The sequence below is a fragment of the Nocardioides maradonensis genome (assembly GCF_054777115.1).
On record NZ_BAAHAZ010000007.1, the window covers coordinates 1 to 230686 of the forward strand.

Here is a 230686-nt window from a genome sequence, read left to right on the forward strand (position 1 = left end):
CGACCCCGTGGATACTGGTGAGCACGCCGCCATCGAGAGCGGCGAGTAGGGCACCGAGGATCACCTCAAAGCCCACCACCCCACGGGGCTCTGTCGGTACGAACGTCTTGCCGCCAAGCGAACGCAACCCCCTGCGCAACTCGACCGCGCAGGGCCGAAGGGCCGGCAGCGTGGCGCCGCTGCGACCGAGGCCGGGCTTGCGGGACGAGGCGCCGGAGGGAGCGAGGAACGAGCGACCGGAGAAGCCGAGGGCTGCAAGCCCAGCGAGGGAGCAGAAGCGGCGACACGCTCGGCCCGAAGGCCCCAAAAAAGATACGTCGGGCCGCGACCTCTGGGGGGGTCGGTCGCGGCCCGACGCATCAACTATGTCACACCAGCCCCACGGTGCAAACACCCATCACAGATCAGTCCCAAAAAACTCTGTCGACCACGAGACGGGCCCGTCGGGTGGCGCGGAGGTAGTCATTGACGACCTCGTCGGTGTGGTCGAGCGGGTAGCCCAGGATGAGCGCGACGGCACGCCGCTCGAGCGGCGCGCGGGGGAACTGGTCCCCCGGCTTTCCCCGGGCCAGGACGAGCGCGTTGCGGACCCGGCTGGCCATCCGCCAGGCGTTGCCGAGGACCTCGGCGTCGTCGGCGTCGAGCAGGCCCGTGCCGGCCGCGGCGGCCAGGGCGGCGAGCGTCTGGGTGGTGCGCAGGCCGGGGACCTGGGCGCCGTGGCGCAGCTGCAGCAGCTGGACGGTCCACTCGATGTCGGCCAGTGCCCCGCGGCCGAGCTTGAGGTGCAGCGCGGGGTCGGCGCCCCGGGGCAGCCGCTCCTCGTCGACGCGCGCCTTGATCCGCCGGATCTCGCGGATGTCGGCGTCGGTCAACCCGGACGCCGGGTAGCGCAGCGGGTCGATGAGGGCGGTGAACCGGGCCCGCAGGTCCTCGTCGCCGACGATCGCGTCGGCCCGCAGCAGCGCCTGCGCCTCCCACACGGCCGACCACTTGGCGTAGTAGGCGCCGTAGGAGTCGAGGGTGCGCACCAGGGCGCCCTGCCGGCCCTCGGGCCGGAGGTCGGCATCGACCACGAGGGCGGGGTCGGGACCGGCGACGCCCAGGGTCCGGCGTACCTCCTCGGCGACCGCCTTGGCGAACCCGGCGGCGACGTGCGCGTCGGCGCCCTCGACCGGGTCGTGCACGAACATCACGTCGGCGTCGGAGCCGTAGGAGAGCTCGAAGCCGCCGTACCGGCCCATGGCGACGATCGCCATCGCGGTCGGCGGGGCGTCGAGCTTGCGGGCGCGGGTGACGGCGGCGATGGCGACGTCGAGCGTCGCGGCCAGGGTGGCGTCGGTGAGCCGGGTGAGCCCGTAGCCCACGTCGGTGACGTCGATCAGGCCGAGCACGTCGCCGGCGGCGATCCGCAGCAGCTCACGGCGTCGTACGGCGCGGATCGCGCGGCTGGACTTGTCCAGGTCCTCCTGCCGCCCGGCGGTCGCGAGCATCTCCTCGCGCACCTGGGCAGCCGCGAGCGGCCGCAGGTCCCCGGCGAGCAGGCGTACGCCGGCGGGTTCCCGCTCGAGCAGGTCGGTGCAGTAGCGGGAGGTCGAGAGCACGTGCGCCAGCCGCTCCGCGACCTCGCCCTCGTCGCGCAGCGTCGCGAGGAACCACGGCGTCCGGCCGAGCGCCTCGCTGAGCCGGCGGAAGCCGAACAGCCCGCCGTCGGGGTCCGCGCCGTCGGCGAACCACTGCAGCATGGCGGGCAGGAGGGCCCGCTGGATCTGGGCGGTCCGGGTGACGCCGAGGGTGAGGAACTCCAGGTGGCGCAGGGCGGCCTGCGGGTCGGCGTACCCGAGGGCGGCGAGGCGCTCGACGGCCGCCTCCGGCGAGAGCCGTGCCTCGTCGGTAGCGATCCGGGCGACGGCGCTGAGCAGCGGCCGGTAGAAGAGCTTCTGGTGCAGCCGGGTCACCTCGCGGCGCTGGTCGAGCCACTCGCGCTCGAGCCGCTCGGCGGAGTCGCGGAAGAAGCGGAGGCTGCGTCCGAGCCGGCGCAGCGACTCCTCGCCGGAGGGCAGCAGGTGGGTGCGCTGGAGGCGGTGCAGCTGGATGCGGTGCTCGAGCTGGCGCAGGAACGCGTAGGCGCGGTGCAGCGCATCGCCGTCCTCGCGGCCGACGTACCCCCTGCTCGTGAGCGCGGCCAGGGCCGACAGCGTCGTCCCCGAACGGATCTGGTCGTCGGTGCGGCCGTGGACGAGCTGGAGGAGCTGGACCGCGAACTCCACGTCGCGCAGACCGCCGACCCCCAGCTTGAGCTCGCGGTCGGCGTCCTTGGCGGGGATGTGGTCGACGACCCGGCGCCGCATCGCGCGGGCGGCGTCCACGAAGCCGTCCCGGTCGGCGGCGGCCCACACCATCGGCTGGGTCATCGCGACGAACTCCCGACCCAGCTCGAGGTCGCCGGCCACCGGCCGCGCCTTCAGCAGCGCCTGGAACTCCCAGGTCTCGGCCCACCGCTCGTAGTAGCCGCGGTGGCTGGCGATCGTGCGGCTGAGCGGCCCGGCCTTGCCCTCGGGACGCAGGTTGGCGTCGACCGGCCAGATCGTGCCCTCGGCGGTGTGGTCGGAGCAGACCCGCATCATCTGGGACGCGAGCCGGGTGGCGACCTGGGCGTCACCCTCGTGCGCGAAGATCACGTCGACGTCGGAGACGTAGTTAAGCTCGTGGCCACCGCACTTGCCCATCGCGACGACGGCCAGCCGGACGTCGTCGGCCGTGGGCCCCACCCGTCGACGGGCGATCACGAGCGCCGCCTCGAGCGTGCCGGCGGCGAGGTCGGCGAGCTCCGCGGCGGCGTCGTCGACCCGCAGCTCGTGGGTGAGGTCGCGCGCCGCGATCCGCAGCAGCTGCCGGCGGTACTCCACCCGCAGCGCATCGCACGCCTCGGCGTCGGAGCGCCCCTCGACGGCGGCCAGCAGCACCGCGCGGAGGTGGTACGCCGCCGGCCGGGTCGAGCCCAGGGTCGGGTCGGCGAGCTCGAGCCAGTGACCCGGGTGGGAGACGAGGTGGTCGGCCAGCGCGCTGCTCGCGCCCAGCACGCTGAGCAGCCGCATCGCCGTACCCTCGTCGGCCGCGACGGCCGACACCATGGCCGGTCCGTCGTCGCCCAGCGCCACGGCCAGCCGACCCAGACCGATCAGGGCAGCGTCGGGATCGGCCGTGCGGCCCAGGCAGCTCAGCAGCGCATCGCCGTCCGAACCGAACGCGTCGAGCTCGGCGCGGGCGCGGTCGATGTCGGCGAACCCGGCCCGGATGAGGGCGAGCCGGTGCGCGGAGCGAGGCATGTCGCTACAGGACCGGCAGCATCCGGTCCCGCTCGAAGGCCGACACCTGGCCGCGGTACTCGTCCCACTCGGCGCGCTTGTTGCGCAGGAAGAAGTCGAAGACCTGCTCCCCCAGCGTCTCGGCGAGCAGCTCGGAGCTCTCCGCGATGTGGATCGCGTCGTTGAGGTTCTTGGGCAGCGGCTCGATGCCGAGCGCGCGCCGCTCGCGGTCGCTCAGCGCCCACACGTTGTCCTCGGCCTCCGGCGGCAGCGCGTAGCCCTGCTCGATGCCCTTGAGGCCGGCGGCGAGGATCGCCGCGTAGGCCAGGTAGGGGTTGCAGGCGCTGTCGATCGTGCGCAGCTCGATCCGCGCCGACTGGCCCTTGTTCGGCTTGTACATGGGCACGCGCACCATGGCCGAACGGTTGTTGTGCCCCCAGCAGACGTACGACGGGGCCTCGCCGCCGGTCATCATCCGCTTGTAGGAGTTGACCCACTGGTTGGTGACGACGCTGATCTCGCCGGCGTGGTGCAGGATCCCCGCGATGAACATGCGCGCGGTCTTGGACAGCTGGTACTCCGCGCCCGCCTCGTAGAAGGCGTTCTGGTCGCCCTCGAACAGGCTGACGTGGGTGTGCATGCCGGAGCCCGGGTGCTCGGTGAACGGCTTGGGCATGAAGGTCGCCCACACGCCCTGGCTCATGGCGACCTCACGGATGACGGTCCGGAAGGTCATGATGTTGTCGGCGGTGGTCAGCGCGTCGGCGTACCGCAGGTCGATCTCCTGCTGCCCGGGGCCGCCCTCGTGGTGGCTGAACTCCACCGAGATGCCCATCGCCTCGAGCATCGTGATCGCCTCGCGGCGGAAGTCGGAGCCGTGCGAGTGCACGGTGTGGTCGAAGTAGCCGCTGCGGTCCAGCGGGACCGGCTTCTTGCCCTTCTGCGGCTCGTCCTTGAACAGGTAGAACTCGACCTCGGGGTGGGTGTAGAAGGTGAAGCCCTGCTCGGCCGCCTTCGACAGGGTGCGCTTGAGGACGTTGCGCGGATCGGCGTACGACGTGGAGCCGTCGGGCATCACGATGTCGCAGAACATGCGGGCCGTCGCCGGGCCCTCCATGCTGCGCCACGGCAGGATCTGGAAGGTGCTCGGGTCGGGCAGCGCGAGCATGTCGGCCTCGTAGACCCGGGCGAAGCCCTCGATCGCCGATCCGTCGAAGCCGATGCCCTCGCTGAAGGCGCCCTCGAGCTCCGCCGGCGCCACCGCCACGGACTTCAGGGACCCCAGCACGTCGGTGAACCACAACCGGACGAACCGGACGTCACGCTCTTCGAGTGCACGGAGTACGAAGTCCTCTTGCTTGCCCATGACGCGCAGCCTAGTGGGGACGTGTTACCTCTTGTTGCCGCGTCATGACGGATCTACCTTCGAGGTAGACGCCCCCTACTGGAGAGGACACCGAGTCGAGGAGGCCACCATGGCCACCACCCACCCGTGGGACCACATGGTCCACGACATGCGCGAGGAGATGCACGACCTCGCGAACCTGCCTGACATGACCGCCGACCGCCAGGCGTTCCTGGCGATGTGGGCGACCTTCGTGGCTCTGCCGCTGGTCTTCGGCATCGACAAGCTGAGCCACATCATGACGAACACCTGGGACGGGTACGTCGCCGTGTGGGCCAACAACTTCCTGCCCGGCACCGCGCACCAGGCCGTGGTCGTCGTCGGCATCATCGAGATCGTGCTGGCCGTCGTGGTGCTCGTCGCCCCGCACGCAGGCGGTGACCTCCTGGGTCTCCTGTACGTGCTGCTCGCGATCGACCTGTTCGGCGTGAGCAACATGCACCACCTCGCGATCGGCATGCTGGCCCTGGCCTTCTGCTCGTTCGCGATGGCGCGGATGGCGCGCGGAGACCACCGACGGGAGGCGTAGAACCACATCGCACCTGACCTACGCGTTGGGTTTCGGGCGAAATTCCAACCGGTAGGTCAGGTGCGATGGATCCTCAGATGGGTTCTCAGAAGGTGTGGTCCGGGCTGGGGAACTCGCCGGTGGCGACCTCGGCCGCGTAGTCCTGAGCGCCCTTGAGCAGGGCGGCGCGGACGTCGGCGTACTTCTTGACGAAGCTGGGGACGCGGCCGCCGTTGAGGCCGAAGGCGTCCTGCCAGACCAGCACCTGGCCGTCGGTCTGGTTGCCGGCGCCGATCCCGATGGTGGGGATGGTGAGTTCCTTGGTCACCAGCGCGGCGACGTCACCCGGGACCATCTCCAGCACGACCGCGAACGCACCGGCGGCCTCGACCGCGCGCGCGTCGTCCAGGACCTTCTCGGCGCCGGCGCCGCGGCCCTGCACCCGGTAGCCACCGAGGGTGTTCTCGGACTGCGGGGTGAAGCCGATGTGCGCGCACACCGGGATGCCGCCGCGGACCAGCTTCTCGATGGTCTCCGCCATCTCGACGCCGCCCTCGAGCTTGACGGCCGCGACCTCGGACTCCTTCATCAGCCGCACCGCGCTGGCGTAGGCCTGCTCGGGCGAGCCCTGGTAGCTGCCGAACGGCAGGTCGCCGACGACCAGCGCGCGGTGCGCGCCGCGGACGACCGCGCGGGCGAGCGGGATCAGCTCGTCCAGGGTCACCGGGACGGTCGAGCCGTAGCCGTAGACGGTGTTGGCCGCGGAGTCGCCGACGAGCAGGGTGTCGATGCCCGCCTCGTCGAAGATCTGCGCGGTGAAGACGTCGTACGACGTCAACATGGTGAACTTCTCGCCCCGTTCCTTCATCTCCCGGAGGTGATGGGTGCGGATGCGCTTGATGCTCGCGCCCGGCCTGGCCGGTGCACTGCCGTACGGCGCCTGTTCCTCGGTCATGAGGCCATTGTGCTCCGTGGGATCAGGCCAGCGGCTCGATTGTGACGGCCGTCCCATAGGCGCAGACCTCGACGCCCCACTGGGCGTACTCGGTGGTCTCGAAGCGGAAGGCCACGACGGCGTTGGCACCGCGGGCCTCGGCCTCGTATGCGAGCCGCGAGAGCGCCTCCTGGCGGCAGTCGTGCAGCAGGGTGGTGATGCCCTTGAGCTCACCACCGGCCAGCGCCTTGAAGCTCGCACCGATGTTGGAGCCGACGTTGCGGGACCGGACGGTGAGGCCGAAGGTCTCGCCGAAGGTGTGGACGATGCGGGCGCCGGGGACGTCGTTGGTCGACACGATGATCATGAGCGTGAGGCTAGCCCTCACTAGGCTGGGTGCGTGGACTTCTACTCGGCCTACGCCCAGGGCTTCGCCAGGGTCGCCGCAGTGACGCTGCCCGTCGTCGTGGCGGACCCCGCGACGAACGCCGCGCGCACCCTCGAGCAGGCGCGCCTGCTGCACGACGAGGGCGTGGCGGTGGCGGTGTTCCCGGAGCTGGGGCTGACGGGGTACGCCGTCGACGACCTCTTCCTCCAGGACACCCTGCTGGAGGGCGTCGAGGAGGCCATCGTCGAGCTGACCGTGGCCTCGGCCGAGCTGCGGCCGGTGCTGGTGGTGGGGGCTCCGCTGCGCAAGGGCAACCGGATCTTCAATTGTGCCGTCGTGATCCACCGCGGACGGATCCTGGGGGTGCCGTCGAAGTGGTACCTGCCGAACTACCGCGAGTTCTACGAGCACAGGTGGTTCGCTTCCGCCGAGGATCAGCACGAGGAGGAGATCACGGTCGGCGGTCAGACCGTGCCCTTCGGCAAGCACCTCCTGTTCGAGGCGAGTGATGTGTCCGGCCTGTGCCTCGGCGTCGAGATCTGTGAGGACATGTGGGTCCCGATCCCACCCAGCTCGTCACTGGCACTTCAAGGCGCGACCGTTCTGGCGAACCTGTCGGGAAGCCCGATCACCATCGCCCGCGCAGCCGATCGGCACCTCCTCGCCAAGAGTGCGAGCATGCGCTGCAACGCGGCGTACGTCTACGCGGCCGCAGGCCAGGGCGAGTCGACGACCGACCTCTCGTGGGACGGCCAGACGATGATCTACGAGATGGGCGACCTGCTCGCCGAGGGTGACCGGTTCCCGGATGAGGCGCGGTACACGATCGCCGACATCGACCTCGACCGCCTTCGTCAGGAGCGGATGCGGCAAGGCACCTTCGACGACAACCGGCACGCGTACCGGCTGCACGACAGCGAGCGCACGACCATCGAGTTCGACCTCGAGCCCCCGACCGGCGACATCGGCCTGCGCCGCAAGGTGGCTCCGTTCCCCTTCGTCCCCGACGACCCGGCCCGCCTCGCCCAGGACTGCTACGAGGCCTACAACATCCAGGTGTCCGGCCTGGAGCAGCGGCTCGCCGCGATCGGTCAGCCGAAGGTCGTCATCGGGGTCAGCGGTGGCCTCGACTCCACCCACGCCCTCATCGTCGCGGCCAAGGCGATGGACCGGCTCGGCCGGCCGCGCAGCGACATCCACGCCTTCACCATGCCCGGCTTCGCGACCGGCGAGACGACCAAGTCGTACGCCACGACGCTCGCCACCGCGCTGGGCTGCACGTTCGCCGAGCTCGACATCCGCCCGGCCGCCGAGCAGATGCTCAAGGACCTCGGCCACGCCTACCCCGGTGCCGAGGCCGAGGTCGACCCGTCGGTCTACGACATCACCTTCGAGAACGTCCAGGCGGGTCTGCGCACCGACTACCTGTTCCGGCTCGCCAACCACCGCGGCGGCATCGTGCTCGGCACCGGCGACCTGTCCGAGCTCGCGCTCGGGTGGTGCACGTACGGCGTCGGCGACCAGATGTCGCACTACAACGTCAACGCCGGCGTGCCGAAGACGCTGATCCAGCACCTCATCCGCTGGGTGATCAGCACCAACCAGCTCGACGACGTCGACGAGGTCCTGCAGGCGATCCTGGAGCAGGAGATCACCCCCGAGCTGATCCCCGGCGGCGAGCAGAAGACCGAGGACAGCGTCGGCCCGTACGCGCTGCAGGACTTCAACCTCTACTACACGCTGCGCCGCGGCTACCGCCCGAGCAAGATCGCGTTCCTGCAGCACCACGCCTGGGGCGAGACCTACGACCTCGCGACCACCCGGAAGTGGCTCGAGGTGTTCGTACGCCGGTTCTTCAGCAGCCAGTTCAAGCGCTCTGCGCTCCCGAACGGGCCGAAGGTCAGCCCCGGCGGCACCATGTCGCCGCGCGGCGACTGGCGGATGCCGTCGGACGCCTCCCCTGCCGCCTGGTTGGCGGAGCTGGAGAACATCCCCGCCGACTGATCGGGCTAGAGCAACCCGCGCCGCTCGAGCAGCGGCTCGAGGGGCGCGGGCCGCCCGCGCCACTGCTGGTACGACGCGAGCGGGTCGCGAGTGCCCCCGATGCCGATGACCGAGCGGCGGAAGGCGTCGCCGTTGGCGCGCGTCGGGCCACCGTTCGCCTCGAACCACGCGGCGGTGTCGGCGTCGAGCACCTCGCTCCAGATGTAGCCGTAGTAGGCGGCGTCGTAGGAGAACTGGAAGGCGTGCGCGAAGTACGCCGTGGAGTAGCGCGGCGGCACCGCCGGATCGTCCAGGCCGACCGCGGCCAGCGCCGCCGCCTCGAACGTCGCCACCTCCTCGACCGAGGTCGGCACTTCCTCGGGCGCCAGCGAGTGCCAGGCGAGGTCCAGCAGCGCCGCCGCGAGGTACTCCCCCGTCGCGTAGCCCTGGTTGAACGTCTCGGCCGCGCGGATCCGGTCGACCACGCCCTCGGGCAGCGGCTCGCCGGTGGCGTGGTGCACGGCGTACTCCTGGAGGAGGGCGGGCCACAGCATCCACATCTCGTTGACCTGTGAGGGGAACTCCACGAAGTCGCGGAACACCGCGGTGCCCGCCAGCTTGGGGTACGTCGCCTCCGCGAGCAGCCCGTGCAGCGCGTGGCCGAACTCGTGGAAGAGCGTGCTGGTCTCGTCGAAGGTGAGCAGCGTCGGCTCCCCCGCCGCCGGCTTCGGCACGTTGAGGTTGTTGAAGACGACCGCCGTCGGCGCACCGGCCAGCGTCGAGCGGCGTACGAAGCTGCTCATCCAGGCACCACCGCGCTTGGAGTCGCGGGTGTAGAGGTCCAGCAGGTACAGGCCGACCGGGGTGCCGTCCTCCTCGAACACCTCGAAGACCCGCACGTCCGGGTGGTAGCCCGGCAGGTCGGGACGCTCGGTGAAGGTGATGCCGAACAGCTCGGTGGCCGCGCGGAAGACACCGTCGACGAGGACCCGCTCGGCCTCGAACCACGGCCGCAGCGCGACCAGGTCGACGTCGTGCTCCTCGGCTCGGACCCGCTCGGCGTGGAAGGGCCAGTCCCAGGGCTCGATCGGCGCCCCCGCGGACGCGGCGAGCGCCTCCTTCTCGGTGGCGATGTTGCGGGCTACCGCGGGGGCGAGGCGGTCGAGCATGGCGCGTACGGCGGCAGGGGTACGGGCCGTGTTGTCGGCCGTGACCGCCGACGCGTGGTCGGCGAACCCGAGCAGGCGGGCCCGCTCCGCGCGCAGCCGTACGACGTCCAGCACGATCTGCCGGGTGTCGTGCTCGCCCCCGCGGCTGCCCCGGGCCCGCTGGGCCCCGAGCAGCCGGCGACGTACGTCCCGATCGGTGAGCGAGGCCAGGTGCGGGTGCGCGGTCGGCAGGACCAGGGTGATCAGGTAGCCGTCGAGCCCGCGGGCAACGGCGGCCTCGCGGGCCGCGGAGACCTCGCCGGGCGACAGGCCGTCCAGCTCCGCCTCGGTCTCGACGTGCACCGCGAGGTCGTTGGCCTCGGCCTGCAGGGCGATGCCGAAGCGGGTGGACAGGGCGGAGAGCTGCTCGTTGATCTCCTTGAGCCGGGCCTTGTCGGCCTCCCCCAGGCCGGCACCGGCGAGCGTCATCTCGGTGACGTAGCGCTGCACCAGGTAGGCCTGCTCGTCGGTGAGCCCGTGCTCGTCCGCGACCGCGGCGATGCGCGCGAAGAGCGCCGAGTCGAGCGTGATCGCGTCGGAATGAGCGGCGAGCTGCGGCGAGAGCTCGGCCTGCAGCGCGTCGATCGCGTCGTTGGTGTCGGCGCTGGTCCTGTTGAAGAAGACCGACAGCACCCGCTCCAGCGGGAGCCCGCTGAGCTCGAGCGGCTCGAGGGTGTTGGCGAAGGTCGGGTCCGCCGGGTCGGCCACGATCGCCGCCACGGCAGCACGCTGCCCTGCCATCGCCTCGGCGATGGCAGGGCCGAACGCGTCGTCGGTGAACTCCTCGAACCGGGGCAGCTGGTAGGGCAGGTCGCTGGGCTCGAGAAGCGCGTTCACCCTGGCGATGCTACGGCTGCGTCGTCGGGTTCAGGTCCGACGACTCGGTGATCGACTGGCCGTTCTGCGACATCAGCCCGGTCATGCTGGTCACCGCACCGGCGACCGACGTCAGGTCGCCGAGGTTGCCGCTGGTGACGATCGACTTGAGGTTCGAGACCTTGTCGGAGAGCTCGGCCATCGGCTTGCCGAAGACCTTGCACATGGTCGGGTCCGCCTTGACGTTGTCGGCGGCGTTGCCGATGTAGTGCGTGACCACCGCGGCGGCCACGGCTGCCTTGCCGAGCTTCCAGAGCCGGTGGTCGGCGCCCTTCTTGAAGCTGCCGGCCTGGTACGGGTTCCAGATCCAGTGGTGGAACACGCCGAACGCGATGCCGAGGTCCGCGGCGAGACGGACCTTCGGGAAGGCCTTGGTGTTGTCGGTGGGGCAGGAGAAGGACTGGGCCGTGTTGGTCGGCGCCGCCTCCTTGCCGCACGAGGAGACGGTGAAGGCCAGCATGAGTGCGGCCAGGACGAGTGCGATGCGACGCATGGTTCCCCCTTGGAGTGTCGCCAGCCCCGAGTCGGGCGTGCTGGGGGGACGCTATCGGCTTGTCTCGATACGCGCATCACACCCTCGCAAGCTCGGGCGTGGCGCTACTCGACCTCCCGTCCTGGTCCGCGGGTTCGCCGGCTCACCCGCGGGGACGTGATCAGGCCGCCGGATCCGTCGCTGCGGGCTGGGTGACCGGCAGCGTGTCCGAGGACGTCGCGCACGACGGGTCGGGCTGGGCGCCGGCGTCCGTGGCGCACTGGCCGCTGGACGCCGGGGTCGGGTCAGGGGTCGGCGTCGGGTCGGGCGTGGGGGCCGGGTCGGGGGTCGGCGTCGGGTCCGGGGTCGGCGTCGGGTCGGGCGTCGGCGTCGGGTCGGGCGTGGGCGTCGGGTCCGGCGTGGGCGTCGGGTCCGGCGTGGGCGTCGGGTCCGGGGTCGGCGTGGGATCCGGCGTGGGCGTCGGGTCGGGCGTGACCGCACCCCCCGTACCGCCGGAGGAGGGGGCGACCCCGGCCGCCGTCCCGTGCACGGGCGCGGCTCCCGAGGCGACCGTCTCGTGGGTGTGCTGCTTCACCGGGGTGACGTGCGGGCGCACGGTCGTGCCGGCGTGCTGGTCGCAGCCGCACAGCACGGGCATCGGCGGGATCACCACACCGCCCAGCGGCAGCGCCGACGGCATGGTCGCGGCCTGGTGGGCGTAGCGCAGGGCCAGGATCCGCACGGTGTGGACGAACCCGCGGGCGTCCTCGTACCTCCTCAGCTCGGTCCGCAGCACGGCCGGCTTGCGCAGGTCGTGCCCGTCCGCGCAGAGCACGATCGCGGTGCCGAGGGCGGCGTCGTCGAGGTCCTGCGGGTTGCGCCGGCCGTCGGCGTCGGCGTCGACCGCGACCTGCGACCAGGTCTGCGGCAGCAGCGCCATCGGGCCGACGGGAGCGTCGTACCGCGTGTTGTGGTCGAGACGGCCGGCGTCAGTGTCGTCGACCGTGCCGCGGCCGTGCCTGCCGTTCTGGGGCGTGCCGACGATGCCCGGCCGCACGATGCCCTTCGCGGTGACGTGGTGCGCGTGCCCGGCAGGATCGACCGTGCCGTGGTCGGACTCGACCCGGCCGATGGCGGCGAGGACGGTCCAGTCCAGGTGGCAGCTCGCGGCGGCGTCGATGATCGTCGCGGCACGCTGGTACGCCGCCAGCGCCGGCTCCGCCACCGTGGTCACCGACCCCGGGAAGTCGGCCGGCCGGCCGACCGGGTCACGACGGGCGCTCGGCCGGGTCCGCTGGTGGACGCGGACGGCGGCTCGGCGTACCGCCACGACCGGAACGCTGAGCTGGGGCGCGGCGGGTTGGTCCACGGGAGCGTGGGTCGACGAGGCGAGCGGCGTGATCGAGGACGGGCCGTAGGCACCGGTGAGGACGACGGCGCCGGTGACACCGAGGACGCTCAAGCGCTGCACCCATCGGTGCTTCGACTGTTCGGTCCGGTTCATCCCCGCATCCCCCTGGTCGTGATCCCGAGACCGTCGGTGACCAGTGAACGCCCGCCCGCGCCGGTTCCGCAGGAGAACGCCGAATAAAGCGCGGATCCTCAGGTGGGCGCCCGCATTCTTTACCTTGCGGGCCTCTGAGAGGATGCCGCGGTGGCGGAGTTGAGGTTCTTCACGGGCTCGATGGATTCGGGGAAGTCGACGCTGGCGCTGCAGACCAACCACAACCACGCGGCGCGGGGTCGCAGCGGCCGGATCTTCACCGCCCACGACCGCGCCGGCGAGGCGCGGGTGTCCTCGCGGCTGGGCCTGACGCACAGCGCCATCGAGGTCGGCACCGACTTCGACTTCTGGAGGTACGTCGTCGACGCGCTCACCGGCGGCGCACGGATCGACTACCTGATCTGCGACGAGGCGCAGTTCTACACCACGGCCCAGATCGACGCGCTGGCCAAGATCGTCGACGAGCTGCAGATCGACGTGTTCTGCTTCGGCATCCTCACCGACTTCCGGACCCGGCTCTTCGAGGGATCGGCGCGGCTGGTCGAGCTCGCCGACTCCACGCAGGTGCTCCAGGTCGAGGCGCTGTGCTGGTGCGGGAAGCGCGCCACGCACCAGGCGCGGATCGAGGACGGCGTGATGATCACCGAGGGCGAGGTGATCGTGGTCGGCGACACCGACGACGAGCAGCAGCCGGGCACGGTGACCTACGAGGTCCTGTGCCGGCAGCACCACCGCCGCCAGATGACGGCGGCCCGGGCGCGGGCGGTGTCCCTGACCCCGGACCCGCTGCCGTTCGGCTGAGCCCTCCTCAGTCGACCAGGATCGGGATGAGCATCTCGGCCCGCGTGAGCGAGCCGTGCATCCCGATCAGCCGCCGCTCGTAGGGGAACGCGTCGGTCGCCATCACCGCGAAGTCGCCGCGGCACGCGACGACGACGTCCCCGATCCGGGGCAGCACGCTGGGGTCGACCGGGCCGAACCACCCGCGGCCGATCGCGTCGGCGCGGCTGAGCACGGTCGCCCGGTCCCCGAGCACCTCGGTCCAGGTGGAGATGACGTCGGGGACCGCGCCACCGGTGCAGTAGAGGTGGCGGAACCGCGCCTCTCCCCCGACCAGCGCGATGCCTGCCCGCAGGTCGTCGTCGTGGGCGACGTCCACCCGCGCCTCGGTCGGTACGTCGACCATCCCGTGGTCGGCGATGACGACCAGCCGGCGGTCGGCCGGGAGCGCCTCGCGCAGCTGCTCGGCCTCGTGGTCGATCATCGCGAGCTGCTGCAGCCACTGCTGCGAGGCGACCCCCCAGCGATGCCCGGTCCAGTCCAGGTCGGAGTCGTAGACGTAGGTGACCGACGGCCGGTGCGCGGACGCCGCGAGGACGGCAGCGATCCGCTCGCCGACCTTGTCGACGCCGACGTACGTCGCACCCCGCTGGGCCGCGACGGTGAGCCCCGACCCCTCGAACTCCCGCTTGTTGACCACGCTCGCCCGCACCCCGGCGCCCTGCAGCGCGCCGAACGCGGTCTGGTGCGGCTGCCACTCGGTCGGGTCGAGGTCGGGAACGTCCCAGTGCAGCGCGTTGAGCAGCGCGTCGGTGCCCGGGACACGGGTCGTGAACCCGACCAGGCCGTGCGCGCCCGGCACCAGTCCGGTGCTGAACGAGGTCAGCGAGGTGGTCGTCGTCGAGGGCACCCCCGCCGTCGCGGCGGGTGCGTCGTCGACGAGGGAGGCGAGGTAGGGAGCGGCGTACTCGTAGCGACGGAGGAGCTCTGCCCCCAGCCCGTCGATCAGGAAGACGACGTACGCCGGTGCCTCGGGCAGCTCGAGGTTCGTCGGCACGTGGGCCAGCGGGTTGCCGAGGGCGCGCGCCACCGCCGGCAGGACGTCGCTCAGCGACCGGGCCCCGTAGGTGGGCTCGCAGAAGTCCTCGGCCACTAGGGCATGCCTCCCCAGGCGACGCCGTCGCGAGCGCCGTTCCGTGCGTGCGATGGCAAGGCGGAGGAGGGAGCCGGGACGGAGTCCCGGCGACTGACGACAACGCAGCCAGCGTGCGTGCGGAACGGCGCGCAGCAGGCGCTCGGCTGGGGAGACATGCCCTTATCGCCCTCGCGTCCGGGCGGAGAGGTGGGCCGCGAAGGTGAGCAGCCCGCCGACCGCGTCGCGGCCGTCGGCCGCGGCGGAGACCCGCAGCGAGAAGTCGTCGGACGCCAGGACGCCGGTGTAGCCGTGATCGGCGTCGCAGCTCGGGTCGTTGCACGCGGCGGGCTCGAGGTCGAGCCGGCTCACCCCGCCCCAGCCGATCGTCATGACCGCCTCGGCGGCCGCGGACGGCCCCTCGGTCGGGTTGGTGACCATCCGGGTCACGACCACGGAGGCGACCGACGCGAGCGCGATGGCCTCGGTGGACGTCGAGGTGTAGGGCTCGGGCAGCAGGTCGTCGCCGGCGTGCTCGTCGGTGTGGCAGATGATCAGCCGCGACGGGGTGAGGACGATGACCGACTGGTGCCGGCGTACCTCGTCACGCTCGAAGGTCGGCTCGTGGTGCACGTAGTACGACACGACCTGCTCGCCGCCGACCGCGTCCTCGACGGCATCCGCCACCACCTCGGGGTAGTAGCCGGTCCGGTCGATCGCGGCGCGCAGCTCGGGCGCGTGGTCGCGGTCTTCGGTCAACGGGTCGACGGACTTGCGCATGCCTGAATCCTCGCACGACGAGTCTTGCCGCCATGCCAGGGTCGTTACGCCGGAGCCAACCGCGAGCGCGGCAGCGCGGCGCCGCAGCGACCGAGGCTGGGCGCGCGGCGCGAGGCGACGGAGGGAGCTTGCGACCGGAGGAGCCGAGAGTCGCAAGGTCGGCGAGGGAGCGGCCGCGGCGACGCGCTCGCGCAGACAACTACCCGGGGATCGTGGCGATCAGGTCGGGCATCCGGCGGACGGTGGAGTCCGGTCGGGGGTCGGTGACCCGCGCGATCCGCGCCCGGGCGGTCAGGACCGCCGCCGACTCGGTGCCGGCGAGCACCAGCGACAGCTCGAGCGAGGACACCTCGGGCAGGTCGTTCTGCAGCTCCGCGACCTTGGCGATGAGGTCCTCGACGGCGTCGATGTCGACGGGCTCGGCACCGCGGTAGCCGAACAGCAGCGGCGCGGTCTTCACCTCGCGGACCATCGCGGCGACCGCGCGCTCGTCCAGCGGCGGGATCCGGTACGACCAGTCGCCGAGCAGCTCGATGACGGGCCCCGCCACCCCGAAGGACACCACCGGCCCGAAGAGCGGGTCCTCGAAGCTCCGGATCGCCAGCGGTACGCCGGACGCGGCCGTCCTCTGCACCACGAAGCCGGCCGAGACGGGGTCGGTGACGATCCGCTCGAGGGCCGCCCAGGCCTCGCCGAGCTCGTGCGGGTTGGTGATGCCCCGGAAGATGTGGCGCTGGTCGGGGCGCTCGCGCAGCGACTCCTCGGTCGCCTTGAGCACGACGTCCCAGCCGAGCTCGGCCGCGGCGGCCTCGGCCTCCGCCAGCGTCTGGACCCGGATGACCGGCCACAGGTCGATGTCGTACGCCGCCAGCAGCTCGGTCAGCTGCTCCGGGGTCAGGTCGAGCCCCTCCGTGGCCTTCTCCGTGCCGGCCTCCAGCAGGATCCGGCGCAGCTGGTTGCGGGCACCCCGCGCGTCGGCATCGGCCGGCACCAGCGGCTCCCCGTCCGGCGTACGGAGCCAGACGGCGTACTCGACGACGCGGGCGAGGGCACGGACCGCCGCCTCGACCGCGGGGTACGACGGCACCGAGCCGCGGCCCGCGGACGAGCCGGCCACGTCGGGGACGCGCAGCAGCTCTGGGATGCCCTCGGCGCCGAGGAAGGTCGAGACCAGCGGCTTGTCGGACTGCTCCCCCACCGCCGCGAGCACGTTCGCGACCTCCTCGCCGGAGATGTCGAGCGGCGGGATGTAGACCGCGACGACGGAGTCGACGTCGGGGTCGTCGATGGCGGCGTCGAGGGCGTCCTCGAAGTCCTCGGCGGTCGCGTCGGCGCCGAGCGCGACGGACCGGTTGACGACGAGCCCGACCGAGGCGGCGGCGTCGGCGGCGAGCAGTCCGAGCGCGTCGGAGTTGCCGACGATCGCGACCCGGCGGCCGCGCGGCAGCGGCTGGTGGGCGAGCAGCTGGGCCACGTCGAACATGTCGTCGAGGGTGTCGACCTGGATCACGCCGGCCTGGCGGAACATGGCGTCGACGGCGGCCTGGGGCGCGCCGATCCTGCGCACGGCGTGGCCCATCGGCACACCCTGGGTGGTGCGGCCAGAACGGACCGCGACGATCGGCTTGCGCTTGGAGACGCGGCGGGCGATCCGGGAGAACTTGCGCGGGTTACCGATCGACTCGAGGTACATCATCACGACCTCGGTCGACTCGTCCTCCTCCCAGTACTGCAGGAGGTCGTTGCCCGACACGTCGGCGCGGTTTCCGGCGGACACGAAGGTCGAGATGCCGAGGCCACGGCCACGGACCTTCTCCAGGATCGCGGACCCGAGCGCCCCGGACTGGCAGAAGAAGCCCGCGCGACCGCGCGCCGGCATGACCGAGGACAGCGACGCGTTGACCTGCACCCGCGGGTCGGTGTTGATGATGCCGAGGCAGTTCGGCCCGATCAGGCGCAGGCCGTAGGACCGCGACAGACCGACCATGTGCCGCTGCCGGCGGCGGCCGTCCTCGCCGGCCTCGGCGAAGCCGGAGGAGATGACGATCAGCCCGTGCACGCCCTTGGCCGCGCAGTCGAGCACGACGTCGGTCACGGCGTCCGCCGGCACGGCGACGATCGCGACGTCCACCTCGTCGGGGATGTCCTGCACGCTCTTGTACGCCGGCATGCCCGAGACCGCCCGCGCGCTCGGGTTGACCACGTAGACCCGGCCGGTGAAGTCGGCGGTCACGAGGTTGCGGACCAGGACCTGGCCGATCGTGTCCTGGCGCCGGGAGGCACCGATGATGGCGACCGAGCGCGGGTGGAAGAAGCGGTGGATCGACGCGGCCTCGGCGGTGTGCTCGCGGGCGCGCATCAGCCCCACCGCGGTGTCGGTGGAGTCGATGGGGAACTCCAGGGTGATCACGCCGTCGGCGTACCCGCTGGCCACGCGGTAGCCGGCGTCGCGGAAGGTCTGGATCATCCGGGTGTTGTCGGGCAGCACCTCGGCGACGAACCGCTCGACCCCGCGCTCCCGCCCCGCCTGGGCGAGGTGCTCGAGCAGCAGCTGGGCGATGCCGCGACCCTGGTGCCGGTCCTCGACGAGGAACGCGACCTCGGCCTCGGTGCCGCCCGCCCCGGCGTGCTCGCCGTTGAGCACGTCGTAGCGGCCGACCGCGATCATCCGGCCCTGGAGGATCATCACGAGCGCGACCCGCAGCTCGTGGTCGACATGCGTGAACCGGCGTACGTCACGCTCGGATAGGACCGGCATCGGCGAGAAGAACCGGTAGTACTTCGACTCGTCGGAGACCCGTGCGTAGAACTCGACGAGCAGCTGCTCGTCGTCGGCCCGCATCGGCCGGATGTGCGCCGTCCGCCCGTCGCGCAGCAGGACGTCGGCCTCCCAGTGCTCCGGCGGGGCGGCGATCTCCTCGGTCGGGGTCGAATCGCCGTCGGTCACAGGAGAAATCTATCGACCGCCCACCCGATAGCGAAGGTGGAGCACCCGGTCGCCCTGGATCACGACGTGCGGGTCCTCCAGGAGCACCTGCCCGTCGATCGATCCGAAGTACCGCTTTCCGCTGCCGAACACCACCGGGACGACGTCCATGGCACCTCGTCGACGAGTCCCGCCGCCAGCGCCGAGGCGCCCATGTCACCCGCGGTCAGCGCCACGACCCGATCCCCGGCGCGCCGACGCGCCTCCTCGATCGCCGGTACCACGTCGTCGAAGAACGGGACGTCGGCCTCGGGGTGCCAGCCCTCCGGCTTCGGCCGGTGGGAGACCACCAGCAGGTGGTCGCCGGCCGGCGGCTTGGCCTCCCAGCCGTTGGTGAGGTCGAACAGGTGCCGCCCCATGACCGTCGCGCCGATGCTCGCCCAGAACGGAGCGACGTACGCCGCGGAGGTGGTGGACACCCGGAACGGGTCCTCGGGGGCATCGGTCAGCGGCCGGTCGCCGTTGAAGTACCAGTCGAAGAGCGGACCGACGTCGTCGTTGTCATCCGCGATGAAGCCGTCCACGGACACCACTGCGTGCATGATCACCGAGCCCATGCGGCCATCATGACCGGTTCCGCCGACGGTGGCGGCGTGCCGCGTGCCCGAGCGTCGGTACCGCCGGGAAGAATGACCCCTCGTGGCACGACGTACGACGAAGCAGGAACCCGACGACTTCGAGGAGCACATCCTCGACATCAACGTCAGCGACGAGATGCGCTCGTCGTTCCTGGAGTACGCCTACTCCGTCATCTACTCCCGCGCCCTGCCCGACGCCCGCGACGGCCTGAAGCCCGTGCAGCGCCGCATCCTCTACACGATGAACGACATGAACCTGCGGCCCGACCGCGGTCACGTCAAGAGCGCCCGTGTCGTCGGTGAGGTCATGGGTCGGCTGCATCCGCACGGCGACAGCGCCATCTACGACGCGCTGGTCCGCACCGCCCAGCCGTGGAGCCTGCGGCTGCCGTTCATCGACGGCCACGGCAACTTCGGATCTCCTGACGATTCTCCGGCGGCCATGCGCTACACCGAGTGCCGGATGGCGCCGCCCGCGATGGCGATGACGGAGTCGATCGACGAGGACACCGTCGACTTCAAGCCGAACTACGACAGCCGCGAGTTCGAGCCGACCGTGCTGCCGTCGGCGATCCCGAACCTGGTCGTCAACGGCACCACCGGCATCGCGGTCGGCATGGCGACCAACATGGCGCCGCACAACCTGGTCGAGGTCGTGCAGGCGCTGCGCCACCTGATCCAGCACCCGAACACCTCGACCGAGGGCCTGATGCGGTTCATCCCGGGCCCCGACCTGCCGACCGGCGGCAAGATCGTCGGCCTGGACGGAATCCGCGACGCCTACGAGACCGGCCGCGGCGTGTTCAAGATGCGCGCGACCGCTCGCGTCGAGTCCTTCGGTCGGCGCAAGGGCATCGTGGTCACCGAGCTCCCGTACGGCGTCGGCACCGAGAAGGTCGTCGAGCGGATCAAGATCCTGGTCCAGGGCAAGAAGATCCAGGGCATCGCCGACATCAAGGACCTCACCGACGCCGACCACGGCCTGCGGTTGGTGATCGAGGTCAAGAACGGCTTCATCCCCGAGGCCCTCCTCGAGCAGCTCTACAAGCTGACGCCGATGGAGGACAGCTTCGGCATCAACAACGTCGCGCTCGTCGACGGCCAGCCGCGCACGCTGGGCCTGCGCGAGCTGCTGACGGTCTTCCTGGAGCACCGCTACGAGGTCGTACGTCGCCGCAGCCAGTTCCGCCGCAACAAGAAGGCCGACCGGCTGCACCTCGTCGACGGCCTGCTCGTCGCGCTGCTCGACATCGACGAGGTCATCCAGGTCATCCGCACCAGCGACGACTCGGCGGCCGCCAAGGACCGCCTGATGAGCGTCTTCGACCTCAGCCAGGTCCAGGCCGAGTACATCCTCGAGATGCAGCTGCGCCGGCTCACGAGGTTCTCCCGGATCGAGCTGGAGAAGGAGCAGGAGACGCTGCGCCGCGAGATCGAGGAGCTCGACGCGATCCTCGCGGACGAGGAGCTGCTGAAGAAGGTCGTGTCCGGCGAGCTGGCCGAGGTCGCGAAGACCTACGGCACGCCCCGGCGTACCGTCCTGCTGGAGTCGGCCGGCACCGCCGCGGTGGCGGCCGCGACCACACCGCTCGAGGTCGCCGACGACCCCTGCTTCGCGTTGCTGTCGTCGACCGGCCTGCTCGCCCGGACCATGAACGCCGACGAGGTCGGCACCGGTGGGCCGCGCGCCAACCACGACGTGGTCGTGTCCGCGGTGCGCACCAGCGTCCGCTCCGAGATCGGCGTCATCACCTCCGCGGGACGTCTGGTGAAGCTGGGCGTGATCGACCTCCCGGCGATCCCGGCCTCGGCGAACGAGCCGAACCTGCAGGGCGGCCTGCCGCTCAGCGAGGTGCTGGCACTGGCCGCCGGGGAGCGGGCGCTCGCCCTGTGCGACCTGACCGGCGAGGGGCCGGGCCTCGCGCTCGGCACCCGGCAGGGCGTCGTCAAGCGGGTCAACCCCGAGGTCCTCGGCCGCGACGAGTGGGAGGTGATCGGGCTCAAGGACGGCGATGAGGTCGTCGGCGCCGTGCAGCTGCGCAGCGGTGAGGAGGAGCTGTGCTTCGTCACCTCCGACGCCCAGCTGCTGCACTTCGGCGCGGCCGGCGTCCGGCCGCAGGGCCGGGCGGGCGGCGGCATGGCCGGCGTCCGGGTGGCCGACGGCGAGCGGGTCGTGTGGTTCGGTGCGCTGGACCTGCAGGCGGCCGGCGGTGTCGTCCTGGTGACCGCGTCCGGCTCCTCGACCGCGCTGCCCGGCACGGAGCCGGGGGCGGTCAAGGTGACCGACTTCTGGGAGTACCCCGCGAAGGGGCGCGCCACGGGCGGCGTACGGTGCCACCGGTTCCTGAAGGGCGAGGACGCCCTGGTGTTCGCGTGGGCCGGACCGGCTCCGGCGCGGGCGTCGGCCGCGAGCGGGGCACCGATCGACCTGCCCGAGGCCACCGGCAAGCGCGACGGGTCCGGCGTGCCGGGCAGCCAGGCGATCGCGGCGTGCGCAGGTCCTCTCGTCGTCGGCCTCGGTGTGGAAGGGTGACGCCATGAAGCGCGCACTCGTGCCCCTGGCCGCGTCTGCCCTGCTGCTCGCGGGCTGCGGCTCGTCCGGCGGTACGTCGGTGGCGCCGGACCAGGCGATGGCGACCGCGAAGCAGAAGCTGGACGCGACCAGCGGGGTCGAGGTGTCGCTCAAGGCGTCTGCCGATCCCGGCGTCGACTACCTGCAGGCCGCCGACGGCACGATCGTGGCGAAGCCGCCGGCCTTCCAGGGCACCGTGGCCGGCCGGGTGAGCGGGCTGAGCGACAGCGGCGTCGACGTCATCTCGGTCGACGGCAAGCTGTGGATCAACGTCCCGATCCTCGGGTGGACCGACCAGTACTCCGCCAAGTCGCTCTGCGCACCCGACCCGGCGACCCTGCTCGACCCCGACTCCGGCGTCTCCGACCTGCTCACCTCGGCGACCGGCCTCACCGCCGGGAAGTCCGAGCGCGACACCACGGACGCCTCGATCGTGATCACGCCGTACTCCGGTAAGGAGACCGCCGACGCGATCAAGACGGTGCTGCCCTGCGCCAACGGTGACTCCTTCGACGTCACCTTCGACATCGCGGACGACGGGTCGCTGCGCAGCGCCCAGCTCACCGGCTCGTTCTTCCCCGGCGCCTCCCCGATCACCTACACGATCGACATCACGAAGTACGACGTCACCAAGGACATCAAGGCTCCGCAGTGACCGGTGCGGTGAGGTCGCGCCTGCTGCTGACCCTGGCGGCGGTCGCGGTCGCCTTCGCGGCCATCGACACCTACGTCGTGGTGCTCGCGCTGCCCGACATGATGCACGCCGTCGGCATCCCGCTCGAGGAGCTGCAGCGCGCCGCCCCGATCGTCTCCGGCTTCCTGCTCGGGTACGTCGCCATGCTGCCCCTCATCGGCCGCATCGCCGACCTGCGCGGTCCGGTGCCGGTGCTCGTCTCGTCGCTGGTCGTCTTCTCGTTCGGGTCGTTGCTCACCGCGGTGTCGGTGGACCTGCCCTCGATGGTGACCGGCCGCTTCCTCCAGGGCGTCGGCGGCGGCGGGCTGGTGCCGGCCACCATGGCGATCGTCGGCCTGCTCTACCCGGCAGACCGGCGCGGGATGCCGCTCGGCGTCGTCTCGGCGGTCCAGGAGCTCGGCAGCGTCCTCGGACCGCTCTACGGCGCCGTCATCCTGGCCGTCAGCGACTGGCGCCTCATCTTCGTCCTCAACCTCCTCGTCGGCCTCGTCCTCGCCCTGGTCGTCGGTCGAGTAGCCGAGCGAGGAACGAGCGAGGCGTATCGAGACCACCGGAGACGCCCGGACCCCCTCGGTCTTCTCCTCCTCGCGGTCGTCGTGGTGGCGGGCTCGGTGACCCTCCTCCAGCCCGACCCCATCAAGCGCGACCTGACCTGGGGACAGATCTTCATCCCGTACGTCGTCGACGGCCCGCGCTGGGTCACCCCGGTCGGCCTCGTCACGATCGCCGCCGCGGTGCTGCTGGTGCTGCGCTGCGTCCTCGCCAAGCGCCCGCTGGTCGACGTGCGCGGGTGGGCGCGCTCGCTCGTCGAGGCGGACCTCCGTGGCGCGACGCTCCTCGGCCTCGCGCTCGCGGGGATCGTGCTGGCCTTCGCCACCGCGGACCCCAAGGTGGCGGTGTTCGCCCCGCAGGGCTGGTGGTACCTCCTCGGCACGGTCGTGGCCGTCGTACTCCTCACGCTGCACCTGCGGACCGCCACCGCCCCGATCGTGCCGCGCGGGATCCTCCGGCCCACGCCCGCCTGGGGCGCGATCCTGGTCAGCTTCCTGGTCGGGTTCTCCCTGATCGCGGCGTTGGTCGACATCCCCCTCTTCGCCCGTACGACGGTCTACCCCGACTCGCAGCTGGACGCCGCCCTCGTGCTGGTGCGCTTCCTGGTCGCGCTGCCGATCGGGGCCGTGGCGGGCGGCTGGCTGCTGCGCAGGCTCCCTGCCGGGCAGGTCGCCGCCGTCGGCATGCTCTGCGCCGCCGCGTCCTTCGGCGTGATGTCGCAGTGGGGCATGGACGCCCTGGACTCCTGGCTCCCCACCCTGCCGCTGCTCCTCGGCGGCCTCGGCTTCGGCCTCGCGCTCGCGCCGGTCAACGCGGCCATGCTCGCCACCGCTCCCCCGGACAGCCACGGCCTCGCCTCGGCGCTCGTCGTGGTGGCGCGGATGGTCGGCATGCTCGTCGGCATCTCGGCCCTGACCACCATCGGCCTGCGCCGCCTGTACGCCGCCAGCGCCGCCCACCCCGACTGGGACCTGGACCGTCTCGGCGTCCTCCAGGAGCACGCCGTCTTCGCCGGCGCCGCCGTCGTGGCACTGCTGGCCGCGGTGCTGTCGCTGGTCGTGCTCCGCGGAGCGGCCACACGTGGCGTGGATCTCGCCGAGACGCTCCGCTCGGTCGGGTGAGCGGACGCTAACCTCGGAGCCATGGCTGACTTCGACGACCTCCTCGCCGCCAACCGGGCCTACGCCGAGACCTTCGACTTCGGTGGCTTCGACGGCATCGCCAAGGCCGGTGTGGCCCTGGTGACCTGCATGGACTCCCGCATCGACCCGCTCGGCATGCTCGGCCTCCAGCCGGGCGACGCCAAGATCATCCGCAATCCCGGCGGCCGCGTCGACGACCTGACGCTGGACGCCCTGGTGATCTCGGTGCACATGCTGAACGTCAACCGGATCGTGATCGCGCCGCACACCCGCTGCGCCGTCGCCAGCAACCCCGAGCCGGTCCTGCGCGAGAAGCTGAACGCCTCCACCGGCCAGGACACCTCCTGGCTGACCCTCCCGGTCACCGACGGCCAGGAGGCGGCCCTCGCCGCCGACGTCCAGCGCGTCAAGGCGCACCCGCTGATCCCCGACACCGTCAAGGTCGGCGGCTTCATCTACGACGTCGACAGCGGTCTGCTCGAGCAGAAGTTCTGATCGCCCTCAGCGGTACGGGTCCGTCAACAGCGGCCTCGCGGTGACCACCTCGAGCCGCTGCGCCGGACCGGCCACGGTGACGGTGCCGCGCACCAGCTGCCACCGCCCGCCGTCGACCTGGTAGTCGGCGCTCCAGGTGGTGGTCAGTCCCGGGTGGACCACGCCCTTGCGCAGGTACTGGTGCGTGTTGACCAGCTCCGGGTACGCCGCCCCCGGCGATGCGCTGCGCAGCTGCTCCCCGTCGCCGAACCGGTACACGTAGTGGTCGACGTGGATCCGCAGCGTCACGCGGTGCCCCACCAGCCTCACCGTGCGCGTGAACGGCCCGCCACCCGTCGCGTAGTAGTTGGTGTTGAAGTTGACCAGCGTCCGCCCCTTCACCGGCTGGATGTGCAGCGCCGGGGTCGGGACGGGGATCCGCCGGAACGCCCGCTCCACCGCCGCGGCCAACGACACGGCGACAACACCGAGACACATCATTCCTGGCTGTCCGACATCCACGTTCTGGGCGTTGAGAACCTCGTGCCACACCGGCGTCTGTCTTGGACCGCAACTGATCCTCGTGCAGGCACCGTCCCCGACGCACGACGTGTTCCTGATGTGAAGCTCGGTGCTCGAACCTGAGCTCGAGGATGTTGATTGCGCGTCCTGGTTGGCCGTGTGGCCCGCCACGTTGAACCCGTTCTTGCCGCCGCTCACCCCTTGCCCGCCTCCGGCCCACGCCGATGAACCGGAGGCGATGATCACCAGGACGAGCAGGGCAATCGTCAGTCGGCGGTATCCCATGACGCCACCTGCCAGCCGGTACCCCACGACAGGTTCATGACGAGATGCTGCCGTCCACCGGAATAGCGCTTGTTGAGGTCACCCGCGCCGCTGACCCGTTGCGGCGAGGTCGACTGACGGAGAAACACGACGATCCCGGCCCGAGCGCTGCCGTGGGCTTCGATTGCCGTGATCCGATGCTGCCCGCCGCTGATCGTTCCGTGCCGACGAACGATCCGGTCGATCCACTCGCGCCCGGCATCGCACGCAACGCAAGTTAACGTCTGAAGAGGAGAAAGCGCGGCGGTGTCGCCGGACCTCTGCGCATAGTCGACGACCTGCCAGTAGTACTTCGCGAACGCGATCGCACCGGCCTTGGTCTGCCGGGTCGCAGCATCGGGCATGACCGGCGGCGTGGGCGCGACCTTCGTCGGCGAGACCGACGGGGTGGGGTCGGCCTGGGCCGGCGGGTCAGCCTCCTGGCCGCACCCCGCGAGGGACAGCAGCGCACCGGCCGACAGCAGGGCGAGCAGGCGTTTCATCTGACCTCCCGAGATTTGAGGTACTCGGAACCTACGCCGACGCCGAGCCGCCCGCCACCGTCGGTCAGGTTGCTGTGGACAGCAGCTCCCGCAACGCCCGGTCCACCAGCACCCCCGGAAGGTCCCCCAGCGAGTCCCGCAGGACAGCGAGTGAGTCGATCCCCAGCAGTCGATCCACGAGGGCGTCCGCCTCCGCCACGTCGGGGAGGGGGACGTCGACCAGGAGCGGGCAGTCCACGGCTCCCCCGTCCGGCTCGGGCGGCAGCAGCGGGGTCCAGCAGCCGACCTCCGCCACCAGCGACGCGGACGGGCCGACCCCGTCGAGCCGGAGGTCGACGTACCAGAACAGCTCCCCCACGGCGAGCCGCAGGTGTCCGCGCCGTGCCTTGAACCCGCGCGCCTTGAGCAGCTTCGCGACGGCCGCGCGGTCCGCGCTCATTACGCGTCGAGCGCTTCCATGTCGATGTCGTAGGCGCCCTGGACCAGGAACTCCTTGCGCGGGGCGACGTCGGACCCCATCAGCAGCTCGAACACCTCGGCCGCCTCGGCGGCGTCGTCGACGGTGAGGCGCCGCAGGGTCCGCTGCCGAGGGTCCATGGTGGTCTCCCGGAGCTGGGCGGCGTCCATCTCACCGAGACCCTTGTACCGCTGCACGGGGTCCTTCCAGCGCACGTTCTTCTTGCGCAGCTCCGCGAGCTTCCGCTGCAGCTCGTCGTCGGAGTAGGTGTAGATGTACTTCTCCTGGCCCTTCTTCGGGTTGGAGACCTCGATCCGGTGCAGGGGCGGTACGGCGGAGAACACCCGCCCCTGCGCGATGAGCTCCGGCATGTACTTGAAGAACAGCGTCGCGAGCAGGCAGCGGATGTGGGCGCCGTCGGAGTCGGCGTCGGCCATGAAGATGATCCGGCCGTAGCGGGCGGCGTCGATGTCGAAGGTCCGCCCCGAGCCGGCGCCGACGACCTGGATGATGGAGGCGCACTCGGCGTTCTTGAGCATGTCGCCGACCGAGGCCTTCTGCACGTTCAGGATCTTGCCGCGGATCGGCAGCAACGCCTGGAACTCCGAGTTCCGTGCGAACTTGGCCGTGCCGAGGGCCGAGTCACCCTCGACGATGAACAGCTCGGTGCGCTCGTTGTCGTTGGCGCGGCAGTCGTTGAGCTTGGCCGGCAGCGAGGACGACTCGAGCGCGTTCTTCCGGCGCTGGGTCTCCTTGTGCTGACGCGCCGCGATCCGGGTCTTGGCCGCGCCCGCGACCTTCTCCATCAGCAGCTTGGCCTGAGCCTTCTCGGTGCGCTTCGTGGAGGTCAGGAACTCCTTGAGCTGCGCGGCGACGACCTTGCGCACGACGGTCCGTGCGGCCGGCGTACCGAGGATCTCCTTGGTCTGGCCCTCGAACTGCGGCTCGGCCAGGCGCACGGTCACGACGGCCGTCATGCCCTCGAGGATGTCGTCCTTGACCACGTCGTCGTCATTGACCTTGAGCGCCTTCGACGCCCGCATCGCCTCGTTGAACGTCTTGGTCAGGGCGGCCTCGTAGCCCGCCACGTGGGTGCCGCCCTTCGGCGTCGCGATCACGTTGACGAAGGAGCGCACGGTCGTGTCGTAGCCGGTGCCCCAGCGCACCGCCACGTCGACCGTCAGCTCGCGCTCGACGTCCTGCGGGGTCATGTGGCCCTGGTCGTCGAGCATCGGGACGGTCTCGGTGAAGGTGTCCTTGCCCTGCAGCCGGAGCACCTCCGTGACGGCCTCGTCCTCGGCGAGGAACTCGCAGAACTCCGCGATGCCGCCGTCGTGGTGGAAGCGCTCCTCGGTCCACTCCGCCTTGTCCGCGGCCCGCTGGTCGCGGATGACCAGGGCGAGGCCCGGCACGATGAAGGAGGTCTGCCGGGCACGCCCGACCAGCCCGTCGAGGACGTAGCCGGCGTCCTTGGTGAAGATCTGCCGGTCCGGCCAGAACCGGATCCGGGTGCCCGACTTGGTCTTGGCGACCCGCCCGCCCTTGCGCGACAGGCCCGAGACCGGGGTGAAGGGCGCCGACGGACCGTCGCCGTCGAACACGCCGGGGACGCCCCGCTGGAAGCTCATGCCCTGGGTGGCGGGCGAGCGGTCGACGTCGATGTCCATCCGGCTCGACAGCGCGTTCACCACCGACAGGCCGACGCCGTGCAGACCACCGGTGGCGTTGTACGACCCCCCGCCGAACTTGCCGCCCGCGTGCAGCTTGGTCGCCACGAGCTCGACACCGGACAGGCCGCTCTTGGGCTCCTTGTCGGTCGGGATGCCGCGGCCGTCGTCGTACACCTCGACCGAGCCGTCCGCGTGCAGCGTCACCTCGACGGTCTGTGCGTGGCCGCCGAGGGCCTCGTCGACGCCGTTGTCGATGATCTCCCAGACGCAGTGCATGAGCCCGCGGGTGTCGGTCGAGCCGATGTACATGCCGGGCCGCTTGCGGACCGCCTCGAGGCCCTCCAGGACCAGCAGGTGGGCGGCGTTGTACGCCTGCGTACCGGTGGCAGTGCTCTCGGCGATGATCGGCTCCTAGCAGGGGTCGTGCGGTTCGGATCCTGAATCTACCGGCGACACGCCGGGCGGCGTGACAGGCACACGGGTCACGTCGTTGTCACGATGTGGCGCAACGGCAACGTCGCCGCAGATCGCGTGATTGGATGCACATTCGACCGGGAATCTTTGCCCCAGTGGCTACGTTGTTCCCGGTACCTGGCCGATACGGCAGGTACGAACGAAGAAAGAGAGGCCGACGTGACAACTGCAGTTGCCCCCGCCCCCCTGACCGCCGAGGACCGTTGCGACAGGTGCGGAGCCCAGGCCTACCTTCGTGTTGAGCTCGTGTCGGGTGGTGAGCTGCTCTTCTGCGGTCACCACGCCCGCGAGCACGGTGACAAGCTCAAGACGATCGCCGCCTCCGTCCAGGACGAGACCCACAAGCTGAGCGACAAGCCGGCGCCGGTGGCGGACTGATCCGGATCTGACCTCCGAAGCCCCGGGCCGTTGCGGCCCGGGGCTTCGCACTTCCCATGGGCATCCTCCTCGCGCTGGCCGCTGCCGCGGCGTACGGGCTCTCCGACTTCGTCGGAGGGCTCGCTTCACGTCGTACGTCGGCGTGGCCGGTCGCCTTCGTGGCCAGCCTGACCGCGCTGCTCGGCGCCATCGCGCTCGCGGCGGTCGAGGGCATCGGCCCGTCCGGCCACACCCTGCTCTGGGGTGTGCTCGCCGGCGTCGGCACCGGCTTCGGCACGACGATGCTCTACCGTGGCCTGGCCGCCGGGCGGATGGCCGTGGTCGGTCCGGTCTCCGCCGTGGCGGCCGCCGTGCTGCCCGTCGCGGTCGGCGTGACGACCGGTGAGCGGCCCTCGGCCCTGGTGTGGCTCGGCATCCTGCTCGCCCTGCCCGGCATCGCCCTGGCCGCCTCGGCCGAGGAGGGCGAGCACCCCCACGACCACTCCCACGACGTCGGCGCGGTCCGTGACGGACTGCTCGCGGGCGCCGGCTTCGGGCTGAGCTTCGTCGGCCTCGGCCACGTGCCGTCCACGGCCGGCCTGTGGCCCTTCGCGCTGTCGCAGGGCGTGTCCGTGCTGGTCATCGCCGGTCTGGCGACCCTGCTCCGCGAGCACTGGCGTCCCACCCGGACCGCCGACGCATGGGGCATCGCGGCCGGTGTCCTGTCGTGCTGCGCCCAGCTCGGGTTCCTGCTCGCCGCGCGCTCGACACTGCTGTCGGTGAGCTCGGTGCTGACGTCGCTGTACCCGGCCGTGACCGTGCTGCTGGCGGTCGCCGTCCTGCGCGAGCACATCTCGCCGCGCCAGGCGATCGGCCTCGCGCTCTGCGCCGGGACGGTCGCTCTCGTCGCCGCTGGCTGACGCAGCGCATCCCGGCAAGCCGGTTGCGTAATTTAACCGTCGCGTGGGTCAAATCTTGGTGGATAACAAGCACGGGCTTGGTGTGACCTGCTGCACTTGGCGCAGCCCCGCATCTCGACGGCTCGGTCCCCCGAAGGTGCCCGGCCGACCTGCGTCAGCCTCGGCTGAGCCCCACCGCAGGCCCGAACAAGAACGCCCTCCCGCGTCAGCGGGAGGGCGTTCCTCGTGGTTCGGACGACGCTCAGTCGAGGTAGTCGCGGAGGACCTGCGAGCGCGACGGGTGCCGCAGCTTGCTCATCGTCTTCGACTCGATCTGGCGGATGCGCTCGCGCGTGACGCCGTAGACCTTCCCGATCTCGTCTAAAGTCTTCGGCTGTCCGTCGGTGAGGCCGAACCGCATGCTCACCACGCCGGCCTCACGCTCGGAGAGCGTGTCGAGGACCGCGTGCAGCTGCTCCTGCAGGAGCGTGAAGGAGACGGCGTCGGCGGGGACGATCGCCTCGGAGTCCTCGATCAGGTCGCCGAACTCGGAGTCGCCGTCCTCACCCAGGGGGGTGTGCAGCGAGATCGGCTCGCGACCGTACTTCTGGACCTCGACGACCTTCTCCGGGGTCATGTCGAGCTCCTTGGCGAGCTCCTCGGGGGTGGGCTCGCGGCCGAGGTCCTGCAGCATCTGCCGCTGGACCCGGGCGAGCTTGTTGATGACCTCGACCATGTGCACCGGGATGCGGATGGTGCGGGCCTGGTCGGCCATAGCGCGGGTGATCGCCTGACGGATCCACCAGGTGGCGTACGTCGAGAACTTGTAGCCCTTGGTGTAGTCGAACTTCTCCACGGCGCGGATCAGACCGAGGTTGCCCTCCTGGATCAGGTCCAGGAACAGCATGCCGCGGCCGGTGTAGCGCTTCGCGAGAGACACGACGAGACGCAGGTTGGCCTCGAGCAGGTGGTTCTTGGCGCGGCGGCCGTCCTCGGCGATCCACTCCAGCTCCTCCTGGAGCTTGGGCGTGATCTTGGTGCCCTTGGCGAGCTTCTCCTCGGCGAACAGGCCCGCCTCGATGCGCGTGGCCAGCTCGACCTCGAGCTCGGCGTTGAGCAGCGGGACCTTGCCGATCTGCTTCAGGTAGTCCTTGACAGGGTCCGCGGTCGCGCCGGCGACCATGACCTGCTGGGCCGGCTCGTCGGTCTCGTCAGCGGCCGACACCACGAAGGTGGAGGTGGCGGTGGCCTCCTCCTCGTCCTGCTTGATGGTCGGGTCTGCCTTGACGTCTTCCTCGAACTGGTCGTCGGAGATGTCGGGCAGGACCTTCTTGCCGTCGGGGCCGACCGCGGGAGCGGGGACCTCGACGTCACCGATCTCGACCGCGGCCTTGGTGGCCGGAGCGGCCTTCTTCGCGGGAGCGGCGGCTGCCTTCTTCGCGGCGGGGGCCGCGGCCTTCTTGGCCGCCGGGGCCTTCTTCGCCGTGGACCGGCTCGTCGCGGCGACGGCGCGGTGGTCGACCGGCATGTCGACCGAGATGCCGGCGGCCGCGAGGAGCGACATCAGGGGCTTGAGCTGGGCCGGGGCGACGTCCGCCTCGGTGAACGCCTGCCGCAGCTGCTCGGGCGTCACGGAGCCCGTTGGCTTCGCCTGCTCGATGAGAGCCTGGATCGCGGGATGTTCCATCACGGCGGCGATGAGAAGCTTTGAGGACACGTACACCTCTCCGGTGGGTCTTGCTCAGGTACTGCGCGTTGGGCTGAGGGCGCGCACCGTCCCGCAGGCGTCAAGAGTGCGCGGACACAGTCTGCCACGCCCCCGGTGAAGCCCCGAACCTCAGGGTCCTGTCAGGCTTGAGCGGCCGCCTTGGCACTGGCCTTCATCATCTTCTTGTGGTCGCGGACCTTCTGCAGGCTGGCCGTGTCGACGACGTCGGCGACCGACCGGAAGCCATCGAGGGCGTAGTCCCCCGCGACCTTCTCCCACCCGTCGGGACGTACGCCGAGCTGCTTGGCCAGCAGCGCGACGAAGATCTTGGCCTTCTGCGCGCCGAAGCCCGGCAGCGCCTGGATCCGCTTGCCGAGGTCCTTGCCGTCCTGGGCGTCGGTCCAGATGCGGGAGGTGTCGCCGTCGTACTCCTCCACGACGATGCGGGCGATCTCCTGCAGCCGCGCCGCCATCGAGCCGGGGAAGCGGTGGATCGCCGGGGTCGTCGCGCAGAGCGCCGCGAACTCCTCGGGGTCGGCGGCGGCGATCGCGGCCGGGTCGAAGCTGCCGAAGCGGCTGAGCACCTTCTGCGGGCCGAGGAATGCGTGCTCCATCGGGTACTGCTGGTCGAGCATCATGCCGATCAGCAGCGCGAAGGGGTTGTCGGTCAGCAGCTCGTCCGCGGCAGCGTCGTCGGTGATGTGGATCGCCATGCGCCCACTCTATTGATCCCTACCGACTCCACAGACCGTGCCAGTGGAACGCGATGCCGCCGCCGATCATCAGCGCGGCCCACAGCACGACCGCGGTCACCCCGAGCCACGGCAGACGACCCGGCCGGGGCTCCCACCAGCGGATGCTGGTGACGACGAGGGCACCCCACAGGGCGAGGCCGATGAGCACGACCCACCACGGGGCGAGGACCACCGAGGCGGCGTACAGGAAGAAGGCGGCGGCGAGCAGGCACAGGCCGACGAACGGAGCGGGCGAGATCGTGGGCCCGCCGGCCGCGACCGGCCGGACCTTGCGACGACGGGCCAACGTCAGTCGTTCCAGTTGGGGTCGTTGTCCCAGGCCTCGTTGCGCTCCTCGGCCTTGTCGAGGGCACGGGAGGCCTCGGCCTCGGTGTCGTAGGGCCCGAGCCGGTCGATCGGCGGGCACATGTCGGGGCCGCTCTCGACGGCGTGGTGCTTCACGCAGAACCAGTACGACATGACATCAACCTAGCGTCGCGACCGTGGCCTGCCCACCGTCCCAGGCAGCATCCAGGCGGGCGACGGCGGCAGGCAGCGGCTCGTCGAGGTCGGTGGCGATCGTCAGCGGCTGGCCGGTCGCGGCACCGGTGGTGATGAGCGTCAGCCGGACGGTGGGCTCGCGCACGCCGACGAGCTCCCCGTCGGCGTACGCCTCGAGGACGGACTGGGCCTGCTCCCCCAGCAGCGCCCGGCGGAAGCAGCCGAGCGCGACGGGGTCGCCGAGGCCGTCGTACACCCAGCGGGCGCCGAGCTCGGTGTGCTGCATGGTCGCGACGAGGAAGTCGTCGGCGCCGGGCAGCAGCGCGCCGCGGTAGGTCAGCACGACGTGGCGGGTCGCGCCGTTGCGACGTACGACGAAGGCCTCGACGCCGACCTCACCGTCGGGGTCGTCGAACCGGTAGGTGCCGAGGATCTCCACCGGGCCGCCGAGGTGGGCCTCGAGGACCTCCGGCTTGGTCGGGCTGATGTCCGCCGTCATGTGCAGCTTCGCCATGGCGCCGAGCCTACGGGTGGATCAGCGCACCTCGTCGGCAAGACGCTCGACGCGCAGCACGTCGTAGTCGTGCTCGGGGTCGCCGCTCATGGCGGCGGCGAGGCGCAGGTGGCCGAGGGCCTCGGCGTACCGGCTCTGCCGCTCGAGCGCGCGACCCAGCGCGTGCCGCGCCCAGGTGTCGGACGGGTCGGACTCCACCAGGTCGCGCAGCTCCTCCTCAGCCCTCTGCAGCTGGGCGCGCATCAGATACGCCCACGCGCGCAGCGACCGGAGACCGTGGTTGTCGGGCTCCTTCTCCAGCGCTGGGGCGAGGATCTCGAGGGCCTCGCGCGGGGCGCGGCGGGCCAGCATGTCCCAGGCGATGCCGTACGCCGACGAACGCGGCACGTCCGGGAAGACGATGACGGGGGCCTGGATCTCGCTCATGCGTTCTTCAACTGTCCGGCCGGGTGGGTTGTTCCCTAGGCTGTACGGCGGACGGGCTGACCGGGCGACCGCGTGACCACCGCCGCGAGGCGAGGGTCCCGAGGAAAGTCCGGACTCCGCAGGGCAGGGTGGTCGGCAACACCGACCCGAGGTGACTCGCGGGACAGTGCCACAGAGAACAGACCGCCCGCCGTCCCCGGACGGCAGGCAAGGGTGAAACGGTGAGGTAAGAGCTCACCAGGTGCCTGGGTGACTAGGCACGCTAGGTAAACCCCACCCGGAGCAAGACCGAACAGCGTGCGTTCGAGGGCGGCCCGCCCGAGCACGCGGGTAGGTCGCTGGAGGCCGTCGGCAACGGCGGTCCTAGATGGATGGTCGCCCCTCTCACGAGGACAGAATCCGGCTTACAGGTCAGCCCGTCCGCTACAAGCCGCCGGCCGCAACACGGCGAGCGGATCCTCAATTCGGGCGATGGAACCGGAGGGACCGCCGTCTACGTTCGAGGTCTTCGTACGGATCCGCACGGCACGCCGGCACCAGAGAGGTGAGCACTGTGACGTCACCCCGATGTGTACTGCTCGCGGCCCTCGCCCTCGCCCTGATCACCTCCGGTTGCGGTGCACGCACGACTGTCGACGCCCACAGTCACGCGGTCACCCTCCATGATGCCGCAGCGTCCCCCGACCCGAACGCGGCAGCACCGCACCGGAGGGTCCATCACCGCACTGGCGCGGCGCCGGGGGGACCCGGCGCCGCCGGAATGTCGGTGAGCGGCCAGGTCGCGCCACCGGGCTCCTACGACGACACGAGCGGCACCAGGGTCCGGCGACCTCGCACCCAGGCGATCGTGCTGACACATCTGCCCGGACCGGCGACACCGCGGTGCGTGAGCGTGGGCGATCGCCACGACGTGCGCTCGGGGGCACTCGCCATGGGGGACTTCGCGGTGGCGCGCGCGACCTATGCGGCGACCAAGGGCGCATACGACGCCGCGCCGACCCACCTCTACGTCATCCCGCGTTCTCGCGCGACGCACGGCGTCGTCCTCAGGCTGACCCGGGTCGGAGGTGGCGCTCCTCCGATCCGGGTCGGATCGCGGGACGCGGCCGATGCCGCACAGTGGCGCTTCTTCCCCATCAGCGTGGCCATCACGCGTCCAGGGACCTGGCGGGTCGACGCACGGGCCGGCGCAACGCACGGCTGCTTCCTGGTCACGTTCCGGTCATGAGCGCTCCGCGAGGCCGCTGATGTGCGGTATCGGAGGCATCTGGCACTTCGATGGCGCGGCTCCGGACGAGGGCGCCTTGCGCCGGATGCTCGTCGCCCTCGGGCACCGCGGGCCGGACGGCGACGGCGTCTGGCGCGACGGTCCGCGCGCCCTGGTCCACACCCGGCTGTCGATCATCGACCCCGCTGGCTCCGCGCAGCCGATGCAGGACGGTCGCGCGGCCCTGGTCTTCAACGGCGAGATCCTCAACTACCGCGAGCTACGACACGAGCTCCACTATCCCTTCCGCACGGCGGGCGACACCGAGACCGTGCTGGCGGCACACGGCCGGCACGGAGCCGCCGCGCCGACCTACCTGCACGGCCAGTTCGCCTACGCGCTCTACGAGCGTGACCAGGGTCGGCTGACGCTGGTCCGCGATCGGCTGGGCATCCTCCCGCTCTACTGGTGGCGCGACGGGCGTCGACTGGTCTTCGGCTCCGAGCTGAACGTCGTGCTGGCGGCGCTGGATGGCGTCCCGGAGCTGGACCCCGACGGTCTCGCGCATTACCTCGCCCGCCGCGCGACACCGGCACCCACGACCCTCCTGCGCGGCATCAGGAAGCTCCGCCCGGGCCACCGGCTCGAGGTCGAGGCCGACGGCACCTACCGCGAGATCTCCTACTGGACGCCCGACGCGATGCCCATCGCCTCCACGAGCCCCGCCGAGGCCGTCGACGAGCTCGACCGCCTCATCGACGCCGCCGTACGGCGCGCGCTGATCGCCGACGTACCCGTCGGCGCCTACCTGTCGGGTGGTGTCGACTCGAGCCTGATCGTCAGCCGCGCCAGCGCGCTGGCAGCGGGTCCGTTGCACACCTACTGCGCAAGGTTCTCCGATCCGCGCGTCGACGAGTCATCCGCTGCACGCGCCGTCGCGGCGCGACTGGGAACGACGCACCACGAGGTCGATGTGGATGCCGCCGACTTCGCTCGGCTGTGGGAGCCGCTGTCGCGCCACCGGGGTGCACCGTTGTCCGAGCCGGCCGACATCGCCGTGCACCTGCTCGCGGTCGCAGCGCGGGAGGACGTCAAGGTGGTGCTGTCCGGCGAAGGCAGCGATGAGCTCTTCGCCGGCTATCCCAAGCACCGGTTCGCGTCAGTCTCGGCGTACGCCGGCCTGGTTCCGCCGCAGGTGCGCACCCCCCTCGCCGCCCGGCTCGAAGCGTGTCTTCCCGAGCAGCGCCGGCGTGCACGCATCGCGCTGCGGGCGCTCGGCGAACCGGGACCCGACGAGCGGCGCCTGGGCTGGTTCGGCCCCTTCACGGCGGCGGAGCGCGCCGAGCTGCTGGGCCGCGCTGGATCCGTCGCGACCAACCAGCAGCGACCCGGCGGGCCCCTGCGCGCCATGCTCCTCGATGATCTCCACGGGTGGCTGCCCGACAACCTCCTGGAGCGCGGTGACCGGATGACGATGGCCGCGTCGGTGGAGCTGCGACCGCCGTACCTCGACGACGAGGTGGTCGACTTCGCGCTGCGCCTGCCGCCCCGTCTCCTCCTCCGCGGCGGTACGACGAAGTGGCTGGTCAAGCAGGTGGCGCGGCGCTACCTGCCGGATGCGGTCGTCAACCGCCCCAAGGCCGGGTTCCGGGTGCCGCTCGATGCGTGGTTCCGCGATGGCCTGCACGACCTGGCGCGTGATCTCGTGGATGCTTCCGGATCAGTGACCCGCACGCACCTGGACCGAGCTGCCGTGGATCGCCTCTTCGCAGCCCACCGTTCCGGGCGGAGGGACGAGTCGATCCGGATCTGGACGCTGGCCTCCCTCGAGGTCTGGCACCGCAGCCTGGGGCGAGCGACGTCGCTGCCCGGGCCTACGGCACGCGTTGGGTGAAGAACCTGCTCTGGGCGAGGTTCGCCACGACCTGCGACGCCGTGCTGCCTGGCGCAAGGGAACAGTCGCCCCGCTGCGCGTCGCGGGAGTTCCAGTACACGATCGCCTTCAGCCTCGGGAAGTTCCCGAGCAGCTGTCGCACCGTCCTGAGGTAGCTCACCCGTGCGGCGTCGGAGACGTTGGTGTAGGCGGCCCATTCCGACAGCATCAGGGGCTTGCTCGGATGTGTTCGGGTCGCCCACCGGTAGAAGCCGAGCCACGGTGCGGTCGTGGAGAACCGCTGGTTGAGGGTGCTGTGGTCGAAGTCGACGCACACCTTCGCGTTGTAGCAGCCGTACGGATCGCCGGCGATCCAGTCGACGTACCCGTCGCCCGGGTACAACGCGCTGAACCATGGCGCGTCGTCCGGCTGCTGGGACCCCATCACGTTGTAGACCCAGACCACGTTCGAGACACCTTGCTCGCGGAAGATCCTGTGGACGTGGCGGAACATGGCGGCGAAGTCCTCGGCGCGATACCCCGACCCGGGTGTCTCGACGACCTCGTCCTCGGGCTCGTGGTGGATGCTGATGAACAGCTTCCTCTTGAAGGTGCGCTTGAGGTACCGCGCCTCACGGATCAGGCGACCGTCGTCGGCGCCGGCCGCGACCTGGGCCCAGCTGTACGGACCGTCCGGGACGTAGTCGATGTCGAGGATCCGGTGATGGCCCGACTGGTTGGCCAGGGCTCGCTCCGTCGTGTTCGGGAACAGCTCATCGGAGAAGTGGTACGCCTTGTACACATCGACGCGCGCGCCGAGCTGTCGCTCGAACGCGAGAGTGCCGGCGCGACGGTCGTGGTACGTACCGGGCGAGACGCCCCACCACAGCCCGCACGAGGGCACCAGCTTGGCCGACACGGTGCAGCGCGTCGTGGTGGTCGACGCCGCAGCGGGCGCCCCGGGACTCATGGATCCCTGGACCGTCAGCGGCGCCAGGACCGCAATCGCTGCGATGACGGCCGCGCATGCGAGCCGCGTGAGGCGGCGGGCCCGGGGCTCGCCCGACGGGCGGCTTCGATCGCCCGGTCGTACCGGAATGTGTGGATCCACGTCGCTCGATCCCTCCCTGAGTCGGCGCGCAGACCATACGCGCGCGCTCAGAGGAGATCGAAAGCCCGCTACACCATCTGAGAACTTCGGAGGGGCACTGAGGCAGGGAAACAGGCTCGAGCGTGACGAACATCACTGACCAGGACCCAGTGCGATCGTCCACATGATCGCCTTGTCGCTGGCGGCGTCGGTCGTGGCCGTCAGTCCGCCGTAGGTCCCGGCCGCCGCCGGTCCACCCGAATCCGTCAGCAAGGAGCTGAAGCGGCCCGAAGAGCCCGTGTCGAAGGAACTGTCACGGAAGGTCGCACCCGAGGGTGCCGTCCATGCCGTGACCGCGGACGACTTGTCGGTCCACGACGACACCACCCAGTCCCCGGCCGTCGCAGCGACCACCGGGGTGGTGTGCACGGTGCCGCCGGCGTCACCTGCTCCGGCGCTCACGTCAACGGGCTGAGTCGTCGAGACCCCGTCGTACACGCCCATGCTGACCACGGCCTTGGCGTTGCTGGGCGAGGTGAACGTGACGGTCGAACCCGGATCACCCGCGGCGAGCAGCTTCGTCCACACCGTCGATCGGATCGACACGTTGGTGACCGTCGACACCTGGCTCCAGCCGGTGCCGGGGCCGGTCCAGGTGTTGGCCGTCGACGAGGTCAGGACGAGCACCGCGGTGTCCCCCGGTACGGCGGCGGCCGGGATCGTCACGGACTTCGACGCGGTCGCACCTGGGCCGGAGTGCGACGCGCCGACGAAGGTGATCTGCTTGTTGAGCGATGCGATGGAGACCTGATGCGAGACCGAGCTCGTCCTCCCACCGTTGTCGGTGACGGTCAGCGTGACGGTGTAGGTACCCGTCTGGGTGTACGAGTGCGAGGTCGTCGCACCGGTGCCGGCCGGGGAGCCGTCGCCGAAATCCCACGAGTAGCCGACGACCGACCCGTCCGGATCGCTGGATCCGGAGCCGTCGAACGCGCAGCCACCGGCCGCGCACGTCGACCCGAACGCCGCCGTCGGAGCCTGGTTCGCCGGGGGCGAGGGGACGAAGAACAGCGACTTGTTCGTCCAGTCGATCCCGCCGGTCCCGGGCCCGTTGACCAGCTGCGGTGTGCCGGACACGGATCCACCGGCGAACGAGACGGAGTACAGGCTGCGGTCGGACTTCGAGACGAAGTACAGCGTCGTACCGGACAGGAACATCCCGTCGGCGTTGCTGAAGCTCACGCTCGAGGGCGCGCTGACCTCGGTGTTGTCCACGATCCCGCTGTCCGGGGAGAACCACGCCGAGTGGAGAGCGGGATCACCGGCGATGGTGAAGTACAGGCGCCCCGCGCTGTAGAACATCCCCGTCACGCCCGCGAGCTGACCGTAGAGCTGCGGGGAGGCCCCGTCGAAGGTGGTGCCGTCGTGGGTGTCCACGCCGTCCCACACGGGATCGTGGTACGGGTCGACCTTGGTGGGCGACCCGAACGAGCTTCCGGTCATCGTCGTGCGGTACAGGTAGCCGTCGCCCGAGCCGTAGAAGAGCTGGCCGCCGACCGTGAACCCGCCGCGGGTCTGTCCCCACGGGATGCCGGTGCCCAGCACGGGCTGGGGAGCCGTGGCCGTCGTACCGTCGAACCCGACGGCATTCAGCGTGTCCGTGGGCGGGGGCGGCGGGGGCACGTCGTTGTTGATGATCTCGATCCCGTTGATCAGCGGGTTCTCGACCTGGTGGGTCCAGGTGATGACGATCTGCCCGTTGTTCGGCGCCGTGACGTTGAAGCTCTTCATGGTCCCGGTCTGGTCGCCGACGTCGGCCACGATGTCGTAGTGCGACAGGACGGCGGTGCCGTCGATCGCCACGTTGAACACTCGTTGGCCGACCTGGCTCGTGCCCGTGTAGCGGTTGGCGAAGTACAGCCTGACCTGGGTGTGGGTGCCGGCGGCGACCGGGAACGTCCAGGTCATCGGGGGCAAGTCGGTCGGGCTCCACCGCTCGGTGTTGAAGATGGCCGAGGGTGTCGACGCCGGGACACTCGCGCTCACGTTGGAGATCGGCCCCCAGGCGGCGGCATTGCTCTGGTGGTTGTCGTAGGGGCTCTGCTGGGCGTTGTCGTCCTCGGCCCAGTCGGGCCCACCGTCGAGAGCGGCGAGAGCCGGTCCCCCGGTGTCGACCCGGTACAGCACGTTCGTCTGCCCGTTGGAGCCGCGGTTGCCGAGGTAGACGGTTCCGGGGAGTGTCCCGGTCTTCGTCGAGGCCAGCGAGTACCCGCCGCTGTAGGGGAAGAACGCGATCTTCTGCCGCTTGTACGCGAAGTTGCCGACCCAGTCCTGGTCCCAGGCCATCCAGACGCCGGTCGGGGTCGCCAGCAGCGCGTAGACAGCCGCGCCAAGCGGGTTGTGTCCGGGGTTCCACGCATAGGGACGACCGGTGGCAGGGTCGAGCGCGGCGAGCCCCGGGCGGGGCACGGCTCCGGGCTGGGCGTGGTCGATCCCGAGCGGGTTGTTGTTCCACCGGTTGTGTCCGCCGATGTAGACCGCGTCGTCGGTGACGGTCGTCCCCCACACCGTGTCACCTCCGGTCTGGTCGACCCAGGTCGGATGGATGCTGGTCCCGGTCGCGTAGGTCTCGAAACGTGAGGTCGCATCACACAGGGTTCCGGGATTGCCACCACCGGTCGCGTTGACCACGAAGTAGGAGCTGTCCGGGGAGAAGCTCACGCCTCGCACGTAGCCGTCGAAGGCCCAGCTGTAGCACAACGGCGAGTAGTCGCTCGTCGCCCAATTCGGGTCGACGACCGCTGAGCCGGCCTGGAGGTCGATCATCACCAGCTGATCGCGCACCATCGCGTCAGCGGTCTTGAAGTTGCCGATCACCACCAACCGCGCGCCGTCGGGCGAGGCGTCCAGGCCCCAGGCACCGACGTACCCCTGGGCTCCGCTGCCGGAGTCGTTGTGGTGCCCGGCCAGCTGGACGTTGAGGTACGGATCGACGGCACCGGTGGTGGCATTCAGGGCGGCGACACCGGAATGTGCCTTGCCCCCGACATGACCGAAGAACCCGCCGATGTAGAGCCGTCCCCCCGACACGACCATGTCGCGCACGATGCCGTAGTCGAAGGTGGGCGTGTGGAACGTGGACACGACCTGTCCGGTGTTGGTGTCGAGCATCGCAAGGTTCGTGACCGCCTGCCCGTCGACCTGGGTGAACGATCCCCCGACGTAGACGGTGTGGTCGTTGGGGCCGGGGAGCACCGAGTAGACCTGACCGTTGGTCGAGGCTACGAACGTGGAGCTCAACGCGCCTGTGGATGCATTGAACGCGGCGATGTACGGGTGGGAAGTGCCGCCGACGCTGGTGAAGGTTCCGCCCATCACCATCGTGCTGCCGACCTGCGCGACGGTCCACACGGCGCCGTTGTCGACCTGCGGTGTCGCGGCCGACGGCACTGCGCTGGGCATGCCGCTCGTGGTCGGGGCGGGGCTCGATGCCTGGTGCGCCTGCACCGGTGCAACGGTCATGAGGCCGAGAAGGGGCAGCGCGATGGCAACCAGCGCAGCAGTCCAACGTCGAGCGTGCATCTGTACTCCCTGTTCGTGGGATCCGACGAACACCCGGGATGACAACCCACCCCGGGCAACCGGTCCGACGCTAGAACCGACCGAAGACGCTCCGCGCCACCTATATCGGCGATATTCGGGGGCCAACTGACGCGCAGGTCTCCGTCGACGCACGGCGTCCGCTCTCCCCATTACTGGGGTACTCAGCCGCAGTTCCCGGTGCTTGCATCGAGGGATGACGAGGAGCACGATCCTGCCGCCCGTCCGTCGACTGCGACGGCTGGTCCCGCGGCCTCTCCAGCCCGCTGCACGCGAGCTCTACCTGCGCGTAGGGCCGGCGACGTCACGGTTCCGGATGGCTCCGTCGTTCCTCGTGATCGGAGGGCAGCGCTGCGGCACCACCACGATCTTCAAGTCGCTCTCGGAGCACCCGCAGGTCATGCGACCACCGGTGGAGAAGGGAACCGACTACTACACGCTCAACCACCAGCGCGGATCCGAGTGGTACCGCGGGCACTTCCCGGTCGCACGGGTCGCCGAGCTGATCGCACCCAGGGGCGCGCGGCCGGTGGCCTTCGAGGCGTGCACGTACTACCTGTTCCATCCGCTCGCCATCGAGCGGATCGCCGCCGACTTTCCCGACATGCGCCTGGTGGCGATGCTGCGCGACCCGGTGGAGCGGGCGTGGTCGGCGTACAAGCACGAGCGCGCCCGCGGCTTCGAGACCGAGACGGACTTCGTCCGGGCACTCGACCTGGAGGAGGAGCGGTTGGACGGCGAGGTCGAACGCATGCTGGCTGATCCCGGTTACGCCAGCTTCGCCCACCGCCACCACGCCTACCTGAGCCGCGGGCAGTACGCCGACCAGCTCGAACGCGTCTTCGCCCACTTCCCACGCGAGCAGGTCCACGTCATCGACAGCGAGGCGTTCTTCCACGACTCCGCGCGCGAGTTCGGCACGATGCTCGACTTCCTGGGCCTGCTTCCGTGGCAGCCGGAGCGCTTCGACCAGCACAACGCCCGTCCCAGCGCGCCGATGCCGGAGTCAGCGCGCCTCCGGCTCGAACGGCACTACGCGCCGTACGACGAACGGCTGAGCTCGCTCCTGGGACGGACGCCGACGTGGCGCCGGGCCGACGACGCGGCACGCCGCTCCGACTGAGGCAGGTCCAGGATCCGCAGGCACGAGCTCATCACGACCAACAGCACGGTGCCGAACAGGATGCCACCGAGCACATCGGTCAGCCAGTGCTCGAGGTTGTAGATGCGCGCGTAGGCCTGGATCGAGACCAGGCACGCCACCAGGCTCCACCCGGCGACCCACATCCGGCGGCTGTGCGGCCACAGCCACGAGACGGTCAGGAACACCACCATCCCGTAGATGACCAGCACGCGGCCACAGCCGCCCGAGGGGAAGGTGCCGAGCGTCGTCGGCGGGTGCCCGCGGTGCACGACGGTCTGCAGCAGGATCTGGGTGTACTTCTCGAGGCAGTACCCGAGCGGCAGGGCGAGCAAGGGGAACCACCATGAACGGCGCTGCACCGCCCAGACGACCGCGAAGCCCACGGCGGCGACCGCGGTGACCTCCTGGGTGATCGTCGGGCTGCCGATCTGAGTGAGCCTGAGCCAGATGTGGGACCACCAGCCCAACCGGCGCTCGTCGAACCAACGGAACGCCGGCTCGTCGACGGCGCCCTGTACTGCGTGCGCCAACAACCCCGCCGGCCAGCCGACGAGCATGACCGCGGCTGCACCGAGCAGGTAGACGAGAACGGCTGTCGGTCCTCGCCCGAGGTTGCGCACCGACGCGTCGAGCACCGGCGCGACGCGCTCCTGGACCGTCCTCCACCGTCGGGGGACGCGCCATCGCGGGCACAGCACCACCGCCGCCGTCGCGGCTCCGAGGACCACAAGGATCCACACCAGCCAGACAACCACTACTGCGTTCATCTTCGCCGTCCCATCACCGACGCCTGCGGCGTGCGGTCGTTCCACTCGATCCGATCCAGTTCCGTCTGACGCGACTGGGCACGCCTGGCCCATGCTGCTCCGCGCGCCGGCCCCCGGAATCCCTCAAGATGGGGAGATAGCAGGCGTGGAGCCCCAGCGACCTGCGCCCCAGCCACACCGCGGCGCACCACACGACGGCCCCGACCAGCACGGCCGCAGCGAGCGGGCGAAGGCCGTCGCCTCCCACAGCGCGAAGCGCCCACGGCAGCGCCCCGAAGCTGCCCACGGCGATCGCCGCTGCCACGGCTGTGGCAGGGGCGAACGGATGCACCCGGAGAGCGACCGCCACTTGAACGAGCGCCGCGAGGTTGCGCAGGGTGATGGCGACCGCCCACCCGATCGCAGCGCCCAGGATCCCGTGCCGCGGCACCAGCCACAGGTCCAACCCGAGGTTGCTTCCCAACGCCAGGACCGCATTGGCCAGGTTCCAGCCCGTGTGTCCCGCCATGGAGAGCACCACGTCCGCGAGACCGCAGCCGACGGCGAACAGCATCGACACCGCAAGCCAGGCGAGCACCTGCGAGCCGCTGCCGTAACCATGCCCGAAGATGTCGACCAGCCGGCCGCGGAAGATCAGCAGCAGCAGGTACACCGGCCAGGTGAGCACGATGAGCCATGCCGTGGAGAGCTGGTAGAGCTCGGCCGCGGCACGACGATCCTCACGGACCAATGCCGCGCCCAGCATCGGCTGGAGCGCCTGCGTGAACGCTGTCGTGACGCTCTGCCCCACGACCACGAACCGGGTCGCCGCGGCGTAGACGGCCGCCGCGCCGGCGCCGGCGAGCGCGCCGACCAGAACGATGTCGAAGCGCTGCATCAGCATCTGCACCACGCCGGTCGCCGCACGCGGCCCGGTGAATCGCCAGAACGAGGACGGACTCGGCCCGGGAACCGGGGCGGGGAGTGTCGCGCGCCGACGGGTCCAAGCCCGCGAGGCCAGCGCCGCGGCCACGACGTACGGCGCCGCCCAGGCCAGCACCATGAGGTCCACCCGCCCCGCGGGCAGGACGAGAGCGACGAGGACCACCTGCGCCAATGGACGCCCCACCAACTCCACCGCGGCGTTCGTCCGCATCGAACCGAAGCCCCGGCTGGCGGCGAGCCACACGGTCTCCAGCCCGACCACCGGCACGAACAGGGCGAGCACCCGCAGGCATGTGGTCGCGGACGGCGCGTGCTCCCCCAGCGTGATCCTGGCCGTCCAGGGCGCCGCCGCCACCATCGTCGTCGCGGCCACCAGGCCGATCGCCAGCACCGGCCGACGCGCCACACGCACGATGCCCGGGATGCTGCCGGGCATCGCGAGCTCACGAGCGCGCGCGATGAAGTAGACGACCCCGGTGGCCGTGCCGAGCTGGCCGAGAGTGGTGACGAGCAGGAAGAGCGAGGTCGTCGAGAAGAAGACTCCGGCCTCGGGCCGGGGCAGCGTCCGGGCCACGACGACCGCGACCGCGAAGGCGACCACCCCGGTGACCACGGAGCCGACGAGGTTGGCCACCCCGCCACGCGCCGCACGTGCCAGGGGGAGGTTCGATCCGGACGCGGCGGTGTCGACGGATCGAACCGACTCCGCGCTCACGCCGACGCGCCCTTGAGCACGTCGTCGAGGAGCGGGACCAACGTCGGCACGAGCCAGGTGTCCAGCCTGCTCAGTGGCGTGGCACCGAGCAGGTCCTCACCTTCCTGGACGTACCGCGTGGCCAGGTCGAGCACGTACCACAACGCCGTCACCTGCGCCCGCCTGCGACCCCCCGCAGAGTCGCTCAGCGCACCGATGGCACCACGGATCTGCTCGGGCACGGCCAGTTGTGGCGCCTGGCCCTTGATGGCCACCGCGCTGTTGACGCGCCAGTGGAGCTCGTCGAAGCCGACGGGCACGTCGGTCACCAAGCCCTCCCAGTCCCACACCGCGAGCCGTCCTCCGTCCGCCACCATGTTCCAGGGCACCCAGTCGCCATGGGCGGCTCCGAAGGTCAGGTCCAGCTCGCCGGTCCGGTCGAAGGCCGTCTCCACCGCCTCACGCAACCGCTGCTCCCAGGGCGAACGGGGCACCGGGCCCACCCGCTCCAGGAGGCGGCCCGCGAAGGCACTGTCGGCGATCGGGCGCAGGAACGTGCCCCAGGCCGCTGCCAGGCCCGATGCCGCCGCCGCCCTCAGGTCGGCCGTGACCGGGAGGCGAGCATCGCCGCGGAGCGCCTCCTGGACCGTCAGCCGGCACCCGCGCCAGTCGCCCTCGTGCAGCAAGGCTGGCGTCCGCAGCCCAGCGGGTGCCCTTCGTCCGAACGCGCGTAGAGCGCGTGCTTCATGGTCGACCAGTCGGTCGGTGTGCTCGTTGGTGCTCACCTTCGCGAAGGCGATGGTGGCGCCACGCCTGTCGAGGACCTGCAGCACCGGCTTCTGCACTGCGCGAGGCGGTCCGAGGTAGAGCGCGACGTACACCTCCCGTCCGAGTACCTGGCACAGCTCGGCCCCGATCCCCGGGATGAGCTCGCGCAGCCCACCGGGTACGAGTGCCCCGACACCGCAGCGCAGTGCGAGCGCGCTCGCGGCAAGCTTTCCCCGGCGGACGCCGGCGCCAGCTGTGTTGTAGTTCCTGAGTGCCGCCGCGGCGACCCGGCCTGGGCTTCGGGGAAGGATGAGTCGCGGACGCCCGGGAGGAATCAAGACCACACCCTCACGGCTGGGGCGCCACGTGGGCTGGTGCCCAGGCCACAGGAGATCGAGGACCTCGATGATGTAGCCCTGGTCCGCCGAGCGGGCCTTCACCGCCGGCCCTCGCTCCGAGCCTTCGCCGTCGCATGCCCTGTCTCGCGGTTCTCGAACCGCAGCGCTCGGCGCGAGCGCCTGGTCGCGCGAAAAGTGGACAGCATCCGTCGGAACCGAGCAGTGCGTGGGGTGCGAGCAAGCAGGATGGCTCCGGCGAGTCGGGACCCGTACTCACCATGGAGCACCGCGATCTCGCGCACGTTGCGGTGGGTGCTCACGCCGTCGGCCACGACGAGAACCGTGGCATCGGCCAGGGCACCCAACCTCACGGCTTCCGTGCTCGCTGCCACCGGACCGACGAGGAGCACGTAGTCGGCGCTCGCCCGGAGTCGCTGCACCAGGTCGGCCATCCGCGCGTGGGCCAGCAGGTCGGGCGCCGCTGCGAGGTCCTCGCCCGCGCTCAGCACTCGGATGCCTCGCCACGATTGCAGGCGAAGCTGCTGGCCACGCCCACCCACGAGATGTTCGCTCAGCCCGATCGCATCCGGCGGCACGATCCCCGTCAGTCCGTCGGCCTCGAGGCTCGCGTCGACCAGCACCACGCTGAGGCCGGCGTCGGACAGCGACAGACCGAGGTCGAGAGCCGTCCCGATCACGGAAGGAACCGCTGCATCCCTGGTGACCGCCAGGACGCCGGGACTGGGCGCCACCTGCAGAAGGCCGGCTCGAGCTCGACGGAAGGCCGCACGCGCGGTGTCGTCGGCATCGAGCTCGTCGAGAAAGGCGTCGCCCCGACGCGGGATCGGCGTCCGCGACCACATCCGCAGGCCCCCAACCGTCGCATCTCGGCTCGTCCGCACACGGGCATCGAGCCGCTCACGTCCGAACGCGACCAGCAGCCCGAGCAGGATGCCGGTCACGGTGGCGCCGGCCCCGATGACCCAACGATTGCTCTTGAGGGTCATCTGCGGGGCCGAGGCCGGCATGACCACGGACCCAGGGTTGACGTCCACGGACTCGATCTGCCCGATGCTGTCGCTGATCGCCGCCAGCCGGCTCGTGTAGAGCTGCACCCGCGTCGTCGCGCCCGGTGCCGGGTGTGCCGAGTTCGACTCGCGAATGGCCAGCTGCAGCTGCTGCTGCGCGCTGGTGCTCTGCGCACGCAGGCTGCTCAGCTGCCGCTGCTCAGCGTCCCGCGCCTGCGCGGCGCGGTACTCCAGGAACGCCGTGGCGAAGGCCCGAACACCCAGCTGCGCCTCGTCGGCGGAGCGGGCTGCGAGCTCGATCCGCACGATCTGGGTGTTCGCCGGCACCGTTGCACCCAGCGTTGGCCCCAGGGATGCCACGTTCGCACCGCCGATCCTGGCGGCGAGGGCAGCCACCGCGGGCGACTGCACGAGCCGGGCCTCGGTCTCCATCGCGACGATGAGCTGCTGGCTGCTGGTCGCCGAGCTCGGGGACAGCGCGTTCCCGGAGACCGGCATCAGGAAGACCGTGGTCGCCGAGGTGTACATCGGCGGGTGAACAGAGAGGAAGGCGCCCGCGAGCAGCCACGCACCCACCAGGACGGTCACGATCGTCGGCCAGCGCCGCAGCGGTCTGAACCGCCGCTGGCGCGGCGTCCCTGGGTCGATCGCGCTCCACGTGACCACGGGGCCGTCATCCGCGGCCGGGACCTCCCTGCCACCCGGCAGGCCCACCGGCCTCGCCCGATCGACCCAGCGGCTGTCATCGCCCTCGTCCAGCAGCACGTTCGATGTCATGAGAGAGGCTCCGTTCTCCTGAGGACCGACACCCGACCCCCGCGGCGTCCGACAATCAGCGGGGCGACGAGGAAGGCGAGGGCCACGCCCTCGGCGACGGCTCGAGCCCACGGCGTCGGCGGGTGGTCCACCTGGGGTGGCCCGATCAGCCGACCCGGCTCGACATCTGTGGAGCGTGACGTACGCAGCTCGTCGTCAGCGGCCGACCACTCGAGCAGAAGGCCGTTGCCGAGCGCTGCCAGCTGTCGGGTCGCACTACGACCCACCGGTCCCCAGGTCCGCCCCCGCAGGGCGCGACGGCCCGTGCTGACGACCGCGATCGCGTCGCCGATCCCACCGAGCCGGGTGGTGAGACCGTGCTGCTCCCACCGCTGACCCGCGCGGAGCCACTGCCCCCATACCGAGAGGAGGGCACGCGCGCAGGCGAGAGAGCCTGCAGTCGCCGTCTTCGGGTCGTCGGCGGCGTACGTCAGGAAAAGCACCCGCGTGTTCGGGTCCGCGGTGACGTCGATGTGCTGCGACACGGTGCGCGGCGCGGCATGGACCGCACGGGCGACCGCACCGACGACGGACCGGTGGTGGACCAGTTGGGCCACGGTGTCGAGCGTTGCGGGGGACCCCACGCTCTCCGCGGCAGCGGGCGCGACCTGCACCGGGGTGGTGACGCTCACCGGCCGCGGAAACATCTCGAACGCCACGAGTCCGAGAACGCCTCCGCACGCGGTGAGGGCGGCGACCATGCATGGTCGTCGCCCGACCACCTGCACCATCAGCGGTACGCCCTGCCACCTCTCGTCGGCGGCCCGCCAGAGGACTCCCGCGGCAGCGAAGATGGCGAGGACGGCCAGGTTGTCAGCGCTGTAGACCGACAGGGTGGCGGCGTGCATGCCGAGCACGCACAGAGCCATCGTGACCATGCCACCCCGGCGGCGTGCAGCCCGCACCGCGAGCAGCAAGAGGAACACGAGATAGAACGCCGCGCCCCCATAGCCCTGCGCGAAGGTCGTCAGGAAGATCTGCCCCTGGGTGCCGAAGGAGGGCGCGCCGCAGCGCGGGCATTCCGGTGTGGACCCGCCGGCGATCGAGGTCAGGCTGCCCTGGACGTCCCGCGTCGTGCCGAAGCCCACGAGCGGTGACGAGAGCGTGCTGGCGAACTCACGTGAGGCCAGCTCGCTGCGACTGTCGTTGCTGTTGGGCGAGCTGAACCGATCGGCGATGGTCGTCCGCAACGGGCTGAGCAGCACGACGACGACCACCAGTCCCAGCCCGAGCGCCAGCCCGAGAACGACTCGTGTGTTCCCGACCGACAGAGCACGGGCAGCCAACACGACCACCGCGACTCCGAGGGCGAGCCACAGCCCGCGATTCAGCGACTCGACGACCGGAACAACGGCGATGGCGAGGACGACCGGGACCGCGCGCCTCTTCCAGCGCTCGGCGGCCTGTCCCCAGCCCACGACGAAGAACGGCAGGAAGCACGCGAAGTTCAGGCCCCAGACGTTCGCGAACGGGAACGGTGCGCTGGGACGCGTGACACCTGCGAATTCCATCGATTCCGCAAGGTTCGGATGCACCAACGACATGACGAAGGCGTTGCTCGACAAGCTCGAGGGGAGGACGAGCTGGAGGGCCGAGGGGAACTGCGCGTGAGGCAGCGACCAGCCGAGCAGACCACCCGCCACGATCCAGACGAACATCCATCCGAAGGCACCGAACAGCCGGACACGGGCGGTCCGGTCGGCCACGTTGCCGAGGTAGAGCAGGAGGATCGTCGCAGCGACGTACCAGAAGAGCCGTAGCGCCCAGGTGATGTACCGGTTGGTGTTCCAGCCTCCGACCGCCAGGGGAGCGTCCACCTGCACCACGAGCACACCGACGAGGACCCAGACGAGGAACAGAATCCACAGGCCACCGAAGCGTGGAAACCGCAGGCGAGGCAGCCGCATCAGCTCGGCGGCCAGCAGGGCGACCGCCAGCACCGTCATCGGCAGGGTCACGCCGAGCAGCCACCAGAGCGGGTACCCCAAGAAGAGCAGCCACAGACCCTGTCCCGGGCGGCATCGATCGGCGAGCAGCCGTGGAGGCGTCATGGTCGCCCCCAGCCGGATCGCGTGGTTGGATGACGATCGTCATGCCGCACGCGGCGGTTCCGCGCGAGCACACGGGAGACCTCATGGCCGAGCCGATCACCCAGGTCGCCAGCCAGCGTCTGGTGTTCGTCGGCGGCCTTCACCGCAGCGGGACCACTCCCCTGGCCCGAGCGCTCGCCGAGCACCCCAGCATCGGCGGGCTTCAGGGGACGGGAGTCGCCGAGGACGAGGGTCAGCACCTGCAGGACGTCTATCCGCGCATCCGGGCGTACGGCGGGATGGGGCGGTTCGCCCGCGCGGCGGGCGCGCACCTGACGGAGCGCTCGACCCTGGTGAGCCCGGGCAACGCGCAACGGCTGATCGACTCCTGGACGCCGTACTGGGACCTCGACCGCCCGCTGCTGCTCGAGAAGTCGCCCGCCAACATGATCATGGGCCGCTTCCTGCAGGCCCTGTTCCCCGGCTCCGCTCTCGTGGTGGTGCTGCGTCACCCGGTCGTCACCGCGCTCGCCCTGCAGAAGTGGAACCCCGTGGTCGTGGCCCGCAACGGCCGCAGACGTACGACGCTGCTGGGCCGGGTGGAGCACTGGGTGCGCGCCCACGACCTCCTGCGCGAGGACCTTCCCCACCTGTCGCGGATCGAGGTCGTCCGCTACGAGGACCTCGTTGCCCGTCCGGTCGACGAGCTCGCGCGTCTGCAGCGGCTGCTGCGCCTCGACGACCCGATCCCGCACAGCTCGCTGCGGAGCGACCGCAGCGACGGCTACGTCGATCAGTGGCAGCGCATGGCCACGGCAGGTCCGCTCCAGCGCCAGATCCGCCGCAGCATCATCGACCGGTTCGCGGACGACATGCTGCGTTGGGGGTACGACGCCGAGACCCTCGCCGTTCTCCCCCGCTCCGAGGGCTGACCGACTCATCGGAAGGTGCCGGTCACGACGGCGGGATTTCCGGTGACGATCACGCCGGCAGGTACCGCTCCCCGGACGACCGCGCCGGCACCCACGAGGCTGTCGTCCCCGATCTGGGTGCCTTTCAGTACCAGCGCATGCGCCCCGACCCACACGTTGCGGCCCACCCGGACCGGGCGACGGCTCGCGGGCAGCGCGGGAGCGTGCCGAAGCTGCGGCGCCGCGTTGTGGAAATCGCTGTCCGTGATGCCGCAGTCGGAGACGAGGCACATCGCGCCGAGCTCGACCAGCTCACCCGCGACGATCCAGCAGCCGTTGAGGAGCGAGTCCGGCCCGACCTCGACCCGCCCTCCGCCGTTGACGATCACCCTTCCGCGGATCCGAGTCCGATCGCCGAGCACGAGCTCGGTGCCCTGTCGCAGCCGCAGGCGCCCCACGAAGCGCACGTCTCGCCCGATCCGGAGCCGCCGGTAGCGCAGCCGGTACCAGCGGCGCCGTACCGCGAACACGACTTCGGTACTGATCCGGGCGACGCCCGTGAGCTCTCGCATCGACCTAGACCCCGTGCCCGCGGCGCTTCAGGGCATGGACCACTTGACGCCAGGACACCACTCCCGAGGCGACGGCGAGCGCCAGGTAGGCGCGCGGCTCGACGGGGCGACACCTCACCGCCCGAGCTGCCCATCGCAGTGCCTCCGCGCGGCGGCCGAGCGCGGCGCACCCGAAGGCCAGCTTGCCGTACGACAGCGCGGCCGCGCGCCTATCGCGCCCCATCTCCGGATGGTGCTGCAGCAGCCACAGCTGGGCGTCGTTGCGCACCTGCCACTGCTCGACGAAGTACGACGAGCTGCTCCAGCTCACCTCGACGAGTGGTCGGTCGACGTGGACGATGTCGCGTCCGCGCGACGCCCGCAGCAGCAGGTCCCAATCCTCGGCCATGCTGTGCGGCAACCGCTCGTCCACCAGTCCGATCCGGCCGAGCAGCGCCGCGCGGTCGACCAGGAAGGACGACGAGTGCAACATCGCCATGCGCGAACGCAGGAGCATGGTGTGGTTGACGGCAGACAGGCCGGCCAGACGGATGCTCCGGCGGCCCTGATAGGTGACGGTCATCGCCGTCGTGGCGAAATCTCCACCGGCCCGGGTCAGGGCCTCGACCTGTGCGGACAGCTTCTCCGGGCGCCAGGAGTCGTCGTCGTCGCAGAACGCCACCAGGTCGCCGCGGGCGGCGAGGATGCCGGTGTTGCGGCTACCAGCCAAGCCGGGACGGCGTTGGTTGGTCAGCGTGCGCACCGTGCGCTGGGGCCGCCCCGCAGGGAGGGCGAAGCGCGGGAGGCCGCCGTCGAAGACGACGATGACCTCCAGGTCCTCGGCGAAGTCCTGGGCGAGAACCGAGTCGACCGCGCGAAGCAGCAGCGCGGGCCTGTCCTTCGTCGGGATGACGACCGAGACTCGAGGGGGCGCGTCTCGCTCCACCCCGAAGCTCGTCGCGGCTGGGAAGGGTGCTGTCCGGACAGGCATCGGCCCTACCCCGCCGCGACCGAGAGGGCGCCGACTCCCAGCTGTCCCCTGCCCACCGCGTCGTAGCGGAAGCCGTGCCGGAGCACGTCCTCCGGGTCGAGGATGTTGCGCAGGTCGACGATATTCGGCTCGGCCATCACCTGGGCGACTGCTGCCAGGTCCACCTCGGCGAACTCCGGCCACTCCGTCGCGATCACGAGCACTCGCGCGCCGCGGCACGCGTCCAGGCAGGACTCGGTGATGCCGATGCCACGCACGGGCCGCTGGACCGTCGGGTCGTAGGCACGCACGAGCAGGCCCATCGACGCGAGTCGCTCCGCGATCACCATCGCCGGGGAGTCGCGCAGGTCGTCGGTCCCGGCCTTGAACGTCAGGCCCCAGATCGCCACACTCGTGCGGGGCTCGCGGGGCCCGAGCATTCCGAGCACCTTCGCCACCATCCACTCCCGGTGCGCCACGTTGTAGTTCATCGCCGCACGCAGCAAGGTGAAGTCGAAGCCGCACGACAATGACGTGCGCATCAGGGCGGAGGTGTCCTTGGGGAAGCACGAGCCACCCCAACCCGGCCCGGGCCGCAGGAAATGTCGACCGATGCGGTGGTCGGTGCCGACGCCCTCCATCACGGCGTCGATGTCGGCACCCACCACCTCACAGACCTCCGCCATCGAATTGACGAAGCTGAGCCGGACGGCGAGGTAGGCGTTGGCGGCGTATTTGATCGTCTCCGCGCTCGCGGTGTCAGTGACGACGACCTCGGTGTCGATGCCGTCGTACAGCCCCATCACTCGCCGAGCCGCGACGATGTCGTCGCTGCCGATGACGATGCGATCCGGGTGCAGGAAGTCACGCACGGCGCTGCCCTCGGCGAGGAACTCGGGGTTGGCGACGACCGCGATATCCTCACGACCGAGCAGGCGGCGCACGCGTCGCGCCGTGCCGACCGGAACGGTGGACTTCTCCACGAGCACCGCACCCGGTCGGAGGTGAGGGGCGATCTCGCTGACAGCGTCCATCAGGGCAGCGAGATCGGCACTGCCGTCGTTTCCCTGTGGCGTGGGCAGGCACAGCACCACGACGTCGGCGTCGCTGACCGCATCCGTGTTGCTGGTGCCGAAACGCAGGCGACCGGCCGCCGTCATCGACCCGACGATCTCGGCCAGACCCGGTTCCACGATCGCCGCGGTCCCGTCGCGGAGCTGCTCGACCCGCGACGCGTCACAGTCGGTGCACACGACCTGATGCCCCAGGACGGCGAAGCATGCGCCCGCCGTCAGGCCCACGTAGCCGGTGCCGATGACACACACCCGCATGATCGGGCCGGCGACCCTCGGCTCCACGTGATCCATGAGCGCTCCGCCTTCCACGACTGTTCCACCGGGGACCGACCCGGCTGTCGGCCCCGCTCGCGCCCAGCCCCGGATGCCCCGACGCCCGTCAGCCGGCGTTCGAATGTAGGCAGCACGCTGAGCGGAGCGACTCGCCAATATTGAGGAACCGTCTGCGTCCGAACGGCCACGTCGCTCTCTCTTCACCAATATCAGCGAGGTAGCGGTCCCCGGACCCGACCTAGGGTCGTCGCAGCAGACGGCGGCGAAGGAGGAATCGCCATGCAGAGAGCTGCTCCGGTCACGAGCGCGAGACGGGCAGAAGAGCCGTGGATCCGTCCAGGAACCACGCTGCTCGTCGCATCGACGGGCGGCCACCTCGACCAGCTGCACCGGCTCCGACAACGGTTCCAGCCGGTCCTCGAACGCGTCGAGTGGGTCACCTTCGACACTCCTCAAGCCCGCCACCTGCTGGCGGAGGAGGTCGTGCACTACGTGCCGTTCATCCGTCCGAAGGACGTCACCGGAACGCTGCGCAGCGGACGTGCCGCAGCACAGCTGTTGGGTCAGCACCGGTACAGCCGGGTCATCTCGACAGGCGCCGCCGTCGCGGTGCCGTTCCTGGGCGAGGCGCGCGCGCTCGGTATGGCCGCGCACTACATCGAGAGTGCCGCACGCAGCGAGGGGAGCAGCATGTCGGGTGCCATGGTCTCCCACATCCCCGGCGTGCGGCTCTACGGTCAGTACCCTGCGTGGACCAGTGGCCGTTGGCAGTTCCGCGGGTCGGTCTTCGACGGCTATGCGCACGGACCCGACCGGCGCAGCCCCTCCATCGACAAGGTCGTCGTGACGGTCGGCACCCAGCGCGACTTCGGCTTCCGCCGAGCGCTGGAGCGGCTCGTGCGGCTGCTTCCCCAGGTGTGCACGACGTCCGCGACCGTGCTGTGGCAGACGGGGTCGACCGACATCACCGGTCTCGGCGTTCAGGGAGTGGAGAGCGTTCCCACCCGGGACCTGGCGCAGGCCGTGGCGGAGGCAGACCTGGTCGTGAGCCACTCCGGGGTCGGTACGGCGCTGGTCGCGCTCGACCACGGCAAGTGCCCGACCCTGCTCCCACGACGACGTGACCGACACGAGCACACCGATGACCACCAGTGCCTCATCGCCGAGGAGCTGCTGCGGCGCGGACTTGCTGTCCGGGCCGACCCCGACGACCTGACCGCCGAGCACCTCGTCAGCGCCGCACGGATGACCGCGGTCCACGCCGCGGATCCTCCTCGCTTCCTCCTCCAGCCTGATTGACCCGCCGGTCACCGTCGACGAGGAAGTGGAGTGAGCGATGACCCATGACATCGATGTCCTGGACGAGGTCCTCGATGACGATCGGCCGGCCCGTCGGCGCAGGCTGCAGTGGCGGACCGTGCTGGGGTGCCTGGGCGCCGTCGCGCTTCTCGGATTCGGTCTCCTGCTCGCCGGGACCTCGTACGTCGAGCACCACCTGGCGAGCCGGATCGGAACCATCCCGGATGCGTTCGCCGGCCTGGACCACCGTCCCGTGAAACCCGGTGTCGCGGCCGGGGCCACGAACATCCTGCTCGTGGGCAGCGATCGGCGATCCACCGTGCCGACGACCGGGCGTCGGGCGGCCGCTCCCGAGTGGCTGCCCGGAGCGCAGCGCAGCGACACGCTCATGCTCGTGCACGTCGCCCAGGACCGACGGAACGTCACCGTTGTCTCGATCCCACGAGATTCCTGGGTCCAGATTCCCGGCCATGGCGCGGCGAAGGTCAATGCGGCTTTCTCGCTAGGAGGGCCCTCGCTCCTCGTGTCCACGGTCGAGCGGCTGACCGGCGTGCGCATCGACCACCTGGCAGTCGTGGACTGGGACGGCTTCCAGCGCCTGACCGACGTCCTCGGTGGGGTCGACGTCGTGGTCCCGCGGACCGTCTACGACCCGGCCCGCCAGTACACGTGGACTGCGGGCGCACATCACCTCGACGGTGCGCAGGCCTTGCTCTACGTCCGTCAGCGCGAAGGCCTTCCCGGCGGGGACCTGAACCGCGTGCAGCGGCAGCAGAACCTGCTGCGCATCCTGCTCGGCAAGGCCTTCACCACCAGTCCGTGGACCGACCCGATCCAGCACTACCGCATGCTCGCCGCCGTCACGGCCAACCTGAGCACCGACGCGGGGTGGACCACCCACGAGATCGAACACCTCGCTCGACAGCTCAGCAACGTGCCGACGGACTCCTTCTACTTCACCACTGCGCCCGTGTCGGGCACGGGGCGTGTGGGCGCCCAGGACGTGGTCTTCCTCGACCGGGTCGCGGGGCGCTCCCTCTGGGACGCGCTCAACCAGGACCGCGCGCCGAGCTGGTTCGCGCGGCACCCGGACCGCCAGCTCCCCGCGACGGTCGACTGAGCCGCACGCTCGGGCCGAGCGATATCAGTACGCCCCGCCGTGCGCAAGCACCGCGTGCACCGTGCGAAAGACGATCGCAACGTCGAGGCCCAACGACCAGTTGTCGACGTAGTACAGGTCCAGCTGCATCGCCCTGGTCCACGAGAGGTCTGAACGGCCCGAGACCTGCCAGAGACCGGTCAGTCCTGGCTTGACCACCATGCGCCGGCGCATGTCGAAGCTGTAGCGCGCCACCTCGTCCGGCAGAGCGGGGCGCGGACCGACGAGCGCCATGTCGCCGCGGACCACGTTCCACAGCTGCGGAAGCTCGTCGAGCGAGTAGCGGCGCAGCACCCGTCCGACGCGGGTCACTCGCGGATCAGCACGCAGCTTGAACAGGACACCGTCGGCGTCGTTGGAGGCCGACAGCTCGACGACACGACGGTCCGCGTCCACGACCATGGTGCGCAGCTTGAGCATGGTGAAAGGACGCCCGCCGCGACCGATCCGGCGCTGACAGTAGAGCGCCGGTCCTGGTGAGTCGCCCCGGATGATGACGAGCAGGAGGAGCAGGAGGGGAGCCAGGACGAGCAGGGCCACCGCGGCAACGGAGCGTTCGACGACGTTCTTGACGGTGCGACGCATGCCCCGCAGCTCGGCGCGGCGTACGTGCAGGACCGAGACCGAGCCGGTGACGCCCAAGAGGGCACGCTGGGGCACCAGCTCGGGCAGTCCCGGCGCGACGAGCATCTCGGTGTTGCTGCTCTCGAGACTCCAGGCGATGCGGCGGATCTCCGCGGGCGACACCTGGGAACAGGGCACCACGAGCACCGCGTCCGCGGCGTACGCCGCAACCGTCCGCGTCACCGCAACATGGCCCACCTCGAACACCGTGGGTACGTCGCGGTCGACCGGGCGCCGCCCGACGACGCACGCCGCGACCACGACGAACTCCGGGTTGGCATCACCGGCCAGCTCGTCCATCCACCGTTCGATCGCGGGTCGTGCGCCTACCGCGACGACCCTGCGCACCGCATGTGCTCCCGTGGCGACACGTCCGGATCCCCACGCCGCGGCGCGGCACGCCACCAGCCAGGCGAGGGTCAGTCCGACCGTCGTGACCATGCGGCCGCGATGTCCGGGCCACAGCGCGGCACCGACGATCTCGCTGACCACGACCATGCCGAGAGCGACCTGGCAGACGACGCCCAGCTCGACGGTGCCGCGGGCGAACAGCTTCCTGACCTGGCTCCCGGTGAGCGCCAGGAGGAACCACCAGGCCGCGGCCATGACCGCAGCGGCCACGGGAGGAAGCAGGCAGCCGGCGATGACCAACACGCCTGCGGTGTCGGCCACGGGGAGCAGGCGGACCGAGAGACGACGTGGAACCGCGGACGAGCGTACGCCGGGCAGGCGGCGGTGCGCGATCGCCGCAGGCCCCTTCCTCGGCTCCACATGGGCAGACGTCGACATACAGCTGTCCCCTCGGTCGTCGCGCGGTAGTGCTGGCGCGGGCACCGGGTGCGCAGTGGTGAGCCCCACCACCTTCGGCGAGGTGAGCTGCAGTCACATCCTCAACGTTGATGATTAGTCACGAACGCGTCGTCGAACGCCGTCGCGGCAGGGGCGGCCTGCTCGGCGACCGGAGGCTTCCACCGGGCCTGGTGGGCCATCCCGACCGCCGTGAGCTGGGACCCCACCTGCAGCTTGGCCAGCACCGCCTTGACCTGCGTGCGCACCGTGGACTCCGAGACGAACCGCTGGCGAGCGATCTCCCCGACCTGCATCCCGCTCATGAGCATGCCAAGGACCTCCGCCTCGCGGTGGGTGAGCAGGTCGAGACGCGCCCGCATGTCCTTCTCAGCAGCCATCTGGTCGTGCCAGTGCGCCAGCAGGTCGATGCGCTCCCCGGGCGCCATGGTCGGGAGTCCGTTGTCGATACGACTGACCGTCGCGACGATGTCGCTGACAGGAGCACACTTCGAGATCACCTTGCGCGCGCCGTGCTCCAAGCACTCACCCCAGCGCGCCCGCTCGACCGCGCTGGTCACGACCACGACAGTGACGCCCCGCGCGGCCAGCGGCCGGATGAGGTCCAGGCCGCTGCAGAACGGGGTCAGGTCGAGGTCCACCATGACCACCGTCGGGCGAAGCCGCATGACCTCCGTCATGAGCTGCGCCATCGAGTGGTGGCAACGCTCGACAGGAACTCTGTGCGCGGTGTACCCCTCGAGGCGCAACACCGCTGCTAACGATTCGGCGAACAGCACGTGATCGTCGACGAGCGCGATCCTGGTTCTCTCGGCAACAGACTTCATCTGTGATCCCCCTGGTTTGTTGCTGGCAAAGTCAGTTCGAACGTCGTGTTCCCCGGGTGTCCTGCGGCGAGCTCCAACGAGCCACCCTGGGCCTTCGCGAGCCGGCGTGCGAAGTGCAGGCCGATGCCGTGGCCGGGTGATGCGTGGTCGCGTACGCCCCGGCGGAACAGGTGCCGATGGACCGAGGTCGGCACCCCCGGCCCGTCGTCGGTCACGCTCATGCGCACCACGGACCCCTCCTGTGCTGCGCGGAGATGCACGCTGCTCCCGGGCGCGTGCACCGACGCGTTGACGAGCAACGTGTTCACGGCGGTGCCGATCAGGTCAGGACTACCTTCGACTCGACAACCCGACGGCTCCCAGTCGACCTGCTGGCCCGCGAGACGGCGCGCCATCACGATCGAGCGGAGCACGGCGTCCAGGTCGACGTCCGGCACCGAAGCGACCGGCTTGCCGTTGAGAAGCCGCTCGATCCGGTCGAGCTCGCCGGCCAACATCCAGCTGACGTCGTCACGACGCGCACGGGGCAGGTCCTCCTTGTGCTGGGTGAGGAGCCGCACCGCGGAAGCGATGCCGGCGAAGCTCGCTCTCACCTCGTGGATCTGCTCGGAGGCAGTCGCGCCTCCCAACGTGACGCCGGCCAGCTCCCGTACCGCTTCGACCCGAACCCGGTCCTGGAAGAACAACGAGAGCGCGATCCGTAGGAGCACCGACGCGGCCGCTACACCGGCAACCAGACTCACCACACCCCAGGTCGACGCCTGACTCGGGTCGGCCGGCGCCGCGATCCGGCTGGTCGCACCGAAGACACAGATCGCCAACAGCTGGACGCGCATGGGCCTGCTGAGACCTCGGACACGGGTCACCGCGATGACGGCGAGAAGACCCCACACACTCAGGACGATCCGCGCCAGCGCGTCAGCCATCCACCCAGAACCGTCGAATCCGAGTGCGGCCAGTGTGGTTTGGACGCACGCGCCGATGGTGCCCACCACGATCCCGAGCCAGATCGGACCGCTCTGGGGAAGGCTGTCGGGCCGGACGATCGCGCGGCGGGCCAGGAACAGCCACAGCGCGACCATCACCACGTCGAACTCCTCGAAAGCTGACATCGGCGAGCCAGCTCGATGCCCGGCGTAGAGGCGCAGCGTGCAGCTGGTCACGTAGATCGCCCCGCACATCGACCCAGCCGCGAACCAACCCCCAGCATTCGTGTGGGCGAGCCGCCAGCGCCACGCGAGAGCGATGGTCGAGCACCAGATCAGCCCAAGGTAGGCCGACCACCCCACGACCAACGCCAAGGACAACCGATGGGTCGAGAAACGAGCACCTGCGGTCGCCACGACCAGGCACAGCAGGCTCACGCCAGCGACGCCGACGAGCATCCAGGCCAGAGCGCGCCCCAGCGAAGCAGGCAACGCCCGCTTTCCCTCACGCCCCAGCTCAGCAGGTCCGGAACCACGCGAACCCCCCGGCCGCGCCCCAGCCGCCCGGCTCATCCACGAAAGATACGTCGCGAAGGGCCACTCCGTGGCAGATCACAGGACCAATACCCCAAATGGGGTAGAAGCTTGGAAAAAAGTACGCCTCGGCGTGTCTGGTCAACGAAAGATCTGTCTAGTCCGCACGCCCTCGCTGTGGTGGCCCGGACGGGCGTCCGACGCACCACGCTCACCGCTCGACAGCGGCCCGCCGTGGGTCGCGCAGTCACCGTTTTGGGCGATGCCGCACAGGAGGAGCCCGATGAGACTGAGCCCAGGGCAGGAGGTGGGGTGAGGATGTGGGAGCGGGTCGGAACATGCTGTTCTCGATCGATGATTCCGGGGCAGGAGTTGGCCGACGCGTGCTGGTCGCCTCCAGCCAGCGGCTTGTCCGCGACACCCTGAGTGCGGCTCTTCGCAGCGCAGGGTTCATCACCACGACCACTGCAGTACCCACCGGCACGGCCCAGGTTCACGCTACCCGCCGGCGGATCGCCCAGATCGCCCCGGAGGTCGGCCTGCTGGCCGCGGACGTGTACAGCGCCGCCGACCTGCGTGAGGCCGCAGCGGTCGTCACCCTGCTCGAGCTCGATTGGCTCCTCCTGACGTCCACCCGGCGCAGCGCGGCCTGGGGCGCCCTGATCGAGGCGGGCGTCCACGACGTCCTGGGTGCCGCGACCGACCTCGAAGGGCTCAGCCGTGCGCTGCGCCAGCTCGCCTCCGGTCGACCACCCGTCCCCGCCCACGACCACGAGGAGGCGCTGCGCCCGTGGCAGGACGGGCCCGAGGACCGGCGGATGCTGGCTCGGCGGATCGAAGGACTCTCCCCGCGCGAGATGGAGATCCTCGTCGACCTCCATCGCGGGGACTCTCCCAAGACCATCGCCACCCGAGCGGGCGTCTCGGAGGGCACGGTACGCACACAGGTCAGGTCGTTGATGCACAAGCTAGCGGTGAGGTCCCAGATCCAAGCCGTCGCCTCCTACCGCGACCTCAACCAGTGGATCGCGGGCTGAGCCCTACGATCCCGCGTGGCACCTGCCCTCGCCGCCGTAGGGTGGCCGCCATGACGCCCACGCCCACGCCGGCCCCGTCGATGAGCGTCGACGCCTCCTACCGGCTGTTCTCGAACAACACCCTGGTCCGCAGCCACCGCGACGGTGTACCTCCCTACGCGCTGCGGCGCCGGATGCAGTCGATCTTCCTGCGCATGTGCGCCGAGCTCGAGCCCACCGTCGCGTTCGAGGCCGGCGCCCACGAGGGCACCTTCAGCCGCACGATCAAGGAGCAGACCCCGGGTGCGCGCGTCGTCGCCTTCGAGGCGAACCCCCACGTGCACGCCAAGTACGCCGACGAGCTCGCCGCCGCCGGCGTCGACTACGTGCACACCGCCGTCGCCGACAGCGCCGGCCCGATCGACTTGACCATCCCGCTGCGCGTCCAGGACCAGGACCGCCCGCTCGACGGCACCAGCGCCAGCCTCGGCACGCACCGCACCCTGGAGCGCTCCGAGCACGTCACCGTCCCCGCTGCCCGGCTCGACGACCTCGTGCAGGTCGGGCCGGACGACCGGGTGGTCGCGTGGATCGACGTCGAGGGCGCCAACGGCCCGGTCCTCGAGTCCGGCCGCGACGTCCTCGCCCGCACCTCGCTGGTCTACATCGAGGTCGAGAGCGAAGTTGTGTGGGACGGCCAGTGGATCGACGTCGACGTCGCGCGCTTCTTCGCCGAGATCGGCCTGGTCCCGGTCCTGCGCGACATCCAGTCACCGGACCGGGCGTTCCAGCACAACGTCGTGTACGCCGCCCCCGAGATCGCCTCCGACCGGGCGACGGCCCGCAAGGTGCACCAGCTGTTCCGCCCCGCCGACGGCTGACGGGTCATCCTGGTGAGAGTGCCCGACGACCGAGCCCGGGCATCGGAAGGGTTGCTCACGGATCAGCCGGTCCCGACCGGTCGAACGCGTGATGCATAGCCCGATCGGGCCACCGCACCGAGCCGCTCAGTCACTCTTCTGGGGCATTGACGAACCGGGCTGGCGGCGTCGTCCGATTTCGGCACACTAGGGACATGGCCCCACGCAAGCCTCGGCCCCTGCGTAGTGGCCCGCGCCCGCGCTCGGCATGGTCCGAGCTGCGGTCGGCCCGCCCGGCCGCCGCTCGCCAGCTGCGGGTCATCTTCGTCATCTCCGGGCTGCTGGCACTGGCCGGGGCGGCAGCGCCCGATGCCAGGTCCAAGCCGGTCTTCGTCGGCATCGGGGTGTGCGACCTGCTGATCGCCGCTCTGGCAGGGGTGACCCTGCGGACCCGCGGAGCGGGACTCTGGGTCCTCCTGCTGGGGGCGGGCAGCGGTCTGCCCATCATCGCCGTCGCCGGCCGGTACGGCGCCCTGCCCTCCAGCGCCGTCTTCGTGGTGCTGCTGTTCGTCTGGATCGGCGCCAACTTCCCGCCCGGCACGTCCTGGTGGCTCCTGCCCGCGGCAGCCGCCGCGTACCTGTACGCCGTCGGCCCCGAGCACCTGGGGCTGCAGGACCTGCTTCCGCCGCTGCTGGTCATGCTCGCGGGCTGCGTGGTCGTCGCCGAGACGATCGCGCGCGCCATGGCACGGCTGCGCATCGCGGAAGCACAGACGCGGGCGCGGGCCACCGAGCTGCAGACCCTGGTCGAGGCTGCCGTCGCGTTGAACAGCCTCGACGTCGACGTCGTCCTGCAGACCGCGGTCACCACCCTGATCCGCCTCGGTCACGACGCGGCCGCGATCGCCCTCATCGACAGCACGACGGGCGCCCTGCGCCTCACCCACACCGACGGCCTGATCCCCCGCGGCGCCGCCGCTGCTGTCGCCTCGGGCGATCGAGGCGTCACGGGTCGAGCGCTGCGCGAGGACGCGACCGTGGTCGAGACCGACTACACGACGGCGCCGGACGCGATCCCGGCCGTGGCGGACGCGGGATTCCGGACCATGATCGCCACGCCGGTCCATGCCGACGATGCCACGCTGGGTGTCCTCCTCTGCGCGTCGACGGGCACCGGCTCGGCCACCGACGATCCCGAGGTGGTCGAGCTCCTCGCCGCCCACGTCGGACGAGCCCTCACCAACGCCAGCGACTACGCCCGCCAGGAGATCGACGCCGCCTACCACGCGACCCAGGCCAGCGTGGACCCGCTGACCGGCGTCGGCAACCGGCGCCAGGCACACGCGCTGCTCGCCGGCCTCCAGCCGGGCGATGCGGTCCTGCTGTTCGACCTCGACGACTTCAAGTCCGTCAACGACACCCTCGGGCACGCCGTCGGCGATCACGTCCTCCAGGACTTCGCCCGGTTCCTCCGCAGCCATACCCGCCCCGCCGACGGCGTCGTCCGGATGGGCGGGGAGGAGTTCATGGTGATCTGGCGTGCGACGGACTCCGACGTCCACGCCCCGGAGCCTCACTTCGTCGACGCGTGGCGAGCGACCGAGCCTCTCGCCACGGTGTCCGCCGGCCTCTGCGTCCACCGCGAGGGGCGGAGCCCGGAGCAGACCCTCGCCGCGGCCGACACCGCTCTTTACGCCGCGAAGCGGGACGGCAGGGACCGCATCGTCACGTACGCCGCGTAGCGAGCACGCCTCCGCACGTGCCCCGTCCGCCACCCGGCCGCTGACCCCAGCGACCAGGTGGCGGGCGTGCCTCAGACCGTGTTGAAGAAGGTCCTCAGCGGTCGGACGCGGCGCACGAGGACCTGGTCGACGAGCAGCACCGCGACCAGCGAGACGCCGAACACGGGGAGCCCGATGGCCAGCAGGGCCAGGCCGACGACGGCGACGGGGCCGGTCCGGACGTCGATCCGCCCGCGGGGTGCGGCCATGGTCCGGTCGCCCTTCGGGCGCCGGCGCCACCACATGACCGGACCGGCGATGCACATGAAGATGACCGCCAGGCAGAACAGCGCGGAGACCACGAGGTTGGCCGAGCCGAACCGGCGGCCCTCGTGCAGCGCGATGCCCTGGTCGACGACCTTGGCCAGCGCCGGGTAGTCGCCGTAGCCGTACTGCGCGACCGGCTCGCCCGTGAACTGGTCGACGTGCACCGTGCCCTCGGCCGACGGGTCGTGGAAGGCATAGCCCATGACCGAGTAGACCCCGGTCTTGTCGGCCGGTACGACGACGGTCATCGGGTGCGCCAGGCCGCGCAGGCTCGCTGCCTTGATGGCCGCATCGACACCGACCGGCCGGGCTCCGGCGGCCGTGGCCCTCGAGCTCGGGACGGGGCTCTTGCCCTCGCCCCACGGCACGTTGTGGCTGTGCGGGACCGACGCGTCGAGCGTGGGTGCCGACGACTGGGCGCCGGGGTCGGCCGACCACATCGAGGTGCCGTGGCCGGCGGCGTACTCCTGGACCTTGGTGCCCCACCAGATCGTCCAGGGCAGGCCCGAGACGACCAGCGCCAGGAGCCCGGCCCCGACGAAGACCCCGACGGTTGCGTGCTTGTGGCGCAGCGCGGCCCCTGTGGCCTTGGACAGCCTGCGCTTGATCCGGGCGCCGCGACCCTTCGCGTACAGGTAGTAGCCGGTGAGGGCCATGACGATCGCCCAGCAGGCGCCGAGCTCCATCAGGTACTGGCCCTGGGTGCCGAGCATCATGTCCTTGTGGGTGTTCTTCGCCCAGCCCGACAACGTGTCGTTCGGGTCCAGCTCGCCCAGGACCTTGCCGGTGTAGGGGTTCACGTAGACCTCGCGGAGGGTGTCGTCCTCCCCCGACGGCGTGCCGGTCGCGGCGGTCGACAGGGTGATGTCGGTGGAGAGGTCGGCGGCCGAGGGCTCGAGCACCGCGGCGACCCTGCCGTTCGGATAGGCCTTCAGCACGGCGGCGACCTGAGCGTCGTACGACAGGCGTGAGGTGTTCGCCGGCACGTCGACCTTCATCAGGTCGGCGTGCAGCACGGGCTCGATGTGGAAGCGGAGCAGGTAGATCAGACCGGTGCTCGCGAGCACCAGCAGGACGGGGATGACGAGGAAGCTGGCATAGAAGTGCCAGCGCCAGAAGGCGCGGAACATGGTTCTCCTTCAGAGCATGTGGGAGTGCGCGCGGACCGACGTCGGGTCCGCGCGTGCTGCTGGGGTGTCTGCGTGCGCCGGTCAGACGGCGCCGGACATCACCGGAGGACCGCGCCGGACGTGGGTGGCAGCGAGCAGGAGGTGCTGGAGCGGGGCCGTGACGACGAGGGGCTCCGTGGCGGGGCGGGGCTCGGCGAACGGAACCACGGGCGCTGCCGGCAGCCCCAGTGAGAAGACCGCGCGGCCGGTCGCCTGGGCGACGAGGCGGATCAGGTTCCAGAGGGCTCGCTCACCGCGGGCCAGCCAGAGGCCGGTGAGGACCGCCGCGGCCAGGTGCGCGAGCGCCATCGGCGCGTGGGCGGGCGTGAGCTCCTCGAGCAGGTGCTCGGCGGCGTGCGCCACCGCCCCGCCGGGCGTCGCGGGCGGCGGCTCGACGTCGCCGCGGTGCCCGGCCACGGCCGTCATCACGCCGTGCATGAGCGTCTGGCCGCCCACCACGAGCGCGACGATCTCGGTCCGAGAGGCCTCACGTCCGAACCACGGGCTGCAGCCAAGCGCGCAGGCTACGACCATGATCGCGAACGTCCACGGCCCCGGGAGCAGGCCGCCGGCCGACACGTGCGCGACGACCGCCAGGGCGAGGGCGACGCCCGCGAGGACCAGCGCGCGCAGACCGCGCAACACCCCGCCGGCACCCGAGTCCACGGCACGATCCTCCCCCATGCGCATGACGCCGACGTGAACGTCACCGCACGGGGTTCATCGCACGGGCAGGTCCGTGGTCGCGACGTACTGGTCGATCGCGGTCGTGCGGACGGTGACGGAGAGCGTCCAGGTGCCCTTGACCGGTACGGCGATCGTGCCGGCGTAGTGACCGGGGTCGGTGACGGTGAGGGCGATCGGCAGTGGGCCGAGGTCCTGGTCGACGAGGGCGACCGATGCCGTCACCTCCGCGGGCGTGGTCGGCTGCCGATCCGGGCCGGACAGGTAGAGGTGCAGGTCCAGGGTGCGGTCACCGGCAGGTACGGCGGACACCTGGACGCGATCGGGTCCGGCCGTGAGGCTGGCCGCGACGGTCGGGTGGTACGCCGCCACCGCCGGCTCCGTCGCGGCCAGCGACGCCGTCAGGGAGAAGACGCACGCCGCGAGCGCGAGCTCGATGACCACCGATCGCCGGATCACCTCGGCATCCGGCTTCGGGGCACCGCTGCGGCGGTGGACCCACCGCCGCGACAGGAACGCGGCTCCGAGCGCGCAGGCCACCAGGCCCAGCTTGAAGAGGAGCTCCTTGCCGTAGGTCGTCGCGGTCAGGGCCGCCCACTCCCCGACCTGGCGCCACGCCTGGAAGGTCCCCGTCAGGACGAGGGCACCGACGCACCCCATCGCCGTCCAGGAGAAGCGACGCAACGTCTCCGCGTGCCCGAACGGGTCGCGGACCACCCACGTCACCAGACCGACGAGCCCGCCGATCCACAGCGAGGACACCACGACGTGGACCGTCGTCGAGACGAAGGTGAGCCCGGTGCTCACGCCGTGGCCGGTCATGGCGAAGGACGCGGCGAGGACCAGCCCGGCGAGGACGAGCAGCACTGTCCTCACCCGCCCGCGCGCCGCGACCAGGACCGCGACGAAGGCCGCCGTCGCCGCGACCCGGAGGAGGAGTCCGTGCCCGAAGGTGGTGGCGAGGACGTCGCCGACCAGCGAGGGCCGTGCGATCGCGGACCCGCCGAGGCCGGCGTCGTACGGGCCCTGGACGAGGAGCGCGACGACCGACGAGACGAGCAGCGCCAGGGCACCGAGACCGATCATGCGGCGGCGTGAGGGCGCGGACCCGAGGACGCCGTCGGCGAGACCGAGCAGCAGGGTGGCGCCGAGCAGGACCGCGGATCCGGCGTACCCGACGAGCCGGGTGTACCAGAGCAGGAGCGACAAGCCTTGGTTCGTGCCGATGGCCGCGGCGGTGGGAGCGGTCGTGGTGCGGCCCACCGAGAACGTGAAGGCGCCCGACACCGGGTGGGAGTCGGCGGAGATGACCCGCCAGGACACCAGGTAGGTCCCCTTCGCCTGGGCGTCGACGGCGATGCCGAGCCTGTTGCCGTCGCCGTCGGGTCGCAGGACCGCCCCGGTGTCGACGCGGGAGCCGTCAGGACCGAAGACCCGCATCGCCTGCGGGACGGCGGTGACGGCCTCGTCGAAGGTGATGGTGACCGAGGTCGGGGCCGTCTGGAGCACGCTCCCAGGAGCCGGGTCGCTCGACTGCACCGTCGCGTGCGCGAAGGACGGGGCCGCGACGAGGACCAGCAGCGCGGCCACAGCGACGACGATCGCTGCAGCGAGGGAACGCTTCACGCAGCAACAGGTCGCCCTCCGCGGCGTTCGAGTTCCCGAGCGCCTGCTGCGGCCTAGACCACCTCGTCCGCCGGGAACCGATCGGGCCCGCGACGCGACTGCTGGGGTGTGACCTCACTGCCGGAAGGACGACCGATGTCCCGCTCCCTGATCCGTGGCCTGGTCGGCGTGGCGGCCGTCGGCCTCGCAGCCCTCGGCGGACCGGCCCTGGCGCACGTCACCGTCGACCCCGACACCGCCCCGGCCGGCGGCGACGCCACGCTGTCCTTCCGCGTGCCGACCGAGAGCGACTCCGCCTCGACCACGAAGGTGCAGGTGTTCTTCCCTGCCGACCACCCGTTCGGCTCGGTCGGCGTCATGCCGATGGCCGGGTGGACCTACCGGGTGGTCGAGAAGAAGCTGACGACCCCGATCACGACCGACGACGGCCAGGTCTCCCAGGCGGTCTCGCAGATCACCTGGACCGCCACGTCACGTGCGTCGGCGATCCAGCCCGGCCAGTTCGAGGAGTTCAACGTCGCGGTCGGGCCGCTGCCGGACTCCGGGACCGTCGAGCTCAAGGTGCTGCAGACGTACAGCAACGGCGACGTCGTCCGGTGGATCGACCCGGTCGTCGAGGGCCGACCCGAGCCGGAGCACCCCGCTCCCGTGGTGACGATCGTGCCGGCGGGCTCTCCGTCCGCGCCGGCTCCCGTCGCGAGCGGCGGAACCGACGGCAACGCCCGCTCGGACTGGGCGCTCGGCCTGTCCGGGCTCGCCGTCGTCCTCGCTGCCGGCGGCGTGGCGCTCGGCCTTCGCCGCAGGCGGTCCTGAGCCACTGCACCCGGCTCAGCCGGCGTTCTCGACACCGTCCGTCGCGAGGTGACCGACGAGCTCGGCACGCGCCCGGGCGACCCGGGAGCGCACGGTGCCGACCGGGCAGCCGCAGAGGGCCGCCACCTCGGCGTACGAGAAGTCGAGGAGCTGGGTGAGGACGAAGGCCTCGCGCCGGTCGGGATCCAGCCGAGCGACCAGCTCGTGGGTCAGCGCGCCGTCGCCCAGGTCGGCGTACGCCGCGAGCCCCGGTCGGAGCATGCGGTGCCGCTGTCTGCAGGCGATGTCATCGGCGACCACCCGGCGGGCGATGGTCGCGAGCCACGAACGGACCGGCGCCTCACCGCGGAAGGACGCCAACCCGGCGAAGGCGCGGAGGTAGGTCTCCTGGGCGAGGTCGTCGGCGTGGTCCCGGTCGCCGAGGCGCGCACAGAGCCGCCACACGTGCACCTGCGTGCACCGGACGAGCTCCGCGGCCGCACGCTCGTCGCCGTCGCGGGCGGCGAGAGCGAAACCGGTCCACTCGTCCACGGGGAAATCGTACGGATCAGCGCTGATCCGCGTCTCGACTCCGGCGAAATACGACGACGGGCTGCCGCAGGGCCTCCGACCCCGCGACAGCCCGCCCGTCAGGTCACTGCAGCGCGGCGATGACGGCCTTGCTGAGTGCGGGTCCGAAGACCGCGTCGATCTGGGCGACCTGCAGCGCACCCTGGTCCACGACGGGAGCCGGGTTGATCCGCGCACCGCCCTGCATCGGGACGGTGAACCGCTGCGTGACCGGCCGGCCGCCGAGGACGGTGTCGACGGTGACCGCCAGGTCGACCTGGGTCGTGCCGCCGGCGACGATCTCCAGACCGCCCAGGCCGGGCTTCGGGTTGACCACGACGCTCGCGTCGGGCGCGATCGGGATGCCACTCACGGTGATGCCGAGGTGGTCGGGACCGACGCCCAGCTTGTGGTGCACCCGCAGGTCGATCGTCTTGGCGACCGGCGAGGTCACCTCGACGACTGACTTCGACGTCGCCAGGCCGGAGACCCGGACCGACATCTGCTCGGCCGCGGTGATCGCGGAACCGACGTGGATCTCGGTGAGGCCCTGCTTGATGGTGTAGTCGAAGCGACCGTTGTCGGCGCCGCGCACGGTGTGGGTGAACTCGTCGCTGAGCAGAGCGGCGATGGTGCCGTTGATCGCGACCTGCGCGGCCTCGCTCAGCGAGCCCATCAGCTCCTTGTTCGCCGCCACCTGGTGCACGGTCATCGGTGCGATCTGGTTGCCCAGCTCCACGTCCGCCACCATGTCCGCCGCGACGGGCGCCAGCCCCCGCTGCAGGTTGACGAGCGACCCGACCGGCGTGTGCACGCTGACCGGGAACGTCGGCCGCCGCTGCAGCACCACGTCCTGGATCGAGCGCCCGCGCCGCATCAGCACCTCCCCGACCATCGGGCTGTCCGGCTTGGCGGGGATGTCGATGATGCGTCCGACGTTGCCGAGGACGGCCGGGTCGATCTTGGCGATGTCGCCGACGGGGCGCTCGAGCACCCCGTTGACCGCCGGCCCCAGCCCCATCGGCGACGCCACGCCCTGGAGGCTGAAGAAGCAGTCGTCGATGCTCCGCTTCCCGGCCGCGATCTGCCGCGCGCGGTCGCCGAAGGCGTCGAGGTCGGCTCCCCCGCTGTTGGTGATCGACTCGGTCCGGGAGTCCGAGCCGAGGATGATCACCGTGCCGGCCAGGATCAGCGCGATCGCGTCCCAGATCGGGGTGTTCGGCGGGGAGCACAGCAGCCGGTAGGGCATGTAGTGCAGGCGGCCACCGCTGGTGGAGCTCCCGTCGTACACGTTGCCACCGTCGTAGTGGAAGGTGTTGGCCGTCGGGTTGACCGTCAGCGTGCGCGTGGTGGCCGGGAAGTTCGGGTCGCAGATGGTCATCGTCCACTCCGGTCCGGACCGGTCCCAGCCGATCGGCATCACGCAGTGCGGGGCACCGCTGAAGTCGGCGTGCTGCGACAGGCAGAGCACGGGGTTGTCCCCGCGGGCGAAGCAGTCCTCGGTGGCGTTGAAGACGTCGACCGGGTCGTGGGTGCGACCGCTGAGGAACTCGCCCACGAACCACCACACCGGCCCGGAGCCCACCTGGTAGAGGTGCTTGATGTTGAACTCGGTGCGGACCTGCTCCCAGCTGGTGAAGCGGCTGAGCGGCAGCGAGTAGAGGCTCACGCCCTTGCGGGCGTTGATGCCCTCCAGGCTCATGCCGAAACAGTTGCCGTTCGCGGCCAGACCCTTGACGACGAGCTCGTAGAACGCCTCCTCGAGCCAGTCGGTCGGGTCGAAGGTCTCCGGCTGGTCGTCGACGTCGGCGAAGGCGTCGCCGTACTCCTGGTAGGTGACGACCTGCGTGCCGCGGTTCTGCACGCCCCACCACTTGTCGCCGTCGGTGAGGGTGGCGGGGTCCACGACCGGCTTCACCGACGCGCTGATGTCGTTGATGTTGGAGAACCCGCCGGAGTGCAGGATGCCGCCGTTCTCGAGCAGGCCCCACCCGTTGGCCATGGTGAGCGACCTCGTCCAGCAGCCCAGGTGGTCGTCACCGCCGCCGAACGGCGCCCCGTCGTCGCTGTCCCAGACGTCGACCACGAGGACGATCTCCATGTCGGCACGGTTGGGCGTCACCGTCACCGGGATGGTGATGTCGGCGTCGCGCGAGTTGTTGTTGCCGTAGTCGCCGCTGGACGGGAAGCGCTGGTCGAACAGCGTCGATCCGCCGTCCTTGAGCGTGAGCCGGAAGTACAGGTCGTTCTGACCCATGAGGAAGCCCTCGCTCTCGACGGTGTCGATGCGACCCAGGTAGACCTGGAAGGGCAGTGCGGTGACCATCCCGGAGTAGCTGCCGAACCACAGCAGGCTGCCGTTCTGGAAGGTGTTGTAGCGCGCAGGTGCCGCCGCGCCGGGGATGTCGCCCTCGTCGGACGTCGGGAAACCCAGCTCTCCGATCGGCCCACGCAGGTTGCGGTACTTCTCCCGGATGTCGCCGTGGACCTCGTGGGCGCCGGTGCCGGGCGACCAGTAGATCGTGCACGCCTCGAACTCGTTGAAGCGCCCGACCGAGGTGCTGGAGTCCAGCACATCGCTCTCGTTCGTGAGCGGGAAGCCCCACGTGCCCGGACCTCCGGTCGCGAGGTAGTGCCCGAGGATGTCCCCGTGCACCTCGTGGGCGACGGAGGCACCGTCTTTGAGGTACATCCGTCCGCCCTCGAAGACCTGCTCGAGACCGCCCGGCACGTGGTCGGCGATGGCGGTCGGCAGGCCGAGGACCGAGGACGACTCCCCCATGCCCTCGTAGTCGAGGTAGAGGTGGCCCTCCACCGGCACCGACCCGGTCGCCGGCGACCAGTAGATGCCGCCCTCGCTGAACAGGCTCTTGCGCCCGCCCGGCCGCCGGGTGTCCATCTCGTCGCTGACCAGGTAGCCGAGCGGGGAGGCGTCGACGAGCGAGGAGTACGTCGCGTAGATGTCGCCGTGCATCTCGAAGGCGACACCCGCCCCGTCGGCGTACATGAGCAGGCCGTTCTGGAAGTGCTGGACGTAGGCACCGACCCCGGCGACGTACGCGAGAGCCGAGCGGGGGTCGCCCATCGCGAGGCCGGCCGGGAGCGTCTCGTACTTGTGGCTCACGAACCACTCGGCGCCGCTGCGGGCGGCGTCCAGGGCGGCCTCGAGCGCGGCCGGGATGTCGTCCTGCCAGCGCACCGAGGCGAGCCTGCCGACGTACGACGTCCCGCCGGTCGCGTCGTGGCCGAGGTGCAGCTGCTTCGTGGCTCCGGCGGCCAGGGGGCCCGTCGGGAGCGCGTGCACGGAGGCGAGTGCGTCGTCGATGAACACCGCCACCGTGTCGGTGTCGTAGACCAGGGTCGCGGTGTACCAGGTGCCCGGCTGCAGGCTGACGGCGTACGCCGTGCTGGCGCCCGCCCGAGCACCCGCGGTCGGCGTCGCGCGGGCCACCACGCTGGCGTCGGCGACGCCGCTGCCGCGCTCGACGGTGAGGCTGAACGGCACGGCGGTGCAGGCGAGCAGCGTCTGCGGCGTGGTCGGGACCGCGTCGAGGGCGAACACCACCTGCGCGGTGAAACGGGTCAGGTCGGGCGACAACGTCGAGACGTCGACGGTCGCGCCACCACCGGCGGTGAGCGCGAGCGCCGAGTCGAAGTGACCCGCCGTCGTGTCGCCCGGTCCTGCCACGACGGTCGCGCCGCCGACCGTGGTCGCGAACGACCCGTCGGGGTTGGCGACGGCCGTCGAGGCACATGTGTAGTCGATCAAGCTGGACATCGAGATTCCTCCTCAGCCGCCCGGAGCGGCATCCATGGACTCCGCGGCAGGGGTGCCGCGGCAGAAGGAGGAGGTGGCGTGGGTCACGCCTGATACATCTGTTTCTTGGTCTTTTATGGTGGCGCCATGAGCGATGCGAACGAGCCGGTCCCCTTCGAGGTGTACGCCGAGGGCGTCTTCCTGCACGGCACGAAGGCCGATCTCGCGGTCGGTGACCTGCTCGTCCCGGGCCGGGAGTCGAACTTCGAGGAGGGCCGGACGATGAACCACATCTACTTCACCGCCACCCTCGACGCCGCGACCTGGGGTGCGGAGATGGCGACCGGCGAGGGCCGGGGCCGGATCTACCTGGTCGAGCCGACCGGCGACTACGAGGACGACCCGAACGTCACCGACAAGAAGTTCCCCGGCAACCCCACCCGCTCCTACCGCAGCCGCCTCCCGCTGCGGGTGGTGGGCGAGGTCGCCGACTGGATCGGCCACCCTCCCGAGCGGCTCCAGGCGATGCGGGACGGGCTGGCCGCGATGCAGGAGGCGGGCACGGCGGAGATCCTGGACTGAGGTGGGCATGGCCTGCACGGTCGCGGGTACCGCCCCGGCATGAGGAGCATCATCGGAGCCGTCGTGGTCGTGTGGCTGCTGATCGGTGTGCTCGCGGCCCTGCAGCGGGGGTACCTGACCGGCAAGGCCGACGTGAGCTGCCACGGGTTCAGCGACACTGCCCTCACCATCGTGGCCGGGCCGCTGAACTACGTCGGGGTCAACCCGAAGGTCAACTGCGCCCAGATCAAGGCGCCGCAGCCGTCCAAGTGACACCGTCGCCGACCTGACACCGCGCGGCGCGGCAGACTGGGCCTGTGCCCGAGGGAGACACGGTCCACCGCGCGGCCCGGCGGCTCCACGCGGCGCTGGCGGGCAGGGAGCTGACGACCTGCGACATCCGGGTGCCGGCGTACGCGACGGTCGACCTGACCGGTCGCGAGGTCGACGAGGTGGTGAGCCGGGGCAAGCACCTGCTCGCCCGGGTGGGCGACGCGACGATCCACACCCACCTGAAGATGGAGGGGCGCTGGGACCTCTACGCGCCCGGCGAGCGGTGGCGGGCGCCGGGCTGGCAGGCGCGGATCGTCCTCGGCAACCGCGAGCGGGTGGCGGTCGGGTTCCAGCTCGGTCTGGTCGAGGTCGTACGACGCCGCGACGAGGACCGCGCCGTCGGGCACCTGGGCCCGGACCTGCTGGGCCCCGACTGGGATGCGGAGCGAGCCGTCGCCCACCTGGCCCGCGACCCCGACCGGCCGATCGGGCTCGCGCTGCTCGACCAGCGCAACCTCGCGGGGATCGGCAACGTGTACCGCAGCGAGATCTGCTTCCTGCGCGGGATCCTGCCGGAGCGACGGGTCGGCGACGTACCGGACCTGCCCGGGGTGGTCGACCTGGCGCAACGGCTGCTGGAGGCGAACAAGGACCGCGCACGTCGTACGACGACGGGGCCGAGCACCCGCGAGGACCTGTGGGTCTACGGGCGCCGCGGGCCGTGCCTGCGCTGCGGTACGCCGGTCCGCCGGGCGCAGACCGGCGACGCCGGCCAGGAGCGCGTGACCTACTGGTGCCCGCGCTGCCAGACCTGACGCGGCTTGTCCGAGATCACAGCCCGCCCGTTATGCGGCGCGTCACAACCCCGGTTCCACCGGGCGTTTCTCCGGCATGGTTGAGAAATGCACAAAGTTGTGGCCGCTCTCCTCCTGACCCTCGCGGGCATCGTCATGATGCCCTCCTCCCCCGCCGACGCGGCCACGACGTCCTCGGCCCACGCGACCCTCACCACCCGCGGCGCGTACGTCGCCCCGCGCTCCTGCGGCCGCTCCCACGCCGGCTTCCGGCTCACCGTCGACGAGGCCTCCATCAAGGACTTCCGCGGCTGGTCGGCCGACGTCGTCATCACCGGCCCCGGCCACTACCGCGACACCGCCACGCTCGACTGGTTCGCCAACAACGGCACCTGGCAGCCCGCGTTCTTCTGCGGCTCGCCGAACCGCGCGGGCACCTACACGGTCCGGACGCGCCTCGACGTCACCCACGACACCAGCTATGTCGGCTCCCACACCTACGAGACGCTGACCACCACGTTCCACATCGGGACCCGCCGCTGACCTGAACCGACCCCACGCGGGTGCCGGCAGGCCTACCCTGGCGAGTCATGGAAGCCGACGCCCAGGTCGCCGCCGTCGCGGCGCTGTTCGACACGGTCGCAGCCGATTACGACAACAACGGCGTGGCCTACTTCGGCCCCATCGCCGACCAGCTGATCGAGGCGGCTGCACCGACCGCGGGTGAGCGTGCGGTCGACCTCGGCTGCGGCAGCGGCGTGGTCACCAGCAGGCTCGCCGACGCCGTCGGTACGACGGGCTCGGTGCTCGCCGTCGACAACAGCCCGGCCATGGTCGCACGGACCGCAGCCCTGCTGGCGGATCGCCCGCAGGTGCAGGTGATCCGCGGCGACGCCGGCGCGCCCGACGTACCGGAGGGGAGCGTCGACCTCGTCACCGCCTCGCTCGTCATCTTCTTCCTGCCCGACCCGTGGGCCGCGATCTCGCGGTGGATGGGCCTCGTGCGACCTGGCGGCAGGGTCGCCCTGACCACGTTCGGCACGACGGCACCGGACTGGGCCAAGGCCGAGGCGCTGCTGCGACCCTTCATGCCGGCGTTCGACCCGCGCGTCGTCGGCCCGGACGGCCCGTTCGCGTCCGACGCGAACATGGAGCGCTTCCTGCTCGACGCGGGTGCCGACCGCGTCGTCACCACGCCGTTCCGGGTGCCGGCGGTCTTCGATGACCTCGACCACTGGGTGCGCTGGTCGCGTTCGGTCGGCCAGCGCGCCGCCTGGGACCGGATGTCTCCCGACCAGGTGGAGGCGACGATCGCGGCCGCAGCCGACGCCCTCGAGCCGACGCGCGGCGAGGACGGCCGCCTCCACGTCTGGCAGGACGTGCGCTGCACTGTCGGGTGGCGGCCGGAGGACTGAGCCCCCCGCCGCACGATCAGCGGCAGCGGGCGATGATGGAGCACGTGGACTGCAGGGGCGCCTTCGTGAGGCGGTGGCGTCCGTCCATCCCCATGCTCGTCACGCTGGGGGTCCTCGTCGCCGTACTCGTGACGTGCAGCGTCACGGTCGTCGTCACGCCCGGACCATGGGCCGTTCGTCTGGTCGTCGCCACCTCCTCCCTCGCCCTCGCCGCGTGGGCGGCGCTCGCGAGCGCCTCCCGGATCGACCTGTACGGCGAGCGGGTCGTCGTCAGCCGGATCGGCCGCCGCTCGCGGACCATCCCCATCGAGACAGTTCATGTCGTCACTCCCGGCTACTCCGGGCTCACGATCCGCACTGGTCGGTACACCGGGATTACCGGACCTGCGGTGATCGGCAGCAAGGCACGCGGGGCACGGCTCCTCAGGATCACGGCCCGGGGCGACCGGATCGCCACCGCGATCGTCGCACAGGCCGAGGCGTACCGCTCGCGCCACCCCGACACCCGGCCCGAGGTGGAGCGAGTCGTGGAGGACCTGGTCGCGACCTTGCGCTGGGCCGGGCATCCCGACCGGGCGGCATGGCTGGAGCAGAGGGTGGACGCCCTCCTCCGCGCGCCTCACGACGCGGCTCGGGTCGCCGCTCGCACGGAGCTGCACGACGCGGCCACCGGCACGACCGGCGAGCTCCGGACGATCTACCTCGGCACGAACGGCCCGTTCTTCACCGACCGCCTCGACCGCTTGGCGATCCTCACGGCCCGTTGACCACGGAGGTACTCGGCCCCGCTCTCACCCGACCAGCTCGAAGTCGGCGAAGTCGAAGCCGGGCGACACCAGGCAGCTCACCAGCGCGTCCGCGGCGCCGGGCACCGTGCGCTGCCAGACGTCGGCGGGCACCAGCACCTGCGCGCTGTCGGGCCGTACGACGGCTTCGACAACCTCGCCGGGCTCGGGCCCGCTCCCACCCAGCTCGAGCCGCACCTCGCCCTGGTGCGCCAGCCAGATCTCGTCGGAGCGGACCCGGTGCCAGGCGGACGCCTCGCCTGCGGGCAGCAGGAAGTAGATGAGCGTCGCGGTCGGGCGCACCCGGCCGTCCTCGAGCGTGACGCTCACCGGCGACACCCACGTCTGGCGGTACCAACCGCCTTCGGGGTGCGGCTGCAGGTCGAGCTCCTCGGCGAGCCTCGGTCGGTCCATCCGGGCACGGTACCGGGTGACACGATGGCCACATGGCCGTCCTGATCACCGCCCGTGAGCTCGCGGAAGCACTCGAGTCCCCCACCCCACCGGTCGTGCTGGACGTGCGGTGGCAGCTGACGGTCGCCGGAGGGGCGGCGTACGACGGACACGCGGACTACCGCGCGGGACACCTCCCCGGCGCCGTGTTCGTCGATCTCGACACCGAGCTCGCCGCGCCCGCCGAGCCGACGGAGGGGCGGCACCCGCTGCCGTCGATCGAGAGCCTGCAGGCGAGCGCGCGGCGGTGGGGCATCGACGACGGCGACACCGTGGTCGTCTACGACGCCACCGGCAACACCGCGGCCGCGCGGGCGTGGTGGCTGCTGCGATGGGCGGGCGTGGCCGACGTACGGCTCCTCGACGGCGGGCTGGGCGCGTGGACCGGCCCGCTCGCGACCGTCGAGGAGAGGCCCGAGGCGGGCGACGTCACCCTGAGCCCCGGGCACCTGCCGACGATCGGGCTCGCCGACATCCCGGCGTACGACGGACAGCTGGTCGACGCCCGCGCCCCGGAGCGCTTCCGCGGGGACACCGAGCCGATCGACCCGAAGGCCGGTCACATCCCCGGAGCCCTCAACGCGCCCACCAGCGAGAACCTCGCGCCGGACGGCACCTTCCTGCCGGCCGACGAGCTGCGCCTGCTCTTCGAGAAGGCCGGCATCGATCCCGACCGGCCGGTGGCGGCGTACTGCGGCTCGGGCGTCACGGCCGCCCACGAGGTCGCGGCGCTGGCCATCGCCGGCATCGACGCGGCGCTCTACCCGGGCTCGTGGTCGCAGTGGAGCAACCACGACCTACCGGTCGAGACGGCGTAGCGTCGAGGCATGCACGCGCCGCGCGCCCTGGCGAGGTTCAACCGCCACGTGACCAACCCGATCCAGCGCCGCTGGGCGGGGACGATCCCGTACTACGGGATCATCGAGCACACCGGCCGGAAGTCGGGTCGCGCGTACCGGACCCCGGTCCTGACCTTCCGCCAGGGCGACCGGGTGGCGTTCATCGTCGGCTACGGACTGGAGTCCGACTGGATGCGCAACCTGCAGGCAGCCGGCGGGGGCGGGCTGGAGCACCGGCGCCACCACTACCGGCTCTCCGACCTCGAGCTGGTGCGCGGCCCGGAAGGCCTCAGCCACCTGCCGCTCCCCCTCCGCGTGCTGGGCCGGGTCGTCGGCATCGAGGCGGTCCTGACCGCCACCATCACCCCTGGGTAGGCTGCGAGTGCTCGCGGTGCAGGAACCCGGTGCGAGTCCGGGGCGGTTCCGCCACTGTGTTCCACTCTTCCGGGAGCGGACAGCCAGACACTGACCCGGGCGAATCCGACCGCTAGACGGGGCGAGAACCCCGGAGGAGGACCGCGCTCGTGCGCCTGGCTCTGCTGTCCACGTCCGACACCGACCTGCTGTCCGCGCGCGCGTCCGGCGCCGACTGGGTGTGGGGCAACCCCGCCCGCCTCGACGGTACGGCGCTCGACGCGCTGGTCGCCGACGCCGACCTCGTCGTCATGCGACTGCTCGGCTCCCCCGACGACCTGTGGCCCGGACTCGCCTCCGTGGGCGTGCCGGTCGTGGTGCTCGGCGGCGAGCAGACACCCAGCGCGGAGCTGATGGAGCGCTCCACGGTGCCGATGGGCGTCGCGGCCGAGGCGCACCGCTACCTCGCCGAGGGCGGGCCGGCCAACCTCGGCCAGCTGCACGCCTTCCTCTCCGACACGGTGCTGCTCACCGGCGAGGGGTTCGCGGAGCCGGCGGCGATCCCTGCGTGGGGCTTCGCGGCTCGCCGTGGTTTCGATACGCCGCTCGCTGGCGCTCGCGGCTACTCAACCAACGACAAGGCACGCGCGTCGCTCGCTGGCGCTCGCGACGGCGCAGCGCTGCCGCGCGTCGGCGTGCTCTACTACCGGGCCCACGAGGCCAGCGGGAACACGGACTTCGCCCACGCCCTCGCGGATGCGATCGACGCGACCGGTGAGGCCGTCGGCGTACCGATCTTCGCGGGGTCGCTCCGCGCCGCTCCCGACGACCTCTACGAGGCGCTCGGCACCCTCGACGCCCTCGTCGTGACGGTGCTCGCCGCGGGCGGCTCGACGCCGGCCACGGCGAGCGCGGGCGGCGACGACGAGGCCTGGGACGTCGAGCGGATGGCCGCGCTGGACATCCCGGTCCTTCAGGGCCTGTGCCTCACCTCGAGCCGCGCGGAGTGGGAGGAGTCCGACGACGGTGTCAGCCCGCTGGACTACGCCACCCAGATCGCGATCCCGGAGTTCGACGGGCGGATCAGCGCCGCGCCGTTCTCGTTCAAGGAGCTCGACGACCAGGGCCTCCCGCGCTACGTCGCCGACCCCGAGCGCTGCGCGAGGGTGGCCGGCATCGCGGTCAACCACGCCCGGCTGCGGCGGATCCCGAACGCCGAGAAGCGGGTCGCGCTGGTCCTCTCGGCGTACCCCACCAAGCACGCGCGGATCGGCAACGCCGTCGGCCTGGACACTCCCGTCTCAGCGATCCGGCTGCTGCGCCGGATGCGGGACGCGGGGTACGACGTCGGGGTCTCGACCCCTTCGACAGGCTCAGGGACCGGCAGGACCGTCGGCGAGATCCTCGACATGGCCGACGACACCGAGGCCGGCGACGCCCTCATCCACGCGCTGATCGCGGCCGGCGGCCAAGACGAGGAGTGGCTGACCAGCGGTCAATTGACGGACGCGCACGTCCGCATCGCGAAGGCGGAGTACGACGCCTGGACCGCCGACCTGCCCGCCGACCTGCGCGACGCGATGGTCGAGAAGTGGGGCGCATCCCCCGGCAGCCTGTTCGTCAACGACGCGGGCGAGCTCGTGATCGCGACGCTGCGGGCCGGCAACGTGGTCATCATGATCCAGCCGCCGCGCGGCTTCGGCGAGAACCCGGTCGCGATCTACCACGACCCGGACCTGCCGCCCTCGCACCACTACCTGGGCGCCTACCGTTGGCTGGAGAACGGTTTCGGCGCGCACGCCGTCATCCACCTCGGCAAGCACGGCTCGATGGAGTGGCTGCCGGGCAAGAACGCCGCCATGTCGGCGTCCTGCGGCACCGACGCCGCGATCGGGAGCATGCCGCTGATCTACCCGTTCCTCGTCAACGACCCGGGCGAGGGCGCGCAGGCCAAGCGCCGCGCCCACGCCACCATCGTCGACCACCTGGTGCCGCCGATGGCGCGGGCCGAGTCCTACGGCGACATCGCGCGGCTCGAGGCGCTGCTCGAGGAGTACGACAAGATCTCGGCGATGGACCCGGCGAAGCTGCCGGCGATCCGCGGCGAGATCTGGCAGCTGATGCGGGCGGCCGAGCTGCACCGCGACCTCGGCCTCGAGGAGCGGCCCGACGACGAGGAGTTCGACGACTTCCTGCTGCACGTCGACGGCTGGCTCTGCGAGATCAAGGACGCCCAGATCCGCGACGGGCTGCACGTGCTCGGTGCCGCGCCGGAGGCCGAGGCACGGGTCAACCTCGTCCTCTCCATCCTGCGCGCCGGCCAGGTCTGGGGCGGCGTCGGGAACGCGGTGCCGGGGCTGCGTGCCGCGCTGGGCATGAGCGGTGGTTTCGATACGCCGCTCGCTGGCGCTCGCGGCTACTCAACCAACGACACAGATGCCTTCGAGGCCGAGGCACGCGCCCTCGTCGAGGCGATGGAGAAGGCGGACTGGGACCCGGCCGTGGTGCCGACCCTGCACGACTCCCCCGAGGTGCGGAAGGTGCTGACCTTCGCGGCCACCCAGGTCGTGCCGCGGCTCTCCCGCACCACCGACGAGCTCGACGCGGTGCTGCATGCGCTGTCCGGCGGCTTCGTGCCGGCCGGGCCGTCGGGCTCGCCGCTGCGCGGGCTGGTCAACGTGCTGCCGACCGGCCGCAACTTCTACACCGTCGACCCGCGGGCCGTGCCGTCGCGGCTCGCCTGGCAGACCGGCCAGGCGATGGCCGACTCGCTGCTCGAGCGCTACCTCGCCGAGACCGGTGAGTACCCCGCCTCCGTCGGCCTGTCGGTCTGGGGCACGAGCGCGATGCGCACGAGCGGCGACGACATCGCGGAGGCGCTGGCCCTGCTCGGCGTCCGCCCCGAGTGGGACGCCGAGTCCCGCCGGGTGAACCGCCTGGTCGTCGTACCCCTGGAGGAGCTGGGGCGGCCGCGCATCGACGTCACGGTGCGCATCTCCGGCTTCTTCCGCGACGCGTTCCCGCACGTGGTGGCGATGCTCGACGACGCCGTGCGGATGGTCGCCGAGCTCGACGAGCCGGCCGACTGCAACTTCGTCCGCGCCCACGCTCAGGCCGACCTGGAGACGCACGGTGACCTACGCCGCGCCACCACCCGGATCTTCGGCTCCAAGCCCGGCTCGTACGGCGCAGGCATCCTCCAGGTCGTCGAGTCCGGCAGCTGGCGCAGCGACGACGACCTCGCCGAGGTCTACACGGCGTGGGGCGGCTTCGCCTACGGCCGCGACCTCGACGGCGCCCCGGCGGCCGACGACATGCGCGCCAGCTACCGCCGGATCCAGGTCGCGGCGAAGAACGTCGACTCGCTCGAGCACGACATCGCTGACAGCGACGACTACTTCCAGTACCACGGCGGCATGGTCGCGACGATCCGCGCGCTGACGGGCTCGGACCCCAAGGCGTACGTCGGCGACTCGACCTCCCCCGACGCGATCCGCACCCGCACGCTCGCCGAGGAGACCGCCCGGGTCTTCCGGGCGCGGGTGGTCAACCCGCGCTGGATCGGTGCGATGCAGCGGCACGGCTACAAGGGCGCCTTCGAGCTCGCGGCGACCGTCGACTACCTCTTCGGCTTCGACGCGACCGCGGGCGTCGTGCACGACTGGATGTACGAGTCGCTGGCCCAGAGCTACGTGCTCGACGAGACCAACCAGGCGTTCCTGCGGACGTCGAACCCCTGGGCGCTGCGCGGCATCGTCGAGCGGCTGCACGAGGCGGCCGAGCGCGGCTTGTGGGCCGAGCCCGATCCGGAGACGATCGAGGCGATGAACGCCGTCTACCTGGAGGTCGAGGGCGACCTCGAAGACCAGCAATGATCAGGGTCCTCGGCATCGGGATGGGTCCGCAGCACGTCACTCCCGAGGTCGGCGACGCGCTGCGCGGCTGCGACTACGTCCTCGCCGCTTCGAAGCGCGAGGAGGACGAGCTGCTGGCCGTGCGCCGCGCGATCTGCGAGGAGCACGGGGTCGAGCTGGTCGCCGTGCGGGACCCGGAGCGCGACCGCGAGCCGGTCGGCGACGGGGGCTACGTCACGGCCGTCGCGGACTGGCACCGGGCGCGGGTGGCGGCGTACCGCGCGGTGCTCGACGAGCGCCCCGGCACCGTCGGCTTCCTGGTCTGGGGTGATCCCGCCCTCTACGACTCGACGATCCGGATCGTCGAGTCGCTCGGCGAGGAGTACGACGTCCTGCCCGGCATCTCCGCGCCCCAGGCGCTGGCCGCGCGGCACCGGATCGTGCTGCACGCCGTCGGAGCACCGGTGCACGTCACGACCGCGCGCCGGCTGCGCGCCGACATCGCAGGCGGGCAGACGAACCTGGTGGTCATGCTGGGGCGGTCGCTCGAGCTCGACGGCCTGGAGGACTGGTCGATCTGGTGGGGCGCGAACCTCGGCACGCCGTCGGAGCGCCTCGTGTCTGGGCGCGTGGGCGACGTGCTCGCTGCGCTCGCCGTCGCACGCGCCGAGGCGCGTGACTCAGCCGGGTTCGTCATGGACGTCTACCTGCTGAGGGCGCCGTGAGCGGGCTGCTGGTCGCCGGCACCACCTCGGACGCCGGCAAGAGCGTGGTCACGACGGGCCTGTGCCGGGCGTTCGCGCGGCGCGGGGTGAAGGTGGCGCCGTACAAGGCGCAGAACATGTCGAACAACTCGATGGTGGTTTCGACAGGCTCAACCACCGGGGGACGCCCGACGTACGGCGAGATCGGTCGGGCGCAGTGGGTGCAGGCCGTCGCGGCCGGCGTCACGCCCGAGCCTGCGATGAACCCGGTGCTGCTCAAGCCCGGCAGCGACCGCCGCTCGCACGTGGTGCTGATGGGCCAGCCGGCGGGCGAGGTCTCGTCGAGCGACTGGGAGGACGGGCGGCGGCACCTCGCCGAGTCGGCACACGCGGCGTACGACGACCTCGTCTCGCGCTTCGACGTCGTCGTCGCCGAGGGCGCCGGCAGCCCGACCGAGATCAACCTGCGGGCCGGGGACTACGTCAACATGGGCCTCGCGCGGCACGCGTCGGTGCCGACCGTGGTGGTCGGGGACATCGACCGGGGCGGGCTGTTCGCCGCTCTCTACGGCACGGTCGCGCTGCTGGAGCCCGCCGACCAGGCGCTGATCGCGGGCTTCGTGGTCAACAAGTTCCGTGGCGACCTGGGGCTGCTGCGGCCGGGGATCGACCGGATCACGGAGGTGACCGGGCGGCCGACCTACGGCGTCCTGCCGTGGTCGCCGGACCTCTGGCTCGACTCCGAGGACGCGCTCGACCTCGAGGGCCGGCGGGCCGCCGCCGGCGCGAAGAAGGTCGCTGTCGTGCGACTCCCCCGGATCAGCAACTTCACCGACCTGGACGCGCTGGGCTTGGAGCCCGACCTCGACGTGACCTTCGTGTCGGACCCGCGCGACCTCGGCGACGCGGACCTGGTGGTGCTGCCCGGGACCCGCGCCACGATCAGCGACCTGGCGTGGCTGCGGTCGCGCGGCCTGGACGTCGCGGTCATCGAGCATGCGCGACGCGGACGACCGGTGCTGGGGATCTGCGGCGGCTGCCAGATGCTGGGCCGCACGATCTCCGACATCGACGGGATCGAGGGGTCCTCCGGAGCCGTGGTGGAGGGGCTCGGCCTGCTCGACCACACCACCACGTTCGTGGCGGAGAAGACGCTGCGGCTGCACACGCCGGCCGGCTACGAGATCCACCACGGCCGGGTCACCGGTCCGACCGCGCGGGGCAACATCATCGGGACGATGGTGCACGGGTCGCTCGAGGACGACGCGACCCGCGCTGAGTTCCTGCAGCGGCATCTCGGCATCGCTTCACGCGCCTCGTTCCCGGCCGCCCGGGCGCGGCGGATCGACCTGATCGCTGACCTCGTCGAGGAGCACCTCGACGTGGACGCGCTGCTGTCGCTGGCGCGCGACGGTGCGCCTCACGGACTGAGGATCCTGCCGTGAGGGTGCTGCTGCTGGGTGGCACCGGCGAGGCGCGCGAGCTGGCGGCGCTGCTCGTCGACGTCGGCGTCGACGTGATGTCGTCACTGGCCGGGCGCGTGGCCGAGCCCCGGCTGCCGGTCGGCCCGGTACGGATCGGCGGGTTCGGCGGGGTGGCCGGACTGCGGGCTGCACTGGCCGACTTCGACGTGGTCGTCGACGCGACTCACCCGTTCGCGCGGGGCATGTCGGCCAACGCCGTCGAGGCCTGCGCGGCCGAGGACGTGCCGCTGGTCCGGCTGGAGCGCGCGGGCTGGCCGCCCGACCCCACCTGGAGGTACGTCGACACCCACGACGAGGCCGCCGAGTGCGCCGCGCTGCTGGGCTACCGGCCGTTCCTGACCGTCGGGCGCCAGGAGCTGGCCCGCTTCGTGCCGGCGCTGGGCTCGTCGGCCGCACTGGCACGGGTGGTGGACCGACCGTCGATCGACCTGCCCGAGACCTGGACCCTCGTGAACAGCCGCGGCCCCTACACGCTCGCGGGCGAGCTCGCCCTGATGCGCTCGCACCGGGTCGACGTCCTCGTCACCAAGGACTCCGGCGGGTCGCACACCTGGCCCAAGATGCAGGCCGCCGGGGAGCTGGAGATCCCGGTCGTCGTGGTACGACGCCCACCACCGCCGTCGGGGGTCCAGGTCGTGGCGACCGCAGCGGAGGCCCTTGCCGCGCTCACCTGTGGATAGCCGTTCGCGATCACCGCGGCTGTGGTCGACCCTGGGGCGATGTACGACGCGGTCTACCACCCCTTCCGGTCCCCCAGCTCCTCCGACAACGCGGACATCGCGACCGACGCGGTGCTGTTGTCGCTGGAGGCCGGCGGGGTGGAGCAGATCTCCCTGAGCACGGTCGCCCGCAGCGAGGGCCGAACCGCGTCGGCCCTCCACCACCGGCACGGCAGCCGCGCGCAGTTCCTGGAGGTGGTCGTCGGACGGTTCTGCCGACGCTGGATCCAGTGGGTGCACGGCGCCGGCTTCGCGGGCAGCCTCCCCATCCGACTGCCGGAGGGAGACGACGAGCTGCTCGGCATGCGGGCGTGGCCGATGATCTGCGCGGTCGCCGAGGGCGAGCGTCGCGCCGGGCGGCCGGCGTGCGCCGAGCTCGTCGCGGACGTGCGCCGGGACGAACGTCTGCACGTGCGCGACTGCCTCCGCGCGCGCAGAGCCGACCGGCTCCCGCCGAGCGACCACCACCTCGAGGTCGTGATGTCGCTGGCCGAGGGCATCCGCGCCAGCATCGCCGACCCGGACCGAGGCGTCACGCTGACGGAGGGGCGGGCGATCCTGACCGAGACGATCCAGCAGCTGCTCGGGGTCGCGCTCGAGCCCCACGTCTCCTGGCCCGAGCCGTGAAACGACGCCGAGGGCGCCGGCTGAGGGGCGCACCCCCGCGACCTCACTCACGTGTGAGTGAATTCGATTCACTCACACGTGAGTGAGGTTGCGCAGGTATCCCTCTCAGCGGCGGCGGCCCTCAGACCAGAGCGGCTGCCCGCTCCTCGACCGCGGCCGGACGCAGGACCCGGTCCGCAAGGGGTGCGAAGACCAGCGCGATCGTGCCGAAGAGCAGCACCTGGCTGAGGATCGCGTCGACCCGGAACTTCGCGAGGACGTCGGCCGGGAAGCCGTCGGGGGTCTCGTGGAAGCCCGGCAGCGCCCAGAAGAGCAGGCCCATCACGACCGCGTAGCCGAGGCCCGTGACGAGCACCGTGCGGTAGAGGCTGAGGCGGCGGCGCAGCTGCTGGCCGACGTACACAGCCAGGAAGAGCGCGAGGCACGAGACCGCGACGGTGATGAGGAACGCGGCGCCGCGGTCACGGATCGTGTCGGGGTCGCCGATGGCTGGTGGGTTGGCGGGGTACTTCAGGAACGGCACCGCGAAGACGCCGACGAAGTAGAACGCCGGCACCAGCAGGGCGAGCGGGAACGGCCGGACCTGACCGGTGCGACCGATCGCGATGACGTATCCGACGGCGACGAGCGCACCCATCGCGACGCCGAACAGGATCATCCCGGCTCCCAACCCGACCAGCGACTGGATGGACCGGCTGACCAGCTCCTCCCCGTGCTCGTGGGAGTGGGCATCCTCGAAGTCGATGGACTGTTGGATGAGGGGCTCCGCGAAGAGGCGCGCGAAGACGAAGGCGACGACGCCCGCGACGGCTCCGGACAGCGCGCCGCGGACCAGCAGCTGTTTCACCATGTTCTGTTGTTCTCCTGCCGGCTGGGGATCAGTGGCAGGGGAAGCCCATGAGGTGACGGCCGTCGTGGAAGAACTCGTGCAGCAGCATGCTCTTGCCCGACAGCGACATGGCGCCCTCGTCGATGCCGATGAAGTAGTAGGCCATCAGCGCGAGGAACGCGACGCCGACCAGCAGCGCGACGGTCTTGACGTTGACGGAGACCAGCGGGGTGCTGATCGGGCCGGCGGACGGGGTGATAGCAGACGTGTTGCTCACGTGATGCTCCTTCAGGAATACAACGTTCCCTTGTTGGGCGGTCAACACGGCGGCGGAAGATCTGACTTCGGAGCCTCGGCGGTTCCTCACAGTGGCGTGACCGTGCCAGATTCTCACTGGCTTCCTCACGTCCGTCGTGCGTTGCGACCCTATCGGTTCAGCCGGTGGCTGGCGAGAGGCTGTCCGCCGACGAGATGCTCTGTGACGATCGTCGCGGCGGCGGCGGGGTCGAGGCCGCCGTACCAGACGTCATCGGGCTGCACGCTGACCACGGGAGCCTGGTTGCACGGGAACTGACAGCCGGTGTGGACGAGCAGGACGTCGTCGTCGCCCAGCTCGTGCTCCATCATGGCCAGGATCATCGAGCGCAGGTTCTCGACCGCCCCCTTGGCGGTGCAGCGGGGGCCACGGCAGATGTTGACCTGGTGCCGGTGGCCGCTGACCTGCTCCCAGGCGTCGGAGGTCAGGCCGGGTTCGTACGACGTGATCGGGCGGGTCTCCATCGGCAGGTCGGTCAGGTCGTCGGCGAGCCGCTTCGCGACCCGCAGGTCGGGCTTGTGCCCGGCCCGCTCGCGCCACCAGTGGGCGGCGATGCGGGAGAGCCACGACTGGCCGGGACCGAGCGGGCCGAGGCTCACCCCGACCAGGGTGATCGTCTCGTGGCCCTCGTCGGCCAGTCGGGTGAGCTCGGCGGACAGGCTGGGGTCGGCCATCTGCAGGAACGCCACTGTCGCGCCGAGCTCGCGGGCGGTCGCCAGGAGGTCGTCACGGCGGTCGACGTCGGCCACGGACATGCCGACCAGGACGGTGGCGCTCACCTCGCCCTCCCGACGGCGGCAACGGCTGCGGCGACCAGCGCGGCGCCGAGGCCGACGCGGGAGGCGAGACGGGTGGCGCGCGGGATGTCCTGCGGGCCGGGCGGGCGGCCGGCGCCCATGTGGGCGCGGTGCTCGACCCGGTCCCCGTCGTAGGTGTTCGTGCCGCCGAGCCGGATGCCGAGCGAGCCGGCGAAGGTGGACTCGACGACGCCGGCGTTCGGGCTGGGGTGCGCGGACGCGTCGCGGCGCCAGGCTCGGAGCGCGGCGGCCGGGCGTCCGCCGCCGGCGGTGGCGAGCACGCCCGCGAGGCGCGAGCCGGGGAGGTTGACGACGTCGTCGAAGCGCGCGCTCGCCCAGCCGAAGTGCTCGTAGCGGGTGTTGTGGTGGCCGACCATGGCGTCGAGGGTGTTGGCCGCGCGGTAGCCGAGCAGGCCGGGGGCTCCGGCGACCGCGCCCCAGAACAGCGGGGCCACGACGGCGTCGGAGGTGTTCTCGGCGACCGACTCGATGACCGCGCGGGCGACCTCGTCCTCGGTGAGGGCCGAGGTGTCGCGGCCGACCAGGTGGGTCAGGCGCTGCCGGGCGGCCGCGAGGTCACCTGCGGCGAGGTGCGCGTGCACGGCGGTCGCCTCGCGCTCCAGGCTGCGTCCGCCGAGGACTGCCCAGGTGGCGATCGCCGTGGTGGTCGTGGTGCGGGGCAGGGCCGCGCCGAGGGCGACCGCTCCCCCGACCAGGATCGTGGTGTGCACGATGCCCGCGCGGCGTGCGTCGGCATAGGTGCGCCGCTCCACGACACCTGCCAGGTTGCCGAAGCCGGCGACAGGGTGGAACCGGCGCGGGTCGCCGAGAGCGCGGTCGGCGGCGTACCCCAGCAGCAGGCCGAGCGCCCTACTCATCGAGGGCCACCAGCAGCTTGTCGGCGAGGTCGGGGGGCCTCACCGCGATCCGCACCCAGGACGCGTCCAGGCCCGGGAACGTGTCGGCTCGGCGTACGGCGATGCCACGCTCGCGCAGCTGCTCGCGGACCTCTGCGCCGACCTGCGCGAGCACGAAGGACGCCTCGGACGGGACGCGTCGGATGCCGCGGGCGTCCAGGCCCGCCTCGAGGTGCGCGCGCCAGCCCGCGATCGTCGTCGCGCGGTCGTGCGCCTCGGCGCGGGCGGTGTCGCTCAGGCACGCGACCGTCGCGGCGAGCGCCGGCGCGGCGACCGACCACGGCGGCTGGTGTCGCTCGAGCTCGGCGACCAGGGCGGCGTCGCCGATGACGTACCCCGCCCGGATGCCGGGGATCGACCAGTGCTTGGTGAGGCTGCGGATGACGAGCAGGCCGGTCTCGCGGAGGCCGGTGAGCGTCTCGGGCTCGCCGGGCACCGCGTCGAGGAACGCCTCGTCCACGACGACCACGCGGCCGGGGCGGAGGAGCGCCCGGAGGTGGTCGGCCGGGTGGAGGACCCCGGTCGGGTTGGTCGGGTTGCCGACGACGACCAGGTCGGCGTCGTCGGGGATGGCTGCCGAGCTCAGCGCGAAGGCGGGGGCGGCGCAGAGCGCCTCGGTGACCTCGTGACCGGCGGCGACGAGCGCGGCGTGCGGCTCGGTGAACTGCGGGTGCACCACGACCGGGCGCCGCCACGGGCGCATCCGCGCGACCAGGGTGAAGGCCTCGGCGGCGCCGGAGGTCGGGAGCACCTCGGTGACGTCGCGTCGATGGGCGGTGGCGATGGCCTGACGGGCTTCGACGTTGCTGGGGTAGGTCCCGCTCGCGTCGACGGCGTCGTGGAGGGCGCGGTCGAGCCAGGCGGGCCGCGGGCCGGAGAAGACGTTGACGGCGAAGTCGAGCAGACCCGCACCGGTCTCGACGTCACCGTGGTGGAGGAGCGGATCATCCACGGGCACGGACCGCCTCGACGAACCGCACGGCGAGCTCGGGGTGACCGGCCCAGTGCGTGTGGAGGTACGACGCGTGCAGGGTCGGCGATGCCCATCCGGTGGGCGCGCCGTCGACGACCCACGCCGGGGCGGGGCCGGCCGCGGGGACGGTCGCCGTCCGGTGGAACTCGTGGCCGGCGACCCGCTCCCCGACGCGGGTCAGGAGGGAGTCCGTCGTGGCCTCGGCCACCGGGTAGCGCAGGGTGAGGCGCTCGGCCATCGCGGCGTCGGTCTTGACCGCACCCGCCATGGGGACGCCGTCCAGCGACTGCGCCAGCAGCAGCAGCCCCGCGCACTCGGCGACCGTCGGCACCCCGTCGGCCACGGCGGCGCGGATCTCGTCGAGCAGCGGTCGGTTGGCGGCCAGCTGCTCGGCGTACACCTCGGGGAAGCCGCCGCCGAGGTAGAGGCCCGCAGTTGCTTGCCCGCGAGCAACCGGTTGCCTGCCCGCAAGCAGCCGGCGGTTGGTGAGGGGGTCGAACGAGACCACCTCGCAGCCCGCGGCCCGGAGCAGCTCCTCGGTCTCGGCGTAGCGGAAGGTGAAGGCCCGGCCGCCGGCCATGGCCACCACGGGGCGGTCCGACGAGTCCGAGGAGGCACCGAGGCCGGCAGCAGCGAGCTCGGCGGCGGGGTCCCAGGCGACACCCTCCAGCGGCGGGGCGGACCGCGCGACGGCGAGGAGGGCGGCGAGGTCGACGTGGCGGCCGACGTACTCCCCCAGCGCGGCGATCGTCGCCTCCGACTCGCCGCGCTCGGCGGCGGGGACGAGGCCGAGGTGCCGCGACGGCTTCGCGAAGGAGGCGTCGCGCGGCACCGCACCCAGCACCGGCAGTCCCACGCCCTCGAGCGCCGCAGTGATCTCAGCGGTGTTGCGCGCCGAGCCGACCTGGTTGAGCACGACCCCCGCGATCCGCACCGAGGGGTCGAACGCGGCCATGCCTGCGGCGATCGCCGCGACCGTCCGCGACTGGCGGGCGACGTCGAGCACCAGCACGACGGGCGCGGACAGCAGGCCCGCCACGTGCGCGGTCGAGGCGAAGCCGGAGGTGCCGAGGCGGCCGTCGTACAGGCCCATCACGCCTTCGAGCACGGCGACGTCCGCACCACGCGCGCCGTGCAGGAACAGGGGCACGATCCGCGACTCCCCCACCAGGTGCGGGTCGAGGTTGCGGCCGGGCCGGCCGGTCGCGAGGGCGTGGTAGCCGGGGTCGATGTAGTCGGGTCCGACCTTGTGCCCGCTCACGACGGACCCTGCGGCACGCAGTGCCGCCATCAGCCCAGTGGCGATCGTGGTCTTGCCCTGGCCGGTCGACGGTGCGGCGATGACCAACCGCGCTACCACTCGATGCCCCTCTGGCCCTTCTGCCCGGCGTCCATGGGGTGCTTGATCTTGGTCATCTCGGTGACGAGGTCGGCCACCTCGATGATCTCGGGCGCCACGTCGCGCCCGGTGATGACGACGTGCTGGTGGCCCGGCCGGCCGCGCAGGAACTCCGCCACCTCGGCCGCGGGGATCCAACCCCACTTCACCGGGTAGGCGAACTCGTCGAGGATGTAGAGGTCGTGCTCCTCGGCCAGGATCCGGCGCTTGATCTCGGCCCAGCCGTCCCGCGCCACCTGGGCGTGGTCCTCGTCGTCGCCCTTCTTGCGCGACCACGACCAGCCGTCGCCCATCTTGTTCCACTGCACCGGGCCGCCGACCCCGGTCTCCTCGTGCAGCCTGCCCAGCGCCAGGTACGCCGTCTCCTCCCCGACCTTCCACTTCGCCGACTTCACGAACTGGAAGACCGCGACGTTCCAGCCCTGGTTCCAGCCGCGCAGCCCGAGCCCGAAGGCGGCCGTCGACTTCCCCTTGTTCTCGCCGGTGTGGACGATCGTCAGCGGCCGGTTTCGGCGCTGGCGCGTGGTCAGGCCGTCGTCAGGGACGTTGGTCGGCACTCCCTGCGGCATCTCAGGCCACCTTCCGGGTCACGGTGGACGCGAGCGTCTCGGCGCTCACCTCGGCCACGGGCAGGTGCTCGGCGCCCAGCGTCTCCGCCAGCCGTGCCGCCAGCCCCAACCGCAGCGGTCCGGTCTCGCTGTCCACCACGACGGTCGCGACACCGAGCCCGGCGACGTACGCCGCCGCCTGCTGGCTCCGCGCCACCGCGTCCGCGCCGCCGGTCGCCCGGCCGTCGGTGACGACCACGAGCAGCGGGCGCAGCCGTGGGTCGCGCAGCCGCTCGCGCTGCAGCACCTTCGCCGCCTCCAGCAGTCCTTCGGCGAGGGGCGTGCGGCCGCCGGCCGGCAGCTCCTCGAGCCGCGCCGCCGCCACGTCGACCGAGTGCGTCGGCGGCAGCGCCACGTCCGTCGTCATGCCGCGGAAGGTCACCAGCCCGACCTTGTCGCGCCGGCGGTAGGCGTCGAGCAACAGCGACAGGATCGCGGTCTTCACCTGGGTCATCCGCTTGCGCGCGGCCATCGAGCCGGACGCGTCGACGCAGAAGAGCACCAGGTTCGCCTCGCGGCCCTCCCGTACGGCGACGCGCAGGTCGCGCGGCTCCAGGACGCGCGTGCCGCGGGCCGCCGCGGCCTTCAGGGTCTCGACCAGGTGCAGCGAGCCGTCGCCGCCGGGTCGTGCCCCGACCCGGCGTCCGCTGGTCGCGATCGCGCGGCTGCGCCGGCCCGCCTGGCCGGCGCCGAGACCGGCCACCTTGAGCAGCTTCGGTCGGTACGGCGTGCCGGTGGCGGCGGTGGTCTCCTGGCTCGCTGCACTCCCCGTGGCCGGCGCCTCGGGGGCCTCGCCCTGGCTCGCTTCGCTCGGCTCGCGCTCGGACTGCTCGCTCGCTTCGCTCGCATTGCCCTCCGACTCGCCCTCGCTCGCTTCGCTCGCGTCGGGCTCGTCGGTTGGCTCCGGCGGCAGCTCCTCGTCGCCGAGCAGCTGGTCGAGCAGGTCCTCGTCCAGCCCCGGAGCGTCGAACGGGTTGCGTCGACGCCGGTGCGGGAGGGCCAGCAGCGCGGCCCGCCGGATGTCCGCGCGCGTCACCTCGTCGCGGCCGGCCCACGCCGCGTGGGCGACGGCGGTGCGGGCGGTGACGATGTCGGCACGCAGCCCGTCGACCTCGAACGCCGCGCAGATCTCGGCGATCTTGAGCAGCGCCGCATCGCCGAGCAGCACCTTCGCCACCCGCTCGCGCGCGTGCTCGACCCGCTCGGTGAAGGCGGCCTCGGCGGCGGCGTACCCGGCGGCGAACACCTCGGGGTCGGCGTCGTACGCCATCCGGCGGCGGACCACGTCGACGCGCAGCCCGGGGTCACGCGGCGCGGCCACCTCGACCGTGAGGCCGAACCGGTCGAGCAGCTGCGGGCGCAGCTCGCCCTCCTCGGGGTTCATGGTGCCGATCAGCACGAACCGCGCGTCGTGCTCGACCGAGATGCCGTCGCGCTCGACCGTCACCCGACCCATCGCGGCGGCGTCGAGCAGCAGGTCGACCAGGTGGTCGTGCAGCAGGTTGACCTCGTCGACGTACAGCAGGCCCCCGTGGGCGCGGGCCAGGAGCCCCTGCTCGACCTGGATCCGTCCCTCGGTCAGGGCGGACTCCAGCTGGATCGAGCCGATCACCCGGTCCTCGGTCGCGCCGATGGGCAGCTCGACGAGCGGGGGGAACAGCGCGCCGAGCGCCCGCACGCTCGTCGACTTCGCCGTCCCCTTCTCGCCGCGGACCAGGACGCCGCCGATCTCCGGGCTGATCGTCGTCAGCACCAGCGCGAGGCCCATGTCGTCGAGGTCGTCGGCCGCGCAGCCGACGATGGCCGAAAAGGGGTAGTGCAGTGGCATGTGAGGCTCCCGCTCGCTTCGCCATCGTTGACATGGTCGGGCGCGAGGCCGGTCTTCGGACTGTCACCGCAGCGGGCCTGTGCCGGAGTTCCACCGGCTTCCCAGATTCTCCCGTCAGGTCGAAACCCTCGGGGCACCTCGTGCCGCGGCCACGATAGCGTCACTGCCCATGTCCGCCGCCACGCCCTCCCTCCACGTGATCGGGATCGGCGCCGACGGCTGGGACGGGCTGAGCCCGGCGACCCGCGCCCGGGTCCGCGCCGCAGCGGTCGTCCTGGGCGGTCCGCGCCACCTGAACCTGCTGCCCGCCGAGGTCATCGGACGCCGCGTTCCGTGGCCGTCGCCGCTGCGGGACGGGCTCCCCGCGCTGCTCGCCTCGCTCGACGACGGACCGGTGGTCGCCCTCGCCTCGGGCGATCCCCTCGTCTCCGGCATCGGTACGACGCTGCTCGGCCTGCTCCCGCCCGGCAGCGTGACCATCGAGCCGGCGATCTCCTCGGTCGCCCTCGCCCGGGCCGCGATGGGCTGGCCCGCGGAGTCCTGCGCGGTGGTCAGCGTCGTCGGCCGGGACGTGGCCCTCGTGGCCCGCGAGCTCGCCCCCGGCCGCCGGATCCTGGTGCTCTCCTCCGACGAGAACACGCCGGCGGAGATCGCCGAGCTCCTCGTCGAGGCCAGGTTCGGCGCCTCCAGCGTCACCGTCCTCGGTGACCTCGGCTCGGACGCGGAGACCACCACGAGCGCGACCGCCGCCACCCTCGCCGGCCCCTTCCCCCGCCTCAACGTCGTGGCGGTCGCGTGCGCGGGACCGCGCGCCCACGGCTGGACCGCAGGTCTTCCGGACGACGCCTTCGAGCACGACGGCCAGCTGACCAAGCGCGACCTCCGTGCCTCCGCGCTCTCCCGCCTCGCCCCCACGCCCGGCGAGCACCTGTGGGACGTCGGCGCGGGCGCCGGCTCGATCGGGATCGAGTGGATGCGTGCCCACCCCACCTGCACCGCGACGGCGGTCGAGGCCGACCCCGAGCGGGCGGCGCGGATCGTGCGCAACGCCCGCGCCCTCGGCGTACCGGACCTGGAGGTGGTCGTCGGGCGAGCGCCTGAGGCCCTCGAGGACCTGGCCCGGCCGGACGCGGTCTTCATCGGTGGCGGTGCCACCCGGCCGGGAGTCGTCGACACCTGCCTCGCGGCACTCCGACCGGGCGGGCGCCTCGTCGCGCACGGGGTGACGCTCGAGACCGAGCACCTGCTCGCGACGCTGCACCGCCAGCACGGCGGCGAGCTCACCCGGATCGCCGTCGAGACGACGGCACCCGTCGGCACGTTCACCGGCTGGACGCCGGCACGCACCGTCACGCAGTGGATCTGCGCGCACTGACCGCCCCCCAGGAACGGTCAGGCGCTCAGACCTCCTGCTGCGTGGTAGTACTCCTCGTGCAGGACCGAGGACAGCGGCGAACGGTGTCGCCATCCCGAGGCCGGTGCATCCGCCGCATCCCCGTCGACGGCGCCCAGGCAGAGCCAGGCGACCGGTCGCACGTGGTCGGGCATCGCGACGAGCGATCGCAGGAACTCCTCGCGCCACGAGCTCACCCACCGGACCCCGAGGTCCTCGGCGGCGGCCGCGAGCGACAGGTTCTGGATCGCGCACAGCACGGCGGACAGCCCGCCGCGCGCCGGATCGTGACCGACGACGACCCCCACGCCGCACGCCGTCACGGCCGCGACCTCCCCCACGTCGACGGCGTCGAGGCGTTCCTGCTCGAGTTCGACGTGCTCGGCGAACACCCGCAGCGCCAGGGGTGATCGGACGAGGACGAAGCTTCCGCAGTGGACGGCCGACAGCACACGGTCGAGTACCCGCGGTGGGAGGGGCGTTCCGGTGGCCATACGACCACGCTAGGTCGGCGTCCTTGTACGAAGGTTGGACGACGAGGCGCCGCCGCTCAGGCCCGGTAGGTCTCCTCGTGCAGCACCGACGCGATCGGCGAACGGTGTCGCCAGCCGTACCGCTCCAGGTCCGGTACGTCGGGCAGCCCCTCGACCGCGCCCACGCACAGCCAGGCCACCGGTCGCACGTGGTCGGGCATGCCGACCAGGTCGCGCAGGAACTCCTCGCGGTAGAAGCTGACCCAGCCCACGCCGAGGCCCTCGGCGGTGGCGGCGAGCCAGAGGTTCTGGATGGCGCAGACCACCGAGTAGAGACCGGCGTCGGCGATCGCGTGCCGGCCGAGCACGTTCGGGCCGCCGCGGGTGGGGTCGTAGCCGACGACGATGCCGAGGCCGGACTCGCGGATGCCCTCGACCTTGATCCGGTTGAACGTCTCCAGCCGCTCCCCCTCCAGCGTCGCGGCGTAGGTGTCGCGCTCGGTGGCGACGTGCTCGGCGAACGCGTCGAGCGTGCCGGCGGAGCGCACCAGCACGAAGTCCCACGGCTGGCTCATCCCGACACTCGGGGCGCAGTGGGCCGCGGACAGGACGCGGTCCAGAACCTCCGGCGCGACTGGGGCTCCGGTGAACTCGCGCCGGGTGTCGCGGCGGCGGTTGATGACGTCGTACAGGCCTTCGTCGGGGACGGTCACGGTCAACGCTGGACGCTCCTGTCGCGGGCGCAGTCGTAGAGGTGGGACTCGCCGCCGGGCCGCGGGTCCAGGGCCCGACCCACCAGGATCACGGCGGCCTGGCGCAGTCCGGCGGCCTCCACGTCGTCGGCGATGGTGCCGACGGTGCCGCGCAGCACGAGCTCGTCCGGCTGGCTGGCCCGGAACACCACGACGACCGGGCAGTCGGCACCGTGCGTGGGCACGAGCTCGGCCATCAGCTCACGGGTCCGGGTGATCGCCAGGTGCAGCACCAGCGTCGCCCCGGTCGCGGCGAAGGCCGCCAGCGACTCCGTCGACGGCATCGCGGTCGAGCGCTGCTGGGTGCGGGTCAGCACCACGGACTGGGAGATCAGCGGCACGGTCAGCTCCCGGCCGACGGCGGCCGCCGCGGCGGCGTACGCCGGCACGCCGGGCGTCACGTCCCACGGCACCCCGGCCGCGTCCAGCCGCCGGGTCTGCTCGGCCAGGGCGGAGTAGACCGACAGGTCACCGGAGGCGAGGCGCACGACCCCCTGGCCGGCGGCGTGGGCCTCGACCAGCACGGTGGTGATGGCGTCGAGGTCGAGGTCCTGGGTGTCGACCAGCCGCGCCGTGGGACTGACGAGGGTGAGCACCTCGGGGTCCAGGTAGGTGCCGGGGAAGAGCACCACGTCGGCGTCAGCGAGCAGGCGCGTGGCGCGCACGGTCAGCAGGTCAGCCGCGCCGGGACCGGCCCCCACGAAGTGGATCGTCACCGCACGTACCTCGGGGTCCACACGCCCGCGGGGCTGACCCGAGTGCCCTCGGCCCCCACGATCAGCAGGCACTTCATGTCGATCGTCGTCGGGTCGAGCTCGGCCAGCGTGGTGACCTCGAGCGACTCCTCGGACCGCCCCACATCACGGCCCACCACGACGACGGTGTCGGGCTTGCGGTGCTCGAGCAGCACGTCGCGCGCGGTCGCGATCTGCTCGGTCCGGCTGCGCGAGGCGGGGTTGTAGATTGCGAGCACCAGGTCGGCCTCGGCGATGGCACGCAGCCTGCGCTCGACGACCTCCCACGGCTTGAGCCGGTCGGAGAGGGACACCACGGCGAAGTCGGCGCCGATCGGAGCGCCCGCGCGGGCGGCGACGGCCTGGACGGCGCTCACGCCCGGGAGCACCCGGATCGGCACGTCGGCGTACGCCGGGTCCTCGGCGGCCTCGAACACGGCGGCGGCCATGCCGAACACGCCCGCATCGCCACCGGAGACGACCGCGACCCGCTCGCCGGCCTTCGCCAGCTCGAGCGCGTCCCGCGCCCGGTCCACCTCGACGGTGTTGCCGGAGGCGTGCCGGGTGAGGCCCGCGCGCTGCGGCACCCGGGCGACGTACGGCGCGTAGCCGACCACGTGGTCGACCTCGGCGAGGGCGGCACTCACCTCCGGGGTGATCCAGTGGTCCGGGCCGGGGCCGAGGCCGACGACGAGCAGCTCGCGCGCAGGGTCGTTGGTCGAGTAGCCGCGAGCGCCAGCGAGCGGCGTATCGAGACCAACACGGAGTCGCTCCGGAGATCGATCACCTGCCGTGTCCCCCGGCACCACGACCAAGGAGAAGTAGGGCACGGTGTCGGCGTCGACCTCGGCCACCGGCAGCCGCCGCTCGTCGGCCTGGGACGCGCGCTCGACGTACCAGGCACCCTCGAGCCGACCGGCCACCGCCAGCGCGCGCCGCACGGCCGGGAAGGTCCGGCCGAGCTTCATGATGATCGCGCCGTCGGTGTCGGCGAGGCGCCGGGCGAGCTCGGGCTCGGGCAGCGTCCCGGGCAGCACCGTGAGCACGTCGGTCTGGCGCACCAGCGGCGTCGAGACCGCCGCGGTCGCCGCGGAGAAGGCCGGGACGCCCGGCACCACCGCGGTCTCGTAGACCCCGGAGAACCGGTCGTGCAGGTACATCGAGGAGCCGTAGAACAGCGGGTCGCCCTCGGCCAGCAGCACCACCGAGCGACCGGCGTCCAGGTGCGCACCGAGCCGGACGGCGCAGGCCTCGTAGAAGTCCGCCAGCGCGCCGACGTACCCACCCGGGTGGTCGGTCGAGCCGGTCGTGACCGGGTAGCGCAGCTCCTCCTCGATCGCTCCCTCCGGGATGAACGAGGCCGCGATCCGCCGTGCGTGGGACTGCTTCGAGACACCCGCGTGGTAGGCGACCACCTCCGCCGACCCGATCAGCCGGGCCGCCTTGAGCGTCATCAGCTCCGGGTCGCCGGGGCCGATCCCGACGACGGTGAAGGTGCCGTTCACTCCGCCTCCTGGGCGATCGCGTTGAGGGCGGACGAGGTCATCGCCGAGCCGCCCCGGCGCCCCCGCACCGTGACGTAGGGGAGGTCGATACCGTGCTCGTCCGCGAAGCCGATGAGCGCCTCCTTGGACTCGGCCGCACCGATGAAGCCGACCGGGCACCCGACGATGGCGGCCGGCCGCGGGCCGCCGTCGAGGATCATCTCGAGCAGGTGGAACAGCGCGGTCGGCGCGTTGCCGATGGCCACGACCGCGCCCTCGAGTCGGGGCTCCCACAGCGAGACCGCGGCGGCGGTGCGGGTCGTCGCCCACTCCTTCGCCAGCCCGGGCACCGCGGGGTCGTTGAGCAGGCAGAGCACGTCGTTGTCCCGGGGCAGCCGCGCCCGCGTCACGCCGGTCGCGACCATCGTCGCGTCGCACAGGATCGGCGCGCCCGCCTCGAGCGCCCCGCGCGCGGCCGCCATCAGGCCCGGGTGGACGACGAGGTCCTGGGCCAGGTCGACCTGCCCGCTGCCGTGGATCATCCGCACGGCCAGCTTCTCGGCGTCGGCCGGCACCGCGGACAGGTCGGCCTCGCGGCGGATCGTCGCGAAGGAGTCGACGTAGATCGCGGGGCCCGCGTCGACGTACGGGTAGCGACGGGTGGGCCGGTTCATCGGATCTCCTCGGTCAGGGCGGGAAGCAGCAGGCCACGCCACGGCGTGACGACGAGTGGTCCGTCGGGCAGCGCCTCGACGGCGGCGCGGTCCAGGCCCTCGTCCGGTACGGCGAGGTGCCGCTCGTCGTACGGGAGCGGCCCGGAGGGCGCGGGCACCCGGGGGTCCGGCTCGACGGGTGCGGTCAGCGGCTCGGCGAGCTCGCGGACGTGCCACGGCGCGGTCGGACCGCTCCCCCGGGCCCGCACGAAGTCGACCGCGAGGCCGGCCAGCCGGGCCGCCGCCTCCTCCAGCCTTACGACGTCCCCCCACCCGTCACCGACGCGCAGCTGCGCCTCGGTGTCGGACAGCACCACCAGACCCAGGTCGCACGACCGCTCCACCAGGTCGCCGCTGCCGTCGTCGAGCACGAACAGGAAGCGCGCGGACAGCCCGGCCAGCACGGGATCCGCGCACAGCCGCCGGTCGAGCTCGTCGAGCAGGGCTCCCCACCGGTGGTCGAGCCTGTCGAGACCGGGCGAGGCCAGCACGTTGCGCACGAGCTCGTGGCTGCGGGTCGGCAGCAGCCCGGTGTCCTGCAGCGCCCGCAGCGCGGCCGGGGTGAGTGCGCGGTCGAGGCCGGAGAAGCCGCGCACCTGCAGGTTGGCCCGGCCGGTGACGTGGATCCGTCCGTCGGCGTACTCCTCCGCCACCGCGACCAACGACCGCAGCGTCGCCGCGGACACCCGCCCGCCGATCAGCCGCAGCCGCACCAGCAGCCCGTCGGACGCCGGCCACGGGCGCAGCGCACCGGGGCACAGATCGGCTCGGGTCCGACTCACTGGAGACCTTTTCTGGCCAGGGCCCGTTCGCGGGGCTCACGTCGACCACGCGGCGGTCGCCGCGAGGTGCCAGCAGGTGTTCGGACTCGGGAAGACTCCCTCACCGTTGCGCGTCAGTCCCGGACTTCCACCGGGTTCCCCAACTAGCCGTCACAGGGTAACGCCGCGCGCGCCTCAGCCTGACATCGGTCTTGCCGCCAGACCGAGGCGGGACCTACGGAAGGCAACGGCGAGCGCGGCAGCGCGGCGCCGCCGGCGCTGAGCCGGGGTTCCGCCACAACCGAGCGGAGCGAGGGCGTGGGTGAACCCCGGGATGCGCCGATCAGCGGCGACGCGCTCGCGCCCAACTAGTTCACCTGCCTGTCGCGGCCGTCCCAATACGGCGCCCGCAGCTTGAACTTCTGCAGCTTGCCGGTCGCCGTGCGGGCCAGCTCCTCGCGGAACTCCACCGTGGTGGGGGCCTTGTAGCGGGCCAGCCGCTCCTTGCAGTACTCGATGACGTCGGCCTCGGTCAGCGTCGACCCCGGCGCCACGACGACGAGCGCCTTGATGGTCTCGCCCCACTTGTCGTCGGGGACGCCGATGACGGCGACCTCGTTGACCTCGGGGTGGCTGAAGATGACGTCCTCGACCTCGATCGAGGAGACGTTCTCGCCGCCGGTGATGATGACGTCCTTCTTGCGGTCGGCGATGGTCAGGTAGCCGTCGTCGCCGATCGTGCCGCCGTCACCGGTGTGGAACCAGCCGTCGCCGAGCGCCTTGTCGGTCTCGTCGGGCCGCTCCCAGTAGCCGTCGAGCACGACGTTGGAGCGGGCAAGGACCTCGCCCTCGGCGTCGACCTGCAGCGTCACCCCGAGCGCGGGCGCACCGGCGCGGACCAGCTTCGCGGCGCGCTCCTCGTCGGACAGGTCGTCCCACTCGGCCCGACCGCGGTTGATGGTCAGCAGCGGCGAGGTCTCGGTGAGGCCGTAGATCTGGATGAACTCCCAGCCCAGCTCGCGCTGGATGCGCAGGATCGTCTTGGTGGGCGGCGGCGCGCCGGCACAGATGATCCGCACCGTGTCCCGGCCCGGGATCTCGCCCTCCCAGGTCTGCGCGGCGTCGAGGATCGAGGCCACGACGGCCGGAGCGGCGCACATGAAGGTGACGCCGTGCCTCTCGATGCGGCGCAGGATCTCGGCGCCGTCGACCTTGCGCAGCACCACCTGGGGTACGCCGAGGCCGGTGGTCGTGAACGGCATGCCCCAGCCGTTCGCGTGGAACATCGGCAGCGTGTGCAGGTAGACGTCGCGGTCCGAGACACCGGCGTGCAGGCCGAAGGTGAGCGCGTTGACCCAGATGTTGCGGTGCGTCAGCTGCACGCCCTTGGGCCGGGCGGTCGTACCGGAGGTGTAGTTGATGGTGGCGGTGGCGTTCTCGTCGGCCTCCCACGGCCGCGGCGCGACGCCCTCGAGGTAGAGGTCCTCGTCGTTGCCGAGCACGAAGGTGTGCTCGCACTTCACGCCGGACAGGGAGTCCGCGACCTCCGGGTCGAGGTACAGCACCTGCGCGCCGGACTGCTCGACGATGTAGCTGACCTCGTCCGGCGAGAGCCGGAAGTTGATCGGCACGAGCACCCGGCCGTAGCCGGTGACGCCGAAGAAGGCGGTCATCAGCCGGGCGCTGTTGTGGGTCACCATCGCGACCCGGTCGCCCACCCCGATGCCGAGCGAGTCGAGCTTCGCGGCGAGCGCGGCGGCCCGCTCCGCCAGCTGCGCGTAGGTCAGGTCTCCCAGGCTCGGAGCCGGCTGGTCCGGCTCGTCGATGACACCGACCCGCTCGCCGTACACGGTGACGGCGCGGGCCAGGAAGTCGCTGGTGCTGAACGGGACGAACATGGGTGTGTGGCCTCCCTCACATCAAGATGGCACCAACCTAGTCCGCAGCACGACGGCCCCACACCCCCCGAAGGGGATGCGGGGCCGTCGTACCGGAACGCTCAGCCGGACAGGCTCACTGGATGCCCAGCTGCTGGTCGGCGACCTTCGCGAACTCGTCGGTGTAGGTCTTGCTCGGGTCCACGCTCGACACGTCGGTGCCGATCGTCTTCTCGGTGTCGGCGATGACCGCCGGACCGGTCGGCGGCATGATGCCGTCGGCGGTGTACTGACCGAAGTCCTGGGTCAGCGCCTTGATGTAGTCGGCCTTGGTGGTCAGGTCGTTCTGCACGTAGTCGGCCGGCATCTTGTCGGCGATCTGGGCGGGCGTGTGCGTGTGCATCCAGTGCAGGGTCGCCACGAGCGCGCTGACCACGGCCTGCGCCTCGGTCTTGTGCGAGTTCACCCAGTCGGTCCGGGTGAGCGCCGTGGCCGCGGGCCAGGCGCCGCCGAGGGCCTTCGTCGCGCCCGCGGTGGTGGCGAGGTCGACGGCCGAGTAGGCCAGACCCTTCTTCTCCAGACCGGTGACGGTCGGCTGGGTGGTCATCAGGCAGTCGATCGACCCCTGCTGCAGCTGGGCGATGGCCGGGCCGCCCGACCCGACGCCCTGGGTGTGGTAGTCGGCGTGCGAGACGCCGGCCTTCGCGGCGATGAGCTGGGTGAGCTCGTCGGTGCCCGACCCGATGTCGGTGACGCCCATCGTCTTGCCCTTGTAGTCGGCACCCGAGTGCACCCCGCTGTCGGTCGCGCACATCTCGCGCTCACCGGGGGCTCCGCCGAGCTGCACGATGCCCTCGACGTCCTTGCCCTGGGCCTGGAAGTCGAACGCGTGGATGTACCAGGCACCGGCGATGTCGACCTGGCCGGAGGCCATCGCGTCCTCGGCCCCCACACCGCCGTCGACCTCATCGGAGAGCTGCACGTCGACGCCGTACTTCTTGTAGTAGCCGAGCCGGTCGGCCAGCGTGAACGGCAGGTAGATCTGCTTGTCCAGACCACCGACCATGATCTTCACGATCGGCTCGCCGTTGGCGTTGGTGTGGCTGCCGCTGCCGCAGGCGGACAGGCCGCCGGCCAGCGACGCGGTGATCGCGACGGCGATCAGGGACTTCCTCAACATGATGGTTCCTTTCGAGCGTGAGGCTGTGTCGAGCTTGGGGAGGAAAATCAGAGACCGGCCGACTCGGTGCGGCTCGGCGGGCGCCAGGAGAGAAGGCGCTTCTCGACCATGCCGATCAACAGCTCAGCGCCGAGGACGCAGACCATGATCACGAGCATGCAGGCCCAGACGCCGCCCGGGTCGAATCGGTTCTGGGAGGTCTTGATGATCAGGCCGAGACCGCGCTGGGCGCCCAGCACCTCGCCGACGATGGCTCCGACGATGGCGAAGCCGAACGCGCTGTGCAGGCTCGCCGCGATCCAGGTGAAGGCCGACGGGAGCGTGACGTGCCGGACGATCTGCATCCGCGAGGCCCCGAGGACCTTGGCGTTGGCGAGGATGTTGCCGTCGACCTCGCGCACGCCCTGGAAGGCGTTGAAGAAGACGATGAAGAACACCAGCACCGCGGCCAGCGCGATCTTCGGAGCCGACCCGACCCCCATCGCGACGACGAAGATCGAGCCGAGGACGATGCGCGGGATCGCGTTGATCATCTTGATGTACGGGCCCAGGACGTTGGCCAGGTAGGCGCTCTGGCCCAAGAGCACGCCGACCACGACGCCGAGCACGGTGCCGATGCCGAAGCCGTAGACGGCCTCCTTCATCGTGGTCAGGATGTCGAACCAGAAGGACCCGTACGACGTGCCGTCGCGGAACAGCTCGATGAGCCGCTGGACGATGTCGGTCGGCCGCGAGTAGAAGAACGGGTCGATCAGCGGGTGGTCCCAGCCGTTGGGAGTGATGCTCGACAGCCACTCCCAGCCGCCGAGGAAGATCACGGCGAAGGCGGCTCTGCCGAACCACACCAGTGAACGGCGCCGCAGGCGGAGCCGGCGGGCCTTCGCGGACGCCTCGCGGTCAGCTGCCGCGAAGCGGTCGTCGGCGGTCTCTTCCACGGTCTTCTCCTTGTTCTCCGCGCGATTGAGGGTCGTGATGCTCATGACGCCACCGCCGCGGACCGTGCGTAGGCGCGCTCGACCTCGTCCTTGAGCGACTGCCAGATGTGGTGCTGGATCTCCAGGAAGTCCTGGTCGTAGCGCAGCTCCTGGACCGCGCCGCGCGGGCGCGGCAGGTCGACGTCGTACGACGCCTTGACCGACCCGGGGCCCGCGGTCATCACGATGACCTTGTCCGCGAGGGCGACGGCCTCGTCGAGGTCGTGGGTGATGAACAGGACGGAGGGCCGCAGCTCCTCCCACAGGCCGATCAGCTCGGTCTGCATGATCGCCTTGGTCTGCACGTCGAGCGCGCCGAAGGGCTCGTCCATCAGCAGGATGTCGGGCTCGTTGATGAGCGCCGCCGCCATGGCCACGCGCTTGCGCATGCCGCCGGAGAGCTGGTGGGTGTAGTGGTCCTCGAAGCCGGCCAGGCCGACCCGACGCAGCCAGTCACGGGCCTTGGTGGCCGCGTCCTTCTTGTTCATGCCGCCGAGGATCGGGCCGAGCATGACGTTCTGGAGCACCGTCTTCCAGGGCAGCAGGGCGTCGCCCTGGAACATGAAGCTCACGCCCGGCGTCACGCCGTCGACCTCGACGCCGCCCACCTTGACCGAGCCGAGGCTCGGCTTGTCCAGGCCGGCGACCATGCCGAGGGTGGTGGACTTGCCGCAGCCGGTCGGCCCCACGATCGCGCAGAACTGGCCGGGCTCGACGGTGAACGTCGCGTCCTTGAGGGCGGTGAACGCGGTGCCGGACGGGGTCAGGAACCGCTTGGTGAGCCCGGCGACCTCGATCCGGGCGTTCTCCCGGTCGGTCCGGGGGGAGGGGGACGACATCGGGTCTCCTCGCGTCGGTGGATGTGAACAGCGAGGACGCTAGGTATGACGGCCGTCACACCGGAACCTTCTGCGCACAAGGTCCGGTTCTTCCGATTTGCGGGGGTTTTGCGCGTTCTTCTCACGGCCGTCGGCTGGCCGCCCGGAGTGACGGCCTTCACAATGAGCACGTGCCCGTCTTCGCACGCCGGCTCTCGACGCAGATCTTCGCCGCGCAGCTCGTCATCCTGGTCGCCACCGTGGCGATCGGGTTCGTGCTGTTCGCGCGTCAGGCGCGGATCGGGCTCGACCACCAGTACGAGCAGCGCTCGGTGGCGATCGCGGCCACCGTCGCGGGCACGCCCGACGTGGGGGCCTGCCTGGCCGGCCGGTCGGGGTGCACCGAGCCGCTGGAGCGCCTGGCGCAGCGCGTCGAGCGGGAGTCCGGGGCGACGTACGTCGTCATCGTGGACATGCACGGCATCCGGCACTCCCACCCGAACCCGGCCCTGATCGGCCAGCCGATCGAGGAGCCGATCGTCACGATCGACGGCCGCACGCACGTCGGCACCGACCACGGTTCGCTGGGCGACTCGGCCAACGGCAAGGCACCCGTCTACGACGCCGCCGGCGCCATGGTCGGCGAGGTCTCGGTGGGCATCAAGGAGACGACGGTGGGCGCCGCGCTGCGGCACCAGCTGCCGGCGTACCTGCTCTGGACGGGGTTGGCGCTGGCCGGCGGCGCCGTCGCGTCGTGGCTGCTCGCACGGCGCCTGAAGCGCACCACCTTCGGCCTGGAGCCCGAGGAGATCGCGCTGCTGCTGCGCGAGCGCGAGGCGACGCTGCACGGCATCCGGGAGGGTGTCATCGCGCTCGATCCCGACGGCCGGATCTCGATGGTCAACGACGAGGCGCGGCGACTGCTCCGGCTGGGCATGACACCGACCGGCGGCCGGCTGAGCGACCTGCTGCCGGACGGCCGGCTGCTCGAGGTGCTGACCGGCAGCGACACCGCCAACGACGAGGTGGTGCTGACCGACGACTTCGCGCTGCTGGTCAACAAGATGCCGGTGTTCCTGGCCGGGCGGCCGCACGGCACGGTCGTCACCCTGCGCGACCGCACCGAGATCGCCGGGCTGATCCGCGAGCTGGACGGCGTACGTCGCCTCACCGACACGCTCCGCGCCCAGCACCACGAGTTCACCAACCACCTGCACACCGTCGCCGGGCTGATCGAGCTCGGTGAGCACGAGGACGCCCTCGCCTTCCTCACCGACGTGCAGACCAGCCAGGCGGGGTTCGCCGACGCCGTCCGCGAGCGGGTCGCCGCGACCGCGCTGGTCGGGCTGCTGCTCGGCAAGGCCGCGGCGGCGAACGAGCGCGGGGTGGAGCTGCGGCTCACCGAGGACAGCTGGCTGGCCGACTACCCCGACAAGGTCAACGCCTTCACCACGATCCTCGGCAACCTGATCGACAACGCGCTCGACGCCGTGACGGCCGGACCGACGACGGGACCGGGCCTGATCGAGGTCACGCTGCGCGACGACGCGGACGAGATCCTCATCGAGGTCGGCGACAACGGGCCCGGAGTGCCCGAGGGGCTGCGGGAGAAGGTGTTCCTGGACGGCTTCACCACTAAGGCCACCACCGACGGCGTACGCCGGGGCATCGGGCTGGCCCTGGTCCACCGGCTCGTGCAGCGGCTGCACGGGTCGATCACGCTCAGCGACGGACCGGGCGCGCGGTTCGTCGTCCGGCTGCCGATGGCCGCCGCCTCGGACAGCGACACCGGCCGGGAGGTCCAGCACGCATGACCCCGCAGATCCGCACCCTCGTCGTCGACGACGACTTCCGCGTGGCGGCGATCCACACCGCGTTCGTCGAGCGCAGCGACGGCTTCGCCGTGGTCGGCCGCGCGCACACCGCGGCGGAGGCGATCGCGATGGTCGAGGAGCACCGGCCGGACCTCGTGCTGATGGACGTGTTCCTGCCCGACGGCGACGGCCTGGACGTCGTACGCCGCCTCCTCGAGCGCCCCGACCCGCCCGACGTCATCGTGATCACCGCGGCCCGCGAGGTCGCCACGGTCCGCACGGCCATGCAGCTCGGAGCCGTGCACTACCTGATGAAGCCCTTCGGGTTCGCCGCGCTGGACAAGCGGCTGCAGTCCTACCGGCAGCTGCGCCACCGGCTCTCGCACCTCGACCAGGCAGACCAGAGCGAGGTCGACGAGCTCTTCGGCATGCTCCGCCCACCCGATGCCGGCCTGGACCGGCCCGCCAAGGGCCACTCGGCCCCCACCCTGGAGCTCGTGCGCCGCGCCGTCGCCGACGGCGGCAACATGTCGGCCTCCGAGGTGGCCGCCGAGGTCGGCATCAGCCGCAGCACGGCAGCGCGCTACCTGACCTACCTGCTCGAGCACGGCATCGTCCGGCTCGAGCCCCGCTACGGCAGCACGGGCCGCCCCGAGAACGGCTACACGTTGGCGGGGCGGAGCCCGCTGTCCCGCTGAGTCGTCACCACTGCTGCGTGGTGTAGCTCCCTCCGGTGACCGCCTCACCCTCGAGCTCGTTCTCGAACACCGAGTGCACGGCGACGCGGCCGGGCCCGACCAGACGCAGGAACATGGTGCGGACCTGGAACCGGCGCCACGTCGACCAGCCGCGCATCGACGGCGCCTCGAGGTGCAGGCCCATCTGCACCGACAGGTCCTTGTAGAGCAGGGACCGCGGCTGGACCAGGATGTGCTCGCCCGGGGCCAGGTCGCGGATGAAGGTGTTGCCCGGTGCGTGCAGGAGCAGCAGGCCGGGCTCGTTGCGGGCGACGAACACGTCGTCGTACATGCCGAGCGGGTAGTGGGTCTCGCGGTCGTCGCCGTACCCGGTCTGGAACCACATCCCGGTCCGGACGAAGGTGTAGTCGATGCCGCCGGTGGCGGCGAGGAAGCGGTGCTCACGCACCCACATCGCGCCTCCGGCGGGGAGGGGTACGGCGATGACCTCGCCGGCGTGGTTGTCGGAGATGCCGATCCGGCCCGGGCCCGTCGCGTCGAGCATGTACGACGGCATGCCGGCCAGCAGCCGCTTCCACCCACCCGCGTTGGGGTGGTTGGTGATCCGCACGCCCGGCTCGGCCCAGAGCAGGTTGTGGTGCGAGAAGTAGACCGAGTCGCCGGCGTCCAGCGCGAAGTCCGCGACGGGCACCAGGTCGCCCTCGACCTGCACCCGGCTGCGACCGAACTGGATCCGGGTCATGTCCGCGATCGGCGGCTGCTCGACCCAGCCGGAGTCCGAGACCGCGTCGCGCAGGTCGACCGGCGCGCCGCAGCAGGGGCAGGAGCGCTGCGTCTCGGCCAGCTGCGAGCGGAGCCGGCAGTACTTGCAGGTGTAGTCGGCGCCGGCCACGCCCGGAGAGGTCGCGGTCATCAGTCGCTCCCGTGGTGGTGGTACATCGACTGGATGCCCAGGCGACCGGGGCCGACGAACTCCGCGACGTACAGGCCCTTGCTGAACATGCCCGTCTTGACGTCGAGCTGCACGGTGTTCATCTGCACCGAGGCGTCCTTGTAGAGGAAGCCGCCGGGCTCGACCTGGATCCGCTCGCCGGGCGCGAGCCGGCGCTCGAAGACGTTGCCGTTGCCGTGCAGCATCACCACACCGGGGGCGCCTCCGGTGACGAAGCGGTCCATGAACATGCCGTTGCCGCCGTGCAGCAGGTTCGTGAGGCCCTTGATCCGCACGTAGGAGTACGCCGTGGTGTGGCTGGCCACCAGGAACGCGTGCTCGCGCACGTCGAGCTCCGCGCCCGGCGGCAGCGGGATGACCATCAGCTCGCCCGGGGCGTCACGCGAGAACGCGATCCGCCCGGGCCCGTACGCCGCCGTGACGATGTGCGGCATCCCGGCCAGGCTGCGCTTCACCCCGCCCTGCACGTTGTACGCCGCCAGCGGGGTGTGCGCGTCCTTCCAGAGCATCACGTGGTGCTCGAAGTAGACCGAGTCACCCTGCGCCAGGTTGACCTCGGCGACCGGCACCATCGTCCCCTCGACCTGCACGGTCGAGGCGGAGAACCGGAAGTGCTCCATGTCCCGCATCCGCGGAGCCTCCCGCCAGCCGGAGTCGCTGACCAGGTCGGCCGCGTCCAGCGGCGCCCCGCACTGCGGGCAGGTGGTCGTTCCCGGATCGGACTGCGCCTGGCACCACTGACACTCGACGAGCTCCATGCGGGCACGCTATCCGGCCAGCGGCCAGCTCGCGAGGACCTTGCAGTCGCCCTCGGCGTACCGGTGCAGCTCGAGGCGGTCGGCGCGGCAGCACGCCGGCAGCGTGCCGGCCAGGGCCTGTGCCACGGTCGTCGGGGAGATCTCGGCGGTCAGGTGGTCCAAGGTCAGGTGCGGGACCGGGTCGAACTCGCCGGCGTACGGGAGCAGGTCGGGGTACGCCGTCCGCACGGCGTCGGTGAGGCGCGTGAACGGGTCGCCGGGCACGGGCGGCGCGTGGATGATGCCGTTCGGGAAGGCGACGACGTCGTGGAGCGCGAAGTCGAAGGCGGGCGTCCGGGCCGCCAGTGCGCCGAGGACCGCCAGGTCGCGCTCGCCCGGGGCCTCGAGGAACGGCGCGAGGACGGTGATGTGCGCATGGGTGAAGGACGGATCGGCCGACACCCAGCTCGGGTCGTAGTGCTCCCAGCGGGCCCGGACGAAGCCCTCCAGGGCCGGCACCGGGACGGCAAGCACGGAGTGACCCACGGGTGAACTTCTACCGCCAACCGTGATCTTCGGTCGACTTCGTCGTTGCAGGTGTGTCATAACTCGGACGTGACCACGGGGGAATCTCGGCCATGACCACCCACCACACCCACCTCGGCACCGACCTCGACGAGTCGGTCCGCGACCCGGAGCTGTCCGGGATGCTGCTGCTCATCGGCCTCGTCGCGCTGTTCCTGGTGCTGGTGATCCTGGCCACCTGACCGGCATCCGTGCGCCCTGCGCCACCAGGCCGTGCGGTCGCTATCTTGCAGGCATGACCGACTCGATCGCGCCGCCGAACCCCGCCGTCCACGCCGCCGCCGCCGAGCGGCTGGCCGGGTTGGCGACACCGGCCGGGGCGCTGGGCCGGCTCGGCGAGCTCGGCGTCTGGCTGGCCGCCGCCCAGGGCGAGTGCCCGCCGGTGCCGCTGACGAACGTGCGCCTCGTGATCTTCGCCGGCGACCACGGCGTCGCCCAGCACGGCGTCTCGGCCTATCCCCCGGAGATCACCGGGGCGATGGTGCGCACGTTCGTCGCCGGCCTGGCCGGCGTCTCGGCGCTCGCGGCCGCGCACGACGTGCAGGTGCGGGTCCTCGACATCGGTGTCGACGACGACCTCGAGGGCGTGCCGGACGAGGTCCGCGCGCACAAGGTACGTCGCTCCTCCGGCGCCATCCACCTCGAGGACGCCCTCACCGCCGAGGAGACCCGGCAGGCCCTCGCGGCGGGTCGCGCGATCGCCGACGAGGAGATCGCGGCCGGCGCGCAGCTGCTGCTCAGCGGCGACATGGGCATCGGCAACACGACCCCTGCCTCGGCGATGATCGCCGCCGCGCTCGGGCTGCCGGCGGGCGAGGTCACCGGCCGGGGCACCGGCGTCGACGACGCCGCGCTCGCGCACAAGACCGAGGTCGTGCAGGCCGCCCTCGACCGGGCCGGCAGCAGGCTCGAGGACCCGATCGAGACGCTGCAGGCGGTGTCGAGCGCGGACCTCGCGGCGACGGTCGGGTACCTGCTGCGTGCGGCCGAGCGCGGCGTACCGGTGCTGCTGGACGGGCTCATGTCCGTCGCGTGCGCGCTCACGGCCGACCGGATCGCGCCGGGTGCCGCCGCCTGGTTCGCCGCCGGGCACCGCTCCACCGAGCCGGCCCAGTCGCTCGCGCTGGAGAAGCTCGGCATCGAGCCGGTCCTGGACCTGGGCCTGCGGCTCGGCGAGGGATCGGGCGCGGTCGCCGCCGTGCCCGTCGTACGCTCCGCCGGCGCGCTGCTGCGCGACGTCGCCCTCCTCGCCGACCTCATGCCGTGATCCGCAGCCTCCGCCTCTCGGTGGGGATGCTCACGGTCCTCCAGGTCGGGGTGGTGCTCGAGCCGTCGCGCCGGACCGCCCGGGGCGCACTGCTCATGGCACCGCTCGCCGTGGCGCCGCTCGGCATCGCCGTCGGCCTGGTGCTGTGGGCCGGCCGGGTGGTCGGGCTGCCGTCGTTCAGCGCGGCCTTCCTGGCGCTCGGGGCGCTCGCCCTCGGCACCCGGGCGCTGCACCTGGACGGGCTCTCGGACGTGGCCGACGGGCTGACCGCGCCGTACGGGCCGGAGCGGTCGCTGGCCATCATGAAGACCGGCGCCTCCGGACCCGCCGGTACGGCGGGGCTGTTCTTCGTCCTGGCGATCCAGGCGTCGGCGCTCAACCACCTCGTCGCCCGGGACCACGCCGACTGGCAGCACCCGCTCATCGCCTGCGGCTGCGTGATGGCGGCCCGGATGGCGCTGTGGATCACCGCCGCGGCGTGGGTGCCCCCGGCCCGACCGGACGGCCTGGGCCTCACCTTCACCCGGACCATCCCGGTCGCCGTGACCGTGCTGGGTTGGGCGGCGCTGGCGGTCGCGTCGGTGGTCGTCGACCCGGTCCGTGGCCCGGTCACGGTCGCCCTCGCGGGGATCGCCGTGACGGTCCTGACCTGGCGCTGCATCCATCGGTTCGGCGGCGTGACCGGCGACGTGTTCGGGGCTGCCATCGAGCTGGCCTTCGCCGTCCTCGTGCTGGGCGCGGCGACGGTCTGAGGGCCGCCGGGACGCGTCGTACCTGACCAACGCGTTGTGTTGTCGGCGGAAATCCAACGCGTTGGTCAGGTACGACGAAGGCCTCAGAGCTCGAGCACGCGGCCGGCCACCACCAGGTGGACCCGGTCGCAGGCCGCGCCGACCCGTTGGTTGACCGTGCCGAGGAGATCGCGGAACAGCCGGCCGGAGCGGTGGTCGGGTACGACGCCGAGGCCGACCTCATTCGTCACCAGGACGATGTCGGCCCTCTCCCCCGCAGCGGCCAGGGCGTCGACCAGCGCGGCAGCGCGCTCACCGACGACCCGCGCCGCGTCCTCGACCGGCGCGTCCCAGAGCTCGGCGTCGTCGAGGATGCCCTGCAGCCAGGTGCCGAGGCAGTCGACGATGACGGGCCCAGTCGCGGAGGCGATCGCTCCCGCGACGTCGCCGGTCTCGAGTGTTGTCCAGTGGTCGGGCCGGGCCGCGCGGTGCTTGGCGATGCGCGCGGCCCAGTCGGCGTCGTCGTACGCCGGACCCGCGGCGACGTACGTGACCTGTCCCGTGCAGGCGCCGATCAGCGCCTCCGCGTGGGCCGACTTGCCGGACCTCACCCCGCCCGTGACGAGGACCCTCGTCACGGGGCCGTCAGCCTGAACTCGACCTTGCGCTGCGCCACGTCGGCGACCGCCAGGGTGGCCCGGACGTCCTGACCGACCGGGAGCGGAGCGTCCGCCGTGACCGGCGCCTCCACCCCGACGGCAGCGGCCATCAGCACGCCGTGGGTCGGGTCCTTCTCGTCCGCGCTGGTGACCGTGCCGTTGAAGGTCTGTCCTACCCGGTCGGCGAGGATGCCCGCCTCGACGAGGTCGGCGACGGCCCGCTCGTAGGTGTGGGCGCGACGTCCCGAGTCCTCGAGCAGCTTCGGCAGGTCGGGCAGCGCGCTGCGCGCCCAGTCGGGCACCGGCCGACCCGCGCTCAGGGCGAGGCACACCTCGCCGACGTACCGGTCCCCGAGGCGGCGCAGGGGGGCCGTGACGTGGGCGTACTCCGCCGCCACCGCGCTCTGCACGCGCTGCTCGGGCAGCTCGCCGTCGAAGGAGGTGTAGCCGCTGCCGCGTAGCAGCCGCGTGCACGCCACCGTCATCGCCTGGTCGGCCGGGCGCTTCGGGTCCAGCCCGCGGATGAACGCCGGGTAGTCCTCGTCGGCCGGCCAGTCGACCTGCAAGGCCTGCGCCACGCGACGCAGCCGCTCGACGTCGCGCGGGTCCGGCGGCGGCAGCGTGCGCAGCATGCCGATCTTGCCCTCGACCATGAGTCCCGCCGCGGCCATCCCGGTGAGCAACGAGATCTGGGCGTTCCACAGCTCGATGGGGAGCTGCTCGCGGAACGACAGCGAGAAGGACCCGTCCTGGGCTGTGATCTCCTGCTCGGGAAGCGGAAGCGAGACTCCCCCGCGCTCCACCTCCTGCGTCTCCCGCAGCTTCCCGATCTCGGCGAGCAGGGCGATCACCTCGGGCGCGGTGCCGCCGTCGAGGGCGGCCTGCGCATCGACGTACGACCACCGCGCGGTGGAGCGGACTCTCGCCCGCTCGACCTCGACCGAACGCTGGGCTCCGTTCTCGTCCAGCCCGATCGTCCACAGCAGCGCCGGACGGACCTGGTCGGGCAGCAGCGACGCGGCGTTCTCCGAGAGCGTCGGCGGGTGCAGCGGGATCCGGGTATCGGCGCCGTACAGGGTCTCGCCGCGGCGGCGGGCCTCCTCGTCGATCGAGTCACCGGCGGTCACGAAGGCGGCGACGTCGGCGATCGCGTAGTGCACCACGTAGCCCTGGCCGTCGCGCTCCAGGTGCATCGCCTGGTCCAGGTCCATCGAGCCCGCCGGGTCGATGGTGAGGAACGGGAGGTCGGTGCGGTCCAGGTCCGGCAGCACGACCGCGGCCGCGGCCTTCTCGGCGGCGGCCAGCACCTCGGGCGGGAACTCCCCCGGCAGGTGCTGCTCCTCGGCGATCCGCTGCAGACCCTGCTGCAGCTGGGGCGAGCTTGCCCTGACCCGGAACACGACGTCTCGCGGCATGGCCTCGACCCTATCCCCGGGCCCGCATGCGCCACTCCTATCCTGGCGGCCGTGCTGATCCTGCTGCCGCCCAGCGAGGGCAAGACCTCCCCGCGCCGGGGAGCCGCGCTCGACCTGGACGGTCTCGCGCTCCCGGACCTGACGCCTGCGCGGGAGAAGGTGCTCGAGGCGCTGGTGGCCCTGTGCCGCGACGACGCCGGCCGCGCCTCCGAGGTGCTCGGGCTCTCCGCGGGCCAGGCCGACCTGGTCGAGCGCAACGCCGCTCTCCCGTCGGCGCCGACCGCGCGTGCGGACCGGATCTACACCGGGGTCCTGTACGACGCCCTCGACGTGGCCTCGCTCTCCGCGGCGGCGAAGCGGCGGGCCGGCTCCCGGCTGGCCGTCACCTCCTCGCTGTTCGGGCTGGTGCGCCTGGGCGACCGGATCCCGGCGTACCGCCTCTCCGGTGACGCCTCCCTCCCCGGCCTCGGTCCCGTGGCCGGCGTGTGGCGCGACGCGCTCGGGCCGGCCGTGACCGACGCCCTGGGCAAGGGTCTCCTCGTCGACCTGCGCTCGAGCACGTACGCCGCCTTCTGGCGCCCACCCGCCGAGCTGGCCGGCCGCGTCGCGACCGTCCGGGTGCTGCACGAGTCGGGCGGACAGCGCAAGGTGGTCAGCCACTTCAACAAGGCCACCAAGGGCCGCATCGTGCGCGCCCTGCTCGAGGACGGCGCCGACCCACGCACCCCGGCAGCGCTCGCCGCCGCGCTGGAGCGACTGGGCTGGACGGTCGAGCTCGGCACCCCGGGCGCGAAGGGGACCCAGCTCGACGTCGTCGTGCCCGAGCTCTGAGCGGCTCACCGCGCGGTGAAATTGTCGACAGATCGTCAACCGGTGGGCGTGCCGCACGTCGCGGCGCCCCGGGCGGCGTAGGCTCGCCCCACCGTGGACGACGAGCGCAACCCTGACCAGGCCCCCGAGGAGACCGGGGATCCCCTGGCTGCGCCGGAACCGCCCTCCCCGACCCGGCTCACGCTGGTGCGGGTGACCGATTCCGGCCGTGCCCTGCTCCTGCGCAACGAGGACGGTGGCGAGTTCCACCTGGAGATCACGCCGCTCCTCCGCACGTCGGTCCACGGTGGCACGCCCCGCCGAACGGAGACCAAGATGACCAGCAGCCTGCGCCCCCGTGACATCCAGAACCGGATCCGGTCCGGCGAGTCACCGGAATCGGTGGCCGAGGCGGCCGGGACCACGGTCGAGGCGATCATGCCGTACGTCGCTCCCGTCGTCGCCGAGCGCGAGCACGTCGCCTCCACCGCGCAGCGGGCGTCCCTGCGCCGCGGGCCGGGTGAGCCCAGCACGCCTCCGATCAACCGGGTGCTCGGCGACGCCGTCGCCACCCACCTCGACTCCGTGGGCGGCAAGGCGGAGGACGTCGCCTGGGACGCCTACCGTCGCGAGACCGGTCGGTGGGTGCTCACGGCGACCTACGCCGTCGCAGGTCGCAGCGGTACCGCCCGGTTCACCTACGACGCCCCCGGCAACTACGCCCTCACCGATGACGACGACGCGCGGTGGCTGATCGGGGACCTGGTCGAGGCCACCCCGGTCGCCGAGCCGGTCGACGACCTGCAGCAGTTCCGCGCGCGCCGGATGGCCTCGACCAACGCCGCCGACCTCCCGCTGGGCGGGTCGCTCGGCGACGACGCCCTCGATCTCGTCGACTCCCCCACGCCCGTGGCCGAGCCGCCCGCCGGCCAGGGCCACCTGCCCTTCGACGAGCCGCTGCGCTCGACCGTCCCCGAGCCGGCGCCGGCCGAGGCACAGACCGCGGCGGCGTCCTCCGAGGACACCCCCTCCGAGGACGCCGGGGACGCCGCACGTCACCGCCGCCAGGCCCAGAAGAAGCGCGGCCGCGCATCCGTCCCGAGCTGGGACGAGATCATGTTCGGACCTACGGGAGAATGAGGCCCGATCCGGCGTAGGGTCCGGGTCATGGCTTACTTCGTTACCGGTGCCACCGGCTTCATCGGTCGTTACCTCGTCGACGAGCTCGTCGACCACCGCGATGGCGAGATCTACGTCCTGTGCCGGGCCTCCTCCGTGCACCGGCTCGAGCCGCTGATCCGGCGGTGGGGCCCGTCCCGGGTGACCCCGGTGATCGGCGACCTGTCCGCGCCCGCTCTCGGCGTGGACCAGGCCTGGATCGACGAGCACGCCGGCAAGGTGGAGCACTTCTTCCACCTGGCCGCCATCTACGACATCACCGCCGACGACGCGACGAACGACGCGATGAACATCGACGGCACCCGCAACGCCCTGGAGCTGGCCGACGCGCTCGGCGTCACCACCTTCCACCAGGTGTCCTCGGTGGCCGCGGCCGGCGACTACCACGGCCGCTTCACCGAGGACATGTTCGAGGAGGGGCAGCCGCTGCCCTCGCCGTACCACCGCACGAAGTACGAGTCGGAGAAGATCGTCCGCGACGAGGCCACGATGGGCTGGCGCATCTACCGGCCGGCGATCGTCCTGGGGCACTCCCAGACCGGCGCCATGGACAAGATCGACGGGCCGTACTACTTCTTCCCGCTCCTCAAGCGGATGCGCGACAGCCTGCCCGGCTGGCTCCCCCTGGTCGGGGTCGACCTCGGTGACACGAACATGGTGCCGGTGGACTACGTCGCCAAGGCGATGGACCACATCGCCCACCTCCCGGGCCACGACGGCGAGGCGTTCCACCTGGTGAACCCCGAGCCGCAGCCGGTGGTGGAGTCGATGAACGCATTCGCCGCCGCCGCGGGCGCCCCGCGGTTCGCGACCCCTCTCGACGCGACCTCGGCCGCCACGAGCCTGCTCCCCCGCGCCTTGCGTCCGCTGAACATCTTCAACTCCGTGGTGCGCACGGCCCCCGCCCAGGCCCTCCTCGACCAGACGCTGGGCCGCCTCGGCGTCCCGGCCGAGGCCCTCGCGCACACGTCGTTCCACTCCGTGTTCGATGACTCCAGGGCCCAGCGGGCGCTCGCCGGGTCGGGCATCTCGGTGCCGCCCTTGGAGACCTACGCCCGCACGCTGTGGTCGTACTGGGAGGAGAACCTGGACGACTCGACTGCGCGCAGCGCCCGCAACCGGGCCGCCCTCAAGGGCAAGTACGTCGTCATCACCGGCGCGTCCTCGGGCATCGGCAAGGTCACCGCGCTCAAGGTCGCGCAGGCCGGCGGCATCCCGGTGCTGGTCGCGCGCGGCAAGGACAAGCTCGAGGAGACGAAGGCGACGATCGAGCAGCGGGGCGGCGAGGCACGGGTGTTCCCGTGCGACCTCTCCGACCTGAGCGCGATCGACGACCTGTGCCAGCGGCTGATCACCGAGCTGCCGAGCGTCGACTTCGTGGTCAACAACGCGGGCCGCTCGATCCGCCGCTCGCTGAAGCTGTCGCACGACCGCTTCCACGACTTCGAGCGCACGATGCAGCTGAACTACTTCGGCGCCATCCGGCTGATCATCGGCCTGATGCCGCAGCTGACCGCCCAGCACTCGGGCCACATCGTCAACATCTCCTCGATCGGCGTGCAGACGAACCCGCCGCGGTTCTCGGCCTACGTCGCGTCGAAGGCCGCCCTCGACGCGTGGAGCAACGTCGTCTCCTCCGAGGTCGTCGGCAACGGCATCACCTTCACGAACGTGCACATGCCGCTGGTGCGGACGCCGATGATCGCCCCGACCAAGATCTACGACAAGTTCCCCACCATCTCGCCGGCACAGGCCGCCGACGTGGTGATCAAGGCGCTCGTCGAGAAGCCCCACGAGATCAACACCGCCCTCGGCACCGCCGGGGAGCTCGCCCATACGGTGGCCCCGCGGGCGGCGTTCCGGGTGCTCAACCTTGCCTACCAGGTCTTCCCGGACTCGGCGGCGGCCAAGGGCCAGAAGCCCGCGTCCGAGGCGGCCGCGGACGCGGCCGAGGCCCCGACGCCGGGTCGGCGGGAGACCGAGCAGATGCTGCTCGCCCAGGTCTTCCGCGGCGTGCACTGGTAAGCGGGCCGGTAGGCCGTCTGCCTGTGGAGGACGCCTGCACGATCCACGGAGGTCGTGCAGGCTGCTGCGGGTGAGCATCGAGGAGCCCCTCACGCCGGCGCTGCGCCGGGTCCTGCGGCGCGCCGTCGTCGACCACGCCGCCTCGATGAGCGGCCGGACGTGCCCGAGCGTGCTCCACGTCGGCATCCCCGGTGGCACCCAGCGCACCCTCGAACTCGACCCCTCCTGGGAGCTCGACGCCACGCTGCGGGTGGACATGATCGAGGCGATCACACGGCGGCCCCTCGCCGAGGGACGGGTGCCGCTCGTGTGGCTCACCCGAGCGGGGCCGGGCCGCCCGACGAGCGACGACCAGCTCTGGGCGGCAGCGGTGCGTGCGGCCGGCGCGGAGCTGAAGGTCGCGCTGGACCTCGTGGTCGTCACCCGGCACTCCTGGTGCGACCCGCGGACCGGGACGGGCCGGACGTGGCAGCGACACCGCAACCTGCCCGGCCACGCCCCGGGCTGACCTCCCTCACGCCGACCACGCGTCGGGCGGGACCGCACCCTCGAGCAGGCCCGCCAGGAGCCCGGCCATCGAGTCCTCCGGCCGAGCCCGCTGGGCCCGGTCGACCGCCGCCCAGGCCTGCGCGCCGTCGCCGGCCTGCCAGGCCGCGAACCCGAGCAGGTCGGCGACGGGCGGCACCAGCCGCTCCGGGGTCCGGGGCAGCACGCGTGCCCAGAACGCACGGTGCTCCACCGCGGTCCCGCGATCGATCAGGCCCCAGGCGGCGTCCCGGGCGGGGACCGCCTGGATCGTCCAGACCAGGCGCGCCAGCTGCTCGGCGTCCAGCGGCTCGTCGTCGGCGACGTAGGAGCGGACGGCGCGCTCGGTCCACCGCGCCGCGCGGCGGACCTCCACCTCGCCGGGGGGCCCGCCGGCGCCCGCCAACCCCAGGCGCTGCAGAGCCGCCGCCACCTCCGCGCACGCCACCGGATCGGGCTCGAGCGCGGCGACCATCTCCGCGCGGCTGCCGTACGCGAGCCGGCCCTCCACCATGGCCTCGACGACGAACGGGTGGTTGCTGATGTCGTAGGCGACGGGCTCGTCGTCGACCGACGGAGCGCCGAGCATCCGGTAGTGCACACCGTCGGCCCAGATGCAGGCGACCACGTCGATGCCGCTGCCCAGGGCGCCGCGACGCAGGGTGCGCAGCACGGCGCGGGCGACCTGCTCGTCGGAGCCGAACACCAGGAAGACCGCGGCGCCGACGCCGAGGCGGCGGGCGGGGCCGAGGATCTTCTCCTCGAGGTCGCGCAGCGCAGCAGGCGAGGCACGGTCGGGGAGGCTCAGCCGGGCGTGGAACGGCCGTGCGGTGGCGAAGGTCAGCATCACGGCGTCCTCGGCCGGCCAGAAGCCGAGCAGCACCGGCGCGAGCGCGAGCAGGTCCTCGGGGCTCCGGGCGGTCATGTGGCGGACGGGGTCGGGAGTCGGGCGATTCGTCATGCGCCCCAACCTCACGACGGGGGCCGACAACGGGCGGCTGCGCGGGGAGCGCCTGTGGACGGTGCCGCGCCGCCCGGTGGCTGTGGACGTCCAGGTGGCACAGGATGGGACGGAAGTGGCCAGTGGGACGTCGGCGCCGGAGCTGTCCGCGCGCACCGTTAGGTTGAGCCGGTGCGAGGGCGAGGTGACGCGGCATGAGGACGACCGCATCGATCCTGCACCTCGACCTGGACGCGTTCTTCGCCGCGGTCGAGCAGCGCGACAAGCCCTCCCTGCGCGGCAAGCCGGTGGTCGTCGGCGGGACGGGCGGGCGCGGCGTGGTGTCGACGGCGTCGTACGAGGCACGCGTGTACGGCGTCCGCTCCGCCATGTCGACCCGGGAGGCGCGCGCCCTCTGCCCGCACGCCGCCTACCTCACCGGCCGCTTCCACGCCTACCGCGCCGCGAGCCAGGTGGTGATGGGCATCCTGCGCTCGTACTCCCCGCTCGTCGAACCGCTGTCGCTCGACGAGGCCTTCGTCGACCTCGCCGCCGCGGACCTGCCCGACCTCGAGACCCCCACCGTGACCGCCTTCGCGCAGCGCCTCCGCGCCGAGGTGCACGACGCCACGGGCGGCCTCACCGCGTCCGTCGGCCTGGCGAGCTCGAAGTTCCTGGCCAAGATCGCGAGCGACCTCGACAAGCCGGATGGGCTGCGGGTCATCCCGCCCGGCACCGAGCAGGAGACCCTGCGCCCGATGCAGGTCTCGGTCATCCCCGGCGTCGGCCCGGCGACGGTGGAGCGCCTCAAGCGGATCGGCGTCAGGACCGTCGCCGACCTGGAGCGGCTCAGCGAGGACGAGCTGGTCCGTGTCCTCGGCCAGGCGCACGGCCGCGGCCTGTACCTCCTCGCGCGCGCCCGTGACGACCGCCGCGTCGAGCCCGAGCGCGAGACCAAGTCGGTGAGCGTCGAGGGCACCTACGAGACCGACGTGACCGACCGCGCCGTCATGGCGGCGATCGTCACCCGCCAGGCCGGCCAGGTCGCCGACCGCCTGGACCGCAACGGGCTGTCCGGCCGCACCATCACCCTCAAGGTGAGGCTCTACGACTTCACCACGCTGACGCGCTCCAGCACCCTGGACGGCCCCACCGACGACCCCGGCGTGATCACCCGTGTCGCCAAGCGGCTCCTCACCGAGCTCGACCCGGTCGGCGGCGTACGCCTGCTCGGGGTGGGTGTCTCGGGGCTCGCCGACTGGGTGCAGGACGAGCTGTTCGACGACGCCGCGGACACCGGCACCAGCACCGAGCAGCCCGAGGAGGTCGTCCTCCCTGACGAACGCGCCGCCGACTACCGGCCCGGCATGGACGTCGAGCACGACGAGAGGGGCCGCGGCTGGGTGTGGGGTGCCGGCAGGGGCGTCGTGACCGTCCGGTTCGAGACCGCCGAGACCGGCCCCGGCCCGGTGCGCTCGTACGCCGCCGACGACCCGGCGCTGCACCGCTGGCATCCCCCGCAGGACGAGCCACCGGAGACCGACTAGCGTCGGAGCATGTCCGACGCACAACCGCCGACCGCTCCGCCGGTCGCTCCTCCGATCGCCGAGCGCCGCCCCGTCACCACGGTCCACCACGGCCGCGAGCGCACCGACGAGTACGACTGGCTGCGGGACAAGGACGACCCGGCGGTGCTGGCCTACCTGGAGGCCGAGAACGCCTACACGAAGGCGCGCACCGACCACCTCGCCGACCTGCGCGCGACGATCTTCGAGGAGATCAAGGGCCGCACCCTCGAGACCGACCTCAGCCTCCCCAGCCGGGTGCGTGGCTACTGGTACTACGGCCGGTCCTTCGAGGGCCGCCAGTACGGCGCGACGTACCGCGTCCCGGTCACCGACCTGAGCGACTGGACGCCCCCGCAGCCCGCCGAGGCCGCGAAGCCCGACGAGCCCGCGCTCCCCGGCGAGGAACTGCTGCTCGACCTCGACGCCCTCGCCGAGGGGCACGAGTTCTTCTCCCTGGGCGGCTCGGCGGTCAGCCCCGACGACAAGCTCCTGGCCTACGCCACCGACGTCGTCGGCGACGAGCGCTACACGGTGCGCATCCTCGACCTCACCTCGCGCGAGCTGCTCGACGACGAGCTCACCGACGTGCTCGGCGGCGTCACGTGGGGCGCGACCGCGAGCCACTTCTACTACACGACCGTCGACGAGACGTGGCGCCCGGACAAGGTGTGGCGGCACCGCCTCGGCACCGCGCAGGCCGACGACGAGCTCGTCTTCCACGAGCCGGACGGCCGGTTCTACGTCGGTGTGGGTCGCACTCGCAGCCAGCGCTACGTCGTGATCGCGGCCGGCTCGAAGACGACGAGCGAGTACCACCTGCTCGACGCCGCCGACCCCGACGCGCACCCGCAGTGCTTCGCCGAGCGCACCGAGGGCGTCGAGTACTCCCTGGACCACGCGGTCATCGGCGGGCAGGACCGCTTCCTGGTGCTGCACAACGCCGCAGGTCCGGAGTTCGAGCTCGGCATCGCGCCCGGCGTACCCACGCCGCGGGATGGGTGGGTCCCCCTGCTCCCGCACGACGACGCGGTCCGGCTCGAGGACGTCGACGCCTTCGCCGGTCACCTCGTGGTCTCCCAGCGCAGCGAGGGACGGACCCGGATCCGGGTGCTGACCCTGTCCGACGACCCGAACGACCCCGTCGCCAAGGACGAGCTGCTCGAGTTCGGCAGCGAGCTCGCCACCGTCGGGCTCGGCGGCAACCCGAGCTTCGACGCCCCGACGATCCGGGTCGGGATGACCAGCCTCAGCCACCCGTCCTCGGTCTACGACCACGAGCTGGCCACCGGCGAGCAGTTCCTGCGCAAGCAGATGCCCGTGCTCGGCGGCTACGACCCCGACGACTACGAGGAGCACCGGCTCTGGGCGCCGAGCACCGGCGGGGTCGAGGTGCCGATCTCCCTCATCGTCCGCAAGGACGTGCGCGCGGCCGGCGAGCCGGTGCCGCTGCTGCTCTACGGCTACGGCTCCTACGAGGCCTCGATGGACCCCTGGTTCTCGGTCGGCCGGCTCTCGTTGCTCGACCGCGGCGCGGCCTTCGCGGTCGCCCACGTCCGAGGTGGAGGCGAGATGGGCCGGCACTGGTACGACGACGGCAAGCTCGAGCACAAGCAGCACACCTTCGACGACTTCATCGCGTCCGCCCGCCACCTCGCGAGCACCGGCTGGACCACCCCGCAGCAGATCGTGGCGCAGGGCGGCAGCGCGGGCGGCCTGCTGATGGGCGCGGTCGCGAACCAGGCGCCCGACGCCTTCGGTGCGATCGTGGCGGAGGTGCCGTTCGTCGATGCACTGACCTCGATGCTCGACTCGACGCTCCCCCTCACGATCGGCGAGTACGACGAGTGGGGCAACCCCGAGGACGACCCGGTCGCCTACGAGCGGATCGCCGGGTACGCGCCGTACGACAACGTCGCGGACCTCCCCTATCCGCCGATCCTGGCCGAGACCAGCCTCAATGACACCCGCGTCCTCTACGTCGAGCCGGCGAAGTGGGTGGCGCGGCTGCGCGCGACCGCACCGCGCGCCGACGTGCTGCTCCGGACCGAGATGGCCGCGGGCCACGGCGGCGTCTCCGGCCGCTACCGGGCCTGGGAGGACCTGGCCTTCACCCTCGCCTGGGTGCTCGACCGCATGGGCCTCGCGGGCGCGGGTACCTCCTCGGCTGTCGACGGTTCTTAAGAAGACCCTGAGAGTACTGACCGTCGGCAACTTTTGACGGGCGGCTGCACGTCAATACCGGTGTAGGCCGGCGCCGGGGCGGGAATCCGTCCCCCGGTTCCGGTGTTGGACCAGGTAGCACCCGGCGATCCCGGGTCGGCGAAGGAGGGCGTGATGACCGCAATCAGGACTCGCGAGATCGAAGGACGGGACAGCGTCGGGTTGTACCTCGACGAGATCGCCCGTACGCCGCTGCTGGACGCCGCACGCGAGGTGGAGCTGGCCAAGACCATCGAGGCCGGGCTGTACGCCGAGGACCTGCTCGCCCAGGGCCACTACGGTCGCCGCAAGGGCGCGCCGAAGTCGGCGCCCACCAAGGAGGAGCTGGAGTGGCTGGCCGAGGAGGGCCAGCGTGCGGTGACCGAGTTCATCAACGCGAACCTGCGGCTGGTCGTCTCGATCGCGCGCAAGTACGGCCGCGCACAGATGCCGATGCTCGACCTCATCCAGGAGGGCAACACCGGCCTGATCCGCGCCGTGGAGAAGTTCGACTACGCGAAGGGCTACAAGTTCTCGACGTACGCGACCTGGTGGGTGCGGCAGGCGATCACCCGCGGCATCGCACAGCAGGCCCGTGTCGTGCGGCTGCCCGTGCACGTGGTCGAGGAGCTCAACCAGGTCGGCTCGGCCCGCCGGACGCTCGAGCGCCAGCTCGGTCGCTCCCCGGAGCCGGAGGAGATCGCCACCGAGCTCGGCATGGACCTCGAGCGGGTGCTGGACCTGATGACCTGGGGTCGGGAGCACGTCAGCCTCGACTCCCCGCTCGACGAGGACGGCGACACCTCGCTCGGCGACCTGCTCGCCCAGGAGACCTCGCCGGGTCCGGACCTGACCGTGATCGACGCCGACGCGCGCGACCGGCTCAACCTGCTCGTCGACCAGCTCGACCCGCGGGCCGCCGACATCATCCGGGCCCGCTACGGCCTCACCGACGGGCGCCAGCACAAGCTCGCCGACATCGGCCGCAAGCACGGCATCTCCGCCGAGCGCGTCCGGCAGCTGGAGCGCGAGGCGCTGCAGAAGCTGCGTCGCCTCGGCGACCCCGACCTGGCGGCCTGAGCAACCGCCACCGGCTCAGGCGTCAGTCCCCCCGCCGACGAGCCGCTCGAAGACCTCCGTCACACGCTGACGGAGGTCTTCGCGCGTCCCGGGCTGGGGGGGGCTGCAACACGTGGTGACGCGAGCTCCACTCCCGTTTCGGTCGCTTGTCGCCCGTCCGACAGAGCAACCAGCAGCCAAACCTGGACGCCAGTCCGCGCAACTACGTGTTACATCGCCATGAGTAGGGCACCCGGCATCCGGCCCGACGAAGACGCTCAGGCAGCGCGGATTCCGGGCGCCGACGGGCGGCGCCGGACTGTTCGCGGGCGGAACTCGGCGAGATCGGACCGGTCCGTCCCGAATCGGGCGCAGGTGTCGAGGTACTCCCTCCTGAGCCGCTCGCGCGCGAGCGCCCGACCAGGACCGAACACGTCGGACCAGACCAGACGCGAGACGCCGAGCTTGAACCAGCAGATGAAGTCCTGCCGCTTCTTCTCGAACCAGACCACCTCGTCCGGATCCGACGAGGCGAACCCACCTTCGTCGGCACGGCGGTACTTCAGCTCACCGTCGAACTCGAAGACATGCCGGCCCAGGCACAGGTCGCACCACACGGTTCTCCCGTTCGCGCTCAACCCGAACTGGACGGTCGGCACCCCGAAGCCGAGCGAGCCGATCAGGTCGCGGGCGAGCGTCTCGCCCACGCTGTCGCTCTCGGTGGACGCCGAAACGATCACGTCCCGGACCGTTCGAGCCCCGGGCCACGACGACATCCGCGCGAGTACGCGGTCGAACTCGAGAGGCGTCGCCCCGATCCGGTACGCCGAGTCAGCCGCGACCAGCCCTTGAATGAACCCATGCTGGCGGGCGATATCTGCAGCGGTCCGCGCGGCGCCGAGGCAGGCGATCCCCTGCACGTCGACGACCTGGTACTCGTCGTACGGCGCCAGGTGGGTCTGGATGCCGGCGCGGTGGTGCGTCCCAACCAGGCCTGGGCGAGTCAGGTGGGTGGTCGGAGCCGGCTCGCGGAGGACGTCCATCCCGAGCCGATAGGCAGCGGAGTGATGGCTCATCACGTGCGGCTCCTTCATCCGCAGGCTTGCGGCCCGGTCGATAAGCATCCGCTGTGCCCGATGGCTCCTCGCCGACGCGGCGAGCTCGGCGTCCGCATAGACCCCGACACGGATACCGACCCAACTGCCGGAGCGTCGCAGCCGTGCAATGTGCTCCGAGGACATCCCCGCTGCCAACGCCTGCGGGCGCGTGATGAGTCCGCCCTGGGCAGCCATGATCGCTCTGATGTGACTGTTCATGGCTCCACGCTCCGACGAGGTGCCGACATCGGAGGGCCGGAGCGCAAGCCGGCTGTGGATATCCGCCACTGGCCCGGCGGATGTGGATGCAGCTTGGTCTGCGCTGTGACGCATGAGGTTGGCGACCGCGGCGATCCGGAGTGCTGCAACACGCCGTTGCGCGAGCCACGCGCCGGTTGTAGCGGCCGGCAGCCTGTCCGGACGGGTGCGTAGCGGCCCGGCCCGGTGTCCAGGTCACGTAACTACGTGTTACCCGGACGGAGTCCAGGCGGAACCAGAACCACCCAGAGCGATCAGCCGGTGAGCGCCGCGAACACCTCGGCCACCTGCCGGCGCAGGTCCTCGACCGAGCCCGTGTTCTCGATGAGGTACGTCGCCGCCGCCCGCCGCTGCTCCCGCGTCGCCTGCGCGGCGATCCGGGCCCGGACGTCGGCCTCGACCATCCCGCGCGCGACCGCCCGCTCGACCTGCAGCTCGACGGGCACGTCGACGACGATCACCTCGTCGAACAGGTCGGCGTACCCCACCTCGACGAGGAGCGGGATGTCGTTCACGACGAGCCGTCCGGACGCCCGCGCGGCGTCCTCGAGCTCGGCCGTCCGGGCGCCGACCAGCGGGTGGGTGATGGCGTTGAGCCGCTCGCGAGCGGCGTCGTCGGCGAAGACGATGGAGCCGAGCCTGGGGCGGTCCAGAGCGCCGTCCGGGGTGAGCACGTCCGGACCGAACGCCTCGACGACCGCAGCCAGGCCAGGGGTCCCCGGCGCGACCACCTCACGGGCGATCAGGTCGGCGTCGATCACGACCGCACCCAGCTCGACGAGCATCCCGGCCACCGTGCTCTTGCCCGACGCGATGCCGCCGGTGAGTCCCACCCGTTCCGTCACGGCCGCGATAATACGGACACCATGACTCCCCTCCATCCCGGCGACCGCGTGGCGCTGCTGGTGCCCGGCTCCCTCGCCTACCTGGACGCGGTCCACCGGATGCTGACCGCCGGCATCGTCCCTATCCCGCTCGACCCGCGGCTGACGCCGTACGAGCGGGAGCGCATCCTCCGAGGGCTCTCGCCCGCGCTGATCGTCGAGGGGGATCGCGAGCTCGCTGCGCTCGCCTCGACCCTTCCCCCTCCCGGCCTCCCCCTGGCCCGCCCGATGCACTGCACGTCGGGCACCACCGGCACGCCCAAGGGCGTGTGGTCCGGACTGCTCTCGCCCGAGGACGCCAAAGCGCTGGTCGCCGAGGAACGCGACCTGTGGGGGTTCGACGGCGACGACGTCAACCTGGTCCTCAGCCCGCTCTACCACTCCGCGCCCCTCCGCTTCGCCCTCGGTACGACGCTCGCCGGCGGCCGGGTCGTCATCCCCGGCCCCTTCGACCCGGCCCTCGTCACGACCGCCATCGAGGAGCACCGGCCGACCACGATGTTCTGCGTCCCCACGCACCTGCAGCGCCTCTTCGCGCACTGGGACGAGCACGGATGGCCCGACCTCACCTCCTACCGGCTCGTCGCCCACGCGGGCGCGCCCTGCCCCACCGACGTCAAGCGTCGGCTGATCGAGGCCTTCCCGCCCGGCTCGACCTGGGAGTTCTACGGATCGACCGAGGGCCAGTTCACCGCGTGCCGCAGCGAGGAGTGGTTGGAGCGGCCCGGGACGGTCGGCCGCGCCCGGCCGGGGCGGTCGCTGGCGATCGACGACGACGGCCGGATCTGGTGCACGGTTCCGTCGTACGCACGCTTCACCTACTTCGACGAGCCGGAGAAGACCGCCGCAGCCTGGCGGGGAGACGCCTTCACCGTCGGCGACGTGGGCCGCCTCGACGCGGACGGCTACCTCTACCTCGACGGCCGGCGTGAGGACCTCATCATCAGCGGCGGCGTGAACGTCTACCCGACCGAGGTGGAGCAGGTGCTCGGCGAGTGCCCCGGCGTCAGCGACATCGCCGTCTACGCCCAGGACGATCCCCAGTGGGGCCAGCGGGTGTGCGCGGCGGTCGTGGGCACGGTCGCCGAGGCCGACCTGGCGGCGTACGCGCGCGAGCACCTCGCCCCTCCGAAGCGCCCCAAGACCTACACCTTCCGCGCGGAGCTCCCCCGGACGCTGACCGGCAAGGTACGCCGCCAGGAGCTGTGAACCACTAACCTCCCGCCATGACCCGTTCGTGGACCGCCGCGCAGCTCACCGACCAGTCCGGGAAGGTCGCGGTCGTGACCGGTGGCAACTCCGGCATCGGCTTCCACGCCGCCCGCGAGCTGGCCGCCCACGGTGCGCGGGTCGTCATCGCGTGCCGCAACGTCGACGCGGGTCGCGAGGCGGCCGCAAGGATGACCGGCGACGTGCGCGTCGAGCAGCTCGACCTCGCCGCGCAGGCCTCCGTCGCCGACTTCGCCGAGCGCTGGGACGGGCCGCTGGACCTGCTGGTCAACAACGCGGGCGTGATGAACCCGCCGGCGTACCGCACCACGGCCGACGGCCACGAGCTGATGTTCGGCACCAACCACCTCGGCCACTTCGCCCTGACCGGGCGGCTGCTGCCAGCGCTCCTGCAGAGCCCGGACCCGCGCGTCGTCACGGTCTCCTCGCTCGCCCATTTCGGTGGCACGGACAAGGTGCTCGAGGCCAACCCGGAGCAGGGCTACGTGCCGGAGCCCTACTACGGCAACAGCAAGCTGGCCAACATCCTCTTCGCCCGCGAGCTCCAGCGCCGCGCCACCGAGGCAGGCTCCCCGCTCGTCTCCACGGCGGCCCACCCCGGCATCTCCGCGACCGGCCTGGTCGGTGACCCGAACGGCATGGGCGCCAACCCGTTCGTGCGCGCGGTCGCGCCGTACGTCCTGCCGATCATCTTCCAGTCGGGAGCGAAGGGCGCGAACCCCAGCCTGTACGCCGCCACCGAGGCCGCTCCCGGCTCCTACACCGGGCCGCTGCAGTTCCGGCAGACCCGCGGCCGGATCGGCGAGGCGAGGCTGAGCCGCTACGCGCGCGACGAGGACCTCGGGCGCCGGCTGTGGACGCTCAGCGAGGAGAAGACCGGCGTCTCCTTCCCCTTCTGACCGGCCCTAGCAGGCGAACTGGCGCCGGTAGGCCTGCGGGCTGACCCCGCGCACCCGCGAGAAGTGGTGCCGCAGGGTCGCGGCGTTGCCGAAGCCGACCTCGCTCGCGATCCGGTCCACCGAGGCGTCGCTGCGCTCGAGCAGCTCCTCGGCCGCCGCCACGCGCTGCCGGGTGATCCAGCTGTGCGGCGTCGACCCGGTCTCGTCGCGGAAGCGCCGCGCGAAGGTGCGCGGCGACATCAACGCCCGCTTGGCGAGCGCCTCGACGCTGTGGTCCTCGCGCAGGTTCTCCACGATCCAGGTCAGCAGCGGACCGAGGGTGTCGGCGTCGCAGTCCGGCACGGCCCGCGCGATGTACTGCGCCTGCCCACCGTCCCGGTGCGGAGGTACGACGGCTCGCCGGGCGATCGTGCTCGCCACGGCAGCGCCGTGCTCCTGGCGCCAGATGTGCAGGCAGGCATCCAGGCCAGCGGCGGTGCCGGCGCTGGTGACGACCTGCCCGGCGTCGACGTACAGGACCTCGGGGACGACCCGCGCCAGCGGGAAGCGCCGCTGCAGCTCCTCGGTGTACATCCAGTGCGTCGTGCACTCCAGACCGTCCAGCAGCCCGGCCGCACCGAGCGTGAACGCGCCCGAGCAGACCGACAGCAGCCGCGCGCCGCGCTCGGCGGCCTCCTGCAGCGCGGTGATGACCGGCTCCGGCGGCAGCCCGCCCTTCGGGATCGCCGGGACCGCCACCAGGTCGGCCTCGGCGACCCGGCCCAGGTCCGCGTCCACCTGGATCGAGAAGCCCATCGAGGTCCGCATCGGCTCCTGGGTGTGGGAGCACACGGCGAAGTCGATGGCCGGCACGCCGTCGGCCGTGCGGTCGATGCCGAAGGCCTCGCACAGCACGCCGAGCTCGAACGGGGCGACACCCTCGAAGGCCAGCACGGCCACGTTGGTCAGCATCCCGCCACCCTCGCACGACCATGGCAGGAAATCAACGCAGGCCGCCATTCCTGCCACTCGCGGCAGGATATCGATGAGCGAATGATTACTGCCATGACCACCGTACTCGCCCTCCTCGCCCTGCTGATCGGGCTCGCCCTGACGGTCCTCTGGGCCCGGGCCGACGCCTTCCTCCCCCGCCCGCCCCGCCGCGAGTGGTTCGACTGACCGACACCCGACCGACACCGCCGAAAAGACGAGCAGGCCCGCTCCCCGGAGGGAGCGGGCCTGCTGCGTCTGCTAGCGGTCGATCAGGAGATCAGGCGCCGCCGGTGAGCTTCTCGCGAAGCGCCTGCAGAGCCTCGTCCGAGGCGAGCGAGCCGCCGTCGTTCGTGGACTCGGAGGAGTACGACGAGGCCTCGCCGGCCTCGGCGTCGGCAGCCTTGGCCTCGGCCTGCTGCTTGACGTGCGCCTCCCAGCGGGCGTGCGCCTTGGCGTACTGGTCCTCCCAGGTCGCGCGCTGCTCGTCGTAGCCCTCGAGCCACTCGCCCGTCTCCGGGTCGAAGCCCTCGGGGTAGATGTAGTTGCCCTGCTCGTCGTACGTGGCCGGCATACCGTACAGCGTCGGGTCGAACTCCTCGACGTCCGCCGCGGTCGCGGTCTCGTTGGCCTGCTTGAGCGACAGCGAGATCCGGCGACGCTCGAGGTCGATGTCGATGATCTTGACCATGACGTCGTCGTTGACCTGGACGACCTGCTCCGGGATCTCGACGTGGCGCTCGGCCAGCTCGGAGATGTGGACCAGGCCCTCGATGCCCTCCTCGACGCGGACGAACGCGCCGAACGGGACGAGCTTGGTGACCTTGCCGGGGACGATCTGACCGATCTGGTGGGTCCGCGCGAAGTGCTGCCACGGGTCCTCCTGGGTCGCCTTCAGCGACAGGGAGACGCGCTCGCGGTCCATGTCCACGTCGAGGACCTCGACGGTGACCTCGTCACCGACGGTGACGACCTCGGACGGGTGGTCGATGTGCTTCCAGGACAGCTCGGAGACGTGGACGAGACCGTCGACGCCGCCGAGGTCCACGAACGCACCGAAGTTGACGATCGAGGAGACGACACCCTTGCGGATCTGACCCTTCTGGAGCTGGGTCAGGAAGCCGTGGCGAACCTCGGACTGGGTCTGCTCGAGCCAGGCACGGCGGGACAGGACAACGTTGTTGCGGTTCTTGTCCAGCTCGATGATCTTGGCCTCGAGGGTCTGGCCGACGTACGGCTGCAGGTCGCGGACGCGACGCATCTCGACGAGCGAGGCCGGCAGGAAGCCGCGCAGACCGATGTCCAGGATCAGGCCGCCCTTGACGACCTCGATGACGGTGCCCTCGACGACGCCGTCCGCCTCCTTGACCTCCTCGATCGTGCCCCAGGCGCGCTCGTACTGCGCACGCTTCTTGGACAGGATCAGGCGACCCTCCTTGTCCTCCTTCTGGAGGACCAGGGCCTCGACCTTGTCGCCCACGGAAACGACCTCGGAGGGGTCGACGTCGTGCTTGATGGACAGCTCGCGCGAGGGGATGACGCCCTCGGTCTTGTAGCCGATGTCGAGGAGCACCTCGTCACGGTCCACCTTGACGATGGTGCCGTCGACGATGTCGCCGTCGTTGAAGTACTTGATCGTCGCGTCGATCGCGGCGAGGAAATCAGCCTCGGAGCCGATGTCGTTGACGGCCACCTGGGGCGCGTCGTCGTTGTAGCCGAGGGGAGTCGAGAGGGTGCTCGTCATGAGTAGGAAGAGGTCCTTGGGCGGATAGAAGTAGAAGAACGCGTCTACGGGTGCAGACGCAATTGTCAAGAGTACGCGGGCGCACCCGCGCAGGTCCAACCGGCGACCACTACGCTGAGCGCGTGCAGGAGTGGGCGCATCCGCCGGTGACGGCCCATCGTCGCAGCGCGAACGAGACCGAGTCCAGGCTCGCCAACGGCGCCGACTGGGACCGGTACGCCGACGAGTACCAGGCCACCCACGGGGAGTACCTCGGCGACGTCGGCTTCCTGTGGGGTCCGGAGGGGCTGACCGAGGCGGAGCTGGGCGTGCTCGGGCCGATCGAGGAGCTCGCCGGCAAGCACGTCCTCGAGGTCGGCTCGGGAGCCGGCCAGTGCTCGCGGTGGCTGCGCTCGGTGGGCGCGCATGCCTACGGGCTGGACCTCTCGCACCGCCAGCTGCAGCACTCGCGACGCATCGACGAGTCGACCGGCATCGTCGTACCGAGCGTGCGCGGGACCGCCACCGCGCTCCCCTTCGCCGACGCCTCCTTCGACATCGTCTTCTGCGCGTTCGGGGCGCTGCAGTTCGTGGCCGACATCGACGTGGCCCTCGCCGAGGCGGCCCGGGTCCTGCGGCCGGGCGGGCGGTTCGCGTTCTCGATCACCCACCCGACGCGGTGGATGTTCCCCGACGACCCCACGGCGGAGGGCCTGCTCGCCTCGCAGTCCTACTGGGACCGCACGCCCTACGTCGAGGTCGACGACGAGACCGGCGCGACGTCGTACGTCGAGCACCACCGCACCCTCGGGGACTGGGTGGACCTGCTGGCCGGCAACGGCTTCCGGATCGTCAAGCTCCTCGAGCCGCAGTGGCCCGAGGACAACGACCGGCTCTGGGGCGGGTGGTCGCGAGTGCGTGGCGTGCTGACCCCTGGGACGGCGATCTTCGCGGCGGACTGGTCACCTGTGACCATGCCGTAGTCCGTTCGGGCTACGGCTGAGAGGTCATCCGTCCCGTTCTCGGTCGCTCTCCGCCGAAACCGGGACGCGCGGCCCTACGGTGCTCGCGGAGGGGTCGGCGGTCCGGGCCGTGGAGCACCCGTCCGCGTCCTCATCCCGTTCTCGGCAAGGAGACCCCTGATGGTCAACCGCCCCCGCGTCCGCCCTTCGCGAGCGCGCACCCTCACGCTGACCGGCACCGCCCTGGTGACCGCGGCCGGCCTGACGCTGGCCGCCTCCGGCTCGGCCCACGCGCAGCCGCTGCCGGCGCCGTACGACGCGCTCGCGCACGGCGACCTGGTCAGCCTGAACCTCAACGCCCCGGCGCTCGGCCTCAGCGTGGCCGGTGCTGCGATCGGTCACTCCAAGGCGACCGTCGACTCGACCTTGTCCAGCGGCAACGCGAGGTCCGAGTCCGCGAACCTCGACGCGAACCTGCTCGGCGGCCTGTCGCTGCCGGTCGACACGGTCTCGGCGACCGCTCCCCCGAAGTCCGACCCGGCCGCGCGCACGCTGCTGCCCGTCGACCTCGGCGCGCTGGCGAACGTCGGCGTGATCAGCGGCGACGAGTACGCCGACTACGGCAGCAGCACCACCTGCCCGACGGCGAACGGCACGGGTGACCGCGTCTACTCCGACGCCCTCACGACCCTGGCTGGCGTCACGCTGCTCAGCGTGCCGGTGGCCGGCACCGTCGCCAGCGTCGGCGCGTCCAGCCAGCGCGCGACCACGAAGGTCGACGCGGCGGGCAGCGTCCTCTCGACGCTCACCACCAACGTCGCGCCCATCTCGCTGCTCGGCGGCGCGGTGACGGTGAAGGTGTCCTCCCCCGTCGTCCTCAAGGCCACCTCCGACGGCACCACCGGGACCGCCGGCTTCCAGGACCCGCCGACCGTCACCGTCACGGTGAACGGCAGCGACATCAACGTGCCGCTCAACGGTCAGCCGATGAGCATCAGCCTGCCCGCTGCGCTCGCCGCGGTCGCGGACCTGAAGGTCACCGCCTTCTCCCCCACGAGCCAGAGCTCCGGCGCGCACGGCGAGGCGGACCTGCAGGAGCTGCTGCGCATCCAGCTCAACGTCGCGTCCCTGCTCGGCAGCCCGCTGGTCGCGCTCGACCTCGGCGTCGCGCCGATGCACGTCACCGCGGACGCGCCGACCGGCGGCGTCGAGTGCGTGCCGTCGACCACGAAGGACACCGACGGCGACGGGCTCACCGACGCCCAGGAGGCCCAGCTCGGCACCGACCCGAACAACCCTGACACCGACGGTGACGGGCTGAACGACGGCACCGAGGTCAACACGACCCACACCGACCCGAAGAAGGCCGACACCGACGGTGACGGCATCAACGACGGCGACGAGGTCTCCGGGGCCAAGAACACGACGTACGGCGGCGCGCCGACCGACCCGCTGAAGGCGGACACCGACGGCGACGGCCTCACCGACGGCCAGGAGATCACCACCTACGGCACCAACCCGAACAACGTCGACACCGACGGTGGCGGCGCGCCCGACGGCGCCGAGGTCCTGGTCGACCACACCGACCCGCTCAACCCCGCCGACGACGTGAAGACCGACTCCGACGGCGACGGCCTCACCGACTCCGAGGAGCAGGTGCTCGGCACCGACCCGCTCAAGGCGGACACCGACGGTGACGGGCTGAACGATGGCACCGAGGTCAACACCACCCACACCGACCCGCTCAAGGCGGACACCGACGGTGACGGGCTCAGCGACGGCACCGAGGTCAACACCACCCACACCGACCCGACCAAGGCCGACACCGACGGCGGTGGGGTGGACGACGGCACCGAGGTCGCCGCCGGCACCGACCCGAACAACGCGGCCGACGACGCCACGGTCGACTCCGACGGCGACGGGCTCCCGGACCTCCAGGAGGCCCAGCTCGGCACCGACCCGCACAAGGCGGACACCGACGGCGACGGCCTGTCCGACGGCTACGAGGTGAACACCTCGCACACGGACCCGACGGTGCGTGACACGGACGGCGACGGCCTGTCCGACGGCAAGGAGGTCCACGGCCCGAGCTCGGCGTCCCCCAGCTGCCACAGCAACCCGCTGAAGAAGGACACCGACGGTGACGGGCTCACCGACGGCACCGAGGTCAACGGGATCACCCTGCGACAGAAGGTCTACACCGGACGGAGCGCGTCGACGACGAACCACCGGATCGGCAAGGTGCACACCAACCCGTGCAAGAAGGACACCGACGGTGACGGCCTGAGCGACAGCCGCGAGGTCAAGGGCGTGAAGATCACGACCAAGGTCGTGCGTGCCAAGAAGTACGGCGGGAACTACGTGATCGGCTTCCGGCTCACGGACCCGACGCGCAAGGACACCGACGGCGACGGTCTCACCGACAAGCAGGAGCTCACCGGCAGCGCCAACACCCGGTTCCACTCCCGCGCGTCGGACCCGGACCGGGCCGACACCGACTTCGGTGGCGCCAACGACGGGACGGAGGCCAAGCGTCGGCACACCGACCCGACGGACTTCATGAACGGTCGGGCCTGACCGATCGAGGTCGAACCCGCGGGGCACCGGCGAACGCCGGTGCCCCGCGGGCATTTCTCCCTAGAGTTCGGGTGTGGAGGGAACGCGGCGCTGGGTGGGCGACACCAGCATCGGCTGGCGGATCCTGCTGACCGCCGAGCTGGGGTCGTCCGTCGACCGCGTCGCCCTCGCCGCCCTGCAGCGGCGGCTCACCGAGCCCGACCCGCGCCCGGTGCGGGTCGAGGACGTCGACGGTGCCGTCGTGATCTCGGCACACCACTCCGCGGCCGACGGGCTGGGCCTGCTCGAGCTGCTCGAGCGAGCGGGGCACGGCCCGGCCCGCTCGGCCGCCCGCGGGGTGGGCGCCCAGGAGGGCGGCAGCCTGGGCGCCGGGATCCGGCAGCGGTTGGTCGAGGCGCTGCTGCGGCCGCCCGCCTCCCCCGTGCCGCCGGTCCGCACGCGCTCGGCCGGCGACGTCCTCGTCACGACCGAGGTCGCCGGCCCGGTCACCCCCGCCGCCCTCGTGTACGCCGGTGCGCGGGCCGCGCGGGACTGGCAGGCGGCCCGCGGCGCCCGTGCCGACCACGTCGCCATCGCGGTGGGGGCCAGTCGCGGAGCGCGCCCGCCGGGTGCCGACCCGGCCGACGACAGCGTGCTGCTGCGGCTGCGCGACGTGGAGCTGCTCGACCGCGACGGGGTGGCGGCCGCGCTCCGGGCGGCCGGCCCGGAGGTCAGCCCCGGAGCCGCGGCGACCTCATGGCTGGCCGGCGCCGCCCTCGGCCTGGGCCTGCGGGCGCTGCGATCCCGGCTCGGCTCCACCCTGCTGGTCTCGCACCTCGGCGAGGTGACCGCTCCGGACGTGGAGCGGCTGTCCTTCCACCCGGTCACCGCCGGCGGCTCCGGCCTGTCCCTGGGTGCCGTCGGGCACCGCGGCCGTACCACCCTCACGCTGCGGGCGCGCGCGTCCCGGTGGGACGACGACGGCCTCGAGCACATGCTCGAGGCCGTCGTCCAGCGGCTGTGAGACCGCGCCTGGTCGGGTGGGGGCGGTCGGTTCAGACCCCGACCAGCGGGCGGTCCGTGCCGTGGTCCTGGCCGGCGTCCCGCACCGCCGACGTGGGTCGGGTCAGGACGAGCCCGAGACCGAGGAGCAGCAGGCCCAGCAGGAGGCCGACCAGCGGTATCCAGGTCCGCGCGCCGGCGAGCCACAGGGCCTTGCCCGACAGGGTGTCGACCTCCTTCTGGACCTGGGCGTCGGTGTACTGCACGGTCCCGTCGAAGGCGGGCACCGTGCGTCCGGCGTACTCCAGCTCCTGCGTGCGGACCTCGACCCGCTGCACCGGCGTACCGGTGGCCGGCTCGATGGAGAGCGTGCGCACCATGCCGTAGGTCATCGCGGCGTCCACCGACGGCGCCTTCGATCCGAAGACCGAGCCCGGCACCTGCTCGTGCGCGATCACCCGCGGCGCGATGGTCTGCACGAACGTGTAGACCTTCAGGCCCTTGACCGACGTCTCGCCGGCGTACGTCGCGGTGGTCGCGGCGCGCAGGGTGTCGTCCCAGTTCTGGTAGTCGTGCTTCTGGGTGTCGAACGGGAACTTGTAGGTCTGACCGGTGAACACGACGGTGTCCTCAGGACCCTTCGTCGACTGGATCCACGACCCACAGGTGCCGCACGCGACGCCGGCACCGCTGACCGAGTCGAACGGGACGCGCTCCTGGGACTGCTGGAAGACCGAGCCGTCGGCGCGCCAGACCGTGGTGTTGTTGTTCCAGACCGAGACGCCCTTCGGGAGCTTGACCGTGCCGGTGTCGTCGGCGACCGTGCGGGCCTCGATCCGGAGGTCCGTCGTCTGCGGGGCGAGGACGTCGGGGTCGGTGTTGAACACCTGGGCGCCGTGCGACTCCAGGGACGTCACCTCGTCGTAGTGGGTGGGCACGGTGGCGAGCGTGGGATAGGCGTAGAAGCGGGTCAGGCCCGCCGCCACGACCAGGAACACGCCCAGGCCGACCAGTGCGGTTCCGATGGAGCGACGCATGGTGGTCACCTCTCTGCGGTTGCCGCGCGCGTCGCGCGGGATCGGTGCGAGGCCGCGGGCGCGGCGCTCAGGATCTCGCTGGTCCAGCCGCGGGCGTTCTCCCGCATCTGCGACCAGTCGAACTTCTGCGCCCAGGACTGGCACGCGGCCGTCCGGTGGGCGCGTACGCCGAGCGAGTCGGTGCTGTCGAGCGACTCGGCCAGCTGCTCGGCGAGCCGGCGGCGTACGCCGTCCAGGTCGGTGCCGTCGGGCACGAACCACCCGGTCTCCCCCGGGCGGATCGAGTCGCGCAGGCCGGGCACGTTGCGGGCGATCGTGGGCACGCCCCAACCGGCCGCCTCGATGACCGACTGCCCCCAGCCCTCGGCGTCCGAGGCGCACACGTGCAGGGACGCGCGGGCCAGCAGCTCGCCCTTCACCTCGTCGCTGACGTAGCCGTGGAACGTGACCCGGTCAGCGATGCCGAGCTCGGCCGCCCGCTGCTCCAGACGCTCCTGCTCGGGGCCGCGGCCGATGACGTCGAGGCGCACGTCCCGGCCGGCGAGCTCCGGACGCGCCAGCACGTCGCGCAGCGCCTCGAGCACCAGGTCGACCCGCTTGTGGGTGACCAACCGGCCGAGCACGACGACCCGGTCGGGGTCCTTGCCGGCGGCGTCGACCAGGCCCGCGTCCGGGACGTCCGCACCGTTCTCGAGCAGGCCGATCGGCGTGCGCCAGTCGAGCTGCTCACGCATCTCGACACGCGTCGAGTGCGAGACCGCGACGGTGCGGCGGTTGCGGTAGACCCGGCGCATCACGATCCGCTCCATCCACTGGCCCACGAGGGCCACCGGCGCGGAGAAGTGCGTGGCGAACTGCTGCTGGTGGACGTGGTGCACCACCAGCAGCACCGGGCGGCTGCGCGGCACGAAGAGCGGCGCGTACGCCGGGATGCTTCCGGCCAGGTCGATGACCGCGTCGACCCGCCGGCGGTGCAGCAGCAGCCAGCCGGCGGCGTACAGGAAGAACGTGAGGAGGCCGCCGCCACGGCGTACCTCGATGCCGTCGCGGGTCAGGCTGCGTGCCTGGCCCGGCTCGCGCGCGGTCAGGTAGGTGACCTGGGCGCCGCCGTCGCGCAGGGCCACGGCGTACTGCCAGGCGTAGATCTCGGCTCCGCCGGCGGCGGAGTGGTCGGTGTCGCGCCAGTTGACGACCACGACCCGGCGGCCGGCGAGGTCACTCATGGCGCATCCCCGCCCAGGTGGCGACGAGCAGGGCCGGCAGGGCCACGGAGGAGGGCAGCGGCATCGGGTTCCGCCGCCTCGGGTTCCTCGACGCAGCCCTGCCGGGGCTGGGGGCTTCCTCGACCCCGCGAAGGGGGGTAGCCGCGATCGCACGGGTGCGCCAGGCGATCGCTGCGAGGTCGAGGAAGGATCGGGCGCCGTGCCGGAGCGGCACGAACGTGGAGCCGGGCACGTCGACCCAGCTCACGGGGATCTCGACGATGTGGGCGCCGGTCCGCTGCAGGCGGACGAGGAGCTCGACGTCGAAGGAGAAGCCGTCGGTGACGAGGCGCTCCGCGACGTCGCGGGCGAGGTCGGCGCGCACCACCTTGAAGCCGCACTGGGTGTCGGAGACAGCGGGCAGCAGCCGGCGGGCGATCCGGCGGTAGCAGGCCGCGCCGCGCGACCGGGTGCGGCAGTGCCGGACCTCGGTGTCGCTGCCGGGCAGGCGTCGCGAGCCGATCACGACGTCGGCACCTGTCCGGACGCGGGCGAGCGCACCGGCGAGTGCGTCCAGGTCGGTCGCGCCGTCGGCGTCCATGAAGCAGACCAGGTCGTCGGCGTCGGCGTCGTCCTCGGTGACGGCGAGCAGACCGGTCCGGACGGCCGCGCCCTTGCCGCGGACCGCGCAGGCGACCACGCGGACGGGCAGCGCGGCGCTGTCGAGGGCGCGGGCGACCTCGGCGGTGCGGTCAGCGCTGGCGTTGTCGACCACGGTCACCTCGACCCGGCCGACGTGGCGGCGGTGCGCGACCACGTAGCGGCGCAGCGCACGCAGGGTGCGCGGCAGGCGTAGCTCTTCGTCGTACGCCGGAATGACGATGTGCAGCATCGGACCCTCCCAAGCCGTCTGCTCCGTCCGGCCACCTCTCCCCAGGTGGACCGGACGAGTGGTGCACGGCTCCCGAGCAGCCGCGACCTACGTGATCACTTCTGTGCGTAGGTCCTCAGCTGGTCCGAGGCGACGGGCGTCTGGTGGCCCTGTGCCACGTGGACGCCGCTGACGAGCGCGGCGAAGGCCGCGAGTGCCCCGACGAGCGCAGCGATGAATCGGTTCATAGAGGTCCCCTCCCAAAGACCAGGATCCGGCGCACAGCCTCCCGATTGTGACGCCAGTTACATCCTGTCCCGGAGTATCCATGCCGTGCTGACCAAAAGCAAAAGAAGCACGGAAACGTCGCAGAACAGGACGAAGTCCCGGTGTTTCGCGACCAAAGGCATGGTTGACAGGGCCCTCTCGGAGGGTCCCAGGTCCACCAGGACCAGGCCGTCCGCGTCGTACGCCGTCGTGGCGCCGTGCCGGTGCAGCTGCTCCACCGTCGGGCGGGCGCCCAGGCCGGCCTCGACCAGCACCCACCGCACGTGCAGGCCGCGCAGGGCGGCGACCGGGTCGGCCGCTGACAGGGCCACGCGGATCGCGTCGGACCGGGGGTCCTCGGCGGGCACGACCTGGTCGGTGAGGTAGGTGCGGTCGTCGACGAGCACCTCCCCGGGAAGCGCGCGGGGTGCGGGGTCCAGGACCGCGCGGTCGTGCGCCCAGGGGAAGGCCCGGTAGGAGCCGGTCCAGGGCAGCACGACGGTGGTGCCGGGAACCTCCGCCAGCCGGCGGGCGACCACCTCCCACGCGGGCGGGTACGACGAGCGCTGCAGGTCGCCACCCAGCCCCCAGCCGAGGGTGGGCAGGAGCAGGACGGGCGCCACGACGAGGAGCCCGACGACACCCCGGAGAGCCTCCCGGTTCGGGCGGATCCGGCCGCGGACCTCGGTCACCGCGCCGGCCAGGCCGGCCGCGAGCACGAGCCCGAGCGGCGCCAGGAAGCGGTGCGAGTCGCGCAGCAGCGCGAGGCCGGGCACGGGGGCCGCAAGGTCCTCGAGCAGCCGGTCTCCCCCGGGCAGGTCGGGCAGCAGCGCGACCACGAGGGCGCCCGCGCCGAGGACGCCGAGCCGTCGCGCCTCGCCCGGTTCCTGGCGCGACCACGGCACCAGGCCGAGCAGCGCGACGAGGCTGAGCAGGCACGAGAGCAGCACCACGACGCTGCTCGTGCGCGGCTCGAGCAGGATCGAGGTCTTCCAGATCCCGCCGAGGGACAGCAGGCTCGGCAGCACCCCGGCCGACGACTCCGCGCGCGCCGCGAAGCCGGCGAACACACCGGTCGTCGTGACGTCGGACGTGGTCGCGGTGATCGCCGGTGCCAGCCAGGCGAGGTTCGCGACGAGGGCGATGGCGACGATGCGCCACCAGGTACGACGTCCGCCGGCGAGGACGAGCAGCGTCACGGCGGCCATCACCCCGTTGGACGGGCTGCACGTCGCGGCGAGGACCGAGGTCAGCGCCGCCGGCGCCCAGCGGTTCCGGTCCTCCCGCAGCCGGCGGGCGGCGAGGGCGACCCACGGCAGCAGGAGGTAGCCGAGCAAGATCGCCCACTGCCCGATGCCGAGCCGTTCGGCCACCCACGGGTTCCAGCAGAACAGGGCGATCGCGGCGGCACGCGCGACGCCGCCGTGGCGACCGGCCATGCGTCCGACGCCGATCCCGCCGACCACGAGCCCGCCACTCAGCAGCAGGCGCTGGAGGACCTGGCCGGGCAGCACGTGGCTCGCCACCGAGATGAGCGCATCCATCGGCACCGCCCGTGGGAGCGACCCGTCCAGCCCGAGCCAGGCGTCCTTCCAGGGCTGGTGCGGAACGAACACCATGTCGCCCACCAGCCAGAAGCCGCGACCCAGCCACAACGGGCCGGTGATCGCGAGGGCGAGGGTCAGCGACCACGCGGCGTCCAGGAGCACCGACCGCCTGCTCACGGCGCCCTCCGCACGGCCGCGCCGAGACCGAGGGCGACGGCGGCACCGACCAGCAGGTCGACCCCGTCCGGTGGCAGCCGCGGCCCGTCGGTGAGCAGGACCGCGGTCGCCGTGTACGCCGCCACGAGGGCCGCCGCCACCACGCCCGCGCACGCCCGGGGCCACCTGCCGGCCAGCCACCCGGCGAGGACGGCGACGCCCACCACCGGGCCGGCGAGCACCCAGCCGAACAGCCCGAGCAGCAGCGCCACCCATCGTCGACCCGGCCCTCCCGGACGGTCGAGTCGGCCCTCCGGGACAGTCGAGTCGGCCCTCCCCGGCCGCACCAGCACCCAGCAGGCCGCGAGCAGGACCAGCCCCAGCAGGACCAGGCCGCCGACCAGCCCGGCGACGTACCCGCGCTGCGGGGTGAAGGACAGCGCGACCGGACCGGGGGTCCCGGCCGGGCGCAGCCAGCCCTGGGACCATCCGTCCACCGCGATCGGTGTCAGCCGACGGCCGCCGACGGTGGCGGTCCACCCCGGGTTGATGTTGACGGGCTCCGAGATGACCGTGCCGGCGCCCGCGGCGGGCGCGGGCGCGCGCGTCGGCAGGAGACCCAGCTCGACGGGCTGGAACTGCTCGGTGGACAGCAGCCGCACCCGGTGCACGCCTGCGGCCAGCCGCCAGCGTCGTACGCCGCAGGGGTGCACGGCGAGCTCGCCGTCCCCGACCACGTCGCCGATCGTGCCGCTGACCCGGGTCGCGACCTGCCGGCCGTCCACGACGAGGGTCGGGCCGTAGCCGCAGACCGAGCCGGTGGTCGCCGTCCCGTCGAGGGGTACGCCGACGTGGCCGCCCTGCAGCCGCAGCTCGGCGACCCCCAGCGGGGCGCCGGACCCGGCCGAGGACGAGCGGGGGAAGGTGATCGTGAGGCGGCGGGCCCGCAGCGGCGCGAACGTCGCGATCGGGCCGAGGGCGCCGAACGACACCGACCGCGAGCTGCCGCCGGGCGTGGTGATCCGCGCCCCCGTGGGTGCCACCGCCAGGCCGGAGGGCGCGGTCACCGACAGCCGGCGGATCGTCCGGACCCGGCCGAGGTCGACCTGCAGGCTCGGGGCGGGGTCGCGGGGATCGGCGACCCACTCGGTCGCCGGGTCGGCGTCGTACGCCATCCGGGCGGCGACCGCCGGGTCCGATGCGTACGTCGAGGACGCGGTCATCGTCACGCCGCCGAGCGGCCGGAGCAGCGCCAGGGTCGCGGCGCTGGTGCGGGCCACGACCAGGCCCCGCAGCCGCCAGGACCCGCCGGCGCCCGGGGAGACGGTGAACGTTCGGTCGATCCCGGTCTCCTCCTCGGCCGCGTGTCGGCGGTCCGGGTCGCAGTCGGGGCCGAGCAGCGAGGTCACGCACGCGCGCGTCTCGGGGGTCGCGGTGAAGAGGAAGGACGGGTGGGCGTTCTCGGCGACGGAGGGCACCACGAGCGTGCGCTCGGCATGCACGCCGGCGACATCCACCTCGGCCAGCGCCCCGGCGTCGGCCGACGCGGCGGTGACCCGCACCGAGCCGGCTACCACCCCACCGAGGTCCACGCTCGCGTCGCCGTCGGACCGGACCGTGCGCGCCACGTCCCCTGCCCGGACGGTCCAGGTGCCGGCGCCGGTCAGGGAGACCTGTCGGACCGGCTGCGGCGAGCGCAGGTCCAGCTGCCACCACTGGCCCGCCGGACCGACGTACGCACCGGGCCGCCAGGCGGTCGTCGGGTCGCCGTCGAGCGCCGACCAGGGCCCGTCCTCGGGGTGGGCCGCGCCCACCGTGTCGGCCCATCCGCGCGAGCTCGATGCCGCGAGCCCACGGATCCCGAGGTAGCGCGCCACCACGGGCCGCGCGCGGCCCGGCTCGGGGTAGTCCGGGAGGACGCGGCCGGTGTGGCTGGGCTCATCGGCGGTCATCACGCTGCTCACCGCGTCGTGCACGCGCCCGAAGTCGCGCTCCCGGCGGCGGTAGCCGTCGCCGACCACGTCGACGGGCGCGCTCCAACCGGGCGTCCCGGTCACGACCATCGGCTGGTCGGGGCCGACCAGGCTGTTCCCGACGGCGGTCAGCCCGTCCTCGACCGACGTCACGGTCACCGCAGCGGCGGCGTCGCGGACGTCGTACCCCGGCGAGCCGCGGACCGGGGCGACCCGGAACACCTCGAGCGCCGGCCCGAACGCCAGCTGCCCGAAGGTGCGCACCCGGGTGATGCCCGGCGAGCGCGCCAGGGCGACGGCCACGGTGCTCGCCGAGGGCACCTGCGCGACGTCCTGGTCGAGGTCGTGGCGCAGCAGGACCTGGGTGACGCCGATCCGCGCCAGCATGAACCGGAGGTACGCCGACCCCGTCCCCGTCTCGAGGTAGGACTCCAGCTGCGACAGCAGCCGGATCGTCCCCGCCGGCGTGAGCGGCACCTGGGAGCGGGTCACCCACGCGGACCGCGCGACCGCATCCATGGGCTCCTCCATGGTCCAGCCCCAGGACTGGGTGCCGAAGCCGGAGCCGGGGATGACCCACGTGGTCCCGGGCCGCTTCGCGACGTACGCCGCCGCCTCGGTCCAGTACGACGGGATGCCGGTCCAGCCGGGGATCCGGGTGTCGGCCGCGACGATCGGCGCCGACATCGCCACCAGCCCGCCGACGAGCCCGACGGCGACCCCGGCCGCGACGAACCGACGCGACCGGCGCACCCGTTCGGCCCCCGTCCGCACCACCGCGTCGGCCACCACCCCCACCCCGAGCGCCAGCGGCAGCCGCAGGACCGGGTCGGCCTTCGGGACGTTCCGCAGCGGAGCCAGCGGGCCGTCGAGCAGCCCCTGCAGCCAGCCCGCGAGCGGCCCGTCCAACGGCCCCGTGTGTGCGGCCACCTGGCAGAGCAGACCGAGCGCGACCGCGGCCAGCAACGGCCCGCGCCACCGGCTGCGCCAGCGCAGCAGACCCACGAACCCGAGCGCCGCGACCACCCCCGAGCCGAGCACCAGCCACGGGGAGGACGTCAGCTGCCAGCCGGCCGGCCACCACGGCGTACCTCCGACCTGGAGGTAGTCGATCCAGTTGCTGGTGCCGCGCAGCGACGCGGAGAAGCCGGCGGTGGCCGTGGTGGTCCGCGCGTCCTCGACGTAGTCGAAGAAGGGCGGGCTGACCGCGCCCAGCCGGAGCAGCGACACCACCCACCACGCGTTGGCCGCCGCCATCAGCGCGAGCCACCCCGCGACGAACCTCCACCCGACGACGCGCCGCCACGCCGCCCAGCCGACGACGAGGGCCAGCAGCGCCGCGGGCGCGGCGGTCGCGGTGCCGTTCACCCCTCCCCCGCACGCGAACGCCGCGACCGACAGCAGGGCCCCGTCGCGCGGACGTCGCCGCCCCGCCAGCACCTGCACGAGCGGCAGCAGCGCCCACGGCAGCACGACCGCCGGCAGGACCTCCGCACTGCGCACCCCGACCTCCGCCACCATCCGGGGCGTCAGCGCGTAGGCGAGACCGGCGGCGGCCGCCGCCCACGGTCCGGTGCCCAGCGCGCGGGCCAGTCGGCGTACGCCCTCACAGGCGAGGACGACCAGCAGGAAGGACCACAGCCGCTGGGTCACCCACCCCGGGACGCCGAGCCACTCCACGACGGTGAAGAAGCTGCCCTGCGGGAACAGGTAGCCGTAGGCCTGGTTCTGCAGCTCGCCGAGCGAGGTTCCCGGGTGCCACAGCGAGAAGGTGCCCGACAGGTAGCCCGCGGGACGCTCGGTGAGCTCGAGCCGGGTGTCCTCGGTGGTCCGCCCCCACTGCTCGGTGAGGAGCAGGACGGCCAGGACGGCGTAGACGCAGCAGAGGAGGGCCGTGCACCGGCGGTCGCCGGGGACACCCCGCTCCGGCATCCCGGCCTCCCTCCTGGTCCCGACCGAGTGGCGGTGGTCACTGTATTCCGGCGCCCTCGGATTCCGGAGAACCTGCCACCCAGCATCTAGGCTCTACGCGTGATGAGCGTGGTCGAGGCCCCGGTGGGCTCCAAGATCCTCCGGTTGCTGCGCAGCAGCGCGGGGATCGCGATCGCCATGGCCGTCATGAACATCGGCGCCTACGCGTTCCAGATGGTCTCGGCCCGCCTCCTCGGCCCCGAGCAGTACGGCGGCATCGCCAGCCTGATGGCGCTCCTCATGGTCCTCTCGGTGGTCCAGCTCGGGATCCAGGCGACCGCCGCCCGACGGATCGTGCACGAGCCCGCGGACGTCGCCGCCATCGAGCAGAGCATCCTGGCCACGACCTGGCGCGCCGCCTGGGGCCTGGGGCTCCTCGCGCTGGCCTGCGCGCCGCTGGTGTGGAAGCTCCTGGAGCTCGGGTCGATCTACCCGGCGCTGCTGCTGGCGCTCACCGTCGTACCGACCACGCTGATGGGTGGCCAGGCGGGCGTCCTGCAGGGCGAGCGCCGTTGGCTGCCGCTCTCGCTGATGTACATCGCCGTCGGCGTTCCGCGCGTCGTCCTGGGCGCCGGCTTCCTCGCCGTCCGGCACACCGAGGGCAGCGGCATGCTCGGCGTGCTGGTCGCCTCCTTCATCCCGGTCGGCATCGGCTGGCTCGCGCTGCGCGGCCACCGGCCGCACGCCACGGCCACCGAGCACAACCGGGAGGTTCGTCGCGACGTGCGCCACGAGGCGATCGCGTCGTCGATGGCCCTCCTCGCGTTCACCGCGCTGGCGAACCTCGACGTCATCGTCGCGCGCAACGTCCTCTCCCACCACGACGCCGGTCTGTACGCCGGTGGCCTGATCGTCACCAAGGCCGTGCTGTTCCTGCCGCAGTTCGCGGTGGTGATCCTGTTCCCGTCGATGGCCGACGACTCGCAGAGCCGGCAGGCGATCGTGCGGGGGCTGATCTTCCTCGGCGGGCTCGGGGCGTTCTGCGTGCTGGCCACCTGGGCGCTGCAGAACGTCGCGGTCCAGTTCGTCGGGGGCGAGAAGTACGCCGGGGTCACCGGACGCCTCTGGCTCTTCGCGGTCATCGGCGGCCTGCTGTCCCTGCTGCAGCTGCTCGTCTACAGCGGCCTGGCCCAGCGCGGCCGGAGCACGAAGTACATCGTGGCCGTCAGCGTGGCCGCCCTGATCGGCCTCGGCGGCATGGCGACCGGCCTCACCGGCCTGGCCCTGACGGTGATGGCGATCGACGCCGTCACCGTGGCGGTGCTGCTGGCCCTCCAGCTGCTGCAGCGCCCGGCGACGCTCTCCGAGTAGTCCGCGCCCGCGAAGTAGTCCGCGCCCGCGAAGGCGTGCCGCCACGAATGGGCGGGACCTACCGACGCCGACCGCGAGCGCGGCAGCGCGGCGCCGCCGGTGTCGAGCCGGGGTCCTCACCGGAACGAAGTGACGGCGATGACCCCGGGAGACACCGATCAGCGGCGACGCGCTCGCGCCGAACGAATCAGTGGGCCGCGTCGTGCCAGGACCGCCCGGTCCCGACCGAGACGTCCAGCGGCACGGCCAGGTCGGCGGCGGAGCCCATCTGCTCGCGCACCAGCGCCTCGAGCGTCTCCCGCTCCCCCGACGCCACCTCGAACACGAGCTCGTCGTGCACCTGGAGCAACATCCGTGAGGCCAGCCCGGCCTCGGCCATCGCGGCCCGGGTCTTCAGCATCGCGACCTTGATCAGGTCGGCGGCCGAGCCCTGGATCGGGGCGTTGAGGGCCATCCGCTCGGCCATCTCGCGCCGCTGCCGGTTGTCGGAGGTCAGGTCCGGCAGGTAGCGGCGCCGCCCCATGATCGTCTCGGTGAACCCGGTGCTGCGCGCCTCGTCGACGACGCCGCCCAGGTAGTCGCGGACCCCTCCGAAGGTCTGGAAGTACTCATCCATCAGCCCGCGCGCCTCGCTCGGCTCGATGCCGAGCTGCTGGGACAGGCCGAACGCCGAGAGCCCGTAGGCCAGGCCGTAGTTCATCGCCTTGATCTTCGCGCGCTGCTCGGGCGAGACGTCGACGTCGTCGGGCACGCCGAACACGCGCCGAGCGGTGATCGTGTGGAAGTCCTGGCCCGACCGGAACGCCTCGATGAGCAGGTCGTCCTCGGACAGGTGCGCCATGATCCGCATCTCGATCTGGCTGTAGTCGGCGGTCATCAGCGCCTCGTAGCCGGCTCCGACCACGAAGCTCTCCCGGATCCGGCGGCCCTCCTCGGTGCGGACCGGGATGTTCTGCAGGTTCGGCTCGGTGCTGGAGAGCCGGCCCGTCGCTGCGATCGTCTGGTGGAAGGTCGTGTGGATCCGGCCGTCGGGCTGGACGGTCTTGAGCAGCCCCTCGATGGTCTGCCGCAGCCGGATCACCTCGCGGTGGCGCAGCAGGTGCAGCAGGAACGGGTGCTCGGTCTGCGCGAACAGCCCCTGCAGCGCGTCGGCGTCGGTGGTGTAGCCGGTCTTGGTGCGCTTGGTCTTGGGCATCCCGAGCTCGTCGAAGAGCACCACCTGCAGCTGCTTGGGCGAGCCCAGGTTGATCTCCCGGCCAATGACGGCGTACGCCGCCTCGGCCTCCTCCCGCACCAGCGTCGCGAAGTGGCTCTCCAGCCCTTCGAGGTGCTCGGTGTCGACGGCGATGCCGGTCTGCTCCATCCCGGCCAGGATGCCCACCAGCGGCAGCTCGACGTCGGTGAGCAGCTGCTTGCCGCCGGCCTTGGCGACCTGGTCGGCCAGCTCGGCGGACAGGTCGAGCGTGGCGCGCGCCTGCACCATGGCGTCCGTCGCGACACCGGCCTGGTCGCCGCTGTCGTCGAAGAGCAGCTCGCCCTGGTCGGGGTCCTCGCTCGTGGTGAGCTCGCGGTGCAGGTAGCGCAGGGTCAGGTCGGCGAGGTCGTAGGACCGCTGGTCCGGAGCGACGAGGTACGCCGCCAGCGCGGTGTCCTCGACCACGCCCGCGAGCGTCCAGCCGTGGGCGGCCAGCGCGACGAGCGGACCCTTCGCCGCGTGCAGCACCTTCGGCTGCGCCGGGTCGGCCAGCCAGGTCGCGAGCGCGGCGTCGTCCGCGGGGCTGAGGTGCTCGACGTCGACGTACGCCGCGCGCCCGTCGGCCAGCGCCAGCCCGATGCCCGTCACCCGGCCGGTGCCGCTGCCCCAGCTGCCCTGGACGCTGAGGCCGACCGTCTGGCCGGCCACATCGGCGAGCCAGCCCGCCACCTCGCCCTCGGCGAGGGCCACGCCGTCGAGCTCGACGCCGGCCTCGACCTGCACGTCCTCGGCGGGTGCGACGACGTCCATGATCCGGGTGCGGAGCTCACCGCGGAACTCCAGCTCGTCGAGCAGCTCGAGCGCCGAGGACCGGTCCCACTCGCGCCGGACCAGGTCCTCGACGGTGACACCGAGGTCGAGGTCGCGCACGAGCGCGTTGAGCCGGCGGTTGCGGATCACGTCGCCGAGGTGCTCGCGGAGCGACTCGCCCTTCTTGCCGGTGATCTTGTCGGCGTGGGTGATCACGTTGTCGAGGCCGTCGTAGGTGTTGATCCACTTGGCCGCGAACCCGGCCCCCACCCCCGGGACGCCCGGCAGGTTGTCGGAGGTCTCCCCCACGATCGCCGCGAGCTCGGGGTAGCGGTGCGGCGGGACGCCGTACTTCTCCTCGACCGCCGCCGGGGTCAACCGGGCCAGGTCGGAGACGCCGCGCATGGGGTACAGGACCGTGGAGCGGTCGGTGACGAGCTGGATCGAGTCGCGGTCACCGGTGAGGATCAGGATCTCGAGGTCGTCCACCTCGGCGAGCGACTGGGTGACGAGGGTGGCGATGATGTCGTCGGCCTCGAAACCCTCGGACTTGAGGAACGGGATCGAGAAGCTGGTCAGCATCCTCTCGATCAGCGGCAGCTGGCTGCTGAACTCCCCCGGCGTCTTGTTCCGCTTCGCCTTGTACTCGGAGTACTCCTCGGTGCGGAAGGTCTGCCGCGAGACGTCGAAGGCCACCGCGACGTGCGTCGGCTGCTCGTCGCGCAGCACGTTGACGAGCATCGAGGTGAAGCCGTAGACGGCGTTCGTGTTCTGCCCGGTCGCGGTCGAGAAGTTCTCGACGGGCAGCGCGAAGAACGCACGGTAGGCGAGCGAGTGACCGTCGAGGAGCAGCAGCCTGGGCACCCGGCGACTCTACCGAGCGCCACGGACACTAACGTCGGCCGCATGGCCGAGAACGATGACCTGATCGAGCAGCTCAACCTCACCCGCGGCGCGCTCAACGACAAGCTGGACGTGACCGTCGTGGAGGCCTCGCCCGAACGGGTCGTCGGGACCATGCCGGTCGTCGGCAACACCCAGCCCTACGGCCTGCTGCACGGCGGCGCGTCCGTCGCGCTCGCCGAGACCCTGGGCTCGGTGGGCTCCGCGCTGCACGCCGGCACGATGGGCAAGGTCGCGGTCGGCGTGGACATCAACGCCACCCACCACCGCGCGGCCACGTCCGGCGTCGTGACGGGTACGGCGACCGCCATCCACCTCGGCCGCAGCAGCGCGGCCTTCGAGGTGGTCATCACCAACGAGCAGGGCAAGCGGGTCTGCACGTCGCGGATCACCTGCGCCCTGATCGACGCCCCTCCCGCGGGCTGACCCCGCCGGCCTCAGTCGAAGTCGACGAGCGCGATCCGCTCGACAGCGGCCCGCGCCGCCCGGCGCTGCGAGCGACGCGCCGCGAGGACCTTGTTCAGGCCCCGGTCGGTGGCGGTCGGCGGGGTGATCCGCTGCCGGACCACCGAAGTGGTCGCGAGCCGGATCGTCGCGACCGGGCCGAATCCGAGCCGCGCCATGAACCGGTTCGCCTCGCGCGACGTCGACGGCACGGCGGTCGTGACGTGGAGCAGCCCGTTCTCCTCGGCGTACGTCGTCGCCGCATCCATCAGCGCGCGGCCGACGCCGTGACGGCGCAGGTGCGGCAGCACGCGCGGCTGGACGGACTGGACGCAGGGCTCGAGGTTGATCGGCGAGAGCGTGGTCAGGCGCAGGTACACGGCGCCGGCGAGCTGTCCGTCGTACTCGACGACGACGAGCCTCTGCTCTGGCGACGCGGCCGCCTGCTTGATGACGAGCTCGAGGTCCGCCACCTGGTCGGACGGGTCCGTACGACGCAGCACGTCGCTCCACAGCTCGACCAGTGCCGCCGCGTCCTCACGCCGTGCGATCCGCGTGACGAGGGGGCTGCGACTCATGGGCGAGAGCCTACGCCCGGCCCTGCTCGGCAGTGCAAGGGTTGGTCACGATTGCCGAACATCTCTGTGACGTGGAGCGCCTGGCGGAGGGTCCCGGGTCTAGGGTGTCGCGCATGTCCAAGTCACGCCTCGTCGCCCTGCCTGCCGTGGTCCTCGCCGCCATCTCCCTCGCGGGGTGCGGCTCGAAGGCGGCCACCACCTCGTCCGGCGCCTCGATCATCCAGGCCGGCACGCTCACGGTCTGCTCCGACATCCCCTACGCCCCGTTCGAGGACATCGACAAGTCCTCCCCCTCGGGCTACACCGGCTTCGACATCGACCTGGTCAGCGACATCGCCAAGAAGATGAACCTGTCCCTCACCATCAAGCGCACCCCGTTCGGCCAGCTCAAGAGCGGCGCCGCCCTCAACGCCGGCACCTGCGACCTGGTCGCCTCGGCGATGTCGATCGAGCCCGACCGTGCCAAGGTGCTCGACTTCAGCGAGCCCTACTACGACGCCGAGCAGTCCCTGCTGGTGCCTGTCGGCAGCTCCATCAAGACGATCACCGACCTTGCGGGCAAGAAGCTGGGCGTCCAGAAGGAGACGACCGGCGAGACCTACGCCAACGACAACAAGCAGCCCGGCGAGACGATCATCGGCTACGGCACCGACCCGCAGGAGTACCAGGCGCTGCTGGCCGGTCAGGTCGACGCGCTGCTCCAGGACCTCCCCGTGAACCTGGTCCACACCAAGGACGGCAAGTACACCGTCGTGCAGACCTACAAGACCGGCGAGCAGTACGGCTTCGCCGTCAAGAAGGGCAACGCCCAGCTGCTGAAGGACGTCAACTCGGCGTTGGACGCGCTGAAGAAGGACGGGACCTACCAGAAGACCTGGGACAAGTACTTCAAGGCCAGCTGACGACCTCCGAGGCGATCCTGTGAAGCGCACGACCAAGCGCAGGCTGTCGACGCTTGCCCTGTACGCCGTCTTCGTGGCCGCCCTCGTGGCGCTCGCGCTGGTGGCGAACTGGCAGACGATCAAGTTCAACTTCTGGAACCACGACGGCGTCGCGTTCAACAAGGACAGCAACTGGCCCGACCTGATCACGACGGGCATCGTGAACACGCTGAAGTACACCGCGATCGCCTTCGGGGGCGGCCTGGTGATCGGCGTGGGGATGGCCCTGATGCGCCAGGCACCGGCGGCGCCGTACCGGTGGCTCGCCACGACCTACATCGAGTTCTTCCGAGGCCTCCCGGCGCTGCTCGTCATGGGCTTCTGCTCGACCGGCATCCCGATCGCCTTCGGCTGGCACCCGCCGGGCGGACCGGTCGGGGCCGGCCTGGTCGGCCTGATCCTGGTGGCGAGCGCCTACATGGCCGAGACCATGCGGGCCGGCATCCAGGCGGTGCCTCCCGGGCAGGTCGAGGCGGCGCGCTCGCTGGGCATGAGCTCGGTGAGCACCACGCTGCGGATCGTGCTCCCCCAGGCGTTCCGGATCGTCGTACCGCCGCTGACCAACGAGTTCGTGGCCCTGATCAAGGACACCGCGCTGCTGTCGACCGCGGTCGGCATCGAGCTCAGCCAGCGCGAGCTCACCTCGGTGGCCAACGACTTCGTCAACGGCGGACCCTCGGCCGGCACCTCGACCAGTCTCATCCAGGCGGCGCTGCTGTACCTGGTGATCACTCTCCCACTCACCCAGACAGTGGCCTGGCTGGAGCGCCGACAGCGGAGGGCTGTGCGATGACGATCGACGGCACGACACCGGGCACGGCAGCGATCGCCGTGCGGAACCTGCACAAGTACTACGGCAAGCACGAGGTGCTCAAGGGCATCGACTTCCAGGTCGACCCGGGGCAGGTCGTCTGCGTCATCGGCCCGTCCGGTTCGGGCAAGTCGACGCTGCTGCGGTGCGTCAACCGGCTCGAGGAGCCGACCTCCGGGGAGATCCTGGTCGAGGGCATCGACATCTGCGACCCGGAGACCGACCTCAACCTGGTCCGCTCGCGGATCGGCATGGTGTTCCAGCAGTTCAACCTGTTCTCGCACCTCACCGTGCTGCAGAACCTGACGCTCGCCCAGCGGAGGGTGCGCGGCCGCAAGAAGGCCGAGGCGATCGAGGTCGCGCGCGCGAACCTGGCGAAGGTCGGGCTGGCCGAGAAGGAGAAGTCCTATCCCGGCCAGCTGTCCGGTGGTCAGCAGCAGCGCGTCGCGATCGCACGGGCGCTGTCGATGAACCCGGACATGATGCTGTTCGACGAGCCGACCAGCGCCCTGGACCCGGAGCTCGTCGGCGACGTGCTCGAGGTGATGAAGAGCCTGGCCGCCGAGGGCATGACGATGATGGTCGTGACCCACGAGATGGGCTTCGCCCGCGAGGTGGGCGACCGTCTGGTCTTCATGGACGGCGGTGTGGTCGTCGAGGAGGGCGACCCGCGCGAGGTGCTGGCCAACCCGCAGCACGAGCGGACCCAGGCCTTCTTGTCGAAGGTCCTGTGAGCCCGACGGTCGCACGGCGGTTCACCTGCTCGAAACCGTGTCACGACTCGGTCACGACGCGGCCGTGATCCTTGACACTCCCCCGACGCCCGGCGAGTCTGCCGAGCGATGACAACGCCCGCACAGGTCGGTCGACCCCAGGGCCGGACACACGGAGATCAGATGAGGCAATCGTTCAAGTACGCCGCTGCACTCAGCGCCGTCGCCCTCGCGGCGACCGGTTGCGGCACCAAGTCGACGACGGACACCGGCGGCAACGCCAAGGACCTTCCCGTCCAGACGTCGATCCAGGTGCCGGCCAACGCCGCGAAGCCCGCCGGCGACGGGAAGGCCTCCTGCCCGAGCGGCACCACGCTGGCCTACATCGGCGCCGAGACCGGCCCGAACGCCCAGCTCGGCATCAACATCTACAACGGTGTGCAGCTGGCCATCACCCAGCACAACAAGGCCAACCCGAACTGCCAGGTGCAGTTCAAGAAGTACGACACCGAGGGCGACCCCGACAAGGCGACCGGCCCGGTGACCCAGGCGACCAACGACAAGAACATCATCGGTGTCGTCGGCCTGCCGTTCTCGGGCGAGTCCCAGGCAACCGGCAACATCTTCGAGCAGGCCGGCCTCGTCCATATCACCCCGTCGGCCACCAACCCGCAGCTGACGCAGAACGGCTGGACCACCTTCTACCGCGCGCTCGGCAACGACAACGTCCAGGGCCCGGCGGTCAAGGCGCTCGCCGACAAGCTCGGCGAGAGCAAGGTCTACGTCATCCAGGACGACTCCGACTACGGCATCGGCCTGTCGACCACGGCCCAGAAGGCTCTCGGCAGCATGGTCGTCGGCACCGACAAGGTCACCACCGGCCAGAAGGACTTCTCGGCCGTCGTCTCCAAGGTGATGAACGCCAAGCCGGACGCGGTCTTCTACTCCGGCTACTACGCCGAGGCCGCCCCGCTGGACCAGCAGCTCGTCAACAAGGGTTACACCGGCACCTTCATCGGCCCGGACGGCGTCAAGGACGACCAGTTCATCAAGCTGGCCGGCAGCGCGTCGAGCAACGCCTACTTCACCTGCCCGTGCCTCCCCGGTGAGCTCATCCCCGAGTTCGAGTCGGCGTACAAGTCGGCGTTCAACGCCGAGCCCGGCACCTACTCGGTCGAGGCGTACGACGCCGCGACCGTGCTCCTCACCGGCATCGACAAGGGCAACCTGACCCGCGACAAGCTGAAGAGCTTCGTGAAGTCCTACGACGGCCAGGGCCTGTCCAAGGTCCTCAAGTGGGACAGCACCGGCGAGCTCTCCGAGACGCCGGTCTTCGCCTACTCGGTGAAGAACGGCAAGATCGTCTCCGTCGGCTCGCTCGGCTGACGCCGACCACGGCTCAACAGCACTGACCAGGTGGGGCCGCCCGTACAACGGGCGGCCCCACTGCCGTCAGTGACCAACTGATCGTCACAAGCGAGGATCCGACACGTGATACATCTCCTGATCGACGGCAACCAGTGGATCACCTTCGACTGGGCGTCGCTGAAGCAGAACTTCTGGAGCGTGACCTTCGACGGGCTCACCTTCGGCTCGATCTATGCGCTCGTGGCGCTCGGCTACACGCTGGTCTACGGCGTGCTCAACCTCATCAACTTCGCCCACTCCGAGGTGTTCATCTCGGGTGCCTACGCCTGCGTCTTCACGCTCAGCGCGCTCGGCTTCGGTCCGTCGCCGCTGCAGCTGTCGATCGTGCAGCTCGTCGGCTGCCTGTTGGCGGCCTGCATCGCGGCGATGGCGGCATCGGCCGCCGTGGCCTTCCTGCTCGAACGACTGGCGTACAAGCCGTTGCGCGCCCGCAACGCGTCGCGGCTCTCGTTCCTCATCACCGCGATCGGCGCCTCGTTCGCCATCCAGTACCTGATCTACCTGTGGCGCAGTGCCAACGCCGAGCCCGCGATCACGATGTTCCTCCCGACCCAGCTGTTCACGGTCGCGGGTGCCGCGGTCGACAACCAGCAGGTCACCATCGTGGTCGCCGCGCTGGTGATGATGGTGGCGGTCGACCAGTTCGTCCGCCGTACCCGCCTCGGCCGCGGGATCCGCGCCGTCGCGCAGGACCCCGACACCGCCACGCTGATGGGCGTCGACCGCGAGCGGATCATCGTCACCACCTTCGTCATCGGAGGACTCCTCGCCGGCGCGGCCTCGCTGTTCTACGTGATGAAGGTGCCCTCGGGTGTCATCTACAACGGCGGCTTCATCCTCGGCATCAAGGCCTTCACCGCGGCCGTCCTCGGCGGCATCGGCAACATCCGCGGCGCCCTGGTCGGCGGCCTGCTGCTCGGCCTGATCGGCAACTACGGCCAGATCCTGCTCGGCAACTCGCAGTGGACCGACGTGGTCAGCTTCGTCGTGCTGGTGCTGATCCTGATGGTCAGGCCCACCGGCCTGCTCGGGTCCGACCTCGGCAAGGGGGCACGCGCATGAGCACCGAACCCGTCCTCGGCTCCGGCGGTGAGCAGCAGCACCTCGACGAGGTCGCCGAGCACGCCAACAAGAAGCCCGGTCGCTTCGACGCCCTGAGCAGCTGGTGGGACAGCCGGTCGCGCTTCACCCAGTGGGCGGTGCTGATCCCGATCGTGCTGGTGATCTTCCTGCTGCCGGTCATCAACCCGCCGATCATCACCACCGAGCCGGGCAACGACTGGCCGCTCGCGTGCTTCGACATGGCGCGCTTCGCGCTCGTCGCGCTCGGCCTCAACGTCGTCGTCGGCCAGGCAGGGCTGCTGGACCTGGGGTACGTCGGCTTCTTCGCGGTCGGCTCGTACGTCGCCGCGCTCTGGACCAGCCCCGACTCGCACATGGTCCACATCCCCTACCTGTGGACCCTCCCCCTCGCGATGGTCGTGACGGTGATCTTCGGTGTCGCCCTCGGCATCCCGACCCTGAGGCTGCGCGGTGACTACCTGGCCATCGTGACCCTCGGGTTCGGTGAGATCATCCGCCTGCTGGCCACGCTGATCCCGCCGATGCGCGGGCAGCAGGGCTTCAAGGAGGTCGGCCACCCGCCGGGCCCCACCCACGACAACGTGCCGCTGTTCTCCAACAACCACGGGACGCCCTGGTACATGCTCACCGTGGCCATCATCATCCTGGTGATGATCCTGCTCGGGAACATCGAGCGCAGCCGGGTGGGCCGCGCCTGGATCGCGATCCGCGAGGACGAGGACGCCGCCGAGATCATGGGCGTGCCGACCTTCAAGTTCAAGATCTGGGCCTTCGGCACCGGCGCCGCGATCGGCGGTCTGTCCGGCGCCTTGTTCGCGGGGCAGGTCGGCTTCGTCAACAACCAGAAGTTCGACGTCGTCACCTCGGTGCTCTTCCTGTCCGCGGTGATCCTCGGTGGCTCCGGCAACAAGCTCGGGGTCATCATCGGCGGCGCGCTGGTCTCCTACATCCCGAACCGGTTCACCGCGATCGCCGACTACAAGTACCTCATCTTCGGCGTCGCCCTGGTGCTGTTGATGATCTTCCGCAGCCAGGGGCTGATCGGGGCGAAGTCGCACCTGCTCAGCCACGCCCGCCAGGCACGACGGCGGACGGCCGAGCTGGTCGCCGCCCGACGTACCGCCAGCAAGCCCGAGGAGGCGGCATCGTGACCGAGCAGACCCCCGAGATCCCCGAGGTCATCCCAGACACCGCGGCACCCTCAGCGCCCCCGGCGCTGGACTCCGAGGTCGCCGAGGCCGCCGCGCCGCAGCGTGAGATCGCGGTGGCGGAGGGCGAGAAGCTGCTCGAGATCCGCGACCTGTCGGTGACCTTCGGTGGCCTCAAGGCCCTCGACAGCGTCAGCTTCGACATCAAGCGGGGCGAGATCCTCGGCCTGATCGGCCCGAACGGTGCCGGCAAGACGACCTGCTTCAACGCCATGACGGGCGTCTACCGGCCCTCGGGCGGCGACGTCCTGCTCGAAGGGGTGTCCCTGCGCCGCAAGAAGCAGCACGTCATCACCCGGATGGGCCTGGCGCGCACCTTCCAGAACATCCGGCTGTGGGGCGAGATGACCGCCCTGGAGAACGTCGCGGTCGGGCTCGACACCCGGCACGGCACGAGCCTGTTCGGCGCGATGCTCGGCGCACCCCGGCACCGGCGCGAGGAGAAGGAGACGATCGAGCGCGGCATGGCGCTGCTCGAGTTCGTCGGCATCCCGGAGGCGGCGATGACCAAGGCGAGCGCGCTCCCCTACGGACACCAGCGCCGGCTCGAGATCGCCCGGGCGCTCGCGACCGACCCGAAGATCCTCTGCCTGGACGAGCCGGCCGCCGGCTTCAACCCGGCCGAGAAGGAGAACCTCAGCGAGCTGATCCGCACGATCCGTGCCGACGGCTACACCGTGCTGCTCATCGAGCACGACATGAAGCTCGTCATGGGGGTCACCGACCGGATCGTCGTCCTGGAGTTCGGACGGCTGCTGGCCGAGGGCCTGCCCAAGGAGATCCGCGCCAACCAGGCCGTGATCAACGCCTACCTGGGAGAGGAGATCGACGGTGGCGCTGCTTGAGATCAAGGACATGTCCGTCCACTACGGGCGGATCCAGGCGATCAACGAGATCTCCCTGTCGGTCGACGAGGGCGAGATCGTGACGCTGATCGGCGCGAACGGAGCCGGGAAGACGAGCACGATGCGTGCCGTGGCCGGGCTGCTCACCCTGTCCAACGGTTCGATCACCCTCGACGGCGAGGACATCACCAAGGTGAAGGGCCACAAGCGGGTCCAGCGCGGCATCTCGCTGGCGCCCGAGGGCCGCGGCATCTTCCCGGCCATGACGGTCATGGAGAACCTCGACATGGGCGCCTACGGCCGCAAGGACAAGAAGGAGGTCAAGGAGGACCTCGACCGGGTCTTCGACCTCTTCCCGCGGGTCGCGGAGCGGCGTACCCAGAAGGGCGGCACGATGTCCGGCGGCGAGCAGCAGATGCTCGCCATCGGCCGCGCGCTGATGTCGCGTCCGCGTGTGCTGCTGCTCGACGAGCCCTCGATGGGCCTGGCGCCGCAGTTCATCCGCCAGGTGTTCAGCATCATCAACCAGGTCAACGAGCAGGGCACCACGGTGCTGCTGGTCGAGCAGAACGCGAACCAGGCGCTCTCGATCGCCGACCGTGCCTACGTCCTGGAGACTGGCACGATCACCCACAGCGGCACCGGCAAAGACCTGCTGGCCAACCCGGCCATCAAGGAGGCGTACCTCGGCGTCGCTTGACCTGGCAGGACAGGACAGATCCGCCCAGGGCCGATGCCCTGGGCGGATCTGTTCTCAGCCAGCGTCACCGGCCAGTCGGCGTCAGCGGCGGATCGGGCTCACGCGAAGCAGCGCGCCTTCCGCTGGGCCGCGAGCTCGAACGGCGTCTGCGCCTTCAGCCGGCAGGTCCAGGTGCCACCGGCCGCCTCGGTGACGTAGCTGCTCCAGGTGTGGGTGCGCCAGACGACCGTCCCGCCGAACGACGTCGGCCCGTCCGACTTGCACACCGACTGCTCGTAGGTGCCGTTGACGTAGCGACGCGCCCTGTACCAGATCAGCGTCGTGCCCGCCGGGACATGCATGGTGACCTGCGACGTCACCGTGGTCGTCTCCGTGCTCGTGGTCCGGTACGACGCCGCGAGGTTGAGCTGGGCGTGCAGCTTGACGAAGATCCCCACGACCTTCTTCAGCGTCGCCGAGGCGCCTGTGTCGACAGAGCTCTGCGAGCCGACGCGGGCATAGAGCGTGGTCGTCTTGCTGGTGGTCGTCCGCTGGCCACGCACGATGGTGACGCCCACTCCGAACGACTGAGACTTGAATCGGTAGACCTGGATCGAGGCGGTTCCCTTGACCGCGCGGATCTGAGGCGTGAAGTCCGTCGGACGACATGCGGTCACGGCCGCCGCCGGCGAGGTGAGGCCCGGTGTGACGGCGGCGACGCCGCCGAGCGCCACGCTGAGGATCAGAAGAGCAGTCGCCGCGATGCGACGCTCCGAGAGAAAGCCCATGATTGCTCCTTCGTGCCGCGCCCACCGCGGGCGCCGTGCTCGAGGGCCCTACCCCAGTGCCGCAGGCCACGAAACCCGGTCAGCTGCCGGGGACGCCGTGCGACACGACGCCCTCGGCGACCTGGCGCATCGACATGCGCAGGTCCATGGCGGTCTTCTGGATCCAGCGGAACGCCTCGGGCTCGGTGAGCGAGAGCTGCTCCTGCAGGATGCTCTTGGCGCGGTCGACGGCCTTGCGGGTCTCGAGCCGGTCCTTGAGGTTCTCGACCTCGGCCTCGAGCTGGGTGATCTCGGCGAACCGGCTGACGGCCATCTCGATCGCCGGCACCAGGTCGGACTGGTTGAACGGCTTGACGATGTAGGACATCGCGCCCGCCTCGCGCGCCCGCTCGACCAGGTCGCGCTGGGAGAAGGCGGTCAGCATCACGACGGGCGCGATCCGCTTGCCGGCGATGGCCTCGGCGGCCGCGATCCCGTCCAGGACGGGCATCTTCACGTCCAGGATGACCAGGTCGGGCCGCAGCGACTCGGCCAGCTCGATGGCCTTCTGCCCGTCGCCGGCCTGCCCGACGACGTCGTACCCCTCCTCGACGAGCATCTCGGCGAGGTCCATCCGGATCAGCGTCTCGTCCTCGGCGATGACGACCGTGCGGCGGGCGGGAGTCTCGGTCACGGAGCAAGGTTATCGGGCGACGGCCGAGACAGCGCGCCCGATGCGTACCTTGTCCACGGCGGCCTCTAACATTGCCGCAGAGCCGGGTTGGCGGAACGGGCAGACGCGATGGTCTCAAACACCATTGCCCGAAAGGGCGTGTGGGTTCAAGTCCCACACCCGGCACCGAGAGTTGCGTTGTCGGCGCGGAGGCGCACAGTCGTTGTGTGCCCCACATCCGATCTGCACACATCGTCGAATCTGCTCTTGCCGACTCGGACGCGGGCATGCTCGACCGCGACAACGCCGCGAAGCACGGCGTAGCGGTCAAGACGATCCGACGGTGGCGCCGGCTCTACCAACGACGCGGCCTCCCGCGCGGCCAGGCACACACCTCGGTTCCGTGCCCGCGGTGCGAGGACGGAGTCCTCGATCCGGCGGCGTACAGCGAGCTCCTCGGGTGGTACCTCGGAGACGGTCACATCGACCTCGGACGTCGCGGCGTGTACGCCCTGCACATCTTCAACGACGAGCGGTACACCGAGGACAACCAGCGACTGGCCGATCTGATGAGAGCGGTGAAGCCGGGCGGTCGACCGCACACCCGAATGCACCCCGGCTGCGTGGTGACCACGATGGGCTGGAAGCACTGGCCCTGCCTCTTTCCCCAGCACGGCCCGGGTCGCAAGCACGAGCGGCCGATCGTCCTCGAGGACTGGCAGCGTGCGATCGTCGGGGACCATCCGGCGCCGTTCCTGCGCGGCCTCTTCCACTCCGACGGGTGCCGGGTCATGAACTCCACGACGAAGCTCATCGCGGGTGAGCCGAAGACCTACCGGTATCCGCGCTGGCAGTTCTCGAACGCCTCGGTCGACATCCGCGAGCTGTGCTGCTGGGCGCTCGACCTCGCCGGCGTGGCGTGGCGGCAGTCCAACCCGCGCGTCATCAGCGTGAGTCGACGCGGGGCTGTCGCCCGCCTCGACGACCTGATCGGTCCGAAGACCTGATCAGCTATGGATCCTGAGTGCCGGGAGTGCGTGCATCGCAAGGCGGAGCCGCGAAGGCGGCCTAGGAGCGAAGCGGGCCGTCGAGTGGCGACAACGTAGCGAGGCGCGTGCTCCCGGTGCTCAGGAGCGGCGGTAGGCGGGGGCGACCTCATTGATGGCGTCGCCCATCCGGTGGATGCGCAGGGCGTTGGTCGAGCCGGGGATGCCCGGCGGGCTGCCGGCCACGATGACGACGAGGTCGTCCTCCTTGACCCGGCCGATGCGCAGCAGCTCCTCGTCGACCTGGCGCACCATCTCGTCGGTGTGCTCGACGGGCAGCGTCTTGAAGGACTGCACGCCCCAGGTCAGCGCGAGTTGGGAGCAGGTGCGGTCCTCGGGGGTGAAGGCGAGCACCGGGATCGAGCTGCGCAGCCGCGCGAGGCGCTTGGCGGAGTCACCGGACTGGGTGAACGCCACGATCAGCTTCGCCTCGACCCGCTGCGCGACCTCCTCGGCGGCCTTGGTGATGACGCCGCCGCGGCTGCGGGGCTTCCACTTGATCCGTCCGAACCGGCTGAAGGTGTCGTCGACGAGCGCGTGCTCCTCGGTGGCCTCGATGATCCGGGCCATCGTCTCGACCGTGACGACGGGGTACTCCCCCACGCCGGTCTCGCCGGACAGCATCACCGCGTCGGCTCCGTCGAGCACGGCGTTCGCCACGTCGCTCGCCTCGGCGCGCGTCGGTGCGGGGCTCGCGATCATCGACTCCAGCATCTGGGTGGCGACGATGACCGGCTTGGCGTTCTTGCGGGCCGCCACGATGACCTTCTTCTGCAGGAAGGGCACCTCCTCCAGCGGCATCTCCACGCCGAGGTCGCCGCGCGCGACCATGAAGCCGTCGAACGCCTCGACCACCTCGTCCAGGGCGTCGATCGCCTGTGGCTTCTCGATCTTCGCGATCACGGGCACCTCGATGCCCTCCTCACGCATGATCACCCGCACGTCCTCGGCGTCCTTGGCGTTGCGCACGAAGCTCAGCGCGATGAAGTCGACGCCGAGGCGGAGCGCGAAGCGCAGGTCCTCGGTGTCCTTCTCCGACAGCGCCGGCACGGACACGGCGACGCCGGGCAGGTTGATGCCCTTGTTGTTGCTGACCTTACCGGCGACCTCGACCTCGGTCACCACGTCGGTGTCGGAGACCTCCAGCACACGCAGCCGGACCTTGCCGTCGTCGATCAGCACCGGGTCACCGGGACGTACGTCGCCGGGCAGCCCCTTGTACGTCGTACCGCAGATCTCGCCGTTGCCGTCGACGTCGCGAGTGGTGATCGTCCAGCGCTGGCCGTTCTCGAGGAGGACCGGGCCACCGGAGAACCGCTCGAGGCGGATCTTCGGGCCCTGCAGGTCGGCGAAGATGCCGACCGCCTGGCCCGCGAGCGCCGCGGCTTCCCGCACCCGCTGGTAGACCTCGGCGTGCTGCTCGTGGCTGCCGTGGCTCATGTTGAGCCGGGCGACGTTCATGCCGGCCGCCACGAGCTCGCGGATCTTCTCCTCGGAGCTGGTCGCGGGGCCGATGGTGCACACGATCTTGGCTCGTCTCACGTGTGAAGCCTAGTGGTGCACCGCACCGTCCACGCAGTCGGCCGCGTACTGGCCGGTAGGCATCCGAGGCCCCTTCCGGATGGCTAAAAAGCCGGGACCCGGCCGCTCTCGCGGCCGGGTCCCGGGGTGCTCGTCGTACGGTCAGACCATCAGCGGCCGGGCCGTCGGCGGGATCGGCGCCGGCAGCGTGGTCGAGCCGGTGAGGTACTTGTCCACCGCGGCAGCGGCGGACCGACCCTCGGCGATCGCCCACACGATCAGCGACTGGCCACGGCCGGCGTCACCTGCGACGAAGACGCCGTCGACGGAGGTCGCGTAGCTGTTGTCGCGCTTGACGTTACCGCGCTCGTCGAGCTCGACGCCGAGCTGCTCGACCAGGCCGGGCTGCTCGGGACCGAGGAAGCCCATCGCGAACAGGACCAGGTCGGCCGGGATCTCGCGCTCGGTGCCCTCGATCGCCTTGAAGTCGGGACCGACCTCGGTGACCCGCAGCGCCCGCACGTTGCCGAACTCGTCGCCGAGGAACTCGGCGGTCGAGGTCGCGTAGACGCGCTCGCCACCCTCCTCGTGGGCCGAGGAGACGCGGTAGATCATCGGGTACGTCGGCCACGGCTGGTTCGCCGGTCGGTCGTCGGCCTGCCCGTTGGAGTCGGCCGGTCGCGGCATGATCTCCAGCTGGGTGATCGAGGTGGCGCCCTGGCGGATCGAGGTGCCGAGGCAGTCGGCACCGGTGTCACCGCCACCGATGATCACGACGTGCTTGTCCGTGGCGAGGATCTGGTCCTCGACAGTCTCGCCGCGCGCGACCCGGTTGGCCTGCGGCAGGAACTCCATGGCCTGGTGGATGCCCTTGAGCTCCCGGCCCGGCGCCGGGAGGTCCCGCGCGACGGTCGAGCCGATGGCGAGCACCACGGCGTCGTACCGGTCCCGGAGGCGCTCGGCGGTCAGGTCGCCCTGGCCCACCTCGACGCCGGTGCGGAAGACGGTGCCCTCGTGCTTCATCTGGTCCAGACGGCGGTCGACCTGCGACTTCTCCATCTTGAACTCGGGGATGCCGTAGCGCAGCAGGCCACCGGCCTGGTCGGCGCGCTCGTAGACCGCGACGGTGTGACCCGCGCGGGTCAGCTGCTGCGCGGCGGCGAGACCGGCCGGGCCGGAACCGATGACGGCGACCGTCTTGCCCGACAGCCACTCCGGCGGCTGCGGCTTGACGTTGCCCTGGTCCCAGGCCTTGTCGATGATCGAGACCTCGATGTTCTTGATCGTCACCGGGTCCTGGTTGATGCCGAGCACGCACGCGGTCTCGCAGGGAGCAGGGCAGAGGCGACCCGTGAACTCCGGGAAGTTGTTGGTCGCGTGCAGCCGCTCGATGGCGGCCTCCCAGTCGTTGCGCCAGACCAGGTCGTTCCACTCCGGGATGATGTTGCCCAGCGGGCAGCCCTGGTGGCAGAACGGGATGCCGCAGTCCATGCAGCGCCCGGCCTGGGTGGTGATGATCGGCAGCAGGGTGCGGCCGATGCCACCGTCGGGGTAGACCTCGTTCCAGTCGTTGACCCGCTCCTCGACGGGGCGACGGGTCGCGACCTGGCGGCCGTCCTTGAGGAAGCCCTTCGGGTCAGCCATGAAGCACCTCCATGATCCGGTTCGCGACGGCGGCCTCGTCGAGGCCCTCGGCCTCGGCAGCAGCCTTCGTCTCGAGAACGATGCGGTAGTCGCGCGGCATGACCTCGGTGAAGCGGGCCAGCGCGGCGTCCCAGTTGGCCAGCAGCTCCTCGGCGACCGCGGAACCGGTCTCCTCGAAGTGCCGGGTGACCAGGGACCGGAGCTCCTCGATGTGCTCGGCGGGAACCGCGCGCAGCTCGACGAGCTCCTTGTTGACCCGGCCCTCCTTGAGGTCCAGGACCCAGGCGATGCCGCCGGACATGCCTGCCGCGAAGTTGCGCCCGGTCTTGCCCAGGACGGCCACGCGGCCACCGGTCATGTACTCGCAGCCGTGGTCGCCCACGCCCTCGGTCACGATCGAGGCACCCGAGTTGCGCACGCAGCAGCGCTCGCCGACGCCGCCACGGACGAACATCTCGCCCGAGGTCGCGCCGTACGCGATGGTGTTGCCCGCGATGATGTGCTCGTCGGCCTTGAACGTCGAGGCCCGGTCCGGCCGGATCGCGATCCGTCCGCCGGAGAGGCCCTTGCCGACGTAGTCGTTGGCGTCGCCCTCGATCCGCAGCGTGATGCCGCGGGGCAGGAACGCGCCGAACGAGTTGCCGGCCGACCCGGTGAAGGTGATGTCGATCGTGCCGTCGGGAAGGCCGGCGCCGCCGTACTTCTTGGTGACCTCGTGACCGAGGATCGTGCCGACGGTGCGGTTCACGTTGCGGATCGGGAGCTGCGCGCGCACGGGCTCGCCGTTCTCGATCGCGGCCTTCGCCAGCGGCACCAGCTGGGTGACGTCGAGCGACTTCTCCAGACCGTGGTCCTGTACGCCGGTGTTGCGCACCGCCTGGTCCGGGAAGTGGGTCTCGGCGACCTCGACCTTGTGCAGGATCGGGGACAGGTCGAGGCCCGCGGCCTTCCAGTGGTTGATCGCGTCGAGGGTGTCGAGCGCCTCGACCTGGCCGACGGCCTCCTCGATGGACCGGAAGCCCAGCTCGGCGAGGATCTCGCGCACCTCCTCGGCGATGAACTCGAAGAAGTTGACGACGAACTCCGGCTTGCCGTTGAAGCGCTCGCGCAGGACGGGGTTCTGCGTGGCGACGCCCACCGGGCACGTGTCGAGGTGGCACACGCGCATCAGGATGCAGCCCGACACCACCAGCGGAGCGGTGGCGAAGCCGAACTCCTCGGCACCCAGCAGGGCGGCGATGACGACGTCACGACCGGTCTTGAGCTGGCCGTCGGTCTGCACGACGATGCGGTCGCGCAGGCCGTTGAGCAGCAGCGTCTGCTGGGTCTCGGCGAGGCCGAGCTCCCAGGGACCGCCCGCGTGCTTCAGCGAGGTCAGCGGCGAGGCACCCGTGCCACCGTCGTGCCCGGAGACCAGGACGACGTCCGCGTGCGCCTTGGAGACGCCCGCGGCGACCGTGCCGACGCCGACCTCGGAGACCAGCTTGACGTGGACCCGAGCCGCCGGGTTGGCGTTCTTCAGGTCGTGGATCAGCTGCGCCAGGTCCTCGATCGAGTAGATGTCGTGGTGCGGCGGCGGGGAGATCAGGCCCACGCCGGGCGTGCTGTGCCGGGTCTTGGCCACCCACGGGTAGACCTTGTTGCCGGGCAGCTGGCCACCCTCGCCGGGCTTGGCACCCTGCGCCATCTTGATCTGGATGTCGTCCGCGTTGGTCAGGTACTCCGACGTGACGCCGAAGCGACCCGACGCGACCTGCTTGATCGCCGAGCGGCGCTCCGGGTCGTACAGACGGTCCGGGTCCTCGCCACCCTCACCGGTGTTGGACTTGGCGCCCAGCCGGTTCATGGCGATCGCGAGGTTCTCGTGCGCCTCCTTGGAGATGGAGCCGTAGGACATCGCACCGGTGGAGAAGCGCTTGACGATCGACTCGACCGGCTCGACCTCGCTGATGTCGATCGGGGTCCGGCCGAACGCCGCGGCGTCCTTGAACTTGAACAGGCCGCGCAGCGTCATCAGCCGCTCGGACTGGTCGTCGACGAGCTTCGTGTACTGCTTGAAGATGTCGTAACGACCGGTGCGGGTGGAGTGCTGCAGGCGGAAGACCGTGTCCGGGTTGAACAGGTGCGGCTCGCCCTCACGACGCCACTGGTACTCACCACCGATGACGAGCTCCCGGTGGGCCGGCGCGATGCCGTCCTTCGGGTAGGCCGTCGCGTGCCGGGCCGCGACCTCCTTGGCGATGTCGTCGAGGTCGATGCCACCGAGCTTGGAGGTCGTGCCGGTGAAGTACTTGTCGACGACCTGCTGGGACAGGCCCAGCGCCTCGAAGATCTGCGCGCCCGTGTACGACGCCACGGTGCTCACGCCGATCTTGGACATCACCTTCACGACGCCCTTGCCGAGCGCCTTGATCAGGTTCTTGACGGCGACCTCGGGGTCGGTCTTGACGAAGTAGCCCTCGCGAGCGAGGTCCTCGACGGTCTCCATGGCGAGGTACGGGTTGACCGCGGCCGCGCCGTACCCGATGAGCAGGGCGACGTGGTGGACCTCGCGGACGTCGCCGGCCTCGACCAGCAGGCCGACCTGGGTGCGGGTCTTCTCACGGACCAGGTGGTGGTGCACCGCACCGGTGAGCAGCAGCGACGGGATCGGCGCGAGCTCGGCGGTGGAGTGCCGGTCGGACAGCACGATGATGCGGGCGCCCTCGGCGATCGCGGCGCTGACCTCGGCGCAGATCTCGTCGATCCGGGCCGCCATCGCGGCGCCACCACCCTCGACGTCGTACAGGCCGCGGGCCACGTGGGTCACGAAGCCGGGCATGTCGCCGTCACGGTTGATGTGGCGGATCTTGGTGAGGTCGTCGTTCGAGATGACCGGGAACGGCACCACGATCTGGCGACAGGAGGCCGGGGTCGGCTCGAGCAGGTTCGACTCCGGGCCGATGGTGCCGTTGAGCGAGGTGACGAGCTCCTCGCGGATGGCGTCCAGCGGCGGGTTGGTGACCTGTGCGAACAGCTGCGCGAAGTAGTCGAACAGCAGCCGCGGCTTGTCGCTCAGCGCCGCGATGGGCGAGTCGGTGCCCATCGAGCCGAGGGCCTCGCCACCCGTGTTCGCCATCGGCGACAGGATGATGCGCAGCTCCTCCTCGGTGTAGCCGAAGATCTGCTGGCGGCGCGTGACCGAGGCGTGGGTGTGCACGATGTGCTCACGCTCGGGGATGTCGTCGAGGTGGACGATGCCGGCGTGCAGCCACTCCCCGTAGGGGTGCTCGGCCGCGAGCGCGGACTTGATCTCGTCGTCCTCGACGATGCGGTGCTCCTCGGTGTCGACCAGGAACATCCGGCCCGGCTGCAGCCGGCCCTTGCGGACCACCTTCGCCGGGTCGATGTCGTCGAGCACGCCGGCCTCGGAGGCCATCACGACCAGGCCGTCGTCGGTCACCCAGAAGCGCGACGGCCGCAGGCCGTTGCGGTCCAGGACCGCGCCGATCTGGGTGCCGTCGGTGAACACGACCGAGGCGGGGCCGTCCCACGGCTCCATCATGGCGGCGTGGAAGCGGTAGAAGTCCCGCTTCAGCTCGTCCATCTCGGTGTGGTTCTCCCACGCCTCGGGGATCATCATCAGCACCGAGTGCGGCAGCGAGCGGCCGCTGAGGTGCAGCAGCTCGAGGACCTCGTCGAAGGACGCCGAGTCGCTCGCACCCGGGGTGCAGATCGGGAAGAGCCGCTCCAGGTCGCCCGGGATCACGTCGGAGGCCAGGAGCGCCTCGCGGGCGCGCATCCAGTTGCGGTTGCCCATGACGGTGTTGATCTCGCCGTTGTGCGCGATGAACCGGAAGGGGTGCGCCAGCGGCCAGCTCGGGAAGGTGTTGGTCGAGAACCGCGAGTGCACGACACCGATGGCCGAGGCCATCCGCTCGTCGCGCAGGTCGGGGAAGAACTCGTCGAGCTGCTCGGTGGTGAGCATGCCCTTGTAGCCGAGGGTCCGCGAGGACAGCGACGGGAAGTACACGTCGGTCTCGCGCTCGGCGCGCTTGCGCAGGCAGAAGGCGAGCCGCTCCAGGGCCATGCCGGTGATGCGCTGGCCGGCGCCCTGCACGAAGAGCTGGGCGAACGTCGGCATGACGTCGCGCGCCATGACGCCGAGGATGTCGGGGTTGACCGGCACGTCGCGCCAGCCGATGACCGCGAGGCCCTCCTCGACGGCGATCTCCTCGATGCGCTGCCGGGTCTTGGCGACCTGCTCCTCGTCACCCGGGAGGAAGGCCGTGCCGACGGCGTAGCTGCCGGGCGCCGGGAGCTCGAAGCCGGCGACCGCGCGGAGGAACGCGTCCGGCACCTGGATCAGGATGCCCGCGCCGTCGCCCGAGTTGGGCTCGGCACCCGCGGCACCGCGGTGGTCCAGGTTGCGCAGGGCGGTCAATGCCTTGGCCACGATGTCGTGGCTGGCCTCTCCGGTGAGGGTCGCGACGAAAGCGACGCCGCAGGCGTCCTTCTCGTGGCGCGGGTCGTAAAGACCCTCCGGCGGTGGGAACGCGTGCTGGTAGGGCACCAGAGTTCTCCCGTCGACTCGTCTCCTGCCTGGTTCCGGCGTCATTGCACGTCCGGGACAGAAGAAGGTGGGGCGCAGGGGACAGCATTGGCCCACGCGGCGGAAAGGTCAGGTTACCACCGCGAAACGTGACGGCGCTCGCCGCTATTCGCCGGTGGACTCCTCGGCGACCGCGGCCGGAGCAGCGCCGTCGGGCGTCGCGGCAGGCTCCCTGCCCTCGACGTACGGAGCCGGTCCGGTCCCGGGGTGCCGCTTCCGGGAGACCCAGAAGTACGCCGCCCCGCCCGCGAAGCACAGGATCGAGATCCAGTCGTTGAAGCGCAGCCCGAGAACATGTTCGAGCTGGACGTCGTCGATCCGCAGATATTCGATCCAGAACCGGCCGACGGTGTAGATCATCACGTACGCCGCCATGGTGCGACCCCACCCGAACCGGAACTTCCGCTCCAACCAGAGCAGCAGCGCGAAGCCGGCCAGGTTCCACAGGCACTCGTAGAGGAACGTGGGGTGGAACAGGGTGCCGGGAGCGAAGCTGCAGGCCAGCCCGTTGTAAGGGTGATCACAGTTCTGCGGCCAGTGGTTCGAGTCGATCTGCAGCCCCCAGGGCAGCGTGGTCGGTCGGCCGTAGAGCTCCTGGTTGAACCAGTTGCCCCAGCGGCCGATCGCCTGCGCGACGAGCAGGGCGGGCGCGATCGTGTCCGCCATCGCGGCGAACCGGATGCCCTTGCGGCGGCAGCCGATGTAGGCGCCGAGGGCGCCGAGCAGCACCGCACCCCAGATGCCGAGCCCGCCGCGCCACACGTAGAGCGCCGTGACCGGGTTCTTGCCGTCGCCGAAGTACTTCTCCCAGTCGGTGGCGACGTGGTAGAGCCGGCCACCGACCAGGCCGAACGGGACCGCCCAGATCGCGATGTCCTGGACGTCCCCGTAGGTGCCCCCGCGCGCCTTCCAGCGTCGCTCGGCGATCCAGATCGCGGCGACGATGCCCGCGATGATGCACAGCGCGTAGCCCCGGACCGGGAAGGCGCCGATGTGCCACACGCCCTCGGACGGGCTGGGGATGGAGAGTACGGACACGTCAGTCCTCGCTGAGCAGGGTGTGGATGTCGGACGCGAACTGGGTGGCGGTCGTGCCCTGCTTCCACAGCGCCACGGCCTTGCCGTCCTCCATGCCGAGGACGAGGGTGGTGTGGCCGCCGAGGTCCCGGCCGCCGCTCGGCAGCAGCTTGCCGCTGCTGATGTAGATGTGGAAGGGCGTCGCGACCTTGGTGATCGTGGCCAGCGGGCCGGTCAGCCCGACGAAGCTGGTGTTGTAGCGGTCGAGGTAGTCACGAAGCACGCTGCCGGTGTCGCGCGCGGGGTCCGAGGTGATGAAGACCATCCCGGTGTCGGCGCGGTCGCTGCTGTCGAGCTGGTTGAAGGCCGCCGCGATGTTGTTCATCGTCAGCGGGCAGAAGTCCGGGCAGTGCGTGTAGCCGAAGAAGACCAGCGTGAGCTTGTGGTCCCGGGTGTTCTTCGCCAGGGAGTACGGCGCTCCCCCGGTGTCGGTGAGCTCGACCGGGGACGCCGGCCAGGTGTTCTCCAGGCGGTCGCCCGAGAACGCGGTTTCCTTGCTGCCGCAGCCGGCGAGGATCAACGCGGCGACGAGCGCCAGCGCGACGGCGACCGTCCTACGCACGCACCGCACCTCGGACTCCTCGGGCCAGCTCCTCGGTCAGCGTGGCGAGCGCGGCAGCGCCGGCCACGAGGTCACCGGCGTTGTCCTGGACGGCGCGCACGAAGGCGGAGCCCACGATCACCGCATCGGCGTACGCCGCCAGGTCGGCCGCCTGCGCGCCGGTGCTGACGCCGACGCCGACGCCGACCGGGACGTCGGTGGTCGCCTTCGTGCGCGCGATCAGCGGCGCCACCCCGGCAGCCGTGGCCTGCTTGGTGCCGGTGACACCCATGATGCCGGTGGCGTAGACGAAGCCGCGGCAGGCAGCCGTGGTGCGGGCGATCCGCTCGTCGGTGCTCGACGGCGCCACCAGGAACACCTTGTCCAGGTCGCGCGCGTCGGCTGCGGCGATCCACTCCTGGGCGTAGTCAGGCGTGATGTCGGGCGTGATCAGCCCGGCGCCGCCGGCGTCGTACAGGTCCTGCGCGAAGCGCTCGACGCCGCGCTGGGCGACCGGGTTCCAGCTGGTCATGACGAGCGTGGGCGTGCCGGTCGCCGCCACGGCCTCGACCACCCGGAACAGGTCGTCGACCCGGAAGCCGGTGTCCAGCGCTTGCTGCACGGCCGCCTGGATGACCGGGCCGTCCATGACGGGGTCGCTGTAGGGCAGGCCGACCTCGATGATGTCGCAGCCGGCGGCCACCATCGCCTTGAGCGCGGTGATGCTGCCCTCGACGTCGGGGAAGCCGGCGGGGAGGTAGCCGACGAGGGCAGCGCGCTGCTCGCTCTTCGACCGGTCGAACGCCCGCGAAACCGACCGGGCCGAACCTTGTGTCACTCCCCCACCTTGCCTGCCTGGCCCAAGCCGAAGTACTCCAGCGCGGTGCCCATGTCCTTGTCGCCTCGACCCGAGAGGTTGACGAGGATCGTCTGCCCCGGCCGCTCCTCCGCAAGCCGCAGCGCGCCCGCGACCGCGTGCGCCGACTCGATGGCCGGGATGATGCCCTCGGTGCGCGCCAGCAGGGCCATGGCCTGCATGGCCTCGTCGTCGGCCACCGGGAGGTACGTCGCCCTGCCGGCCGCCGCGAGCGCGGAGTGCTGAGGCCCGACACCCGGGTAGTCCAGGCCGGCGCTGATCGAGTGCGACTCGACGGTCTGGCCGTCCTCGTCCTGCAGCACGTAGGTGCGGGCCCCGTGCAGCACGCCGATGCTCCCCGCGTAGATCGTGGAGGCGTGCCGCCCGGTCTCGACACCGTCGCCACCGGCCTCGAAGCCGTAGATCGCGACCTCGGGGTCGTCCAGGAAGCCCGCGAACAGCCCGATCGCGTTGCTGCCGCCGCCGACACAGGCCGCGATGGCGTCGGGCAGCCGGCCGGTCATCGTCAGGCACTGCCGGCGCGCCTCGTCGCCGATGCCGCGCACGAAGCTGAGCACCAGGCTCGGGAACGGGTGCGGACCGGCGGCGGTGCCGAACAGGTAGGCGGTGTGGTCGACGCTGGCGACCCAGTCGCGCAGCGCCTCGTTGATGGCGTCCTTGAGCGTCGCGCTGCCGGACTCGACCGGGATCACCTCCGCGCCGAGCAGCTGCATCCGGGCGACGTTGAGCGCCTGGCGCTCGGTGTCGACGCGACCCATGTAGACGGTGCAGTCCAGGCCCAGGTAGGCGGCCGCCGTCGCGGAGGCGACGCCGTGCTGGCCCGCGCCGGTCTCGGCGATCACGCGGTTCTTGCCCATCCGCTTGGTGAGCAGCGCCTGGCCGAGCACGTTGCGGATCTTGTGCGCGCCGGTGTGGTTGAGGTCCTCGCGCTTGAGCAGGATCCGGGCTCCGGCGTGCTCGGAGAGACGCGTGGCGTCGTACAGCATCGACGGGACGCCGGCGTAGTTCTGCAGAAGCCCCTCGAACTCGGCCATGAAGGTCGGGTCCGCCAGCGACTTCTGCCACGCGGTGTCCAGCTCGTCGAGCGCCGCGATGAGCGCCTCGGGCATGAACCGCCCGCCGAACGCTCCTTCTCCTCCGAACCAGCCCAGCTGGTCCGCTGCGTAGGTCATGCCGTGATTCCCGTCATCGCTGCGACGGCGTCCTTGGGTGCGCCGTCCTTCACCAGTGCCTCGCCCACCAGCACAGCACGGGCACCCTCACCCACGAAGCGCTTGACATCGACGGGGCTGAAGATGCCCGACTCCGCGACCTTGACCCGGTCGTCCGGGATGAGGGGTGCGAGCCGGCCGAAGGTGTCGTTGTCGACCTCGAGGGTCTTCAGGTTGCGCGCGTTGACACCGACCAGCTCGGCGCCCAGGGCGACCGCCCGCGCGACCTCCTCCTCGTCGTGGACCTCGAGCAGCACGGTGAGGCCGAGGTCGGTGGCGACGTCGAAGAGGGTGCGCAGCTCACCGTCGTCGGTGATCGCGCTGCACATCAGCAGCGCCAGGTCGGCGCCGTGGGCACGCGCCTCGACGAGCTGGTACTCGGTGACGATGAAGTCCTTGCGCAGCACCGGGGTGTCGACCGCGGCGCGCACGGCCCGCAGGTCGTCCAGGCTGCCGCCGAAGCGGCGCTGCTCGGTGAGCACGCTGATCGCGGCGGCTCCGCCGGCGGCGTACACCTGCGCGAGGGCGGCGGGATCCGGGATGTCGGCGAGCGCACCCTTGCTCGGGCTCTTCCGCTTGACCTCGGAGATCACGCTCGACCCAGAGGCCCGGAAGTGCGGCATCGGGTCGCGCGGCGCGGGCGCGTCCGCGAGCCGAGCGCGGAGCTCGCCGAGCGGGAGGGCCGCCTCGCGTACGGCGAGATCCTCGCGGACCCCCGCGACGATCGCGTCGAGCACCGACATCCTGCCTCCGTCACCTCTCGAAGAATTGTCCGGGAACTCCCGAAATCTGCTGGTTTGAGTGTGTCACGCAGCGGCTAGGGTCAGGTGCACTGCCCGGGTCTTGGCCGGGCTCGACCGAAGGGTTTGCACATGAGCTACGGAACTCCGCCTCCCCCGCCGCCGGGACAGCCGCCCTACGGCGGTGGCCAGCCTCCGTACGGCGGGCAGCCGCCCTATGGCCAGAACCCCTACGGCCAGAACCCCTACGGCCAGCAGCCGAGCAATGCGACCGGTGACCCGGGCACGCTCGACCTGCCCTGGTACGGCATCGGATTCGTCGACGCCGTCAAGCGCGCCTTCCAGAAGTACGCCCGCTTCGACGGTCGGGCCAGCCGCAGCGAGTACTGGTGGTACGCGCTCGGCGTCGGCCTCATCGGGTTCGTGCTGTACATCCCCATCCTGATCGGCCTGTCGTCGATCAAGACGAACCCCGACGGCACGACCTCGGGCAGCTTCCCGGCCATCTCGCTCATCTTCATCCTGCTGCTGGTGGTCTTCGAGCTGGCCACGATCGTGCCTAGCATCGCGGTCGGCGTTCGCCGACTGCACGACGGCGGGTTCAGCGGATGGCTCTACCTGCTGTTCCTGGTCCCCTGCGTGAACATCGTGGGGCTGGTCCTCATGGTCCTGCCCTCCAAGCCGGAGGGTGCGAGGTACGACCGGAACGCCGGCTCCATGGGCGGCGGGCAGTACGGCGGCGGCTACGGCTCGCCGTACGGCCAGCAGTAGGTCGCACGGACGATCGCGAACGCCCCAGCGCTGCGGCGGCTGGGGCGTTCGTGCGTTCTCAGGGGGCGAGCCAGGCGCCCGCGGTGGTGTTGCGCAGGACGGTGAACACCACCATCAGGACGGTGATCGCGACGCCGGCGAGGTTGACGGAGCGCTGCGAGGGCTGCCAGCGCTCCCCCGTCCACCGGCCGTGCACCCAGCGCACGAAGACGTAGGCGATGAGCGGCAGAGACGCGATGAAGAGCAGGTTGCTCGAGGCCGCGGCGCCCAGGTGGAGGTCGGTCAGGTCGTTGACCGCGCGCAGGCCGCCGCAGCCCGGGCAGTAGACCCCGAACAGCGCGTACGTCGGGCACACGCCCCAGGTGCCGTGCTGGTGCGGGTCGCGCAGGTGCAGCGCGAGCGTCGCCGCTGCGAGGCCGCCGGCCACCAGGGCCGGCGGCACCATCCGCCGCCCGCGGGGCAGGACCAGCGCGGCGGTCATGTCAGCTCAGTGCCCGGATTCGTGGAACCCCAGCTTGGCCATCACGCCGAAGACGACACCGGCGGCGAGCACGATGGCCACGCCGACCCAGAAGATCGCCATGTTGACCGGCTCGACCATGATGCCGACGGCACCGACCACGAAGCCGGCCAGGCCGATCAGGACGGCGGTCCAGGCTGCCGGGGTGTTGCCGTGGTTGTCGGCCATTGTCGCTCCTCGCGGGTGTTGCGGTGCTTGCGTGCGAAGTCTACGCAGTCGGGTCGTGGCCCTCGTCGAGGGACTTCCACAACTCGATGTTGGTCTGCTCCTCGGCGGGTGCCGTGGTGGCCCGTGCCGAGTCGGCGGCAGCCGCGGGGGCGTCGTACCGGCTGCCCATCTCGGGCCAGGTGGGCGCCAGCCGGACCGCCACGACGGCCGCGACGAGGGTCAGGAGGGCTCCGAGCAGCGTGGCCCAGAACCAGCCGGTCGCGTCGAGCGGGACGGTGTCGGAGACGCCGAGCCGTTCGGTGAGGTCCGAGGCCGCGTTGCCCTTCTGGACGAACCCCCCGATGACGAGCACGGCGAGCACACCGGCCGCGGCGACGACGGTGAGGACACCGACCGCGCGGCGGAAGCTCCCGCGGGCCACGAGCACGACGCCCCAGGCGGCGAGGACGACGAGCGCGAGTGCGCCCGCCAACGGGAAGTCGACGCCGTCGCGGGCCTGGAGGGCGGCCGTCGGGTTCACCCCCTCGAGCGTCTTCAGGTAGGCGCCCTGGACGGCCAGCATCGTCTTGTGGCCGCCGACGGCGGCGAGTCCGGCGCCGACCAGACCGAGCAGCACCACCGGACCGACGGTACGGCGTCCTGCGCGATCAGCCACCGAGCAGGCCGTCGTCGAAGCAGGTGCGGGCGCCGGTGTGGCAGGCCACACCGACCTGGTCGACCTTGAACAGCAGCGTGTCGCCGTCGCAGTCGAGCCGGACCTCCTTGACGAGCTGGGGGTTGCCGGAGGTGTCGCCCTTGACCCAGTACTCGTTGCGGCTGCGGCTCCAGTACGTCGCCCGCCCGGTCGTCAGCGTGCGGTGCAGCGCCTCGTCGTCCACCCATGCCAGCATCAGCACCTCGCCGGTGTCGTGCTGCTGCACGATCGCGGGCAGCAGCCCGTCGGGCGTGCGCTTCAGGCGGTCGGCGATCCGGGGGTCGAGGGAGGTCACAGGGTTGAGTCTAGTGAGGTCTAGTGAGCGAGCTGGGCGGTCCAGGAGGCGTGCAGGCCCGCGTAGACGCTGCCCTCCTGCTCGACCAGCTCCGCGTGCGGGCCGCGCTGGACGATCAGGCCCTTGTCGACCACCACCACCTCGTCGGCGGCCTCGGCGGTCGAGAGCCGGTGGGCGATCGTCACGCTGGTGCGGCCCTGCATGAGCCGCTCGAGCGCGCGACCGATGCGCATCTCGAGCTCGGGGTCGACGGCACTCGTCGCCTCGTCGAGGACGAGCAGGTCGGGGTCGGCGAGCTGGGCGCGCAGCAGCGCGACGAGCTGCCGCTCCCCTGCGCTCAGGGACTCCCCGCGCTGGCCGACCCGGGTGGCGAGGCCGTCCGGGAGGCCGCCGAGCCAGTCGCCGAGGCCGAGCTCGTCCGCGGCCCGGGAGATCTCGGCGTCCGTGGCGTCGATCCGGCCGTAGCGGGCGTTGGCGGCGACGGTGTCGTCGAACAGGAAGCCCTCCTGCGGCACGAGCACGACGGAGCGGCGCAGGCTCTGTTCGCGGACGTTCGTCAGGTCCGCCCCGTCGAGCAGCACCCGACCGGTCGTCGGGTCCATCAGCCGGGTCAGCAGCTTGGCCAGCGTGGACTTGCCGGAGCCGGTCTCGCCGACGACGGCGACACGGCGACCGGCCGGGATGGCGAGGTCGATGTCGGCGAGGACCGGCGTACCGCCGGGGTAGGCGAAGCCGACGTGCTCGAAGCGCACGTCCACGGCACCGGCCGGGAGCGTGGTGCCGTCGGGGCCGGGGTCGACCAGGTCGGCGGGGGTGTCGAGGATGCCGATGACGCGGCGCCAGCCGGCGATGGCGTTCTGCGCGTCGGTGAGGATCTGGGTGCCCATCTGGACCGGACCGACGAAGAGCGTCACGAGGAAGGCGAAGGCGAGGACCTCGCCGGAGGTGGTGCCGCCGGACCAGAGCCGGCCCTGGCCGAGCCAGATGCCGACGATGAGCACGCCCGCGTTGGCCAGGCCGGCCGAGACGCCGCCCAGGGAGAAGGAGAACGCGGTGAAGCCCTGGGCGCGGGTGCTCGCGGCCTGGTAGTCGGCGACCGCGCTGTCGATGCGCTGCTGGGTGCGCGCCTCGATCGCGTACGACCGCACGACCGCGGCCCCGACCACGGGCTCGGAGATCGCGGAGAGCAGGGCGCCGACCTGGCGGCGTACCGTCCCATAGGCCTGGGAGAGCTTGCGCTGGAAGTAGCGCAGGCTGAGGAAGAGCGGGGCGAAGCAGAGCCACACCACGGCCGCGAGCTGCCAGCTGTAGACGACCATGACGATCGTCGCGATGAGCATCTGGCCGACGCTGACCACGAACAGCAGGCCACCGAAGACGAGGAACTGGCTGACCTGGTCGACGTCGCTGGTGACGCGCGAGACGAGGGCGCCGCGGCGCTCGGTGTTCTGGGTGAGCAGCGGCAGGTCGTGGACGTGCCGGAAGGCCTTGGTGCGCAGCGTGGCGAGGCCGTGCTCGGCCGCGACGAAGAGCCTGCTGGTCATGGCGTAGCTGGCCCAGGCGGTGACGACGATGCCGACGGCGGCGAGGGCCGCCATCCGCACCGTGAAGCCGAGGTCCGGGCCGTCGGCGCCGTGCAGGCCGTGGTCGATGGTCTGCTGGACGGCGACGGGTACGACGACCTGGCCGACCGAGGCGAGCACCGCCAGCACGAGCGTCACGCCCATGCCCTTGGTCAGCTCGGGCGAGTGGATGATGCCTCGTCGGATCGTCTCGATCGCGCCGAGGTCCTCGCCGGTGCGCAGGCCGCTCACGTCGCTGCCTCCATCTCGTCGGCCGCGTCGTAGGCGTTGACGAGGCGCGCGTAGTCGGGGTTGCGGGCCACGAGCTCGGCGTGCGGGCCACGGTCGACGATCCGACCGTCGGCAAGGAAGAGGACCTCGTCGGCGAGCGCGATGGTCGCCTTGCGGTAGGCGACCACGACGAGGGTGGCGCCGGCCGCGCCGCGGAGGGCCGCGAGGATGCGGGCCTCGACCTCGGGGTCGACGGCGGAGGTGGCGTCGTCGAGGAGCAGCAGGTGGGGGTTGCGGACCAGCGCGCGAGCCAGGGAGATCCGCTGGCGCTGGCCGCCGGACAGGCTGGTCCCGCGCTCGCCGAGACGGGTGTCGAGGCCGTCGGGGAGGGCGGCGACGAAGCCGTCGGCCTGGGCGGTCCGCAGCGCCTCCCAGATGCGCTCGTCGGGGACATCGGCGCCGAGGGTGACATTGCCGCGCACGGTGTCGTCGAAGAGGAAGGCGGTCTGCGGTACGACGGCCATCGCCTCGGCCAGCTCGCCCTTCGCGAGGTCGCGTACGTCGATCCCGTCCACCCGGATCGCGCCGTGGTCGACGTCCACCAGACGGTTCAGCAGCGTCGTCAGGGTGCTCTTGCCGGAGGCGGTCGCGCCGACGAGGGCGACCGTGCGCCCGGGTGCCACGTCGAAGGTGACGTCACTCAGGACGGGGCGCGCGGGGTCGTAGCCGAAACCCACACCGGTCAGCTCGAGCGCGGTTCCGGTGTCGGTGGCGGGGAGCGCTGCAGCGCCGTACTCCATGCCACCGCGGGCCGCGAGCACCGCACTGATCCGGCGGAAGCCCACCACGCTGCGCGGGAACTCGCCGAGCAGCCAGCCGATCGAGCGGATCGGGAAGGAGACGACCGTGAGCAGGTAGGCGACCGTCACGACGTCGCCGGCGACCGTCGCGCCGGTGAGGACGCGGTGGACGCCGAGGATGAGGACGCCCAGCACCGCGAGGCTCGGGAGCGCCGCGAGGGTGGGGTCGAAGGCCGCTCGGATGCGCCCGACCTTGATGTTGGTGTCCCGAAGGTCCTCGGCGACCTTCCGGAACCGGGCGGTCTCCTCCGGCTCGCGGCCGAGGGTCTTGACGACGAGCGCGCCGTCGAAGGACTCGTGGGCGATCTCGCTCAGCTCGGCGCGGAGCCGCTGCGCGCGGGTGGCCCAACCCTGGGACAGGCGCTGGTAGACGACATTGACCGCGATCACGACCGGGAAGACGAGGACACCGACGACCGCGAGGACCGTGTCGGCGAGGAACATCTGGACGACCGCGATCACCATCATCGCGATGGTGCCGACGGCCATCGGCAGCGGGGCGATCGGGCCCCAGGCCGCCTCGACGTCGGAGTTGGCGTTGGAGAGCAGCTCGCCGGTCGGGTGCTGCTGGTGCCAGGCCATCGGCAGCGCGAGGTACTGGCGGGTCACCGCGCGGCGGTAGTGCGCCTGCATCCGGTACTGCATCACGCCGGCGCCCAGGCGCCTGGCGACGATGCCGACCGCGCGGAGCAGGGCGACCCCGACGAAGAGACCGAGCACGGCCCACAGCCAGCCCGCCCCGATGTGTCCCGTCGCGAAGGCCGGGAGCACCACGTGGTCGGTGGACCAGCCGAGCACCCACGCGTCGGCGACGGTGAGGGCGCCGAAGAGCAGGCTGCCGATCGTGGAGGCGGCGAAGATCCACGGCTCCCGCTTGATGGCCACCCAGAGGACGGCGAACCCCGCCGTCGTCGTACCGCTCGCCCTGGCCTCACTCACTCCAGCCCGCAACCCTCGGTCGTCCCCGGCTATTCCGAGCGCAGCAGGCCGACGACGTCGACCGTGGGATCGACGAAGGCGGCGACGAGCCACTCAGCGGGCGACATCGCACCCGCCTGCTCGACCGTGTGCGGGTCGGCAGACGTCCGGTCCAGCTCGCGACGCCACGCTGCGAGGGTCGTCGGCGCCGTCCGTACGGCGCCCAGCTCGTGCGCCCGGCGCTCGACCCACGCGGCCCGGCTGGCGCTCACCTCGGGATCGGAGCTGAAGCTCCGTGCCCGGCGGAGCCGGAGAGCGACCGCGGCAGCAACGACGACCGCCAGGATCGCGCAGGGCAGCGCGCGCTCGAGCTGGGCATCGGTGAAGTCGCGGGAGTCGCCGGTGCCGACCAGCAGCCGATAGCCGACGAGCAGCGCCACGAACACGTCGGTGACCACCGTGACCGCCAGCGCCGTGCGCGGCGCTCGCCCGCCCGGCACGCGGAGCACGAGCACGATGGCCAGGAGGGCAGCGGCCGCCACTCCGCACGCGGCCGCCGTGTCGGCGGACAGCTGCGGGTCGGCGTACAGGTTCTTGCGGCCGGGCGGATCGAGCATCGCCCCTGATCCGAGCAGGCCGGTAAGCCCGAGCCCGAGCAGCACCCACCACCCGACGGTCCGGCCGCGCTCGACTCGCGTCGGCTCCCCGCGTGCGACCTCGACGGCGTGGCCACGCAGACCCGGGAGGTGGCGGACCAGGACGGCCCACGCCGCCTCATCACGACGCAGCACGCCGGCCGCGATTCGACTCACCGCCCGCAACTCCTCTGGCGAGCCCTCGAGACGGATCATGGGGTCAGGTTAGGTGCCACAGGAGGATGCGCCCGAGCCAGCCGGCTGCGAGGGTGGCCGCATGAACATCGTGGTCCTGGTGCTCCTCGTCCTGCAGTCGCTGATCGGGGTGCTGGCCCTGCTTTGCTGGCGGCGCGCTGTTCATTCGGGCGCGCGGTTCCCGCTGGCGCTGGTGGCGAGCCACATCGCTGTGGTCGACGCCGCAACGGGGCTCTGGATCGTGCGCCTGGTCTCCGACCGCGCCGGCTGGGGTTGGGCGGCACTGGTGGTGCTTCTTGCCGGTAACGGCATCGGCGATCTCGTGCTTGCCGGCCGGTGGCGGCTGGACAAGGCCGTCGGCGGTCAGTGGCTGAAGGGCTGGCTGTCGGCGGCCAAGGGCCTCACGAACCCCAAGCGCCGCATCGGGGCCGCCCACGCGGTCGGGGCCGGGGTCACGACTGTCGCGATGCTGGTCGCCTGTCTCGTCGGCTGACCGCGTCAGAGGTAGTCCGACGCGATGCCGCTCTCGTAGAGCGCCTCCGCGGACTCCGCTCCTGCTATGGCCGTCCGGACGTCGGCGCGAGTCAGGTCGAGAACCCGCATCACGCCCCCGACCTCGGCAACGGCCTCGATGCGGTGGAAGTCATCGGCGAATTGCTCCGCGTACGCCGCCAGGCCCCTGAGCTTCGGGACGGCGTCATCGAGGTGGGTGCCGTGCGGGTCGACGATCGAGGGTCGCACCTGCCCGTCGACCTCCTCGAAGAAGACGAAGTCGGGGCACAGTCGCCGCCACGAGTCCAGCCGATCGCGATACGCGATGGCCAGTGCGTCGGACGAGGCTCGGGAAGGGTTGCGGTACCAGGCGACCGCGCGCTCCAGCTCGGTGTCGAGCACGCGACGTTCCCAGGGCCGCAGGCCTCCGACCGGAAACTGGCCCCCTCCATCGGCGAGCAGGTGACCGCCGACCGTTTCGAGAGCATTGCCACGCAGGTCCTCGATCGGCTCCGAGCGGACGACTGGGCGCGTGACCTCGACCCTCGACGGCTCGCCCGCCTGGGCACGCAGGTCGTCGTAAAAGGCTCTGCTCTCATCGTTGAGCCGCTTGATGGCGACCCGATGCTCGGCGTCCCACGCCGCGAACAGACGGTCCGCTTCGGAGTCGAGCTGCTCCACGATCTCGGGGACGCGTGCGATGGCCGCCGTCCGGAGGTGTGCCTCGAAGTAGCCGTCGTCGTAGACGTCCTCGAGGACGTCGGCGTACGCCGCCGCGAGCTGGGGCGTGAGGACGCGTCGAGCCACGCGGTAGTCGGCCTCGACCGCGCGGTCGTCCGCCGCGAGGGCGAACCCGGTCGACCCGACCACCTCGCGCTCGCCCAGCCCGAACGCGATGCGTTCCCCGCTCATCTCCCGCACGTCCGCGACCTGCGCGTCGATCTTCTCCTCGTACTGCACCGCCTTGCCGCGCAGGAAGGCGACGAGCTCGCCGATCGCGGCCTCGTAGGCGCCCGGCCTGATCCCGTCCTTGGCGAGCGCCGCGGCGTACGCCGTGAACCGACCCACCGGCCGGGATCCCCGCCGCGGAACGGTCTGTGACGGCAGGGCGTCGAACGCCTCCCAGACCTCCTCACCAACGTCACGGTTCGCGCGGAAGTCCTGCTTGCGCAGCACGACCACCGGCCCTGGGCCGGGCCCGTCCCCGCCGTTGATCGCGCGGGCGACCTGCTCAGCCGCAGTGCGGTTGAACAGCGGCAGGATGCACTCGACCTCGTTGAGGCGGTCGTCGCCGGGGATACGCCGGGCCAGCGGCGTACGCACCATGCGGCCGAGCAGTTGCGTGATGTGCGTGAGGTCCTGCGCCGGTCTGAACGACACCAGCACCTCGGCGCGGGGACAGTCCCAACCGGTCGAGATCGCGTCCTTGGCGAACAGCACGCGGACGTGCGTGCGTTCCGCAACATCCTGGGGAGCGACGTAGGCGAGCTCGAGGTCCGCGATCGCCAGACCTGTCCCTTCACCGAAGACATGAGCGAGGTTGTCGATCGACAGCTCGGGCCATGCGTCGAGCACCGTGTGCACCGCGGCGGCGAGCTGTTCGTCAGAAGGCTTGTTGGGCATCTGCACGACGAGGAGCGGTTCCACCGGTGTTCCGCCGCCGTCCGGTGATGCCTGGTAGGCCGACCAGAGCTCTGCCACCTCCCTGGTCCGCTCGACCGCATGTCGGAGGAGCACGGTGTCGAAGGCCCCCGCCTCGGTGGGGAAGGACAGGACCAGCTTGTCCTTGAGCAGACCCGACTCCTGGACCTTGGCCGCGTCGACGACCACATCCGGGAGCGAGGTCCGGTCAGCGGCCTTCGCCATGGCGTCGCGATAGCGCTCGATGGTGGCGCTGATACCGAGGACGATCGGTACGGGCGGGGCACCGGCCTCGCCGTTGATCAGCGTGGTGACGATCGTGGACTTCTCCCCCGTGTCGCGCTTGGAGGTGTTCATCCCGATGTGTGCCTCGTCGAGGATGACGTAGAGCGTGGTGCCCGGGTCCTCGATCGTGTTGCCGAGCACCTCCCAGAACGTGCGGGCGCGCAGGTCCGGCGCTGCGAGCACCGCGTCGTCCTCCTGGGCGCCGGCTCCGCGAACGAGCCGAGCGTTCTTGCTCAGCTTCTGGGAGTTGAGGAAGTAGACGGTGCCCGGCCGCAGCTGCTCGTCGCTGAACGTGGACTCCACGACACGGAGGCGGTTGCTGCCGATCCGGTCGGACGCCTGCATGATCCGGTGGCGGGTCTGCTCGTTGAGCGACGGATCGCTCGTGAACCACAGGACGGTGGCGGTCGGGTCCGCCGGTACGTCGTAGTCGGGGTCACCGAAGAACAGCGCCTCGATGATGGCCGCCGCCATGACCGTCTTGCCGGCACCGGTGGCCGCCGTCAACGCGACGGAGCTCGCCTTGCCTCGTGTCGCGAGCAACCTCGCGGTGTCGAGGTTGTCGAGGACGGCGGCGACAGCCTCGGCCTGGTAGTCCTTGAGTGCGAGCTTCATGCGTTCCCGCCCACGGCGAAGCTGGTCAGGTACGACTCGTAGAGGCGCACCGGTTCGACGCCTTCGGGCAGGTCCGTGCACACCATCTGGAACGCCCGCTCGTCATCGGTGACGACGAAGGCCATGCACACCTCATCGGCACGTGCGACCGCGGCCAGGAACGCGCCCGCGGCATCGACGTCGAACAACACCCCATAGGTGTCGGCCAGGTCGTAGGTCGTGGTCGGTACGTCGATCCTCCGGCCGCGTGCACCGGCCTTCAACCACAGCAGCGGCGCGATCGCCTCGAACGACTTGCCATGCTGAACGGCTCGCGGTGCCTCGTAGGTCATGGTGAAGAACTCGACGTTCTCCTCGAACCCGTCGGCCATCGGAAACTCGTCCGTGAACTTGTAGTCGCCCTTGATCGGATCGCCGCTCGGAGTGCGGCCGGTGATCGCCGCCTTGATGCGCGGCTTGGTGATGTAGTCGCAGATGCCCCACTGCTCCCACTCCGGGTCGCCGGGCCGGAGCCCCTGCTCGCGCAGCTTCTTCTGCTCCTCCGCGCTCACCTCGTTGTTGGTCACCGCGATGCACTGCCGGCGGCCGCCGTCCTGCTTGTTGAGCCGCATCACCGCGTGGGCGGTGGTGCCGGAGCCGGAGAAGAAGTCAAGGACGACCGCATCAAGCTTGTCGCTCACGAAGAAGCGGAGCGAGTCCTCGACGGCATAGAGCGACTTGGGAAATGGAAAGGACCGCTTCGGAATCAACGATCGGTTGATCCAGGACCCATAGGTACGGCTGTCATGGGAAGACTTGTTCCATGCCGTCTTAGCGTAGAGAAGCCTCCGCCTTCCCTCGGTATAGTCAATCTCCAGCCAGCCTTGCGGCGCCCGCCCGACGACCTTCAGTTCACCAGAGGTAAGCCGCTCCACTTGTGCATTGCGAAGGTATTGGACGCTCCACAAACCGTTCCGCCCTCTGCCGGCCGTTCGGACTTGTCCCGCTTTCAATCGCTCTTCGAACGACTGGCGACGGAGTTCCCAACGACCGTCACTACCGTCTACCTGCGTGGGCCATGCCGCCTCCAGCCCGTCCGGCGGGACATACGTGTCGCGCGGCACGTCTCGCCCCAACGGCTCGCCACTGCCGCGGATCGCACCGGTGCTCGGATCGACCAGGACCGGATAGAACTTGGACGGTGAGTCCGACCGGCTCGGCCCGGCCCCGAGCCGCCGCATCTGATTCCAGATCGGCGAACGGTTCTGCGATTCGGCGCGGGTCTCGGTGAAGAGCATGTCATCTGCCGTCTTCACGGGAGCGGCGGAACCGATCATCACGAAGTAGACGAACTCGTTGACCCGGGTGAACTCGCGGTTGCGAGCCGCACCGCTCGGACTAATCACCGAGCTGATCATCTGAATGTTCGACTCGACGAACGTCTGCTGAAGCAACAACCCGAGCCGCAGGTACTCCTTCTCGTCGATCGTGACGATGAGCACCGAGTTGTCGGGGTTCAGCAGGCGCTTGGCGAGCTTGAGACGACGCTCCATGAAGGCCAGCCACTTGGAGTGGCGGTAGGCGTCGTCGCCGTCGACGTAGTCGTTGTTGTACTTCCAGTCCTTCGCGCCCGTGTTGTACGGCGGGTCGATGTAGATGGCGTCGACCTTGCCCTCGTGGGTGTAGAGCAGGGCCTCAAGGGCGTGGTAGTTCTCGGCGTTGATCACCGAGTGGAAGGGCTTGTCACCGCCACGTTCGACCTTCCCGGTGGAGACCAGCCCGGGGAAGATCGGGTCCCGGAACTCCGCGACCACGACCAGGTCGGTCACCGACACCTGGGTCGCCTCGTCGTCGATGACGACGGTCGCGACGCCGTCGGCCACGCGCAGGACGAGTCCCAACCGTGAGTCGGCCTTCGCGGCGCTTCCCCGGGGCGGCAGGACGCGCACCTTGTCACCACGCCGCACCGGACGGCCGGGAAGGTCGACGGCCTCGGGCACGTGCCGCTCGAAGTTGAGGCCGAACTGTCGGCGCTCGGAAAGAGCCTTGACCTCGGCTCGGAGATCGGCCGCGAGCTGGGCATCGGTCCGCTCGACCTGCCGCAGCAGGTCGCTCAGCCGTGACACCCGAGCTGCCCCTTCCGTCGTACGCCCAATCCGTTGGGCGTGCCCAACATAGTGGACGAAAGCCCAATGCGTTGGGCGGACTCCGGAAGTCGTCGCCGAAAGGGTTAGCGACGTGCCCGGACCTGCCTCGTCGACCGCCTATCTGGAGGCGGCGAAGCACCTCGGCGAGAAGGTGTACGAGCGACGGACCGAGCTGGGGTGGACGCAGGAGGAGCTCGCCGAGAAGGCCGAGCTGTCGCGGAACCAGATCCAGAACATCGAGAAGAACCGCAACAACACCAAGGACCCGAAGACCGGTCTGCCCGGTCCCGCGAACGCCCGCCTCGACACCGTGTTCAAGCTGGCGGCAGCGCTCGACCTGCGGGTCCGAGACCTCATCGACCCCGGCGACTGACCATGCGGATCACCCTCGGCGTGACCGACAACGCCTGGGCCGACTTCCTCGGCGCGGACGACACGATCACCGAGGCGAACTTCTGGGTGCCGTCGGCGCGCAGCTTCATGGGGCGGGCGTCGTACGACGAACCGTTCCTCTTCAAGACCAAGAGCCCGCGCGAGGGGCTGGTGGGCGGCGGCTTCTACGCCGGCTACTACGAGCAGCGGATCAGCGAGGCATGGGCGATCTTCGGGCGCGGCAACGGCGTACCGGACGAAGACACGCTGCACCGCGCGATCCAGATCTACCGCGACCGCACCCACAAGCCGTACGAGCCGGACCCGACGATCGGCTGCATCATCATCCGCAACCTCTTCTTCGCCCGTCCGGGCGAGGAGCTGGCGGCGCCCGAGCACTGGGGCCGGTCGATCGTCCAGGGCAAGACGTACGACGCCAGCGATCCCGACTTCGCCTACGTCGACCACGCCTTCCGCGCGCTGCAGGCCGGGGCGCGGCTCGACGTCCGCTGGGACCACGACCTCATCGGGATCGACCTGGACCAGGAGGATCCGCGGTACGGCGAGCCCGTGCTCACCCGGCCGCGCCTCGGTCAGGGCTCGTTCCGACTGGCGGTGCTGGAGGCCTACGAGAACCGGTGCGCCATCACCGGCGGCCGGATGTCACCGACCCTGCAGGCGGCCCACATCCGGCCGTACGCACAGGGCGGCGTCCACCGCGTCCCGAACGGGCTCGCGCTCCGCTCCGACATGCACACGCTCTACGACCGCGGCTACCTCGGCATCGACAGCGACTACCGCCTGCGGGTCTCGCCCCGTCTGCACCGCGACTTCGGCAACGGGGTCGAGCTCTACTCCCGCGAGGCGCGGGGCGAGGTCATCCGGCTACCGCAGTCGCCCGCCGACAACCCCGACCGCGACGCCCTCACCTGGCACATGGACACGGTCTTCCTCAGCGCCTGAGCGGGATCAGAGCCGGTCGATCCAGGTGTCCTCGTCGCGCTCGTCCCACTGGGACCCGGAGCTCGTGGTGGCGGTGGCACCGAACCGGCCCAGGACGCGGTTCGCGTCCTCGCTCGACAGCTCGCGCAAGGACGCGACCCGACGACCCAGCGCCTCCTCGATCGCACGCTGACGGTCGGACATCTCGCTCAGCCCGCGCGCGTCGAGCGCCTTGCGGAGTCGCTCGACCTGCCACTCGGCGATCGGAGCCGGCGTCGCAGCCGCCGCGACCGGCACCGACGGCTCCTCGTCCCCGAACAGAGCGGCGTCAAGAGTCATGGCGCGCATCGTACGGCGGCGCGTCAGCGGCGGAAGAGCCACTCCAGGTCGATCTCAACGGCTCCGTGGCCGGCGATCTCGATCGAGACCCGTGGATGCTGAGCGTCGAGTACGGCGAGCTCCTCCCAACCGTCTCCATCGTTGCGAAACGCGATCAGCTCGGCGCCGTCGATGTCGACGACCCAGTACTGCTGAACACCTGCGGCGACGTACTCGTGCGACTTGCGGATCAAGTCCTCGCTACGAGTACTCGGGGAGAGAACCTCCACGCACAGCACGGGTGTCGTCGGCGCCCAGCTCTCGTCGAAGGGCTCGGCCGTGGCCAGCACGTCAGGGATGCGGCTCTTGCGGCTCGGTCGGGTCCAGAAGCCGACTGCCTCGACGCAGAAGAGTCCGGTCGCGTCCTCGACCAGTGCGGCGAGGCGTGCCGCCACCCGCTGGTGCCGCGCACGCGGCGAGGCGTTCAAGAAGATCGCCTCGCCCTCGACCCACTCGACGCGACCTTCCGGCAGGGCGAGGTACTCCTCCAGCGACATGGGCCGGCGGATGAGCTTCTCCTCGTGTTGGTGCGGTGCTGCCGACACAGCGACTCCCTGGCTTGCGGGCATGCTCGGACCTCCCTCATTCTGCCTCGGTCGCTGCTCCCCCTGCCAGCGCCAGCCCGCGCGACCGGGCCGGCTCGGGCAGCTCCGCGGCGATCTCCTTCCAGCGTTCCCGGTGGTCCGGTCGCAGCGCTCGCAGCGCCGCGGAGTGCGCGCGCGGGTTCAGCAACGCGGCAGCGACGTACGGCGAATCGCCCTCCCCGATCTCTCCCCGCCGCGCGCGCTCCAGGACCCGGAAGGCGGCCTTGGCGATCTCGTCACGCCCCTCCCGGAGCTGCATCAGCACGCGCGCGTGGTCGGGGGCAGGCGTGCCGAACCGGAGGATCTCCAGCTCGGGTACGTCGCACAGCAGCTCGTAGTCCTCGCGAAGGAGCGTCGACTGCGTGATCCGTCGTCGACCGACGGCGTCAGCCAGCGACTCCAGCCAGTCGTCCGTCTTCGCGACGGTGGCGGCGATCCGCTTGGTGACGCCGAGAGGATGCCGATCGAACATCAGCCGGTCCCCGACCCCGCTCGGCACCAGTCGTCCCAACACCCAGCCCTGCGGAGCGCAAGCCCGGGCGCCCAGGTCCAGGATCTCTGTCCAGGACGACGACGTCGCCTCCCTCACCCGGAGAACGTTGCCGGGCAGGCTCGCACCGATCTCATAGCCACTCATCCGCGCGTCGACCCAGCGACGAGCGAGGCCAGCCTGCTCCGCCAGTCGACCGACCACGAACTCGTCGAGGTACGCCGCCAGCGCACCCACCTCGTGGGTAGCCGCCTGGTGGAACGCCCAGGACTCGCCGAACACACGCGCGTGGACCCGCATCGGATCGCCGCCCTCGTCGTAGCACTGCTCCATGAGCGGTTCGTGGATCGCCGCCCCGACGCCCGCACCGGCGAGCCTGACCCGCTGACCGGTCTCACCGTCCTCGCAACGCACCGCGAGGTAGGCGAGGTAGCGGGCCCAGGCCCACTCGGGCAGGTCGTCGCCCACGGCGACGAGCCCCGCCAGGAGCTGGATGTTGCGTCCCTTCACGAACATCGGCACGGCGCGGTACCACTCGAGGGAGCCGGCGATGTCGCCGGATCTCTCCGCGGCGTAGGCAAGGTCGACGCACCGCATCAGGTCGGGCGTCATGCGGTCAGCGATGCGAGGAAGGCGGCGGAATCCGCCCGAGGTTCTCCGAGACATGGTCGCAAGGCAACGCCCGGGGGCACGTGGCCGCAACCGGCCCGACGTCGCCCTGTGGAGAACGGCCCATTCAGGCGGGGAGGAAGCTGAAGCGAACCTCTCGCTCGGCGTTGTCGACGTTGAGGTCGACCAGGCAGATGCTCTGCCAGGTGCCGAGGGCAAGGCGGCCGCCGAGCACGGGGATCGAGGCGTACGGCGGCACCAGGGCCGGCATCACGTGGCTGCGGCCGTGGCCGCGGCTGCCGTGGCGGTGCTGCCAGCGGTCGTCCTTGGGCAGCAGGTCGTCGAGCGCGGCGAGCAGGTCGTCGTCGCTGCCGGCTCCGGTCTCGATGATGGCGATGCCGGCGGTGGCATGCGGGACGAAGACGTGGAGCAGGCCGTCGCCGCGGGCCTCGACGTACCGCTGCGCGTCGCGGGTGATGTCGAGGACGACCTCCTCGCCGCCGGTCCGGTAGGTCCTGAGGTCCGAATCCATCACGCCATCCTGTCAGGGTTAATCACGTCGTAGGTGAGCTCGGCGAACTGGCCGACCTGGCGCACCCCGACCAGCCGCAGCCGGTCGGACTCGAGGCGGCGTGGGAGCAGGGGCACGCCGGAGCCGAGGGTGACGGCGGCGACCGACAGCATGATCCGGTCCAGGCGCCCCGCGTCGGCGAACTGGCCGGCGAGGTCCCCGCCGCCCATCACCCACACGTCACGTCCGGCGGCCGCCTCGAGGACGTCGGGCACCAGGTCGGGGACGGACGCGCTCACGACACGGAGGTCCACACCGGGCAGCCCCGGCAGTCTCCGCGAGGACAGCACGAACGTGGTCATGCCGGGGTAGAACGTCTGCCACTTCTCCGGGTTCTCCAGCAGCGACTCGTGGTCGAGCAGCCACTGGTACGTCGTCGATCCCATCACCAGCACGCCGACGCCGGAGGTGAACTCGGCGAGGCCGGCCAGCGACTCGTCGCCGCCGTCGACGGCGAAGAGCCACTCCAGCGAGTTGTCGCGGTCAGCGAGGAAGCCGTCGAGCGAGGTCGCGGTGGCGTAGACGAAGCGGGTCACGTCGCGAGCGTACGGCGACCCACCCCCACCCCTACCCGATCGGTACGACGAGGCGGACGCTCATGTGGAACGTGGTGGTCGCGCCCTCCAGCATCACCAGGAACCCGTCCGGGCCGTCGCGGAAGACCGCCCGCGACTGCAGCGACCACGGGTCCGGCGGCGAGAACTCGCGCGCGGTCTTCTCGGCGGCGGCGTACGCCTCGGCACGGTCGGTGTAGGTGGTGGTCCCGATCTTGACGATCGTGTGCGGCTTCTTCTGCGGGCCGTTGGAGTACTCGACGAGCACCCGCCAGCGCTCGGGGTCGGTCGCGTCGTCGGCGCGGGAAGCGCCGTACACCTGGTAGTCAGCCACGACTGCGACCTTCCCCGTCAGCGGACGGGGTAACCCGCTCCGGCCAGCCCGGCCTTGACCTCGGAGACCCGCATCGTGCCGAAGTGGAACACCGACGCGGCGAGGACGGCGTCCGCGCCGGCCGCGACGGCGGGCGCGAAGTGGTCCACGGCCCCGGCGCCACCGGAGGCGATCACCGGGATCGACACCTCCGCGCGGACCCGGCGGATCATCTCCAGGTCGAAGCCGTCGCGGGTGCCGTCGGCGTCCATCGAGTTGAGCAGGATCTCCCCCGCGCCGAGCTCGGCCGCGCGGACCGCCCACTCGATGGCGTCGATGCCGGTCGACTTGCGGCCACCGTGCGTGGTGACCTCGTAGCCGGAGTCCGTGCGTACGTCGCCCGACACCCGCCGCGCGTCCAGCGACAGCACGAGCACCTGGTTGCCGAAGCGCTCCGCGATCTCGTTGATCAGCTCGGGCCGCGCGATGGCGGCGGTGTTGACGCCCACCTTGTCGGCGCCGGCGCGCAGCATCGTGTCCACGTCGGAGACCGCACGGATGCCTCCGCCGACCGTCAGCGGGATGAACACCTCCTCGGCGACCTTCGACACGACCTCGAGGGTGGTCGAGCGGCCGTCGGAGGACGCCGAGATGTCGAGGAAGGTCAGCTCGTCGGCGCCCTCGGCGTCGTACGTGCGCGCCAGCTCGACGGGGTCACCGGCGTCGCGGAGCTCCTTGAAGTTGATGCCCTTGACCACCCGGCCGGCATCGACGTCCAGGCACGGGATGACCCGCACGGCGAGCGACATCAGACGCCCTTCGTGAGAGCGAGCGCGTCCTCGAGGGTGAACTGGCCGGTGTAGAGGGCCGTGCCGGCGATCGCGCCCTCGACGCCGATCTCGACCAGGCCCATGAGCGCGCGGATGTCGTCGAGCGTGGTGACGCCGCCGGACGCGACGAGCGGCCGGTCGGTGACCGCGGCGACGTCGCGCAGCAGCTGCAGGTTCGGGCCTTGCAGCATGCCGTCCTTGTTGACGTCGGTGACGACGTACCGCGCACAGCCCTCGGAGTCCAGGCGCGCCAGCGTCTCGTAGAGGTCGCCGCCGTCGCGGGTCCAGCCGCGTGCGGCCAGCGTGGTGCCACGTACGTCGAGGCCGATCGCCACCCGGTCGCCCCACTTCGCGATCGCCGCGGCGCACCACTCCGGCTGCTCCAGCGCGGCGGTGCCGATGTTGACCCGACGGCAGCCGGTGGCCATCGCGGCCTCGAGCGACTCGTCGTCGCGGATGCCGCCGCTCATCTCGACCTTGATGTCGAGCTTCCCGACGATCTCGGCCTGGAGCTCGCGGTTGTTGCCGTGCCCGAACGCCGCGTCGAGGTCGACCAGGTGCAGCCACTCCGCGCCGGCCTCCTGCCAGCGCAGCGCCGCCTCGATCGGGTCGCCGAAGACCTTCTCCGACCCGTCGACGCCCTGCACCAGCTGGACGGCCCGGCCGTCCTTGATGTCGACGGCGGGGAGGAGCTCGAGGTAGTCGCTCACAGCGAGGTCACCCAATTCTTCAGTAGCTGTGCTCCGGCGTCGCCGGACTTCTCGGGGTGGAACTGCGTGGCCGACAGCGGGCCGTTCTGGACCGCGGACACGAAACGGTCACCGCCGTGCTCGCTCCAGACCACGCGGGGCTGGTGGGAGTCGGGGGTGCGGTCGTTGGTGACGAGGGTCCAGTCGCGGACGGCGTAGGAGTGCACGAAGTAGAAGCGCTCTTCCTCGATGCCGTCGAAGAGGGTCGTACCGGACGGGACGTCGACGGTGTTCCACCCCATGTGGGGTACGACGGGCGCCTGGAGCCGCTCGACCACGCCCGGCCACTCGCCGCAACCCTCGGTCTCCACGCCATGCTCGATGCCGCGCTCGAACAGGATCTGCATGCCCACGCAGATGCCGAGCACCGGGCGGCCGCCGGAGAGCCGGCGGGCGATGATCCGCTCGCCACGGATCTCGCGCAGGCCCTTCATGCATGCCTCGTACGCACCGACGCCGGGGACCAGCAGCCCGTCGGCGTTCATGGCGGTGTCGAGGTCGGAGGTCAGCTCCACCGACGCCCCGGCGCGCTCGACCGCGCGCACGGCGGAGCGGAGGTTGCCCGACCCGTAGTCCAGGACAACCACCGACGGTTGCGCCACTAGAGAGCGCCCTTCGTGGACGGGATCCCGGTCTCGCGCGGGTCGAGGGCGACCGCGTCGCGGAAGGCCCGCGCGAACGCCTTGAACTGGGTCTCGACGATGTGGTGCGGCTCGCGGCCCGCCAGCACCCGGACGTGCAGCGCGAAGTGGCCGTGGAACGCGATCGACTCGAAGACGTGCTGGGTCAGCGACCCGAGGTAGGAGACGCCGGTGCCGCCGAGCTGGACGTACTGCTGGCCCTCGGGCTCGCCGGTGTGCACGCAGTAGGGACGCCCCGACACGTCGACGACGGCGTGGACGAGCGCCTCGTCCAGCGGCACGGTCGCGTCGCCGAAGCGACGGATGCCGGCCTTGTCGCCGAGCGCCTCGCGCAGCGCCTGGCCCAGCGCGATCGCGGTGTCCTCGGTGGTGTGGTGCGCGTCGATGTGGACGTCGCCCTCGGTCTGGACGACGAGGTCGACGAGCGCGTGCCGAGCGAACGCGGTGAGCATGTGGTCGTAGAAGCCGACGCCGGTGGAGATGTCGTGCTTGCCGGTGCCGTCGAGGTCGACCTCGACGATCACCTTGGACTCGCTGGTCTGCCGCTCGACGCGGGCGGTCCTGCTCATGCTCGTTCTCCATTCACTTCCACGAGGGCGGCGCGGAAGGCCGCCATCTCCTCGGGCGTCCCGACGGACACCCGCAGCCAGCCGTCCGGCCCGGTCTCCCGGATCAGCACACCCCGGTCGAGCAGACCCTGCCAGACCCCGTGCCGGTCGGCGAACCTGCCGAACAGCACGAAGTTCGCGTCGGACTCGGCGACCTCGTAGCCCTGCTCCCCCAGCCACACGACCAGCGCGTCACGCTCGACGCGCAGCGCGTCGACCTGCGCCAGCAGCTCGTCGGCGTGCCGGAGCGCCGCCAACGCGGTCGCCTGGTTGACCGCGGACAGGTGGTACGGCAGCCGCACGACCCGGATCGCGTCGGTGATCGCCGGGTCCGCGGCCAGGTAGCCCAGGCGCAGCCCGGCGGCCGCGAACGCCTTGCTCATGGTGCGGGTGACGACCAGGTTGCGGTGGCTGCCCAGCAGCTCGATCGCGCTCGGCGTCGTGGGCCGGCGGAACTCGCCGTACGCCTCGTCGACCACCACGATCCCGCTGTCGCCGACGGTCTCGCACAGCATCGTGACGGCGGCCTGCGGGAGGGCGGTGCCGGTCGGGTTGTTCGGGCTCGGCAGCAGCACCACCGACGGCCGCACCTCCTCGACCAGTGCGCGCGCCTTGTCGAGGTCGAGCGAGAAGTCGGTCTCGCGCGCGCCCGCGACCCACTCGGTGTGGGTGTTGCGGGCGTACTCCGGATACATCGAGTACGTCGGCGCGAAGCTGATCGCGCTGCGGCCCGGCCCGCCGAACGCCTGCAGCAGCTGCTGCATGACCTCGTTGGAGCCGTTCGCCGCCCACAGGTTCGCCGCCGTGAGGCCGGCGCCGGGCACGTCGCGGTTGAGGTACGCCGCCAGCGACTCGCGCAGCGCGACGAACTCGCGGTCCGGGTAGCGGTTCAGGTCGACCGCCGCCTGGGCGACCGAGGCGGCGATGTCCTGCAGGCAGTCCTCGGACGGGCCGTAGGGGTTCTCGTTGACGTTGAGCTGGACGGGCACGTCGAGCTGGGGCGCGCCGTACGGCTCGATGCCGGCCAGCTCGGGCCGGATCGGGGGGAAGGTCATGCCTGCTCCCCCGCGACCCGCACCGTGATAGCCGCGCCGTGGCCGGGCAGGTCCTCGGCCTCGGCGAGGGTGACGACGTGGTCGGCGACCGCCGCCAGGCCCTCGGCGGAGTAGTCGATGACGTGCACCGACTTGGTGAACGCACGCACGCTCAGACCGCTGCTGTGGCAGGCGCAGCCGGCCGTGGGCAGCACGTGGTTGGAGCCGGCGCAGTAGTCGCCGAGGCTCACCGGGGCGTGCGGGCCCACGAAGATTGCGCCCGCGTTGAGGACGCGCGCGGCCCAGTCGGCCGCGTCCGCGGTGTGGATCTCGAGGTGCTCGGCGGCGTAGGCGTTGACCACGTCGAGGCCCTGCTCCAGGTCGCGCACCAGCACGATGCCTGATTGCTTGCCGCCGAGCGAGGTGGTGATCCGCTCGGTGTGCTTGGTGGCGGCGACCTGCCTCTCCAGCTCCACGTCGACGGCGTCGGCGAGCTCGGTGGAGGTGGTGACGAGGACGCTCGCTGCCAGGGGGTCGTGCTCGGCCTGGCTGATCAGGTCGGCAGCGACGTACGCCGGCACGGCGGTCTCGTCCGCCAGGATCGCGATCTCGGTCGGGCCGGCCTCGGAGTCGATGCCGACCTGGCCCTTGAGGATCCGCTTGGCGGTGACCACGTAGATGTTGCCGGGGCCGGTGACCATGTCGACGCGCGCGCACGGGCCGACGCCGTAGGCGAACATCGCGATCGCCTGGGCGCCGCCGACGGCGTACACCTCCTCGACGCCGAGCAGCGCGCACGCGGCCAGGATCGTCGGGTGCACCGAGCCGCCGAACTCGCGCTGCGGCGGGGAGGCGAGGGCGATCGAGCGGACGCCCGCGGTCTGGGCGGGCACCACGTTCATCAGGACCGACGACACCAGGGGCGCGAGACCGCCAGGCACGTAGAGACCGACCCGGCCGACCGGCACCTTGCGGTGGGTCACCCGGGCGCCCGGCCCGAGGTCGGTGACGGCGTCGCGCTCGAGCTCGTTCGCGCAGGTCGCGCGCAGCCGCCGGATGGACTCCTCCAGGCCGGCCCGGATGTCCGGGTCGAGCTGCTCGAGGGCCTGCTGCATCGCCTCGGGAGCGACCCGGATGTCGTCGATGCGGACGCCGTCGAACTTCTCGGCGTACTCCAGCAGCGCGTCGACGCCGCGCACCCGCACGTCCTCACAGATCGCGTGGACCGCCGGCACCGCAGCCTCGATGTCGAAGTCGGCACGGGGCACGGCTGCGCGGTAGTCGACGCCGGGGGCGGACTCGCGCAGGTCGATGCGGCGGATGAGGGACATGCCTCGATTCTACGGTCGCTGGCGTTCCCGGACGTCATACGGACCGAGCGCTGGAAGGCTCCGTCCGTATGACGTCCGAGGGACTCAGGCTGCTGCGCGCGTCGCCTGTGCCCGAGTGATTGCTTCGCCGATCTGGTCGAAGAACGCGTCGGGCTGCAACCGGAGGCCCAACAGCGGGATGCGGAGGACGACATCGCCCGCAAGGGCAAGCGAGTTCTGGCGTAGCGCATCACCGACGACATTCTCTGCCCACGCGTGGTGGATGCCGTCGACTTCGACCACCAGGCTGAGCTCCGGCCAGTACAGATCCAGGTAGTAGCGACCCCGACGATCCTTGCGCAGAACCTGCCGTTGCGGCGCTGGGAAGCCGCGCCGCTTCAGCTCCCGACCGAAGTCGATCTCGCCCAGAGCCCGGGCACCGTCGAGCAGGTCGTTCACCACGGCATGCACGAGCAGGCGGCGCTTGTCCCGGCGCACCCGCAGGACCTGGACCGCCAGATCCGCGACCGCGACGACGCCCTGCTGCACCGATGCCGTCAGGACGTACGCCGCCTCCTTGTCCGTTCGGGCCCACAACGCAGCACGCACCGCGGCCACCTCCGGCCGGGTTCGGGCGATGCCGCTCCCCGGCGCTCGATCTGTCGCGGCCCAGCGGCGGGTCTGCCGGATGTCGTAGTACGGCGTACGTCGCCACCGGACCCGTGCCCCGCGCGGGACCGAGACCCGCACGACCGGGTAGTCGAAGCGCTCCAGCCCGGCGACGACCTGGGACGCGATGGCGTCCAGCTGGCCGCGCGGTCCCGACGCGATCACGGCTGCCCAACGATGGCCCTCGTCGGACAGCGTCGAGTTGTGCAGGGCGATCACCTGCTCACCGATCTTCTGCCACCGCCGCGCTCGCAGCTGAGCGCGCACCTGCGACCGGGTCCACCCCAGGGCATAGATCTGCCGGCGGGACACCACGCCGCCCTGACGCGCGCCGACCTCCTCGATGTCCATGGCTCGAGGCTCACCGATACGGCGCGTGCGCACACCCCACCGACCGCCACTTGTGGATAACCCACGATCGAGACGTCATACGGACAGCGCGCTCGAAGGCTCCGTACGTATGACGTCAGCGGTGGTCAGGGTGGATAGGTTGGAGGTGTGACGGCTGATCTCCCGATGTTCCCGCTCAACGCGGTGCTCTTCCCGGGGGTCAGCCTGCCGCTGCGGGTCTTCGAGGACCGGTACCGGGCACTGGTGCACCACCTGCTGCGGGTCGAGGACCCGGCGGAGCGGCTGTTCGGCTCGGTCGGGATCCGCGAGGGCTACGAGGTCGGCGACCACGGCGCCCAGTCGCTGTTCCGGGTCGGCGTCCGGCTCCAGCTGACCGAGGTCGAGGCACACCCCGACGGGACCTTCGACGTGGTCGCCGTCGGCCGCGACCGGATCCGGCTCGACCGCCTCTCGACCGGTGACCTGTTCCCCCTCGGGGAGGTCGAGGAGCTGCCCGAGCCGGCGGTCACCGTCGAGCCGCACGTGGTCGAGTCGGCGCGCGCCACGTTCACCGCCTACCGGAGCGTGCTGCGCGGATTCACGACCGACCCGTTCCAGGGCGAGCTGCCCGCGGACCCGACGTACCTCTCCTGGACGATGGCGGCCTGCGCTCCCCTGCCGATGGCCGAGCGCCAGCAGCTGCTCGAGGCCGACGACGCGAACGAGCGGCTGATCCTGGTGACCGACCTGCTCCGCACCGAGCTGCGCGCGATGAACGTCATCCCCTCGCTCCCCGCCAGCGAGGTCGCCCGGACCCGCTGGTCGCCGAACTGATGGTCCGCCGGTCCTCCGCAGGTACGCCGGCGATCGCCGCGCTCTCCGCGGACGGCGTCGACTTCACGGTCCACGAGTACGACCACGACCCGCGCGCGGCGTCGTACGGCGAGGAGGCAGCGGCCGCCCTCGGGGTGGCGCCCGACCGCGTGTTCAAGACCCTCTGTGCCGACGTCGACGGGACTCTCGTGGTCGCGGTGGTCCCCGTCGTCGGCCAGCTCGACCTCAAGGCGCTGGCCCGCGCCCTGGACGGCCGCCGCGCCGCCATGGCCGACCCGAAGGCCGCCGAGCGGGCCACCGGCTACGTGGTCGGCGGCATCTCGCCGCTCGGCCAGCGCCGCCCGCACCCGACCGTCGTGGACGACTCCGCGCTCGCGTACCCGACCGTCTTCGTGTCGGCGGGCCGCCGTGGGCTCGAGGTCGAGCTCAGCCCAGTGGAGCTGGTTCGGCTGACGCAGGCTCGGACGTCGTCGATTCGGAAGTGATCGCCAGCATCACGACCAGGAAGCCGAGGAGCATCCCCACCGGCCAGACCAGGCACGGGACCGGCACGAGGAAGTGGATGTGCTCCCCTCCCAGCCACTGGTACAGATGGAGGTCGACGCGCGGCGAGCCGATCGTCAGGCTCCCGACGTAGTGGTGACCGACGTTCTCCTTGACCGCCCACTTCTCCGGGTTCGGCGGGCTGAACGCCATGCCGACCGCCCACATCACCACCGCGCCGACGATCGATCCGACGACAGCCACTGCCAGCGTGAGGAGCGCACGGTTGCGGCCGAGCACCCCGCCGATGATCCCGACCACGAGCGCGATGACGAAGCCGATCACGACGTACTCGAAGGTGCTGGAGGCGACGTGAGCCTGCCCCGGGTCGAAGGGTTCGGCGAACCAACCGATCTGACCGGTGTCAGTGCGTTGACCGATGACCCCGCGCGGCGCCGGCGACCACCACGACCACCAGCCCCAACCACCGAGGGCCCCGGCCCCCGCGGAGAGCAGCAGCAGGCCGACGACCAGCGCGGCCGGCCGCCACCAGCCCTGTTTCTCCGACATGCTCACCCGGCCAAGCATCCCGGACCGAGCAACTGCTTCAGGTCCGCGAACAGCGACGGCGACGGGGTGACCCGCAGCCGGTCGTCCAGCTTCATCACCCGGGTCGAGTCGCGCATGAGCAGCTTGAGGCGCACCTCGTTCATCCCCGGGTGGGCGGCGAGAACCTCGCGCAAGGACTGCACGACCGGCCCGGTGCAGCGCGTCGAGGGCAGGCTGATGACGACCGGGCCGTCACCGCTGGCCTCGATGTCGGGGACGGTCACCTCCTGGCCGCGCAGCTGCGGAGCCTCACGATCCTTGTCGAGCTGCCCCTTGACCCGCAGGATCGCGTCCTCGGTGAGGTACGGCGCCGCCAGCCGGTACGACGACGGGAAGAGCAGCACGTCGATGCCACCCTCGAGGTCCTCGAGCGTGACGGTCGCCCAGGGGTCGCCGTTCTTGGTGATCTTGCGCTGCACGCTCGTCACCAGACCGGCCACGGTCACGGTGGTGTTGTGCGCGATCGCCTCGTCGGTGAGCAGCTGACCGATGGTGAAGTCGGTGCCGTTGGAGAGGACGTGCTCCAGGCCGAGCAGCGGGTGGTCGGAGACATAGAGCCCCAGCATCTCCCGCTCGTAGCCGAGCAGCTTCATCTTCTCCCACTCGTCGATGTCGGGGATCGCGACGCTGACACCGAAGCCGCTGTCCTCGTCATCACCCCCGAGCCCCGCGAAGAGGGAGTCCTGGCCGATGGCCTCGTTGCGCTTGATGTCGACGTACTGGTCCACGGCGGTCTCGTGGATCATCACCAGCGCGCTGCGGTGGTGCTTCATGTCGTCGAAGGCGCCGGCCTTGATCAGCGAGTCGATGACCCGCTTGTTGCAGGCGTGCGCAGGCACCTTGTCGAGGAAGTCGTTGAAGTCGGTGTAGCGCCCCTTCTCGGTGCGCCCCTCGACGATGCCGTCGACCACGTTGGCGCCCACGTTGCGGACCGCGGTCAGGCCGAAGCGGATGTCGTTGCCGACAGCGGTGAAGTTGTGGGAGGACTCGTTGACGTCCGGCGGCAGGACGGCGATCTTCATCCGGCGACACTCGTTGAGGTAGATCGCCATCTTGTCCTTGTCGTTCTTCACCGAGGTGAGGAGCGCGGCCATGTACTCCGTGGGGTAGTTGGCCTTGAGGTAGGCGGTCCAGTACGTGATGACCCCGTACGCCGCCGAGTGCGACTTGTTGAAGGCGTAGTCGGCGAACGGGACGAGGATGTCCCACAGCGTCTTGATCGCGTCCGCCGGGTAGCCCCGCTCGAGCATGCCGGCCTCGAAGCCGGCGTACTGCTTGTCGAGCTCCTCCTTCTTCTTCTTGCCCATCGCGCGGCGCATGTTGTCTGCGGCGCCCAGCGAGAAGCCGGCGAGCACCTGCGCGATCGCCATGACCTGCTCCTGGTAGACGATCAGGCCGTAGGTCTCCCCGAGCACCTCCTTGAGCGGCTCGGTCAGCGCCGGGTGGATGTAGTCGATCTCCTGGCGGCCGTTCTTCCGCAGGGCGTAGTTGGTGTGCGAGTCCGCACCCATCGGGCCCGGGCGGTAGAGCGCGGAGACGGCGGTGATGTCGGCGAAGGTGTCCGGCTGCATGAGCCGCAGCAGCGAGCGCATGCCGCCACCATCGAGCTGGAACACGCCGAGCGTGTCGCCGCGACCCATCAGCTCGTACGTCGCCCGGTCGTCGAACGGGACGTCCTCCAGGACGAGGTCCTCACCCCGGTTGGCGCGGATGTTCTCCAGCGCGTCCTCGAGGGTGTGCAGGTTGGACAGGCCCAGGAAGTCCATCTTGACCAGGCCGAGCTCCTCGCACTTGGGATACTCGAACTGGGTGATGACCTGCCCGTCCTGCTTGGGCTCCATCAGCGGCACGATGTCGATCAGCGGCTCGCTGGCCATGATCACGCCGGCCGCGTGCACGCCGGTCTGCCGGATCTGGCCCTCGAGACCCAGCGCGGTCTCGTAGATCCGGCGGACCTCCGGGTCCTCCTCGTAGAGCGCCCGGAACTCGCCGCCGTCGTTGTAGCGCTTGTGCTCGGGGTCGAAGAGGTCCTTGAGCGGGACGCCCTTGCCCATCACGTCGGCCGGCAGGGCCTTGGTGATCTTGTCGCCGATCGCGAAGCCGTGGTCGAGGATGCGCGCGGCGTCCTTGATCGCCTGCTTGGCCTTGATCCGTCCGAAGGTCGCGATGTAGGCGACCTTCTCCGAGCCGTACTTCTCCTTGACGTACTGGATGACCTCGCCGCGGCGGTGGTCGTCGAAGTCGATGTCGAAGTCGGGCATCGAGGGGCGCTCGGGGTTGAGGAACCGCTCGAAGAACAGTCCGTGCTCGAGGGGGCACAGGTCGGTGATTCGCAGTGCGTACGCCGCGATCGACCCCGCACCCGAACCACGGCCCGGGCCGACCCGGATGCCGTTGTCCTTGGACCACTGGATGAAGTCGGCGACCACCAGGTAGTAGCCGCAGTAGCCCTTCTGGGCGACGACCGCCAGCTCCATCTCGGTGCGGTCCTTGACCTCCTGGGTGAGCTTGTCACCCGGGTAGCGCGCCTCGATGCCGCGCCAGACCTCCTTGCGGAACCAGCTCTCCTCGGTCTCCCCCGCCGGGATGTCGGCGCGCGCCATGTAGCCGCCGGTCGACTCGGTGAAGGTGACCTCGCACCGCTCGGCGATCTCCAGGGTGTTGTCGCAGGCCGCGATGAGGTCCTGGCTCCCCCACAGCTCGCGCATCTCCTCGGCGGACTTGATGTAGTAGCCGGAGCCCTCGAAGGCGAACCGCTTGCCGCCCTGGGAGTACGGCGGCTCGGTGAGCCGACTGCCGGACTGCACGCACAGCAGTGCCTCGTGGGCGCTGGCGTCCTCGGGGTTGTTGTAGTGCGAGTCGTTGGTGGCAATCGGCTTGATGTTGAGCTCGCGCCCCAGGCGCAGCAGGTCATCGCGGACCCGCTTCTCGATCGAGATGCCGTGGTCCATCAGCTCGAGGTAGACGTTGTCGTAGCCGAAGATGTCGCGCAGCTCCTGCGCCTCGCGCACCGCCTCGTCCCACTGGCCCAGCCGCAGCCGGGTCTGGATCGCGCCGCTCGGGCAGCCCGTGGAGACGATGATCCCCTTCGCGTGCTCGGCGAGGATCTCCTTGTCCATCCGGGGCTTGTAGAAGTAGCCCTCCATGCTCGACCGGCTCGAGAGCCGGAAGAGGTTGTGCATGCCCTCGGTGGACTCGGCCCACATCGTCATGTGGGTGTAGGCGCCACCGCCGGAGACGTCGTCGCCGCCCTCCTCGGACTGGTCGCCCTTGCCCCAGCGGACCCGCTTGCGCTCACCGCGGGGCGTGCCCGGGGTCAGGTAGGCCTCGATGCCGATGATCGGCTTGACGTCGTACTTCTTCGCCTTGGAGTAGAAGTCGTAGGCGCCGTGCAGGTTCCCGTGGTCGGTCATGGCGATCGACTTCATGCCCAGGTCGCTGACCCGGCCGAACAGGCCGTCGAGCAGGGAGGCCCCATCGAGCATGGAGTACTCGGTGTGGACGTGCAGGTGGGCGAAGTCCCCGGTTGAACCGGCCATCGGTGCTGTTCGGCTCCTCGAGAATCAGGCGGGCAGGTGGTCGATCGGGGAAGAGCCTCAGCCTACCGGCCCCGACCCGGTGATCCTGACAGGCACCACCGACAGGTCAGCCCGCCCACGCCATCCGGATGTCGGGCTGCCTCTCCTCGTTGCCGGCGCCGTCCGTGCGCTCCACCTCGACCAGCCCGCGGGCCTCGTAGAACTCCCGCGCAGGGACGTTCGACACGAAGACCCAGAGCTGGAAGCCCTCGGGGAGGTGCGCCTTCACCAGGTCCAGCAGCGCGCTGCCGACGCCCGTGCCCTGGGCGGCCGGCTCGACGTAGAGGTCGTCGAGCCAGGTCTTGTCGAACCGGGCGTAGCCCACGATCCGGCCCTCGGTCTCCGCGACCCAGATCTCGGTGGGACCGAAGTTGGTGGTGAGGTAGTCGACGACCTCGTGGTGGGGGTGCAGGCCCGGCGGCATGGGCGAGGCGTCGCGGGCCGCGAGCTGGACCTCCGCGATGCGCGGGATCTCGTCGGCGGTGGCGGGGCGGAGCAGGAGCTCGCTCGGCGTGGTCACAGCTGCAGGCTAGGGCGGACCGATAGCGTCGGCCAGTGGCCCGCCGACGTACCTCTCGCTCCCGGGCACCGCGGACCCCGCGTCCCCTCCCCGTCGCCGGCCCGGGCGAGCGCCTGTGGGTCCTGGACGTGCCGTACGGCGAGACCGTCGAGGGGGCGTCCTGGCACCCGGCGGTCCGGATGCACCTGTACGTCGGCGCCCGGCTGCCCGCGCACCTGGCGCCCTACCGCCCCGGCCCCTACACGCTCGGCCGTTTCCTCGAGAACGAGCTCAACCCGGGCCACCCCACGCCCAACCCGCCCGCGAGCGAGGACCTCGAGCCCCGGCAGCTCCAGTTCGAGGGAGCCGACGCGATCGCCGAGCGCGCGGCGGCCGGAGGACGGCTCTTCCTGCTCGCCGACGAGCCGGGCGTCGGCAAGACGATCACGGCGGTGCTCGGCGCGACCGCCGTCGGCTCGCTGCGGGGTGCGCGGCGGGTGCTCGTGGTCGCCGACCGGCCGGCCGCGATCACGATCGGGCACTGGTGCCGCACGATCACCGCGCTCGGCGACGGCGGCATGGACTGGGTGGTCGTCACCTGGGACCGCTTGGAGAAGGTCGCCGGGCACGCGTGGGACGTCGTGATTGCCGACGAGGCGCACGCGCTCCGGCACACGACCACGAAGCGCTTCAAGCACTGGGCGAAGGTGTCCGGGCTGGGCGCGCCGCACGATCGCGCGCCCTTCGTGATCGCGACGACGGCGACCCCCGGGCACAGCCCGCTGGAGCTGGCCTACCTGTCGCCGGCGTACGCGCAGGTGCACGCGGAACCGGTGCGGTCCTGGTGCACCGCGACCCAACCGGGCGCCACGTTCGCGGGTGCCCTGGAGCGGCACGGCGTCGCCATCGAGCTCGGTGGCCGGTACGGCGCCACCTGGACCGACGACCCGGTCCGGCGGGAGGCCGACCTCGCGACGGTGCGCGGCTGGCTCGCCGACGAGCAGCCGCCCGCGATGCTCCACCGCGCCGCGCCGTGGGGCCCGGTGCCGATCTCCGGGATGCCCGTGACGCTGACCGCGGCCGAGCGGGCGGCGTACGACGCGGAGTGGGGTGAGTTCTGCCGCGAGATGGACATCGCCCGGCGCGGGCGCAACACGGCGAAGGGCCGGGCGGCGCTGCTGCGGTTCCGGCAGAAGGCCGGCCTGATCCGGGTCGACTCGACGGTGGCGTGGATCGCCCAGCAGGTCGACGCGGGGCGCCAGGTCGCCTGCTCGGTCGAGTTCGTCGCGACCGCGGCCGACCCCATCGCGGCCCGGCTCCGGGACTCCGGCATCGGCGTCGCCACGATCTACGGCCGGGACCGGTTCGACGTCGAGGAGGAGCGGCTCCGCTTCCAGACCGGCAAGGCCTCGGTCTGCGTCTTCACCACCGTCGCCTCGATCAGCCTGCACGCCGGTGAGAAGCTCCCCGACGGCACGTCCGCGTCCACGGACCCCCGCGTCGGCGTCTTCCACCAGGCCCGCTTCTCCGGCATCGCCGGCCGGCAGGTCACCGGGCGAACGCACCGCGACCACCAGGTCTCGCCGTGGCACATCGCGTACGCCGAGGGCACCGTCGAGGAGCAGGTCGGCCGCGCGATGGTGGAGCGGATCGCCGCGGCCACCGACGCGGTCGGTGGTGACACCGCGGGGCTGGCCGAGGTGGCCGAGCTGCTCGGCGCCGCGTGGCTCCCGAGCGCCTCGCTCACCGACGCGTAGCGCTCAGCCGGCGAACGGGCCCGCCTGGCCGCCCACCCGGTCGACGACCTTCTCCGCAACGAAGCCGGCGTTGGCGCGCAGCACCTGGTCGGGCACGCGCGGGAAGCTCTCCTCCCAGTCAAGGAGAGGCGAGCCCAGGAACTGGGTGGTGTGGGCCGGCCGGCCGATGAACCAGACGTGCAGGTGGGCCGCGCCGTCCCCGATCTTCTGGACGTGCGCCCGCCCGATGCTGGGCAGCTGCTCCATGGCGTCGCAGATGACGACCATGAGCCGCCCCATCTCGCTCGCGAGGTCGTCCGGGAGGTCGTTGAGGTCGTGGTGGGCGACCGGGTCGAGCGTCATCATCAGCGGCAGGCCGGTGCTCGAGACGTGGCCGAGCCGCCACCGCTCGTTGCTCCAGACCAGGCGGGCGTCATCCTTCTCGCCGGTGCACGCGCAGTCACGGGCGTTGTCGCCGTCGCGTGGCCACTCGGCGTCGCCGAGCGGCTGGAGCGGCTTGAGCCGCAGCCCGTCGAGCTCGAAGGGGTAGATGTCCCAGCCGGCCATCTGGTCGGTCGCGACCGGCAGGCGCCCCTCGGCGTCGGCCGCTGCGACGAGCCGTGCGTGGAAGGCCTCGGCGCTCTCGGGCTCGCCCATGTCAGTGGGCGTCGCGGATGACGTCGAGGGCGTGGGCGAGGTCGTCGGGGTACGTCGACTCGTAGGTGACGTAGTCGCCGCTCTCCGGGTGCTCGAAGCCGAGCTTGACCGCGTGCAGCCACTGCCGCTCCAGGCCTACCCTGCGGGCCAGGCTCGGGTCCGCGCCGTAGGTGATGTCGCCGACGCACGGGTGCTTGAGCGCGCTCATGTGCACGCGGATCTGGTGGGTGCGGCCGGTCTCGAGGTGGATCTCCAGGAGGCTCGCGAACCGGTGCGCCTCGAGCGTCTCGTAGTGCGTGACGCTGTGCCGGCCGTCGTCCATGACCGCGAACTTGTAGTCGAACTTCGGGTGGCGGCCGATGGGCGCGTCCACGGTGCCCTCGAGCGGGTCGGGGTGGCCCTGGACCAGGGCGTGGTACGTCTTGTCGACCGTGCGGTGCCGGAAGGCGTTCTTGAGCACCGAGTAGGCGTGCTCCGACTTCGCGATGACCATCACGCCCGACGTACCGACGTCGAGGCGCTGGACGATGCCCTCGCGCTCCTTGGCGCCGCTGGTGGAGATGCGGAACCCGGCGGCGGCGAGGTGGCCTACGACGGTCGGGCCGCGCCAGCCCGGGCTCGGGTGGACCGCGACGCCGACCGGCTTGTCGATCACCACGATCGCGTCGTCGTCGTGGATGATCTTGATGCCCGCGACGACCTCGGGGACGATCTCCAGCGGGTCGGTCACCTGCGGGATCTCGACGTCCAGGGTCGCGCCGGCGAGGACGCGCTCGCTCTTCGTGCTGACCGATGCACCGTCCAGGACGACCCGGCCGTCGGCGATCAGCTCGGCCGCGCGCGTGCGGGAGAAGCCGAACAGCTGGGCCATCGCGACGTCGATCCGCTCGCCCTCGAGGCTGTCGGGCACGCGGAGGCTGCGCTGGTCGATGCTCATGCCTTCGCCTCCGCCGAGGCACGCCGGCCGTCGATCTGGACGCCGCGAACGATCTGCAGGAGGAGCAGCGCGGCACCCACGTTGATCCCGATGTCGGCGACGTTGAACACCGGCCAGTGCGGCAGCTGGAGGAAGTCGACCACCTGGCCACGCAACGGGGCCGGGTCGCGGAACAGCCGGTCGGTCAGGTTGCCGTCGATGCCGGCCAGCAGCAGCCCGAACGCCACCGCCCACAGCGGGTCGACGAGCCTGCGGCTGAACCACAGCACCACCACGGTCGCCAGGATGGCCAGGCAGCTGAGCGCGACGGTCGACCCGGTGCCCATGCTGAAGGCTGCACCCGGGTTGTGCAGCAGCCGCAGCTGAAGCAGGGTCCCGACGAAGTGGCGGGGCTGCCCGTCGGCGAGGTGCACGACCGCGAGGTGCTTGGTGACCTGGTCGGCGACGTACCAGACGACGGCGACGGCCACGAACAGGCCGAGTGCGCGACCGCGGGACCGGGCACGGGCGGAGCGATCGAGCGACGTTCCCGGTGCGGCTTCCATAGCGGCGCAAGTTTCCCACACCGCCATGCATCCGCCGAAAGCGTCAGCCCACCTCGGCGCTCAGCCCGTCGTCGGGCCTGACGTCAGCGACGCTCCTCGCGCTGCTTGCAGGACAGGCAGAGCGTCGCACGCGGGAAGACCATGAGCCGGTTCTTGCCGATCGGGTTGCCGCAGGACTCGCAGACGCCGTAGGTGCCGTTGTCGATGCGCGCGAGTGCGCGGTCGATCTGGGCCAGCTTCTCCCGCTCGTGGTTGACGACGGTCAGCTCGTGGTCGCGCTCGAAGCTCGTCGCGCCGACGTCGGCCTGGTCCTGGCCGGCGCCGTCACCGGCGTCGTGGAGCAGGCCGCTGAGGTCGGCCTCCTGGGCGGCGAGGACCTCTTCGCTGTGCTGGCGCTGCTCGTGCAGCTCGGCCAGCACCTCGTCGAGCTCGGCCTTCGACCACGCCTCCTCGCCCTCGAGGACGACGAGACTGGCCGGAGCGGCCTTCTTGGCGGGGGCCGCCTTCTTCACGGGTGAAGCCTTCTTGGTCGGGGCGGCCTTGGCAGGCGCCGTCTTCTTCGTGGGAGTCGCCTTGGCGGGGGCCGCCTTCTTCGCGGGGGCCGCCTTCTTGGCCGGGGCCGCCTTCTTCGCGGGAGCCGCCTTCTTGGCCGGGGCCGCCTTCTTCGCGGGGGCCGCCTTCTTCGCGGGAGCCGCCTTCTTCGCGGGAGCCGCCTTCTTCGCGGGAGCCGCCTTCTTGGCCGGAGCCGCCTTCTTGGCCGGAGCCGCCTTCTTGGCCGGAGCCGCCTTCTTCGCGGGAGCCGCCTTCGTGGCCGGGGCCGCCTTCGTGGCCGGAGCCGCCTTCGTGGCCGGGGCCGCCTTCGTGGCGGGGGCCGCCTTCGTGGCGGGGGCCGCCTTCTTGGCCGGAGCCGCCTTCTTCGCGGGAGCCGCCTTCTTCGCCGGAGCCGCCTTCTTCGCCGGAGCGGCCTCGACGGGCTTGGCCTTCGGACGGATGATCCGGCGGGCTGCGGACGCGGCCGAACCGGCCAACGACTTCTTGGTGCTTCGGGCCATGCCCAGCTCTCCTCGTAAGCGGCGGACCATCAGCGGCAGCCGACGGGCTGCTCGGGAGGGTAACGGTTAGGTGGAGCGGCGCCAAGACGGCACACCGGCCGGTCCCACAGCGGGAACCGGCCGGCGTACGCGTCAGGTCGAGTCGGGACGACTCAGGCGTTCTCCTCGCCCAGGATCGAGCGGAGCCGCTTCGGAGCAGGCGACTCGTCCGAGGCGGGGGCGACGGTGTCGCCCGGGACCTGGAGAGCGTCGAGCTGCTGGGTGAAGTAGCTCTTGAGGCGGGAGCGGTACTCACGCTCGAACGACCGGAGGTTCTCGACCTCGGCGCTGAGCTTGTCCCGCTCCTTCTCGAGGTCGCCGAACAGCTGCGTACGACGCTCGGCGGTCTCGCCGTCCAGCATCTCGGCACGCGTGCGAGCGTCGGCCTCGAGCCGGTCGGCCTTGCCCTTCGCCTCGTTCTCGAGCCGCTCGGCCTTGCCCTTGGCCTCACCGACGAGACGGTCGGCCTCGGCCTTGGCCTCCTCGACGAGCTCGTCGGCGTTGCGGGTCGCGATCTCGAGCAGCCGGGCCGCGGCGTTGGACGCCTCGGGGACCGTCTCGACGCGGATCGTCTCGATGCCACCGGAGGTGGCAGCCGGCGCCGGGGCGGCCACGACCGGCGCCACGACGGGCTCCGGCTCGGGCTCCTCGGCCACAGGGGCAACGACGGGCGGCTCGGGCTGCGCGGGGGTCACCTGGGTCGGCGCGTTGTAGGAGTCGAACCCACCAGCCGTCCCGGATCCGCCCGACTGGGCCGCAGCGAGCTTCGCGCGCAGGTCGTCGTTCTCCTGGGTCAACCGAGCGAGCTCGGCCTCGACCTCATCGAGGAACTGGTCGACCTCGCCCATGTCGTAGCCCTCGCGGAGCCGGACCGGCGTAAAGCGCTTGTTGCTCACGTCCTCGGGCGTCAGCGGCATGACCTCACCTATCTTCGATTCCTCGGAAAGACTGTCGTCCCGCACCTTAGCGCCTGTCACATGAGTATCGGCAGTCGTCACGACGTGACAGACGCCGCGGAACCCCGGGCGCGCCTCAGAAGAGCAGCAGGTTGCGGTTCAGCGAGAGGGCGACGTACGCCAGGATCATGACGAGCAGAAAGCTGATGTCCAGGGAGAAATTGCCGATCCGGACCGGCTTGATGATCCGTCGGAAGCCGTTGATCGGCGGGTCCGTGGCCGTGTAGGCACCCTCGAGGAGCACCAGCAGCACGCCGCGGGGCTCCCAGGAACGCGCGAACGCCTGCACCCAGTCGGTGATCAGGCGGATCCAGAGCAGCCCGATGAAGACGAACAGCACCGCCTCGATGATCTCCCCCACCACAGTCACGGCACCATCCTAGGGAAACGTCGGTAGCGATCGTGTCCCGGTCGCGCCACGGCTTGCCGCCGCGCGAAGGCAGGACCTACGGGAGCCAACCGCGCGTCGTAGCGGTCGGCAGCGCGGCGCCGTCGGCGTCGAGGCCGGGTGCGCGGAACGAGGCGACGGAGGGAGCGAGGAACGAGCGACCGGAGGAGCCGAGCTCCGCAAACCCGGCGAGACGCCGATCAGCGGCGACGCGCTCGACCGCTACGACTGGTTGAAGAACCCTCCGTCGGCGATGCGCTGCTTGTCCTCGGCGGCGACCGAGACGTTCGGCGGCGACAGCAGGAACACCTTGTTGGTGACGCGCTCGATGCTGCCGCGGGTGGCGAAGATCAGGCCGGCCGCGAAGTCGACGAGCCGCTTGGCGTCGGTGTCGTCCATCTCGGACAGGTTCATGATGACCGGGGTGCCGTCACGGTAGGACTCCCCCACGGCGCGCGCCTCGTTGTAGGTGCGCGGGTGCAGGGTGGTGATCCGGGAGAGCTCGGCGACGACCGACTGGGCGGCCGCGGGAGCCGCTGCGGGCGTACGACGACGCTCGCTGATGTCGGCGATCGAGGCGCTGCGCACGGGGCGCGCTGCGGGCCGAGCCGCCGGACGTGACTCGCCGACCGCCTCAGCGCGGTCGTACTCGTCGTACTCGTCGTAGCTGGTGTCCTCGAGCAGGCCGAGGTACTCACCCATCCTGCGCATCACACCGCTCATGGCACTTGCCTCCGAATCTCGGCCCCCTCCGGGACCAGTGGTCGTGTTGGGGACATTACTGGACCGAGGGCCTCGATCCGAGGACCGCGGACCCGACGCGCACGTGTGTCGCACCGGCCGCGACGGCCTGCTCGAGGTCGCCGCTCATGCCGGCCGACAGCCAGGTGGCGGCGGGGTGGTCGAGGAGGAATCCCTGGCGGATCTCCCCGAGCCGGGAGAACGCAGCCGCGGGGTCCTCGCCCAGCGGCGCGACGGCCATGAGCCCGCGCAACCTGAGCTCCTCGAGGCCGTCCACGGCAGCAGCCAGGGAGCCCAGCTCGACGGGGTCGACGCCGGCCCGGTGGTCGCTCCCGGCCGGGTCGAGGCTGACCTGCAGCAGCACGTCGAGCGGCCGGCCGCGCTCGGCGGCACCCCGCGCGAGCCGCGGCACCAGCTCGGGGCGGTCGACGGACTCGACGACGTCGGCGTACCGCGCCACGGCGGCGGCCTTGTTCTTCTGCAACCCACCGATGAAGTGCCAGCGCAGGCTCAGGTCGGCACACTCGGCCTGCTTGGCCTCGGCCTCCTGGTGGCGGTTCTCCCCCACGTCGGTGACGCCGAGACCGGCGAGCAGGCGCACGTCGCTCGCTGGGAAGAACTTGGTGACGACGGTGAGAGCGACCTCGGCGCGATCGCGTCCGACGGCCGCGCACGCCGCGTCGATGCGGGCACTCGTCGCGTCCAGGCCGGCGCGCAGCTCGTCGACGCGGCTCATCGGATCCACACCAGCCCGGCGATCCGGCCCGACGCGACCCCGTCACGGCGGTAGGAGTGGAACCGGTCGTCCTCCAGGGTGCAGCCCGGCACCCGCTCGGAGGGTACGCCGGCGGCGGCCAGCTGGGCCTCGACGCCGGCGCCCAGGTCGAGGGCGGGCGTGCCCCAGGACGTCTCGGCGTACGTCGCCGGGACGGTGGCGGCGACCTCCTCGCGCATCGCGGCGGGCACCTCGTAGCAGCGCCCGCAGATGTGCGGGCCGATCCAGGCACGGATGTCATTGGCACCGAGCTCACGCATCCGCGCGACCGTGGCGGTGACGACGTCGAGCTCGACGCCGCGACGGCCGGCGTGCGCGGCGCCCACGACGCCTGCGGCGGGGTCGGCCAGGAGGACGGGGACACAGTCGGCGACCCGGATCATCAGCCCGGTCCCGGGCCGTGCGGTCACCAGCGCGTCGCCGTCGGGCACCTCGTCAGCGGGCCCGGCGAGCGGCTCGTCGACGACGGTCACCACCTCGTCGCCGTGCACCTGGTTGAGCCGCGCGAACGGCACGTCGGCGAGCTCGACGACGTTCGCGAGCGCGTCCGCGAAGCCGGGCCGCCTGCCCTGCAGGTCGAGCGAGGCGTCGGTGAACGCGACCTCGACCCGGGCCCCCTCCTGGGAGCCCGGGTCGAGCGACACACGGAATGCGAACACAGAACCTCGGGGAGCTACTTGAGGAAGTCCGGGATGTCGAGGTCGTCGTCGAAGTCGACCGACGGCGTCGACGGGGCCGACGGCGCCGGCTGACGTACGCCGACCGGCTCCGGCTCCGCGACGGGCTGCTCGGGCGCGGACTCGCGCACGGCCGTCGGGTTCTGCTCCTCGCGACGGGTGGCGGCGGCCGAGGCCACGGACCGGGTCTCCTCCTGCGCGGGCCGGCGCAGGGCCGTGCCCTCCTCGCGACGCTTCGGCAGACCGCCGTCGAAGCCGGCGGCGATGACGGTCACCCGCACCTCGTCACCGAGCGCGTCGTCGATGATCGTGCCGAAGATGATGTTGGCGTCGGGGTGCACCGCGTCGGCGACCATCGCGGCAGCGTCGTTGATCTCGAAGATGCCGAGGTCGGAGCCACCGGCGATCGAGAGCAGCACACCGTGCGCGCCGTCGATGCTGGCCTCGAGCAGCGGGCTGGACACGGCCATCTCCGCGGCCGCCACCGCACGGTCCTCGCCGCGGGCCGAGCCGATGCCCATCAGCGCCGAGCCGGCGTTGCTCATGACCGCCTTGACGTCGGCGAAGTCGACGTTGATCAGACCCGGGGTCGTGATCAGGTCGGTGATGCCGGAGACACCCTGCAGCAGGACCTGGTCGGCCTGGCGGAAGGCGTCCATGACCGAGACGTTGCGGTCCGAGATCTGCAGCAGCCGGTCGTTGGGGATGACGATGAGGGTGTCGACCTCCTCACGGAGGCGCTCGATGCCGTCGTCGGCCGACTTCTTGCGGCGGGCGCCCTCGAACTGGAAGGGCCGGGTGACCACACCGATGGTCAGCGCGCCGAGGCTGCGGGCGATCCGCGCGACGACCGGAGCACCACCGGTGCCGGTGCCGCCGCCCTCACCGGCGGTCACGAAGACCATGTCGGCGCCCTTGAGCACCTCCTCGATCTCCTCGGCGTGGTCGTCGGCCGCCTTGGCGCCCACGTCCGGGTTGGCGCCGGCGCCGAGGCCCCGGGTGAGCTCACGGCCGATGTCGAGCTTGACGTCGGCATCGCTCATCAGGAGGGCCTGGGCGTCGGTGTTGATCGCGATGAACTCGACCCCCCGCAGCCCGACCTCGATCATCCGGTTGACGGCGTTGACGCCACCGCCACCGATGCCCACCACCTTGATGATGGCCAGGTAGTTCTGTGCTGCTCCCACGGCGGCTCACCTCTCGCAATCTGTCCGTGTGTCTGATGTCTGTGTGTCGTGTCGGGGAAGACCTGGAGGCCTCAACTGTGACCCTCAGCCTGAGGGTTATAGTTATGTCAACCTCGTCGTGGTCACGACAGTAGGCAGCGCGGCGTACCAAAACCGGCAGACACGCCGACGGGCGTGGGTCGGCGGGGGTTTCTTGGCGCTTGTCGGGTGTTGCAACGGCCGACAAGCGCAGGAATCACCGGTCGACCGGGGATTCCTGCACCCCCAGGCTCAGCGGGTGGTGGGCAGCCCCGGCACCGACACGTCGATCGAGTGCGCCTTGGTCTTCAGCAGCGCCAGGAGGACCTTGGCCTTCGCGGTCGACTCCTCCGAGCTCCCCCACAGGACCTTCCGGCCGTCGCGCAGCGACAGTTGGATCCGGTCGATCGTGGCGACCTCGATGTGGTCGACGAGCTTGGCGACCTCCGGCGGAAGGGAGGCCGCGACCTTCGCCCCCTCAGCCAGCGCGTTCGCGTCGGCGGTCGCCCCGGTGTCGATGGCCGGCAGGGCGCCCGGGGTCTTCAGCCGGGGCATGAACGTGACGCCGGAGGCGTCGACCTGCACGTAGAACCGGCCGCGAGCGAGCACCGCGACCGGGGTGCGCTCGGTGACGACGATGCGGACGTCGTGCGGCCAGGAGCGGGAGACGTCGGCCGACTTCACGATGGCGAGCGCCTCGACGCGCTGCTGGATCGCCTGGAGGTCCTCGCGCGCCAGCGGACCTCCGGTGGGTACCTCGGCGGCGCCGAGCACCTGCTCCTTGCTGAGCTGCTGGATGCCTGCGACCTGGACACCCTCGGTGCGCAGCCACGGCGAGAAGTAGACGGCGTACACGGCGAAGCCGGCGAGGAGGAGTGCCACGACGGCGAGCAGGACGTAGCGCCAGGTCAGCCAGCGACGGCCCCACTGCCGGCGCTGGAAGCGTCGACGCGAGCTGTCCTGGGGCGACCGCGGCCGGCGCAGCTCAACCATCGGCGTGCTCCCGGCGCTCCAGCCCGGCGAGGATCTGTGGCGCCAGGGCCGTCACGTCGCCCGCACCGAGGGTCAGCACCACGTCGCCGGGACGCGCCTCCCCCACCAGCAGGGGTACGACGGCCGCCCGGTCCGGGACGAAGCCGACCCGGTCCGCGGGCAGCGGGACAGCCCCGGCCACGAGCGCGCCCGTGACGGCGGGGTCGGGGTCCTCGCGGGCGACGTACACGTCCAGCACGACGACCCGGTCGGCGGCGCCGAGCTCGCGCCCCATCTCCTCGCCGAAGATCCGGGTGCGGGAGACCAGGTGCGGCTGGAAGCAGACGACCAGCCGTCCGCCCGAGACCAGCGAACGCGCGGCCTCGAGGTCACCGCGGATCTCGCTGGGGTGGTGGGCGTAGGAGTCGTAGACCCGCACACCCGCCGCCTCGCCGATCAGCTCCATCCGGCGCTTGGCGCCGCGGTGCCGGCCGAGGCCGCGGATCAGCGCGGCGGGCTCGAGGCCGAGCGAGAGCCCGACGCCGAGGGCGTAGAGGGCGTCCTGCGCGTAGTGGCGGCCGGGGACGGCCAGCTCGACCGTGCCGAGGTCGGTGCCGTCGTACGCGACGGAGAAGCGGGTGCGGCCGGCCTCGACCGCGAGGTCGCTCCCGCGCAGCCGCGCGTCCGGGCCGAAGCCCGCCGTGACGTCGGCCAGCTCGCGCTCCTCGGCGATCGTCACCGGGGCCCGCTGCGCGAACTCGGCGAACGCGGCGTCGTACGCCTCCGCGCTCCCCCAGTGGTCGAGGTGGTCGGCGTCCACGTTCGTGATCACGCCGATCTCGGGCGTGTAGACGAGGAAGGCGCCGTCGGACTCGTCCGCCTCGACCACCGCGACGTCGTCGGCACCGAGCCGGGCGTTCGTCGCGAGGCTCTCGACCTCCGCACCGATCGCGAAGGTCGGGTCGAGCCCCGCCTCCTGCAGCGCCACCACCGTCATCGCGGTGGTGGTCGTCTTGCCGTGCGTGCCGGCGATCGCGACGACCCGCTTGCCCAGCAGCACCGACTGCAGGCCGGCCGAGCGCGGCCAGAGCCGCAGGCCCCGAGCGACCGCCTCCACGATCTCCGGGTTGTCCTCGCGGGCAGCGGTGGTGGCGACGACCGTGTCGACCGCGGCCACGTGCGCGGCGTCGTGGCCGACGTGCACCGTGATGCCCTCGGAGCGCAGTGCTTGCACGACCGCTGAATCGTTGGCGTCGCTGCCGCTGACGGGTACGCCGGCCTGGTGCATCAGCCGCGCGATGCCCGACAGGCCCGCACCGCCGATGCCGACGAAGTGGACCCGTCCCAGCCGGTCAGCCGGGAGGATCTCTGCCGGGACCGGGATCTTCACCGGCCGGCCGCCTCACGGATGATGACGGCCAGCTTGTCGTCGGCGTCGCGCGGCACCAGGTGGGCCGCGGCCCGGCCCATCGCCGCGAGCCGGCCCGGGTCGCCCGCGAGCAGCGGGACGGTGTCGGCGACGTAGTCGGCGGAGAAGTCGGCGTCCGAGCGGATGAGCGCTCCGCCCGCGTCGACCACCGGCTGGGCGTTGCGCGCCTGCTCGCCGTTGCCGATGGCGAGCGGCACGAAGATGGCGGGTACGCCGGTCGCGGCGGCCTCGACCACGCTGGACGCACCGGCCCGGCAGACCATCAGGTCGGCGGCCGCCAGCGCGTAGTCCATCCGGTCGACGAACGGCACGATGACGTACGGCGTCCCGCTCGGCGCCGGGGCGACCCAGTCGGGGTCCTCGGTGCCCTTCGGGCCGACGACGTGCAGCACCTGCACGCCCGCGGCGCCCAGCACGGGAGCCGCGCCGGCCACCGCTCGGTTGAGCCGCCACGCGCCCTGCGAGCCGCCCGTCACCACCAGGGTGGGGCGGTCGGGGTCAAGGCCGAAGAACGCGCGTGCCTCGGCCCGCAGCGCGGCCCGGTCGAGCGTCGAGATCATCCGCCGAAGCGGCAGGCCGACGTACTCGGCGTTCTTGAGGGGGGTGTCCGGGAAGCTGACGGCGACCCGGTCGGCGACCCGGGCGCCGACCTTGTTGGCGATGCCGGGCAGGGCGTTCTGCTCGTGCACCACCAGGGGCAGCTTGCGGCGCCGGGCGGCCAGGTAGGCCGGCATCGAGACGTAGCCGCCGTAGCCGACGATGACGTCGGGCTGGATCCGGTCGACGACCTCGAGGGTCGCCTTGACCGCACCGCGCAGCCGGGCAGGGACCCGGGCGAGGTCGGCGTTGGGCTTGCGCGGCAGCGGCACCGGCGGCACGAGCTCGAGCGGGTAGCCGGCCGCGGGGACCACGGTGTTCTCCAGGCCGCGCGGCGTGCCGAGGCACGTGATCTCGACGTCCGGGTCGAGCCGGCGCAGCGCATCGGCGGTCGCCAGCAGGGGCGAGGTGTGCCCGGCCGTACCCCCACCTGCCAGGAGAACCTTCAACGCGCCGCCTTCTGCTTGTCCCGGCGCTTCTGGGCCAGCGCGCGTGCCGCGGCCGGCTCGCGTCGGGCGAAACCGATCACCAGACCAAGTGCGGTCAGGGTGGGGACAAGGCTAGATCCGCCGTACGAGACCAGCGGCAGCGGGATGCCGATGACCGGCAGCAGCGCGAGCACCATGCCGATGTTGATCATCATCTGGCCGAGCAGCCACACCGCGATGCCGAAGCTCGCGTAGCGGATGAACGGGTCCTTGGTCTCGCGCGCGACGCGGATGATGGCGTAGGCGATCACAAGGAACAGGCCGATGACCAGCAGCGTGCCCACCAGTCCGAGCTCCTCGCCGAGCACGGCGAAGATGAAGTCGGTGTGCGCCTCGGGCAGGTTGCCCCACTTCTGCTGGCTGGCGCCGATGCCCTCGCCGAGGACGCCGCCGCGAGCCAGGGCGAACAGGCCGTGCACGGCCTGCCAGCCGGTCGAGTGGTACTCCGAGAGCGGGTCCGTGAAGTTCGTGAGCCGGGCCATGCGGGTCGGGTCCGTCGCCACGAGCGCGCCGGCGAGCAGGCCGACGCCGAGGATGGCCGCTCCGAAGATCCGGCCCGGCGCCCCGACCACCCAGAGCATCCCCGCGAGGATCGCGAAGAAGACCAGGGTCGTGCCGAGGTCGTCACCGACCAGCACCAGCCCCATGGCGATCGCCATGCCGGGGACCACCGGGATCACGATCTCGTGCAGCCGGGTCAGCCGGCGCTCCTTGATCGCGTAGATGTGCGCCGCCCAGATGATGAGCGCGAACTTCGCGATCTCGGAGGGCTGGATCTGCAGCGGGCCGAGGACCAGCCAGTTGGTGTTGCCGTTGACCGAGCGGCCCATCACCGCGGTGAGGCCGAGCAGGACCAGCGAGATCGCGAAACCGGGGTAGACCAGGCCGCGCAGCCACTTGAGCGACACCCGGGACGCGAAGTACGCGCACGGGATCGCCAGGAGCAGCCACATCGCCTGGCGCTCGACGACCGTGTAGGAGCTGCCGGTGTAGTGGAAGGAGTACACGCTCGACGCGCTCATCACCATGATCAGGCCGATGGTGAGCAGCAGCGCGACGGAGCCCAGCAGCAGGTAGTACGTCGTCAGCGGCCGCTCGAGCGCGGCCTGGGCCGACGCCACCCAGCGCGAGCGCGCGGGCGAGAGCCGGGACAGCACGGTAAGCCGGATCCCCTTGAACCGGGGCCGCTCGGGCGAGACGGCGGTGATGGCGATCCCCTCCGTTCGCGGTACGTCGTCAGCTGGTGTGCTCCCGGACCGCCGCCGCGAAGGCGTCGCCCCGTGCCTTGTAGTCGGTGAACTGGTCCATCGAGGCGCATCCCGGAGCCAGGAGCACGGTGTCGCCGGGGCGAGCGACCCGAGCCGCCTCCTCGACGACGCGCCGCATCAGGTCAGCACCGTCTACGGCATCAGTCTCGCCGGTGTCGACCACGATGATCGGAACATCCGGAGCGTGTCGCGAAAGCGCATCGGCGATCACGTCCCGGTCGCGGCCGATGAGCACAGCGGCCCGCAGCCGGCCCGCGACCTGCTCGACGAGCTCGTCGAAGGTCGCCCCCTTGGCCAGTCCACCGGCCACCCAGACGACGGGCTCGTACGCGAGCAGCGAGGACTGCGCGGCGTGCGGGTTCGTCGCCTTGGAGTCGTCGACCCAGGTGATGTCGTCGTGGACGGCCACGGTCGCGATCCGGTGCCCGTCCGGCCGGAACGAGCTCAGGCCCTCCCGGACGGCGGACCGGCTGATCCCGTGCGCCCGCGCCAGCGCCGCGGCCGCCAGCGCGTTCGCCACGAAGTGCGGCGCCGGGGAGTAGAGGTCGGCCACGGTGCACAGCTCGGCGGCACTGCGGTGGCGGTCCTCGATGAACGCCCGGTCGACCAGGATGTCCTCGACGACCCCGAGCATGCCGACGCCCGGCGTGCCCAGCGTGAACCCGATCGCCCTCGCCCCCTCGACGACGTCGGCCTCCTCGACGAGTCGTCTCGTCGCCGGGTCCTCGAGGTTGTAGACGCAGGCCCGCTCGACGCCCGTGAAGATGCGGCCCTTGTCGGCGGCGTACGCCGCCATGCCGGCCTCGCCGGGGCCGTACCAGTCCAGGTGGTCCTCGGCGAGGTTCAGCACCGCGGCGGCCTCCGCGGCCATCGAGTCGGTGTAGTGCAGCTGGAAGCTCGACAGCTCGGCGACGATGACGTCGTACGGCTCGGGGTCCATGACCGCCTCCGTGATCGGAAGCCCCACGTTGCCGGCCGCGACGCTGCGCAGCCCGGCAGCACGCATGATCGCGTCGAGCATCTGCACGGTCGTCGTCTTGCCGTTGGTGCCGGTCACGCACAGCCAGGGAGCCGGGTGCGCGGGGTCGCGCAGCCGCCAGGCGAGCTCGACCTCGCCCCAGACCGGGATGCCACGCTCCTGCGCCTGGACGACCAGCGGCGAGTCGGGCCGGAACCCGGGCGAGACGACGAGCAGGTCGACGTCGTCGGGCAGCGTGTCGGTCGCGGCGGAGCCGGACACGAAGACGGCGCCGAGGCTCTCCAGGAGCTCGGCCCGCTGCTGGATCGACGCGGCGACCGAGGCGGTCAGGACCGTGACGTCGGCGCCGAGGAACAGCAGGTTGTCGACCGCGGCGGCGCCGCTGGTGCCGAAGCCCGCAACCACGGCCCGGACGCCGGACCAGCTGTCGTCGCGGCCCAGGGTGAGCGGGCTCGTCACGCCTTCGCCACCCACTCCGCGTAGAACAGGCCGACGCCCGTGGCCACGCAGAGCACGGTGATGATCCAGAACCGGATCACGACCGTCACCTGCTCCCAGCCGAGCATCTCGAAGTGGTGGTGGATGGGGGCCATCCGGAAGATCCGTCTGCCCTTCGTGGCCTTGAAGAAGCCGACCTGGAGCATCACCGAGAGGGTCTCGACGACGAACAGCCCGCCGAGGATCACGAGCAGCAGCTCGGTGTGGGTGAGGATCCCGAAGCCGGCCAGGGCGCTGCCGAGGGCCAGCGAGCCGGTGTCGCCCATGAAGATCTTGGCCGGTGAGGCGTTCCACCACAGGAAGCCCACGCAGCCGCCGGTGATCGCGGCGGCCACGATGGCCAGGTCGAGCGGGTCGCGCACGTTGTAGCAGGCCGCGTGGCTCTCGCCGACGCCCAGCGGCCGCTGGCACCACTGGTTGTTCTGCCAGATGTTGATGAGCGCGTACGCACCGAAGACCATCGCGCTGGCCCCCGCCGCCAGGCCGTCGAGGCCGTCGGTGAGGTTCACCGCGTTGGAGAAGCCGGCGACGTACAGCCAGATCAGGGCGATGGTGAGGACCATCGGGATGCCGAGCCAGCCGATGTCGCGCAGGAAGGACAGGTGCTCCGACGCCGGCGTGACGCCCCGGTCGTCCTCGAGCCACGGCGAGAGCGCGAGACCCGCGAAGACGAGCGCGATGACGGTCTGGCCGACCATCTTGGCCTTGCTGCGCAGACCGAGGTTGCGCTGCTTGTAGATCTTGATGAAGTCGTCGAGGAAGCCCACCAGGCCCATGCCGACGAAGAGGAAGATCAGCAGCAGGGCGGAGGCGCTCGGCTCGCTCCAGGTGATCAGCTTGGCGACGAAGTAGCCCACGACCGCTGACAGGATGATCGCGACGCCGCCCATCGTGGGCGTGCCGCGCTTGGACTGGTGGGTGGTCGGGCCGTCCTCGCGGATCTCCTGGCCGTAGCCCAGGCGGGTGAAGTACGAGATCGCCGTGCGGGTGCCGAGAAGCGAGATCAGCAGCGCGATGCCCCCGCTGAGCAGGATCGCCTTCACCTGGGGGCCTCCTCGGACCGGTCGCTGCCTGGATCGTGCCGGGCGGACGCGAGCAGGTGCTCGGCGATCCACTCCAGCGCGGCGCCACGCGAGGCCTTGACCAGCACGACGTCCGCCGGACCGGCATTCTGCCGCAACCAGGTCAGTGCTTCCGAACGGCCGGGGGTGAGGACCACCTCGATCGGCGCTCCGGCGAGGTCGGCGGCCATCGGTGCGGCCGCCTCACCGACGACCACGAGGACGTCGATGCCGAGCTCGGCCGCGGCGCGTCCGACCGCGCGGTGCCCCTCCTCGTGCGCGGACCCCAGCTCGCGCATCTCCCCCAGCACCGCAACGGTACGCCGACCGGACCGCTGCCCCACGGCGACGAGTGCCTCGAGACCGGCCCGCATGGACTCGGGGTTGGCGTTGTAGGAGTCGTTGATCACGACCAGGCCGTCGGACCGCTCGGAGAGCTCCATCCGCCAGCGGCTCGCTGACACGGCCTGCGACAACGCCAGCGCGACCTCGTCCGGCCCGAACCCCGCGGAGACCGCCATGGCCGCGGCGGCCGTCGCGTTCGCGACCTGGTGGGCACCGATCTGGCGAAGCCGGACGGGGGTCCAGTGCGCGCCCTGGCGTCCGTCGTCGTACCCCAGCTCGAACCGGGGGCGGCCGAGCTCGTCCAGCTCCAGGTCGCGCCAGACGAGCATCCCGGCAGCACCGAAGGTCAGCACCGGGGCTGGGGTGCGGGCCGCCATCGCGGCCACGAGCGGGTCGTCCGCGTTGAGCACCGCGGTACCGTCCGCCGGCAGCGCCTCGACGATCTCCCCCTTGGCCCGGGCGATCGCCTCCTTGCCGCCGAACTCGCCGATGTGGGCGGTGCCGACGTTGAGCACCGCGGCGATCCGCGGCGGCGCGATGCCGCAGAGGTAGGCGATGTGACCGATCCCGCGCGCGCCCATCTCCAGCACGAGGAACCGGGTGCGCCTCGTGGCACCGAGCGCGGTCAGCGGGACGCCGAGCTCGTTGTTGTGGTTGGCGGCGGTCGCGACGACCGCGTCCGCGCCGGCGAGCGTGGAGAGCACGGAGGCCAGGTAGTCCTTCGTGCCCGTCTTGCCCTGCGAGCCGGTGAGCGCGACGACCGTGAGACCCGGCGCCAGGTCGTCGACGACGTGCCGGGCGAGCCGGCCGAGCGCGACGACCGGGTCGTCGACCACCACGGTCGGACGGTCGGTGGGGCGGCTGCCGAGCACGGCGTGGGCGTCGGCGACGTAGTCGTGACCGTCGACGCGCTCCCCCACGACGGCCACGAAGAGCCCGCCGGCGATGGCCTCCCGGCTGTCGACGTACGCCGGCGCGTCGACCACCAGGTCGGCGGGACCGTGCAGCACGCCACCCACCGCCTCGGCGATCGCGGCGAGGGTCATCGGGATCATCGGGCACCTCCCGGGATCTCCCGGAGCACCTCGCGCGCCACCTCGCGGTCGTCGAAGGGGTGCACCACGCCGTTGATCTCCTGGCCGGTCTCGTGGCCCTTGCCCGCGATGACGACGACGTCCCCGGCGCGCGCGTCGTGGAGGACCGTGGCGATCGCGTCGCGACGGTCACCGATCTCAGAGACCTCGGCCGCACCGTCCGCGGCACCGGCGAGCACCTCGGCGCGGATGTCGGCCGGCCGCTCGGTGCGCGGGTTGTCGTCGGTCACGACGACCACGTCGGCCAGGCGGGCGGCGATCTCGCCCATGAGCGGGCGCTTGCCGCGGTCGCGGTCACCACCCGCACCGATGACGATGATCAGCCGGCCGGCCGTCACGGGCCGCAACGTGGCGAGCACCGCCTCGACCGCGTCCGGCTTGTGGGCGTAGTCGACGAAGACGTCGAAGTCCTGACCCGCGTCGATCCGCTCCAGTCGTCCGGGGACTCCCCCGCCGGCGGCGATCCCGCGCGCGACCGCCTCCACGTCGAAGCCCGCCTCGGCCGCCGCGGCGACGGCTGCCAGGGCGTTGACGACGTTGAACTCCCCCGGGAGCGGTACGCCGGCGGCGACCCGCGCACCGTCCGGGGTCATGACCGTGAAGTCGGTGCCGTCCGCCCGCGGGTGGAGGTCGACCGCCCGCCAGTCGGCCTCGCCGGCGAGCGACAGGGTCCGCATCGGGATGGTGGCCTCGGCGGCGAGCCGCCGCCCGTGCTCGTCGTCGACGAAGGTCAGGCCGAGCCGGGCGCGCTCCGGCGTGAACAGCGACGCCTTGGCGGCGTAGTAGTCCTCGATGTCCTTGTGGAAGTCCAGGTGGTCGCGCCCCAGGTTGAGGAAGACGGCGACGTCGAACACCACGCCGTCGACCCGCCCCATCACCAGCGCGTGGCTGGAGACCTCCATCGCGCAGGCCTGCACCGACTCCTCGCGCATGACGGCGAACAGCCCGTGCAGGTCCGGCGCCTCGGGCGTGGTGAGGGCGGTCTTGACGTCCTCGCCGGCGATCCGGGTGCCGACGGTGCCGACGACGGCCGAGCGGATGCCCGCGGCCGTGAACCCGCCGTCGAGGAGCCGGGTCGTGGTGGTCTTGCCCTGGGTGCCGGTGACGCCGATCATCCGCATGGCACCGGCCGGATCGGCGTACACGGCGGCGCTGAGGACACCGAGCACCTCCCGCGGTCTCGGTACGACGAGCGCGGGCAACCCCGCCGCGGCCGCGGGCTCCGCGCCCTCGGCGTCGGTCAGCACCGCGACCGCGCCCGCGGCCACGGCCTGGGGCAGGAACGTGGCGCCGTGCGCGGTGGCGCCGGGCAGCGCGGCATAGAGGTCGCCCGGCCGGACGCGCCGCGAGTCCAGGCAGATGCCGGTGACCGCGACCTCGGCCGCCGGCGGCGCGACGCCCAACCGCGCCGCCAGGTCGGCCAGCGTGACGGGCTGCGGCCGACGCGGCCGGGTCGGGACGGTGTCCGGGCTCACCATTCGACGGGAATCTTGGACGCCTTGGCCCCGCTCGGCGCGACGCCGTAGCGAGCCAGGGCGTGCGCCATCAGCTTGGAGAAGACCGGGCCGGCGGTGCTGCCGCCGCCGCTGCCCGCGCGCGGCGACTTGATCACCACGTAGATGGTGAAGCGCGGGTTGTCGGCCGGCGCGAAGCCCGCGAAGGACACCGTGGTGCGGTCGTACTTCCCGGACGGACCGACCTCCTGGGCGGTGCCGGTCTTGCCGGCGACGACGTAGCCGGGCACCTGGGCGAGCGGCGCGACGCCGGCGTTCGGGTCGACGACCCGCTCCATCATGTGCGTCATCTTCTGGGCGGTCTGCGGGGCGATCACCTGCCGTACGGCGGCGTCGGCGCTGCCGACGGTCTGACCCGCGTCGTTGGTGGCCGCGCCGAGGACCAGGCTCGGTGCGATGTACTCGCCGCCGTTCGCGATCGAGTTGACCGCGCTGATCTCCTGCAGCGCGTTCACCGAGAGCGACTGGCCGAACGCGATCCGGTCCTTGATGCCCTGGGTCCACTGGCCCAGGCTCGGGAGGATGCCCGGCGACTCACCCGTGAGGCCGACGTCGGTGCGCTGGCCCAGGCCGAACTCGGTGAGGTAGTGGCGCATCAGGCCCGCGTTGAGGCGGGACGAGGCGAGCACCGTGCCGACGTTCGAGGACTTCGCGATGACGCCCGCGAGGGTCAGGTTCAGCAGCCCGTGCGGCCAGTAGTCGTGGATCGTGCGGTCCTCGACCTTGATCGCGCCCGGGACCCGCAACCGGGTGCCGGGACCGATGGACGGCTTGGCGTCCATGAGGGCGCTCAGGGTGAGCGTCTTCTCGACCGAGCCCGGCTCGTACACGTCGGTGAGCGCCGCCGAGCGGTAGAGGCTGTGGTCGTACTCCTTCGGCAGCGAGGCGTCGTACGTCGGGTAGTCGGCCAGCGCGAGCACCTGACCGGTCCGGGTGTCCATCACGATCGCGATGCCGGACTTCGCCGCCGCGCCGCGGACCGCCTGTTGCAGGACGCGCTGCGTGTAGAACTGCATGTTCGCGTCGAGGGTCGTGGTGAGGTTCTGGCCGTTCACCGGCGGGTTCGTGGTGTTGTCGCCGAGCGGGATCTCGTTGCCCGCGCCGACCTCGTAGCGGGCCGAGCCGTCCTTGCCGGACAGCAGGGTGTTGAAGTTCGCCTCGAGCCCGGCCAGCGGGTGCGCGGAGCCGTCGTCGTTCGGCGTACCGAGGAAGCCGACGAGGTTCGCGGCGACGTCCTTCTGCGGGTAGACCCGCAGCGGGTCGTTGTTCGTGAACAGCCCGCCCCAGCCGTGGCTGTCGGCGTCGGCGACCACCGCAGTCGCCTTGGCGGAGGGCACCTGGCGGTCGATGTAGACGAACCGGCTGTTCTTGGTGCGCAGCAGGTTGAGGGTGTCGAAGTAGTCGACGCCGAGCCGGCGGGTGAGGAAGGCGGCCAGCTTGCTGGCGTTCTTCGTCGTCATCGTCGGGTCCGCGACGATCATCAGGCCCGACGCCGACTGCGCCAGCGGCTGGCCGTTGCGGTCCAGGATCGAGCCGCGCGTGGCCGGCAGCACGATCGAGACGCTGCCCTCGCGGGCGGCCATGGCGGCGTACGAGCCCGGGTCGACGGCCTGCAGCTGGATCAGCCGCGCTCCGAAGATCGACAGCACGAACGCGATCACGAGGAACCCGACGCGCAGACGCAACCCCGGCGTCCCGCGACGCATGCCTCCGCGGCGCAGGTTGGTGCTCACTCCCCCAACCTAGGTCGTGGCGTCACCGATTCTTCGGGGGCACGCCGGTCCCGGCGTTCTTGGCGTTCGTGGGGCTCTTGGCGTCGGTGCCGGTCTTCGTGGTGGTCGTGCTCGTCGGCGGCACCGTCACCGTCACGGTCGCCACCGGGAAGCCGGCGGGCCGGGTTGCCGGCGCCTGGCGCAGCGGCAGACCCGGGCCCTCCGCCGGCGCGGGCGACCCGCTGATCTTCCCGGTCTGGTAGTCGAGGATGCCCGCGGCGCCGGTGGGCACGATCATGCCCATCCTCTGCGCCAGCCGGGCGATCCGCGCCGGGTCGCGCAGCGCGTCGAGCTGCAGCTGCAGCGCCTCCTGCTGGGCGTCGAGGTCGCGGGCCTGGTGGCTGAGCGCGGTCTCGCGGAAGGACGCCTGCTGCATGGAGGTGTTGAAGAAGAGCAGGCCGATGACGCCGCCGAGCAGCAGGGCGCTGATCAGCATCACGAACGGCACGCGGGGCGCGCGGACCGCCGTACGCCGTCGGGGTACGACGGTCAGGCGGGCCCGCTGCAGGGCGCGCTGGGCGACCCGCGGCGCGACGCGCGGGAGCCGGCTCGGGCTGGGGTTCGGTGCGGCGCTGCTCATCAGGCGACTCCCTTTCGGCGGGGCTGCTGCGGACGGATGCGCTCGATGGCGCGGAGTCGCACCGAGGCGGCTCGGGGGTTCTGGGCGATCTCCTCGTCGGACGCCTGCTCGGCGCCGCGGGTGACCAGGCGGAGGGCGGGCTCCTGCCCCTCCGGGACGAACGGGAGGTCGTCCGGCACGTGGCTGGCGGTGGCCGCCGCGAAGACCCGCTTCACCAGCCGGTCCTCGAGGGAGTGGTAGGACTCCACGACGACCCGGCCACCCACCGCGATCGCGTCGACCGCGGCCGGCATCGCGCGCTCCAGCACGCGCAGCTCGTCGTTGACCTCCATGCGCAGCGCCTGGAAGGTGCGCTTCGCGGGGTGGCCGCCGGTGCGCCGCGCCGGGGCGGGGATGGCGGCGTACAGCAGCTCGACGAGGCGGCCGCTGTTCGTGAAGGGCTCCTTGGCCCGCTCGCGGACGATCGCGTCGACGATGCGGCGAGCGTTGCGCTCCTCGCCGTACTCCTTGAGGATGCGGACCAGCTCGCGCGGCTCGTAGGTGTTGAGCACCTCGGCGGCGGTGATGCCCGCGTCGCCCATCCGCATGTCGAGGGGCGCGTCCACGGCGTACGCGAAGCCGCGCTCGGGCAGGTCCAGCTGCATCGAGGAGACGCCGAGGTCGAACAGGAAGGCGTCGACGCTCGGCAGGCCGAGGTCGCGCAGCACGTCGGGGATCTCGTCGTACACGGCCTGGACACCGGTGAAGCGGTCGCCGTACGTCGCGAGCCGCTCACGGCTCATCGCCAGCGCCTGCGGGTCGCGGTCGATGCCGATCACCCGGGCGAGCGAGCAGCGCTCGAGCACGGCCTCGGTGTGGCCGCCGAGGCCGAGCGTGCAGTCGACCATCACGGCGCCGTCGTGGTCGAGGGCGGGCTCGAGCAGGGCCACGATCCGGTCCACCATGACCGGCACGTGGTGCGCGTTCGCCATCGCCCTCGACCCTTACCCAGAAGTGCTTGGAACTGCAGATGAGATGAGCGGATCCGTAGGACCGGATCCCGGTCCGCTCCCTGGCTCTGGTGCCGCCTGGGACCGGGGAAGGTGTTCCAGGTGACGAGGTGCGGTGCGCGCCTGGTGCCGGGGAAGTGACCCCAGGGGTGCGCCGCGTGAGGTGGAAGCGGCCCGAGATCGGGCCCTGCGGATCCGCTGTGGACTTGTGGTGCGGTCTCGCCGAGCTCGACCGCCGGTGGTTCTGATCAGTCGTCGTCGTCCTCGTCGAGGTCGGCGAACTCCTCCAGCGCCGCCGCCTGGAACTCCCGCCACTTGTCGGGGTTCCAGATCTCCAGGCGGTCCCGTACGCCGATGACCACGACCTCGCGCTCGAGGCCGGCGTACTCCCGCAGGTTCGCCGGAACACCGATCCGGCCCTGCTTGTCGGGGATGGCCTCCTCGCCACCCGCGAACAGCACGCGGGCGTAGCTGCGAGCAGCGCGGTTGGTCATCGGCCGGGCAGCTGCCCGCTCGGCCTCCGCGGCGAAGACGTCGCTGGGCCAGACGACGAGGCAGTTCTCCTGTCCCTGCGTCACCACCAGGCCCCCCGCCAGTCGTTCCCTGAATTTCGCGGGGAGGAACAGGCGGCCCTTCTCGTCCAGCTTCGGCGTGTAGGTGCCCATGAAGAGCATCCCGGCACCCCCTGCTGACCTGGTCAGGCTCCTTGTTCCTCCACTTTCCCCCACACTACTCCACTTTCCTCCACCGTCAACCACCTTCCTCCCCGTGTCCCCACCCCGCTCCCCCACGCGATTCCCCACCGCGTTCGCGGTCCCGGGCGAGGTGCGGTGACGTAGGTTGGCGGCGTGGGAATCGCCGATCGGAACGCGGGAGAGACGGTCACTGCGGTGGCCGAGGTGGCACAGCGGATCCGCACCAACGTGGAGCGTGTGATCGAGGGCAAGAGCGAGGCCGTGACGGCCGCCCTGGTCGTGCTGCTCGCCGAGGGCCACCTGCTGCTGGAGGACGTCCCCGGGGTCGGCAAGACGATGCTCAGCAAGGCGCTGGCCCGCAGCATCGACGCCACCGTGCGGCGCATCCAGTTCACGCCCGACCTGCTGCCGTCCGACGTCACCGGGGTGTCGGTCTACGACCAGGCGACGCGCGAGTTCGAGTTCCGCCCGGGCGGCGTGTTCGCGAACATCGTGATCGGCGACGAGATCAACCGCGCCTCCCCCAAGACCCAGTCGGCGCTGCTGGAGTGCATGGAGGAGCGCCAGGTCACCGTCGACAACCAGACCTACCTGCTGGAGTCGCCGTTCATGGTGATCGCGACCCAGAACCCGATCGAGATGGAGGGCACCTACGCGCTGCCCGAGGCCCAGCGCGACCGGTTCCTGGCGCGCGTCTCGATCGGCTACCCGGTGCCGGCCGCCGAGCTGGCCATGCTCGACAGCCACACGGCCCTCAACCCGCTCGACGACCTCGAGCCGGTGACCGACGCGACCGAGGTCCGCAAGGTGATCGCCCTCGTCGGCCAGGTGCACGTCGCGCCCGCCGTGCAGGAGTACGCCGTCGCGCTCACCTCCGCGACGCGGAGCCACCCGGACCTGCTCCTGGGTGCCTCCCCCCGCGCGACGCTGCACCTCGTGCGCGCCGCCAAGGCGTACGCCGCCCTGCACGGCCGTGACTACGTGCTCCCCGACGACGTCCGCACCCTGGCCCAGCCCGTGCTCGCCCACCGGCTGCTGCCCAGCGCCGAGTCCGCGGCCGGCGGCCGTTCAGTCGCGGCGGTGCTCGACAGCATCACCGCATCCGTGCCGATCCCCGGCGCCTGACCCGAGCCGGCCGTCGTCATGCCCGCGTCCCGAGCCTCCTGGCCGAGCCTGACGCTGCGCGGCCGGGCGTTCGCGGCCGCCGGCGCGACGATCCTGGTGTCCGCCGTCGTGGTGGGGCAGGACACCCTGGTCCGCATCGGCGCCCTCGTCCTCGTCCTGCCCGTCCTGTCCTGGCTGCTCATCGGGTTCCGCCGCCAGGACGTCAGCGCCCGGCGACTGGTCACCCGGCCCGTCGTACCCGCCGGGTCCGCGACCACCGTCGACCTGCTGGTCACCAGTGCCGGTCGCGACACCGTCGAGGTCGAGGACCAGATCCCCTACGCGCTGGGCAGCCGCCCGCGGTTCGTTCTCGACAGCACGCCCGACGAGCAGCGGATGCAGTACAAGGTGCGCTCGGACGTCCGCGGCAAGTACGTGCTGGGCCCGCTCGCGACCCGGGTGACCGATCCGTTCGGCCTCATCGAGCTGCGTCACGTGGTCCCCGGCACGGCGTCGGTGATCGTCACGCCCCGCGTCGTACCGCTGCCCGCGATCGTCCTCGGCGGTGGTCGCACGGGCAGCGGCGAGCGCTCCATGCCCCACATCGCGGCGGGCTCCGCCGAGGACGTGACCGTGCGCGAGTACCGACGGGGCGACGACCTGCGCCGCGTCCACTGGCGCAGCTCGGCACGCGTCGGCCAGCTGATGGTGCGCCGGGAGGAGCACCCGTGGGAGGCCCGGGCGACCGTGCTGCTCGACAACCGGATCGGCGCGCACGCCGGACGCGGTCCGAGCAGCAGCCTGGAGACCGCGATCATGGCCGCCGCCTCGATCGCGGTCCACCTGGACGCGCGGGGGTACGCCGTCCGGCTGGTCACCGCCGACGGACCCGCCGGCCCGGACGCCGAGCCCGTGTCGGTGCTGCTCGAACGTCTCGCCGTGGTCGGCCGGAGCTGGCGGGCCGACCTCGACACCGTCTGGTGCGGCGAGTCCGCCCGGGTCGGCAACGTGGTCGCGGTCCTCGGCGCCGTCGCGGCGCGCGACACGACTGCCCTGCGCCGGATCCAGCACGCCTCGGGGCGTGCGGCGGCGATCGTGGTCGACGTCGGCCAGTGGGAGGGAGCTCCGCAGACCGGGACGTCCGCCCACGAGACGTTGGACGCCATCGGGTGGCGGATCGCCGGCGTGGGCCGCAGCGGCACGCTGGACCAGGCGTGGCGCGACCTCGACGTCCGCGCGAGGGCCGCCCGATGAGACCGGCGCTGTCCGCGTCGGCGGGCACGTTCGCCGTCGGGCTGGTCGGTGCGGCGACGGCATGGCTCGCGCTGACCTCGTGGCGGGGCCTGGTGACGTACCCGTCGGAGTACCTCTGGATCGGTGGCGCGCTCGGCCTGGTCCTCGCCGTCGTCGGCGCCGCCACGACCGGAAGGATCGCCCGTGGGGCGGCGATCGCCCTCGATGCCGTCGTCTGCATCGAGGTGGTCAGCTGGACCGCGACGGGCCGGGTGCTGCCCGTGCACCCCGACGCCCTCGCCGATGCCGTCCACGCCGCCGCGACGTCGGCCAACGTGAACCGGGTGCCGATCAGCCATGCCGACCCCAGCGTCACGCCGCTGCTGGTGCTGGGGGCCGCCGGGACGCTGTTCCTGGTGCAGCTGCTGGCGGTCCGCCTGGGCCGGGCCCCTCTCGCCGGGCTCGCGGTGCTCGCCGTCTTCGCGCTGCACGCTGGCTTCGTCGGTCTCGGCGCCAACACCGGGTCGTTCGTCGGCGCGGCCGCGGGGTTCCTGCTGCTGCTCGTGCTCGACGCGCACGCCGGTCGCCAGCGCTGGAACCGCCCGGACACCTCTGCCCGGCCGGCCCGGCCGAGCGGGCTGCTGCGCAGCCTGGGCCAGGCGTCACCGGTGGGCGGCGTCGCGATCGCCGTCGCGGTCCTGATCGGCGCCACGCTCCCCGTCCCTCGCAACGGGCTGTTCGACCTGTCCGGCGCCGATGGTCCCGCGGTGACGATCCACAAGCCGGTCGTGGACATGCGCAGCGAGCTGGACACCCAGAACGACATCCCGCTCATCGACGTCACCACCGAGGAGCCGAACCCCGGCTACCTCCGGATCGGCGTGCTCAACAGGTTCACCGGTGCGGAGTGGTCCAGCGGTGATCGCAACGTCTCCCCCGACCGGGTCGCGGACGGCCCCGTGCCGCTGGGGCCCGGGATCTCCCACGAGCTGGGCGGCACCGACTACTCGCTGCTGGTGCACGCCCTGCCCGCGTTCGACTCGACGTGGCTGCCCACGGCGTACCCCATCTCCCGGATCACCGCGGACGGCGACTGGCGCTGGGACCCCGCGACGATGGACTTCGTGGCGGCCGGGCACACCAACGCCGCGGACGAGACGTACTCGATGACGACCAAGGTGCTGGACTACGGCACGGACGGACGGTTCTTCCGCGACGCTCCCGCGCACAGCTACCCCGATGAGGACATCTACGTGCCGCCGAGCGTCTCGAGCTTCGTGCGCCAGCTCGCCGCGCAGGTCACCGCGGGCAGCACCGACGACTACGAGCGCGCGCTCCTGCTGCAGGCGTTCTTCCGGACCACCGGCCACTTCACCTACAGCGTCCACCGCGCCCCGCAGGGCACCGACGGCCAGGTTCTCGACACGTTCCTGCGTCGCGGTCCCCAGGGACGCATCGGCTTCTGCCAGCAGTTCGCCTCGGCGATGGCCATCATGGCGAGGATCGTGGGGATCCCGGCCCGCGTGGCCGTCGGTTTCCTCACGCCGCAGCAGATCGGCCCCAGCGAGTACGAGTACTCCTCCCGCGACCTCCACGCGTGGACCGAGCTCTACTTCGCCGGGGCGGGCTGGGTGCGGTTCGAACCGACCCCGTCGTCGAGGGCGCCGCACCCGCCGGGGTACTCCACGGTGCCGGTGGCCCTGCCGACCGACAACGGAGGCCCGCTGGGTGGACCCAGCTCACAACCGACGGCGACGCCCGGCGGGGAGCCGTCCGCCCTGCCCGGCGCCCCGGCGCCGTCCTCGAAGCCGCGGCAGCTGCCCGGCGGAGGCGCCGCGGCCCAGCAGGGCCACACGACCACCTGGGTCCTCGGCGTGCTCGCGGGCATCCCGGTCGTGGCGGTGCTCGCGCTCGTCGTGGTCGCCGCGGCGCGCCGCCGGCGGCGCGCGCAGCGGCTGGCCGGTGATCCCGACGAGATCTGGGCCGAGCTCAGGGCCACCGCGATCGACCTCGGGGTGGTCTGGCCCGACGGCCGCTCTCCCCGGGAGACCGGCCGGGCCATCGCCGCGCACCTGACCAAGGGCGGTCGTCGGGTCGACCCGGACGTGCTCGCGGCCCTCGACGAGCTCGTGCTCAGCGTCGAGGAGCTGCGCTACGGCTCGAACGCGCGCAGCGTGGCGGTCGCAGCCCGCCGCGACCTCGGTGCCCGGGCCGCGGCGGTCGTGCGGGACCTCGAGGAAACCGCCACCCCAGCACAGCGGCGGCGGGCGCGATGGCTCCCGCGGAGCCTGAGGGCCTGAGGGCCTACCAACCACCCCGGGCGGCAGTGCGGCGCCGCCGGCGCCGGTTGCCGAGCCCGCGAGGAGCGATCCCGGAGGAAGCGACGAAGGAGCGACCGGAGGGTCGCTCCTCGCGGGTGAGGCAAGGCGCCGACAGCGGCGACGCGCTCGGCCTACTACCAGCCACCCAGGTCGCGACGGCGACGCCAGCGGGTGCGCATGGTGTCCATGAACGCGCTGCGGCCACGGGGACGGCGGTTGCGACGGCCACCGTCGACGACGCCGAAGCCCGACGGGTGGTGACGACGGCCGGGCGTCTCGCCGGCGAAGGCCGCCGGCCCGACCCGCTGACCGCGGAGCGCAGCGAGACCCAGGGTCGCGGCGCCGAGCATGATGACGAACCCGCCGATGCCGATCTGCCAGTAGTGCGTGATCACCCCGGCCATCAGCACCGCGATGCCCACGACCAGCCCGAGGGCGGCGACGAAGGCGTTGCGGCGGGCGGCGTTGCGCATCGTGGTGCCGCGCAGGGTGGAGGCGAACTTGGGATCCTCCTCGGAGAGGGCGCGCTCCATCTGCTCGAGCAGTCGCAACTCCTCTTCCGAGAGTGGCACTGGAACCTCCGCACTCCTGATGAACCCCGCCGCGCGACGTACGTGCACGTCGGCCTTCACTCAAGTGTAGGCAGGCGCGCCGGAGACTGGTAGGGAAGGCTGGACATTTTGTGATCCCCACCGCACCGGTGATGTCACAGGAGGCTGGCGGGTCGCACGGCGCCGGATCCGAACCGGCCCGACGCGCGATCGACCGCCCGGTCGACCTCGGGCCACCCCGGGTCGCGCTCGCCGAACGAGAGCTGTCTGCCGAGCTCGGGCCGGGCCTGCTCCAACCGCTCCAGCCGTACGCCGAGCAGCCGGATCGCGCGGCGGCGGTGGGCCGGCCCCTGCTGCTCCAGCAGCAGGTCGAGGAGCGCGAGCGCGGCGGCGTACACGTCCCGGGTGACGTCGGTGGGCTCGCGCAGCGTGCGGGACCGGGACACGGTGACGAAGTCGCTGAACCGCACCGTGATCGCGACGACCCACCCGACCTTGCCTGCCTTCCGAGCACGGGCGGCGACGCGAGCGGCGAGGCGGAGCAGCTCGCGCGCCATCTGCGCACGGTCGCGGATGTCGACGGCGAGCGTGTGCTGGGATCCCATGCTGCTCTCGGGCTCACCCTCGCCGAAGCCGAAGGTGCCCGCACCCCCGGAGGTGAGGTGGTCGCGGTCGTCACCCCAGGCCAGGTGGTGCAGGACGCGACCGAGGTGGTTGCCGACCATCCGCTGCAGGTCCTCGACCGGCACCCGCGCCACCTCCCCGACCGTGGTCAGGCCGAGCCGGTGCAGCCGGCGCCGGGTGGCTTCGCCGACGCCGTACAGGACACCCACGTCCAAGGGGTGCACCTCCGCGACGAAGCGCTCCGGGGAGAGCATGAGCACTCCGTCGGGCTTGGCCCGCCGACTGGCGAGCTTCGCCACCGAGACCGCCGCGGCGATGCCGACCGAGCAGGTGATGCCGTGCTCGGCACGGACGCGGGAGCGGAGCCGGTCGGCGATCAGCTCCGGCGGGCCGAGCAGCCGGACCGCGCCGCGGACGTCGAGGAACGCCTCGTCCAGCGAGACCACCTCGACCACCGGCGTGACCGTGCGGAAGGTCTCCATGATCGAGCGCGAGACAGGCACGAGCAGGTCGAAGTCGGGCGACATGACGAGGGCGTGCGGGCAGAGCCGGCGGGCATCGGTGCCGGACATGCCCGAGCGGACGCCGTACGCCCGGGCCGGGTAGTTGGCCGACAGCACCACGCCGCGGTGACCGCCGCCGATCACGACGGGGACGTCGTGCAGCTCGGGACGGTCG

General features: G+C 71.5%; 204 protein-coding genes, 1 tRNA gene, 1 other RNA gene, 1 pseudogene and 3 riboswitches (1 of these 210 cut by a window edge). Of the genes and pseudogenes, 73 read left to right on the plus strand and 134 right to left on the minus strand.

Annotated features, from left to right (window positions below):
* Positions 1–404: 404 nt before the first annotated feature.
* Both ACYVAQ_RS09615 and ACYVAQ_RS09620 read right to left on the minus strand, forming a co-directional pair.
* Positions 405–3326 carry a bifunctional [glutamine synthetase] adenylyltransferase/[glutamine synthetase]-adenylyl-L-tyrosine phosphorylase gene (locus ACYVAQ_RS09615; RefSeq protein WP_460788714.1) on the minus strand — a complete coding sequence of 974 codons (2922 nt, stop codon included), beginning with the start codon at positions 3324–3326 and terminating at the stop codon, positions 405–407.
* Positions 3327–3330: 4 nt separating this feature from the next.
* On the minus strand, positions 3331–4671 hold the full coding sequence (locus ACYVAQ_RS09620) for a glutamine synthetase family protein (RefSeq protein WP_460788716.1): 1341 nt from the start codon (positions 4669–4671) through the stop codon (positions 3331–3333).
* 109 nt (positions 4672–4780) lie between these two features.
* Between ACYVAQ_RS09620 and ACYVAQ_RS09625 the strand changes: the two genes are divergently transcribed.
* A complete protein-coding gene (locus ACYVAQ_RS09625) occupies positions 4781–5239 on the plus strand; it encodes a hypothetical protein (RefSeq protein WP_460788718.1) in 459 nt (152 codons plus the stop codon).
* A gap of 85 nt (positions 5240–5324) precedes the next feature.
* Here the strand turns inward: ACYVAQ_RS09625 and panB are convergent, their stop codons facing one another.
* Together panB and ACYVAQ_RS09635 are read right to left on the minus strand one after the other, a co-directional pair.
* On the minus strand, positions 5325–6173 hold the full coding sequence (gene panB, locus ACYVAQ_RS09630; RefSeq protein ID WP_460788719.1) for a 3-methyl-2-oxobutanoate hydroxymethyltransferase: 849 nt from the start codon (positions 6171–6173) through the stop codon (positions 5325–5327).
* Between the two features lie 22 nt (positions 6174–6195).
* Positions 6196–6519, minus strand: a complete 324-nt coding sequence (locus tag ACYVAQ_RS09635; protein ID WP_460788721.1) for a YbjQ family protein — start codon at positions 6517–6519, stop codon at positions 6196–6198.
* Between the two features lie 33 nt (positions 6520–6552).
* Between ACYVAQ_RS09635 and ACYVAQ_RS09640 the strand changes: the two genes are divergently transcribed.
* A complete protein-coding gene (locus tag ACYVAQ_RS09640) occupies positions 6553–8544 on the plus strand; it encodes an NAD(+) synthase (RefSeq protein WP_460788723.1) in 1992 nt (663 codons plus the stop codon).
* A gap of 5 nt (positions 8545–8549) precedes the next feature.
* Here the strand turns inward: ACYVAQ_RS09640 and ACYVAQ_RS09645 are convergent, their stop codons facing one another.
* The 3 genes from ACYVAQ_RS09645 to ACYVAQ_RS09655 all read right to left on the minus strand — a co-directional run bounded on the left by ACYVAQ_RS09645 (position 8550) and on the right by ACYVAQ_RS09655 (position 12583).
* On the minus strand, positions 8550–10568 hold the full coding sequence (locus tag ACYVAQ_RS09645; protein ID WP_460788725.1) for a M3 family metallopeptidase: 2019 nt from the start codon (positions 10566–10568) through the stop codon (positions 8550–8552).
* A 10-nt stretch (positions 10569–10578) separates the two neighbouring features.
* The gene (locus ACYVAQ_RS09650) at positions 10579–11100 is read right to left on the minus strand and encodes a hypothetical protein (RefSeq protein WP_460788727.1); all 522 of its coding nucleotides are present in this window, start codon (positions 11098–11100) and stop codon (positions 10579–10581) included.
* A gap of 160 nt (positions 11101–11260) precedes the next feature.
* On the minus strand, positions 11261–12583 hold the full coding sequence (locus tag ACYVAQ_RS09655) for a lysozyme family protein (protein ID WP_460788729.1): 1323 nt from the start codon (positions 12581–12583) through the stop codon (positions 11261–11263).
* Positions 12584–12733: 150 nt separating this feature from the next.
* On the opposite strand from ACYVAQ_RS09655, the gene ACYVAQ_RS09660 reads away from it, so the two are divergent.
* Positions 12734–13384 (plus strand): thymidine kinase, encoded by a 651-nt coding sequence (locus tag ACYVAQ_RS09660; RefSeq protein WP_460788731.1) that lies wholly within the window; start codon positions 12734–12736, stop codon positions 13382–13384.
* A gap of 7 nt (positions 13385–13391) precedes the next feature.
* Here ACYVAQ_RS09660 and ACYVAQ_RS09665 read toward each other — a convergent pair whose 3' ends face one another.
* From ACYVAQ_RS09665 to ACYVAQ_RS09680, 4 genes are all read right to left on the minus strand, one after another.
* Positions 13392–14516 carry an alkaline phosphatase family protein gene (locus tag ACYVAQ_RS09665; protein WP_460788733.1) on the minus strand — a complete coding sequence of 375 codons (1125 nt, stop codon included), beginning with the start codon at positions 14514–14516 and terminating at the stop codon, positions 13392–13394.
* A gap of 162 nt (positions 14517–14678) precedes the next feature.
* Positions 14679–15275: a DUF5998 family protein gene (locus ACYVAQ_RS09670; protein ID WP_460788736.1), complete on the minus strand. Its 597-nt coding sequence runs from the start codon at positions 15273–15275 to the stop codon at positions 14679–14681.
* A 199-nt stretch (positions 15276–15474) separates the two neighbouring features.
* The gene (locus tag ACYVAQ_RS09675) at positions 15475–18222 is read right to left on the minus strand and encodes a bifunctional acetate--CoA ligase family protein/GNAT family N-acetyltransferase (RefSeq protein ID WP_460788739.1); all 2748 of its coding nucleotides are present in this window, start codon (positions 18220–18222) and stop codon (positions 15475–15477) included.
* A gap of 59 nt (positions 18223–18281) precedes the next feature.
* Positions 18282–18818 carry a dihydrofolate reductase family protein gene (locus ACYVAQ_RS09680; RefSeq protein WP_460788741.1) on the minus strand — a complete coding sequence of 179 codons (537 nt, stop codon included), beginning with the start codon at positions 18816–18818 and terminating at the stop codon, positions 18282–18284.
* Positions 18819–18900: 82 nt separating this feature from the next.
* Between ACYVAQ_RS09680 and ACYVAQ_RS09685 the strand changes: the two genes are divergently transcribed.
* Genes ACYVAQ_RS09685 through ACYVAQ_RS09700 form a run of 4 tightly spaced genes read left to right on the plus strand, consistent with a single transcriptional unit; the run spans position 18901 to position 24294 of the window.
* On the plus strand, positions 18901–21372 hold the full coding sequence (locus ACYVAQ_RS09685) for a DNA gyrase/topoisomerase IV subunit A (RefSeq protein WP_460788743.1): 2472 nt from the start codon (positions 18901–18903) through the stop codon (positions 21370–21372).
* Between the two features lie 4 nt (positions 21373–21376).
* Positions 21377–22066 (plus strand): LppX_LprAFG lipoprotein, encoded by a 690-nt coding sequence (locus ACYVAQ_RS09690; protein WP_460788745.1) that lies wholly within the window; start codon positions 21377–21379, stop codon positions 22064–22066.
* Positions 22063–23778 (plus strand): MFS transporter, encoded by a 1716-nt coding sequence (locus ACYVAQ_RS09695; RefSeq protein ID WP_460788747.1) that lies wholly within the window; start codon positions 22063–22065, stop codon positions 23776–23778. Before ACYVAQ_RS09690 ends, ACYVAQ_RS09695 begins: the two co-directional genes overlap by 4 nt.
* A 21-nt stretch (positions 23779–23799) precedes the next feature.
* Positions 23800–24294: a beta-class carbonic anhydrase gene (locus tag ACYVAQ_RS09700; protein WP_460788749.1), complete on the plus strand. Its 495-nt coding sequence runs from the start codon at positions 23800–23802 to the stop codon at positions 24292–24294.
* 6 nt (positions 24295–24300) lie between these two features.
* Here the strand turns inward: ACYVAQ_RS09700 and ACYVAQ_RS09705 are convergent, their stop codons facing one another.
* The 4 genes from ACYVAQ_RS09705 to ACYVAQ_RS09720 form a co-directional block, all read right to left on the minus strand.
* Entirely contained in the window at positions 24301–24771 is a 471-nt protein-coding gene (locus tag ACYVAQ_RS09705) for a hypothetical protein (protein ID WP_460788751.1), read from the minus strand.
* Positions 24772–25061: 290 nt separating this feature from the next.
* Positions 25062–25601 carry a DUF6318 family protein gene (locus ACYVAQ_RS09710; RefSeq protein ID WP_460788753.1) on the minus strand — a complete coding sequence of 180 codons (540 nt, stop codon included), beginning with the start codon at positions 25599–25601 and terminating at the stop codon, positions 25062–25064.
* A 64-nt stretch (positions 25602–25665) separates the two neighbouring features.
* Positions 25666–26040 carry a hypothetical protein gene (locus ACYVAQ_RS09715; protein WP_460788755.1) on the minus strand — a complete coding sequence of 125 codons (375 nt, stop codon included), beginning with the start codon at positions 26038–26040 and terminating at the stop codon, positions 25666–25668.
* Positions 26040–28133, minus strand: a complete 2094-nt coding sequence (locus ACYVAQ_RS09720; protein ID WP_460789197.1) for a DNA gyrase/topoisomerase IV subunit B — start codon at positions 28131–28133, stop codon at positions 26040–26042. Before ACYVAQ_RS09720 ends, ACYVAQ_RS09715 begins: the two co-directional genes overlap by 1 nt.
* Before the next feature lie 228 nt (positions 28134–28361).
* On the opposite strand from ACYVAQ_RS09720, the gene ACYVAQ_RS09725 reads away from it, so the two are divergent.
* Positions 28362–28580 (plus strand): DUF7455 domain-containing protein, encoded by a 219-nt coding sequence (locus tag ACYVAQ_RS09725; RefSeq protein WP_460788757.1) that lies wholly within the window; start codon positions 28362–28364, stop codon positions 28578–28580.
* Positions 28581–28636: 56 nt separating this feature from the next.
* A complete protein-coding gene (locus tag ACYVAQ_RS09730) occupies positions 28637–29479 on the plus strand; it encodes an EamA family transporter (protein WP_460788759.1) in 843 nt (280 codons plus the stop codon).
* Positions 29480–29720: 241 nt separating this feature from the next.
* On the opposite strand, the gene ACYVAQ_RS09735 is transcribed toward ACYVAQ_RS09730, so the two are convergent.
* The 6 genes from ACYVAQ_RS09735 to ACYVAQ_RS09760 form a co-directional block, all read right to left on the minus strand.
* Entirely contained in the window at positions 29721–31145 is a 1425-nt protein-coding gene (locus ACYVAQ_RS09735) for an RNA polymerase sigma factor (protein ID WP_460789199.1), read from the minus strand.
* A 161-nt stretch (positions 31146–31306) separates the two neighbouring features.
* Positions 31307–31879 (minus strand): HhH-GPD-type base excision DNA repair protein, encoded by a 573-nt coding sequence (locus tag ACYVAQ_RS09740; protein ID WP_460788761.1) that lies wholly within the window; start codon positions 31877–31879, stop codon positions 31307–31309.
* Between the two features lie 19 nt (positions 31880–31898).
* Positions 31899–32207 (minus strand): hypothetical protein, encoded by a 309-nt coding sequence (locus ACYVAQ_RS09745; RefSeq protein WP_460788763.1) that lies wholly within the window; start codon positions 32205–32207, stop codon positions 31899–31901.
* Between the two features lie 2 nt (positions 32208–32209).
* Positions 32210–32380: a hypothetical protein gene (locus ACYVAQ_RS09750; RefSeq protein ID WP_460788765.1), complete on the minus strand. Its 171-nt coding sequence runs from the start codon at positions 32378–32380 to the stop codon at positions 32210–32212.
* Between the two features lie 4 nt (positions 32381–32384).
* On the minus strand, positions 32385–32915 hold the full coding sequence (locus ACYVAQ_RS09755) for a maltokinase N-terminal cap-like domain-containing protein (protein WP_460788767.1): 531 nt from the start codon (positions 32913–32915) through the stop codon (positions 32385–32387).
* A gap of 21 nt (positions 32916–32936) precedes the next feature.
* Positions 32937–33341 carry a tetratricopeptide repeat protein gene (locus ACYVAQ_RS09760; protein WP_460788769.1) on the minus strand — a complete coding sequence of 135 codons (405 nt, stop codon included), beginning with the start codon at positions 33339–33341 and terminating at the stop codon, positions 32937–32939.
* 52 nt (positions 33342–33393) lie between these two features.
* Between ACYVAQ_RS09760 and rnpB the strand changes: the two genes are divergently transcribed.
* The 3 genes from rnpB (at position 33394) to asnB (ending at position 36442) form a co-directional block, all read left to right on the plus strand.
* Positions 33394–33764: RNase P RNA component class A (rnpB, locus tag ACYVAQ_RS09765), an RNA gene on the plus strand.
* Between the two features lie 469 nt (positions 33765–34233).
* On the plus strand, positions 34234–34569 hold the full coding sequence (locus ACYVAQ_RS09770; RefSeq protein WP_460788771.1) for a hypothetical protein: 336 nt from the start codon (positions 34234–34236) through the stop codon (positions 34567–34569).
* 19 nt (positions 34570–34588) lie between these two features.
* Entirely contained in the window at positions 34589–36442 is a 1854-nt protein-coding gene (gene asnB, locus ACYVAQ_RS09775; protein WP_460788772.1) for an asparagine synthase (glutamine-hydrolyzing), read from the plus strand.
* Here asnB and ACYVAQ_RS09780 read toward each other — a convergent pair.
* Both ACYVAQ_RS09780 and ACYVAQ_RS09785 read right to left on the minus strand, forming a co-directional pair.
* A complete protein-coding gene (locus ACYVAQ_RS09780) occupies positions 36423–37391 on the minus strand; it encodes a glycosyl hydrolase (protein ID WP_460788774.1) in 969 nt (322 codons plus the stop codon). The two genes, asnB and ACYVAQ_RS09780, sit on opposite strands and share 20 nt — an antisense overlap.
* A gap of 273 nt (positions 37392–37664) precedes the next feature.
* Positions 37665–41033 (minus strand): PKD domain-containing protein, encoded by a 3369-nt coding sequence (locus ACYVAQ_RS09785; RefSeq protein WP_460788776.1) that lies wholly within the window; start codon positions 41031–41033, stop codon positions 37665–37667.
* Between the two features lie 394 nt (positions 41034–41427).
* Between ACYVAQ_RS09785 and ACYVAQ_RS09790 the strand changes: the two genes are divergently transcribed.
* Entirely contained in the window at positions 41428–42234 is an 807-nt protein-coding gene (locus ACYVAQ_RS09790) for a sulfotransferase (RefSeq protein ID WP_460788778.1), read from the plus strand.
* Here the strand turns inward: ACYVAQ_RS09790 and ACYVAQ_RS09795 are convergent.
* From ACYVAQ_RS09795 to ACYVAQ_RS09815, 5 genes are all read right to left on the minus strand, one after another.
* The gene (locus ACYVAQ_RS09795; RefSeq protein ID WP_460788780.1) at positions 42144–43022 is read right to left on the minus strand and encodes a phosphatase PAP2 family protein; all 879 of its coding nucleotides are present in this window, start codon (positions 43020–43022) and stop codon (positions 42144–42146) included. The genes ACYVAQ_RS09790 and ACYVAQ_RS09795 overlap by 91 nt on opposite strands.
* A 13-nt stretch (positions 43023–43035) precedes the next feature.
* Positions 43036–44661, minus strand: coding sequence for a lipopolysaccharide biosynthesis protein (locus ACYVAQ_RS09800; RefSeq protein ID WP_460788782.1), 1626 nt, complete (start codon positions 44659–44661; stop codon positions 43036–43038).
* The gene (locus ACYVAQ_RS09805) at positions 44658–45485 is read right to left on the minus strand and encodes a hypothetical protein (RefSeq protein WP_460788783.1); all 828 of its coding nucleotides are present in this window, start codon (positions 45483–45485) and stop codon (positions 44658–44660) included. The genes ACYVAQ_RS09800 and ACYVAQ_RS09805 overlap by 4 nt, the downstream gene beginning before the upstream one ends.
* Positions 45486–45844: 359 nt before the next feature.
* The gene (locus ACYVAQ_RS09810) at positions 45845–47551 is read right to left on the minus strand and encodes a hypothetical protein (protein ID WP_460788785.1); all 1707 of its coding nucleotides are present in this window, start codon (positions 47549–47551) and stop codon (positions 45845–45847) included.
* Positions 47548–49641 (minus strand): YveK family protein, encoded by a 2094-nt coding sequence (locus tag ACYVAQ_RS09815; RefSeq protein WP_460788787.1) that lies wholly within the window; start codon positions 49639–49641, stop codon positions 47548–47550. Before ACYVAQ_RS09815 ends, ACYVAQ_RS09810 begins: the two co-directional genes overlap by 4 nt.
* Before the next feature lie 29 nt (positions 49642–49670).
* Between ACYVAQ_RS09815 and ACYVAQ_RS09820 the strand changes: the two genes are divergently transcribed.
* The gene (locus ACYVAQ_RS09820; protein ID WP_460788789.1) at positions 49671–50552 is read left to right on the plus strand and encodes a sulfotransferase family protein; all 882 of its coding nucleotides are present in this window, start codon (positions 49671–49673) and stop codon (positions 50550–50552) included.
* Positions 50553–50557: 5 nt separating this feature from the next.
* On the opposite strand, the gene ACYVAQ_RS09825 is transcribed toward ACYVAQ_RS09820, so the two are convergent.
* Genes ACYVAQ_RS09825 through ACYVAQ_RS09835 form a run of 3 tightly spaced genes read right to left on the minus strand, consistent with a single transcriptional unit; the run spans position 50558 to position 53419 of the window.
* Positions 50558–51103: an acyltransferase gene (locus ACYVAQ_RS09825; RefSeq protein ID WP_460788790.1), complete on the minus strand. Its 546-nt coding sequence runs from the start codon at positions 51101–51103 to the stop codon at positions 50558–50560.
* 4 nt (positions 51104–51107) lie between these two features.
* Positions 51108–52028 carry a glycosyltransferase family 2 protein gene (locus ACYVAQ_RS09830; RefSeq protein WP_460788792.1) on the minus strand — a complete coding sequence of 307 codons (921 nt, stop codon included), beginning with the start codon at positions 52026–52028 and terminating at the stop codon, positions 51108–51110.
* A 50-nt stretch (positions 52029–52078) separates the two neighbouring features.
* Positions 52079–53419, minus strand: a complete 1341-nt coding sequence (locus tag ACYVAQ_RS09835; RefSeq protein WP_460788794.1) for a UDP-glucose dehydrogenase family protein — start codon at positions 53417–53419, stop codon at positions 52079–52081.
* 261 nt (positions 53420–53680) lie between these two features.
* Here ACYVAQ_RS09835 and ACYVAQ_RS09840 point away from each other — a divergent pair, with 261 nt between their 5' ends.
* Together ACYVAQ_RS09840 and ACYVAQ_RS09845 are read left to right on the plus strand one after the other, a co-directional pair.
* The gene (locus tag ACYVAQ_RS09840; protein WP_460788796.1) at positions 53681–54700 is read left to right on the plus strand and encodes a glycosyltransferase; all 1020 of its coding nucleotides are present in this window, start codon (positions 53681–53683) and stop codon (positions 54698–54700) included.
* A gap of 37 nt (positions 54701–54737) precedes the next feature.
* Complete coding sequence (locus ACYVAQ_RS09845) at positions 54738–55820, plus strand: LCP family protein (RefSeq protein ID WP_460788798.1); 1083 nt, start codon at positions 54738–54740, stop codon at positions 55818–55820.
* Positions 55821–55844: 24 nt separating this feature from the next.
* On the opposite strand, the gene ACYVAQ_RS09850 is transcribed toward ACYVAQ_RS09845, so the two are convergent.
* The 3 genes from ACYVAQ_RS09850 to ACYVAQ_RS09860 all read right to left on the minus strand — a co-directional run bounded on the left by ACYVAQ_RS09850 (position 55845) and on the right by ACYVAQ_RS09860 (position 59502).
* Positions 55845–57155 (minus strand): exopolysaccharide biosynthesis polyprenyl glycosylphosphotransferase, encoded by a 1311-nt coding sequence (locus ACYVAQ_RS09850; RefSeq protein ID WP_460788800.1) that lies wholly within the window; start codon positions 57153–57155, stop codon positions 55845–55847.
* 218 nt (positions 57156–57373) lie between these two features.
* The gene (locus tag ACYVAQ_RS09855) at positions 57374–58117 is read right to left on the minus strand and encodes a LuxR C-terminal-related transcriptional regulator (protein WP_460788801.1); all 744 of its coding nucleotides are present in this window, start codon (positions 58115–58117) and stop codon (positions 57374–57376) included.
* Positions 58114–59502 (minus strand): sensor histidine kinase, encoded by a 1389-nt coding sequence (locus tag ACYVAQ_RS09860; RefSeq protein WP_460788803.1) that lies wholly within the window; start codon positions 59500–59502, stop codon positions 58114–58116. The genes ACYVAQ_RS09855 and ACYVAQ_RS09860 overlap by 4 nt, the downstream gene beginning before the upstream one ends.
* 458 nt (positions 59503–59960) lie before the next feature.
* Here ACYVAQ_RS09860 and ACYVAQ_RS09865 point away from each other — a divergent pair, with 458 nt between their 5' ends.
* From ACYVAQ_RS09865 to ACYVAQ_RS09875, 3 genes are all read left to right on the plus strand, one after another.
* Positions 59961–60614, plus strand: a complete 654-nt coding sequence (locus ACYVAQ_RS09865) for a response regulator transcription factor (protein ID WP_460788804.1) — start codon at positions 59961–59963, stop codon at positions 60612–60614.
* 50 nt (positions 60615–60664) lie between these two features.
* Positions 60665–61474: an FkbM family methyltransferase gene (locus ACYVAQ_RS09870; protein WP_460788806.1), complete on the plus strand. Its 810-nt coding sequence runs from the start codon at positions 60665–60667 to the stop codon at positions 61472–61474.
* Between the two features lie 194 nt (positions 61475–61668).
* Complete coding sequence (locus ACYVAQ_RS09875) at positions 61669–63195, plus strand: GGDEF domain-containing protein (protein WP_460788808.1); 1527 nt, start codon at positions 61669–61671, stop codon at positions 63193–63195.
* Between the two features lie 71 nt (positions 63196–63266).
* On the opposite strand, the gene ACYVAQ_RS09880 is transcribed toward ACYVAQ_RS09875, so the two are convergent.
* From ACYVAQ_RS09880 to ACYVAQ_RS09890, 3 genes are all read right to left on the minus strand, one after another.
* The gene (locus tag ACYVAQ_RS09880) at positions 63267–64631 is read right to left on the minus strand and encodes a PepSY-associated TM helix domain-containing protein (RefSeq protein WP_460788810.1); all 1365 of its coding nucleotides are present in this window, start codon (positions 64629–64631) and stop codon (positions 63267–63269) included.
* Between the two features lie 81 nt (positions 64632–64712).
* Positions 64713–65336, minus strand: a complete 624-nt coding sequence (locus ACYVAQ_RS09885) for a hypothetical protein (RefSeq protein ID WP_460788812.1) — start codon at positions 65334–65336, stop codon at positions 64713–64715.
* A 54-nt stretch (positions 65337–65390) separates the two neighbouring features.
* Positions 65391–66980, minus strand: a complete 1590-nt coding sequence (locus tag ACYVAQ_RS09890; RefSeq protein WP_460788814.1) for a copper resistance CopC/CopD family protein — start codon at positions 66978–66980, stop codon at positions 65391–65393.
* Positions 66981–67115: 135 nt separating this feature from the next.
* Here ACYVAQ_RS09890 and ACYVAQ_RS09895 point away from each other — a divergent pair, with 135 nt between their 5' ends.
* Positions 67116–67793 (plus strand): YcnI family copper-binding membrane protein, encoded by a 678-nt coding sequence (locus ACYVAQ_RS09895; protein WP_460788816.1) that lies wholly within the window; start codon positions 67116–67118, stop codon positions 67791–67793.
* Between the two features lie 15 nt (positions 67794–67808).
* Here the strand turns inward: ACYVAQ_RS09895 and ACYVAQ_RS09900 are convergent, their stop codons facing one another.
* A complete protein-coding gene (locus ACYVAQ_RS09900; RefSeq protein ID WP_460788818.1) occupies positions 67809–68324 on the minus strand; it encodes a sigma factor-like helix-turn-helix DNA-binding protein in 516 nt (171 codons plus the stop codon).
* Between the two features lie 103 nt (positions 68325–68427).
* Positions 68428–72120 carry a LamG-like jellyroll fold domain-containing protein gene (locus ACYVAQ_RS09905; RefSeq protein ID WP_460788820.1) on the minus strand — a complete coding sequence of 1231 codons (3693 nt, stop codon included), beginning with the start codon at positions 72118–72120 and terminating at the stop codon, positions 68428–68430.
* A gap of 126 nt (positions 72121–72246) precedes the next feature.
* Here ACYVAQ_RS09905 and arr point away from each other — a divergent pair, with 126 nt between their 5' ends.
* From arr to ACYVAQ_RS09935, 6 genes are all read left to right on the plus strand, one after another.
* Positions 72247–72681, plus strand: coding sequence for an NAD(+)--rifampin ADP-ribosyltransferase (arr, locus tag ACYVAQ_RS09910; protein WP_460788822.1), 435 nt, complete (start codon positions 72247–72249; stop codon positions 72679–72681).
* A 39-nt stretch (positions 72682–72720) separates the two neighbouring features.
* Positions 72721–72933 (plus strand): hypothetical protein, encoded by a 213-nt coding sequence (locus ACYVAQ_RS09915; protein ID WP_460788825.1) that lies wholly within the window; start codon positions 72721–72723, stop codon positions 72931–72933.
* A gap of 44 nt (positions 72934–72977) precedes the next feature.
* Complete coding sequence (locus ACYVAQ_RS09920) at positions 72978–73748, plus strand: DNA-formamidopyrimidine glycosylase family protein (RefSeq protein ID WP_460788827.1); 771 nt, start codon at positions 72978–72980, stop codon at positions 73746–73748.
* Between the two features lie 87 nt (positions 73749–73835).
* Positions 73836–74270, plus strand: a complete 435-nt coding sequence (locus ACYVAQ_RS09925) for a hypothetical protein (protein WP_460788829.1) — start codon at positions 73836–73838, stop codon at positions 74268–74270.
* A gap of 47 nt (positions 74271–74317) precedes the next feature.
* Positions 74318–75142: a class I SAM-dependent methyltransferase gene (locus tag ACYVAQ_RS09930; RefSeq protein ID WP_460788831.1), complete on the plus strand. Its 825-nt coding sequence runs from the start codon at positions 74318–74320 to the stop codon at positions 75140–75142.
* A gap of 65 nt (positions 75143–75207) precedes the next feature.
* Positions 75208–75909, plus strand: a complete 702-nt coding sequence (locus ACYVAQ_RS09935) for a hypothetical protein (protein ID WP_460788833.1) — start codon at positions 75208–75210, stop codon at positions 75907–75909.
* Positions 75910–75933: 24 nt separating this feature from the next.
* On the opposite strand, the gene ACYVAQ_RS09940 is transcribed toward ACYVAQ_RS09935, so the two are convergent.
* A complete protein-coding gene (locus ACYVAQ_RS09940) occupies positions 75934–76341 on the minus strand; it encodes a cupin domain-containing protein (protein WP_460788835.1) in 408 nt (135 codons plus the stop codon).
* Positions 76342–76373: 32 nt separating this feature from the next.
* Here ACYVAQ_RS09940 and ACYVAQ_RS09945 point away from each other — a divergent pair, with 32 nt between their 5' ends.
* The 7 genes from ACYVAQ_RS09945 (at position 76374) to ACYVAQ_RS09975 (ending at position 84961) form a co-directional block, all read left to right on the plus strand.
* Positions 76374–77198: a sulfurtransferase gene (locus ACYVAQ_RS09945; RefSeq protein WP_460788837.1), complete on the plus strand. Its 825-nt coding sequence runs from the start codon at positions 76374–76376 to the stop codon at positions 77196–77198.
* A 9-nt stretch (positions 77199–77207) separates the two neighbouring features.
* Positions 77208–77594, plus strand: a complete 387-nt coding sequence (locus tag ACYVAQ_RS09950; RefSeq protein WP_460788840.1) for a nitroreductase family deazaflavin-dependent oxidoreductase — start codon at positions 77208–77210, stop codon at positions 77592–77594.
* Positions 77571–77707, plus strand: a riboswitch (cobalamin riboswitch). (Overlaps the previous gene by 24 nt.)
* A gap of 36 nt (positions 77708–77743) precedes the next feature.
* Positions 77744–81448: a cobaltochelatase subunit CobN gene (gene cobN, locus ACYVAQ_RS09955; RefSeq protein ID WP_460788842.1), complete on the plus strand. Its 3705-nt coding sequence runs from the start codon at positions 77744–77746 to the stop codon at positions 81446–81448.
* On the plus strand, positions 81445–82152 hold the full coding sequence (gene cobF, locus ACYVAQ_RS09960; protein WP_460788844.1) for a precorrin-6A synthase (deacetylating): 708 nt from the start codon (positions 81445–81447) through the stop codon (positions 82150–82152). Before cobN ends, cobF begins: the two co-directional genes overlap by 4 nt.
* Positions 82149–83576, plus strand: a complete 1428-nt coding sequence (locus tag ACYVAQ_RS09965) for a cobyric acid synthase (RefSeq protein ID WP_460788846.1) — start codon at positions 82149–82151, stop codon at positions 83574–83576. The genes cobF and ACYVAQ_RS09965 overlap by 4 nt, the downstream gene beginning before the upstream one ends.
* Positions 83573–84295, plus strand: coding sequence for a cobalt-precorrin-6A reductase (locus tag ACYVAQ_RS09970; protein ID WP_460788848.1), 723 nt, complete (start codon positions 83573–83575; stop codon positions 84293–84295). Before ACYVAQ_RS09965 ends, ACYVAQ_RS09970 begins: the two co-directional genes overlap by 4 nt.
* A 39-nt stretch (positions 84296–84334) precedes the next feature.
* Positions 84335–84961 carry a hypothetical protein gene (locus ACYVAQ_RS09975; RefSeq protein WP_460788850.1) on the plus strand — a complete coding sequence of 209 codons (627 nt, stop codon included), beginning with the start codon at positions 84335–84337 and terminating at the stop codon, positions 84959–84961.
* Positions 84962–85082: 121 nt separating this feature from the next.
* Here ACYVAQ_RS09975 and ACYVAQ_RS09980 read toward each other — a convergent pair whose 3' ends face one another.
* From ACYVAQ_RS09980 to ACYVAQ_RS10010, 7 genes and pseudogenes are all read right to left on the minus strand, one after another.
* Positions 85083–85811: a CbtA family protein gene (locus tag ACYVAQ_RS09980; protein WP_460788851.1), complete on the minus strand. Its 729-nt coding sequence runs from the start codon at positions 85809–85811 to the stop codon at positions 85083–85085.
* Positions 85812–85839: 28 nt separating this feature from the next.
* Positions 85840–86067 (minus strand): CbtB domain-containing protein, encoded by a 228-nt coding sequence (locus ACYVAQ_RS09985; RefSeq protein WP_460788853.1) that lies wholly within the window; start codon positions 86065–86067, stop codon positions 85840–85842.
* Positions 86068–86216: 149 nt separating this feature from the next.
* The gene (locus ACYVAQ_RS09990; RefSeq protein WP_460788855.1) at positions 86217–86885 is read right to left on the minus strand and encodes a (2Fe-2S) ferredoxin domain-containing protein; all 669 of its coding nucleotides are present in this window, start codon (positions 86883–86885) and stop codon (positions 86217–86219) included.
* The gene (locus tag ACYVAQ_RS09995; RefSeq protein WP_460788857.1) at positions 86882–87781 is read right to left on the minus strand and encodes a cobalamin biosynthesis protein; all 900 of its coding nucleotides are present in this window, start codon (positions 87779–87781) and stop codon (positions 86882–86884) included. The genes ACYVAQ_RS09990 and ACYVAQ_RS09995 overlap by 4 nt, the downstream gene beginning before the upstream one ends.
* Positions 87774–90153 (minus strand): annotated as a pseudogene (locus tag ACYVAQ_RS10000) (cobyrinate a,c-diamide synthase). The gene ACYVAQ_RS09995 and the pseudogene ACYVAQ_RS10000 overlap by 8 nt, the downstream one beginning before the upstream one ends.
* Entirely contained in the window at positions 90147–90761 is a 615-nt protein-coding gene (gene cobO, locus ACYVAQ_RS10005) for a cob(I)yrinic acid a,c-diamide adenosyltransferase (RefSeq protein WP_460788859.1), read from the minus strand. Before cobO ends, ACYVAQ_RS10000 begins: the two are co-directional and overlap by 7 nt.
* A 1-nt stretch (position 90762) precedes the next feature.
* On the minus strand, positions 90763–92628 hold the full coding sequence (locus tag ACYVAQ_RS10010) for a VWA domain-containing protein (protein WP_460788862.1): 1866 nt from the start codon (positions 92626–92628) through the stop codon (positions 90763–90765).
* A gap of 29 nt (positions 92629–92657) precedes the next feature.
* Positions 92658–92784: riboswitch (cobalamin riboswitch) on the minus strand.
* A 13-nt stretch (positions 92785–92797) separates the two neighbouring features.
* On the opposite strand from ACYVAQ_RS10010, the gene cbiE reads away from it, so the two are divergent.
* Positions 92798–94003, plus strand: coding sequence for a precorrin-6y C5,15-methyltransferase (decarboxylating) subunit CbiE (gene cbiE / locus ACYVAQ_RS10015; protein WP_460788864.1), 1206 nt, complete (start codon positions 92798–92800; stop codon positions 94001–94003).
* 17 nt (positions 94004–94020) lie between these two features.
* Here the strand turns inward: cbiE and ACYVAQ_RS10020 are convergent, their stop codons facing one another.
* From ACYVAQ_RS10020 to ACYVAQ_RS10065, 10 genes are all read right to left on the minus strand, one after another.
* On the minus strand, positions 94021–94515 hold the full coding sequence (locus tag ACYVAQ_RS10020) for a nitroreductase family protein (RefSeq protein ID WP_460788866.1): 495 nt from the start codon (positions 94513–94515) through the stop codon (positions 94021–94023).
* A gap of 56 nt (positions 94516–94571) precedes the next feature.
* Positions 94572–95207 carry a 5,6-dimethylbenzimidazole synthase gene (gene bluB, locus ACYVAQ_RS10025; RefSeq protein ID WP_460789200.1) on the minus strand — a complete coding sequence of 212 codons (636 nt, stop codon included), beginning with the start codon at positions 95205–95207 and terminating at the stop codon, positions 94572–94574.
* A gap of 2 nt (positions 95208–95209) precedes the next feature.
* Positions 95210–95962, minus strand: a complete 753-nt coding sequence (gene cobM / locus ACYVAQ_RS10030) for a precorrin-4 C(11)-methyltransferase (protein ID WP_460788868.1) — start codon at positions 95960–95962, stop codon at positions 95210–95212.
* Complete coding sequence (cobJ, locus tag ACYVAQ_RS10035) at positions 95959–97485, minus strand: precorrin-3B C(17)-methyltransferase (RefSeq protein WP_460788870.1); 1527 nt, start codon at positions 97483–97485, stop codon at positions 95959–95961. The genes cobM and cobJ overlap by 4 nt, the downstream gene beginning before the upstream one ends.
* On the minus strand, positions 97482–98138 hold the full coding sequence (locus ACYVAQ_RS10040; protein ID WP_460788871.1) for a precorrin-8X methylmutase: 657 nt from the start codon (positions 98136–98138) through the stop codon (positions 97482–97484). Before ACYVAQ_RS10040 ends, cobJ begins: the two co-directional genes overlap by 4 nt.
* The gene (locus ACYVAQ_RS10045) at positions 98135–98959 is read right to left on the minus strand and encodes a nitrite reductase (protein ID WP_460788873.1); all 825 of its coding nucleotides are present in this window, start codon (positions 98957–98959) and stop codon (positions 98135–98137) included. The genes ACYVAQ_RS10040 and ACYVAQ_RS10045 overlap by 4 nt, the downstream gene beginning before the upstream one ends.
* A 54-nt stretch (positions 98960–99013) precedes the next feature.
* A riboswitch (cobalamin riboswitch) is annotated at positions 99014–99145 on the minus strand.
* Between the two features lie 161 nt (positions 99146–99306).
* A complete protein-coding gene (locus ACYVAQ_RS10050) occupies positions 99307–100836 on the minus strand; it encodes an AMP-binding protein (protein WP_460788875.1) in 1530 nt (509 codons plus the stop codon).
* Positions 100837–100951: 115 nt separating this feature from the next.
* Positions 100952–101995 (minus strand): ABC transporter substrate-binding protein, encoded by a 1044-nt coding sequence (locus ACYVAQ_RS10055; RefSeq protein ID WP_460788878.1) that lies wholly within the window; start codon positions 101993–101995, stop codon positions 100952–100954.
* 47 nt (positions 101996–102042) lie between these two features.
* Entirely contained in the window at positions 102043–102975 is a 933-nt protein-coding gene (locus ACYVAQ_RS10060; RefSeq protein WP_460788880.1) for an ABC transporter permease, read from the minus strand.
* A complete protein-coding gene (locus tag ACYVAQ_RS10065) occupies positions 102972–103808 on the minus strand; it encodes an ABC transporter ATP-binding protein (RefSeq protein WP_460788882.1) in 837 nt (278 codons plus the stop codon). Before ACYVAQ_RS10065 ends, ACYVAQ_RS10060 begins: the two co-directional genes overlap by 4 nt.
* A 170-nt stretch (positions 103809–103978) precedes the next feature.
* On the opposite strand from ACYVAQ_RS10065, the gene ACYVAQ_RS10070 reads away from it, so the two are divergent.
* Both ACYVAQ_RS10070 and ACYVAQ_RS10075 read left to right on the plus strand, forming a co-directional pair.
* Complete coding sequence (locus ACYVAQ_RS10070; protein ID WP_460788884.1) at positions 103979–105601, plus strand: ATP-binding protein; 1623 nt, start codon at positions 103979–103981, stop codon at positions 105599–105601.
* On the plus strand, positions 105598–106299 hold the full coding sequence (locus ACYVAQ_RS10075) for a response regulator (RefSeq protein WP_460788886.1): 702 nt from the start codon (positions 105598–105600) through the stop codon (positions 106297–106299). The genes ACYVAQ_RS10070 and ACYVAQ_RS10075 overlap by 4 nt, the downstream gene beginning before the upstream one ends.
* 4 nt (positions 106300–106303) lie before the next feature.
* Here the strand turns inward: ACYVAQ_RS10075 and ACYVAQ_RS10080 are convergent, their stop codons facing one another.
* The 3 genes from ACYVAQ_RS10080 to ACYVAQ_RS10090 are packed head-to-tail and all read right to left on the minus strand — an operon-like array spanning position 106304 to position 108534.
* Positions 106304–107212: an AIM24 family protein gene (locus tag ACYVAQ_RS10080; protein ID WP_460788888.1), complete on the minus strand. Its 909-nt coding sequence runs from the start codon at positions 107210–107212 to the stop codon at positions 106304–106306.
* A complete protein-coding gene (locus ACYVAQ_RS10085) occupies positions 107212–108009 on the minus strand; it encodes an AIM24 family protein (RefSeq protein ID WP_460788890.1) in 798 nt (265 codons plus the stop codon). The genes ACYVAQ_RS10080 and ACYVAQ_RS10085 overlap by 1 nt, the downstream gene beginning before the upstream one ends.
* 9 nt (positions 108010–108018) lie before the next feature.
* The gene (locus ACYVAQ_RS10090) at positions 108019–108534 is read right to left on the minus strand and encodes a 2'-5' RNA ligase family protein (protein WP_460788892.1); all 516 of its coding nucleotides are present in this window, start codon (positions 108532–108534) and stop codon (positions 108019–108021) included.
* 92 nt (positions 108535–108626) lie between these two features.
* Here ACYVAQ_RS10090 and ACYVAQ_RS10095 point away from each other — a divergent pair, with 92 nt between their 5' ends.
* Genes ACYVAQ_RS10095 through ACYVAQ_RS10105 form a run of 3 tightly spaced genes read left to right on the plus strand, consistent with a single transcriptional unit; the run spans position 108627 to position 110592 of the window.
* Entirely contained in the window at positions 108627–108755 is a 129-nt protein-coding gene (locus tag ACYVAQ_RS10095) for a hypothetical protein (RefSeq protein WP_460788894.1), read from the plus strand.
* Positions 108756–108808: 53 nt separating this feature from the next.
* On the plus strand, positions 108809–109840 hold the full coding sequence (gene cobT / locus ACYVAQ_RS10100) for a nicotinate-nucleotide--dimethylbenzimidazole phosphoribosyltransferase (RefSeq protein ID WP_460788896.1): 1032 nt from the start codon (positions 108809–108811) through the stop codon (positions 109838–109840).
* Positions 109837–110592, plus strand: a complete 756-nt coding sequence (locus ACYVAQ_RS10105; RefSeq protein WP_460788899.1) for an adenosylcobinamide-GDP ribazoletransferase — start codon at positions 109837–109839, stop codon at positions 110590–110592. Before cobT ends, ACYVAQ_RS10105 begins: the two co-directional genes overlap by 4 nt.
* A gap of 83 nt (positions 110593–110675) precedes the next feature.
* Here the strand turns inward: ACYVAQ_RS10105 and cobU are convergent, their stop codons facing one another.
* Positions 110676–111209, minus strand: a complete 534-nt coding sequence (cobU, locus tag ACYVAQ_RS10110; RefSeq protein WP_460788902.1) for a bifunctional adenosylcobinamide kinase/adenosylcobinamide-phosphate guanylyltransferase — start codon at positions 111207–111209, stop codon at positions 110676–110678.
* Entirely contained in the window at positions 111206–112645 is a 1440-nt protein-coding gene (locus ACYVAQ_RS10115; RefSeq protein ID WP_460788904.1) for an RNB domain-containing ribonuclease, read from the minus strand. Before ACYVAQ_RS10115 ends, cobU begins: the two co-directional genes overlap by 4 nt.
* A 51-nt stretch (positions 112646–112696) precedes the next feature.
* On the opposite strand from ACYVAQ_RS10115, the gene yaaA reads away from it, so the two are divergent.
* The 4 genes from yaaA to ACYVAQ_RS10135 all read left to right on the plus strand — a co-directional run bounded on the left by yaaA (position 112697) and on the right by ACYVAQ_RS10135 (position 117167).
* Positions 112697–113476, plus strand: a complete 780-nt coding sequence (gene yaaA / locus ACYVAQ_RS10120) for a peroxide stress protein YaaA (RefSeq protein WP_460788906.1) — start codon at positions 112697–112699, stop codon at positions 113474–113476.
* 186 nt (positions 113477–113662) lie between these two features.
* Entirely contained in the window at positions 113663–114595 is a 933-nt protein-coding gene (gene sepH / locus ACYVAQ_RS10125) for a septation protein SepH (RefSeq protein ID WP_460789202.1), read from the plus strand.
* A gap of 27 nt (positions 114596–114622) precedes the next feature.
* Positions 114623–116659 (plus strand): SDR family oxidoreductase, encoded by a 2037-nt coding sequence (locus tag ACYVAQ_RS10130; protein WP_460788908.1) that lies wholly within the window; start codon positions 114623–114625, stop codon positions 116657–116659.
* Between the two features lie 70 nt (positions 116660–116729).
* Positions 116730–117167 carry a hypothetical protein gene (locus ACYVAQ_RS10135; protein ID WP_460788909.1) on the plus strand — a complete coding sequence of 146 codons (438 nt, stop codon included), beginning with the start codon at positions 116730–116732 and terminating at the stop codon, positions 117165–117167.
* Between the two features lie 6 nt (positions 117168–117173).
* Here the strand turns inward: ACYVAQ_RS10135 and ACYVAQ_RS10140 are convergent, their stop codons facing one another.
* Positions 117174–118145 (minus strand): DUF4192 domain-containing protein, encoded by a 972-nt coding sequence (locus tag ACYVAQ_RS10140; protein ID WP_460788911.1) that lies wholly within the window; start codon positions 118143–118145, stop codon positions 117174–117176.
* 194 nt (positions 118146–118339) lie between these two features.
* Here ACYVAQ_RS10140 and ACYVAQ_RS10145 point away from each other — a divergent pair, with 194 nt between their 5' ends.
* The 3 genes from ACYVAQ_RS10145 (at position 118340) to ACYVAQ_RS10155 (ending at position 122971) form a co-directional block, all read left to right on the plus strand.
* Positions 118340–119671 (plus strand): DNA polymerase IV, encoded by a 1332-nt coding sequence (locus tag ACYVAQ_RS10145; protein ID WP_460788913.1) that lies wholly within the window; start codon positions 118340–118342, stop codon positions 119669–119671.
* Between the two features lie 9 nt (positions 119672–119680).
* On the plus strand, positions 119681–121873 hold the full coding sequence (locus tag ACYVAQ_RS10150; RefSeq protein WP_460788915.1) for a S9 family peptidase: 2193 nt from the start codon (positions 119681–119683) through the stop codon (positions 121871–121873).
* 153 nt (positions 121874–122026) lie between these two features.
* Complete coding sequence (locus ACYVAQ_RS10155; RefSeq protein ID WP_460788917.1) at positions 122027–122971, plus strand: sigma-70 family RNA polymerase sigma factor; 945 nt, start codon at positions 122027–122029, stop codon at positions 122969–122971.
* 257 nt (positions 122972–123228) lie between these two features.
* On the opposite strand, the gene ACYVAQ_RS10160 is transcribed toward ACYVAQ_RS10155, so the two are convergent.
* Both ACYVAQ_RS10160 and coaE read right to left on the minus strand, forming a co-directional pair.
* The gene (locus ACYVAQ_RS10160) at positions 123229–124266 is read right to left on the minus strand and encodes a type IV toxin-antitoxin system AbiEi family antitoxin domain-containing protein (RefSeq protein WP_460788919.1); all 1038 of its coding nucleotides are present in this window, start codon (positions 124264–124266) and stop codon (positions 123229–123231) included.
* A 293-nt stretch (positions 124267–124559) separates the two neighbouring features.
* Positions 124560–125150 (minus strand): dephospho-CoA kinase, encoded by a 591-nt coding sequence (gene coaE, locus ACYVAQ_RS10165; protein ID WP_460788921.1) that lies wholly within the window; start codon positions 125148–125150, stop codon positions 124560–124562.
* 21 nt (positions 125151–125171) lie between these two features.
* Between coaE and ACYVAQ_RS10170 the strand changes: the two genes are divergently transcribed.
* Positions 125172–126398 carry a class I adenylate-forming enzyme family protein gene (locus ACYVAQ_RS10170; protein ID WP_460788923.1) on the plus strand — a complete coding sequence of 409 codons (1227 nt, stop codon included), beginning with the start codon at positions 125172–125174 and terminating at the stop codon, positions 126396–126398.
* A gap of 17 nt (positions 126399–126415) precedes the next feature.
* Positions 126416–127318: an oxidoreductase gene (locus ACYVAQ_RS10175; RefSeq protein WP_460788925.1), complete on the plus strand. Its 903-nt coding sequence runs from the start codon at positions 126416–126418 to the stop codon at positions 127316–127318.
* 6 nt (positions 127319–127324) lie between these two features.
* Here the strand turns inward: ACYVAQ_RS10175 and ACYVAQ_RS10180 are convergent, their stop codons facing one another.
* Together ACYVAQ_RS10180 and rpsA are read right to left on the minus strand one after the other, a co-directional pair.
* Positions 127325–128269 (minus strand): helix-turn-helix domain-containing protein, encoded by a 945-nt coding sequence (locus tag ACYVAQ_RS10180; protein ID WP_460788927.1) that lies wholly within the window; start codon positions 128267–128269, stop codon positions 127325–127327.
* 298 nt (positions 128270–128567) lie between these two features.
* Complete coding sequence (rpsA, locus tag ACYVAQ_RS10185) at positions 128568–130031, minus strand: 30S ribosomal protein S1 (RefSeq protein ID WP_460788931.1); 1464 nt, start codon at positions 130029–130031, stop codon at positions 128568–128570.
* Between the two features lie 122 nt (positions 130032–130153).
* Between rpsA and ACYVAQ_RS10190 the strand changes: the two genes are divergently transcribed.
* From ACYVAQ_RS10190 to ACYVAQ_RS10200, 3 genes are all read left to right on the plus strand, one after another.
* Positions 130154–130993, plus strand: a complete 840-nt coding sequence (locus ACYVAQ_RS10190; RefSeq protein ID WP_460788932.1) for a class I SAM-dependent methyltransferase — start codon at positions 130154–130156, stop codon at positions 130991–130993.
* A gap of 159 nt (positions 130994–131152) precedes the next feature.
* Complete coding sequence (locus ACYVAQ_RS10195) at positions 131153–133549, plus strand: binary toxin-like calcium binding domain-containing protein (protein WP_460788934.1); 2397 nt, start codon at positions 131153–131155, stop codon at positions 133547–133549.
* A gap of 73 nt (positions 133550–133622) precedes the next feature.
* Positions 133623–134552, plus strand: coding sequence for a hypothetical protein (locus ACYVAQ_RS10200; RefSeq protein WP_460788936.1), 930 nt, complete (start codon positions 133623–133625; stop codon positions 134550–134552).
* A 31-nt stretch (positions 134553–134583) separates the two neighbouring features.
* Here the strand turns inward: ACYVAQ_RS10200 and ACYVAQ_RS10205 are convergent, their stop codons facing one another.
* The 6 genes from ACYVAQ_RS10205 to ACYVAQ_RS10230 form a co-directional block, all read right to left on the minus strand.
* Entirely contained in the window at positions 134584–135567 is a 984-nt protein-coding gene (locus tag ACYVAQ_RS10205) for a PorA family protein (protein WP_460788937.1), read from the minus strand.
* A gap of 5 nt (positions 135568–135572) precedes the next feature.
* Positions 135573–136790: a glycosyltransferase gene (locus ACYVAQ_RS10210; RefSeq protein WP_460788939.1), complete on the minus strand. Its 1218-nt coding sequence runs from the start codon at positions 136788–136790 to the stop codon at positions 135573–135575.
* Positions 136783–137661: a glycosyltransferase gene (locus ACYVAQ_RS10215; protein WP_460788941.1), complete on the minus strand. Its 879-nt coding sequence runs from the start codon at positions 137659–137661 to the stop codon at positions 136783–136785. Before ACYVAQ_RS10215 ends, ACYVAQ_RS10210 begins: the two co-directional genes overlap by 8 nt.
* Positions 137662–137756: 95 nt before the next feature.
* On the minus strand, positions 137757–137888 hold the full coding sequence (locus tag ACYVAQ_RS10220; RefSeq protein ID WP_460788943.1) for a hypothetical protein: 132 nt from the start codon (positions 137886–137888) through the stop codon (positions 137757–137759).
* Positions 137889–137945: 57 nt separating this feature from the next.
* Complete coding sequence (locus tag ACYVAQ_RS10225) at positions 137946–139631, minus strand: hypothetical protein (protein WP_460788945.1); 1686 nt, start codon at positions 139629–139631, stop codon at positions 137946–137948.
* Positions 139628–143515: an alpha-(1->3)-arabinofuranosyltransferase domain-containing protein gene (locus ACYVAQ_RS10230; RefSeq protein ID WP_460788947.1), complete on the minus strand. Its 3888-nt coding sequence runs from the start codon at positions 143513–143515 to the stop codon at positions 139628–139630. The genes ACYVAQ_RS10225 and ACYVAQ_RS10230 overlap by 4 nt, the downstream gene beginning before the upstream one ends.
* A 102-nt stretch (positions 143516–143617) precedes the next feature.
* Between ACYVAQ_RS10230 and ACYVAQ_RS10235 the strand changes: the two genes are divergently transcribed.
* The gene (locus ACYVAQ_RS10235; RefSeq protein ID WP_460789204.1) at positions 143618–144865 is read left to right on the plus strand and encodes a lipopolysaccharide biosynthesis protein; all 1248 of its coding nucleotides are present in this window, start codon (positions 143618–143620) and stop codon (positions 144863–144865) included.
* Between the two features lie 187 nt (positions 144866–145052).
* Here ACYVAQ_RS10235 and polA read toward each other — a convergent pair whose 3' ends face one another.
* Entirely contained in the window at positions 145053–147734 is a 2682-nt protein-coding gene (gene polA, locus ACYVAQ_RS10240) for a DNA polymerase I (protein ID WP_460788949.1), read from the minus strand.
* 42 nt (positions 147735–147776) lie between these two features.
* Between polA and ACYVAQ_RS10245 the strand changes: the two genes are divergently transcribed.
* The gene (locus tag ACYVAQ_RS10245; RefSeq protein WP_460788951.1) at positions 147777–148199 is read left to right on the plus strand and encodes a hotdog fold thioesterase; all 423 of its coding nucleotides are present in this window, start codon (positions 147777–147779) and stop codon (positions 148197–148199) included.
* Positions 148200–148210: 11 nt separating this feature from the next.
* Here ACYVAQ_RS10245 and ACYVAQ_RS10250 read toward each other — a convergent pair whose 3' ends face one another.
* On the minus strand, positions 148211–148795 hold the full coding sequence (locus ACYVAQ_RS10250) for a GNAT family N-acetyltransferase (protein WP_460788953.1): 585 nt from the start codon (positions 148793–148795) through the stop codon (positions 148211–148213).
* 113 nt (positions 148796–148908) lie between these two features.
* On the opposite strand from ACYVAQ_RS10250, the gene ACYVAQ_RS10255 reads away from it, so the two are divergent.
* The 8 genes from ACYVAQ_RS10255 (at position 148909) to ACYVAQ_RS10290 (ending at position 156524) form a co-directional block, all read left to right on the plus strand.
* Positions 148909–149697 (plus strand): ABC transporter substrate-binding protein, encoded by a 789-nt coding sequence (locus ACYVAQ_RS10255; RefSeq protein ID WP_460788955.1) that lies wholly within the window; start codon positions 148909–148911, stop codon positions 149695–149697.
* A gap of 19 nt (positions 149698–149716) precedes the next feature.
* Positions 149717–150529, plus strand: a complete 813-nt coding sequence (locus tag ACYVAQ_RS10260; protein WP_460788957.1) for an amino acid ABC transporter permease — start codon at positions 149717–149719, stop codon at positions 150527–150529.
* Positions 150526–151281 carry an amino acid ABC transporter ATP-binding protein gene (locus ACYVAQ_RS10265; protein WP_460788959.1) on the plus strand — a complete coding sequence of 252 codons (756 nt, stop codon included), beginning with the start codon at positions 150526–150528 and terminating at the stop codon, positions 151279–151281. Before ACYVAQ_RS10260 ends, ACYVAQ_RS10265 begins: the two co-directional genes overlap by 4 nt.
* Before the next feature lie 162 nt (positions 151282–151443).
* Positions 151444–152646 carry a branched-chain amino acid ABC transporter substrate-binding protein gene (locus tag ACYVAQ_RS10270; RefSeq protein WP_460788961.1) on the plus strand — a complete coding sequence of 401 codons (1203 nt, stop codon included), beginning with the start codon at positions 151444–151446 and terminating at the stop codon, positions 152644–152646.
* A 105-nt stretch (positions 152647–152751) separates the two neighbouring features.
* The gene (locus ACYVAQ_RS10275) at positions 152752–153750 is read left to right on the plus strand and encodes a branched-chain amino acid ABC transporter permease (RefSeq protein ID WP_460788964.1); all 999 of its coding nucleotides are present in this window, start codon (positions 152752–152754) and stop codon (positions 153748–153750) included.
* Positions 153747–154922, plus strand: coding sequence for a branched-chain amino acid ABC transporter permease (locus ACYVAQ_RS10280; RefSeq protein ID WP_460788967.1), 1176 nt, complete (start codon positions 153747–153749; stop codon positions 154920–154922). The genes ACYVAQ_RS10275 and ACYVAQ_RS10280 overlap by 4 nt, the downstream gene beginning before the upstream one ends.
* Positions 154919–155824 (plus strand): ABC transporter ATP-binding protein, encoded by a 906-nt coding sequence (locus ACYVAQ_RS10285; RefSeq protein ID WP_460788968.1) that lies wholly within the window; start codon positions 154919–154921, stop codon positions 155822–155824. The genes ACYVAQ_RS10280 and ACYVAQ_RS10285 overlap by 4 nt, the downstream gene beginning before the upstream one ends.
* Positions 155811–156524 carry an ABC transporter ATP-binding protein gene (locus tag ACYVAQ_RS10290; protein WP_460788969.1) on the plus strand — a complete coding sequence of 238 codons (714 nt, stop codon included), beginning with the start codon at positions 155811–155813 and terminating at the stop codon, positions 156522–156524. Before ACYVAQ_RS10285 ends, ACYVAQ_RS10290 begins: the two co-directional genes overlap by 14 nt.
* A 98-nt stretch (positions 156525–156622) precedes the next feature.
* Here the strand turns inward: ACYVAQ_RS10290 and ACYVAQ_RS10295 are convergent, their stop codons facing one another.
* Together ACYVAQ_RS10295 and ACYVAQ_RS10300 are read right to left on the minus strand one after the other, a co-directional pair.
* Positions 156623–157291: a hypothetical protein gene (locus ACYVAQ_RS10295; RefSeq protein ID WP_460788972.1), complete on the minus strand. Its 669-nt coding sequence runs from the start codon at positions 157289–157291 to the stop codon at positions 156623–156625.
* 79 nt (positions 157292–157370) lie between these two features.
* Positions 157371–157964 carry an ANTAR domain-containing response regulator gene (locus ACYVAQ_RS10300; protein WP_460788974.1) on the minus strand — a complete coding sequence of 198 codons (594 nt, stop codon included), beginning with the start codon at positions 157962–157964 and terminating at the stop codon, positions 157371–157373.
* Positions 157965–158045: 81 nt separating this feature from the next.
* Here ACYVAQ_RS10300 and ACYVAQ_RS10305 point away from each other — a divergent pair.
* Positions 158046–158129, plus strand: a tRNA-Leu gene (locus tag ACYVAQ_RS10305).
* Positions 158130–158230: 101 nt separating this feature from the next.
* Positions 158231–158950 carry a transcriptional regulator gene (locus tag ACYVAQ_RS10310; protein WP_460788977.1) on the plus strand — a complete coding sequence of 240 codons (720 nt, stop codon included), beginning with the start codon at positions 158231–158233 and terminating at the stop codon, positions 158948–158950.
* Between the two features lie 120 nt (positions 158951–159070).
* On the opposite strand, the gene pyk is transcribed toward ACYVAQ_RS10310, so the two are convergent.
* The 8 genes from pyk to trpC form a co-directional block, all read right to left on the minus strand.
* A complete protein-coding gene (pyk, locus tag ACYVAQ_RS10315) occupies positions 159071–160531 on the minus strand; it encodes a pyruvate kinase (RefSeq protein WP_460788979.1) in 1461 nt (486 codons plus the stop codon).
* A 141-nt stretch (positions 160532–160672) separates the two neighbouring features.
* Positions 160673–162154 carry a glutamate synthase subunit beta gene (locus ACYVAQ_RS10320; RefSeq protein WP_460788981.1) on the minus strand — a complete coding sequence of 494 codons (1482 nt, stop codon included), beginning with the start codon at positions 162152–162154 and terminating at the stop codon, positions 160673–160675.
* Positions 162147–166706, minus strand: coding sequence for a glutamate synthase large subunit (gene gltB, locus ACYVAQ_RS10325; protein ID WP_460788983.1), 4560 nt, complete (start codon positions 166704–166706; stop codon positions 162147–162149). The genes ACYVAQ_RS10320 and gltB overlap by 8 nt, the downstream gene beginning before the upstream one ends.
* A 144-nt stretch (positions 166707–166850) precedes the next feature.
* Positions 166851–167783, minus strand: coding sequence for a prolipoprotein diacylglyceryl transferase (lgt, locus tag ACYVAQ_RS10330; RefSeq protein WP_460788985.1), 933 nt, complete (start codon positions 167781–167783; stop codon positions 166851–166853).
* Between the two features lies 1 nt (position 167784).
* Positions 167785–168384: an SCO family protein gene (locus ACYVAQ_RS10335; RefSeq protein ID WP_460788988.1), complete on the minus strand. Its 600-nt coding sequence runs from the start codon at positions 168382–168384 to the stop codon at positions 167785–167787.
* The gene (gene trpA / locus ACYVAQ_RS10340; protein ID WP_460788993.1) at positions 168377–169201 is read right to left on the minus strand and encodes a tryptophan synthase subunit alpha; all 825 of its coding nucleotides are present in this window, start codon (positions 169199–169201) and stop codon (positions 168377–168379) included. Before trpA ends, ACYVAQ_RS10335 begins: the two co-directional genes overlap by 8 nt.
* On the minus strand, positions 169198–170412 hold the full coding sequence (gene trpB / locus ACYVAQ_RS10345) for a tryptophan synthase subunit beta (protein WP_460788995.1): 1215 nt from the start codon (positions 170410–170412) through the stop codon (positions 169198–169200). Before trpB ends, trpA begins: the two co-directional genes overlap by 4 nt.
* On the minus strand, positions 170409–171194 hold the full coding sequence (gene trpC / locus ACYVAQ_RS10350) for an indole-3-glycerol phosphate synthase TrpC (RefSeq protein ID WP_460788997.1): 786 nt from the start codon (positions 171192–171194) through the stop codon (positions 170409–170411). Before trpC ends, trpB begins: the two co-directional genes overlap by 4 nt.
* A gap of 129 nt (positions 171195–171323) precedes the next feature.
* Here trpC and ACYVAQ_RS10355 point away from each other — a divergent pair, with 129 nt between their 5' ends.
* Positions 171324–171962, plus strand: coding sequence for a DUF805 domain-containing protein (locus ACYVAQ_RS10355; RefSeq protein ID WP_460788999.1), 639 nt, complete (start codon positions 171324–171326; stop codon positions 171960–171962).
* 58 nt (positions 171963–172020) lie between these two features.
* Here the strand turns inward: ACYVAQ_RS10355 and ACYVAQ_RS10360 are convergent, their stop codons facing one another.
* From ACYVAQ_RS10360 to ACYVAQ_RS10390, 7 genes are read right to left on the minus strand one after another with little or no spacing between them, the layout of a single operon-like run.
* Positions 172021–172443, minus strand: coding sequence for a DUF2752 domain-containing protein (locus tag ACYVAQ_RS10360; protein ID WP_460789001.1), 423 nt, complete (start codon positions 172441–172443; stop codon positions 172021–172023).
* A 6-nt stretch (positions 172444–172449) separates the two neighbouring features.
* Positions 172450–172650 (minus strand): HGxxPAAW family protein, encoded by a 201-nt coding sequence (locus ACYVAQ_RS10365; protein WP_460789003.1) that lies wholly within the window; start codon positions 172648–172650, stop codon positions 172450–172452.
* Between the two features lie 40 nt (positions 172651–172690).
* Positions 172691–173269 (minus strand): Trp biosynthesis-associated membrane protein, encoded by a 579-nt coding sequence (locus ACYVAQ_RS10370; protein WP_460789005.1) that lies wholly within the window; start codon positions 173267–173269, stop codon positions 172691–172693.
* 28 nt (positions 173270–173297) lie between these two features.
* Entirely contained in the window at positions 173298–173639 is a 342-nt protein-coding gene (gene hisI, locus ACYVAQ_RS10375; protein ID WP_460789008.1) for a phosphoribosyl-AMP cyclohydrolase, read from the minus strand.
* A gap of 20 nt (positions 173640–173659) precedes the next feature.
* Complete coding sequence (locus ACYVAQ_RS10380; RefSeq protein ID WP_460789011.1) at positions 173660–175453, minus strand: ABC transporter ATP-binding protein; 1794 nt, start codon at positions 175451–175453, stop codon at positions 173660–173662.
* A complete protein-coding gene (locus ACYVAQ_RS10385; protein ID WP_460789013.1) occupies positions 175450–177231 on the minus strand; it encodes an ABC transporter ATP-binding protein in 1782 nt (593 codons plus the stop codon). The genes ACYVAQ_RS10380 and ACYVAQ_RS10385 overlap by 4 nt, the downstream gene beginning before the upstream one ends.
* 29 nt (positions 177232–177260) lie before the next feature.
* A complete protein-coding gene (locus tag ACYVAQ_RS10390) occupies positions 177261–178061 on the minus strand; it encodes a hypothetical protein (protein WP_460789015.1) in 801 nt (266 codons plus the stop codon).
* Positions 178062–178122: 61 nt separating this feature from the next.
* Between ACYVAQ_RS10390 and ACYVAQ_RS10395 the strand changes: the two genes are divergently transcribed.
* On the plus strand, positions 178123–178533 hold the full coding sequence (locus ACYVAQ_RS10395; RefSeq protein ID WP_460789017.1) for a hypothetical protein: 411 nt from the start codon (positions 178123–178125) through the stop codon (positions 178531–178533).
* A gap of 5 nt (positions 178534–178538) precedes the next feature.
* On the opposite strand, the gene ACYVAQ_RS10400 is transcribed toward ACYVAQ_RS10395, so the two are convergent.
* Positions 178539–181073, minus strand: a complete 2535-nt coding sequence (locus tag ACYVAQ_RS10400) for a DEAD/DEAH box helicase (protein ID WP_460789019.1) — start codon at positions 181071–181073, stop codon at positions 178539–178541.
* A complete protein-coding gene (locus tag ACYVAQ_RS10405) occupies positions 181070–183178 on the minus strand; it encodes a site-specific DNA-methyltransferase (RefSeq protein ID WP_460789021.1) in 2109 nt (702 codons plus the stop codon). The genes ACYVAQ_RS10400 and ACYVAQ_RS10405 overlap by 4 nt, the downstream gene beginning before the upstream one ends.
* A 112-nt stretch (positions 183179–183290) precedes the next feature.
* Here ACYVAQ_RS10405 and ACYVAQ_RS10410 point away from each other — a divergent pair, with 112 nt between their 5' ends.
* Entirely contained in the window at positions 183291–183572 is a 282-nt protein-coding gene (locus ACYVAQ_RS10410) for a helix-turn-helix transcriptional regulator (protein WP_460789024.1), read from the plus strand.
* 2 nt (positions 183573–183574) lie between these two features.
* Positions 183575–184534 (plus strand): HNH endonuclease, encoded by a 960-nt coding sequence (locus ACYVAQ_RS10415; RefSeq protein ID WP_460789026.1) that lies wholly within the window; start codon positions 183575–183577, stop codon positions 184532–184534.
* A 6-nt stretch (positions 184535–184540) separates the two neighbouring features.
* Here ACYVAQ_RS10415 and ACYVAQ_RS10420 read toward each other — a convergent pair whose 3' ends face one another.
* The 13 genes from ACYVAQ_RS10420 to ACYVAQ_RS10480 form a co-directional block, all read right to left on the minus strand.
* A complete protein-coding gene (locus tag ACYVAQ_RS10420) occupies positions 184541–184852 on the minus strand; it encodes a hypothetical protein (RefSeq protein ID WP_460789028.1) in 312 nt (103 codons plus the stop codon).
* Between the two features lie 23 nt (positions 184853–184875).
* Positions 184876–185436, minus strand: a complete 561-nt coding sequence (locus ACYVAQ_RS10425; RefSeq protein WP_460789029.1) for a Uma2 family endonuclease — start codon at positions 185434–185436, stop codon at positions 184876–184878.
* A gap of 37 nt (positions 185437–185473) precedes the next feature.
* Positions 185474–186577 (minus strand): hypothetical protein, encoded by a 1104-nt coding sequence (locus tag ACYVAQ_RS10430; protein ID WP_460789032.1) that lies wholly within the window; start codon positions 186575–186577, stop codon positions 185474–185476.
* A 124-nt stretch (positions 186578–186701) separates the two neighbouring features.
* Positions 186702–187106 carry a secondary thiamine-phosphate synthase enzyme YjbQ gene (locus ACYVAQ_RS10435; RefSeq protein WP_460789034.1) on the minus strand — a complete coding sequence of 135 codons (405 nt, stop codon included), beginning with the start codon at positions 187104–187106 and terminating at the stop codon, positions 186702–186704.
* Positions 187106–187681, minus strand: coding sequence for a dihydrofolate reductase family protein (locus tag ACYVAQ_RS10440; RefSeq protein ID WP_460789036.1), 576 nt, complete (start codon positions 187679–187681; stop codon positions 187106–187108). Before ACYVAQ_RS10440 ends, ACYVAQ_RS10435 begins: the two co-directional genes overlap by 1 nt.
* A gap of 31 nt (positions 187682–187712) precedes the next feature.
* On the minus strand, positions 187713–188033 hold the full coding sequence (locus ACYVAQ_RS10445; protein ID WP_460789038.1) for a hypothetical protein: 321 nt from the start codon (positions 188031–188033) through the stop codon (positions 187713–187715).
* Positions 188034–188050: 17 nt separating this feature from the next.
* Positions 188051–188821, minus strand: coding sequence for an imidazole glycerol phosphate synthase subunit HisF (hisF, locus tag ACYVAQ_RS10450; RefSeq protein ID WP_460789040.1), 771 nt, complete (start codon positions 188819–188821; stop codon positions 188051–188053).
* Positions 188821–189552 carry a bifunctional 1-(5-phosphoribosyl)-5-((5-phosphoribosylamino)methylideneamino)imidazole-4-carboxamide isomerase/phosphoribosylanthranilate isomerase PriA gene (gene priA / locus ACYVAQ_RS10455; RefSeq protein WP_460789042.1) on the minus strand — a complete coding sequence of 244 codons (732 nt, stop codon included), beginning with the start codon at positions 189550–189552 and terminating at the stop codon, positions 188821–188823. Before priA ends, hisF begins: the two co-directional genes overlap by 1 nt.
* Positions 189549–190178, minus strand: a complete 630-nt coding sequence (gene hisH, locus ACYVAQ_RS10460) for an imidazole glycerol phosphate synthase subunit HisH (RefSeq protein ID WP_460789045.1) — start codon at positions 190176–190178, stop codon at positions 189549–189551. The genes priA and hisH overlap by 4 nt, the downstream gene beginning before the upstream one ends.
* A 14-nt stretch (positions 190179–190192) precedes the next feature.
* Positions 190193–190801 carry an imidazoleglycerol-phosphate dehydratase HisB gene (gene hisB, locus ACYVAQ_RS10465; protein WP_460789047.1) on the minus strand — a complete coding sequence of 203 codons (609 nt, stop codon included), beginning with the start codon at positions 190799–190801 and terminating at the stop codon, positions 190193–190195.
* Entirely contained in the window at positions 190798–191895 is a 1098-nt protein-coding gene (locus tag ACYVAQ_RS10470; RefSeq protein WP_460789049.1) for a histidinol-phosphate transaminase, read from the minus strand. The genes hisB and ACYVAQ_RS10470 overlap by 4 nt, the downstream gene beginning before the upstream one ends.
* On the minus strand, positions 191892–193205 hold the full coding sequence (hisD, locus tag ACYVAQ_RS10475; RefSeq protein ID WP_460789052.1) for a histidinol dehydrogenase: 1314 nt from the start codon (positions 193203–193205) through the stop codon (positions 191892–191894). Before hisD ends, ACYVAQ_RS10470 begins: the two co-directional genes overlap by 4 nt.
* Positions 193206–193289: 84 nt before the next feature.
* The gene (locus tag ACYVAQ_RS10480; protein WP_460789054.1) at positions 193290–194204 is read right to left on the minus strand and encodes a DUF559 domain-containing protein; all 915 of its coding nucleotides are present in this window, start codon (positions 194202–194204) and stop codon (positions 193290–193292) included.
* Positions 194205–194351: 147 nt separating this feature from the next.
* Here ACYVAQ_RS10480 and ACYVAQ_RS10485 point away from each other — a divergent pair, with 147 nt between their 5' ends.
* Together ACYVAQ_RS10485 and ybaK are read left to right on the plus strand one after the other, a co-directional pair.
* A complete protein-coding gene (locus ACYVAQ_RS10485; protein ID WP_460789057.1) occupies positions 194352–195017 on the plus strand; it encodes an LON peptidase substrate-binding domain-containing protein in 666 nt (221 codons plus the stop codon).
* Positions 195017–195502: a Cys-tRNA(Pro) deacylase gene (gene ybaK, locus ACYVAQ_RS10490; RefSeq protein WP_460789060.1), complete on the plus strand. Its 486-nt coding sequence runs from the start codon at positions 195017–195019 to the stop codon at positions 195500–195502. The genes ACYVAQ_RS10485 and ybaK overlap by 1 nt, the downstream gene beginning before the upstream one ends.
* Here ybaK and ACYVAQ_RS10495 read toward each other — a convergent pair.
* From ACYVAQ_RS10495 to ACYVAQ_RS10505, 3 genes are all read right to left on the minus strand, one after another.
* A complete protein-coding gene (locus ACYVAQ_RS10495) occupies positions 195444–196070 on the minus strand; it encodes a hypothetical protein (protein ID WP_460789062.1) in 627 nt (208 codons plus the stop codon). The two genes, ybaK and ACYVAQ_RS10495, sit on opposite strands and share 59 nt — an antisense overlap.
* Positions 196071–196072: 2 nt before the next feature.
* The gene (gene dnaE, locus ACYVAQ_RS10500) at positions 196073–199648 is read right to left on the minus strand and encodes a DNA polymerase III subunit alpha (protein ID WP_460789064.1); all 3576 of its coding nucleotides are present in this window, start codon (positions 199646–199648) and stop codon (positions 196073–196075) included.
* Between the two features lie 106 nt (positions 199649–199754).
* Positions 199755–200207 carry a GNAT family N-acetyltransferase gene (locus tag ACYVAQ_RS10505; RefSeq protein WP_460789066.1) on the minus strand — a complete coding sequence of 151 codons (453 nt, stop codon included), beginning with the start codon at positions 200205–200207 and terminating at the stop codon, positions 199755–199757.
* A gap of 35 nt (positions 200208–200242) precedes the next feature.
* Between ACYVAQ_RS10505 and ACYVAQ_RS10510 the strand changes: the two genes are divergently transcribed.
* On the plus strand, positions 200243–201943 hold the full coding sequence (locus ACYVAQ_RS10510) for a DEAD/DEAH box helicase (RefSeq protein ID WP_460789068.1): 1701 nt from the start codon (positions 200243–200245) through the stop codon (positions 201941–201943).
* 3 nt (positions 201944–201946) lie between these two features.
* Here the strand turns inward: ACYVAQ_RS10510 and ACYVAQ_RS10515 are convergent, their stop codons facing one another.
* From ACYVAQ_RS10515 to mraZ, 22 genes are all read right to left on the minus strand, one after another.
* Positions 201947–202579: a hypothetical protein gene (locus ACYVAQ_RS10515; protein WP_460789070.1), complete on the minus strand. Its 633-nt coding sequence runs from the start codon at positions 202577–202579 to the stop codon at positions 201947–201949.
* 1 nt (position 202580) lies between these two features.
* Entirely contained in the window at positions 202581–203516 is a 936-nt protein-coding gene (locus tag ACYVAQ_RS10520) for an RluA family pseudouridine synthase (protein ID WP_460789072.1), read from the minus strand.
* Positions 203513–204061, minus strand: coding sequence for a signal peptidase II (lspA, locus tag ACYVAQ_RS10525; RefSeq protein ID WP_460789074.1), 549 nt, complete (start codon positions 204059–204061; stop codon positions 203513–203515). Before lspA ends, ACYVAQ_RS10520 begins: the two co-directional genes overlap by 4 nt.
* Before the next feature lie 83 nt (positions 204062–204144).
* The gene (locus ACYVAQ_RS10530; RefSeq protein ID WP_460789075.1) at positions 204145–205113 is read right to left on the minus strand and encodes a TraR/DksA family transcriptional regulator; all 969 of its coding nucleotides are present in this window, start codon (positions 205111–205113) and stop codon (positions 204145–204147) included.
* 152 nt (positions 205114–205265) lie between these two features.
* Positions 205266–206069: a DivIVA domain-containing protein gene (locus ACYVAQ_RS10535; RefSeq protein ID WP_460789077.1), complete on the minus strand. Its 804-nt coding sequence runs from the start codon at positions 206067–206069 to the stop codon at positions 205266–205268.
* 115 nt (positions 206070–206184) lie between these two features.
* The gene (locus ACYVAQ_RS10540) at positions 206185–206478 is read right to left on the minus strand and encodes a YggT family protein (RefSeq protein ID WP_460789079.1); all 294 of its coding nucleotides are present in this window, start codon (positions 206476–206478) and stop codon (positions 206185–206187) included.
* Between the two features lie 240 nt (positions 206479–206718).
* Positions 206719–207219: a cell division protein SepF gene (locus ACYVAQ_RS10545; protein WP_460789082.1), complete on the minus strand. Its 501-nt coding sequence runs from the start codon at positions 207217–207219 to the stop codon at positions 206719–206721.
* 55 nt (positions 207220–207274) lie between these two features.
* Positions 207275–207973, minus strand: coding sequence for a YggS family pyridoxal phosphate-dependent enzyme (locus ACYVAQ_RS10550; protein WP_460789084.1), 699 nt, complete (start codon positions 207971–207973; stop codon positions 207275–207277).
* Positions 207970–208671 (minus strand): polyphenol oxidase family protein, encoded by a 702-nt coding sequence (locus ACYVAQ_RS10555; RefSeq protein ID WP_460789086.1) that lies wholly within the window; start codon positions 208669–208671, stop codon positions 207970–207972. Before ACYVAQ_RS10555 ends, ACYVAQ_RS10550 begins: the two co-directional genes overlap by 4 nt.
* Positions 208672–208685: 14 nt before the next feature.
* Complete coding sequence (ftsZ, locus tag ACYVAQ_RS10560; protein ID WP_460789088.1) at positions 208686–209876, minus strand: cell division protein FtsZ; 1191 nt, start codon at positions 209874–209876, stop codon at positions 208686–208688.
* Between the two features lie 270 nt (positions 209877–210146).
* A complete protein-coding gene (locus ACYVAQ_RS10565; protein ID WP_460789089.1) occupies positions 210147–210887 on the minus strand; it encodes a cell division protein FtsQ/DivIB in 741 nt (246 codons plus the stop codon).
* On the minus strand, positions 210880–212256 hold the full coding sequence (murC, locus tag ACYVAQ_RS10570) for a UDP-N-acetylmuramate--L-alanine ligase (RefSeq protein ID WP_460789091.1): 1377 nt from the start codon (positions 212254–212256) through the stop codon (positions 210880–210882). Before murC ends, ACYVAQ_RS10565 begins: the two co-directional genes overlap by 8 nt.
* Positions 212253–213341: an undecaprenyldiphospho-muramoylpentapeptide beta-N-acetylglucosaminyltransferase gene (murG, locus tag ACYVAQ_RS10575; RefSeq protein WP_460789093.1), complete on the minus strand. Its 1089-nt coding sequence runs from the start codon at positions 213339–213341 to the stop codon at positions 212253–212255. The genes murC and murG overlap by 4 nt, the downstream gene beginning before the upstream one ends.
* Positions 213338–214537: a putative lipid II flippase FtsW gene (gene ftsW, locus ACYVAQ_RS10580; protein WP_460789095.1), complete on the minus strand. Its 1200-nt coding sequence runs from the start codon at positions 214535–214537 to the stop codon at positions 213338–213340. Before ftsW ends, murG begins: the two co-directional genes overlap by 4 nt.
* A gap of 79 nt (positions 214538–214616) precedes the next feature.
* The gene (gene murD / locus ACYVAQ_RS10585) at positions 214617–216086 is read right to left on the minus strand and encodes a UDP-N-acetylmuramoyl-L-alanine--D-glutamate ligase (RefSeq protein ID WP_460789097.1); all 1470 of its coding nucleotides are present in this window, start codon (positions 216084–216086) and stop codon (positions 214617–214619) included.
* Positions 216083–217168 carry a phospho-N-acetylmuramoyl-pentapeptide-transferase gene (mraY, locus tag ACYVAQ_RS10590; protein ID WP_460789100.1) on the minus strand — a complete coding sequence of 362 codons (1086 nt, stop codon included), beginning with the start codon at positions 217166–217168 and terminating at the stop codon, positions 216083–216085. The genes murD and mraY overlap by 4 nt, the downstream gene beginning before the upstream one ends.
* Positions 217165–218586, minus strand: coding sequence for a UDP-N-acetylmuramoyl-tripeptide--D-alanyl-D-alanine ligase (locus tag ACYVAQ_RS10595; protein WP_460789104.1), 1422 nt, complete (start codon positions 218584–218586; stop codon positions 217165–217167). Before ACYVAQ_RS10595 ends, mraY begins: the two co-directional genes overlap by 4 nt.
* Complete coding sequence (locus ACYVAQ_RS10600; RefSeq protein ID WP_460789107.1) at positions 218583–220103, minus strand: UDP-N-acetylmuramoyl-L-alanyl-D-glutamate--2,6-diaminopimelate ligase; 1521 nt, start codon at positions 220101–220103, stop codon at positions 218583–218585. Before ACYVAQ_RS10600 ends, ACYVAQ_RS10595 begins: the two co-directional genes overlap by 4 nt.
* Positions 220097–221872: a peptidoglycan D,D-transpeptidase FtsI family protein gene (locus tag ACYVAQ_RS10605; protein WP_460789111.1), complete on the minus strand. Its 1776-nt coding sequence runs from the start codon at positions 221870–221872 to the stop codon at positions 220097–220099. Before ACYVAQ_RS10605 ends, ACYVAQ_RS10600 begins: the two co-directional genes overlap by 7 nt.
* Before the next feature lie 22 nt (positions 221873–221894).
* Positions 221895–222491 carry a hypothetical protein gene (locus tag ACYVAQ_RS10610; RefSeq protein ID WP_460789114.1) on the minus strand — a complete coding sequence of 199 codons (597 nt, stop codon included), beginning with the start codon at positions 222489–222491 and terminating at the stop codon, positions 221895–221897.
* Positions 222491–223462, minus strand: a complete 972-nt coding sequence (gene rsmH, locus ACYVAQ_RS10615) for a 16S rRNA (cytosine(1402)-N(4))-methyltransferase RsmH (protein WP_460789117.1) — start codon at positions 223460–223462, stop codon at positions 222491–222493. Before rsmH ends, ACYVAQ_RS10610 begins: the two co-directional genes overlap by 1 nt.
* 266 nt (positions 223463–223728) lie before the next feature.
* Entirely contained in the window at positions 223729–224145 is a 417-nt protein-coding gene (gene mraZ, locus ACYVAQ_RS10620; RefSeq protein ID WP_460789119.1) for a division/cell wall cluster transcriptional repressor MraZ, read from the minus strand.
* Between the two features lie 189 nt (positions 224146–224334).
* On the opposite strand from mraZ, the gene ACYVAQ_RS10625 reads away from it, so the two are divergent.
* From ACYVAQ_RS10625 to ACYVAQ_RS10635, 3 genes are read left to right on the plus strand one after another with little or no spacing between them, the layout of a single operon-like run.
* The gene (locus ACYVAQ_RS10625) at positions 224335–225300 is read left to right on the plus strand and encodes an AAA family ATPase (protein ID WP_460789206.1); all 966 of its coding nucleotides are present in this window, start codon (positions 224335–224337) and stop codon (positions 225298–225300) included.
* A gap of 18 nt (positions 225301–225318) precedes the next feature.
* On the plus strand, positions 225319–226533 hold the full coding sequence (locus ACYVAQ_RS10630) for a DUF58 domain-containing protein (protein WP_460789121.1): 1215 nt from the start codon (positions 225319–225321) through the stop codon (positions 226531–226533).
* Positions 226530–228812: a transglutaminase family protein gene (locus tag ACYVAQ_RS10635; RefSeq protein ID WP_460789123.1), complete on the plus strand. Its 2283-nt coding sequence runs from the start codon at positions 226530–226532 to the stop codon at positions 228810–228812. The genes ACYVAQ_RS10630 and ACYVAQ_RS10635 overlap by 4 nt, the downstream gene beginning before the upstream one ends.
* 155 nt (positions 228813–228967) lie before the next feature.
* Here the strand turns inward: ACYVAQ_RS10635 and ACYVAQ_RS10640 are convergent, their stop codons facing one another.
* A complete protein-coding gene (locus ACYVAQ_RS10640) occupies positions 228968–229405 on the minus strand; it encodes a DUF3040 domain-containing protein (RefSeq protein WP_460789125.1) in 438 nt (145 codons plus the stop codon).
* A 134-nt stretch (positions 229406–229539) separates the two neighbouring features.
* A protein-coding gene (gene dinB / locus ACYVAQ_RS10645) for a DNA polymerase IV (protein ID WP_460789126.1) crosses the window boundary here: on the minus strand, positions 229540–230686 show its 3' portion. It continues 56 nt past the right edge of the window; 1147 of the gene's 1203 nt are visible here — the last part of the coding sequence; its start codon lies beyond the right edge, outside the window; it ends in the stop codon at positions 229540–229542.

Coding starts and splice junctions, on each gene's coding strand:
- ACYVAQ_RS09615 (WP_460788714.1), bottom strand. CDS start 3,326: ATGCCTCGCTCCGCGCACCGGCTCGCCCTCATCCGGGCCGGGTTCGCC.
- ACYVAQ_RS09620 (WP_460788716.1), bottom strand. CDS start 4,671: ATGGGCAAGCAAGAGGACTTCGTACTCCGTGCACTCGAAGAGCGTGAC.
- ACYVAQ_RS09625 (WP_460788718.1), top strand. CDS start 4,781: ATGGCCACCACCCACCCGTGGGACCACATGGTCCACGACATGCGCGAG.
- panB (WP_460788719.1), bottom strand. CDS start 6,173: ATGACCGAGGAACAGGCGCCGTACGGCAGTGCACCGGCCAGGCCGGGC.
- ACYVAQ_RS09635 (WP_460788721.1), bottom strand. CDS start 6,519: ATGATCATCGTGTCGACCAACGACGTCCCCGGCGCCCGCATCGTCCAC.
- ACYVAQ_RS09650 (WP_460788727.1), bottom strand. CDS start 11,100: ATGCGTCGCATCGCACTCGTCCTGGCCGCACTCATGCTGGCCTTCACC.
- ACYVAQ_RS09655 (WP_460788729.1), bottom strand. CDS start 12,583: ATGAACCGGACCGAACAGTCGAAGCACCGATGGGTGCAGCGCTTGAGC.
- ACYVAQ_RS09670 (WP_460788736.1), bottom strand. CDS start 15,275: ATGCGCAAGTCCGTCGACCCGTTGACCGAAGACCGCGACCACGCGCCC.
- ACYVAQ_RS09680 (WP_460788741.1), bottom strand. CDS start 18,818: ATGGGCTCGGTGATCATGCACGCAGTGGTGTCCGTGGACGGCTTCATC.
- ACYVAQ_RS09690 (WP_460788745.1), top strand. CDS start 21,377: ATGAAGCGCGCACTCGTGCCCCTGGCCGCGTCTGCCCTGCTGCTCGCG.
- ACYVAQ_RS09700 (WP_460788749.1), top strand. CDS start 23,800: ATGGCTGACTTCGACGACCTCCTCGCCGCCAACCGGGCCTACGCCGAG.
- ACYVAQ_RS09705 (WP_460788751.1), bottom strand. CDS start 24,771: ATGTGTCTCGGTGTTGTCGCCGTGTCGTTGGCCGCGGCGGTGGAGCGG.
- ACYVAQ_RS09710 (WP_460788753.1), bottom strand. CDS start 25,601: ATGAAACGCCTGCTCGCCCTGCTGTCGGCCGGTGCGCTGCTGTCCCTC.
- ACYVAQ_RS09715 (WP_460788755.1), bottom strand. CDS start 26,040: ATGAGCGCGGACCGCGCGGCCGTCGCGAAGCTGCTCAAGGCGCGCGGG.
- ACYVAQ_RS09730 (WP_460788759.1), top strand. CDS start 28,637: ATGGGCATCCTCCTCGCGCTGGCCGCTGCCGCGGCGTACGGGCTCTCC.
- ACYVAQ_RS09735 (WP_460789199.1), bottom strand. CDS start 31,145: ATGGAACATCCCGCGATCCAGGCTCTCATCGAGCAGGCGAAGCCAACG.
- ACYVAQ_RS09740 (WP_460788761.1), bottom strand. CDS start 31,879: ATGGCGATCCACATCACCGACGACGCTGCCGCGGACGAGCTGCTGACC.
- ACYVAQ_RS09750 (WP_460788765.1), bottom strand. CDS start 32,380: ATGTCGTACTGGTTCTGCGTGAAGCACCACGCCGTCGAGAGCGGCCCC.
- ACYVAQ_RS09755 (WP_460788767.1), bottom strand. CDS start 32,915: ATGGCGAAGCTGCACATGACGGCGGACATCAGCCCGACCAAGCCGGAG.
- ACYVAQ_RS09760 (WP_460788769.1), bottom strand. CDS start 33,341: ATGAGCGAGATCCAGGCCCCCGTCATCGTCTTCCCGGACGTGCCGCGT.
- asnB (WP_460788772.1), top strand. CDS start 34,589: ATGTGCGGTATCGGAGGCATCTGGCACTTCGATGGCGCGGCTCCGGAC.
- ACYVAQ_RS09780 (WP_460788774.1), bottom strand. CDS start 37,391: ATGAGTCCCGGGGCGCCCGCTGCGGCGTCGACCACCACGACGCGCTGC.
- ACYVAQ_RS09785 (WP_460788776.1), bottom strand. CDS start 41,033: ATGACCGTTGCACCGGTGCAGGCGCACCAGGCATCGAGCCCCGCCCCG.
- ACYVAQ_RS09790 (WP_460788778.1), top strand. CDS start 41,428: ATGGCTCCGTCGTTCCTCGTGATCGGAGGGCAGCGCTGCGGCACCACC.
- ACYVAQ_RS09795 (WP_460788780.1), bottom strand. CDS start 43,022: ATGAACGCAGTAGTGGTTGTCTGGCTGGTGTGGATCCTTGTGGTCCTC.
- ACYVAQ_RS09810 (WP_460788785.1), bottom strand. CDS start 47,551: ATGACATCGAACGTGCTGCTGGACGAGGGCGATGACAGCCGCTGGGTC.
- ACYVAQ_RS09815 (WP_460788787.1), bottom strand. CDS start 49,641: ATGACGCCTCCACGGCTGCTCGCCGATCGATGCCGCCCGGGACAGGGT.
- ACYVAQ_RS09820 (WP_460788789.1), top strand. CDS start 49,671: ATGACGATCGTCATGCCGCACGCGGCGGTTCCGCGCGAGCACACGGGA.
- ACYVAQ_RS09825 (WP_460788790.1), bottom strand. CDS start 51,103: ATGCGAGAGCTCACGGGCGTCGCCCGGATCAGTACCGAAGTCGTGTTC.
- ACYVAQ_RS09835 (WP_460788794.1), bottom strand. CDS start 53,419: ATGGATCACGTGGAGCCGAGGGTCGCCGGCCCGATCATGCGGGTGTGT.
- ACYVAQ_RS09840 (WP_460788796.1), top strand. CDS start 53,681: ATGCAGAGAGCTGCTCCGGTCACGAGCGCGAGACGGGCAGAAGAGCCG.
- ACYVAQ_RS09845 (WP_460788798.1), top strand. CDS start 54,738: ATGACCCATGACATCGATGTCCTGGACGAGGTCCTCGATGACGATCGG.
- ACYVAQ_RS09855 (WP_460788801.1), bottom strand. CDS start 58,117: ATGAAGTCTGTTGCCGAGAGAACCAGGATCGCGCTCGTCGACGATCAC.
- ACYVAQ_RS09860 (WP_460788803.1), bottom strand. CDS start 59,502: ATGCTCGTCGGCGTCGCTGGCGTGAGCCTGCTGTGCCTGGTCGTGGCG.
- ACYVAQ_RS09870 (WP_460788806.1), top strand. CDS start 60,665: ATGACGCCCACGCCCACGCCGGCCCCGTCGATGAGCGTCGACGCCTCC.
- ACYVAQ_RS09875 (WP_460788808.1), top strand. CDS start 61,669: ATGGCCCCACGCAAGCCTCGGCCCCTGCGTAGTGGCCCGCGCCCGCGC.
- ACYVAQ_RS09880 (WP_460788810.1), bottom strand. CDS start 64,631: ATGTTCCGCGCCTTCTGGCGCTGGCACTTCTATGCCAGCTTCCTCGTC.
- ACYVAQ_RS09895 (WP_460788816.1), top strand. CDS start 67,116: ATGTCCCGCTCCCTGATCCGTGGCCTGGTCGGCGTGGCGGCCGTCGGC.
- ACYVAQ_RS09905 (WP_460788820.1), bottom strand. CDS start 72,120: ATGTCCAGCTTGATCGACTACACATGTGCCTCGACGGCCGTCGCCAAC.
- arr (WP_460788822.1), top strand. CDS start 72,247: ATGAGCGATGCGAACGAGCCGGTCCCCTTCGAGGTGTACGCCGAGGGC.
- ACYVAQ_RS09915 (WP_460788825.1), top strand. CDS start 72,721: ATGAGGAGCATCATCGGAGCCGTCGTGGTCGTGTGGCTGCTGATCGGT.
- ACYVAQ_RS09925 (WP_460788829.1), top strand. CDS start 73,836: ATGCACAAAGTTGTGGCCGCTCTCCTCCTGACCCTCGCGGGCATCGTC.
- ACYVAQ_RS09930 (WP_460788831.1), top strand. CDS start 74,318: ATGGAAGCCGACGCCCAGGTCGCCGCCGTCGCGGCGCTGTTCGACACG.
- ACYVAQ_RS09940 (WP_460788835.1), bottom strand. CDS start 76,341: ATGGACCGACCGAGGCTCGCCGAGGAGCTCGACCTGCAGCCGCACCCC.
- ACYVAQ_RS09945 (WP_460788837.1), top strand. CDS start 76,374: ATGGCCGTCCTGATCACCGCCCGTGAGCTCGCGGAAGCACTCGAGTCC.
- ACYVAQ_RS09950 (WP_460788840.1), top strand. CDS start 77,208: ATGCACGCGCCGCGCGCCCTGGCGAGGTTCAACCGCCACGTGACCAAC.
- cobF (WP_460788844.1), top strand. CDS start 81,445: ATGATCAGGGTCCTCGGCATCGGGATGGGTCCGCAGCACGTCACTCCC.
- ACYVAQ_RS09975 (WP_460788850.1), top strand. CDS start 84,335: ATGTACGACGCGGTCTACCACCCCTTCCGGTCCCCCAGCTCCTCCGAC.
- ACYVAQ_RS09980 (WP_460788851.1), bottom strand. CDS start 85,811: ATGGTGAAACAGCTGCTGGTCCGCGGCGCGCTGTCCGGAGCCGTCGCG.
- ACYVAQ_RS09995 (WP_460788857.1), bottom strand. CDS start 87,781: ATGAGTAGGGCGCTCGGCCTGCTGCTGGGGTACGCCGCCGACCGCGCT.
- cobO (WP_460788859.1), bottom strand. CDS start 90,761: ATGCCGCAGGGAGTGCCGACCAACGTCCCTGACGACGGCCTGACCACG.
- ACYVAQ_RS10010 (WP_460788862.1), bottom strand. CDS start 92,628: ATGCCACTGCACTACCCCTTTTCGGCCATCGTCGGCTGCGCGGCCGAC.
- cbiE (WP_460788864.1), top strand. CDS start 92,798: ATGTCCGCCGCCACGCCCTCCCTCCACGTGATCGGGATCGGCGCCGAC.
- ACYVAQ_RS10020 (WP_460788866.1), bottom strand. CDS start 94,515: ATGGCCACCGGAACGCCCCTCCCACCGCGGGTACTCGACCGTGTGCTG.
- ACYVAQ_RS10040 (WP_460788871.1), bottom strand. CDS start 98,138: ATGAACCGGCCCACCCGTCGCTACCCGTACGTCGACGCGGGCCCCGCG.
- ACYVAQ_RS10050 (WP_460788875.1), bottom strand. CDS start 100,836: ATGTTCGTCCCGTTCAGCACCAGCGACTTCCTGGCCCGCGCCGTCACC.
- ACYVAQ_RS10055 (WP_460788878.1), bottom strand. CDS start 101,995: ATGTTGAGGAAGTCCCTGATCGCCGTCGCGATCACCGCGTCGCTGGCC.
- ACYVAQ_RS10060 (WP_460788880.1), bottom strand. CDS start 102,975: ATGAGCATCACGACCCTCAATCGCGCGGAGAACAAGGAGAAGACCGTG.
- ACYVAQ_RS10065 (WP_460788882.1), bottom strand. CDS start 103,808: ATGTCGTCCCCCTCCCCCCGGACCGACCGGGAGAACGCCCGGATCGAG.
- ACYVAQ_RS10075 (WP_460788886.1), top strand. CDS start 105,598: ATGACCCCGCAGATCCGCACCCTCGTCGTCGACGACGACTTCCGCGTG.
- ACYVAQ_RS10080 (WP_460788888.1), bottom strand. CDS start 107,212: ATGACCGCGACCTCTCCGGGCGTGGCCGGCGCCGACTACACCTGCAAG.
- ACYVAQ_RS10085 (WP_460788890.1), bottom strand. CDS start 108,009: ATGGAGCTCGTCGAGTGTCAGTGGTGCCAGGCGCAGTCCGATCCGGGA.
- ACYVAQ_RS10095 (WP_460788894.1), top strand. CDS start 108,627: ATGACCACCCACCACACCCACCTCGGCACCGACCTCGACGAGTCGGTC.
- cobT (WP_460788896.1), top strand. CDS start 108,809: ATGACCGACTCGATCGCGCCGCCGAACCCCGCCGTCCACGCCGCCGCC.
- ACYVAQ_RS10115 (WP_460788904.1), bottom strand. CDS start 112,645: ATGCCGCGAGACGTCGTGTTCCGGGTCAGGGCAAGCTCGCCCCAGCTG.
- ACYVAQ_RS10130 (WP_460788908.1), top strand. CDS start 114,623: ATGGCTTACTTCGTTACCGGTGCCACCGGCTTCATCGGTCGTTACCTC.
- ACYVAQ_RS10140 (WP_460788911.1), bottom strand. CDS start 118,145: ATGACGAATCGCCCGACTCCCGACCCCGTCCGCCACATGACCGCCCGG.
- ACYVAQ_RS10145 (WP_460788913.1), top strand. CDS start 118,340: ATGAGGACGACCGCATCGATCCTGCACCTCGACCTGGACGCGTTCTTC.
- ACYVAQ_RS10150 (WP_460788915.1), top strand. CDS start 119,681: ATGTCCGACGCACAACCGCCGACCGCTCCGCCGGTCGCTCCTCCGATC.
- ACYVAQ_RS10155 (WP_460788917.1), top strand. CDS start 122,027: ATGACCGCAATCAGGACTCGCGAGATCGAAGGACGGGACAGCGTCGGG.
- ACYVAQ_RS10160 (WP_460788919.1), bottom strand. CDS start 124,266: ATGAACAGTCACATCAGAGCGATCATGGCTGCCCAGGGCGGACTCATC.
- ACYVAQ_RS10170 (WP_460788923.1), top strand. CDS start 125,172: ATGACTCCCCTCCATCCCGGCGACCGCGTGGCGCTGCTGGTGCCCGGC.
- ACYVAQ_RS10175 (WP_460788925.1), top strand. CDS start 126,416: ATGACCCGTTCGTGGACCGCCGCGCAGCTCACCGACCAGTCCGGGAAG.
- ACYVAQ_RS10180 (WP_460788927.1), bottom strand. CDS start 128,269: ATGCTGACCAACGTGGCCGTGCTGGCCTTCGAGGGTGTCGCCCCGTTC.
- rpsA (WP_460788931.1), bottom strand. CDS start 130,031: ATGACGAGCACCCTCTCGACTCCCCTCGGCTACAACGACGACGCGCCC.
- ACYVAQ_RS10195 (WP_460788934.1), top strand. CDS start 131,153: ATGGTCAACCGCCCCCGCGTCCGCCCTTCGCGAGCGCGCACCCTCACG.
- ACYVAQ_RS10205 (WP_460788937.1), bottom strand. CDS start 135,567: ATGCGTCGCTCCATCGGAACCGCACTGGTCGGCCTGGGCGTGTTCCTG.
- ACYVAQ_RS10210 (WP_460788939.1), bottom strand. CDS start 136,790: ATGAGTGACCTCGCCGGCCGCCGGGTCGTGGTCGTCAACTGGCGCGAC.
- ACYVAQ_RS10215 (WP_460788941.1), bottom strand. CDS start 137,661: ATGCTGCACATCGTCATTCCGGCGTACGACGAAGAGCTACGCCTGCCG.
- ACYVAQ_RS10220 (WP_460788943.1), bottom strand. CDS start 137,888: ATGAACCGATTCATCGCTGCGCTCGTCGGGGCACTCGCGGCCTTCGCC.
- ACYVAQ_RS10230 (WP_460788947.1), bottom strand. CDS start 143,515: ATGCCGGAGCGGGGTGTCCCCGGCGACCGCCGGTGCACGGCCCTCCTC.
- ACYVAQ_RS10235 (WP_460789204.1), top strand. CDS start 143,618: ATGAGCGTGGTCGAGGCCCCGGTGGGCTCCAAGATCCTCCGGTTGCTG.
- ACYVAQ_RS10245 (WP_460788951.1), top strand. CDS start 147,777: ATGGCCGAGAACGATGACCTGATCGAGCAGCTCAACCTCACCCGCGGC.
- ACYVAQ_RS10250 (WP_460788953.1), bottom strand. CDS start 148,795: ATGAGTCGCAGCCCCCTCGTCACGCGGATCGCACGGCGTGAGGACGCG.
- ACYVAQ_RS10255 (WP_460788955.1), top strand. CDS start 148,909: ATGTCCAAGTCACGCCTCGTCGCCCTGCCTGCCGTGGTCCTCGCCGCC.
- ACYVAQ_RS10265 (WP_460788959.1), top strand. CDS start 150,526: ATGACGATCGACGGCACGACACCGGGCACGGCAGCGATCGCCGTGCGG.
- ACYVAQ_RS10270 (WP_460788961.1), top strand. CDS start 151,444: ATGAGGCAATCGTTCAAGTACGCCGCTGCACTCAGCGCCGTCGCCCTC.
- ACYVAQ_RS10280 (WP_460788967.1), top strand. CDS start 153,747: ATGAGCACCGAACCCGTCCTCGGCTCCGGCGGTGAGCAGCAGCACCTC.
- ACYVAQ_RS10295 (WP_460788972.1), bottom strand. CDS start 157,291: ATGGGCTTTCTCTCGGAGCGTCGCATCGCGGCGACTGCTCTTCTGATC.
- ACYVAQ_RS10310 (WP_460788977.1), top strand. CDS start 158,231: ATGCTCGACCGCGACAACGCCGCGAAGCACGGCGTAGCGGTCAAGACG.
- ACYVAQ_RS10320 (WP_460788981.1), bottom strand. CDS start 162,154: ATGGCTGACCCGAAGGGCTTCCTCAAGGACGGCCGCCAGGTCGCGACC.
- trpB (WP_460788995.1), bottom strand. CDS start 170,412: ATGACCTACGCAGCGGACCAGCTGGGCTGGTTCGGAGGAGAAGGAGCG.
- trpC (WP_460788997.1), bottom strand. CDS start 171,194: ATGTCGGTGCTCGACGCGATCGTCGCGGGGGTCCGCGAGGATCTCGCC.
- ACYVAQ_RS10355 (WP_460788999.1), top strand. CDS start 171,324: ATGAGCTACGGAACTCCGCCTCCCCCGCCGCCGGGACAGCCGCCCTAC.
- ACYVAQ_RS10360 (WP_460789001.1), bottom strand. CDS start 172,443: ATGACCGCCGCGCTGGTCCTGCCCCGCGGGCGGCGGATGGTGCCGCCG.
- ACYVAQ_RS10365 (WP_460789003.1), bottom strand. CDS start 172,650: ATGGCCGACAACCACGGCAACACCCCGGCAGCCTGGACCGCCGTCCTG.
- ACYVAQ_RS10390 (WP_460789015.1), bottom strand. CDS start 178,061: ATGATCCGTCTCGAGGGCTCGCCAGAGGAGTTGCGGGCGGTGAGTCGA.
- ACYVAQ_RS10395 (WP_460789017.1), top strand. CDS start 178,123: ATGAACATCGTGGTCCTGGTGCTCCTCGTCCTGCAGTCGCTGATCGGG.
- ACYVAQ_RS10400 (WP_460789019.1), bottom strand. CDS start 181,073: ATGAAGCTCGCACTCAAGGACTACCAGGCCGAGGCTGTCGCCGCCGTC.
- ACYVAQ_RS10415 (WP_460789026.1), top strand. CDS start 183,575: ATGCGGATCACCCTCGGCGTGACCGACAACGCCTGGGCCGACTTCCTC.
- ACYVAQ_RS10420 (WP_460789028.1), bottom strand. CDS start 184,852: ATGACTCTTGACGCCGCTCTGTTCGGGGACGAGGAGCCGTCGGTGCCG.
- ACYVAQ_RS10430 (WP_460789032.1), bottom strand. CDS start 186,577: ATGACGCCCGACCTGATGCGGTGCGTCGACCTTGCCTACGCCGCGGAG.
- ACYVAQ_RS10435 (WP_460789034.1), bottom strand. CDS start 187,106: ATGGATTCGGACCTCAGGACCTACCGGACCGGCGGCGAGGAGGTCGTC.
- hisF (WP_460789040.1), bottom strand. CDS start 188,821: ATGTCGCTCGCCGTGCGGGTCATCCCGTGCCTGGACGTCGATGCCGGC.
- hisB (WP_460789047.1), bottom strand. CDS start 190,801: ATGAGCAGGACCGCCCGCGTCGAGCGGCAGACCAGCGAGTCCAAGGTG.
- ACYVAQ_RS10470 (WP_460789049.1), bottom strand. CDS start 191,895: ATGACCTTCCCCCCGATCCGGCCCGAGCTGGCCGGCATCGAGCCGTAC.
- hisD (WP_460789052.1), bottom strand. CDS start 193,205: ATGTCCCTCATCCGCCGCATCGACCTGCGCGAGTCCGCCCCCGGCGTC.
- ACYVAQ_RS10480 (WP_460789054.1), bottom strand. CDS start 194,204: ATGGACATCGAGGAGGTCGGCGCGCGTCAGGGCGGCGTGGTGTCCCGC.
- ybaK (WP_460789060.1), top strand. CDS start 195,017: ATGGTCCGCCGGTCCTCCGCAGGTACGCCGGCGATCGCCGCGCTCTCC.
- ACYVAQ_RS10495 (WP_460789062.1), bottom strand. CDS start 196,070: ATGTCGGAGAAACAGGGCTGGTGGCGGCCGGCCGCGCTGGTCGTCGGC.
- dnaE (WP_460789064.1), bottom strand. CDS start 199,648: ATGGCCGGTTCAACCGGGGACTTCGCCCACCTGCACGTCCACACCGAG.
- ACYVAQ_RS10515 (WP_460789070.1), bottom strand. CDS start 202,579: ATGGGCGAGCCCGAGAGCGCCGAGGCCTTCCACGCACGGCTCGTCGCA.
- ACYVAQ_RS10520 (WP_460789072.1), bottom strand. CDS start 203,516: ATGAGCATCGACCAGCGCAGCCTCCGCGTGCCCGACAGCCTCGAGGGC.
- lspA (WP_460789074.1), bottom strand. CDS start 204,061: ATGGAAGCCGCACCGGGAACGTCGCTCGATCGCTCCGCCCGTGCCCGG.
- ACYVAQ_RS10530 (WP_460789075.1), bottom strand. CDS start 205,113: ATGGCCCGAAGCACCAAGAAGTCGTTGGCCGGTTCGGCCGCGTCCGCA.
- ACYVAQ_RS10535 (WP_460789077.1), bottom strand. CDS start 206,069: ATGCCGCTGACGCCCGAGGACGTGAGCAACAAGCGCTTTACGCCGGTC.
- ACYVAQ_RS10545 (WP_460789082.1), bottom strand. CDS start 207,219: ATGAGCGGTGTGATGCGCAGGATGGGTGAGTACCTCGGCCTGCTCGAG.
- ACYVAQ_RS10550 (WP_460789084.1), bottom strand. CDS start 207,973: ATGAGCCGCGTCGACGAGCTGCGCGCCGGCCTGGACGCGACGAGTGCC.
- ACYVAQ_RS10565 (WP_460789089.1), bottom strand. CDS start 210,887: ATGGTTGAGCTGCGCCGGCCGCGGTCGCCCCAGGACAGCTCGCGTCGA.
- ACYVAQ_RS10595 (WP_460789104.1), bottom strand. CDS start 218,586: ATGATCCCGATGACCCTCGCCGCGATCGCCGAGGCGGTGGGTGGCGTG.
- ACYVAQ_RS10600 (WP_460789107.1), bottom strand. CDS start 220,103: ATGGTGAGCCCGGACACCGTCCCGACCCGGCCGCGTCGGCCGCAGCCC.
- ACYVAQ_RS10610 (WP_460789114.1), bottom strand. CDS start 222,491: ATGAGCAGCGCCGCACCGAACCCCAGCCCGAGCCGGCTCCCGCGCGTC.
- rsmH (WP_460789117.1), bottom strand. CDS start 223,462: ATGGCGAACGCGCACCACGTGCCGGTCATGGTGGACCGGATCGTGGCC.
- mraZ (WP_460789119.1), bottom strand. CDS start 224,145: ATGGGCACCTACACGCCGAAGCTGGACGAGAAGGGCCGCCTGTTCCTC.
- ACYVAQ_RS10630 (WP_460789121.1), top strand. CDS start 225,319: ATGCCCGCGTCCCGAGCCTCCTGGCCGAGCCTGACGCTGCGCGGCCGG.
- ACYVAQ_RS10635 (WP_460789123.1), top strand. CDS start 226,530: ATGAGACCGGCGCTGTCCGCGTCGGCGGGCACGTTCGCCGTCGGGCTG.